Source organism: Xanthomonas prunicola (assembly GCF_025266575.1).
Classification (GTDB): domain Bacteria; phylum Pseudomonadota; class Gammaproteobacteria; order Xanthomonadales; family Xanthomonadaceae; genus Xanthomonas; species Xanthomonas prunicola.
The window spans coordinates 3,851,244-4,081,929 of the sequence record NZ_CP096142.1; the positions used below are offsets into that span (position 1 = coordinate 3,851,244).

The following is a 230,686-nucleotide window of genomic DNA, read 5'->3' on the forward strand; positions in this document are numbered from 1 at the left end:
CCAATGCGCTATGGCTGGGATCGCCCTTCGACCCGGCGGTGCCCAGCCGTCATCTCGTCTACGAATCGCTGCGGTTGCTGCCGCCATCATGGAACATCCTGCGTAACGCATCGCCGGAATATCCGCCGCTCGATGGCCGCATTGGCAGCCACGACGATGTGCTGGTGCTGCCATTGCTGAGTCATCGCGATCCAGCGCTGTGGGAGGCGCCGGAGGCGTTTTGGCCAGAACGTTGGAATCACCTCGATCCGGACAATCACCCCGGCTATCTGCCGTTCGGGCATGCGTCCGAGCGCTGTTGGGGGCGCCACATGGTGATGCCACTAGCCGAGTGCCTGCTGGATGCGCTGCGCAGCCAGGGCTTGACCGCTGACCCCAAGCAACGCAAGGCGGTGGTTCCGTTGACGGGCCTTCTCGGCGTTGCACAGGTCGATGTCGTGCGCCAATAGCGAATCGCTCGTGTCGCAACTGCGCCCCGTTGCGCTATGCCTTCGGCGGCCCGGCCGTTGAGCCACGCTTGACCAGCGTGTACTTCATCACCTGATGCACGCTAGGTGCGGTGCCGCCCTTACGGCGTTGACGGATCGCATCGGCCAACAGCGAGACGGCGGCGCGGCCCATCGCGGTGACGGGTTGATGCACGGTGGTGAGTTCGGGCCAGATGGTGGTGGCCACCGGCGTATCGTCGAAGCCGGCGATGGAGACATCTTCGGGCACGCGCAAGCCCAATCCATGTGCGACCGCGACCGCTGCGGCCGCCATGTCGTCGTTGCTACAGAAGATCGCAGTTGCTGGTTGCGGCTGCGCCAACAGGCTGCGGGTGGCGAGCAGTCCGGAGCGATAGGTGAACAAACCCTCGGCGATCAATTCATCTGCTACCGGTAAGCCGGCAGCCTGCAAGCTGTCGAGATAGCCGTTGGCGCGCAGTGCGCTCGGGGTGTGTTTGGGGTCGCCCTTGATCAATGCGATGCGACGATGTCCGAGTTCGATCAGGTGGTCGACGATGGCGCGCGCGGCCTGGTAGTCGTCGATCCGCACCGAGCTGATTTGCACCATCGGTGCGCCGCCGGCCACCGCCACCACGGGGATGCCACGCGCATCGAGTTCGGCGATGGTCTGGCGCGAATCGCATAACGGCGGCGGCAGGATCACGCCATCGACGCCGGCAGCGAGCAGGCGCTCGGTGGCGGCACGCTGGCTGCGGATGGCTCTGCACTTTTCCACCATGACCTGACTGCCGGTGAGGCTGCTCTGCTCGAGCAAGCCGAGCATGAATTGATTGAGATACGCCGCACTTGGGTTGCTGTACAACACGCCGATACGCAGCAAACTACTGGTACGTAACGAGCGGCCGGCGAGATTGGGCCGGTAGCCCAATGCCTGCACCGACGCTTCCACGCGCGCGCGCATCGCTTCGCCCACATGCGGGTGGCGGTTGATCACGCGCGAAGCGGTCATCGGCGAGACGCCGGCGTGTTTGGCAACATCCAGCAACGTCGCCGCATTGTTCGCACTGCGTTGCCGCTTGGCCACCATTGTGTGTGCTCATCCTGGGGTAGAAGCGAATGCACGCGACAGATTCGAGGTTTGAGGCGAGGACCAACAGCAACCGATCGATCACGTGACGCAGTGCCAGCGACGGCCATGCCTCACCACCGCGCACAACGTGAACGCGCCGCTGCCGAGTGCGTGATTCGTGCCCACCTGGCGTGACGTGTGGCGAGTGGCAGTGGCTTGAAAGCAAGTGCCACATGCCAGACGAACAAGTCAATCTAGGCAATCTAGCCAATCAGCACGCAAGGTCTACTGCGATTCTTGCATGTACTGGCGCTTGAAGATCGGTAAGGCACTGCCTGCATCCAGCACCCGACTCACGCGACACGTCTTTACTGCCGCTTACTCGCTCGGCGGTTGCATGCTCTTCGCGCGGCTGCCGAAATCACCATCGGCTTCTGCGGCGAGATACGCGAACACAGTGTAGGCGGCCACGTTCTGCGCGAGCGCCTTCGGGTCGATCTTGTCCAGCGTGTCGTCGGCGGTGTGGTGCAGGTCGAAGTAGTCGGTGCCATCCTGCGCCAGCCACGCCCAGGCGCCACCCTTGGCGGAAATCGGTCCGACATCTGGACCGGGGCCGCCCTTGCTGGGTTCATACGCGATACCCAGTGGTGCAAGCACCTCGGCAATCTGCTTGGTTGCTGCACGCGAGTCGTCCGGTGCGGCCGCGCCGGTGTTGAACGCGTAGATGCGCCCGGCGCCGAAGTCGCTTTCCGCACCGATCTGATGCAGTGCCATGTCGTTGGCATCCTTGCCGTGCGCGGCGGCATACGCCTTGCCGCCGTACAGACCTTGCTCCTCGTTGGCGAAGGCCACCACGCGGATGGTGCGCTTGGGGGCCTGCTTGAGTTGGCCGATCAGGTGGCCAGCGGCCATGGTGATCGCCACGCCGGCGCCGTCGTCGATCGCGCCGGTGCCCAGATCCCATGAATCCAGATGTCCACCGATCACCACCACTTGCTTGGGCTTGCTGCGCCCGGTGATTTCACCAATCACGTTATACGAGGTGGCCGTGCCGTCCCAGCCGCAATCCAGCGCCAGACGCACGCGCGTGCTGCCCAGGGCGGTGAGTCGTGCCAGTTGGTTGGCATCGGGCACTGACAGCGCTGCGGCGGGCACCGGCGTCAGCCCCTCGTCGAAACGGGTGATCCCGGTATGCGGCACGCGGTGCGAGTCGGTGCCGGCCGAGCGCATGACAAATCCAATTGCGCCCTTGCGTATTGCTTCCGACGGCCCCTTGCTGCGCACCGCGCCGCCATTGCCGTAATCCCTGCCGTCGCGCGCCTTGACCATCTGGTAGTCGACGAACGCGATCTTGCCGGCCAGCGCGCCAGCCGGCGCAGCCTGCAGCGCAGCCAGATTCTCGAAACGCACCACCTCGCCTTCGACGGTGCCGCCGGGGCTGCCGCCCAGTGCGGTGATGGTCAGTGGTTGCGCATGCGCACCGAGCACGGCAGCACGTTCGCTGCGACGCTCCCATTTCGGAAAGGTCACCGGCTCGGTCCACACCTTGTCGAATCCCAACGAAGTGAATTTCGCCTTGGCCCAGGCCACCGCACGCGGATCTGCTTCGCCACCGGCAATGCGCGGGCCCACTTCGGTGGTCAACGATTGGACCACCGCAAAGCCGGTGTTATCGGCCAGCGCTTGCTCGCGCAACTGCGCCGCGGTGCGCAATGCGCTGTCGGGGATGCTGGTCGGTGCAGCGAGCGCGGACGAGCAGGCGAGTAGGGCAGAGATGGCAACAGCGAGGCGACGCATGCAGGGCGGCTCCAACGACAAGGGAACCCCGAGCTTATCAGCGCGAAGTCCCCCGTCTGCGTGCGAAAGGTCATCCTTCTGCGCGAGGTTGCGCGACAGGATGCTCCAGTTGGTTGTGTCCGCTTACAGCGCGGCAGGCGGCTTGAGCGTGTCGTTCTTGAGCGCGTCGCGAATCTCGCGCAGCAACAGCACTTCTTCGCTCGGGCCCTTCGGCGCGTCCGGCTTGCGATTGGTGACGCGGTTGATCAACTTGACCACCAGAAAGATCGCGAAGGCGATGATCACGAACTGCACGACCGTGTTGATGAAATCGCCATAGCCGATGGCAACCGCCGGAATTTCCTTGCCCGTGGCATCGACGCCGGCCGGCTTGAGCACCCACGCCAGACGCGAGAAATCCACATTGCCGATGGCCCAGCCGATCGGCGGCATGATGATTTTTTCCACCAGCGCAGTGACGATCTTGCCGAACGCCGCACCGATGACGACACCGACGGCCAGGTCGATGACATTGCCGCGCATCGCGAATTGTTTGAACTCGCTGACCATTCCCATAGTGCACTCCAACTGCGGTCGCGGACCCACTGCCGCAGCCCGATCGTAGCCGGGCCGATGTCAGCCCGCGATGATGCCGTGACGCTCGGCGACGTTTTCCAGGCGCGCACTGAACTGGTCGCCCGGCAGCAATGGACCGACGCCGGCCGGCGTTCCCATGAAAATCAGATCGCCTGCGCGCAGTGCATAGAGTTTGGACAGCTCGTGCAGGATCTCCGGCACGTTCCAGATCATCTGATCCAGCAACGACTGTTGACGCACCTGCCCATTGACTTCCAGCGACAGATTCAAGGCCTCCAGCGCGCCGACTTCGCCGGCATGCACAAGCTCGCTGATCGGTGCGGAGTGATCAAAGCCTTTGGCGATATCCCACGGCAGACCCTTGGCCTTGGCAGCGGCCTGCAGATCACGACGGGTCAGATCCAGCCCCACGCCGTAACCGTAGATCAGGCGCTCGGCCTGTTCCACCGGCAACTCGCCGGCCGGCGCATCGCTGCCCAGCGCCACCACCAGCTCCACTTCGTGGTGCAGGTCCTTGGTGCCGGGCGGGTAGGGAATCCGGTCGCCATGGCCAACCACGATCGCATCGGCAGGCTTCATGAAAAAGGTCGGCTGACCGCGTTCGGCCTTGGTGGCTGGTGCGGTGGCGCCCATCTCGCGCGCATGGTCGGCAAAGTTGCGCCCCACGCAGTAGATGCGGTGCACCGGAAAACTGCCACCGCCCACCACGGGAATGCGCGGAACATCGGCGGCGGGAATCACATCATGGGTCATGCGCGCATCCTCAAGAACACAGGCGCATGAGTCTAGCGGTTTGCTTGTGTACGACGGAACCGTTGCGCATGCGCCCAGTGCATGACACGGCTGCGATGGCAGAGCTTGCGAAGCGGCCGGCAGCCACATTATTGGCGCTTCAGTGGTGGCGCATACAGCGAGACGCCGACGAATCCGAAACAGCAGAGCGACACGCTGCTGGCGTTCGATCACGCCCGATGCGGTGGCGATGAGAAGTGTTGAACCGTGTCGTGCACTGCTGATCGATGGAACAAGCGCTTGCGCGCACGGCCATCAGCGCACCGCATGCCCAGCAACGCGGGACTGCGAACGCGCAGCACGTCAGACGTGGCTCGCTGGAAGGAATCTTCTTCGACACGGGCATGCGCCATCCGGACACCCGCTGCGCAGACCAGCTTGCGGCGCAGCGATACCGCCAGCGAGGTGTCAGTGCGACAACGGCAACGCGGGCTTGCGTACCACGTGGTACTCGGCGTCGACCACGCGCGTCTGCTGCGACGTCCGGCGGTTCGACTTGCTCAACAACTTCCAGGCGATGCCGCCCAGGATCATTGCCGCGCCAACGAACACGCTGAAGAAGATCAGCACCGCAAGGATGACCAGACCAGCCAAGCCGGCGGCAACGCGCACCAACGGGTGACGCGGCTTGCGCGGCGCAAACAGGTGGTGGAGGTTGCCGAATTGGAAGATGCGAGCGGGCATGGCGGTGGGCTGCCGGGCAGGAAACGAGCGCGCAGTATCGTTGCGGTTTCGTGTCATTGAGTGAAAAGTTCGTTAATTGTTGCTGCGATTTGCCAAAACGATCACATGGAATGGATGGAAGGCGCTCGTGCGGCAATTGTGGCCGGTCGTCTGGGCTGCTGTTGTTGCCTCTCAGCCGGCAGCTGCCGGCCTAGGCCTGCAGTGCTGCCCAGGTGCGCATGCCACAATCCAGGGCCATCGTTGCCCGGTCCCCTGCATGTCCTCGCCATCGCCCACCACGCTTGCCGCGTTGACGCAGATTCCCGATGCAGGGTTTTTGGAAGTCGAAGCGCTATTGGACAGCGGTGCCGAATCGCTGGTGCTGTATCGCCAAGGCACGCAGGTCCGTGCCTGGTTGAACATCTGCCCGCATGCTGGGCGTCGGTTGGACTGGGCGCCGGGGCAGTTCCTCAAGACCAAGGAAGGGCAATTGGTCTGCGCCGCGCACGGCGCGGCATTCGAATTGAGCGGTGGCGAATGCGTCAGCGGCCCGTGCCGCGGTCAATCGCTGTTTGCGGTGCCGGTACGGGTTGAGGACGAACAGGTGCTCATGGGGTAACGCCTGAGCGGAGCTAGGAAAACTGCTGCTCGCTCTGCGTGTTGCGCCGCTCTAGAGCGCAATGCTGCGTCAGCGCGCGGCCCACCAGAACATCAGGTTGATCATCGACACCATCACCACGATGTAGATCAGCGACAACGGCGCGCCCACGCGCCACAGTTCGCGCGGTTGGTAGTTGGCCGGGCCGGCCACCATCGAGATCACCGGGTTGGACGCGGTCATCAGATTGTTGGACGCCGACAGCGCCACGATCAGCGCGAATGCGGTGGGATTGCCGTTTGCTGCCAGCGCCAGGTTGACCGCAATCGGCACCATCACGATGGTGGCGCCGACATGGCTGATCACCAGCGAAAACGCGGTGGTCAGCAGCGCCAGGCTGATTTCCAGCGCCCATACCGGAATGCCTTCGGGCAGGCGGTCGATGGTATGGCCCGCCACCCAGGCCGCAGTGCCGCTGCTGTCCATCGCCCAGCCCAACGGGATCAACCCGGCCATCATGAAGATGGTTTTCCAGTTGATCGATGCGTAGGCCTCGTCCATGCGCAACACGCCGCTGACCAGCATGCAGGCCACACCGGTCATCAGCGTCAGTGCCACCGGCAGACGCGAGGTCAGCGCGATCAGGATGGTGAAGGCGAAGATCGCCATCGCGATCTTAAACTTGTGCGGGCGCTGCTCGCCCTTGGGAAAGTCGGTCACCGGCACGAAATCGCGGCTTTCCGCCGCCTGCGCCAGGTCCTGCCAGATGCTGTGGAAGACCAGCATGTCGCCGGCGCGCAACGGCACGCTGCGCACGTCTTCGCGGATCACCTGCTTGTCGCGGTTGATCGCCAGCAGGCTGATGCCGGCCTGTTTGCGCAGGCGCAATTCGCCGGCGCTCTTGCCGATCAACCGCGAGTTCGGCGGAATCAATGCTTCGGAAATACCGGCCAGGCTGGGGTTGAACAAGTCGCCCAGATTGCGCAGCCGCGAGGACATGCGCAGGAACTGGTTTTGCGCAAAATCGGCCACCTCCTGGCGCGGCCCCATCGCACCGAGCACGCTGCCGACCCAGATGCGCATATCGGCCGGCGGCGCCAGACGGGTGTCGTTGCCGGTCTTGAGCGCAAGCAGTAGCGGCGCATCGTGCAAGGCTTCGGCTTCGCCCAGGGTCATGCCGACCAGCGGGCTCTCGGCGGTCACGGTGAGCTCGAACACATCGCCGTCGATGCCGTAGGTCTTGGCGAAATAGCTTTCGGTACGCGATGGCGTGACGCCTTCGTTGATCAGGCTTTCCTCTTCGATCAGCTTGCGATCGCCGTAGAAGCGGAAGTACAGCAGTGCGGCGATCAGCAAGGCCACGCCGATCGGCAATGGCGCGAACATCGTCAACGGCTCGATGCTGGCCATGCCCGAGGGCAGGTTGTTGTTGGCCGACACCAGCAGGTCGTTGAGCAGGATCAGCGGCGAATTGCCCACCATGGTGAGCGCGCCGCCCATCACGATGGCCGCGGCGATGGGCAACAACATGCGCTGCAGGGTGAGCCCGGTACGCGCCGCCAGCCGTGAGGCCACCGGCAGGTACAACGCCATGACCGATGGGTTCTGCATGAAGGACGAATTCAAACCGGAGATGGCCAGCGTCATCATCATCAGGCGCTGCTCGCTGCCGTGCGAGCGCCGCAGCAACCAGGTCGCCAGGCGATTCAATGCGCCGGTGCGCTCCAGCCCCGCGCCCAGGATGGTGGTGGCGATGATGCTCATCACCGCGTTACCGGAAAAGCCGCCGAACAATTCTTCCGGCGCCACCAGCCCGGTAACGCCCAGCACCACCAGCACGATCAAGGCCACCACATCGGCGCGGATGCGCTCGAACAGGAACATCGCCATCGTGAAACCGACCAGCCCGAGGACGAGCTTCATATCGTTGGTCAGCGTCAGCGCGGTGTCCATGAGTGGCCGGGATTCGTGATTCGGGAGTGGGGATTGGTCAGGCGACTGCGGCGTCGAGTATGCGGGCAATCGCTGTTACGAATCCCCAATTCCCACTCCCGCATCCCGGTCATACACCAGATCCCACACGCCGTGGCCGAGTTTCTGGCCGCGCGTTTCGAAGTGGGTCTGTGGGCGCCAGGCAGGGCGTTCGACATGGCCGCGCGGGCCGGCGCGGTTGATCAGGCCGGGTGTGGCATCGAGCACGTCCCACATCTGTTCGGCGTAATCGGCCCAGTCGGTAGCGGCATGCAGGCGGCCGCCGTCGCGCAGCTTGCGCACCAGCAACTGCGCAAACGCCGGCTGGATCAGGCGGCGCTTGTTGTGCCGCTTCTTGTGCCAGGGATCCGGGAAATAGATGCGCACTTCGTCCAGCGCACCGTCGGCGATCTCGTGTTCGAGTACTTCCACCGCATCGTGGTGGTACAGGCGCACGTGCGTGCTGCCGTCCTCATCCAGCGCGTTGAGCAGACGGCCCACGCCGGGCGCATGCACCTCGATGCCGATGTAATCACGGCGTGGATCCTGCTGCGCGGCAAAACGCAACGCTGCGCCATTGCCGAAGCCGATCTCCAGCACCTTGTGCGCATCACGTCCGAAGGTGGCAGCCAGATCGCGCGGCGTACCAAGGTAATCCAGCCCAAAACGCGGCCACAGCTCATCGAATGCACGTTGCTGCGCCGGCGTGAAGCGGCCCTGGCGCAGCACGAAGCTGCGCACCTGCCGGCGGCCCTCTTCGATGGTGAAGGGCTTAGGCGGCATCTTGGCGCCGTCACTGGTGAAAGGATCAGTCATGAAAGTCCGTCACATCGGATAACAAACATCCCCTCTCACGCCATGGTGAGGAGGCGCAGCTTGCGCGCCATGGGCGCGCGTGCCTTAGGAGCCCCCGAGACGCGGGCCGGGCCGGGGAGAGGAGCGGGGCTTGGGGTGATAGGACGGTCGCCACGCGAGGTTGCAGACCACGTAACGCACAACCCACTGGCCCACGGATGGAAGACAGCGGATCAGCGGCGGCCTGCGCACATCCACTCATCCAATCACACCATCCACCGGGCTGGATGCCGAGGCATAGCGCTTGCGCGGAATCCTCCCGGCCAGAAACGCCTCGCGCCCAGCCTCGATCGCCTTGCGCATCGCGCTGGCCATCAGGATCGGATCGCGCGCACCTGCAATGGCGGTGTTCATCAGCACTCCATCGCAGCCCAGCTCCATCGCGATCGCCGCGTCCGATGCCGTGCCCACGCCAGCGTCGACAATGATCGGCACTTTGGCGTTTTCGATGATTTCCAGCAGGTTGTACTTGTTCTGGATGCCCAACCCCGAGCCGATCGGCGCGGCCAGCGGCATTACCGCCACGCAGCCGATCTCTTCCAGGCGCTTGGCCAGAATCGGATCGTCGGAGGTGTAGACCATCACCTCAAATCCATCGGCGACCAGTTGTTCGGCGGCCTTGAGCGTCTGCACCACATCCGGGTACAGCGTCCTCTCGTCGCCGAGCACTTCCAGCTTGGTGAGGTTGTGGCCGTCCAGCAGTTCGCGCGCCAACCGACAGGTGCGTACCGCGTCTTCAGCGGTGTAGCACCCAGCAGTGTTGGGCAGCAGCGTATAGCGATCCGGCGGCAGCACATCGAGCAGGCTGGGCGCGTGGGGGTCCTGGCCGATGTTCACCCGGCGAATGGCAACGGTCACGATTTCGGCCGCGGCGGCTTCGGTGGCCAGGCGGGTTTCGTGCAGATCCTTGAACTTGCCGGTGCCAGTGAGCAGGCGCGAACGGTAGCGTTTGCCGGCGATAACCAGCGCATCAGAGGGGGCGGGATTTGTCATGCGGCAATTATCACCGATCGGGCGCAGATGCGCCGGCCTGGGCGGCGCATCAACCGCCGCCCAGCGCCTGCACGATTTCCACGACGTCGCCCTCGCGCAACAGGTGTTCTGCATGCCGTCCGCGCGGCACGATTTCGCCATTGACCTCTACCGCGACGCGGCGCTGTGCTAAGCCCTCCTGCTCCAGCAGGGCGGCCAGCAGCAAGTTGTCGGGAAGCGAGCGCGGGGTGCCGTTGAGTTGAATGTTCATGGCATCATTGTTGCATCGCGTGCCGCTCCGGCGCGCGTTTTTGCGTTATGCGGCAGTGCAGCGTGAGCGCGGGCGGCGAGGGTGAAACCATGTGCCATTCGCCAGCGTACGTATGCATGCCGGTCCGGTCCCACCCACTTCAAATAGGCATTCCGATGGCTTCAACACTTCGCCCGATCCGTTCCCTGATGGCCATGGCCATCGCTATCGCGGCCACCCCGGCCATGGCCGAATCGGCCTTCGACCAGACCGTGTTCTTCGGTGACAGCCTCACCGACAGCGGCTACTACAATCCGCTGCTGCCGGCCGCCTCGCGCGCAGTCACCGGCAAGTTCACCACCAACCCGGGTTGGGTGTGGGCCGAATACGTCGGCGACCATTTCGGTACCAATGCCGCGCCCAACGGCAATGGCCAGACCGGCGACAACTACGCTGCCGGCGGCGCGCGCATCCAGGCCAGCTCGGTCAGCGCGCTCGGCGCTGCGCCGTCGGTGACCAGCCAGATCAACACCTACCTCACCGCCAACGGCGGCCGCGCCAACCCCAACGCGCTGTACACCGTGTGGGGCGGCGCCAATGACCTGCTCGCCGCGTCCCTCGCTCCGGCACAGGCGCAGGCCATCATCGGCAGCGCGGTGACCGCCCAGGTCGGTGCCGTGGCCACCCTGCAGAACGCCGGCGCGCGTTACGTCATGGTGCCGACCATTCCGGACGTCGGCCTCACCCCGCGCTTCCGCGCTGGCGGCACTGTGGGAATGGCGCAGGGCACCGCCGCGGCCACCGCCTACAACACCGCCTTGTTCAACGGCCTGCAGTCGGCCGGCCTGCGCGTGATTCCCGTCGACACCTTCCACATGCTGCAGGAAATCGTCGCCAACCCAGGCACCTACGGTTTCAGCAATGTCACCAGCACCGCCTGCAACCCGGCCGTGCCGCTGCCGGCCTGTAATCCGACCAGCCTGGTCGCCGCCAATGCGCAGAACACCTATGTCTTCGCTGACGGTATCCACCCGACCACGGCCGTGCACCAGATCCTGGGCGAGTACGCCATCTCGCTGCTGGAAGCGCCGCGTCTGCAGCAGGTGCTGACCCATTCCGCACAGGCCGTGGGCCGCGCGCGCGCCGACCAGGTGGCCTGGCATCTGGACGGCAAGCCGGACGCCGATGGCATGCGTTGGTGGGGGAGCGTGCGTGGCGACATGCAGCGTTACGACCACGCCGACCTGTACGACGGCATGGCGCCGGCCGGCCTGTTCGGTGTCGATTGGACTGCTGGCGACATGGTGTTCGGTGGCTTTGCCGGTTTCGGTCGCATGGACGCCGACTTCGGCAACCGCAACGGCAGCTTCAAGCAGGACGACACGACGCTGGGCGGCTTCTTCGGTTGGTACACCGGCCCGGTGTGGGTCAACGCGCAGGTCAGCTACAGCTGGTTGAGCTACGACGTCGACCGCGAAGTGCAGCTTGGGCCAGCCACCCGCGTGCATAGCGGCTCGCCGGACGGCAGCAACCTCACTGCCGCGGTCAACGCCGGCTATTCGCTGGGCGAAGGCAACGTCAAGTACGGCCCGGTGGCCGGCCTGACCTGGCAGAAGATCAAGCTCGACGGCTACACCGAGAGCAACGACACCTCCACCGCGCTGGGCTATGCCAACCAGGACGTCGACTCGCTGGTCGGCCGCGTTGGCTTCCAGGTGCGTCTGGACGGCGCCATGGTCAAGCCGTACCTGCAGGCGACCTACGACCACGAGTTCAAGGAGGGCGGCGAAGCCAGCGCCTGGTTGCAGTCGATGCCGGAAGTGGGCATGTACACCGTTCCGGGCCAGAACTTCGATCGCAACTACGCCACCGTGGTGTTGGGTGCGCGTACCGGCCTGTGGGGCTTGCAGAGCAACGTCGGCCTGAGCACCACCACGGCCCAGCGCAGCGCACGTGATGCCACCTTGTTCGTGAACTTCAGCGGCAACTTCTGACGCGCGCGGTAAGCCACAGCTAGCAAGCAAGACACGAGGGCCGGGCAACCGGCCCTCGTCCTCTCTGCGCACATTGCGCCAGACACCCGCACCCGCATAAACTCTGTCGGCGCCATGCGGGCGTAGCTCAATGGTAGAGCTGTAGCTTCCCAAGCTACTGACGTGGGTTCGATTCCCATCGCCCGCTCCATGTCTGGCAAGCGCCAGTGCCAAGCGACTCCCTCAGTAGCTCATTCTTTGTTGCATGCAACCGGCGATCAGGTGATTGGCCGCTCCGCGATTGCGTTTGAAAAAAGTCGTAGCGGATCGGCACCTGTCATCGCGCATTCGCTGTTGGCAGCGCAGTGCGCTGCACATTCTGCGTCTCTGCTCAGCGACCAATGAAGCTGCATGCCGAAGAAGTCTGTGCCCGGCACCAGTCTGGTCATTGCTTCGGCTAAATACCTTCCAGCGAATCGTCGCGCGCCATCCGCAGCTGTAGGAGGCGCACATCTGCATGCACGTCATCCAATGCGTCGCTTGCCTGTTTTTGCGCATGGAGGACGCCTGAAGCATGCGCAAAGGGCGAGGCGAAAAAGATAGGCATCGCGGGTGGATTGGCTTACAGTGCCGGCCCCCGCGCTGGCAGTGGCTGCCGGCGCAGATGTCAGGTTCGATGGAACGCTTGACCAGGCCGACCGGCTGCAGTGGCAACAAGGCAAGACACGCGGAGCGCGGTCTGCTGATTCAGAAAGGAAGTAGCTGTTGAGGTTGTTGAAATGTTGGGTGTTGTCGGTGCTGGTGGTTGTTGCTTTACCTGCCGATGCAACGGAGCTGGTCGGTCGTGCGGCGGTGACCGATGGTGACACCATCACCGTTGCACGACAGCGCATCCGCCTGTGGGGAATCGATGCGCCGGAGAGCGCGCAACAGTGCACCGCACACGATGGCAGCGCCTGGCCGTGCGGCCGCCGCGCTGCAGGGGCATTGGACGGCTATCTGCTGGACAAAACGGTGCGCTGCCAGCCGAAAGATACCGATCGTTATGGCCGCACGGTGGCCGAATGCTTCGTGCAGGGGCAGTCCGTCAATGCCTGGATGGTGCGATCCGGCTGGGCGGTCGCTTATCGTCAATACGCCACGGCATTCAGTGCAGACGAGCGCATCGCGCAGCAGCAGCGGCGCAACATCTGGCAAGGCGCGTTTCAGATGCCGGCAGACTATCGCCGCGACAAGAAGGCACGCGCAGCAACAGCACGCGAAACTGTACCGGCGGCGCCGGGCAATTGCAGGATCAAGGGCAATATTTCCAGCAACGGCAACAAGATCTTCCACGTGCCGGGCCAGCGCGATTACGCGAAGACGCGCGTCTCACCACAGAAGGGCGAGCGCTTCTTTTGCTCGGTGACTGACGCAACTGCTGCTGGATGGAGACCGGCACAACGGTGAGGGCATGGCGGTGTCCCGTGGCTTGCCAGCATCCCAAGGTTCTGAATTTCCTTGCGTAGCGTCAGGGAGATCCCGATTGAGCCGGCTCTAGCGCCGCCGCATAGTGCAGGCATGACCACGCATTCCCAACTTGTCGGCGCGCTGATAAAAGGGATGCGCCGTGCCGAGTCTGCGCGGAAGGCATTGATCGCCTACAGCGCCGGGCTCGCCAAGCAGACGAGTGTCGACGAGGTCACGCCGGACAATGCGAATAAGGTGTTGGATATGTTCGCGCTCGATCCCGAGCAAATCCGCGAACTCGGGCTGATTGGGGTGGAAGAGCTGGGCGAGGCGGTCTACCACGCTTGGTCCATCAATGCCGGCGAGCTGGAGCGGGTGGTGCAGTGGTTTCGCGCGCCGCGAGTGGAGTTCGTCGGCAAGCACTGCAGCGAACTGATCCGCGCCGGGCGGATCGGCCCGGTCTTGACCATGGCCCGTGAGCAAGCGCTGCTGCGCCATCGCTGAGCGCCAGCAGGCCCGCACGGGCCCGGGCGCTTTACGCTGGGCGGCCTAGGGGCAATACTCGCTGACCCGCCCATACCGTATGTTTTGCCAATGCGCCAGGATCCGCCCGCTTCACCCTCCGCCGCCGCTCGGGCCCAACTGCTGGAAGAGCTGCGCAAGCTTGAGCAGGAAGAAGCGCAGCTCAAATACGCCCAGACGCTGGAAGCCTTCGACCAAGTGATCGAGGTGCTTACCCAGTTCGGCAACCGTTTCAATGCCAAACAGAAATCCCAGATTGCCTCGCTGGCGATGACCGGCAAGACCAAAGGGCCGTTGTCCTCCACTGGCGAAGTCGTTGCCAAATACTGGATTCCGCATTCCGGCGAGACCTGGTCTGGTCGTGGCCGTACGCCGAAGGCGTTTAAGGCCTGGGAAGGCACCAGCTCTTACAAAGAATGGAAAGCCAATCATCCGGACAAGCGCTTTCCGCTGTATCCGGGTTGATCGTTCGATCAGTTTTTTGAAGGCACCGTAATCGGGCAATGCGTTGCTTTGCGCCTTCGATGCATTGGCGAATGGTTGACGCACCAGTGCCTGAATGGGCTTTTGTGCATCGAAAGGCATTGGCGAGTGGTTCTGGCCTGCCGGTCAGCCGGGTTTTTAGCGCTTTATCGGGAATCGATGTCGCATTCAATGCCGAATTTTCAAGCAATGCTGACGATCTGTGCCGTGATGAACAAGGCATTGGTCGTGTTTCTGAGTGAATCTTCGGAGCATGGATGCCTGCAACTTTCACTGCCCTATCCGGGCAGTCAGCGATAACTTGTCCAATGTAAAAGTGGCGCCACCCCTTCACGAGGGTGTTGCCACCGGCATCATCGTGAAACGCACGCAAGACAGGTCTGTCATTTCGACGGCCAAAACGAAAACGCTCGCTGCCCACCGAATACCGGCAGGCAGCAAGCGTCGTTCATCGTTTGCGTGTTGCGTAGAGAACCCTATTGATCGCTCTTGCACTCGAAGACCGACACGCTGCGTGGCGGTGCCAGGAATTGGCTGGCACCGGCCGGCATCATGTCCACTTCCAGCGCTTCATCTGTCGAAAGCACCAGCTTCCAGTGCAGCGGCTCATCCGAGGAGGGCAGGGTAAAGGTCACGCCTTCGTGATACGCATTGATGACGATCAGCAACGTGTCGTCGTTGGCCAGTTCCTTGACGCCGGAGGTCTGCGCCTTGCCTTCGAGCACTAAGCCAACCGAGCGCGCGCCGGCATCGGTCCAATGCGCATCCTCCATCTCGGTGCCGCCGGGATTGAGCCAGGTGAGATCGCGCAGGCCCGCTTCTTCGTTGTATTGCCCATTGAGGAAGCGGCCACGCGACAGAATCGGGTAGCGCTTGCGCAGCGCGGTCAATGCCTTGACGAATTGGGTGAGCCGGCCGTCGGTCGGGTCGTTTTCCCAATCCAGCCAGGTGATTTCGTTGTCCTGGCAATAGGTGTTGTTGTTGCCGCCCTGGGACTGTGCACGCTCGTCGCCGCTGAGCATCATCGGCGTGCCTTGCGACAGCAGTAGCGTTGCAAGCAGATTCTTCATTTGCCGCTCGCGAATCTGCAGGATGTCGGCATTGTCGGTGTCGCCTTCTTCGCCGTAATTGCAGGACCCATCGTTCGAAGAGCCGTCGCGGTTGTCTTCGCCGTTGTCGCTATTGTGCTTTTCGTTGTAGCTCACCAGATCGCGCAGAGTGAACCCGTCATGCGCGGTGATGAAGTTGACCGAGGCCCAAGGGCGGCGGCCGCGGCGATCGAACAGATCGGCCGAGCCGGTGAAACGGGTCGCGAACTCGGCCAGCTTGCCATCCTCGCCCTTCCAGAACTCGCGCGCGTTGTCGCGGAACTTGTCGTTCCACTCCGACCAGCCCGGCGGGAAATGACCCACCTGGTAGCCGCCCGGGCCGCAATCCCAGGGTTCGGCGATGAGTTTGACTTCCGACAGCAGAGGGTCCTGATTGCAGGCGTCCAGAAAACCGCCGCGCTGGTCGAAACCGCTCGGCTCGCGCCCCAGGATGGTGGCCAGGTCGAAGCGGAAACCGTCCACGTGCATTTCGCCGGCCCAATAGCGCAGCGAATCGTTGACGAACTGGATCACCCGCGAGTTGCTCAGATTGAGCGTGTTGCCCGTGCCGGTGTCGTTGATGTAGTAGCGCTTGTCTTCGGCAAGCCGGTAATAACTGGCATTGTCGATGCCCTTGAACGACAGGGTTGGCCCCAACTCGCTGCCTTCGGCGGTATGGTTGTAGACCACGTCCAGAATCACTTCCAGACCCTGCTTGTGCATGGCCTTGACCATGTCGCGGAACTCGTCGCGGTGGCCGCTGGAGAGGTAACGCGACTTCAGCGCAAAAAAGCCGATGCTGTTGTAGCCCCAGTAATTGCGCAGCCCCTTGTCCAGCAGATGCTGGTCATCCAGATACGCGTGTACCGGCAAGAGCTCGACGGCAGTGATGCCCAGCGCCTTGATGTACTGCAGTACCTGCGGTTGGGCAAGACCTGCGAAGGTGCCGCGCACGGCGTCGGGCACCTGCGGGTGACGCATCGTGTAGCCGCGCACATGGGTTTCGTAGATGACCGTTTCGTTCCACGGCTTGAGCAGGCGCGCATCGTCGCCCCAATCGTAGGTGTCTTCGACCACGACGCACTTGGGCATGAATGGCGCGCTATCGCGCTCGTCGAAGCTCAGGTCACCATCCGGATGGCCGACGGTGTAGCCATAGAGCTCATCTGCCCAGATCAGATCGCCTTCGAGCTCGCGTGCATACGGATCCAGCAGCAGCTTGTTGTGATTGAAGCGGTGACCTTCGGTTGGCGCATAGGGGCCATGCACACGGTAACCATAGCGCTGCCCCGGCTTGGCATCGGGCAAATAGCCGTGCCAGATCTCGTTGGTGTATTCGGGAAGGTCGACGCGCGTTTCGTTGCCCTGTTCGTCGAACAGGCACAGCTCTACACGGGTGGCATGCGCGGAAAACAACGCGAAGTTGGTGCCCTTGCCGTCGAAGACGGCGCCGCGAGGGAACGGCCGCCCCTGACGGATACGGGAGGGGTTGGCATAAGCCGCGCTTGCTGGACGTCGCATGGAGAGTCTCGGATGCGCCGGCATGCCGGCATTGAGGGGTCTCAAGCATCGCGTTTCCAGCTGTGCAAAACGCGTTACGGCAACAGGGGTGTGGCGTGAGGGCGGGCCGGCGGGATGGCGCGATTGACGCACTGCCACGCTGGCCTGCCGGCAAATGCCGACGCGCCGCGTAGCGGCCAAGCGCAGGTCCCGTGTCGCCGGTATCCGATGCAGTGCGATCGCGGGCGTGCGCATGTCGCGCTTTACGCACATGCGCGCATGTGCAGCTTGAGCCTCGCGCAGGCGCCCTGCTAGCATCGCTCCGGCCGAGTTCGTGCAGCGACTGCGTGTCTCGGCTTGTCGCGGTACCGTCGTTCTTCCGTTCTCGGGATCCGTTGCGGTCGGCCGATGCGGTGTGCAAGGCGAGGCTGCCGTGCACACGTAATGGGGCACTGCGCGGACTTGGGTCACTTCGTCATCAGACTCTGCCCATGTCCAAGCCGCGCCGTGTGCCCGCCGCGATGAAAATCGCCATCCTTTCCCGCAACAGCAAACTGTATTCGACCCGACGGCTCATCGAAGCCGGACGCAAGCGTGGTCACACTGTGCGCATTCTCGACCCGTTGCGTTGCTACATGCGCATCGCCGCCGACGGCTTCAGCCTGCACTACAAGGGCAAGCCGATCACCGGCTTCGACGCGGTGATTCCGCGTATCGGTGCCTCGGTCACCCGCTACGGCACCGCCGTGTTGCGCCAGCTCGAATTCATGGGCACCTACACGCCTAACCCGTCGGACGCCATCCTGCGCGCGCGCGACAAATTGCGCGCGCATCAGTTGCTGGCCGCGCAGGGCATCGACATGCCGGTCACCGTGTTCGGCGATAACCCCGACGACACCCAGGACCTGCTTTCCATGCTCGGCCCGCCGCCGCATGTGGTGAAGTTGAACGAAGGTGCGCAAGGCGCCGGGGTGATCCTGACCGAAAAGGCCAGCGCCTCACGCGGGGTGGTCGAAGCGCTGCGCGGGTTGTACGCCAATTTCATCGTGCAGGAATTCATCGGCGAAGCCGAGGGCGCCGACCTGCGCTGCTTCGTGGTCGGCGACCGCGTGGTCGCGGCGATGCGCCGTCAGGCGGCCGAAGGCGATTTCCGTTCCAATCTGCATCTGGGCGGCACAGCGGTCGTGGCCGAGGCCACCGAACTGGAGCGAGAGGTGGCGGTGCGCTCGGCACGCGCACTGGGCTTGGCGGTGGCGGGGGTGGACCTGATCCGTTCCAAACGCGGCCCGCTGGTGTTGGAGGTCAACTCCACCCCCGGCCTGGAAGGCGTGGAGGGCGTGTGCGGCGTGGACGTGGCCGGTGCAATCGTCCAGCACCTGGAGCAGTCCGTCCGCCGATCGGCTGACTAAACAGTTTTACCAAAAAATTAACGAAAATCTAATTGTCGCCTCGCTAGCCTCTCCCGACCGTAGCTCCGCTCTCGGCAGTGACGGTGATCGGGATGAACTTTTGGCCCAAGTGCGGTGTCGCACTTGGGCCTTTTTATGGACGGCTTGCTGCTGTTGAGGTTCGCGTCTACATTCGCCAATGTTAAATCGGTCGGGCACACAAGGAGGCGTCGCATGGCAAGGCGGTGGAGTGTGGCGGGGCTGCTGCTCGCGACGGGCCTAGCGAGTGGTCACGCCATGGCGGACATGCTGGTGATGGACAATCCGTTCAAGTCACAGGCAACGCAGGTCCGTACCGATCTTGCGCAGGGCGAGAAGGACTCCGAGATCAGTCAGGATGAGCGCGTTAAGCTGAGTGTGGCGCGTGATCGAAGCGAAGCAGCATGCCAGACGCGGTCAGATATTCACGCACTGCCGCCAGAGCAACTGGCAGCCGTCCGCAACGATCAGGAGCTTGTCACCCGAATTTTGACCAAGGCACGCGAAGATCGCCGGCGTATGTGCTGGCGCAAGCGTGCACTCGGTTTGCAGATGACGACGAAGCAGGACATGACGGCTGCCTAGCGGCGCCATCAGACCATTGTGAGTCGAAACGAAATTTCTCGGCGCCAGCGCTAAAAACAGCTTAACCAATGAGGTTCCAGTGCGAATTCTAGTAATTGAAGACAACAGCGATATCGCCGCCAATCTGGGCGACTATCTTGAAGACCGTGGCCACACGGTGGATTTCGCCGCCGATGGCGTCACCGGCCTGCATTTGGCGGTGGTCCACGAGTTCGACGCCATCGTGCTCGATCTCAACCTGCCCGGCATGGACGGCATCGAGGTCTGCCGCAAGCTGCGCAACGAAGCGCGCAAGCAGACGCCGGTGCTGATGCTGACCGCGCGCGACTCGCTGGACAACAAGCTGGCCGGCTTCGACTCCGGTGCCGACGACTACCTGATCAAGCCGTTCGCGCTGCAGGAAGTGGAAGTGCGCCTCAACGCACTGTCGCGTCGTGGCAAGGGCGTGCATACCCGCGTGCTGGAAACCGGCGATCTGGAATACAACCTGGATACGCTGGAAGTGCGCCGTCGCGGCAAGCTGCTGCAGCTCAACCCGACCGCACTGAAGATCCTGCAGGCACTGATGGAAGCCTCGCCAGCGGTGGTGACGCGCCAGGAACTGGAAACCCGCGTGTGGGGCGAAGAGCTGCCCGACTCCGATTCGTTGCGCGTGCATATCCACGGCCTGCGCGCAGTGGTCGACAAGCCGTTCGATGTGCCGATGATCCAGACCCGTCACGGCATCGGCTATCGCATCGCCTCGCCCGATGCCTGACAGCACTAGCGATGCGCGGCCGGTGCGCACGCGCGGTCGCTATCGGCGGCGCCTGCGCAGTCGCATCATCTTGTCGTTCGTGTTGTTGGGTTTCTGCCTGACGACCTTGTTCGCCTTCGCCACCAACTGGGCGCGCTCACGCGTGGAAAACCAGTTGGTCGAAGATGTGATGAACCGCAACATCGACGCCTTCGCGCAGCGTTTCTACTCCGACCCGATGCGCAACCCCGATCTGCCGTTACAGCAGATGCGCGGGCGCGTGGTCAAAAGCGACAAGTTCGAGGCGCTGCGCCGCGAACAACCGGAGTGGTATCAGCTGCCAGACGGCATCCACACCATCACCGGCGTAGATGAGAGCGGCAATACGTATTCCTACAAACTGGCGGTGCGCAAGACACCCAGCGAATGGTTCTTTCTCGCCTATGACATGACCCAGGCGCTGAAGGGCGAAATCCAGCTCAAGCGCACCCTCATCTTGTCGGTGCTGGTGTTCAGCGGGTTTTCGCTGCTGATCGGCTGGTGGTCGGCATCCAAGGTGATGCGCCCCGTCTCCGATCTGGCCGCACGCCTGCGCGCGTATCGCGGCGGCACCAGTCAACCCAAGCCGCTGGCCGCACATTTCCCGGACGACGAAGTTGGCCAGCTCGCCGAAGCGCTGGACGACTACTCGGCGCGTCTGACCGAAGTGGTACAGCGCGACCGCGAATTCAACGCCGACGTCAGCCATGAACTGCGCACGCCGCTGGCGGTCATTCGCGGCGCCACCGAGTTGCTGCTCACCAAACCCAACCTGGACGAAAAAGTCCTGCAGCGGCTGCAACGCATCCAGCGCGCCGAACAGCAGTGCAGCGATTTGATCGGCTCGTTGCTGCTGCTCTCGCGTAACGAGCGCGGGCAGGGCAGCAGCAATGTGGCCAAGGTGGCCGAGCAACTCATCGACTCGCACCGCGCCCAGCTCGGTGGCAAACCGCTGGAACTGCTGTTGGAAGGCGAGCGCGACCTGGTCATCGACGCGCCCGAATCCGCCTTGTCGGTGGCGCTGGGCAACCTGATCGGCAATGCGGTCAAGTACACCCAGGACGGCCAGGTGCGCGTACGCGTGCGCGGCGACTGCGTGGAAGTCATCGACTCCGGCCCCGGCCTGAGCGAAGAGGACGCGGCCAAACTGTTCCAGCGCGGTTACCGCGGCACCCACGCCGGCCACTCGCAAGGCGGCGGCATCGGCCTGTCGATCGTCAGCCGGCTATGCGACCTATACGGCTGGCGCGTTAGCGTGCGCCCAGGCCAGCAGCGCGGCGTCATCGCAACACTGGCGTTCCATCGCTGACCACCACCCGCACTCCCGTAGGAGCGCACCCGGGCGCGAGGGCTTTACACGTATCGTCCTCCCCACGGCAGTGCCTCCAAACAATAACCGCACCCAAAACGCCTTTCAACGCTCTACCACCGTCACCACCAACTCGCCCGCACGCGCAGTGATCTGCAGCTTGCACCCAACCGCAAACCCCAACTGCTCCAGCCACAGCCCGCGCAAGCGCACGCTCGGGATGCGCTGGGTGTGCGGCCGGCCGGGTTCGGCCTCGTAGAACGCATAACCCACCGTGCAGCGCATGGGTGTGCGCGCCTTGCGCGGTGGCCGCGGCGGCAGATCGTCCGCGCGAGGCCTGTGGCGACGGTCAAAGGCGTGGTTGTCCACATCGAATGTGGGTGACGGCAACAGCCGCATGGGCTGCGTGTCCTTTATCGGCGTGGCTGCCCGCTTGGTGGTAGAGCCGGGCTTGGCATTTAATTTGGACCGCTTGGCGGTTGGAGACTGCGTCCGGCTCATCGTCTCACCTCCGCCAGCACCACGGAGCGACGACACTCACCAATCTGCAATACCGATGCATCTGTCATGACAACGCTTCCTGCCAAGAAAAGGCACCGTCGCCGGCCGGCGACGGGATGTCGGGAGGTTAGAAACCGTGCATAGTCGGCGGGCGTATTTCTCCCGAAGGAGTGTTGTATTGGTCGTCCTCCCTACGCAGGCATCGCGTCGGTTTGCGCCTGCGAACAGGCACAAAAAACCCACCAGTTAGATGGAGGTGGGTGCCGCTATAAGAGGAGTTTCTACGCTCCTTGAGGCAGGGATTGCTACTGGTTGCTTGGGATGTCAACTGCTCAAAATGAGTGTAGTAGGATCAGATGAAAAGTAAGCTTTGTCGTACCAGCGGTCAGGGCAAATATCGTGATCGTGCGATCCGTTGCGATGTTTATCCGCAAAAGAGCTTCTGAAGGTTCTCAAGTTCAGCTCACTGCGCGCAACCGCGAACAGTGTGGCCGGATATGGATATGGATTTTTCTGTTCTCCGTACTATCCTTTATTTCATTTTGACTGGGCATTGCAGCTGCTGAAATCAGTTTTAGGTCTTTCGCTCCAGTTGTGGCCAGTTATAGTACTAAAGCAGAGGTGGTAGCAACCTCCGCCTGCCTTATGTCCATCCGGACTGGATTGGCAGGTGATCAGACAATCGGCAGAAGGGGTGCACTCTTTCTTGAGTAAGTTAATTTCACACTTCTCAATTTTGGAGAGTTGTCTTCTGGCAATGGCCTGGCAATTATGGAATTTTCCAAGATCGCCATAATCGCCGCCCACGCTAATCTGCGTGGGCGGTTCGATGTCACCTTGCCCACACGCCGTTGTTAGCATGGATATGCTGCCCGTAAAAAAGATAAGTAGGTATTTGAAAATATTATTCAAAGGCAGATCCGCAGCCAAAGCATTTTTGCTGCAAGTATCTAGCGACGCCCTCGTAGTTTTGCTGAAGGCTAAGCGAAAGTGGGCTGCCAAGTACCAAGTGCACAGCTTCATGGGCGATGACCGAGGCCATTGAGCAGCATCCTGCTCCTGAGAAGATGGCATTGCCGATGCCGATAGCATTTGGGTCCAAATTGGGATTTGCATAACCGCAGGTTCCGACAGAGTTGTCACGATAGATGGTGGCGAACATCACTTTGGAGATTACCTCCGCCTTCTGCGACTCGGTTATTTTGTAAGGGTTGCCCGGGTCGCAATCTTCTACATTGCACCTTTGCAGCTTTGCAATCGCCTCGGCCCGGGCAAGCTCCTTGTGATTTTCGAATCTATAGCCAGGTCCTGGGGTTCCCAGCAAGCCGTTCCGATCCAGAGAATTGATCGGATTGGCCGCCACGTAGCTATATGTGCTTGTCCCGCCTTTCAATCCAATGAGATCACTCTGCCCATACCTGCCCGTAGCCGCTTCATAGTCCCGGAAGTAGTTCTGATTCAACCCACTCGCCGCATCGAACCGCTGCCCCGGGAACCGCATATCCAACACCAGCGGCGCACCATCGCCATCCGGATCCTGATTCGGCGCGGTGTTGCCGAAGGCTTCGCCCTTCAAGCTCCACGTCCACACCGCCACATCGCGGTTGGGGTCGATCACTACGCGTGGGCTGCCCAGGTGATCGGGTTCGATGTAGTGCAGCGAGTTGGCGTTGGCCAGCAGGCCGACCGGCAGGTCGTCCAGCCAGATCGCTTGCTGCTTGGGCGCGCCGTTGCTGTCGTAGTCGCCCAGCCAGTGGCCGGCTTCATCGTAGAGCGTGTAGGTGTTGGTGGTGCCGAGGAAGCGGCGCACCTGCTCGCCACGGCCGTTGTAGCGGTAGTTCATGGTCACCGCGCCGGTGCGGCGGGCCTGGGTCATACGGCCGGTGGTGTCGTAGGTGTACTGGCGCGCGGTGCCGCCGATGGCGGTGGTGTTGCCGGCGGCATCGTAACTGCGGGCCACGCCGGCCACGGCACTGAGACGATGGCTGTCGGCCGGGTAGGCGTAGGCCTGCGTGGCCGTGCCGACCTTGGCGCTGAGGCGGTTGCCGGTGGCATCGTAGCTGTAGCCATCGATCAGGGTGCCGGTGCCGCCGTCCTTGAGGCCGGTCAGGCGGCCGAGAGTGTCGTAGCCCAGTCCGATCTCCGGCGTCCTATTGCCGGCGGGCGTCAGCGCGGTGAGGTTGCCAACCGGGTCGAAGCCGAAGCCCACCTCCAGCCCGCCCGGGCGGGTGTCCTGGATGGCCTGCGGGCGGTAGTCCAGATCGTAACGACGGGCGAGGGTGCGGCCATTGCCGTAGGTTAGCTGGATGACCGGCCGAACGGGGAGCAACTGGCGTTGTCCCAGCTGAGCGTTGCCAGTCTGCAGCTTGCTTACTAAATTTCCCCTAATACAGGTTTGCATTAAATTTAAAGCTGGTACTTAAATAATTTATTATTAAATCTGCCTGAATATCATCTGTAATGATCATGTCATCCAGCATTATGCTCAAGTAATCTTCGTTCTTATTCGGGGTTATTATTCTTTCAGTTACTTTCAGGATTCCACCATTTTCATGGCCTTTAGGTATGTTAATCCCTTCTCCTGAGAACATTAAATTAATTGTATCGCCAAGCTCAGGGGCCAATGGAAATTCTAAGGTTCCCTCCATATGGCCTATTGAAATTCCGTTACTTGTCTGGAGAGAAAAGTCAACTCTAACTTTCACCTTGGCATCCTCGGCATAGATAAATTTGCAAATATTGTTATTTCTGCACTCATATCGCAGCCAAGCTTCTGACCCAAAGAAATCATTGCTGCAATATTGTCGAGCCTTCCTTGCAGGCCGGCCGCATGTGTGTCCCATTTAGACGTTCCAAACATCCCTCCCTTGTCCCTGAGCATATCATTCATCTTTATGAGCGCATCTGCTAGTGCTTGCTGTGTTGCTCTTTTTAATTCCTTACAGGGATCTTCTTCATTGACGCACGTTCTGTCGTAGTGCCGCTCTTCTAGGCGAGTCATATCTCTTCTAGGGACTGCACCAGCTGAATTTCTGAGGAGTTGGCTTAAGTAAATGGCACCGACAGTTCCATAGTCGATCACAAGCTCAGCTACTGAATTACTTTCGCCTTGACATGATGTATTCGAGCATGTAACAGATTTCCCATAGATATCTGTGTATAAAAATGAACTATTTAACGCGTATGCGTAGGTGTTAATTCCCCCATTGAGACCAATCGGATCACTCTGTCCATACCGCCCAGTAGCTGCGTCGTAGTCCCGGAAGTAGTTTTGATTAAATCCACTCGCCGCATCAAACCGCTGCCCCGGAAACCGCATATCCAACACCAGCGCCGCGCCATCCCCATCGGGATCCTGATCAGGCGCGGTGTTGCCGAAGGCTTCGCCTTTCAAGCTCCATGTCCACACTGCCACATCGCGGGTGGGGTCGATCACCACGCGTGGGCTGCCCAGGTGGTCGGGTTCGATGTAGTGCAGCGTGTTGGCGTTGGCCAGCAGGCCGACCGGTAGATCGTCCAGCCAGATCGCCTGCTGCTTGGGCGCGCCGTTGTTGTCGTAGTCGCCCAGCCAGTGGCCGGCTTCATCGTAGAGCGTGTAGGTGTTGGTGGTGCCGAGGAAGCGGCGCACCTGTTCGCCACGGCCGTTGTAGCGGTAGTTCATGGTCACCGCACCGGCGCGGCGGGCCTGGGTCATGCGGCCGGTGGTGTCGTAGGTGTACTGGCGCGCGGTGCCGCCGACGGCGGTGGTGTTGCCGGCGGCATCGTAACTGCGGGCGACGCCGGCCACGGCACTGAGACGATGGCTGTCGGTCGGGTAGGTGTAGGCCTGCGTGGCCGTGCCGACCTTGGCGCTGAGGCGGTTGCCGGTAGCGTCGTAGCTGTAGCCGTCGATCAGCGTGCCGGTGCTGCCGTCCTTGAGGCCGGTGAGGCGGCCGAGGGTGTCGTAGCTTGGCTTGATTTTAAGAATGGTATAGATCCGGCCGAAGTCCAAAGTCATATTTTGCCTGCTTGGTAGGTGGGTCGGATGTTTGGTGACGGAAAATGGTCTAATGAAATTAAATTGATTGGCTACGTTAGGATTTCCATTAGCTGCTCTTTTGTCATCATTCCGCTAGGTAGGTAGGAAGAGTAATTGTCAGGTATTAATAAACACTCTCTTGATGCTTCATCGTATCTCTTTAGTTTAAGTAGGGTTGCTACTAGATGCATGCGAGATGAGTTTGTGTAGTAATCAAAATTCTCTTTATTTCCAAGGCTTATTGCTTCCGAAAAAGCCGTTGCTGCTTCAGGGAATCGGCCTGAGCGCCATAAGCCAATGCCCAACTCATAGTGATCGCCCGGTTCCTCTGAGCCAAGATTGGCAAGAGATTCGCGATCAGCAAGTTCCAGTTCTTTTTCGCGCATTTCGGAATATATGTCAGCCCGGGCACGCAATCCTGCTAAGTTGGTTGCTGGCTCATTCAAAAGTTTTTGGCAAACTTCAAGCGCGGACTGAAAATTACCAATACTCTTGAATTTTTCCGCAGTTTGCAGAAGTTCCTCAAGATCACCCTCGGTTTCTGGAATTTTTTTCATCTCTGCACCTTGTTTCCACCGCATTGTTGACTAACTAGACCGCGAGCACATTGCTCGATATCAGTGAATCCGCCTGTGACACCGGTCACGCTTCTTTTTTTTCTGCGTCCGGCAGCTTGCTGCATCTGCTCAAAGATTAGCTGACGACACACTCGGCGCGCCTCACGCCATTCTCGCTCACAACGATCATCATCATCGCAAGTATTGATGCTATTACTGATGGCTTGTTCTAACTGACTGATGGCGCTTAAAGGCGACATTTTGTATAGCGACTCAAGTACGCTGTCTCCTGTAATTTCTGGTATCTGGGGTAAATTAATTGAACCGCCTTGAGGTAATTGGGTGCTTGCATCGTTTGGGTTGTTAGGTCCATATGGGTTGTAGACACCCACAGGGCCGGTCATCCCTGGACCCTGTGAAATCATTGTTGCCTGCAAGCCATCAGGATCTATCCACATCAACGGATTGTTGAAGGCATATCTGTATGTGCCGATACCGCCACGCAGGCCAATCGGATCAGATTTCGAATATCGCCCCGTGGATGCCTCGTATTCCCTGTTGCCATTTTGATTCAGTCCACTCGCAGCATCGTGCTGCTGCCCCGGGAAGCGCATATCCAACACCACCGCCACACCATCCCCATCAGGATCCTGATTCGGGGCGGTGTTGCCGAAGGCTTCGCCCTTCAAGCTCCACGTCCACACCGCCACATCGCGGTTGGGGTCGATCACTACGCGTGGGCTGCCCAGGTGATCGGGTTCGATGTAGTGCAGCGAGTTGGCGTTGGCCAGCAGGCCGACCGGCAGGTCGTCCAGCCAGATCGCTTGCTGCTTGGGCGCGCCGTTGCTGTCGTAGTCGCCCAGCCAGTGGCCGGCTTCATCGTAGAGCGTGTAGGTGTTGGTGGTGCCGAGGAAGCGGCGCACCTGCTCGCCACGGCCGTTGTAGAGGTAGTTCATGGTCACCGCGCCGGCGCGGCGGGCCTGGGTCATGCGGCCGGTGGTGTCGTAGGTGTACTGGCGCGCGGTGCCGCCGATGGCGGTGGTGTTGCCGGTGGCATCGTAACTGCGGGCCACGCCGGCCACGGAACTGAGGCGGTGGCTGTCTGTGGGGTAGGTATAGGCCTGCGTGGCTGTGCCGACCTTGGCGCTGAGGCGGTTGCCGGTAGCGTCGTAGCTGTAGCCGTCGATCAGCGTGCCGGTGCTGCCGTCCTTGAGGCCAGTCAGGCGGCCGAGGGCGTCGTAGCCCAGTCCGATCTCCGGCGTCCTATTGCCGGCGGGCGTCAGCGCGGTGAGGTTGCCAACCGGGTCGAAGCCGAAGCCCACGTCCAACCGGCCCGGGCGGGTGTACTGGATCGCCTGCGGGCGGTAGTCCAGATCGTAGCGGCGGGCTAGGGTGCGGTCATTGCCGTAAGTCCAGCCGGCGGCCGGACCGAACGGGTAGTAGCTGGCATTGCCCAGCAGCACCTGCCGGCTGCCGCCTGCCGGGGTCACGCCGACCTCGGTAGTTTGGCCCTGCGCGTTACGCACGCACTGATGAGGGTCATAGGTCCACAATCCTTCCTCTTCGAATGAGTGATAAATTTAGGTTGGATTGCTCATGAATTAAACCAGCATCCTCTGTAAGCACCAATACTCCTTTGCCAAGGTATGACCAGTCACACTCACTGTATCCCCTCGCATAATCTGCTTGGTCGATGATTGCCACTACAGTTCCACGCAGATCAGATCCAAGCGAAACAAAATCACCTAGAAGAATAATCTCGCCGCTTTCATAATTCATGGCATCACCTAATTCAAAAAGTCAGCTATGGGAATTGAGCCAGCGGGAGGCGGTAAGCCGTTAGAGGCATCGCTGGCCCCAATATTGACCCAGAAACATTGGCAGTTGTTAGGATTTTGGTTTGCACGGTAGAGATTGTAATGGTCGCCTGGATAAGGGTGGTGAGGCTTCGATGGCGGAACCAAATCATGTCTATATCCAATCGTTCCAACTGGTACGGTGAGGCCATTTACTGTTTTGCAGGGAGGGCATGGTTTTTCATCTGGACAAGCTATGCCAGTTGTTAATCCACCCAGTATCCCGCCTGCCGAGGCTCCCCCCATTCCGCCTAATTGTGACCCCGCCACAAATCCAGCTACATTTCCTGCTATTGGAACTTCGGAGCCAGCCACACCCCCCAAAACACCACCGCCCCAGTATCCCACTCCACCGCCGACAGCAGAGCATGCTGCAATCCAGCCAGCGGCGCACGCTGGATTAGGTGTCAATCCTAGAGGGTCAATAAGCGAAAGCGGATTGCCTAATGTATAACCATAAGTGCTGATTCCACCTTCGAATCCAATCGGATCACTCTGCACATACCGCCCGGTAGCCGCCTCATAATCCCGGAAGTAGTTTTGATTCAACCCACTCGCCGCATCAAACCGCTGCCCCGGAAACCGCATATCCAACACCAGCGCCACACCATCCCCATCCGGATCCTGATTCGGCGCGGTGTTGCCGAAGGCTTCGCCCTTCAAGCTCCATGTCCACACCGCCACATCGCGGGTGGGATCGATTACTACGCGTGGGCTGCCCAGGTGATCGGGTTCGATGTAGTGCAGTTTGCTTGCGTTGGCTAGTAGGCCCACCGGCAGCTCGTCCAGCCAGATCGCCTGCTGCTTGGGCGCACCGTTGCTGTCGTAGTCGCCCAGCCAATGGCCGGCTTTGTCATAGAGCGTGTAGGTGTTGGTGGTGCCGAGGAAGCGGCGCACCTGCTCGCCACGGCCGTTGTAGCGGTAGTTCATGGTTACCGCGCCGGCGCGGCGGGCCTGGGTCATGCGGCCGGTGGTGTCGTAGGTGTACTGGAGCGCGGTGCCGCCGATGGCGGTGGTGTTGCCGGCGGCATCGTAACTGCGGGCGACGCCTGCCACTGCGCTGAGGCGGTGGCTGTCGGTCGGGTAGGTGTAGGCCTGCGTGGCCGTGCCGACCTTGGCGCTGAGGCGGTTGCCGGTAGCGTCGTAGCTGTAGCCGTCGATCAGGGTGCCGGTACGGCCGTCCTTGAGTCCGGTCAGGCGGCCCAGCGCGTCGTAGCCCAGGCCGATCTCCGGCGTGGAATTACCAGCGGGCGTCAGCGCGGTGAGGTTGCCAACCGGGTCGAAGCCGAAGCCCACCTCCAGCCCGCCCGGGCGGGTGTCCTGGATGGCCTGCGGGCGGTAGTCCAGATCGTAACGACGGGCGAGGGTGCGGCCGTTGCCGTAGGTCCAGCCGGCGGCGGGGCCGAACGGGTAGTAGCTGGCGTTGCCCAGCAGCACTTGCCGGCTGCCACCGGCCGGGGTCACGCCGACCTCAGTGGTCTGGCCTTGCGCGTTGCGCACGTAATCGACCACCGCCCCATCGGGATACGTCATACGCCGCAACTGGCCACCGACGGTGTAGTCGTAACGCAGCACCAGCGCTTTGCCGTTGCTGGTCTGCACCTTGCGCACGAGGTCGCCGAAGCGGTTGTAGCAGTACTGGGTGATGGCGCCGCCGTCCTGCATCTTGGTCAGGCGACCGATGGAGAAGGTCTCCCCGCTTGCGCAGGCCGTCTGCGTCACGTCGTAGGTGTAGGTGACGTTGAGGCTGGTGGTGGGGTAGGTGACCTTGGTCAGGCGATTGAGCGCGTCGTAGCCGTAGGCGGTGGTATTGCCGCGCGCGTCGGTCTGGGTGGCACGGTTGCCGGCGCTGTCGTAGGTGTAGCTGGTGACGCCGGTGTCCGGGCTGGTGAGCTTCACCAGATCGCCGAAGCCGTTGTACTCGTATTTGGTATCCAGGCCCTTGGGGTCGGTGACCTTGGTGAGGTTGTCCAGCGCGTCGTAGTCGAAGGTGGTGTCGGCCTTGATGCCGGCCACATCCTGCAGCGTGCGCGACAGGCGATTGAGCGGGTCGTACTCGCTCTGCGTCGCGGTTGCCAGTGCATCGGTCACCTTGGTGGCGTTGCCGTTGGCGTCGTACTCGAAGTCGGTGGGGTCGCTGGCCGCAGTAGCCTGCGTCTTGAGTTGGCCCAGCTGGTTGTAGACACGCGAGAGCGTGCGCTTCAACGTGCCGGCCGCGTCCTTGGTGTCTTCCTTGACGCGATTGCCGGCGTTATCCAGCGTGTAATGGACGGTATTGCCCGCGTTATCGGTGATATCGGTCAGCCGATGCGCCGCATCGTAGCGGAAGGCGGTGAACGCGCCATCGGGCTGGGTGACCTGCTTGACCAGACCGGTGGGCCAGTAGTCGATGCGGGTGATGCGGTCATCGGTCTCGCTGGGTGCATCGGCACCGCGCACTTTCGTAGCGGTCAGCCAGCCGCGCGGGTGATAGCTGTAGTCAGTGACGATGCCGTTGGCGTCCTTGATGGACAGCGGGCGGCCGGCGCCGTCGTAGGCGAGGTATTCGGTGACGCGGCCGAGGGCGTTGGTGACTTTCCACAAGTCGCCTTTGCGATGCGGACAGGTACTCGGCGATGCCGTGCAACTGGCATCGTCGGCAGTGTAATAGGCATAGCTGGTGCTGTCGGCGATATCCGTGCGTGCGCCATCGCTGGCCAGCAGCAAGCCGGGCAAGGGACAACTGCCGGCGGTGGCATCGCTGTCTTCGCAGTAGCGCTGGGTGGTGATGCGGGTGGGACCTCCGCTTGGATCCGTCTGCGACACGGTTAGTGCCTGCCCCCTGGTGTTGTAGGTCCAGGTCGTCCTTGCTACCAGGACATCATTGGCATCGTAAGTGCGCCGGTCGGTGGGACCACGGAAGCTGGGGTGCCAGTCCGTTTGCAGCGTGCGCTTCTGGCCGCTACTGCTGTTGGCCGCTTCGATCTTACTGGCCAACAGACCACGGTTGTTGTACCTCCAATCGGTTGCCACACCTGTAAAATCGACTTCCTGGTCGGGATAGCCGTTGCCGTCGTAGCTGCGCGATTGAAACGCCCCAACCGTGCATTCGGGGCACAACCCCTGGACGGCGGTGACCTTGGCCTGGCCAAGTTTTGAGATGCCAGTCCGCGTTACCGCATTGCCAAGCGCATTGGAGACAGTGGACGTGTTCCCCGCGTAAGCAATCGTGGCCTCGTCGATCTTGCCGGTCGGATCGCCGTGCACGCTGCGGACGACGCGTTGCTGCGCATCGTAGGTCCACGAGGCATACACCTGGCCCTGCTCATCGCGGTGGGTGGTCAGTGCGTCCGGAAAGCGCGCATCATCATAGTCATACCCGGCGATAGCCGACACCACCACTCTTGCAGCTGTCTGCAAGGTCACCGACCTCAATCGCGCCTGGGGGTCGTAGCCATAGACCAGCACCATTCCATCGGGGAGTCCAACTTGTGCGATCCTGCCTGCCTGGTAGGAAAAGAGCAGGCGACGGCCACGTGTATCCGTCACAGATTGCAACTGGCCGCCTGCGTAAGTCAGGGCGAGTTGCTCGCCATCGGTGTAACTGATGCCGGTCAGCTTGCCGTCCAGATCGAACTGCTCTTTGCTGTCGTCGATGGCAGTCACCTTCCATCCTGTCAGCGTCCCATTGTCTTGCACTTCGGACAGCGTTTCGCGTACATCCCAGTCCGGTGTCCAGGTGCCATTGGCAGATTTCTTGAACCTGTAGAAGTTACCGTTGGGGCGCGTCAGGATCAGCGTCGATGCATCGGTGACGGTGATGGTCCGGGTGTAGCTATGGCGCCAGGTGTTGCCGAGCGCACTGGTGGGTTGCAGGCCGACGGCACCGCTGTAATAACGGACGAATTCCAGATGCCCTGCCGGCGCACGGTAGTCGGCCGTCGTTTCGAGCTTGGTCCCTGTAAACACGTTAGCCGGGTTGCCGGCCGTGGTGGGGCCTGTCGTCCCGTCGCAACAGCCATTGTTCTTGCCAGGATCAAGCGGTGGTGGTGACGAGCAGACTGCACCGTTTGGCGTAGCGATCGGCTGTCCGCCATTGTTGCTTACCGTGTATTCGCAGCCCTCCTGGCAGACTTTGCCAGTACTGCCGGCTGCGGGGGTGAATGTCGGCCTGGCACTGCATTTTACTGGGTAAAAGCTCTCGCCTAAGCGAGATTCGCTGGTGTAGTTATCAAACGCTCTATAGCATTGAACGACTGCTTGGTAGCGCTGATCATGAGCTAGGTCGAGAACTAAGCTGGCATGGGTATTTACAGCGGCTAATGTTCCTTCGCCAATGCAGATTGCTTCGTTTCCTTCCTTTATCGCATTGAGATATGCCTGGCCCTGATCGCATAAGCGCGTTCCTGCATTGCAAACGGCTGAGTCATATGCATAAGCGATCTGTATCGTGGGAATGACGGAAACACACGTCACCGCGATGGCGAACAGCATTCCGAACCACTTGCTCCCGTGTCCCGGGGCGCATATCTGCATGTCCTGCATCGCGTCCAACTCCTTGGAGAATGTCTGCAGGTCATCGTGATCGCGCCTGCGCGGGCAGCAGCTTATCGTAAAAGCATGACCGCTACTGGCGAGCATTGCGCTGCTTCTTTGATCGCCTCAGTGCACCCTCGGCGCTCTGCAGCAGACGCTGCAACTCCGTCTGAGCGGATGAGCGATCTACCTATTATTCCTAGTGCATAAGCGACTGCCGATGCGCGATGGCCTAACGGTCGGACCGTGCCCGATAGTCCGCGTCCAATCTGTGTGCCGCCTGCGTCAACTGCTCCGGCACGCCGTCGTTACGGACCACATCGTCGGCGATGGCCAGCCGCTGCTCGCGCGTCGCTTGCGCAGCAATCATGCGGTCGGCCAGCTCGGCCGTCGCTGCGTCGCGCTGCATCAGGCGTTGGTGTTGCAACGCGACCGGCACGTCGACGACGAGGATGCGATCGAGCCAGGGATAGCCCGCCCGCCCGCCCACCTCGGCGAGTAAGGGGATGGCGACAATAGTGTACGGAGCCGGTGCCGCCAGCGCTGCGCGCTGCAGTTCGCTGCGGATGGCTGGGTGGGTGATGGCTTCGAGCACTCGTCGTTGTGCGGTATCTGCAAAGACGCGCTGGCGCAGGGTCTGGCGGTCCAGCGTTCCGTCGGTGAGCAAAACCTCGGCCCCGAACTGCGCGACGATGGCGTCGAGAACTGGCCCCGGCGCCACCACTTGCCGGGCGACGAGATCCGCATCGACTACGGGCACACCCAGCTTCTCGAACTCGGCGGCGAGGGCGCTCTTGCCGGAGGCGATGCCGCCAGTGAGGCCGACGATGAAGTCGCTCATCGCCGTGCCCCGGTCAACGCAGGCCTGCGAAGTGCAGGTAGCCGTCCACCAGGTCGTTGCCCCAGAAGAACACCACCCAGCCGGCGATGGCCAGATAGGGGCCGAACGGAATCGGGGTGGCGCGGTCGCGGCCCTTGGCCACCAGCCAGGCCGAGCCCAGGATGGCGCCGACCAGCGAGGAGATCAGGATGATCGGCAGGATGCCTTTCAACCCACACCAGGCACCGAGCGCGGCCAGCAGCTTGAAGTCGCCGTGGCCCATGCCTTCCTTGCCGGTGAGCTGCTTGAACAGCCACCACACCGTCCACAGCGAGACATAGCCGACCGCCGCACCCAACAGGGCAGGCTTGGCCGGCATATAGAGGTTGTCCATCGAGCCGACCAGGCCCAGCCACATCAGCGGCAAAGTCAGCTGGTCTGGCAGCAGCTTGTGGCGCAGGTCGATGCCCGACATCGCCACCAGGAAGCAGCTCAGCACGATCGCGCCGAAGCCCTGCCAGCCGAAGCCGAAGCGCCAGACGCTTGCCACGCACAGGATCGAGGTCAGTACTTCCACCAAGGGGTACTGAATGGAAATCGGTTTGCCGCTGTAGCGCGACTTGCCGCGCAGCATCAGCCAGCTGAAGAGCGGGATGTTCTCCCACCACTTGAGCTTGTCGCCGGTGACCGGGTCATGCGAGGGCTCCACCACGATCCCCGGCGGTGGCGGCTCGTACAACTCCGGCAGCTCCAGGATCTCGCGCGCATCGCGCCGCCACTGCCACTCCATGCGCTTGGGCAAGCGCAGGATTACCACGTTCAGGAAGCTGCCGATCAGCAGTCCCAGTCCGGCCGCGGCGGGAAAGCCGAGACCGGGATGCTGGTCGAGAAATGCCATTACGTCTTATCCAACCACTGCGCCGAGTTTGAAGATCGGAAGATACATGCCGATGACCATGCCGCCGACGATGGTGCCGATGAACACCATGATCAGTGGCTCGAGCAGGCTGCTGAGTGCATCCACGGCATTGTTGACCTCCTCCTCAAAGTATTCAGCCACTTTGAAGAGCATTGCATCAAGCGCGCCGGCTTCTTCGCCAATCGCAGTCATTTGAATAACCATGTGAGGAAATAGGTTCACCTGTTTCATCGCCATGTTGACCGGGTAACCCACAGACACATCGTCCCGCATCCGGAAAACAGCCTCCTCATAAAGCTTATTGCCAGTAGCGCCAGCTACGATCCCAAGTGCCTCCACTAGAGGAACGCCTGCCTTGAATGTCACTGCAGTGGTCCGTGCAAAGCGTGCAATCGCACTGTTGTGCATGATCTGCCCGATTACGGGCACCTTGAGGATCAATCGATCGAGTCCATGCTGCATCCGTGGAGAACGTTTGTAGGCAAAGATGAAGCCAACGACAGATCCAACTGTCACCACCAGCATCAACCACCAATAGCTGACCATGAAGCGCGATGCGTTGACGAGGAGCTGAGTGAATGCCGGTAGTTCGGCACCGAAGCCCTTGAATACTTCTTCGAACTGAGGCACCACGAAGATGAGCAAAATCGCACTCACGATGATTGCCACCGCAACCACCATGGCAGGGTAGAACATCGCCTTTTTGATCTTGCCCTTGAGGGCTTCAATGTTTTCTTTGTAGGTGGCGACCGTTTCGAGGACTGTCTCCAATACGCCAGCGCCTTCGCCCGCGCGAACAAGATTGCGGTAGAGTTCGTCAAATTGGACCGGATGTTTGCTGATTGACTCATAGAGCGACGATCCGCCCTCAATGTCAGTCCTGACTTGGCCCACCATCTTCTTCATGCGCGGGTTCTTGTGTCCCTCGCCGATGATCTCCAACGAACTGACGATGGGCACGCCCGACTTCATCATCGTCGCCATCTGGCGGCTAAAGAACGCAATGTCTTTGGGGGTAATTTTCTTCCCCGCCGCTCCGAACAGAGGCTTCGGCTTTTGCTTCACCATGCTGGGCACGATGCCCTGACGGCGCAGCTCTGCTCGCAACATATTTGCGTTGCGGGCTGTCTGTTCTCCTTTCATCTTCACGCCACGCTTGTCAGCCCCTTCCCAAATGAAGGTCTGCAGCATGCTGGTGTTCCGGTCGACCGGTTGCTTCTTGATGGCGCTACGCGCGACTGACATGTTGGGCTCCCCAAATCCAGCCATCCCCAGGCCGGAATACGCAGTGATGGTAGCGTGTTTGCTAGGCAAGGGCATCATATCGATCGATGGACCTGCGGCGTCTTGAGAAGTGCCCACTCCTAGTCGGAATCTGACCTTGCGCGTCACATGGTCATCCCGGTCGCACTTGAAGGCAGAGCAGCTTTCATTTGCCGAAATGCCTGGCATCATTGCCCCCCGGGGAAAAGAAGCGAACGGGGACTGCTGATTGGCACGTAATCTGCATGTACCGATTTGCACACACGCCCTGCTCGGGTGCACCAAGTGCCCGGGCCGGAGATTTCGATAAACTCACAACCTCTAGGGGATGCATCCATGAAGAAGCAGCAAGGCTTTACACTTATCGAACTGATGATCGTGGTCGCGATCATCGCCATCCTGGCCGCCATCGCGCTGCCGGCTTATCAGGACTACACCACTCGCGCCAAGCTCAGTGAAGCGCTGACGATGTCGGCGCCTGCCAAGCTTGCGGTAACGGAGACTTCATCGTCGCTCGGCGGCCTCGCTCAGGTTACTGCGGCAAATTCGGGCTACTCATTCCCGGGTGCCACGAAGTATGTCAGCGGTGTCACTATCGCCAGTGGCACGGGCCAAGTCGCTGTAACCTCCACCGTGCCGAACGCAACCGGTACCCTCCTGCTGACCCCGGTTGATGTCGGTGGTGGCCAGCTGAAGTGGACCTGCTCTTCCGCCATCAACGTCAAGTACCTGCCGGCGGAGTGCCGTAACTCGGGCACCTGATAGTTTCAGACGATTAGCTTGTAGAGGCCCCGCGACGCGGGGCTCTTTTTTTCTGGGGGCATATCGTGTTGCGGGGCAAACGGGCACTAATAGGGGCGGCTTTTTTCGTGTCGGTCAGTTTGACCCCCGTTGTCATGTTGATCGTGAACGGGGGCGATGACGTCGGGATATCTGCGTTGTATGCGTTGGCGGGCCTGGTTGTTTCGGTCTCGCCCCTGCGGAGGCTGCCGCGCGTGACCTGCACTTGGTTGGCGCTCATCAGTGCCGGCGCAATTCTGCAGGTGGAGATGCTGCTGCGCTTCGGGGGAATGGTGGACGTCAACGCGCTTGCGTTGGTCTCCGAGACCACCAGTGGCGAAGCTTTGCCGTTGCTGCGCTCAGCGCCTGTACGCCTTCTGTCTGGCTGGGGACTGATTGTTGTGATCTGGGGAGGGCTGATGCTATGGCCGCCGCAACTTCTGCGATGGCCGGGCAGGCGGCTTGCATTATTCGGCGGTGGCGTATGTGCGGCGCTGCTGGCAATTGTCGCTGCATTCGAAGGCTTGCACGAGACGCCGGTGGGTGCTGCTTTCGATCAGCCATCCTTGGAACGCATGGAGGCCTTGCGGCGGGGATACCCGACGGGGATGCCGTTGGTCATCTGGGAGTATTTCCGGCAGCGTCGAGAACTGGTTGCTGCTGATGCCGGCCTTGAAAGCTTTCGGTTCGGAGCCAGCCGCTTGGCGGTGTGGGGCTGGCCACGGCGTGTGCATGTGCTGGTGATCGGCGAGACAGGTCGAGCCGATCATTGGGCGCTGAACGGCTACAGTCGTGACAGTACGCCTCGGCTTTCGAGTCGCAGTGACCTGATCAGCTTTACGAGGTTCTACTCGCGGGCCACCTTCACCCGGCTGTCGGTGCCCGTGATTCTGAGCCGCAAGCCGCCGGGTTCGGTCGAAGCTACCTTCGGTGAGCGCTCGTTGTTGCAGGCGGCCCGCGAAGCCGGCTATCACACGGTGTGGCTCTCCAATCAGGCGCCGATGGGGTTCCATGATTCGCCTATTACGGTTCTGGCCAAGGATGCCGATGAGGTGCGCTTTGTCAGCCCGGTCGACTATCGCCACGCAGGCGTCCGCGACGAGGATCTGCTGCCGCACGTCAGGCGTCTCCTTGCCGCCGACCAGCGCGATCTGTTCCTGGTGATCCATACGATGGGCAGTCACTTCCGCTATCGGGACCGGTACCGCCCCGAGGATGCGGTCTTCCTGCCGGACAAGCCGGAACACGGCGATGCCAGGTTGTATGACCCGGATCACAAGCAGTACCTGGTCAATGGATACGACAACTCGATCCGCGCCACCGATCGCTTCCTTGATGGCCTGATCGGTCAGCTCGGCAAACTTGATGCTGCATCCTGGATGTTCTATGTCGCCGATCACGGCGAGGCGCTGTTCGATGACTGTCGCGCCGAAAGCGGGCACGGCCAATCGTCACCAGCGACCCATCATGTCGCTGCGGTGTGGTGGGGATCTGAGGCCTACCTCAAGCGCGCGCCGGAGGCCGTCCGGAATCTTCGTGCGAATGCAGGAAAGATGTTGTCCACTTCCATGGTCTTCGACACCGCGACCCGATTGGCGGGTATCGATGTGCCCGGCTATCGGCAATCGCACGATTTTTCCTCAGCAGAGCCTGGTATTCCGCGCGATATCGCGTCGCTGCCGCTCAATGTTCCCCGCTGTCACTGAACAGGAGTCCGTGTTGAACGGTTCATCAACGAATGTGTCCGGGAAAACGGGGTGGATTTCATCCTTGGGCGTGTTGTTTTTCCTCTCCGGTGCAGCGGCATTGATCTACCAGGTGAGCTGGCAGCGTGTCCTTTTTTCGGGTCTGGGAGCGGACACGCTGTCTGTCGCGGTCATCGTCTCGGTATTCATGCTAGGGCTTGGGCTCGGGGCGCTGATCGGGGGCTGGGCCGCGGACCGTGCCACAAATCCACTGCGATGGTTCCTCGCAGTGGAGCTTGGCATTGCGTGTTATGGCGTATGTAGCGTCGCTGTAATCGATCTGGTCATGATGCATGCTGGTGGGCTTGGGCATGGGGTCGTCGTGTTCGGTGCACTGTTTGCGTTGATCGTGCCGACAACCTTGATGGGGATGACCTTGCCGATCCTGGTGATCCTGCTGGACCGTGTTGTCCGCAACGTAGGTGAGGCGACAGGTTCGCTTTATCTTGCCAATACGATGGGCGCGGCATCGGGGGCCATCGGGACCGGTCTTTATCTGTTTCATTTCATGGACTTGCGGCAGGTCACCTGGCTGGCGGCAGCCATCAATGCAACGGTCGCCCTCGGCGGATGGTTTCTGGTACGGAGGGCGGCGGCATGAGCTTGAAATGGATGCCGCGGGGTGTTGCTTTCCTTGTGGGCGCGGCGAGTCTGGTGCAGGAGGTGCTGTGGGTGCGGCTTGCGGGATTCGCGACCGGTGGTCTGCCGGAGACATTCGCGATGATCCTTGCGTTGTATCTTCTGGGTATCGCGGTAGGAGCTCAGCTAGGGCGTCGTCTGTGCGTTGGCCGGGTCTTGGACATCAGGCGTCGCGCGTCGCTCGTGCTGTTGCTGTCCGCGCTGGTCGATATCGCCGCCCCTTTCCTGTTTTCTTGGGGGATCGGTTTTCTTCCCGTGACTGTGGCAATGCTGCCACTGGTGATCGCAACCGCTGCGCTGAAGAGCGCATTGTTCCCGGTGGTGCACCATCTGGGCAGCAATGATGCAGTGGCATGGAAAGGGGGGTCGTTCTCCAAGGTCTACTTCGCCAATGTGGCCGGATGTACCCTCGGTCCACTGATCGTCACGCTCTGGCTGATGGACGTGATGGCGATGGAGCAGCTTTTTGTTGGTGTCGCGACTGTCACCGCGGTGGCAGGGATGTGGCTGGCCGGCCTTCGCCTATTGGCGGTGCCTGCAGTGGTGGTCGCGATTGCGGCACTTGTACTCCAGCCTGCATTGCCGGCGCTTGCCAGCCGCATCGTGATGGCGACGGGAGGGACTCAGGCCAACTGGCTGCTTGAGCGCAAGGAAGGAATCATCCATACGATCGCCGACCCACAGGGAGACATCGTATTTGGCGGCAACGTGTACGACGGGCGCATCAACGTCGATCTGCGATTGAACAGCAACAAGATCGATCGTGTCTATGCAGCCATGGCGGCTGTGCCGAATCCCAAGCGTGTGCTCGTGATCGGTCTTAGCGGCGGCAGCTGGACGCGTGTGATTGCATCATTCCCGACTGTGGAGCGCGTGGACGTTGTCGAGATCCATCCGGGCTATCTCGAGTTGATCGCCGGTCACCCACAGGTCGCACCGATCCTGCAGGATCCGCGTGTCCACATCCATATCGACGACGGTCGTCGCTGGTTGAGGGCACAAGGGGGCGCGCGCTACGATGCGGTCGTGGTAAACAGTACCTTCCACTGGCGTTCTGGTGTGACGATGCTTCTCTCTCAGGAGTTCTTTCGCCTGGTTGACGCCCATCTGTCCGATTCAGGCGTAGCGTTGGTGAATGCCACCGGGTCTCCAGAGGTCCTCAAGACGGCAGTTTCGGAGTTTCCGCAGGCCTATCTGTTTGGCAACAGTGTCATCATGTCACGGCGCGACTTCCGCGATACGCTTCGCGCTGGTAGCGAAGCCATTTACGCGACTCGGATGCATGGCCGGCCGGTCTTTGATCCGGCCAATGCGTCTGATGTGGCCGCTGTGCGGAAGGTCACCGCGGCCGATCTGGTGGGCGTTGATGTGGTGGAAGAGCGGGTCGGGCGATCAGTCGAGGTCAATACTGATCTGAGAATGTTGACCGAGTATAAATATGGGGCATCGTCCCGATGATCGGGGGGATGGGGATATCAGCGGGAATCAAACGATGAATTCAGTAGCTACCACCAACCTCGTTGGCATCACCGGCATCGCTCGTCGCCTTGTGCAGGATGGCGCCCTGGAGGAAGCCGCTGCGCGGACGGCAATGGAACAGGCGGCCGCTGCCAAGGTGCCGCTGCCGCAGTGGTTTGCCGAGAAGAAGCTGGTGTCGGCGTCGCAGCTGGCGGCGGCCAATGCCTTGGAATTCGGCATGCCGCTGATGGATGTGTCTGTATTCGACGCTAGCCAGAACGCGGTCAAGCTGGTCAGCGAGGAGTTGCTCCAGAAGTACCAGGTGCTGCCGCTGTTCAAGCGCGGCAACCGGTTGTTCGTGGGGGTGAGCAACCCGACCCAGACCCGGGCGCTGGACGATATCAAGTTCCATACGAACCTGGTGGTCGAGGCTATCCTGGTGGACGAGGACCAGATTCGTCGCACCTTGGAGCAGTGGCAGGCCAATAACGCTTCGTTTGGCTCGTCAATGGGGGACGACGACGACGAAATGGGGGAGCTGGACGTCTCCACCGGGGACGAGGACATGGGCGCCGGCGGGGATTCCGGGGTCGATGCCAAAGGCGACGACACGCCGGTGGTGAAGTTCGTCAACAAGGTGCTGGTGGATGCGATCCGGCGTGGAGCCTCCGACATCCATTTCGAGCCCTATGAAGACGATTACCGGGTGCGCTTGCGGATCGATGGCCTGCTGAAGAATGTGGCCAAGGCGCCGGTCAAGCTGAGCCAGCGCATCGCCGCCCGCCTGAAGGTGATGTCGCAGCTGGATATCGCCGAGAAGCGGGTGCCGCAGGACGGGCGCATCAAGCTCAACCTGTCCAAGACCAAGCAGATCGACTTCCGCGTGAGCACCTTGCCGACCCTGTTCGGCGAGAAGGTGGTGCTGCGTATTCTGGACGGCAGCGCAGCCAAGCTGGGCATCGAGAAGCTGGGCTACGAGGCGGACCAGCAGAAGCTGTTCCTGGATGCGATCCACAAGCCCTACGGCATGGTGCTGGTGACCGGGCCGACCGGTTCCGGCAAGACGGTGTCGCTGTATACGGCCTTGGGCATCCTCAACGACGAGACGCGCAACATCTCCACCGCCGAGGATCCGGTGGAAATCCGCCTGCCCGGCGTCAATCAGGTCCAGCAGAACAACAAGCGCGGCATGACGTTTGCCGCGGCCTTGCGCTCGTTCCTGCGCCAGGACCCGGACATCATCATGGTCGGCGAAATCCGCGACCTGGAGACTGCCGAGATTGCGATCAAGGCGGCGCAGACCGGCCACATGGTGCTATCGACGCTGCACACCAACGATGCACCGCAGACCATCGCGCGCTTGATGAACATGGGCATTGCGCCGTACAACATCACTTCGTCGGTGACCCTGGTGATCGCGCAGCGTCTGGCGCGTCGGTTGTGCAACAACTGCAAGCGTAAGTCGACCTTGCCCGAGCATGCGTTGCTGGCCGAAGGCTTCACGCCGGCGCAGATCGCTGCCGGTATCGAACTGTACGAGGCGGTCGGTTGCGACGAGTGCACCGAAGGCTACAAGGGCCGTACCGGTATCTATCAGGTGATGCCGATGACCGACGAGATCGGCGCGATCGTGCTGGAAGGCGGCAATGCGATGCAGATCGCCGAGGCCGCGCAAAGTATCGGCATCCGTGATCTGCGCCAGTCGGCCTTGATGAAGGCCGCGCATGGGGTGACCAGCCTGGCCGAGATCAATCGGGTGACCAAGGACTGAGCGCCCTCATCCGCCCTTCGGGCACCTTCTCCCGCGGGCGGGAGAAGGGAGTTTTGTCGGCGTTGTGTTGCAGGCAGATGTTCTGCTGATTTGCCTCGGTATCCGCGGTTTGCGCCAGTCGGCCTTGATGAAGGCCGCGCATGGGGTGACCAGCCTGGCCGAGATCAATCGGGTGACCAAGGACTGAGCGCCCTCATCCGCCCTTCGGGCACCTTCTCCCGCAGGCGGGAGAAGGGAGCTTTGTCGACGTTGTGTTGCAGGCAGGTGCTCTGCTGATTTGCCTCGGTATCCGCGGTTTGCGCCAGTCGGCCTTGATGAGGGCCGCGCATGGGGTGACCAGCCTGGCCGAGATCCATCGGGTGACCAAGGACTGAGCGCCCTCATCTGCCCTTCGGGCACCTTCTCCCGCGGGCGGGAGAAGGGCATGTAGCGTGCTGTGTGTTGCGGGATGTTGGTGCCTTGAGCCGCCCTCGGGCAGTTTCTTGCGGGACTTGAAAAGGCTGGGCGGCGGGGAGTCGAATCGGGGATTGGAGAATCGATGGCGAGCCGTGCGTGCGCTGATATCGACTTGGCTTTGGCCCCACGGGAGCAATCGAAGCTGTAACGCCTTCCCGATTCCCGATTCCCGATTCCCGATTCCCGATTCCCGACTCCCGACTCCCCCAATCCCAACCCAAATCCCAATCCCAATCCCCAATCCCGGCCTCCCTACTCCATCCCCAACTTCTTGAGCTTGTAACGCAGCGCCCGAAACGTGATGCCCAGCTGCGCGGCGGTCTTGGTCTTGTTCCAGCGGTTTTCTTCCAGCGCCTTCTGGATCGCGGCGCGTTCCAGTTGCTCGATGTAGGAGGGTAGGGCGGCCGAGGCGGGGTCGATGTCGACCACGGCTTCGCGCGGTTCGACGGCGGCGCTGCCGGGCGTGGCGGCGAGGCGGTGCCCGCCGTGGGCAGGCAGGCGCAGGTCGGTGGCGCTGATCTGGTCGTCTTCGGCCAGGGCAAGGGCGCGTTCGAGGATGTTTTCCAGTTCGCGCACGTTGCCGGGGAAGCCGTAGTGATTCAGTGCGTCTAGCGCGGATTGGGTCAGCAGTGGAATGGGGCGGCCGTGACCGTGCGCCAGGCGCGCGATGATGGCAGCGGCCAGTTGCGGCAAGTCGCCGCCGCGTTCGCGCAGCGGTGGCACGCGCAGTTCGATCACGTTGATGCGGTAGTACAGGTCATGCCGAAAGCGGCCGTCGGAGACCAGGTCGCCCAGGTCCTTGTGGGTGGCCGAGAGAATGCGCACATCCACCAGCGATTCGCTGGAGGCGCCAACCGGGCGCACCGACTTTTCCTGGATGGCGCGCAGCAGCTTGACCTGCATCTGCAACGGCAATTCGGCCACTTCGTCCAGGAACAACGTACCGCCGTGGGCGGCCTGGAATAGCCCGGGCTTGTCGGCATGCGCGCCGGTGAAGCTGCCTTTCTTGTGGCCGAAGAATTCGCTTTCCATCAGCTCGGCGGGAATGGCGCCGCAGTTGACCGGCACGAACGGGCCGGCGGCACGTGCGCCTTGCTCGTGGATAGTGCGTGCGACCAGCTCCTTGCCCACGCCCGATTCACCGACGATGTAAACCGGCGCCTGGCTGCGCGCGACCTTGCCGATGGTGGCGCGCAGGCTTTCCATGGCGCTGGAGTCGCCGAGCAGGCGGCTGGCCTGTTCCGGTGGTGGCGCGGGCGGAGCGGGGCGGTCGCGGTTGTTCAATTCCAGTGCGTGCTTGACCAGGCCGCGCAGCACGCCGATGTCGACCGGCTTGCTGACGAAATCGAAGGCGCCGGCTTTCAGCGCTTCCACTGCCAGGTCCATGCTGCCGAACGCGGTGATCATCGCCACCGGGGTCTGCGGGTACTGTCTGGCGATTTCGGTGACCAGTTCGATGCCATTGCCGTCAGGCAAGCGCATGTCGGTCAGGCACAGATCGTAGGGATTGTTCGCCAGCAATTCGCGGGCTTCGGCCAGATTGGCGGCGGTGCTGATGCGCAGCCCCATGCGGCCCAGGGTGAGAACAAGCAACTCGCGGATATCACGCTCGTCATCGACAACCAGGGCGCTTTTGGGTTCGTTCATGGGACGCACGATAGCCCAGCGTGATGATGGTCGACAATTGTCGACCGGGTCGCGGCTCAACGATTCCCCTGCAGCGCAGGGGCATCCATGTGGTTTTTTGAGCGTTTGCGACGAGCAGATGCCAGTCGGCGAAGGGGGCGTGTCCAAGGGCAGCGTTTTCGAACGGATCTGCTGACGAGAGCCTCATCCGCCCACGCCCGCGCGACCTGACAGCCTGTTGCTGCGGGGCATTGGCATCGTCGGTGACTGCGATTTTCTGGTATCGGACAACCTGCGCGATCGACTCGATATCACCACATCAGATATCCCACCCAGCCGACAGCCGAGCACTCACTTCCGAAGTAATCCGTTTGGCCCCTGCAACGAAATCCGGAAACACGCGCCGCCGCCGGGGATCGAGACGTACTCCAGTTGTGCCTGGTTGGCGCGGCAGAGTTCCTGGGCGATGTACAAGCCCAGGCCAGTGCCGTGTTCGGAGGTGGTATAGAACGGGCGGAACAGCTGCGCGGCGACGGCTTCGGGGATGCCGGGGCCGCGGTCCACGACATCGATCACCGCCATGCGCTCAAGGCGTTCGACGCGCAACTTGACCCGTGCCGGTTCATCCATCACCCGACCGTACTTGAGTGCGTTGTGGACCAGCGCGGTGAGGATCTGGTGCAGATGCTTGGGGTCGACCAGGGCATGCACCGAGCTGCCCTGGATGCTGGCCTCCAGGATGTCGGTCTCCATGGACAAGGTCTGCCGGTACTCGACCACGAAGCGCCGCACGAATACGGCCAGATCCAGGTTGTCAGGGGTGGCGCGTTCCCGGCGCGCCAGTGCGAGCACGCTTTCGACGATGCCGTTGGTGCGCTGACATTGCTGATGAATGATCTGCAGCAGGCGACGGTCGGCATCGCCGATGTCCGGCGACTCCTCCAGCAACTGCGAGGCGTAGCTGATTGCGGCCAGCGGGTTGCGAATCTCGTGCGCCAGGCTGGCCGAAAAGCGCCCCATCGCCGACAACGTCAGCGATTCGGCGCGACGCGACACCACCGTGGCGTCGTCCAGAAACACCAGCACCAGGTCGCTGTCGGCGAGCAGGCGCACGAAGCGCGGCTGCACTTCCGGGCGGTCGGCGCCGAGTTGCAGCGGGGCTTCTTCCTGGCGCCAGCCACTACGCCAGCGCTGTAGCCGGCGGGCCAGTTCCGGGGTGAGCGTCACCAGCGATAGGTCGGCCGGCGCATTGCGTGGGTCGCCATCGCCAAGCAGGGCCAGTGCCGCCTCGTTGGCCAGCGAGATGCGGTTATGCGCATCCACCACCAGGACACCGGTGCGCATGCGCCGGATGATCAGCTCGTTGATCTCATACAGATTGGCGACCTGCGCACCGCGCTCTTCGGCCAAGACCTGGTTGCGGCGCGCGCGCGAGGCGATCTGCTCGCAGATGAAGGCCACTGCGACGTAGCTGGTGGCAAACATCGCAAGCTCCGCGACCGGGCGGGTGGTGCCGCCGCCCTCGAGCAGGGTCCACAGGTATTCCAGCAGGATGGCCGCGCTGGCGAGCACGGCGATGCTCATGCCGTAGCGCAGCCGTAGCAGGATCGAGGCGGCCGCCACGTTGAACAGCAGCATCATCGCAATGCCGGCGCTGGCCCCTGGCAGCGCATGCGTGGCCAGGGTTGCGGCCAGGATGTCGGCCACCACCGCGCATAACACGGTCGCAGTGAGGCGGCGTTCGCTGCGGCCCCAGAACAGCAGCGGGATCGCCAGGCACAGGTAGCCGATCGCCACGCTGGCGGCCAGGTGCGGGTAGCGCGGTTCGGGGATGGCATCGGACAAGGGGCTGAACACCAGTGCGGCGATCAGGCCGGCGACCAGCACCCGGTACAACGAAAAAAAGTACAGCTCGCGCTGCGGCGCGGACTGGATCCGGGCGATGAGCGATGCGATGGATGCCAAGCCGATTTCCCGCTGGAGCGAGTCGCGAGTATAGGCAGGTGCGCGGTCTGCGCAGCGCTTGTACACAGAGCCGGTCCGCGCGCAAGCGCTCCGATCAGGCCGCCGATCCCGGCGAATTTTGCGCCGCACGGCGTGGTCGGCCACAATAGGCGGCCCGTTCGCGTCCCATGACGTGCCGCCCCGGCGGTCTGCGTTGCACGCAGCGGTCGTTTCCTTTTCCCACGGTGACGCATGAATTTCCACGAATACCAGTCAAAACAGCTGCTTGCCGAGTACGGCATCCCCGTTCCGGCCGGCAAGGTCGCGGCGACCCCGGACGAAGCGGTTGAAGTCGCCAATTCCCTGGGCAAGGGGCCCTGGATGGTGAAAGCGCAGATCCACGCGGGCGGCCGCGGTAAGGCTGGCGGCGTCAAGTTCTGCAAGACCACCGACGACGTGAAGGCCGCAGCGGCCAAGATGCTCGGCACCAAGATGTCCACCTACCAGACCGCCGGCGTCGAGCTGCCGATCAATCTGGTGCTGGTGACCACCGCCGGCGAGATCGTCAAGGAGCTGTACCTGTCGATCCTGGTCGACCGCGGCACCAAGACCATCACCTACATCGCCTCGAGCGAGGGTGGCGTGGAGATCGAGCAGGTTGCGGCCGAAACGCCGGAACTGATCCACGCGCTCAACGTCGATTTCGTCGAAGGCGTGCAGGGCTACCACGGCCGCGATTTCGGCTTCAAGCTCGGCCTGACCGCCAAGCAGGCCGGCCAGTTCGCCAGCATCATGGTGAACCTGTACAAGCTGTTCAACGAAAAGGATCTGGCGCTGGTTGAAATCAACCCGCTGGCGATCCTGGACGACGGCAACCTGTACGCGCTGGACGGCAAGTTCGACAGCGACGACAACGCCGCGTTCCGTCAGAAGCAGTTGATCGCCATGCGCGACAAGACGCAGGAAGACGAGACCGAAGTCACCGCCTCGGAGCTGGACATCAACTACGTCACCATGGACGGCAACATCGGTTGCATGGTCAACGGTGCCGGTCTGGCCATGGCTACCATGGACGTCATCAAGCTCAACGGCGGCGAGCCGGCGAACTTCCTGGACGTGGGCGGCGGTGCCAACAAGCAGCGCGTCATCGAAGCGTTCAAGCTGATCCTGTCCTCGGACAAGGTCGAAGGCATCTTCGTCAACATCTTCGGCGGCATCGTCCGCTGCGACATGATTGCCGAAGGCATCATCGCCGCGGTCAAGGAAGTGGGCGTCAAGGTTCCGGTCGTGGTGCGCCTGGAAGGCACCAACGTGGAAGAAGGCAAGCAGCTGCTGCGCGACAGCGGCATGGCCATCATCCCGGCCGACAACATCAACGACGGCGCCAAGAAAGTCGTTGAAGCTGTCAAGAACGCCGCCTGATCCACGACACCGAAGGAACTATCCATGTCCGTTTTGATTAACAAGAACACCAAGGTGATCGTGCAGGGCTTCACCGGCCAGCAGGGCACCTTCCACGCCACTCAGATGATCGAGTACGGCACCCAGGTCGTCGGCGGCGTGACCCCCGGCAAGGGCGGCACCACGCATATCGACCTGCCGGTGTTCAACACCGTGGCCGACGCCGTGCAGAGCACCGGCGCCGATGCCTCGGTGATCTACGTGCCGCCGCCGTATGCGGCCGACGCGATCCTGGAAGCGGCTGCGGCCGGCATCAAGGTCATCGTCTGCATTACCGAGGGCATCCCGGTGCTGGACATGCTGCGCGTCAAGAACGTGCTGACCCGTTCGCATCCGGACACCGTGCTGATCGGGCCGAACTGCCCCGGCGTGATCACTCCGGGCGAGTGCAAGATCGGCATCATGCCGGGCCACATCCACAAGCCGGGCAAGATCGGCATCGTGTCGCGTTCGGGCACCCTGACCTATGAAGCGGTCAAGCAGACCACCGAAGTGGGCCTGGGCCAGAGCACCTGCATCGGGATCGGTGGCGACCCGATCAACGGCCTGAACTTCGTCGACTGCCTCAAGCTGTTCAACGAAGACCCGCAGACCGAAGGCATCATCATGGTCGGCGAAATCGGTGGCGACGCCGAGGAAGCCGGTGCCGAGTACATCAAGCAGTTCGTCAAGAAGCCGGTGGTCGGCTTCATCGCCGGTGCGTCGGCTCCGGCCGGCAAGCGCATGGGCCACGCCGGTGCCATCGCATCGGGCGGCAAGGGCACGGCCGAAGGCAAGTTCGCGGCGATGGAAGCCGCTGGCGTCAAGACCGTCCGTTCGCCGGGCGATCTGGGGGCGGCGATTGCTGCGCTGGTGAAGTAAGCACGCCCCACGCGCAAGCGTGTGAGCGTCAGAAAGGCCGCCTTCGGGCGGCCTTTTTGTTGGTGCTTGGGAGCTTGCCCTCATCCGCCCTTCGGGCACCTTCTCCCGCAGGCGGGAGAAGGGAGGGGCAAGCGCAGGTGTGAGTGTTGTGGCGGTAGGAGTTACAACTGTGCAGCAGCGGCAGAAGCAGAAGGAGAAGGAGAAGGAGAAGGAGAAGGAGAAGGAGCGTTAGGTCAGACGCAGACCGATCCACCGGCTGCCGTTTGCCTTGGATTTTCCCTCTCCCGCTTGCGGGAGAGGGGCGGGGGTGAGGGCAGCTTTCCTTACATCCCCAACAGCCGCAGCCGATAGTGAGCAGCGGCGCTCCACACCAAGCTGTGAGCTCTCCAGACCTGGGAGCTCCCGATGCGCACCGGTGAAAAAATCCGCTTTGCAAAAACCTTGCGGCGCGAGATGACCGCCGCCGAGCGTGTGCTTTGGTACCGCCTGCGTGATCGGCGTCTGTTGGGATTCAAGTTCCGCAGGCAGTGTCCGGTGGGCCCATATGTCGCCGATTTCGCCTGCCTGGAACGCGCGCTGATCGTGGAACTAGACGGCAGCCAACATCTGGATGCGCCCTCCGATGCCGCGCGCGAGGCCTTCCTGGACCGCAAGGGCTTCCAGCTGCTGCGCTTCTGGAATAATGAGGTGCTGGTGCGCACCGACGCTGTCTGCGACGCGATTGCGCAACGGCTCTGCGTTGCCTGCTTCTCTCTTCCTCCTTCCGGCGTTCGGTAGGAATCTGCAAAAGGCTGCCGATATGTCCCAGACCCTCCGCATCGCCATGGCCCAGTTCGACTTCCCGGTCGGTGCCGTGACGCAGAACACCGATCGCATCATCGAGTACATCGCCGCAGCGCGCGACGAGTTCGATGCCGACATCGTGCTGTTTCCCGAACTGGCGATCAGCGGCTACCCGCCGGAAGATCTGCTGTTGCGGCCCGGCTTTCTGGCCCATTGCGAGCAGGCGTTGGCACGGATTGCGGCTGCCACGTGCGGCATCGTTGCAGTAGTCGGCTGGCCGCAAAGCGCCGGCAGCGTGGTCTACAACGCCGCCAGCGTGCTGCGCGACGGGCGGATCGAGGCAACTTACCGCAAACGCGAATTGCCCAACTACGCGGTGTTCGACGAGCGCCGCTATTTCGACGTAGATCCGGATGGCGACAACTGCGTCGTCACGGTCAAGGGCGTGCAGGTGGGCGTGGTGATCTGCGAAGACCTCTGGTTTGCCGAGCCGCTGGCCAACACCGTCAAGGCCGGCGCCGAATTGGTGCTGGTGCCCAACGCCTCGCCGTACGAGCGCGGCAAGCACGCACAACGCGATGCGTTGCTGGCCGAACGCACGCGCGAGAGCGGAGCGGCCATTGCCTATCTCAACGTGGTCGGCGGGCAGGACGCGCTGGTGTTCGATGGCGCCTCGGTGGTGGCCGATGGCGATGGCACCGTGCATCCGGCCGCCGCCGCCTTTGTCGATCAATGGCTGGTGGTGGACTACGCCGCCGGCGAGCGCCGCTTCACCCCGGTGGCCTGGGTGGACGATGGCGACGAGAGCATGGACGCGCTGGCCTGGCGCGCGGTGGTGCGTGGCCTGCAGGATTACTGCCGCAAGAACGGCTTCAGCAAGGTGTGGCTGGGGCTGTCCGGCGGTATCGATTCGGCGCTGGTACTGGCGATGGCGGTCGATGCGCTGGGCGGCGATAACGTCACCGCCGTGCGGCTGCCGTCGCGCTACACCGCCGGTCTGTCCAACGATCTGGCCGAGGAGCAATGCCGTGCGATGGGCGTGAAGCTGGAAACCATCGCGATCGAGCCGGCCTTCGAAGGCTTGCTCGCCGCGTTGGGCCCGATGTTCGAGGGCACCCAGCCGGATATCACCGAAGAAAATCTGCAGTCGCGCAGCCGTGGTGTGATCCTGATGGCGCTGTCCAACAAGTTCGGCGGGCTACTGCTGACCACCGGCAACAAGAGCGAGTACGCGGTGGGCTACGCCACCATTTACGGCGATATGTGCGGTGGCTACGCGCCGCTGAAGGATCTGTACAAGACCGAAGTGTTCGGCCTGGCGAAATGGCGCAACACCGTCGGCGGTGCGCCGGTCATTCCGCCAGCGGTGATCTCGCGTCCGCCATCGGCCGAGTTGCGCGACAACCAGACCGACCAGGATTCGCTGCCGCCCTACGATGTGCTCGACGGCATCCTGTACCGCTATGTCGACCAGGAGCAGTCGCGCGATGAGATCGTCGCCGCCGGTTATGCGGCCGACACCGTCGAACATGTGCTGCGGTTGGTGCGAATCAACGAATGGAAGCGCCATCAGGCCGCGCCCGGGCCGAAGGTGTCGCGGCGCGCGTTCGGTCGCGAGCGGCGTTACCCGATCACCAATGGGTATCGCGGCCAATGAGGCCCCGCTTGCGGCGCGCGCGGCAATGCGGCGCCGCTGTCTGCCTGGTTCCACGCTGGGGTTGGGCGCCGATGAGGTTCGGCAGGCCCGGCCTGCCGAACGCGGGCGAACCGGTGGAAGGCATGCGCGAGGCCATACATGCCGAAGACGCGAAGTCTTGCGCCAAGCGCCACGCATTAGGGCCGTCCGGTACAGTTCGCAAACCAGCAATGAGATTTCACCGGTATGGAAGATTGTATTTTTTGTTCAATCGTCAGTGGCAAACTGCCCGCCCATAAAATCTGGGAGGATGAAAAGCATTTAGCCTTTCTTTCTATTTTTCCTAATACTCCCGGTTTTAGCGTGGTGATCACTAAAGAGCATCGTCCGAGCTACATATTCGAGCTTCAAGATGCCGTCCTCTCGGATCTGATGATCGCGGCAAAGACAGTCGCTCTGCGCCTGGACAAAGCCTTTGATGATGTGGGGCGTACGGGGTGCATTATGGAAGGCTTTGGGATCAATCACGCGCACGTCAAACTCTTTCCGATGCACGGAACCGCAGGTGCGTGGAGGTCCATCAAATCGAATGTCGACAAATACTTTCCGAGATACGAAGGCTATATTTCTTCTCACGATCACCGCCGTGCAGACGATGAAGCATTGGCCCGGTTAGCGGCGCGCATTCGCAGCTTGAGCTAGGTGCGTAGCGCGACGATCAACGCATCAAGTTCGCTCTCCAGATCGTGGATGCAGCTCATCGGGTTTCATGGAGGCTGTCCAGTACGGCAGTTCGATGCGGCCACCGGTGAGCTGGTGGCTGGCGCGCGTGGCTGTGGCCTGCATCACACCGGCAGGAACTGTGCAAAACAAGGGGCCTTCCGGCCCCTTGCTGCACTCATGCGACGATCGAAGATCTCAGTCGCGGTTCATCTGCGCATTGCGCTGACCGGTGGCGGCAGACTTCTCGCCGGCAAACGGGTTGAGCTTGCGGATGGCCCAAGGGTACTTCGGCCAGTTGCCGGTCAGCCATGGGTGCTGCGGGTCGTTGAGCTCCAGCACGCGGCGTGCGTCGGCCGCCAGGGTCTTGTTGCCCAGGTGCGTGTAGGCCTCGGCCAGCACCGCAACGGCGTCATATTGATAGGCGCTCTGCGGATAGGTTTCCAGCAGGTAGTTGGCGCGGCCGGCAGCAGACACCCAGGCATCGCGCCGCAGGTAGTACAGCGCGTTGTCCAGCTCGTGCTGGGCAAACACGTCGCGCAGCTCGATCATCCGCTTGCGCGCGTCGGCCGCGTAGCGGCTGTTCGGGTAGCGGTCGGTGACGGTATTGAAGTCGTTATAGGCCTGCTGCGGCGACGACAGGTCGCGACGGCTCGGGTCCAGCGACCACACGCGACGCAAGAACACCGTGTCGCGGTTGCTGTTGGCCAGCCCGCGCAGGTAGTACAGATACGAGATGTTGCGGTGGGTCGGGTAGGTCCGGATGAAGCGGTCGACGCTGGACACGGTGTCGTCGTGCTTGCCGGCCTTGTACTGGGCGTAGGCGCTTTCGATCATCGCCTGCTCGGTGTACGGGCCGTACGGGTACTGGGCGATCAGGCGCTTGAAGCTGGCTTCGGCGCCAGACCAGTTACCCTTCTCCATCAAATTGTGGGCCTTGCCGTAGAGCTGCTCGACCGGCATGCCCTCGTCGGGATTCTTGTCCTTGGCACCGCGGTGGCAGCCGGTGACGACGAACGCCATGACCAGCATGAGGGCAATCAGGCGCGCAGGCGCGGAAAACGTGGACCGTCGGATCATGGGTCTGGGCAGGACGCATCAGGAAAACGAGAGCGCGATGATAGCCTAGTGGCCTGTCCGGCGACTGACTCTTGCCGCCCGGACCCCCAAATTCCCGCTTTTGCCTGAGTGCCCGTGTCCATGTCCGACCCATCTGCCGCCCCCCTCGACCCGTCCATCCGCCAGGCGATCGTGCCCGATAACGCCGCCGGACGCCGGTTCGATGCGGTGCTGGCCGAGCTGTTCCCCGAATTCTCGCGCTCGCGGCTGTCGGAGTGGATCAAGTCCGGCGACGCGCTGCTGGATGGCGCCATGGCGCGCCCACGCGACACCTTGCGCGGCGGCGAAAGCGTGCAGGTGCAGGTGGTGCTGGAAACCCAGACCCACGCCGCGCCGCAGGACATCCCGCTGAGCGTGCTGTACGAAGACGAGCAGGTGCTGGTGATCGACAAGCCGGCCGGCCTGGTGGTGCATCCGGGCGCCGGCAATCCGGATGGCACCCTGGTCAACGCGCTGCTGTTCCGGGACCCGGCGCTGGCGGCGGTGCCGCGCGCTGGTGTAGTGCACCGCCTGGACAAGGACACCAGTGGCGTAATGGTGGTGGCGCGTACCGTGCAGGCGCAGACCGCGTTGGTGGAGCAGCTGTCTGCGCGTGACGTGCATCGCCAGTATCTGGCGGTCGTGGTCGGTGCGCTGGTCTCCGGCGGCACCGCCAATGCGCCGATCGACCGTCACCCGCGCGACCGCCTGAAGATGGCGGTACGCGACGACGGCCGCGATGCGGTGACCCATTACCGCCTGCGCGAGCGCTTCCGCGCGCACACCGCGCTGGAGTGCCGGCTGGAAACCGGGCGCACCCATCAGATCCGCGTGCACATGGCGCACCTGAAATCACCGATCGTCGGCGACCCGCTGTACGGCGGCGCGCTCAAGCTGCCCAAGGGTGCCACCGACGAGCTGGTGCACGAACTGCGTACCTTCAAGCGCCAGGCGCTACATGCCGAAACCCTGGAATTCCTGCATCCGGTCAGCGGCGAACCGGTCCGCGCCAGCGCGCCGGTGCCGGCCGATCTGCAGCGCCTGATGACCGCGCTGCGCGAGGACAGCGCACGCGCAGCCGAGATGGCACGCCGCTGAGGTGGCCGTGCCCGCGCCCTTCATCCTGCCGGCGGACTGGCCAGCGCCGCCGCGTATCCGCGCGCTGACCACGCTGCGGCATGGGCTGGGCGGCTCGCTGGCGCCGTTCGACACGCTCAACCTCGGCAATCGCAACAGTGCCGATGGCGATACGCCCGAGCAGGTGGAGCGCAATCGGGCACAGCTGGTCCAGGCGCTGGCGTTGCCGAGCGTGCCGCACTGGCTGCGACAGGTGCACGGTGTGGACGTGGTGCGGGTAGACCCACCACCGGCTGCGCCCGGGCCAACGGGTGGCGCAGCGAATCAGCCACCCGGCGCGCGCGAACCGGTGGCCGATGCTGCAGTGACGTCGGTGCCTGGCGTGGTGCTGGCGATCCTCACCGCCGATTGCCTGCCGGTCGTGTTCGCTGCCGCCGACGGCAGCGAAGTGGCCGCCGCGCATGCCGGCTGGCGCGGGTTGGCCGATGGCATGCTGGAGCGCAGCGTGGCCGCCATGCGCACGCCTGCGTCGCGGCTGATCGCATGGCTGGGGCCGGCAGCCGGACCGCAGGCGTATGAAATCGGTCAGGACGTGTTCGACGCCTTCGTCGCCGACGATGCACAAGCGCAGGCCGCCTTCAGCGCCACGCGGCCGGGGCATTGGCGGGTGGATCTGTATGCGCTGGCGCGCCAGCGCCTGCTGCGTGCCGGCGTGCCAGCCAATGCGATCCATGGCGGCGGGCTGTGCACCATTTCCGATCCGCAACGCTTCTTTTCGCATCGCCGCGATCGTCGCAGCGGACGCATGGCTACGCTGGCCTGGATCACGCCCTGAGCACGCCGTTGTTTGCGCAGGTAGTGGGCCAGGCTGCGTTTGCGCAGCTGCCTGCGCCGGTGCGTGCGCTGCATTCGGTGCAGCAGCGGCAGACCTTTGTAGGAACGGCGCAGATCCAGCGCGGCCGCCACGCCTTGGTACCGTTGCTGGCGCTGTTGAGCCGGTTGCCGCGCAGTGGCGAGGTGGATGTCGAGGTGGAATTTCTGGTCGACGCGCACGGCGAGCGTTGGCATCGGCGGTTTGCTGGGTTGCCGATGTATTCGCGGTTATGGCGGCAGGGCGGCGCACTGCGCGAGCACCTGGGGGCGGTACGTTTCGAATTCGCGCTACGTGCCGATGCCGACGCGTTGTACTGGCAGGCCACGCGCGTGTGGGCGTTCGGCGTGATTCCGCTACCCGCGCGCTGGTTCGAGCAGGTGCGTTGCCGGGAACATGCCGACACCGGCCGCTATGGATTTTTCGTCGACGTGCACCTGCCGCTGGTGGGGCCGTTCATTCGCTACGAGGGTTGGCTTGAGCCAGGTTCAATCGCCGCAGGTTGATATGCGCAGTGCGCCGGCCACCATCGTGTTCGATGGCGTGTGCCTGCTGTGCAATGGCTGGGTCAAGTTCCTGCTGCGCCACGATCGGCGCAGGCGTTATCGCTTTGCCGCGATGCAGGGGCAAGCCGGGCGCACGCTGCTGCTGCAGCATGGGCTGGATCCCGATGATCCGTTGTCGTTTCTGCTGGTGGACGATACCGGAGCATGGACCGACAGCGATGCCATCGTGCGCGTGCTGGCGGGATTGGGTGGCTTGTGGCGCGTGGTCACCGTGTTGCGCGTGGTGCCACGCGGCCTGCGCGATATCGGTTACCGCCTGATCGCACGCAACCGCTATCGCTGGTTCGGCCGGACCGAGCACTGCATGCTGCCCACACCCGAGCAGCGCACGCGGTTTCTGGATTGACCCTCACTGCCGGCAAGCCATCTCCGCGTAGGAGCGCATCTGTGCGCAGGCGGCCTTACCGGCAATGCTTCCTCGCGCCCGAGGGCGCTCCCACGGTGATGTGCGATGCGCTGTGCTGGCGTCTTATGCCGCCGCGCTTTTGAAACGTGCGCGCACGCCATTCGGGTTGCCGCTGTGCGCAGGCTGCAGGCGGAAGATCGACACTGCATCGGCCAGTTGCACGGCCTGTTCTTCCAGGCTGCGCGCGGCGGCGGTGGCTTCTTCCACCAGCGCGGCATTGCGTTGGGTCACTTCGTCCAGCTGCGCGACCGTGCGGTTGACCTGCTCGATGCCGCTGGATTGCTCGGCACTGGCCGAGGTGATCTCGCTCATGATGTCGGTGACGTGTTTGACCGAGCCGACGATCTCGCGCATGGTCGCGCCGGCGCGGTGCACCAGGCCCGAACCCAGCTCCACCTTGTCGGTGGAATCGGCGATCAGCGTCTTGATTTCCTTGGCCGCATCGGCCGAGCGCCTTGCCAACGCACGCACTTCCGATGCCACCACGGCAAAACCGCGGCCCTGTTCGCCGGCACGTGCGGCTTCTACCGCAGCGTTGAGCGCCAGGATATTGGTCTGGAACGCGATGCTGTCGATGACGCCGATGATCTCGCCGATCTTGCGCGAGGCAGTGCTGATCTGGCCCATGGTGGCGACCACGTCGTCCATCACCTGGCCGCCACTCTGCGCCACTTCGCCGGTACCTACGACCAGGCGATTGGCTTGCAGTGCGTTCTCGGCGTTTTGCTTCACGGTGGAGGTGAGCTCTTCCATCGAGCTTGCGGTTTCTTCCAGGTTGGCCGCCTGCTGCTCGGTGCGTTCGGACAGGTCCGTGTTGCCGGCGGCGATTTCCACTGCGGCCTGGCCAATGGTGTCCGATGCGCTCTGGATGCCGCCGATGATTTCGGTCAGGCGGGTGACGGTCTGGTTGGTGTCGTCGCGCAGACGCGCGAAGATGCCATGCGCATCGCCGTCCACGCGCTGGGTGAGGTCACCTTCGGCCAGCGCAGCGATCACGCGGGCCAACGCGCTCAGATGAATTTCCACCGAGTCGTAGATGCGGTTGATGCCTTGCGCCAGGGTTGACAGCACGCCATCCATGCCATCGATCTGCATGCGATGGCTGAAATCGCCGGCGGCGGCGTCGTCGATGATCTGGATCAGCGCCTGCTCCGCGTTGACCTGCGCGGTGACGTCCATCCACTGCGCGATGGTGCCAAGTTTGCTGCCATCGGCGGCAATGATCGGGCTGTAGACGAAGTCGATCTGGCGGCCAAAGAACGGCGCACGCACGGCTTTTGAGGCGTTCAATGCGCGCATGCGATCGATCGCAGCCTGGCTGTCCGGATAGATGTCGCCGATGCTGCCGCCGACGAAGCCTTCGGCGTGGAAGGTGGGACGGAAGCTCTGCACATCCGGCTCGATCAGCTTGAGCATGGCGAGCAGCTTGCGGTTGGCGAACAACACCTGGCCATCGTCGTCTGCGATGCGGATCATGGTGTCCAGATCGTCGAGCGCCTTGATCACGAACTGGCCATGGCGCAGGCCTTGTTCCATCACATCGATACGGATGGCGAGCTTGTCCTGGGCATCCTGCAGCGCATGCAGCAGCGGTGCGAGTTCGCCGGAGGCGTTGCGCAGGTCCAGACGCTGGGAGCGCCCTTCGCCGATTGCCACCGCCGTGCGCACGGCTTGCTGCAGCTGCGCAGCGTGACGCCGGCGCGCCCACCACCAGAGGCCGGCGCTTGCCGCGCCCAGCACCAGCAGGGCGGGCAGCAAGCGTCCTAGCCCGCTCAGAAAGCCGCCGGGCAACAGCGTGGCGGCGTACCAGGTGAGCAAAGCCAGCAGCCCGATGTGTGCAGCGGCAGGCAGCCATGCAGTCCAGGTGGTGCGCGCAACGTGTCGACCGGCAGGCGGTTGGGCAACGAGGGCGGCATCGCGTGGGGGCACCATAGGCTGAGTCCGACTGAGGGGTCTGATATAGGGAGCGGTATCCGGCAGTCCGTGGGCTGCAGTGTGGTATCGGCGGCTGAGCCCGAATAATGAAGGTGTGAAGGCGCCGTTCGTCCGAATGTGACACTCAGGTCCCGAAAAACCTTGATGTCATTGATATGGAAGCGATTTCGGTGAGGCCGTGTATGTACACTGGACGTGATCAGGCGCCTGAAACGCCAATTTGATTGTAAATTCTGAGTGAAAAATAGACCCTTACGGCGAACACCCGGCAGCTCGGGCGACGTGCCGTCTGTCGCGGACGCGCCCCTTCAAGGGTGGTGATGGCTCGGTTATCGACGACGCGCGCGATGCTGTCGGACGCCCACTCCGCTGCATGGAATCGCCGGCTGGATGGCTGCGTAGCGCAGCGAGGTCCGACGCTCAGACCAGTCAGCGACAGTGCGGTGGCCGCGCCTTAGACGCCTGTGCGGGAGCATTTGCTTCGCACCACCTGTTCAATCGCATCGTGAGATTCACCCACAAAAAACCGGCCGTCTCGCGACGACCGGTTTTATCGAGTGCATCCGTCAGCGCAGGGCCGACGGCGCGCTAGCCGAGGGTCAGACCGCCGCTAGGCGGATGATGCGCGGTGGCCGACGCAGTGCTGACGGCATGCGGTTCTGCGGACCAGCACACCTCCTGGCTGCACGACACGTCGAGCGCCGCCATTACTTGGCAGGCGCGGCCTGCGCATCGTCCGGCAGAGCCCAGGCGATGACGCTGTCGCCCGACTTGGTTTCCATGCGGTCGTGTCCACCGACGGCAGCCACGATGTACTGCTTGCCGTTGATGGTGTAGCTCATCGGCGCTGCCTGGGGGCCGGCGGGGACACGGGTCTCCCAGACCTGCTTGCCGGTGCGGGTGTCGAAGCCGCGCATGAAGTCGTCCAGGGTCGCGCCGATGAAGGTCACGCCGCCGGCGGTGGCCAGCGAGCCGCTGTTGTTGGGCGTGCCGATCTCGAACTTGGTCTTGGACGGGATGCCCATCGGACCCTGGTCGTAACCGGTGCCCAGCGGACGGCGCCACAGCACCTGCTGCGTGCGCAGGTCCACACCGGCGATGTAGCCCCACGGCGGTGCCACGCACGGCGTGTTGAGCGGCGACATCCACGGTTCCTTGCGCGCGCCATAGGCCAGGCCCTTCTGTGCCATATAGCCGGGCGTCTTGCTCTTGCCGTCGAACACCGAGACCACGCCCAGCTCGTTCATTTTCTCGCGGGTATAGACCTGCAAGGTGTAGGGCAGGCGATTGCTGTTCATGACCATGATGCCGCGCTGCAGATCCACCGACACGCCGCCCCAGTTGATGCCGCCGTGGTTGCCGGTGAAGGCTAACGAGCCCTGCAAGGTCGGTGGGGTGAACATGCCTTCGTAACGCAGCTGCTTGAACTGGATGCGGCAGGCCAACTGGTCGAACGGGGTCATGCCCCAGGCATCGGATTCGATGATGGTCTCGTACTCACGGCTCGGCGCGCCCACGGTGTTGGGCATGCCTGGCGAAATCGGCTGAGTGGCCGCGGTCCAGTCGCCGTGATCGGTGCCCTGCGGCACGGCGATCTGCCTGACCGGCATGAGCGGGGCACCGGTGGCGCGGTCCAGCACGAACACCTGGCCGGACTTGGTGGCCTGGATCACCGCAGGACGCGTACCGCCGCCAGCAATCGGCCAATCGACCAGGTTCGGCTGCGGACCGATGTCATAATCCCACAGATCGTGGTTGACGGTACGGAAGTGCCAGCGCTCCTTGCCGGTGGCGGCATCCACCGCAACCAGCGAGGCGGTGTATTCCTCGTCCTGCGGGGTGCGGCCCTTGCCGAAGAAGTCGCCGGAGGCGTTGCCGGTGGGCAGGTAGACCAGGCCGAGCTCATCGTCGGCGGACATCAGCGACCAGACGTTCGGGGTCGAACGGGTGTAGGTCTGGCCGGCCGGCGGCTCGGCGGTGATCGCCGGGTTGCCAAGGTCCCAGGCCCAGCGCAGCTGGCCGGTGAGCGCGTCGAAGCCACGCACCACGCCCGACGGCGCATCGCCTTCCTGACCATCGCGGACCTGGCCGGTCGGCTGGATCACCACCCCGCGCATCACCACCGGCGGCGAGGTCGGGCCGACGAAGCCCGGCTTGGTGTTGCCGGTACCGGCATTCAGATCGACATAGCCGTTGTTGCCGAAGCTGGTGCAGAGCTTGCCGGTCTGCGCGTCCAGCGCGCCGAGGCGGCCATCGACCATCGGCCAGAAGATCCGGGTCGGGCACTCGGCGGTGCCCTCGGGCGCCTGGTAATACGACACACCACGGCAGGTGGTGGCAGCAACGCCAGCCATCGCCTTGGGGTTGGTCTGCGGATCGAAGCGCCAGCGCTCCTTGCCGTTGGCCGCTTCCACCGCAATCACCTTCTGGGTGGGGGTGCAGATGTAGAGCAGGTCGCCGATCTTGAGCGGGGTGTTCTGGAAGGCGTAGCCCAGCTTAGAGCCGGCCGGCTTCAGGTCGCCGGTATGGAATTCCCAGGCCACCTTGAGGTTCTTCACGTTGTCCGGGGTGATCTGCGCACCGGGCGTGTAGTGGTTGGACAGGTTGGAGCCGGCATAGGCGGTCCAGTTGCTGGCGTCGTGATTGGCCGCGACGTTGCCGTCGGGGCTGGGCACGGTGCCGCGGCTGAAGGCTGTCGCGCTGTCCGCCGGCAGCTTGGAGGCATCGGCCAGTTCGACATTGCGCGGCATCAGCAGCGGCCACAGGATCAGCGCGGCACCCAGGATCGGCAGCACGCCGGTCACCAGCGCATAGCCGGCACCGGGTAGCGGCGACATGCGCCGACGCGCCACGCCCCAGAACGGCAGCAACAGCAGACCGAGCACCGACATCATCGCCAGGCGCGGTACCAGACCCCAGCCATCCAGGCCCACTTCCCATAGCGCCCAGGCAATGGTACCGGCCAAGGTCGCGCCAAACAGCCACAGACCGGCACGCTTGCCCAGCGCGAGCAAGACGCCCGCCAGGAACAGGGCGATACCCGCGATCAGGTAATACCAGGAGCCACCGACGGCTACCAGGCGGCCACCTTCGTAGGCGAGCACCGCACCGAGCACGGCGATCACCACTGCATAGGCCACCAGCAACCAGGTGCCTAGCCGACGTTTTGAGGATTGATCAGTCATTTTGAGATGTCAGGAAGGACTCAGGCACCGGCGAGCGGTGGCGAGTCGTGGAGGGAGACAGATCGCAGGCGGCGAAGACGCGGCCGCAATCTAAATACGAACATCGAACGCTATGAACGCGCAGCCCCTCCCAGGGTCCTCAGCGCTAATCATGTGAATATTTTAGACCCCTGAGCGCCCTTTGTCCGTGACGGAATAGGAACCAGCGTTCCAGCCTGCATGTCTGGCACAGCCAAAACATGCAGATTTCGAGCACTTGGCACCATCTGCTGCCAGGTGTGTTGATAGACCTGGGTTGGACATTCGCTGCTATTGATCACGCCCGCGACTGTAGGGCAGGGCGTAACAGCGCAGGCGGTGTTGCCCAGCGACTGCCGTGTCGACTGCAACTGAACACTGTCGACGTCCGACGTTTTCCTACCTTTGCAGGCACGGTCGTTTCTATCGGACTTGGCAAGCGCTTGCTGCGTCGGCGTCAGGATGCGCTTTGTTGCGGAAAGCGCACAGCGTCATCGGTCACTGGCGGCCGCACCCGCCTCCACCCTTCGCGCACCTTCTCCCGCATCAAGGGGGACAATGTCCCGGTGGAAGAAGGGTGATGTCTAGACCTCGGAAAGCGCTTCTAGATAGCGCTGGCGCCAATGGTTGATGTTGTTCTTGCGCAAGTGATCCATCATTGCGTGCCAGCGTTCGATGCGGCTTGCCAGCGGCATGCTCGCTGCTGTCGCAATCGCGTCGGCCACGCCGTCCAGATCATGCGGATTGACCAGCAGCGCCTCCTTCATTTCGTCGGCCGCGCCGGCCAGCAATGAAAGCACCAGCACACCCGGATTTTCAGGGTCCTGCGCGGCGACGAATTCCTTGGCGACCAGGTTCATGCCATCGCGCAGCGGTGTCACCAGGCCTACCGATGCAGCGCGATAGAAACCGGTCAACGTTGCGTGGCTGAAGTTCTGGTTGACGTAGCGCAACGGCGTCCAGTCCGGCCCCGCATGCCCACCATTGATATGGCCGGCGATCTGTTCGAGCTGGCTGCGCAATTGCCGGTATTCGGTGACATCGCCGCGCGAGACCGGTGCGATCTGCAGATAGGTCAGGCTGCCGGATTGATCCGGGTACCGCTCCAGATAGCGCTCGAAGCCCTGGAAGCGTTCCGGCAGGCCCTTGGAATAATCCAGACGATCCACACCGATGGCCAGCTGCCGCCCGCGCAGACTCTCGCGCAGATCGCGTACCGCCTGCTTGCTGACAGACGCCTTTGCCTGATTGGCAATCAGGTCGGTGTCGATACCGATCGGGAACGACGAAGCCGTGAAGCGCCGTCCACCCGGGCCTTCGACCAGATCGCCTTCCAGAATGCGGCCGCCACCGAACAGGCGTACATACGCCTTGAAACGTTCGGCATCGCGCTGGGTCTGGAAGCCGACCAGGTCGTACGCATAGAACGTACTGAACAACCGCGCGTGATCGGGCATCGCCTGCACGAGATCGGCCGACGGCATCGGCACATGCAGGAAGAAGCCCATCTTGCAGCCCACCCCCAGTTCACGCAGCATCGCGCCGAGCGGAATCATGTGGTAATCGTGGATCCACAAGGTGTCGCTGTCTTTCAATAGCGGCGCCAGTTTTTCGGCAAATAGCCGATTGACGCGCATATAGCCTTCGCGGGTGGCGCGGTCGTAATCGACCAGATCCAGGCGAAAGTGCAGCAACGGCCACAACGTGCGGTTGGCAAAGCCGTTGTAGTAGGAGTCGATGTCGCGCTTGTTGAGGTCCATGGTGACGAAGGTGATGTCGCCTTCGGTCTGTTCGTGCATGCCGCCGCTGTCGCCGCGCACCGTCTTGCCGCTCCAGCCGAACCACACGCCACCGCGCTCTTTCAGCGCAGCCAACAGGCCAACGGCCAGGCCGCCAGCGCGATTTTCGCCGGGCACTGCAACACGGTTGGATACCACTACCAAACGACTCATGACGCCTCCTGCCAGCTCCGCGACAAGCGCATCGCTGCAATGATCAAGCCAACATGCGAATAGGTCTGAGGGAAATTGCCCCAGGCTTCGCCGTCTTCGAACGATAGGTCTTCCGACAGCAAGCCGAGGTGATTGCGGCGCGAAAGGATGCGCTCGAACAATTCACGCGCCTCGTCCTTGCGCCCGATCGCCGCCAGCGCATCGATGTACCAGAAGGTGCAAATGGTGAAGCTGGTTTCCGGCTCACCGAAGTCATCCGGTGCAATGTAGCGGTACAGCGCATCGCCATGCTTGAGCACGCGACCGACCGCTTCAACCGTACGAACGAAGCGGCTGTCGTCGTTGGCCACGATGCCGATGTCAGCCAACAGCAACAACGATGCATCCAGCCGATGGCCACCGAGCGTATCGGTGAAATGGCCGTGTTCGTCGCTCCAGGCCTCGTCCAACACGCGCTCGCGGATGCTGTCTGCGCGCTCGCGCCAGTAGGTGATGCGTTCGGGCAACGCCAGCCTGTCGGCGATCTTGGACAAGCGATCGCATGCTGCCCAGCACATTGCGGCGGTATAGGTATGCACTTCGGCGCGGCCGCGGAATTCCCACAGGCCAGCGTCGGGCACGTTATGCAATGCATAGGCGCGCTCACCTAGCGGCTCGAGGCGGCGGAAGGTATCTGCATCGCCCTGATCCTTCAGGCGCAGGTCGAAGAACAGCTGTGTGGACGCCAGCACCACGCTGCCATAGACATCGTGCTGCTGCTGGATCCACGCGAGGTTGCCGCGGCGTACCGGGCCCATGCCGCGGTAGCCATCCATCGTGGCGACTTCGTGTTCTTCCAATTGCGATTCGAAACCGATGCCGTACAGCGGCTGCATGGTGCCGTCGGCGGTGGCGATGTTGAAGATATAACCGATGAACTGCTCCATCGTGCGGGTGGCGCCAAGCCGGTTGAGCGCACGCACCACGAAGGCGGCATCGCGCAGCCAGCAATAGCGGTAATCCCAGTTGCGCGGGGTATTGGGCGCTTCCGGGATCGAGGTGGTCATCGCCGCGATGATGGCGCCGCTGTCTTCGTACTGGCACAACTTCAGCGTGATCGCACTGCGAATCACTGCCTCCTGCCAGTCCAGCGGAATGGAGAGATAACGCACCCATTCGCGCCAGTATTCTTCGGTGCGCTCCTGCGCTTCCTGCACATAGCCGGTGAGCGAACGGGTCAGCGATTCGTCCACACCCAGCACCAGATTGACCGGGTGGCTGAGCACGAATGGCAAACCATCGCGCACGAAGCGCACCGGCACATCGGTGGTCAGGCGCAGGGTGAATTCCGGCAACACCCAGCGAATATGATTGCTGCCCCACGTGGTGTCCGGCGTGCGGCCACCCCAGTCGGCCAGCGGGCGGGCGCGCACGATGATGCGCGGATTGCCGCTCAGCGGACGTATCTGGCGAATGATGCTCACTGGCCGATAGAAGCGCCCGTTGTTGCGCCAGCGTGGCGCAAAATCGATGACTTCGACTTCGCCGCCGTTACTGTCGCGCAACACGGTACGCAGCACGGCAGTATTCGGCAGGTAGTGCTGCTCGCTGCCGACGAAGTCTTCCAGTTCCACGGCGAAGTCGCCGCCTTCGGTCTTGGGCGAGAGCAGCGTGCAAAAGGCCGGATCGCCGTCAAATGCCGGCAGGCAACTCCACACCACACGAGCCTGCCGATCGACCAATGCACCAAAACTACAGTTGCCGATGACGCCCAGATCCAGGTTTGGCTCGGTCATGGAGTACAAACGATCCTGTTGAAGTGAGAGAAGTTGCGCGGTGGTTAGCGGCGGCGTGCGTTGTGCTGTAACCACGCGTGGACATTGGCGGTGCCATCGACGCGAAAGCGCGCGCTGGTCTGTGCGCGATCGCCCACCAGCACGCTCCAGCCGCCGAGCCGATTGGCGGCGTCGAAGCCGAATTCGTCGGTGAGATCGTCGCCCACGAACACCGGCGTGCGTCCCGCAAAAACGCTGTGCTGCATCAGGTGTTCGACCGCCAGGCCCTTATTGCTGCCCTCGGGAACAAATTCGATTACATGATCGCCGGGCTGCAGGCGGTAGCCGGAGAGTTGCGCGATTTCCTGCTGCGCGAACGCGAGCACCTCGGCGCCGGCCTGCGGCCGCGCGCGCCAGTGCAGCGCCACGCTGACGCCTTTGTCTTCGACCAGCACACCCGGATGTTGGTGCGTGAGCGCTGTAGCACGTTGATGCAGGCCATGCAGCCACTCGGAGGTGTCTTGCGGCATGGCTGCGCGTGCAGCGACATCGCTGCGCAGTTCATGCCCGTGCAGGCCGGCGGCCGGCAGCAGCAACGGGGCGAACAGGGCATCCAATTGGACCAGTGGCCGGCCGCTGACCAGTGCGACGGCGCCGTTGAGGCGCTCGCTCAGCAGGCCGATGGCCTCGCGCACCTCGGGCAGTAACCGCACTGCCTCGGGGCTGTCGGCAAAGTCGATAAGGGTGCCATCCACGTCCAGAAACAATGCGCAGGCATTGTCCAGCAATGGCGGCGACGAGAGGGGGGAATGCGCGTCTGCCATTGCGCTAGTGTGCGCAATGGGGTGTGAGATTCAGGTTACGGAACGGCGGGGCTGAGGAGTCGGGATTGGGCAGTCGCAAGCAGCGCTGCGTTTGCCAATCCCGACTCCCGACTCTCCAATCCCGTATCAGAACGAGTAGCGCACCCGCCCGTACCAATACGCGCCGTTGCTACCGATCGGCGAGAGCACGTCGTACGGCAGGTTGCCGAAGTAGGCGATGTCGTCGATGGAGCGGTCCGAGTAGTTGTCGAGAATGTTCTGGCCGCCGATCGCCAGCGTCCACTGCGTGCCCAGGTGATACTCGGCTTCCAGATCCAGTTGCCATTCGGCGCCGTAGGTCTGGCGTGGGACGAAGCCGCCACCGAAATCGAACACGCGGGTAGCACTGCCATAGCGGTTCACGCGCGTTTGCAGGTTCCAGTGCTCGTTGCTCCAGTTGGCAGCAAGCGCGGCGCGCGTGCGCGGTGCGGCATCGGTGAGCGTGTTGCTTTCTTCCACGCCGAACAGCACGTACTCCGGGTTCAATGCCAGCACCTGCGCCGGGGTGGCGATGATGTTTTCCAGTTCGGTCTTGGCGTAGCTGTAGGTGCCGGTCAGCAACAGATCGCCGCCGAAGGCGTACTGGCGCCAGTTGGCGACCAACTCGGCGCCGCGGGTGCGGGTGTCGGCAGCGTTGAGGAAGTAGCTGGCGCTCTGTACGCCGGTGACGCCGTAGTTCTGCTGCACGAAGCTGGTCAACGCATCGCCGGTGATGTTTTCGGACAGCGCGATGCGGTCGTCGATATCGATCTGGAAAAAGTCCAGCGACAGGTCGAAGTGATCGCCCAGCTTGCTGGTGAAGCCCAGGCTGTAGTTGACCGACTTTTCCGGCTTGAGATCCGTGGCGCCGAGGCCGCGCGCGATGGGGTTGTTGACCGACAGCAAGCGCCCCTGGGTCAGGCGGCCGGCGGCGTCATAACCGGTGGAGGTGGCTTCGTAACCGATCTGGCTGAGCGAGGGCGCACGCACGTTGTTGGAGATGGCGCCACGCAGCGCAAAGGCCGGATCGAACGCATAACGTGCGGCCAGCTTGCCGGTCCATTGGCTGCCGAAATCCTGGTAATGCTCGTAGCGGCCAGCCAGATCGGTGGAGAACTTGTCGCCGAACTGGCTGGACACATTGGCGTAGGCGCTGGCCACGTTACGGGACAGGTCGGCTTCGTCCTGCGGGGTGAGCCCGCCGCCGGCCTGCGAGCCGGTGGGACGATCGGTGAACGGGCCAGCCGCGTAGCTTGCCGGGTCGCCGGCATGGGTGCGGTACTGCTCACGGCGGAACTCGGCACCGGTACCGAAGGTATGGGTGGCACCGGCGGCATCGAAGACGCGGGTCAGGTCGACGTTGCCCACGGTCTGCGCGAAGGCGAAATCGCCGGTCTTGAAGCGCGTGGTGCTGGTGGGCCCCAACGAGGCATTGAGCGAGTTGCGCAGCCGGTAGGTGAAGTCGTTACGGCCGTAGTTGACGCTGGCGTCGTAATCCCAGTCACCCCATTGCCCGCGCGCGCCGGCCACGAGTTGCAGATCGCGATTCTCGCCTTCGGAAATCGGGCGGTAGCCGTTGGGGTAGATCTCGCGCCAGTTGGCGCTGCTGTCCGGGTAACGGAAATAATTGGCGCCTTCGGTATCGCGCTGGTTGTAGGTACCGAACGCATAGAACTCGCCGCTGGCGCTGAAGGGAACCTTGGTGTTGAGCCAGGCATTCAGGCCCTTGGTGGCCCCATCGCCGAGCACGTAATTGCGCTGGCCCTTTAGTGCCAGATTGGCCGGGGTCTGTTCTTCGAACGGCGGAATCTGGTCGAAGCCGGCACGGTTGGTGGCCTCACGATTCTTCAGTTCCAGGCCGACCTTGAAGAAGCCGCCGTCGTCGCCCAGCAGCGTGCCGACCTTGGCGCTGGCATAGCTGGTCTGGCCATCGGTGACGCGGCGATCGATCGGCTCTACATCGGTGTTGTAAGCGCCGAAGCTGGCTTCCAGCTCGCCGCGCTCCGGGTTGTCGTCCAGGATCACGTTGATGACACCGGCAATCGCATCCGAGCCGTATTGCGCGCCGGCACCGTCGCGCAGCACTTCGATGCGCTTGATCGCGTTGATCGGGATGGAATTGAAATCCACCGGCGTGGTGCCCTTGCCGATCTTGCTGTCGGTATTGACCAGTGCCGAGGTATGCCGGCGCTTGCCGTTGACCAGCACCAGCACTTGATCGGGCGAAAGCCCGCGCAACTGTGCAGCACGGATATGGTCGGCGCCGCCGGAGTTGGACTGGCGCGGGAAATTGAACGAGGGCAGCAGCGCCTGCAGCGCACTGCCAAGTTCGCCATTGACCACGCCGGCCTTGCGGATGTCTTCGGCGGTGAGCACGTCCACCGGCACGGTCGATTCCAGCACGGTGCGGTCGCTGGCACGGGTGCCGGTGACAATCACGGTGTCCAGCGTGGTGGCGCCGGCATCGGCCTGCTGGGCCTGCGCGTTGGCGCTGAGCACGGCGGCGATGGCCAGGCCGATAACCGAAAGGGTGGGGCGGGTCATGCTGTTCTCCTGCAACTTGCGAACGACACGCGCCGCGCGCTCGGCATCCGGCCGGGCTGGGGCGCAAAGGGGTTCGGATGTCCACATTCATCCGGATGGAAAGATATTATCGCGTTGTTCAGGGCGGCGCGAGATGGCACAGTGCGCGCACAGTGGCATGAGCTCATATCGGCCTTGCATGAGCCTGCCCCAAAGCCCTGTTCCGCCCCCAGACCCGTTGTGGAGAAGTCGATGAAGTTGCTGCCGTCCTGCCTGCTTGCCGCCACGTTGGCGCTGTCCGCCTGCGCCACCACCCCCGGCGGCACGCCGAGCTCAACCACCGCCAGCCTCCAGGGCGACGCGGCGCGGCCAGCAGCGGCGCGCGGTTGGGTGCGCAGCGAGCTGTATTTTGGCGTGGGCGAAGAAACCGGCCCGGCCGACCGCCCGCAGACCCGCACCATTGATGAGACCCAGTGGCGCGCATTTCTGGACAAGGAAGTGACCCCGCGCTTTCCGGATGGCCTGACCGTGTTCGACGCCTACGGCCAATGGTTGTTCCGCGGCGCCAAGGAACCGAACCGGCTGGGAACCAAGGTGCTGGTGATCCTGCACGAAGACACCCCGCAACGGCGTAACGACATCGAAGCGATCCGGCTGGCGTGGAAGCAGGCCACCGGTCACCAATCGGTGCTGTGGTCGCGGCAGGCGGTGGAGGTGTCGTTCTGAGTGGGCTGGTGTGTCCGGTCAAGACCTGACTTAACTTAGTGCGCCCTGCTGCATGCCGCCGCAGGCGCGCGCTGCGGGGGCGATGATTGCCTTACGCCGGGTACGATCAAGCTGCGGATTGAAACAGTTCGATCAGCATGCGTTCGTTGTCGCGAATGAAGGCGAAGCGGTCGCCGCCACTGTTCGGGACGGCGCTGGGCGGCGCTGCGATCTCCACGCCGTTGGCCTGCAAACGGTCGATGGTCCGGTCCAGATCGTCCACCGCGATGGCGAGGTGGTTGATGCCGCCGAGCCTGATGTTGCTCTGGCGCTCGGCGCGTTCGGCCGCCATCGGCATGGCGCCTTCGGTCTGGATGAGCTCGAGCCGCAGGTTGTCCAGCCCGACGAACACGACCTTGGCACCCGGGAAACCGAAGGCGTGCAGGCGTCGGAAGCCGAGCTGATCTGCATACCAGCGTGCGCTGGCCTCCAGGTCCTGGACGACGATACCCACGTGGTGAATCCCCAAGATGCCGGTTGTCATGGTTGATGCCTGTCTGCTGTGTTGAGAAGGGATGCGCGGAGCCGAGGGCGCAATGCCCATCACCCGCACCGTCTGTCGCAACGACGATAGGGCTGTGCGGCGGCCTTTGATAATCGACCTGGAAGCGAATAGCCTGTTCGCCATGGCGAACAATGTGGATGCGCTGCGGCTGGATGACCTGGCCATCTTCCTGGCGGTGCTGGAGGGCGGGGGATTCCGCACGGCGGCCCGACGGCTCGGGCTGTCGCCCTCCACCGTCAGCGACAAGATCGCCCAGCTCGAAGCACAGCTCGGGGCGCCGCTGCTGATCCGCACCACGCGCAGCGTGATGCCTACCGAGGCAGGACGCAGGTTGGCCGAGCGGGTGTCCCCGCTTCTTACCGAAGCCAGGGCCGCGCTGCAGGATGTGGCCGATGCACGACACCAGGTGCGCGGTCTGCTGCGGTTGAACGTGACCGGCGCGGTCATGGTCGACATGCTGCCGCCGCTGATCGACCGCTTCCTGACGCTGCATCCGCATGTGCGCGTCGAAATCGTGGTCGAAGACCGGCTTGTGGATATCACCGCCGCCGGCTGCGATGCGGGCATCCGTTACGGCGAGTATCTGGCCCGGGACATGATCGCCGTGCCGATCGGATTGCCGTCGCAACGATTGGCCTACGCAGCAGCGCCGCACTATTTGGCGCACAAGGGGACGCCGTTGGCGCCGCATACCCTCATCGAACACGAGTGCATCCGGTTGCGTTTTTCCAGTGGGGCGTTGGTGGAATGGGAATTCGAGCGCGGCGATGAAACGCTGAGGATCGATCCGCCGGGCCGCTTGATCATCGGCGTGGATGCGGCGGCCGCAGCGATCGCCCTGGCGTGCAGCGGCCGTGGCGTCGTGGCAACTTTCGAAAACTGGCTCGATCCGTTTCTGCAGTCGGGCGCGTTGATGCCGGTACTGCGCGACTGGTGGCCGCAGTTCGAAGGCCCACGGCTGTACTTCTCCAGCCGGCTGATGACCGCGCCCTTGCGCGCGTTCGTCGACATGGTGCGCGACAACACGCAGTCCCGCCAGCAGGCTTCAGGCTGATGGCGCGAAACCACGGGCTGCGGGGCTGCCGCGGTGAGCATCTGCGGCGCGCGATACGTCCCTGCGCGGAAACGCGGGGGAAATGATTCGTGACGATATCCACTTCACGCTGCCGACAGCGATCGACTGGACGCGCGCGATGTAAGGCCAGTGCCGAAGACGCACTGATCCATCCAATTGCTGTCGCCCCTGCGGTGCAGCAGCTACCATCGGCCGACCCCCACGCTTCCTGGTTCTCATGTCGGCTCCTTCTTCGCGTCCTGCGGCTCCGCCGCGCTGGTTCGTCGCTGGCGATCTCAATGGCTTCTTCGGCCTGGTGGTCGACAATCTGTCCATCCTCGGCTTCATCGCGATGGCCTTGGTTGGCATCTTCCAGTTCCCGGCCGAAGTGGTCTTCGGGCGCATGTTCCCGGGCACCGCATTCGGCGTGCTGGTGGGCAACCTGCTGTACACCTTGATGGCGCGGCGGCTGGCCGCACGCACCGGGCGCGACGATGTCACCGCCATGCCGCTAGGCCTGGATGCGCCCACCAGCATCGGCATGGCGCTGCTGGTGCTCGGTCCGGCATTCGCCGGTTTCAAGGCGCAGGGGCTGGACCCACAAGCCGCCGCCATCGCCACCTGGAAACTCGGCATGGCCGCATTGGTGGTGATGGGCCTGCTCAAGCTGGTGCTGTCGTTCGTGGGCGAAGCAGTGACGCGTGCACTACCTCGTGCGGCCTTACTCGGTTCCATCGCCGGCATCGCGCTGGTGCTGATGGGCTTGTTGCCGCTACTGGAAACGCTGCGTTCGCCGGTCGCCGGTTTCGTCACCCTGGGCTTGCTGCTGTATGTGCTGCTGGCCAAGGGCCGCCTGCCGACCCAATTGCCTGGCGTGTTGGTGGCATTTTTGATCGGCACCGCGCTGTATTACGGGCTCGGCCTGGCGGGATTGGGTGCGCCAGGTTTTACCGTGCCGGTGTGGAATCCGCCGCAGATCGTACTGCCGTTGCCGAATCTCGGCTTCATTGACGGCCTGCCGGCCACGGTGGCGTACCTGCCGTTGCTGCTGCCATTCGGCTTATTGATGGTGGTGGGCGGCATCAACGTCAGCGAAAGCGCGCGCGCGGCCGGCGACGATTACCGCACCCGCGACATCCTGCTGGTGGAAGCCTTGGCCACGCTGGTGGCCGGCGTATGCGGCGGTGTGGCGCAGACCACGCCCTATATCGGCCAGCCTGCGTACAAACACATGGGCGCGCGCTCCGGTTACACGCTGCTGACCGGGTTGTTCATCGGTATCGGCGGCATGCTCGGGGTGATCAGCGGGCTGGTGCAATGGCTGCCGCTGGCAGTGTTGGCGCCGATCATTGTGTACGTCTCCATCGACATCACCACGCAGGCGTTCCAGGCCACGCCCAAACAGCACGCCGGTGCGATGGTGCTGGGCTTTCTGCCCTCGGTGGCGTACCTGCTGACCATCAAGGCGCCGGGCTGGATCGCACCGGATCAGCTGGTGGCGCTGACCACCAAGGTCGATGGTCACGGGCTGCCGGAGCTGGCGGTGATCTTCGCGCTGGGCAACGGCTTCATCATCACCGCGATGCTGTGGATCGCCACGGTGGCGGCGATGATCGACGGACGTCTGCGACGGGGCGCGGTGTTCTTGCTGGTGGCTGCAGGGCTGACCTTGTTCGGATTGATCCATTCGGTGGATCCGCGCGGCGGCATCTATTTGCCGTGGTCGCTGCAAGGCCTGGCGCGCGTGATCAGCTGGCAGTTCGTCGGCGCCTACGTTGCGCTGGCGGCGACCTTGCTGCTCTTGTCGCTACTGCCGGCACGCAAGCAGGCAGTGCAGTGACCTATCGTTCGCGCATTGCGCAGTGCCTTGTGGGTAGCGCGTTGTTGCTCAGCGCCGGCGCGGCATGGTCGGCCTCATTCGATTGCAAGCAGGCGGGCACGCCGGCGGAAAAGCGGCTGTGTGCAGTGCCTGCGCTCGGCAACCTCGACGATCAGCTGGATGAGGCGTACCGCGGCGTGCTGGAGACCACGCCGCGCACCTCGGTTGCTGCGGTGCGCGATCAGCAGCGCGCTTGGCTGCGCCAGCGCAATGCCTGCGCGCAGGACGCCAAGATGGATGACTGCCTGCAGCGCAGCCTGAAGGCGAGGGTCGACGCACTAAGCAAGGCGCTCAATGGCCAGCAGCAAACGCTGGACCGCATCATCGCCGGCGTCCCGAAAGCGCCTGCGGACGCAGCGCGCCAGTTGCAGGGCTACGACGCGCCGCTGGCATCGGCGTGGTTGGCGTATCTGCATCAATTCGTGCCTGCCGCAGGCGTGGACGCGGTATTGGCGACGTCGCGTTTCGACAGCGCGCGCAGTGCGCTGCGCAAGACGGACACATTTGCAGCCTCCTTGCTCGACGATGTGGAGGGGACGCCCGCGATGCAACAGCAAGAGCGCGTGCTGACGCTGTTGCGCATGTGGATCGAACGCGACGACAGTACGCAGCGCCCATACGTGCATTGCTTCGTCTTCGCCGCGGTGGGCGAGCCGGCCTACGATGCGTTCGGGCCTTTGTATGGTTCGACACGCGACAGTTTCGCACCGATCTGCGAGCCGCCTGGTGGCCTGTTCGCACTGCCCAGCTGGAAGCAGTTGGATGACGGCTTCTCCGGGTTGCTCGAAGCCTTGGGCAAGGATGCCGGCACCATCCGCTACGCCAGCTACGCCGAGTGGCGAATCATTGCGCTGCGCGCAGCAGTGTCGCCGTTACTCTATCTGCAGCCGGACCTGCGCAAGCGCTACGGCAACGATCCGGATCAGGCGATTGCTGCGTGGTCCGCCGAGGACAGCGACTGGCCGGCAGCCGAGCGCAAAGCCGTGCGCGCGCTGTTGCCCAAGGTGCGCGCAGATACCGCCGCCTGGCTGGTGCGCGAAAAGCGCATGCCGGCAAAGCAGGCCGATCAGGTTGCAGCCGCCATCGTTGCGGCCTGGGTGAATGCGCGGTTGGATTTCGCGGGCTAACCGGGGCGATTGCAGAGGCAAGGCGCTGCAGGTTTGCTGCAGGGGGCTTTGCCAGCCCCCATCGCCAGACGCGCTGCAAGACCGTCTTTTTGTGCTCCTGCGCGGCATCCATGTTGCGTCACGTTCCGCGACGGTGGCCGGGCAGGAACGTGGCTGGATGGTGGATGCGCATGGCCTTCAACAAAACAGCCAGCGACCGGCTGGTGCGGTGTCCCGGATGCGGGAAGAGCATCGCGCCCCCGACTTTCCCAGTTAAACGGGCCGCTGCCGAAAATCGATGGAACCACCGCGACATCCCACGGTCGTACCTTGGATGTTGTCGATGTCAGGAGTTCCACGATGCAAAGCAAATCTTCGCTCTGGCCATGGTTGCTCGCGGTCCCAGTGATCGCCGGCGCCGCTTGGTGGCTGTTTGGCGGCCCGCCCGGCACCGAGGCCACCTTGCCCGCACCGATCACACGTACCGCCAATGCGGTAGCCGCGGCGGTAAGCCCGCAACCCGCACCGGCGAGCAGCGAACCACGGCATCCGGTGCCGGCAGCGTCGGCCGATGCTGCCGATGCTGCGATTCCTGCATTGGCGCAAAGCGATGATGCCGCGTGGCAAGCGCTGCTCGCGCTGGTAAAGGACGACGCTGCCTTGTCGATCGTGTTGCGCAAGCACCTGATCGAACGCGTGGTAGTGATGATCGATAATCTCACTCAGCCCAGTATCAGCCGCCGTGCCCTGGTGCTGCAGCCGGTGCCCGGCGAGTTGCAGGTCTCCAGCGCAGGCGACCGCCAGGTGATCGATCAGACCAATGCGGCGCGCTACGCGCCTTACGTGGCTGCATTTACCAGTGTGGATGCGCAAAGCATGGCGCGCAGCTATGTGCGCTTTTATCCGTTATTCCAACAGGCATATGCGGATCTGGGTGCGCCGGATCGTTACTTCAACGACCGCGTCATCGATGTGATCGATCACCTGTTGCGCACGCCTGAGCCGAAGCAGCCGATCGAGCTACAACGTGACGAACGTGGCCGATACCGCTTTACGGATGCCTCGCTGGAGGCGTTGTCGGTAGGGCAGAAGGCGCTGCTGCGGCTGGGGCCAACGCAAGCTGCTGCAGTGAAGGCACAGTTGCAGCGGATTCGCACCACGCTGCTGCAAGGGCCCTGAGGTCGCTTGCGTTTTCATCACGCAAGGATAAAGGCCGCATGTGATGCGGCCTTGCAGGTCTTGACACAGGCAAGGTCGCATGTGCACGCAGCGCTGGGGCATACCTGGTTACGTCCACTCGCCTGCCAGTGGGTGGTCGATAACGCGATCGAGCGACATATCGCTCTAATCGCCAACCCTGCTGCACTCCATCACGCAACAGCGCTGCGTTTGCGCCTATGCCGCATCCAACTCCGGGTAATGGCGGAAGATGCCATTCGTGTTGAAAGCCACGCGTCTATCCGAAGCGAGGTACGCGGCAATCCGCGGCCGCGTTGCCACGCGTTGCTGCAGCGCCTTCAGGCCGGGCACGTGATGCGCAAGTGTCGCCATGCGCTTTGGGAACATGTATTCCAGCCCGCTGATCAACTGAAACAGCGACAGATCCACATACGCGTGCGTGCCGAGCACATGCATGCCACCGGCCTGCTGCAACACCCGCTCGAAATAACCCATAAATTTGGGCAGGCGGCTGTCGCGCAGGTCTTTTGCACGCTTGGCCGCTTCGGCTCGTTGGTCTTCGTAATACAGGCCGGTCGCAATCGGGTGGTGCGTGTCATGCACCTCGGCGACAAGATCGGCGATCGTCATCTGCAGTTGCAGAGCCTGCAGGCGCTGCGGGACCGAATCGGGCACGAGCTGTAGTTGCGGCCCGATGAAGTGCAGGATTGCCGCGACCTGCGCCACCACGACGTCGCCGGCCTTGAGAAACGGCGGTGCGAACGGTCGTGCACCCGCGTGCTGGCCTTCCAGAAACTCAGTCATGACCTCGTCGCCGTGGGTGCGGGCCATATCGGTATAGGCCGCGCCGGCATCCTCCAGGGCAAGTCGCACGAACTCGCCACGGCCTTGCAGGCCGGTCCAGTAATAGAGCTGATAGTGCATGCGCGGCTCTGTCATCGAGGGCGCTGCAGGGTAGAAAAACGATGGCTAGATATGCGTGATCGATGCGTCAGCAGAGTGTGACTCGGCAGCGTCGGGCTGCGCCTGCAACCAGGCAAGCTTGCGCGCACGTGGCTGGCGCTTGAGTGCGCACTCCGCACGTGATGCGCTGGCGCGGTCCGGGTAGGTGCGACTGGCGAGTACCTGAACGGGCGGATTGGCGCGCGTGTAACGTGCACCGGTGCCACGCAGATGCGCCTGGAAGCGTCGCTCCAGATCGTTGGTGATTCCGGCGTAATAGCTGCCGCTGCGACACAGCAACAGGTAGAGGTGCCAGGGCTTGGTTGCATCCATGCGCGCATTATCGCCACTGGCGAGGGTCTGCGCAGCGTGCAATCCAGAAGTAGGTGCTGTCGCGCCGGCCAACGGTGGCGCAAGTGCCGGAGTCAGGTAATGCCTCGCAGGCCACTGCGCGTGAATTCCGGCACGCTGGACGACGGTCCACGCAGTGCCGCGGTCGTATCGGACCGTCTGGCGCCGTGCGCGGAGCCTGGGCCGCCCTCCTTGTAGCTGCCACTCGCTAAGAAGCTGCAGCACGGACCGCGCAGTTGCAACAGAAGACCGCCTGCGCGAAACGCCTTTGCCAAGCTCGCCTGGGGCGGCAGGAGCCTATCAGCTGCCGATTTCCCGTAGCGGCGAACCTTGAAACGCCGCTAAGCAACCGCATCTGCACGGTATCGCCGCTATTGCCGGCCACCAGTTAAGAGGATTTCCCATGCGGATGGACAAGCTCACCTCGCGGTTCCAGCAGGCACTGGCCGACGCGCAGTCGCTGGCCGTGGGCCGCGACCACAACATCATCGAGCCGGTGCACGTACTGGCCGCGCTGCTGGATCAGAGCGGTGGCAGTACGCGCCCGCTGTTGTCCCAGGCCGGCGTCAACGTGCCGCTGCTACGCGAGCGGCTGGGCGAAGCGCTTGACACGCTGCCCAAGGTCTCCGGGCAGGAAGGCAATCTGTCGATCGGCAACGACCTCAACCGGCTGCTCAACCAGACCGACAAGCTCGCCCAGCAACATGGTGACGCGTTCATCGCCAGCGAATGGTTCGTGCTGGCCGCCGCTGACGATGCCAGCCCGCTGGGCGTGGCGTTGCGCGCGGCCGGTGGCGACAAGAAGAAGATCGAGGCGGCCATCGACAAGCTGCGTGGTGGCGAAACCGTGCAATCGGAAAATGCCGAAGAGCAGCGCCAGGCACTGGAGAAATACACCATCGACCTGACCGCGCGTGCCGAAAGCGGCAAGCTCGATCCGGTGATTGGTCGCGACGAAGAAATCCGCCGCACCATCCAGGTCCTGCAGCGCCGCACCAAGAACAACCCGGTGCTGATCGGCGAGCCCGGCGTGGGCAAGACCGCCATTGTCGAGGGCTTGGCTCAGCGCATCATCAATGGCGAAGTGCCCGAGGGCCTGCGCGGCAAGCGCGTGCTGTCGCTGGACATGGGCGCGCTGATTGCCGGCGCCAAGTTCCGCGGTGAATTCGAAGAGCGCCTGAAGGCGGTGCTCAGCGACCTTTCGAAGAACGAAGGCCAGATCATCCTGTTCATCGATGAGCTGCACACCATGGTCGGCGCCGGCAAGGCCGATGGCGCGATGGACGCCGGCAACATGCTCAAGCCGGCGCTGGCGCGTGGCGAGCTGCATTGCATCGGTGCCACCACGCTGGACGAATACCGCAAGTACATCGAGAAGGATGCGGCACTGGAGCGGCGTTTCCAGAAGGTGTTCGTGGGCGAGCCGACGGTGGAAGACACCATCGCGATCCTGCGTGGGTTGAAAGAGCGTTACGCGGTGCATCACGGCGTGGAGATCACGGATCCGGCGATCGTCGCGGCTGCCACGCTCTCCAACCGCTACATCACCGACCGCCAGCTGCCGGACAAGGCGATCGACCTGATGGACGAAGCCGCCTCGCGCATTCGCATGGAGATCGACTCCAAGCCGGAAGAACTCGACCGACTGGAGCGCCGCCTGATCCAGCTCAAGATCCAGCGCGAAATGCTGAAGAAGGAAAAGGACGAGGCCTCGCGCCAGCGCCTGGCCGATCTGGAGAGCGATATCGATAAGCTCGAGCGTGAGTTCTACGACCTCAACGAGTTGTGGAAATCCGAGAAGGCTGCCCTGCAGGGCACCACCAAGATCAAGGAGCAGATCGAGCATGCCAAGCTGGAACTGGAAGCGGCACAGCGCCGTCAGGACTACGCCAAGATGAGCGAGATCCAGTACGGCGTGCTGCCGCAGCTGGAAAAGCAGATGCTGCTGGCCAACGAGGTCGAACACCACGACTTCAAGCTGGTACAGGACCGCGTGACGGCCGAGGAAATCGCCGAGGTGGTGTCGCGCTGGACCGGCATTCCGGTCAACAAGATGCTCGAGGGCGAACGCGACAAGCTACTGCGCATGGAAGAGGAGCTGCATCAGCGCGTGATCGGCCAGAACGAGGCGATCAAGGTCGTCTCCGACGCAGTGCGTCGCTCGCGTGCGGGCCTGGCCGATCCCAATCGCCCGAGCGGCTCGTTCCTGTTCCTGGGCCCGACCGGCGTGGGCAAGACCGAGTTGTGCAAGGCGCTGGCGGACTTCCTGTTCGACAGCACCGAGGCGATGATCCGTATCGACATGAGCGAGTTCATGGAGAAGCATTCGGTGTCGCGCCTGATCGGCGCGCCTCCGGGCTACGTGGGCTATGAAGAAGGCGGCTATCTGACCGAGGCAGTGCGTCGTCGCCCGTATTCGTTGATCCTGCTGGACGAGGTGGAAAAGGCGCATGCCGATGTGTTCAACATTCTGCTGCAGGTGCTCGACGATGGCCGTCTCACCGATGGTCAGGGCCGCACCGTGGACTTCCGCAACACCGTCATCGTGATGACCTCCAATCTGGGGTCGCACCAGATCCAGGAACTGTCCGGCGATGGCAGTGCGGAGGCCTACACGCAGATGAAGGCGGCGGTGATGGGCGTGGTGCAGGCGCATTTCCGCCCGGAGTTCATCAACCGGTTGGACGACATCGTGGTGTTCCATCCGCTGGACAAGGCGCAGATCAAATCGATTGCGCGCATCCAGTTGCAAGGCCTGGAAAAACGCCTGGCCGAGCGTGGTCTCAAGCTGGACCTGGACGATGCCGCGCTGGAATTGTTGGGCAATGTCGGCTTCGACCCGGTGTACGGCGCACGCCCACTCAAGCGCGCGATCCAGTCGCAGGTGGAAAACCCGCTGGCCCAGCATATTCTCTCAGGGCACTACATCAGCGGTGATACCGTACGCGTGCGTGCAGATAGCGGGCGGCTGGCGTTCGGCAAAGGCTGATGTTTGGCGGTACTTGTGTGCCGCATCGATAGCCAAAGTTGAAAGGTAACCAACGGGCATTGCGAAGGCAGTTCCCGTTCGCACGATGTGGATTGTGCATGCGGCGCATCGTTGCGTTCACAACGCGGGGGCATAAGCTCATTACCGCTCGTCTGCAATCGCGCGCTCCGGACCGGCTATGGTCGGCACTCGCATGAAATGTGGTACTCAGTTATACGTGCTGAACCGTCTGCTAATGACGAGCGCTACCCAGCGACCTTTCAACGCGGCGGACGTGTACTTTGTCGACTGCCCGCAATTCAATGCCAGCTAAAACTAGAGGTCTGCGGTTGATGTTGATCACGGAACTCGACGGGCGTTAGCCCGCCCAGGCTGTCGTGCGGTATCTGTTTGTTGTAATCGGCGAGTCACTGTTCGGTCTGTTCGCGGACCTCGCTCAGCGTGCGGAAGATGTGCATGTCCAATACGCCGCGCCGGTAGCTGCTGTTGAAGCGTTCGATGAAACCGTTTTGCATCGGACGCCCCGGCTCGATGAAATCCAACGCGATACCCTTGCGCTCAGCCCACTCGGCCAAGGTCAATGCAACAAATTCCGGGCCATTGTCCAAACGCAGCTTGTTCGGATAGCCACGCCAGGCTGCGATACGTTCCAACGTGCGGATGACGCGGGCAGCCGGGAGGTTGAGGTCGACTTCGATGGCCAACGCTTCCCGACTGAAATCGTCGATGACATTGAACGTGCGGAACCGTCGACCACCCCATAGCGCATCGGACATGAAATCGATCGACCATCAGCATTGGGTCGATCACCGCCTGCCAGCGGCTGTGGATGGCGCGTCGGTACTCGGCGCCTGCTGCGGCGACGTTGATTGAGTTTCATCGAGCAATATACGCGCCAGACCCTTTTGTGATTCCACGCATGTCCGCGACGGCGGATGATCTGGATAGCTTTCCAAATCCACGTTCGGGAAAACGCTCGACCAACTCGGACAACAGCACAATGACCTCCTCATCCCGGTCGGGACGGCGCCGATAACATGCTGTCGAGCGAACCACGCCAACCACCGCACAAGCCCGGCGCTCGCTCCAGCCATGCTGCTCCATGAGCCAGGCAAGCAGCGGGCGCTTATGCGCCGGGTCTACAGTTTTTTTGCGATGACATCCTTCAATGCATGGTTTTCCATCGCGAGCTCGGCGTACATGCGTTTGAGCTTGTTGTGCTCAGTCTCCAGGTTGCGCAGGCGTTGCACGTCAGCGGCCTCCATGCCGCCGTACCTGGACTTCCAGACGTAGTACGTCGCATCGGAAATACTCAGCTCACGACAGACATCCTTGACCTGGCGACCGCCCTCGACCTACTTCAGCGTGGCGGCGATCTGGTTCTCGGTGAACTTGCTCTTGCTCATTGTTGGTCTCCTTGATGGCTAGTGTGCAGGAGACCTCCAGTTGTAGCTGGATCAATTTTACGGGAGGCTGACACAAATCCTTATGAGCCAGTTGTGTCTTCAAAGGCATGGCTTGTATGAAATTGAAATTTCAACGCTCGAAGTTTAGTGGCCGCTCAAGTCTGTGGTGAATGGTTCTTTGGGGTTGATTTTGTTTTTTTTGGGTGATATAGATGGCGTGAGAGTAGCGTGATCGACATCTAAGTTTGGCGGCTACTAACTAGCTCGCTGACGTAGTGACTCATTAGGAGTTAGACAAGGTGACAGGGAAGTCGCTCTTTAGGCGTGAGGTATACGAGGCTCGACAAGAGGACTGGGTTTCCTCGGCTGTTTTAGTGGCGCCGCGTGCTGGGTGGATAGCAGCGTTGTTGGGCTGTTTGGCCGTATCAACCGTTGTTCTCGTCATTTTCTTTGGGCGCTATACACAGCATGTAACCGCTGCAGGGAGGTTGGTTCCCTCACGAGGGTTGCTCACGCTTACCTCTACAGAGGCCGGAGAGGTCGTTTCTTTGCATGTAAGACAGGGGGAGTCCGTCAAGGAGGGGCAAATTGTTGCCAAAATATCAGGCGAACTAAATAGTGCATCCATGGGCGGTACCTATGCTTCGGTTAGTACTCAGCTTCGCGATGAGAAAGATCGATTGCGTAGTGACCTAGAAGCAAACGAAAAAGCGTTTGAAACTCAGCAACAGCTTCTTGAGGGAAAAATCGGATCGCTCACTAGCCAGCTGCGGCACATGGAAAGGCAGGCCATCCTTAGAAGGCAATATGCCGAGATCAATCAACAGTTGCTGGAAAAAATGGAACCCCTAAAGGGAACGGGTTACATTTCCACCGTACAACTAATCCAACAAAGAGGAGCTCTGCTCGAACAGCAAACCCAGCTTAGCGCACTTGGTGCACAGGATTTGGTCACTAGGCAGCAGCTTGAAGAAATTCGCAGCGAATTAGTGCAGCTACCTTCGAATGTTGCAACAAAGCGCAATGCAATCCGGAGCAAGCTCGCAGGAATTGAGCAGACGCTAGTGCAAAACGAAGCTCGGCGTGCCTACGTAATTCGTGCTCCACGAGATGGTTTTATTTCTGCGTTGATGATCGAAGAGGGACAAACTGTCCAAGGCGGGCAGCCTATTATTACTGAAATGCCTGCAAATTCGGAAATGCAGGCACAGTTGTTCGTTTCGAGCCGAAGAATAGGTTTCATTCGCCTTGGTAGCTCCGTGTTGTTGCGGCTTCAGGCTTTTCCTTATCAAGATTTCGGACAAGCGCGAGGGGTGGTATGCGAGATATCGCACAGTGCGCTTTCGCCGGATGACCTGCGGCGGTTGACGGGTAAACAATTTGATGAACCCCAATATCAGGTTAAGGTGTCGCTGAATAGGCGCTCCATTGGTCAGGGTGTTGATAACCAATTATTTCTCCCGGGGATGGTAGTGGAGGCCAGCATCATGCTGCGAGAGAGGCGGTTATTAGAATGGCTCTTTGAACCAATCCAGGATTTAAAGTGGAGCTTCCAATGAAGGGGGCTGGCAAGCCAAATGTGAAAGAGCGCATTATTTCGTCACAGTCTAGTGTTGGCCCGCGTCTGGAGCCTGTGCTTCAATCAGAAGCCGCCGAGTGCGGACTGGCGTGCCTTACGATGATCGCTCGCCATCACGGTCATGAGGTAGACCTCAACTCGTTGCGGCGCCGTTATGGATCTTCACTTAAAGGAACAAGTTTAGCGCAATTGATCGCTACGGGTAGGAACCTCGGGTTTGATGCAAGAGCTCTGCGTGCCGAGATGGACTACATACCTCGCCTTGAGATGCCTTGTGTTCTACACTGGGACTTAAACCACTTTGTGGTGCTTGAACGCGTCGATCGGCGAGGCGCCCGCATTCTCGATCCCGCTAACGGAGCTAGGATACTTCCGTTGCAGGAGGTTGGCAGGCACTTTACTGGAGTTGCGTTGGAGCTAACCCCTTCAGCTAATTTCGAGCCCATTAAAGATGTGGAGCATGTCCGCCTCCGGACGTTGACCGGACGTGTACGAGGATTAGGTAAGGTATTCTTGCAAATCCTAGGTCTTTCCATTGGGATCGAAACTCTTAGTTTACTATTGCCTTTCCAAATGCAATGGGTGGTCGACCGAGCACTGATATCAGCGGATCGCAATTTTCTGCTAATAATCTGCTCTGCGTTCTTGGTAGTCGTGCTAGCGCAGTCCGGATTGATTTTTGTGCGTGGGTGGGTCATAAGCTGGGTGGGTGCAGCATTATCGGCCAAGTGGACGACTAACCTTTTCAGTCATCTCATGCGTCTACCACTAGATTTTTTTGAAAGGCGTCATATCGGAGATATGGTGTCGAGGTTTACTTCGTTGAACCAGATCCAGCAGACGTTGACAGGAAGCTTCGTAGAGGCTCTGCTTGACGGAATTGTAGGGTTCTTGGCCCTTTTAGTGCTAATGAGTTACGACATGTACCTCACCCTGGTGGTTGTGGCCGGTGCAGGGCTCTATGCGGTTCTGCGATTAATTATGTATAAATATCTTTGGCGGAACAACGAGGAGCAACTTATCTATGGGGCTCGTCAGCAAAGCGAATTAATGGAGTCTGTGAGGGGGGTGCAGGCGATTAAGCTTGCCAATCGTCAGGCCGATCGTGTTCTTCGACTGACTAACCTAACCCAGGAGACAGTGCTTAGATCAATGCGCAGTCAGCGTATAGGCTTAGCCTTCACTGCTATTAATCAGGGCGTATTCGGAATCCAACGTGTAGCGATAATTACTATCGGTGCCCACATGGTCTTAAAAGGGGGGTTCACCGCAGGAATGCTGATCGCTTTTCTTGCTTTTGCAGATCAGCTGACGCATAAGGTCGGTGGCGTGATAGACAAAGTTATAGATCTAAGGATGTTGCGACTACATATGCAGCGTATCGGTGATATAGCTTTGGCACCGCCGGAGCAAGAAGGTTTTGCAAGCTTTCATGACTTGAGTGAAGAGCCTAGTGTCGTTATTCGAAATCTGGGTTTCAGATATTCAGATAGTGAGCCTTGGATTTTTCGCAATCTCGATCTAAAAATCAAGGCGGGCGAGTCGTTAGCAATTACAGGCCCATCAGGGTGTGGGAAGTCGACGCTTGCCAAGATCATCTTAGGCTTGCTTAAGCCGACACAGGGAAGCGTGGAAATTGATGGCGTCAATATTGAACGCATAGGTATGACAAGATACCGTGACGAAGTGATAGCTGCAGTCATGCAAGAAGATCAGCTATTCGGCGGCTCAATTGCCGAAAATATTGCCTTCGGTGACATGAATGCTTCCATGGAAAGGATTATTGATGCAGCTATAATGGCCGAGATACATAGTGATGTTGTTGCAATGCCAATGGGGTATGAGTCGCTGGTGGGTGACATGGGATCCTCCCTTTCTGGAGGACAGAAACAGCGAGTGATTTTCGCGAGGGCGATGTATCGCAAGCCGCGAATACTCTTGCTGGATGAGGCTACCAGCCACTTAGATGTCGATCGAGAGGGTAAGATTAACATTGCAGTTGGGAGGATGAAGGCAACTCGCATCATTATTGCTCACCGCAAAGAGACCATTGAAAGTGCGGATCGGATATTTGATATGGGTGAATCATTTCGGAATTCTTCACAAGTCGCTTAATTATTATTGCATGGACGCGTTTTAGTTGCCGGAAAAATTTCCGGCGCCCAATCAGCTCATGTAAGGAAGCAGGTGCTTGATTGTAACTAGTAATCGGAGCTCAGAAAATGGAACTTAATGAGATGGTAAGTCCGCTTGGTCTGGAGTTGGCTCGGGAACTTTCGGAGTCAGAAATGGAAATGGTTGGCGGTGGTGCCGCCAAGCAGACCGCTGGTGGAAAAGTGAGTGGTTCAAACGGAAATTGGGATGCCGAAGTCCATTACGACGTAGAATGGTAGTCTAGCTAGGACGTGCTTGGCAGTTATTGCCAGGCACGTTTTTGTGTGTGATTTTGGTAGGCTATTCTAGAGCTGGCTAGAAAAACCGGTTGCATGGAATGCACGGAACATCACATGTCTTCGGTTTCAATAAAATCTCGAATGGACGTGCTAATGGACAAGCCATTAATAATTTTAACTTCTGCCTATGACTATCATGCCACAGCAGTTAAATGGGCGCTTGAAGCTCGCGGTCGCGACGTGATTCTATGGGACGGTTTTGCGGAAGAGCAGTCTGGACATGCCACTTATGGATTAGATGGGGCGTCTTCTTCGCTATTCCTCGGGGAGCAGTGCTGCGACGCTTTTGCTTCGGCTTGGTTCCGTCGACGCTCGCCTTATCGCTCTATTCGTGATGCGAATCCTGAAGGCATCGCGTTCTTGAAGAATGAGTTATCAAGTGTTCACGAGGCTTTGGGCCTGAGTATAGAACAGCGGTCGCATTATGTAGTTGGTGGGTCTTCCTCGCGAAATGCATCATCGAAACTTCTGCAGCTCGAAACTGCAAGATTATGTGGGCTCACGGTGCCAGATACGCTCATATCCAATGATTTTCAACAGGTTTCTTCTTTTGCGTTACGGTATGAGCGAATACTGGTAAAGCACTTTCTTCCTCACTACTGGGGACATACAGCTACCGGTCAAATTAGAACTGTCGCACCAAGTGTGATCAATGACATTTCTTTAATAAATAGACGCTCCATTGAGATATGTCCCGCGATTTATCAAGAGTTGTTGGACAAAGCCTATGAGATTCGGGTCACGGTAATCGGTGACCGAATTTTCTCGGCAAAGATTGAATCACGCACTGGCGGAGCATTTCTTGATTGGAGACAGGAATACGGTAACAGTGATCTGGCGATGTCCGTGATGATTTTGGATTCCTCTACCGAAGCTAGTATCCGGCAGTTAATGAGCGTGCTCAACTTGCGCTACGGCTGCCTCGACTTCGCTGTTGACCGGCAGGGCCGCGTAATCTTCCTGGAGGTCAATCCTGGGGGGCAGTTCCTTTTTGTTGAGGATTTTGTCCCCGAGCTGCATCTTTTAGATGCTTTTGCTTCGATGCTAGCTCATGGATCTCCAAGTTACCCGCTTGGGTCATCTGATGTGGTGACTGATGCGGCTTTCATGGAAAGTGAAGATTACCGTCAATGGCAGAGTGCTCGCCCCCAAGGCAGAGATAATGATCGATTCGTCACGTTCATTTAAAGAATTTGCGAGTTATTTCTAAAATTATCATTTATTAAGAAATTATCAAGGTTAATTGAAATGAAATATGGGGTCGCGGTAATATTTATATTCGGATTTATGGTTTCGCCACAGTTGTTTGCTGGCGAAGAGGATGATGCGCTATTCAAGTCTTGTCCTGGCTTGTCTACATGGGCGGCTAAGCATCCGCGCGGGGAAAAGGATATGAATACTAGCGGTGACTCACGAAAGAAACCGGTTTTAAGCAAAGCGAGTGCCGAGTTGTCGCGACGTGTGGATAACGATCAGCGTGTACGAGCTCCTTTGCTCGGCGGTCAGATGCCCAGCCCGGAACAACTTCGAAAGCTTTCTGAAGTGGATGCTGACAACCTGAGGTGGCTCAAGGATAAATTTGCACGCTACGGCTTTCCAACTGCCGAGAGCGTCGGCCAGCAGGGCATTCAGGATTTTTGGCTACTGGTGCAGCACGCTGACAGTGATCCTGCTTTTCAGCAAACTGTTTTGGATGTGCTGATAGCAAGTTCATCCACCACTAGTGTAAAAAAGGCTGACTTGGCAATGCTTTTAGATCGCGTTCATTTGGCCCAGGGTAAGCGTCAGCGCTATGGCACGCAGTTTGTACGGAACGAAGATGGTGAGCTAGTGCTGCAGGAGCCCGTTGAGGATCTCGCCAACATAGATGCCCGGCGTGCCCAGATGGACCTCATGCCGCTCGGTATTTATCAATGTGTGATACGGGCGACCTACGAAGGCAATCCTTCAGTTGATCAGTAGATTATCAGTGTTCTTTGGCATTCGATCTTAAGGGGGAGCCGCTATTTTTTCTTGTAGTAATATACGTCAGCCATACTCCATGTTTCTGCCAATACCTTCATGCTCTCCTGCTACCATGCGTGCCCCTGAGGTGACTGCCGGCTTGCCGGTGGTTTAAACGGGAATCCGGTGCGCGGGTCGCCTTGGCGAGCTGCAATTCCGGAGCTGCCCCCGCAACGGTGGGCGAGGTCAGATGCCGCAATACGCCACTGTGCATGGGCATGGGAAGGCGCGGCATCGGAAGCGTCAGCTTCCACTCGCGAGCCCGGAGACCGGCCGGAGGGATTGACGCGGCACGCGGTGGGCGTGGCCTTGTGCGTCTGGCGCTTGCGCGCCGGACGCCTGGCCCGTTGCTGCTTGCCGCCCCATTGCCCACGCGTGGGTTGGCGCGGTTCCAGGAGCAGCAGGTGATGTCCCTTTCTTCCGTTTTACCGCATCGCGCCATGCTCGTCGTGGGGGTGTCGCTGTGCCTGGCCAATCTGGCCCAGGCCGAGGCCGCCATCGATCTGGACGAAGTCGTGGTCACTGCCTCGCGCACTGCCCAGACCCAGGACCAGACGCTGGCACCGGTCACGGTCATCGATCGCGCGCAGATCGAGCGTCGCCAGGTCACTTCGTTGCAGGATCTGTTGCGCGGCGAAGCAGGCGTGTCGCTGGCCAACAACGGTGGACCCGGCAAGGCGACCTCGCTGTTCCTGCGCGGCACCGAAGCCGACCAAGTGGTGGTGCTGATCGATGGCGTGCGCATCGGCTCGGCCACCGCCGGCGGCGCGGCGCTGCAGGATCTGCCGATCGAACAGATCGAACGTATCGAAATCGTGCGCGGCCCGTTTTCCAGCCTGTACGGCTCCGAAGCACTGGGCGGTGTGATCCAGATCTTTACCCGGCGTCCACAAGGCCGTTTCGTGCCGACCCTGAGCGTGGCGGCCGGCAGTGACAACGCGCGCCGCTACGGCGCAGGCTTGGCCGGGCGCAGCCAAGGCGATCTGAGCGAAGCGGGCGGTTGGTATTCGGTGAATGCCGTGCACGACGAAACCGACGGCATCAACGCGTATCTGGATACCAGCTCAAGCGCCTACGACCCGGACCGCGACGGCTATCGCAACGATTCGTTGAGTGCGCAGGGCGGCTGGCGTTTCAATCGGCAATGGGATGTCGATGTGCATGCGTTGCGCGCGCAAAGCCGCAACGAATACGACGGCTCGGCATTCGGCGGCAATCTGAGCAAGGGCGTGCAGCAGGCCATTGGTGGCCGCGTGCGTTACGCACCGACCGATGCACTGAAGCTCACCGCCAGCCTGGGCAGCAGCGCCGATCTGAGCGACGCGTATTACGAAGGGGCATACCTGTCGACCTACGACACCCGCCGCAAGCAAGGCGCGTTGCAGGCCGACCTCGAGACTGGCCCCGGCCTGCTCACGGTCGGCTTCGATTGGCAGCGCGACGCCATCGCCAGCAGCGACACCTACGACGCCGACAGCCGTATCGATCGCGCCGCATTTGCGCAGTGGCAGCAGACGCTCGGCACCCAATCGCTGCAGGCCAGCCTGCGCCGCAACGACAACAGCCAGTTCGGCGGCAAGACCACCGGCAGTCTGCTGTGGGGCTGGGATTTCGCCGAGCATCTTCGCCTGACTGCCAGCTACGGCACCGCGTTCAAGGCGCCTACCTTCAACGAGCTGTACTACCCGGATTACGGCAACCCGCTGCTGGGGCCGGAAACCTCCAAGAGCGCCGAGCTTGGCTTACGCGGTCGTTATGACTGGGGCGCCTGGACGCTCAGCGCGTTCCAGACCCGCATCGACGACCTGATCACCTACGACGCCGCGTTGGTGGATGCGACGCATCCGTTCGGGCAGCCGAACAATATCGATCGGGCGCGTATCCGCGGGATGGAAGCCGGCTATGACACCGAGCTGGCCGGCTGGACCCTGCGCAGTACGTTGACCTGGCTTGCGCCGCAAGCCGATGGCGACGTCAATCACGGCAACTGGTTGCCACGGCGTGCGCGCCAGAGCGGGCGTATCGACGCGGACCGCAGCAGCGGTCCGTTCGGTGTCGGCGCAAGCCTGTTCGGGTCGGGCGCGCGCTACGACGATCTGGCCAATACCGAGCGCCTGGCCGGCTACGGCTTGCTGGATTTGCGCGTGAGTTATGCAGTGAACGCGGACTGGAAGGTGCAACTCGCCGCCAACAATGTGTTCGACCGCCAATACGAAACTGCACGCTGGTACGCGCAGCCGGGCCGAAATTATCTGCTGACCTTGCGCTACCAGCCTGCGCAATAAGAGCAGCTAATAAAACGGCTGCGCAGTCACCAGACGGGCGTGGCCGGTGCCCGGAATCGGCATGTGCCACGCGTACACTTCGGTTCCTGCGCGCCGTCCGCACCCACCCGGCGACTGCTCGCTCTGGTTCGTTAGGCCTCTAAGCGTGCCGACGACACCGGTGGCGCGCAGGTTAGACCGCGCAGTTGAAGCTTGCCGCTAGATGCAAGGATCGCTACGGTTTGCACGGGCCGGTGGTTTGCCTGATGTCTGTTGCGTCGTCTGGTTAGCGACCGAAAACCCGAAGGAGACCATCGATGCCGTCGTTGTCCCGCTCGTCCAAAGGCCTGTTGTTCATCGCTTCGATGCTGGTGATGACCGCGACCCGCTTTCATCACACGAGCGACTGGCTGCACCTGCCGGACGCGTCCATGGCCGTGTTCTTTCTCGGAGGTTTGGCGCTGCGGCGGCACGGCTACCTTGTCGCGTTGTTGGGGGTGTCGGTGGCGATCGATTGGGCCGCCGTCAGCCTGGCTGGCGTCAGCGACTTCTGCATCACCGCGGCTTACGCTGCATTACCGGCGGCCTATGGCGTGCTCTGGTATGCCGGGCGCGCGTATCACGCACGTGTGCGGCCCGAGGTTGCGTCGCTGAGCATCGCCTGGGGTCTGGGAACCTTGGCCGCGGTGCTGTCTTTCTTGATCTCCAATGGTGCGTTCTACTGGTGGGGCGGACGCTACACCGACCCGCACTGGGCACAGTATCTGCAGCGCGCCTGGCAATGGGGGCCGCTGTTCGTGCGCACGACAGCACTGTATTTGGCGGTGGTGCTGGCAGCCGCATGGTGCGTGCTGCGCTGGCGCAATGCGCGCGCCGTAACGCAGTTCTCCGCGCCTCTGGAAGTGTCGTGATCATGGCATCGCGCGTCGCTGTGTTGCCGTTGCACGGTGAAGCGGCCCGGACCTGCGGCATCGCACTTGCAGCCTTGATGGTCTGCACGCGTGGCGAGCACTTTGTGAGCGTGGACGCCTTGCCCAGCGCCTCATGGGCAGTATTTTTTCTGGCCGGTGCGCTGCTGCGCCCGCTGTGGATGTTGCCGCTGCTGTTCGGGATTGCAGCGCTGCTGGATCTGATCGGCCTAGCCTCGGGCAGCAGCAGCGACTGGTGCATGTCGTCGGCGTACTGGGCCTTGGCGCTGGCCTACGCCGTATTGTGGTGTGGCGGACGGCTGTCTGCGCTGCTGCAGGTACAGCGCCAAGCACGGCGTACGGTCGCCGGGCCGCTGTTGGCGTTGCTGATCAGCGGCAGCGCCGCTTATCTACTCTCCAAAGGCGGTTTCTATTTTCTGTCCGGTCGTTACCCGCATGCCACGCTGGCCGAATTTATTGCGCGGGTGCCGACGGACTACCCGCGCGCGCTTGGCGCTTTGGCCGGTTACGTCGGCCTGGCCTTCGCGCTGCTGGCCGCACGACGCGCCGCCGGCACACGTTCACCCAGTGGAGTACGCGCATGAGCACCCCCGAACACGATGACGCGCATTACCGCGAACGTGCGCAGCGCAAGAAGGAACTGGTCGACCGGCGCATCGCCCGCGCAGTGATCGACCGCGGTGTGCTGCTGGTCAATACCGGCAATGGCAAGGGCAAGAGTTCGTCCGGCTTCGGCATGCTGGCGCGCTCACTTGGGCATGGCCTGTACTGCGGCGTGGTGCAATTCATCAAGGGCACGTTTTCGACTGGCGAAGAGGCGTTTTTCCGCCGTTTTCCCGATCTGCTCGACTATCACGTGATGGGCGAAGGCTTCACCTGGGAGACCCAGGACCGTGCGCTCGACATCGCTGCCGCACAGGCGGCTTGGCAAGTTGCCCGCAGCATGCTGGCCGATGCGCGTTACGACTTCGTGTTGCTGGACGAACTCAACATAGCGCTGGTGAAAGACTACATCGCGCTGGATGAGGTGCTTGCCTGCGTGGCCGCGCGGCCTGCGGGTCAGCATGTCGTGATCACCGGGCGCGGCGCGCCGCCCGGATTGATCGAGGCCGCCGACACCGTCACCGAAATGCGCCTGATCAAGCACGCGTTCAACGCCGGTATCAAGGCGCAGCTCGGTATCGAGCTGTAGCCGTGGTCAGGCGCGTGCAACGCGTTGCAGCGTCACCGGCATGTCTGCCGGCATGAAGTCAGGACTGCACGCCATGTTGCTGGTGATTGCCACCGTTGCCGTGCTGCTGGACCTGTTGCTTGGCGAGCCGCGGCACGCGCATCCGCTGGTGTTGTTCGGCAACTGGGTGCAGCGCATCGAAGCGCGCCTGTACCGCGACCGTCGCAGCGCCGGTATTCTGGCGTGGTGCGTGAGCGTGTTGCCGTTGACCGTTGTGGCCGCAGCGCTGCAATGGGGACTGTGGCGCTTCTCGCCTTGGACGGCGGCTGGGTTTGCTGCAATCACGCTGTATCTGGCGCTGGGGTTGCGCAGCCTGGGCGAACACGCGCACCCCGTGATCGCTGCCCTGCAGGTTGCTGATCTGCCTGCGGCGCGCGCTGCGGTTGGCCGCATCGTCAGCCGCGATACGGCTGTATTGGACGCAACCCAAGTGGCTGCCGCAGCGACCGAGTCGGTGTTGGAAAACGGCAGCGATGCGGTGTTCGCCGCGCTGTTCTGGGGCGTATTGCTTGGCGCACCGGGAGCGGTGTTATACCGGCTGTCCAATACGCTGGATGCGATATGGGGCTATCGCACGCCACGCTACGCCAACTTCGGCTGGGCTGCGGCGCGCATCGATGACGCATTGAACTGGCTGCCGGCACGGCTGACGGCGGTGACCTATGCAGTGCTCGGTCGCACGCGCGCGGCCATACGCTGCGCCCGGCGCCAAGGGCGCGGCTGGAAGAGTCCGAACGCCGGTCCGGTGATGGCGGCAGGTGCGGGTGCACTGCACGTGCAGCTGGGTGGACCGGCGCCGTATCACGGACATTGGCAGGCACGTCCGCCGCTGGGCGAGGGCGCCTCAGCAACCGCCAACAGCGTGCAACGCGCTTTGCGACTTGTGCGGGCCGGTGTCGCGTTATGGCTGCTGCTGGGCACGCTGGCAACCGCGCTGGCGATGCGATGATCCGCGCACCAATGGTCTGGCCGCTGACCAGGATGCAGCCGATCGCTTTTCACGATTGCGCAGGTAACGCGGCGTTACTCCCTGGAGCACGCGATGCTTGAACACGGCGGACGTCTGCGCCGCGCTGCGCGGACCTACAAGATTCCGCTCGCGCAATGGCTGGACCTTTCTACTGGCGTAAGCCCGTTCGCGTGGCCGGTGCCTACGATCCCGGAGCATCTGTGGCAGCGCTTGCCGGAAGACGACGATGGCCTGGCCGAGTGCGCGGCCGCGTATTACGGTGCGCCGCAGGTATTGCCGGTGGCCGGCTCGCAGGCGGCGATTCAGACCTTGCCGTTGCTGCGCGCATCCGGCCGCGTCGGTGTGCTCATGCCCGGCTATGCCGAGCACGCGCAGGCGTGGCAACGTGCCGGGCATCAGGTAGTACCGATGTGTGCGACACAGCTGTTGCAAGCCGGTGAGACGTTGGATGTGATCGTGCTGATCCATCCGAATAATCCCTGCGCCGACAGCTTTGATCCCGAGACGCTGCTGCAGCTGCATGCATGTCTTGCATCACGTGGCGGGTGGCTGGTGATCGACGAAGCCTTCATGGATGCGACGCCACAACACAGCGTGTGTGCGGACACACAGCGGCCTGGTCTGGTGGTGCTGCGCTCGGTGGGCAAATTCTTCGGTATGGCCGGTGCACGTGCGGGCTTTGTCTGCGCACATCACACCTTGCTGGATGCACTGCGTGAACGGTTGGGGCCATGGACGCTGAGCGGCCCCGCACGATGGGTCGTGCAGCAGGCGTTGGCCGATACGCCGTGGCAGTTGCGGGCACGTGCGCGCTTGCATGCGGCATCGCAGCGACTTGGACAGGTATTGCATGCGCATTCGATCGTACCCACCGCAGGTACCGCGTTCTTTCAGTGGTGCCAACGCGACGATGCCGCTGCTGTGCACGCAGCGCTGGCGCAGCGCGGCATTTTGACCAGGCTGTTCGACGCACCATCCAGTGTGCGCTTCGGTCTTCCGCGGGATGCCGCAGACGAGTCGCGTCTGGATGCGGCACTGCGGCAGGTGCTGACATGAGTGCGCGCGTGATGGTACAGGGCTGCACCTCCGATGCGGGCAAGAGCACGCTGGTGGCCGCGCTGTGCCGTTGGCTATATCGCCAGGGCATTGCGGTAGCGCCATTCAAGCCGCAGAACATGGCGTTGAATTCGGCAGTGACGGTAGACGGCGGCGAGATTGGCCGTGCGCAGGCATTACAGGCACAGGCGTGCGGGCTGGAGCCGCAGACCGATTTCAACCCGGTGTTGCTCAAGCCCAATAGCGACACCGGCGCACAGGTCATCGTGCACGGGCATCCGGTCGCTACGCTGGATGCGGTGGACTATCACGCCTACAAGACGATTGCGTTCAAGGCCGTATTGGCCTCGCACGCACGCTTGGTCAATCGCTTCGATGTCGTGCTGGTGGAAGGTGCCGGCAGCCCGGCCGAGATCAATCTGCGCGCCAACGACATTGCCAATATGGGCTATGCCGAAGCGGTGGATTGCGCCGTCATTCTGGTCGCCGACATCGACCGCGGCGGTGTATTCGCCCATCTGGTCGGCACGCTGGCGTTGCTCTCGGCCAGCGAACGCGCACGCGTTGCCGGTTTTGTGATCAATCGGTTTCGCGGCGATCTGGCGCTGCTGCAGCCTGGGCTGGAGTGGCTGGAGCGCGAAACGGGAAAGCCGGTGCTCGGCGTGTTGCCGTATCTGCATGGCTTGCAACTGGATGCCGAAGATGCGCTGCCGCGCAACGCGCCGCCGAAACCGCAGTCGCAGTTGCGCGTGGTGGTGCCGGTGTTGCCGCGCATCAGCAACCACACCGACCTCGATGCGTTGCTGGCGCACCCGCAGGTGGACGTACAATGGATCGGTCCTGGGCAGACACCACCGCCCTGCGATTTGATCGTGCTGCCGGGCAGTAAATCCACCCGGCACGATCTGCAGTGGCTGCGCACGCACGGGTGGGATACCGCCATCGCCCGTCACCTGCGCTATGGAGGGAAACTGCTTGGCATCTGCGGCGGTCTGCAGATGCTGGGTACCCACATCCACGATCCGGATGGCATCGAAGGCTTCGCTGGCAGCAGCGCCGGCCTTGGCTGGCTGACGCTGCAAACCACGCTGCACCCGCACAAGCAATTGCAACGCATGCATGGTCAATTGCTGTTGGGCGATGCAAGCGTCAGCGGCTATGAAATTCATTGCGGCATCAGCAGCGGTGCCGCGCTGGCACGACCGTTGCTGCAGCTGCACGATGGGCGTACCGATGGCGCCATCTCCGACGATGGTCAGGTGCTCGGCACCTATCTGCACGGTGTGTTCGACCACCCGCAGGCATTGGCCGCATTGCTGGCGTGGGCCGGTCTGGCGCAGGCCGCGCCACTGGATCTTGGTGCGCTGCGTGAAGCCAGCCTTGATCGTCTGGCCGATGCCGTGCATGCGCATCTGGATACCGTTGCACTGAAACGACTGGTCAGCAAGGAACCGGCATGCAGCACCTGATTCTGGGCGGCGCTCGTTCGGGCAAGAGCGCACTGGCCGAGCGCATCGCTCGAACCTGCGGGCTTGCAGTGACGTATCTGGCCACCGCGCAAGCCTTCGACGATGAAATGCATCGGCGCATTGCCCATCACCGCAACCAACGCCCGCCGCAGTGGCAATGCGTGGAAGAGCCCATCGCGCTGGCGGCTAGCTTGCGGGCACACGCCGCGCCGGATCGCTGCGTGCTGGTGGATTGCCTGACCTTGTGGGTGAGCAATCTGCTCGGCCACCCGGATGCGGACGTGTTCGCGCGCGAGCGCGATGCGCTGCTGGCAACGCTGCCGCGGTTGCCGGGGCAGATTGTGCTGGTCAGCAACGAAGTCGGGCAGGGCGTTGTCCCGTTGGGCGAACTCACGCGGCGTTTTGTCGATGAAGCCGGCTGGCTGCACCAGGCATTGGCGCTACAGTGCGATCGCGTGGTGTTTGTGGTGGCAGGATTGCCGATGGTGTTGAAGGGAGAGCACAGATGAGTAGCGAACAGATGAGTAGCGATTGGATCTTTGGTGCCTGCGCCGTGCCGGACGCGCGCATGCGTTCTGCTGCGTTGGCGCGGCAGGAACAACTGACCAAACCGCCAGGTGCATTGGGCCGGTTGGAACACCTGGCGGTGCAGCTGGCAGCCTGGCAACGCACAGAACACCCTGGCATGCAGCGGGTCTGGATTGCGGTATATGCCGCCGACCACGGTGTCGCTGCCGAAGGCGTGTCGGCCTTTCCGCAGGCGGTGACTGGCGAGATGGTGCGCAATTTCGCGCGCGGCGGCGCAGCCATTGCGGTCCTGGCGCGCGAGCTGGGTGCGCGGCTGGAAGTGGTGAATCTAGGCGTGGTCAACGATCCTGGCGAGTTGCCGCGGGTGCGGCGTGCCTGGATTGCGCCGTCCACCGCCAATATCTGCGAGCAGCCCGCGATGACGGCGACGCAATTGCGCGATGCGCTCGCCGCCGGTGCCGACAGCATTGCGCAGGCCAAGAGTTGCGACACGCAGCTGTTTGTCGGTGGCGAAATGGGCATTGGCAACACCACCTCCGCTGCAACACTGGGGTGCGCATTGCTCTCGCAGCTTCCGCAGGCGCTGGCTGGCGCGGGCACTGGCCTGGATGCCGAAGGCATCGCGCACAAGACCACCGTGATCACGCGTGCGCTGGCCTTGCATGCCGATGCGTCCACCCCGCTGGAGCGACTACGCCGGCTCGGCGGCTTCGAAATCGCTGCATTGGTCGGCGCGTATATCGCCGCCGCGCAGGCGGGTATTCCGGTGTTGGTGGATGGCTTCATCACCGCCGCCGCTGCGCTGGTGGCCACCCGCCTGAATCCCGGTGTGCGCGAGTGGTTGTTGTTCGGGCATCGCTCGCAGGAACGTGGGCATGCGGCACTGCTTCGCGCACTGGATGCAGAGCCCCTGCTGCAACTGGACATGCGGCTGGGCGAGGCCAGCGGAGCCGCGGTGGCGATTCCGTTGCTGCGCAGCGCTTGCGCGTTGCATAACGGCATGGCGACCTTCGCCGAAGCCGGAGTGTCGGACGCATGAGTGCGCAGATCACCTTGATGCGGCATGGCGATACCGGGCAACGCAGCTATCGGGGTCAGCTCGACGACCCACTCACCGAACTGGGCTGGCAGCAATTACGTACGGCGACTGCCGATGGCGTGTGGGACGCAGTCGTGGCGTCCACGCTACAGCGCTGCGCGTTATTCGCGACCGAGCTGGCGCAGGCGCGTGCCATCCCGCTGCAGCTGGATCCGCGCCTGCGCGAATACCACTTCGGCCGCTGGCAGGGCGTGCCGGTCGCCGACATCGACCGCGACGAAGGCGCAGCGCTCGGCCGCTTCTGGGCCGACCCGGTGCGCCATCCGCCGCCGCAAGCCGAACCGTTCGCAGATTTCTGCACACGCCTGTCTGCGGCACTCGACCACATCGTGGCGGGCTATCCGGGGCAACGGGTGCTGGTAGTCACCCACGGCGGCGCCATCCGCGCGCTGCGCTGCATGGTCCAAGGGCGTTCCTTCGCCAGCATGACCGAGCTTGCTGTGCCACATGCCTCGCTGCATCCGCTGGCCTGGCCGCCAGCCGCAGCGAACCTGGCGGCAGCCTCCGTGGCGTCCAGCGCCGGATGATCGACGGCTTGCTCGCCGCGGTTGGCTTTCTGACCCGCATTCCGGTGCCCGGCCGGGTGTTCGCGCAGCCGGGCGCGCAGGCGCGCTCGCTGCTGTGGTATCCGCTGGTCGGCCTGCTGATCGGCGCAGTGCTGAGTGCATTGGCGGGGTGCCTGCGCGAGGTGGCGCCGCTGCTGGGGGCTGCGGTGCTGCTGAGCAGCTGGGTCTGGCTCACAGGCGCCTTGCACATCGACGGCCTGGCAGACACGACCGATGCCTGGGTCGGCGGCATGGGCGATCGCACACGCACGCTGGCCATCATGAAGGACCCCACCAGCGGCCCGATGGCGGTGGCTGCGGTGGTGCTGGCGCTGCTGCTCAAGTGCGCGGCGCTGGCCACGCTGTTGCCAACGGCGCCCGGCGCCGTGTGGCTGGCTCCACTGCTGGCGCGCACGGCGTTGGTGGCCGCGTTCCTGACCACGCCCTATGTGCGTGCCGGTGGGCTGGGCAGTGGCTTGGTCGGCGGTTCGCGCGCCGGCTTGCTGTTGTCGTTGCTGCTCGGCATTGGTTGCGTGTTCGCCGTTGGATTCGCGCGCGGGATGCTCGCCTGCGCGGTTGCTGGCGTGGTGTTCGTGCTGTGGCGTCGTGCCTGCCTGCAGCGTCTGGGCGGCATGACTGGCGATACCTGCGGCGCGTTGGTGGAAGTGGGCGAGACTGCGGTGCTGGTGGCGTTGGCGCTGCAAGCGAGCTGAAGGTTGCGTACAAGGCGATTGTGACGTGGCCGGGCGACTGCGGCGGCTGCGTGTCGGCGGGGAGCGATGTTGCGATCCGGAGCCAGTGCGCTGTCCACGTTGGCCCGACACCTTGCGACCTCGTGCCAGCCATTGGACGCCGACATGCGCAAGCCGCCAGCCAGAGTGCCCAGATGCGCAAGATCGGGACCGGGCCTGCTGCCAATCTGCGCGATGCTCACTGCCTTCCAGAGGAATCGCCCGTGCCAGCAGCATCGGTCATCTTCCATCGGCAGCGTGCGGTCGAGCGCGTCGTAGCCCACTTATAGGCCAGCATCCGTGCCGGTGAACCGCTGCCGGACCTGGCCACGCTCGCCGCGCTGGCGCATCAATCGCCGCCGCATTTTCATCGCGTGTACCGCGCACTGGCAGGCGAAACGCTGGGCGCGACCATTGCGCGGTTGCGCCTGAGTTATGCGCTGCATCTGCCGGGTGAGCAGGGCCGCTCGGTGACCGAGGTGGCATTGGCGGTCGGCTATCAAACCCCGCAGGCGCTGGCACGCGCGTTTCGGATGGTGCTTCAGGCAAGCCCGTCCAGCCTGCGTAACGCACCGCAGCTGCGCGCGCACAAGTGGCCGGTCCAGCGCTGTCGGCGCATCCGCACAACGCGCCATTGCAGGTGCTGGTGCAAGTGCTCGATCCCCTGGAAATGGTGGTGCTACGTCAGCGCGGCGCGTTCGAGGATCTGGATCGTGGCTTCGGCCGCATCGCCGCCTGGGCGGAGCGCAGCGGAGTGAGTGAACACATGCAGGCGCTGATCGACCTGCCGCTAAGCGAGCACCGCGATGTACCGGCGCAGCAACACCTGTTCGAATGCGGCATGGCGTTCGATGTTGAAGTGGCGCCGCCATCGCTCATGCAGCTGCGCCAGCTCACCGGTGGGATGCACGCGGTGCTACGTCATGTTGGGACATACGCAGGGCTGGAAGACGCGCTCGACCAATTGCTTGCACATTGGCTACCGGACAGCGGTTACGCACTGCGCGAGGCTCCGCTGCATTACCTCTATCTCGACGACCCGGAAACCGTCGCCGAAGCCAAGTTGCGTGCAGACATCCGGGTGCCGGTGCAGTTATCTGGCAAGCCCGCATCACCGACGTAGCGCAGCCAGCAAACGACTGCGCAGCCGCCAGGCGGGCGCGACCGGCACCCGGAATCGACGTGGACCACGCGTACGCTGCGGTTCCCGCGCGCCGTCCGTACCCAGCTGACGACGGCGCGCTGCGTCTCACCAGTCGCTCTTACGTGGTCGCCGGCAAAAACACCATCTGCGGTGCCGGATGCATCAGAAATTGCTGGTGCGAAATATTCCAGGCATACGCGCCGGCCAAAGGGAAGGCCAGGCAGTCGCCAGGTGCCAGTGCGGTGACATGCTGATCGCGTGCCAGCACATCCTTGGGCGTGCATAACTGGCCGACCAAGGTCACTGACGTGTCGCGCAGCACAGGCGCCCGCGCACCACGCAACACGCGGATTGGGTGATCGTGCGCCTGCGCGGCCGGGGTACGGAAGTGATGAGTGCCGCCGCGGGCAATCGCAAACCAGGCGCCGTGACTGCGTTTGAGATCGAGCACTTCCATCAGGTACCAGCCGCAGCTTGCGCTGACGTAACGGCCCGGTTCCAGGCGCAGGCGCAGGTCAGTGCCATGTTCGCGCAGCAAGGCAGGCAGCCCGGCGCAGAAGCCGGCCCAGTCGAACGATGACTCTGGCGCCAGATAGTCCACACCGAATCCACCGCCGGCATTCACCCGCAGTGGGCCCAGTGCATAGGTGTGGCGCCATTGCTGCACGGTGCGCAGGTACGCATCAACCAGATGCAGTTGTGCGGCAGCATCGCGCTGATGCGACATCAAATGAAAGTGGAAGCCTTCCAGGCGTAGCGATGGGCTTGCCCGCAGCCGATGCATTGCTGCATCCAGATCGCTCGGATCCAGACCGAACGGCGAGGGATGCCCGCCCATCATCAAACGCGTGCTCTGCGCACCGGGAACGGCAATATTCATGCGCAGAAATACCGGCACGCAGCGACCGGCCTGCGATGCGATTGCCGCCAGGCGCTCGAGTTCTCTCAGGCTTTCCACATGCACGGTGCAGTCGGGCAGGTCGACCGCCTGGGCGAGCTCGGTATCAAGTTTGCCTGGACCACCGAACAACAACGGTGCCTGTGGTTGCTGTGCGTGTAGCCAGGCCAGTTCGCCACCGGATGCAGCTTCGAAGCCATCCACATGCGTTGCCAGCGTGCGCAGGATCGGCGGCTCTGCATTGGCCTTGGCGGCATAGAACAACTCACACTGCGGGGGCAGCTGCGCACGCATCCAGGCCGCGTGTGCGTCCAATGCCGGCAGGTCGTAGACGTACGCGCAGATCGGCCCATCGCAGCGTTCGCGCACTTGCGGCAAGGCCGCAAGTGCCGCAGCGGTGTCGATGCGTAGACTCATGCCGCCACCTGCCGCGCCGTCGTGACGCGAGGAATGGGATTGGGCAGCGCGGTGTAGTCGGATTGGCGGTCCGCGCGCTGCCACAAGCGCGTGCCCAGATTGTTCTTGCCGGGCAGTGGTGCGCCGTCGATCAGACCCTGCAGCGCGGCTTGCGCGCCATGGCGTTGCTGCCAACGTGCGGCAATCTCGCCGACGCATTGCCATAGCCATGCCTCCAGTGCGGCATCACCTTCGGTGAGGTGAAAGATTGCTTCGGCCAGGTTGTTGACCAGTGCGCAATACGCAACCCGGTTCCAGCCTTGTTCGGGGGTGTAGTACAGCGATTGCCGAGCGCGCTCACTCACGCCATGCAGGCATGCAGCCGGCCAGTGATGGGCGAGCAGCTTGGTGCCTTCCAGGTCGCGGATCCACACGCGGGTCGGCCAGCCGTCGGCGAACCCGATCACCGTATTCTGCAGATGCGGTTCCAGCGCGATGCCATGCTGGAACAGTGCACTCCACACGCCATCCAGCAGTAGATCGGCATAGGCGCGGAACCATCGCACTGTGGCTGCGTGGCGATCCGCGCGTGCATTGCTCAGCGCTTGCACGCGTGCGGCGCACACGCTATTGCCCTGCGCATCGCAGGTGAACAAGGCCGCAGCCACCTGCGGTTGCCAACGGGCACGTTGCACGGCAGGAATGGTTTGTCGATACAGAATGCCGAAGCCCTCCGACAAGACGCGCGCCGCTAGCGGATCGGCATCGTGCAATGCGGGGTCGACCTGCGCGACCTCCAGCGAGGTGGCCGCCGGCTCCAGCATCACATCGAAGCCCGGCACCTGGGCCGCCAAAGCACGCCAGCTCGGCGCCAACAGCTCGGTGAGCGCAACTGCGCTTTCCAGCTCGTACCAGGCGTTCTTGCGCACGCAGTTGGTGAGCCGCACATGCACCGAACACTTGAGGAAATACTCCAGCTCCGGGTGATACAGCGTGCGTACCGACGAGGTCGGCCGCACTGCATCGCCTAACGGGCCGACCGGCGTGATCAGGCCGCGCGCCTGCAAGGTGCGCAGCAATGGGTCGTCAAGCAGACGCTCCGCTTCCCAGGGATGGCAGGGGTAGAGATCGTCGCTGCCGCTTAGCTGCTTCAGGCTCGCACGCACATCGCGCCCATGCGTGCGCAAGAGGCGCGGGTGGATGCGGAACCAAAACAGCTGGAACGATGCACGTGCTTCCGGCGCGCAGGCCAGCACCTGATCCAGATCCACGCCTTCGCGGCTCTTCGGCGTCGGGTGCAATGCGTGCCCCCAGAGCATCGATTGTTCGGCGTCAATCATCGCCTCGCCAGTGGCGGCGGTGGCTTGCGCCTGCCGCAATAACGCAGCGGTGACTGCCACGCTGTTGCCACTTTGCGCAAGCAGTTCCGGGTTGACTGTCTGCGTGCTTCCCAATGTCTGCAACAGGCAGCGCGCCAAGGCATCCGCATCCAGGCTATGCCACGGCTTGCCGGCGCTCTTGAGAAACGGCGTGGAGGTGAAGCGGCAGCGGCCCAGGCGATCGGCGTAAGCAATGCGTACGCACAGTGCACCGGTCTGGCCCAGGTCGATGCGCAGCCAGCGGTGTTCGGCGACGCGCAGGCCGGGGCGATCCAGCCCGCGATAGTTGAAGTCCACTGCGCGCTGCGGAATCGCAAACTCGCGCAGGTAGCAGTTCAACCAGCAGCTGCAGGCGTGCGCGTCGGCCATGCTGTCGGACCAGGGATCATGCATCGTGTGCGGCGACATCGGCAGTTCTCCTCGAAGGGAAGCGCACCAGAACGGTGAGCGCAGCAGCGGCCGCAGCCAGTGCGGCAGCCAGGAAAGGGGTTGCGGGGCCGGACGCCTGCGCCAAGGCACCGGCAGCGGCACCGGCCAATACACCAGCCCATTTGCCGCATGCATCGAAGCGACCGAACAAGCGCCCGGCGCCGTTCGCGCTGGCAACGGCTGCCAAGCTGCGGTTGAGCCCACGCAGCCCGAACAACATGCCGAAGCCAAACAACAGCCGCGCGGCCGCCAACGCGACCGCATCGTGCAACAGCGCCTGCCACACGCAGGCTGCGGCGAACAACGCCAGGCCTGGCACCAGCCATGCCTGGCCATCGCCGCGTCGCCACCAGGGCAGCACCACCAGATAGACCAGGTGCGGCAGGCTGTAGAGCAGACCGGCGAGCGCATCGTGGCCGGCGCCGCGCGCGAGGGCGTACGGGATGAAATACGGGAATGTCACCACCATCGCAAAGCAGAACAAAAACTGCGCGAGTAGCAAGGCAGGCCAAAGCGGCGCTGTGATCGTTCGAGGTGATGCGGACGATGAGGCTGCATGCGTCGAAGCCGTCGAAGGTTTGCCGGCAGGTTGTGCTCGCGCAGCAGGCTGATCGGCCGGCAGTCGCCAGGTCAACGCAAACGCAATCAACGGCAGCAGCGCCAGTGCGCGATACAGCGATTGCGCCGGGCCCAACGCCAGGGCAAGGCCCAGCAACGCAGGCGCGCTCACCATGGCCAGGCGCGCCGAATACTGGGTCCAGTCCAGCGCACGCGCCAACGGGCCGGCCTGCGGCTGGCTGGCCAGATACGCATTGGCCGCCGCCAGCGAGCCGCCGCAGGTGCCTTGCACGATCAGGCCGATCACCAGCCAGGTCAGCGACGGCGCGAAGCCGGCAATCGCAAAGCCTAGCGCCAGCCCGAGTTGCGCGCGCAGCAACGAGCGCTTGCGTCCATAGCGGTCTGCCAAGTGCCCCCAGGTGCTCGCTGTCAACGCGGTGCAGAGCGTGGGCAGCACATACAGCACGCCGCTCCAGCCAATCGCGGCCGCTGGCGCAAGTTCGGCCAGGACCTGTGGCAGAAACAGCGGCATGCCCAATGCAGTGAATGCCGCGAGATAGTGCGCAGCCAACACCGGGCCCAGAATGCGCCTCATCGCTGCGCGCCCGCTTGCTTGCGCGGCAGTTGTTGCGTATCAACGAACGCATCTCCGAATGGATTGGGCGCGCTATCGCCGTAGAACTTGTTGATGTCGGCGGCGCCGGTGAGTTGCTTGCTGAGCAGGCTGCCGGCACTGAGCAGGTACTTCACCGGCAGCCTTGGCGCGGCCAACAGGCGGCGCGCGGGATCGGTATCGATACCGTGGCCCTCCAGTTGCGCCAGCGTCGCAGCGAACTGCGACAGCAGCTGCGCATATAGCGGTGCGCGCAGCGCGGGCTGCCATTCGGCCAGGCCCTCCAGCACTGCCTGCAGGTCCAGCTGCAGCACGATGGTGCAGAACATCTGTGCCAATGCCTGTGCATCGTCCACCGCAATTCGCCCATCCTGCAGCGGGCCCAATGCATCCACGTCCGGCAACGCTGCACGCAATTGCGGCATCGCAATCCGCGCAGCGTCGTTGTCCTTCATCAACAGGCGCGTGGCTTGGCCATCGGCATAGACCAGCACGCTGTTCTGCTGATTGGCTTCCAGCGCGATGCCGTAACGCAGCCACAGGCGCAGATGCACGGCAAGCATGAGTTCGGTGTAATCGCGCCACCAATGCAGTACATCGCCATGCGCAAAACGCTCGGCCAGATGGATCGCCATCGGGCGGCCATCTGGCATCAGCGCACACAGTGCAGCCACCGGCACCAGCGTGGCATCGTCATGTGCCGGGTAACGCCGTATGAGATAGGCCAGATGCCGGGTTTGCCCGACATGTCCGCCGTGCGATTCGTCGACGAACACACAACGGCCTTGCAGCGCAGGATCAAGCGCATCGATGCGTCGCAATGCGCGCTCCAGCCAGTGGCCGTCGTAGAGCGTGGAGGGCTTGATCAGACGCAGGTTGAGGGCGCCGAGCGTGCGCATCGGGATGGGGAGCTTGAGATGGAGGTGCGGATGTTGCAGAGGCACCAGCGTGCGCACCGACAGCGTCGGGCGCACCTCCAGCCAGGGCTGCGGTGCTCGCAGTACACCTTCAGGCAACGCGAAGCCTGCCTGCTCCAATCGCTCCCACACCAATGGATGTACCGGCCAGGCGATGTGCGTGGCAGCCAGCTCGGGCGACAGGCCCAGGCTTGCGAAGTCCGGCCAAAGCTCGGCCGGCGGGGTGCTGGTGCACTGCGCCAGTGCTTGCGGAATCGCCAGCCACCGCAGCGCAAAGGTTGGCGCAAATTCCGGAGCGTAGTGGCGCAGTTCGGCTGCATCCAGCCCGGCTTTGGCGCGTGCAGTGGGGTAGAACGGATGGTCGCGGTAGCTGGCCAGCTGGTCGCAGCGGTATGCGCGCTCGGCGGCATCGGGGTGCTGCAGCGCATTGCGTAATGCCTGTGCCTGGGCGTGGTAGGCCTGCTGCGCAAGCCCGCGATGCGACGCAGCGCAGTCGGCTTCTTCTGCGTAGGCCCGATGCAGCTGTTGCGTTTCGGCATCGAGTTCGGCGCTCATGCGTTGCAGCCACGCCTGCGCGCCACGTTCGACATGCATGTCGTCGGCGTTCTGCACAATCCAGCTGTCGCCGCGGGCGCTGATGTCCTGCAGCACACCCTGACGATGGATCGGCAGCCACACCGTGCCGCCGGGCAAGTGTGCGATGCGCCACCAGCCTTCTACCGGGCTGGGATCGGTCCAGGCCGCCAGCACGCTACCGTCCGGCGTTGCGCCACTGCCGCGGCTGACAATCCCGCGCAGGTCTTCGCGCAGGCAGGCATCGATGATACGGGTGGCGATGTAGCGTTGGTCTGCCGCGCTGCTCATGCGCGCAGTCCCGCGGGGTCGATGTGCCATTGCAGACCGGCTTCGGCCTGCACTACGGCCTGTTGCAGCGCCTGCGCATCGCTGGACAGTGCGCTCAGCACGCCCAGGTAATCCTTGTTGGAATGGCTCAGGCGAATGCGCTCGCCCGGTGCGCGCATGCGCCGGTACTGCACGTCGCTGTGCACGTCTTGATGGCGACGGTCTTCGCTGGCGGTGATTAATTCACCGTCATGCTCGGCCACGTAGTAACGCAACAATGCATGCGCACGCGTGCTGCGCAGTGCCGGCAACGGCAGTCCCAGGTGTGGTGCCAGCGCCGCGGTGAACCATTGTCTGGAAAATAGTTCGTCGAGCAGGAATTCGCGGCGGTCGCCGATGCTGCGGTAATTGATCTCCACCAGCACCGGACCGTCGCTGGTGAGAATGAATTCGCTATGGCATAGCCCAAAACCGACACCGAAGGCGTGCAGTTGTTGGAGTGCCTGCGCGATCACCGGCGTGTCCACATCGGCATCCCATTGCGCTTCGCATTCGACGAAGTGGGGCGGCGGCGACAAGCGCACCTTGAAGCCGCCGATGGCCTGCAGGCTGTTGCCGTCGCCGAGGGTTTCCAGCGTAAACAGCGCGCCCTCCAGCATGCTTTCCAGCAACACGGTGCGCTGCGGGTGACGCTGCCATACATCGTCCAGATAGGCCTGCAATTGCGCAGCATCGGCGCAGTGGCGCACATCCAGACTCGCGACGCCTTCCCGCGGTTTGGCCACCACCGGCCATGGCATCTGCGCCGGCAACGCGACGCCCGGCGCCAGCGTGCAGAACCACGGGCAGGGTAGGCCATGCGCACGCAAGCGTTGGCGCATCGCCGCTTTGTTCTTTGCGGCGTAACACACCTGCCAGTCCTTGCCCGGCAGGCCGAGCGCTGCAGCCACCAGCGCAGTGCTGGTCTGCAGATGGTCGCTATTGCTGAACAGGCCGCGCGGCGCGATGTCGGCATCGTGCAGCACGTCCAGCACCCCGAGTGGGTTGAATACATCGCATTCGATCACCCGCTGCGGTGCATGCATGGGGTGCTCGCGGAAATAGGTCAGGTGATCGAGCCGGTGGTCGGTCAGCAACCACACCGGCAGACCCAGCGCGTGCGCGGCCGGCAGAAAACCTTCGGTGATGGCGGGATGGCAGACATGGGTGAGGATCACCAACGGTGCAGCGGATGTCGCAGTCATGGCAGCTCTCGTTCAACAGGACGGTGGAAAACCGGTACTGAAACGGGCTGCCTGGCGCCATGGTGGCGTTGGGTGGCCTGCGATACGTTGATCGCATGCCGCGTGCTGCGGCAATGATGCGTGCTTCATGCACGCCGTGTTGTGTGTGACGGTCGCCAGCGCAACCGCCGTTGCTCCCAGGCGCGACCAACGCGCCTATGCGTTGGTCGTGTGCAGCGTTTACTCGCTGATGCAGACTCAGAACGTGTATTCCAGCCCGGCGGTGACGGTGCGTGGCGGTGCGGCTTGACGCCCCCACGGGCTGGTATCAACGCCGCGGAACCAATAGTGCCGGTCGAACAGATTATTGATCGCCAACGATGCACTGAATTTTTGTCCATCGCGTTCGAACAGGGTATGGCTCACCTGCGTGTTCCACACCATGTAGGCCGGTAACTGGCCCACCGAGGCGATGGCATTCTCTTGCACGGTGTTTGCTGCGTCGCTGAAGGCCTTGCTGAAGTAATAGCCGGAAAGCGCGACAGTGGTGTGACCGAGCGCGTAGGTGCCGCCCAGCGTGATCTGGTTGCGCGAGGTGTAGGGCACGCGGAAGCCGCGAAATGCGCCCGATTCCTGGCTTGCATCCAGATACGCATAGCTGGCGTTGAGGGTGAGCGCACGCAGTTGCTCCGGGCTCCATTGGAGTTCCAGCTCGGCACCCTGGTGGCGGGTCTTGCCGAGATTGCGGAACACGCGCGTGGTGTTGTCCAGCTGAATCTGCTGATCGAAATCGATGAGGTATCCGCCCAATTGGATACGTGTGCGCGCATTGGGCTGATAGCGCGTGCCGGCTTCGTAATTCCATGCCAGTTCGGCATCCAGGTTGTTGCCGAAAATGATCTGGGTAACCTGCGGCGCGCGCATGGAGCGCTGCCCGTCGGCGTAGAAGAACCACTGTTCGTTGGCCTGGAAGCCCAGCGTCAGCCCCGGCAAGACATCGCGGGTCTGGTTGAGCGTGCTGACGCCGGTGGCGCGGTTGAAATAGCGCGAATTCAGGCGCTCGTAACGCAGGCCCGGTGTAATCGTCACGCGGTCGTCGGGCAGGGTGATGGCGTTGCTGACGTATGCGGCCAACGCGCGGTCTTCGAACTGCCAGTCGCGCACGGTGGTGAACAGCCCGTCGCGCAGACGCAGATTGCCGACCAGAAAATCGATGTCCTCGCGCACTGCGCGCACACCTGCGGTCCACTGCTGCCGCACTCGGCCGGCATCGCCCATGGTCCAGCTCAAACGCGGCTCACTCCCGACCACGCGGAAGTCGCGTGGTGCGGTCTGACGCAGTTGCGGCGCCAGGTCCGAGCGCCAGGTTTCGGTGGAGGCCTGACGCATGCCGACGATGAAATTACGACTGCTGTGTGCACTGAAGTTGGTCCAATCCAGCCGCACGTCCTGCATCGGGCCCCAGTCGCCCAGCAACTGCTCATAGCTCAGCGACGCACGCGTGTTACGGCCATTGAAGCTATCCAGCGGACGCGTGGACTGGCGCGGGTCGCGCCGGTAATCATCCGGACTGAGCGCGCCGGCCAGATCCATGTCGACCAGATAGCGTTGCACGCTGGCCTTGAGCAACGTGGTGTCGTCCAGCCACCACTCGGCACGCACGCGCAGATTGCTGATGTCGGTATCGCTATGGGCGCGCCAATACTCGCCATACGTGCGATTGGCATCGACCTGCATTCCGACATTGTCGGTGAGGTATCCGCCGCTGCTGAGCGCACTGTCCTGCAGGAACTGGCCCTGGCCGCCGGCGGTCACCTTGTGCGCGAGCGTGGTGCTCCACTCGCTGGGGATCTCCTTGCTCACCAGGTTGATCACCCCGCCCACGTTGTTCGGACCGTACTGCACGGCCGCGCCGCCGCGCACGATGTCGATGCGGTCGATCTGATTCAGCCCGACAGGAAACAACGACAGGCTGGTTTGCCCATATGGCGCCAACGCCAGCGGAATGCCGTCTTCCAGCACCTGCACGCGGCCGCTGCGGCTTTCGTACAGGCCGCGCAGCATGATCTGCGGCAACGCGCCGGTGCCGGTTTCGTCGAAGATCTTGATGCCGGGCACGCGTTGCAACGCATCGTCCAGCGAACGGTTGCCGCCATTGCGCAACTGCTCGCGATCAATGACCTGGCGGCTGCCGGCATAACGCTGCACATCGTCGGGTTTGGAGCGTCCGAGCAGGCTGCCTTGCACCTGGATTGTGTCCAGCGCACGGATCGGCGTGCCGCCATCGGGGGCATCAACGGCATCGGTCGCCGACGTGTCGGTTGCGCACGCCAGCTGCGGCAGGGTCAGCGTGATCGCTGCGACGGCGATGGCTAGGGCGTGGAAACGGAACGTCGACATCTACGGCGTGCTCCTGCAGGCGGGTGGTGAAGGAGGGACGGCAACACTGGCCAGATGGCCACGCAATGCGCGTTGAATCAGTGCCCGGTCTTCGCCGGCCAGCAGCCAGCGCAGATCCGGTTGTTGCAGCCAGTGCGCGCGTTGCGCATCGGTGCGTGGATTGGGGCAGAACGGCACATCGGCGGCGCGGCAGTGCGCGTGCAGTTGCAGCAGCGACTCCCACACCTGCGCATGGGTGGGCTGCGGGCCCAGGCCGAGGTCCAACGCCAGGTCCAGCGCACCTTCCATCACCAGAGCCACGCCAGGCACAGCGAGAATCTCGGGGAGTGCAGCAACGCCGGCAGCGCTTTCGATCATTGGCACGATGCGGATGTCGCGATTGGCCCGGGCGATGTAGCTGGGCAGATCGACGCTGCCGAAGCCGGTGACGCGGCCACCGGTGATCCCGCGCCGACCGAGCGGCGGGAAGCGCGCCGCGGCGACGGCGCGCGCGATCTGCTGCGCCGATTCGGCACGCGGCACCACGATGCCGCGTGCGCCGGCATCCAGCACCCGGCCAATCAGCTTGTCGTCCACCTCCGGCACCCGCACCCACGCCTCGCAGGCAGACAGCTCACAGGCGCGGATCGCGTGTTCCAGCGCGTCCGGCGCGCGCAGCACGTGCTCCAGGTCGAGCACCACGAATCCATAGCCAATGCGGCCCAGCAGCTCGCACAGCTGCACGCTTGGCAATGCATTGAGGATGCCGACTGCAACCGCCATGGAAGAGGCCGCCAGGGAAATGGGCGCTCATTCTGCGCTTAATGGGAATGATTATCAAGTGTGTCTGGCGGTCTTTTGGGGTGACCCTGCGGCGTGATTCCGCTGGGTTAGCTTGGAGCCTGTAGACAGTCATCCCACACGCCCGGAGCCTTGCCGCGCACTTTGGAATTGTTCAAGAGCACTTGTCTTACGCCGAACCCAATGTTGTTGCTGCCCAGGAAACGCCGTAGCCTTGAGCAAACAAGGCGTTTATCGGCCAACCACTATGTACCGCACTTCAGCCGCGTTGTTATACCTCTCCCTGGCGACTTCGCTGTGCGCGTGCGGAGCAAAGGAGACCACGATGCAATCCAGGGACGCGCAGGCGCGCGACGACGGCGACGACCCCATCTATAGGAAGAACCCGCATCCGACGCAAGCCTATCGGATCACGATGACGATTGAGAATGCGCCGGGGCCGTTCGGGGCTGTGTCAGCTAAAGCGTTCTACGACATGAAGAATCGTGATCAGTGCGCGCCGTTCGATGCTTCATTGGGGATGTCTACAAAGCCAAAAGAACACGCGATACCTGTTGCTTTTAAGAAGATCAATAATACGGTTTTCACGGCGATGATTTATATGGATGGCATGGTCGATGCTGACTACTACGGCAATGGAGTCTGCCACTGGGAATTTGGAGGTTTCGGTGTTTCCCTGAAGGCGACAGGTGTCAGGGCGGAAACAGCTTTCGCGCCTAGTCTAGAAAAAAAATACTTTGATGAAATTAAGCAAAAAACAACATTTTTTTGGTCAGGTGGGTATCCCAGGAGTAAGTTGGAAGACTATGTCGATTTTGGCGAAGAGTCTGCTGACAAATACGCAGAGCCAAATCGAAGTAACTTATTTCGTGTAAATCTCAAGGCGGAAAGGGCGGTCCCATGAGTCTCACTAGCCAGCAGTATGCCGCACTGACCCGCGATGGCTACGACAAACCTGAAGATACCGGAGAGCGAAGCGCTGTTGTAAATATCGGCGGTCTACCTGTCCGACGTTTGCAATACGTGGACAAGCCGTCAGGCTACCAAGGCGTCATCTACGAAAGAGCCGATACCAGGGAAATAGTGGTTGTCCACCGAGGAAGCGAGTTCGATCGCCAGCCGTTACTGGACGGTGCACTGGCCGACGGTGGGATGGTCGCGACTCGCCACAATGCGCAGATATCAGACGCCATCGCGCTTACACAGAAAGCCTTGAAATATGCAGAGCAGAAGCATCTCAGTACCGGCCTACCAATGCCCGATGTGACGGTTGCAGGCCACTCGCTTGGTGGCAATTTGGCACAAGTTACCGCGCATCACTTCGGCCTTAAGGGGCAGACCTTCGACGCATACGGCGCGGTCAGTCTGGATCGGCGGATACCGGAAGGCGGCAGCGATGTGATCAATCACGTCATGGCCGGCGATGCAGTCAGCGCCGCAAGCCGTCATTACGGCCAAGTCAAGGTCTATGCCACACCGCAGGAAATTGCTGTCCTAAGGGCCGCGGACTACGCCAACGACCGCAGTGCGTTGGACGCGCGTGATCCGCTTTCGGCGGCTGTCAGGTTGGGTGAATCGCATCGCATGCATAACTTCCTGCCAGTCGATGGGGCCGGCAAAGCGGATACCTCCGTATTGGAAGACCCTTCAACACAGCAGCTCGCTCGGCAGTACGCGCCGATGATCGAGAAGTATCGCGGCGACATAGAGACGCTACGTTCCGGCTTGACGGTGTATTCGCGCGGAATCCCTGGGATGGCACGTGATGGTGTCGATCATCTTCGCGGCACGTTGGAGCCGGGAACAGGGCGTCGGGAGATGGATACACCGACCTGGCGACAGCAGATGCAGCAATTCCAGCACGACCGAGAGCGTAGCCACGTACCACAGGCGTGGCAGGTGCCGCTCAAGGGAGATGTGCAGGGCGCGCCCGCGATAGCGTCGACCCACAGGAGCAGCGCGCCTACGCTGCATGACGATCCTGGTGCTTTTTTGGACCGCATGCTCGCTGCCGCAAAAAGCGGTGATCGTGATCAGTTCCGTCAGATGACACAGACACTGGCCAATGAGCCGTCCGGCCGCGCGTTGCGCGCCGACGCAATCGAAGTGGTGAACCAGCAGGAACAGCAAGCAGCCCAACAAACGATGCATGCGCAGCGGCGGCAGGCCGATCTACAACAGCAGGAAACCATGCGTGTCGGGGCGCGTAGCCTCTAGTCTTCACTTTTAGCACAGCAGGAAGCACGATGAATGCGCAAGAAGTGATAACACTGGTCAGCAACGCTGCTGCGCTTATGGAACAGTTCGAGCGTCGATGCAATGAACTGGAAAAACAACAGCAGCGCCTCATCCAGCAGCTTGAGCAGGTTACTCAATCGCTCCCCGTTGTGGCGAGCCGTTCGGCCGAACAGATGTTGCAGCGTGTGCCTGACACATTGGTTCGAAGCATCCAGCAGGGAATTGACCAGCCCGTAACCGGCTTCGAGAAAAGGCTGCAGCAGGCTGGCAGCTTGATCGGCGAAGGCGCGCAATCATTGTCCGATCAGCTTAAGCGCATCGAGCGCGGGCAGCGCCTGCTGCTGTGGAAGGGCGCCGCGGTTGTCCTGGGAGGCCTACTGCTGTTGTTCGGCGGCGGTGGGTGGTTGTTGACCCAGTATCGTCAGGAGATACGTGACAATCAGTTGCGGGCCGAGTTGCTGCGCGCCTACAACGGCGCCGACGTCATGCTCTGCGGCGAGCGCTTATGCGCGAACGTGGACACCAAGGGCGCTGCTTACGGCGATCGTCGTCAGTATCGACCGGTCAAGCCACGCTGATGTTGATAGCAACTGTCGTGTGTCCTAATGACGGCCTCGTGGCGATGTCATCCGCTGAAGCGAATTCACAATGAACTCATTGCGCCATGTGCGTCCGTATTGGCGCTGAGCCGTGGGGCGAGCAACTGTCACGACGCCGGCACGTTCAACGCGCGGTACGGCGGGGTGGACATCACCATCTCGGCCAACGAGTAGGCCAGTTCGCGTTCGGCCAACACCGCGCCGTCGGCACCATGGTCGAGCAGATGCTTCACTTCTGCGTCGCTGTGCGCACGTGCCAGCAACGTCAGAGAGGGATTGATCGCGCGCAGCTTGGCCAGCGCTTCGCCGGCTTCCAGCGGCTGCGGAATGGCCAGGATCGCGATCTTGGCGTGCTCCGGGCGCGCCTCCGCCAGTACGCGGTCGGCCGCGGCGCTACCTCGGATGCCGGGAATACCGGCGGCATGCGCCTTGGCCACGTGGTCGCCGTTGTCATCGATCACCAACACCGGCACGCCGCGGCTGCGCAGTAACTGCGCCAGCGAACTGCCCACGCGGCCGTAGCCGATCACGATCGCGTGCCCGTCCGCCGGCAGCGGCGGGCCGGGGGGCAGTTCCGGCTCTACGGCGGCAGGGGCGTCCTGGGCCTGCTTGGCCTGCCAGCGGTCCAGCCACGAGAACAGGAACGGGTTGGCCACGATCGACAGCAGCGCGCCGGCAAGGATCAGATCGCGCCCGGTCTCGGGCAGGATCGCCAACTGCACGCCCAACCCGGCCAGGATGAAAGAGAACTCGCCGATCTGCGCCAGGCTGGTGGAGATGGTCAGCGCGGTGCCGGTGGGGTGGCCGAACGCGCGCACGATCAGGAACGCCGCCAGCGACTTGCCCACGGTGATGGTCAGGAAGGTCGCCAGCACCTGCCACGGGTGCGCGACAAGAATCATCGGGTCGAACAACATGCCGACCGAGACGAAGAACAGCACCGCGAACGCGTCGCGCAGCGGCAGCGAATCGCTGGCGGCCTTGTGGCTGAGTTCCGATTCCTTGAGCAGCATACCGGCGAAGAAGGCGCCCAGCGCGAAGGACACCCCAAACAACGTGGCCGAGACGAATGCCACGCCCAGCGCGATGCCGAGCACGGCCAGGGTGAATAGTTCGCGCGAGCCGGTGGCCGCCACTTTTTCCAGCGACCACGGAATCACGCGTCGGCCGATGACCAGCATCGCCGCGACAAACGCCACCATCTTGAGCAAGGTCACACCGAGCGCGGCCAGCAGCGACGGCGATTGCGCGTCGTGCGCTGTCGCTGGCGTGCCGGTACCGAGCACATCCGCCAGTGCCGGCAACAACACCAACGCCAGCACCATCACCAGGTCTTCGACGATCAGCCAGCCCACTGCGATGCGGCCACGCTGGGTGTCCAGCAAACGGCGCTCTTCCAGGGCGCGCAACAGCACCACGGTACTGGCCACCGACAGCGCCAGGCCGAACACCAACCCGTGAATCAGCGACCAGCCCATGCTCCACGCCAGCGCCCAGCCGAGCAGGGTGGCCACCACGATCTGCGCCAGTGCACCGGGCACCGCGATCCACTTCACTTCCATCAAATCGTCGAGCGAGAAATGCAGGCCCACCCCGAACATCAGCAACATCACGCCCAGCTCGGACAGCTGGTTGGCGATCGTTTGGTCGGCCACGAAGCCTGGCGTAAACGGCCCCACGCACACGCCGGCCAGCAGATAGCCGACCAGCGGCGAGAGCTTCACCTTCTGCGCGAGCGTGCCAAGGATGAAGGCGACCGCGAGGCCGACGGCGATGATGTCGATGAGGCTGGTGTCGTGATGCATTCCAATCCGTTGTGAGAGTGTCCGGGAGAGCGTCGAGGTCGACCCAGCCAACGGCACTGCGCCGGGCATCGCCTGCGGGCATTGCGTGGTGATGGCTGGTGTCCGGCGAGGGGAACAGGACCGCACAACAGGTCCGGTTGGCCGGACGCCCATAGTACACAGCGCATGATTAACGCGATGCGACATGCGGCGCATGCGCGCGCAGGAACGTGGATGTGTGCCGGGTGTGGCGTGCGTCTGCGGTGTCGACCGGCGTGCTTGAAGTGCCGGGCATTTGAGCAGCGTGAGTGCTGTGCAACAGCTCCTGCAGTGCATCGTAAAGAACATGCCGAGTATCGCGTTTGCCGATGCCGATGCCGATGCCGCTTTGCGTCTGCGCAGAAGGTGTGCGTGACGGCGTCTTACAGTGCGGCTCCACCAGCAGTTGACGATGCTGCGTTCTTCGACAGGCCGCGCCTGCCACGCATGTTGGCGAGGCACGATGGGTCAGGCCATGTTTTTCCGCGACGTCGTAACGCTGCAGTTTCGGCAACGATCCAATCCCTACCAACGCGTCTGCACGAACTCGTGTGCCTTGCTAGCGTCCTGGTGGCGTTGCGCTGGTCGAATGGCCTGCACCGCGCCGCCCGCAGCAGTCGGTGCACGCGCAACGGCATGCAGGCCCAAAACAAAACAGGCATCACCGAGGATCGGTGATGCCTGTTGCTGTCTGCGTTGAGCGCAACCGCGATGAACGCAGATGTCTGGAAAGGTTAAAGCCTATCGTGCGGTGGTGATGCATGCCGCGCATCGCCTTCCAAGGTTGCGAACTCCTCAGAAGCGATAGGTCACGCGGCCGTACCAGTAGCGACCGTTGAAGCCGAACGGCGACAACGAGGAATACTGCAGACCGCTGGCACGGTCGTCATACCCGGTGGTCAACTGCGCCTTGGTCGGATACTGGTTGGTGACATTGTCGGCACCCACGGTGAAGGTCAGCGCCTGCCAGGTGTAGTTGGCGGCCAGATTGAGGATCCAGCGTGCCGAATAGGTCTGGTCCTGGCTGCCGTCGGCCGGGTCCGCAATGCGCTTGATCGCGCCATAGCGGGTGGCATTGCCGTTGAGCGAGAAGCCGCCCAAGGTCCAGTCCGCTGCCAGCATGTACTTGGTGCGCGGCGTGGACTCGGTCAACAAGCCCTGGCTGGCGCGTCCGAAGTTCGGATTGGACAGCTCCAGGATCTTGGTCTTGTTGTAGTTGGCGCTGGCGCTCAGGTTGAGGCTGCCGCCAGCGCCCAGATCGGCCAGATAGCTGTTGACCCAGTCGACGCCGCGGGTGCGGCTGGTGGCGCCGTTGACGAAGAATTGCACGGCGCCGACCTGACCGATCGGCTGTGCGAGCTGGATCTGGTCCGAATACAAGATCTGGTCCCAGATGCGGATCTGGTACACGTCCAGGGTCGAGGTGAAGTTGACGATCGGCTGCCAGACGCTGCCAATTCCGTAGTTGGTGGACTTTTCCGGACTCAGTGGACGGGCGCCCAACTGCACGGCGATCGGGTCGGAGGTGCGGTAGGTGCCGACCTGGATCAACTGGCCGTCTTGCGGCAAGGTCACCACCGAGGCGTAGTTCTGCTGCGCCAGCGACGGCGCACGAAACCCGTTGGAGACCGTTGCACGCATGGAAAACGTATCGGTGAAGGCATAGCGCGCCGACAGCTTGCCCGAGCGGGTGGAACCGGCATCGCTGTAGTTCTCGTAACGCCCGGCGATGCCGCCGGACAGCTTGTCGGTCAGATCCGCTTCCAGCGCTGCGTAGGCCGCGTTGCTGTGGCGGCCGAACTTGCCGGCCACCGAGGGCTCCAGGCCGGAGAACACCTGTGCACCGCCGGGGTACGGGCTTCCGGTCTCCGGGTTGATGGTGTTGGGATCGAAGAAATACGAGGCCGGCGAGCCGGCGACGATCTCGTAGCGGTCCTGGCGGTGCTCGGCGCCGAAGGCCAGATTGACCGGATACGCCAGGCCCCAATCGAAGGACTTGCTGAAGTCGGCGTTGAGCGTGCCTTGCTCGGTTTCGAAGCCGCCGGAATTGAAGTTCGTCGGCGAGTTGCCAGTGCTCCAGTACAGATTGCTGTTGATGCTGTTGAGGATGTTGAAGGTCATGTCGTTCTTGCCGTAGGTGGCCGACACGTCCCAATGCCAGTCGCTTGCAGTGGTGCCCTTGACGCCGAGCACCGCCGAGCGGTCATTGATCGGGTTGTAGATCTGCGGCAGGAAGCCGTTGGGATACACCGCCTGCACATTGCGGTCGCTGTTGTCGTAGGCACGGTAGTAGCCGTTGGAGGTGACTTCGCGGCGGCTGACGCTCAGATGGCCATACAGTTGGACGTTGGGTGTGAAGTCGTAGCCGAACGCGGCCAGGCCTTGGTAGAACCTCGCATCCGGATCGCCATGACGCTGGTAGGGTACGCCACTGGGATTGGCTGCGCCGGCAAGCGTGGTGGCGCGGTTGGTGTTCTCGCTGCGATTGGTGTCCATCGAATTCTGGTAATTCCAGGACAGCCGCACCCAGCCAGGCGCGGTATCGCCGCTGGTGGTACCGAACGGCAGACCGATCGAGCCGTCGATGCCATTCTGCGCGCCGTCGCCCTTGTCCATGATGCCGCCATTGACCGAGATGCTGTTGCTGCCGGTACCAGCGCCGTGCTTGAGCACGATGTTGACCACACCGGCAATCGCATCGGAGCCGTATTGCGCCGATGCACCATCGCGCAGCACTTCGATGCGGGCGATCGCCGACATCGGCAGCGAGTTGAGGTCGGCCGGTGCCGAACCGCGACCGACATAGGGGTTGTAATTCACCAGCGAGGAGGTGTGGTAACGCTTGCCGTCGACCAGCACCAGCACGTTGTCTGGCGACAGCCCGCGCAGCGTGGCGGGACGGGCGGCGTCGTTGCCGTCGGCGATGGCCGGGCGTGGGAAGTTCAGCGACGGTAACAACTTACCGAGCGCAGTGGCAACGTCGGTGGCGCCGGTGGCCTGCAACGACTCCTCGGAGATGATGTCGATCGGCGATTCGGATTCGGCCACGGTACGGTCGCTCACACGTGTACCGGTAACGATCAGGGTATCCAGGGTTTTCTCAGGCTGTGTCGATTGCGACTGCGCACTGGCAGCGAAAGAACAGACGGTGAGTGCGACTGAAATCGCCAGCGAGAGTGCGTTGGAGGTGTGCATGGGAATGAAGGCTCAAAGGGGATGATGGACGTAGCGACGAAGTGCCGTGGTGCCGGGGGGAATGCAACTGCGTACGTGTAATCGGTCATGCCTGCGCGCCGCATGCTTCCGGCGTGCGGAGAGCAGTGCGGGCGAAGATCGCAGCAATCGGCAACGCGCGGTGTGGCGCCTTGCGCACTTTGCTGTGCGCATCCTTGCTGAAGCGGTGTAGCGTGCAGCGAAGCGTCTGACCTGGTCACCCTTCCGTATGCGAGGGTGACCAGGGACGGTGACTGTCGGCGACACGTCAAACGTGCAGTGCCGCGCGACTCAAGCGCCGGTCGTTGCCGACCAGCGCTTGGGAGTTACCACTTGTAATTCACGTTTGCATAGACCAGCGCACCGTTGAAACCGAACGGCGAGGCGCTGCTGTAGGGCAGGTAGGTCCGCGTACCCAAACCCGCTTGCTGGCGGTCCGGATATTCGTTGAGCACGTTGTCGCCACCAACGGTGAAGTTCCACGCGCCCAGCTTGTAGGAGGCGGACAGATCCAGCGTCCACTTGGCCGCGTAGGTCTGGTCGCTACCAGCGTTGGTGCCGAAGGTGCTGAACTCGCCCCAGCGCGTTGCGGTCCCGGTGAACGACCAGTTGCCCGGCGACCAGGTGCCGCCCAGGAAGAATTTGTCGCGTGGCGTGCCTTCGGTGATACGACCGAGTTCGGCACGGCCGATGCGTACCGCAGTCGGGTCGATCGCCATCAGCGCGGCCGGGTTGTCGGCGATGCGTTCCACTTCGGTCTTGTTGTAGTTGTAGCCGGAGGTGAGCTCGGCGCTGCCACCCTCCAGATTCCAGCGATAGGTGCCGACTGCATCCACGCCCTGCGTCTTGGTGTCCACCGCATTGGTGAAGTAACGCCCGCCGCCGATGCCCGGGAAGCCGTTGGCCTGTAGATAGTTACGTGCCGCCGTCGAGGTGAGGTTCTCCGACAGCACAATGCGGTCGTCGATATCGATGCGGTAGGCGTCGACGGTGATGTACAGGTTTTCCACCGGCTGCAACACCACGCCCAAGCCGTAATTCTTGGACTCTTCGGCCTTGAGCGGCTCGGCGCCCAGCGCGATTGCGGCCGGGTTATCGGTGCGGAAGGTGCCGATCTCGAAGGGAGTCGCGGTCACGGTGCCATTGGGCTGGGCCACGTTGAGGAACTGGGTGGCGATCGACTGGAAGTTCTGCTGCTGCAGCGACGGCGCGCGGAAACCGGTGGAGGCGGTGGCACGCAGCGCGATCTTGTCGGTGAACGCGTAGCGCAGCGACAGCTTGCCGGTGGCGGTGTCGCCGAAGTCGCTGTACTTCTCGTAGCGCCCGGCCAGACCGGCGGAGAACTTCTCGGTCAGATCCGCTTCCAGATCGACGTAGGCCGAATGGCTGTTGCGGTTGTAGTAACCGGAATCGGAGAGCTTGAAGCCCGGAAACACCTGCGCGCCGGGAATCAACGATCCGTTGGCGGAGGGAATGCCACCGTTGGCCGACGATGCCGCATCGCCCGGCGACTCATTGAACTTCTCGCCGCGCCATTCGGCACCGAAAGCCAGCGTGACCGGATACGCCAGTCCCCAATCCAGCGTCTTGGTGAAATCGGCATTGAGCACGTTCTGGGTCACTTCCAGCGTACCGGCATGGAAGTCGGTCGGACTGGTCACGCCCAGGCTGTTATTCAAACTGTTGCGCACATCGAAGGTGAGATTGTTCTGGCCGTAGTTGTAGCTCAGATCGATGTTCAAGCCGCCTTCGGTGGAGGTCTTCAAACCACCCACCCACGAGACGTCCTTGCTGACGTTGTAGATCTGCGGCAGGAAGCCGTCCGGATAAATCTCCGGGCGGTTGCGGTTATCACCGGCAAAACGGAAATAGCCGTTGGACAACACCTCGCGCCGGCTGACCATGCCGAACGAATAGAAGGTGAGGTAATCGGTGGGGCTGTATTCGCCGTTGAACGAGATCGCGCCCTGGTCGATCTCCGGATCGCCGTAACGCTGCTCCACACGGCCCTGGTAGGGCAAGGCGCGGTTGGTCTGATCCGAGTGCCCGGCCTGTGCAGCCAGATGCACCTTGCCGGTGCCGGCGAAGCTGAAGCCGGCATCGCCGGACAACTGATATTGCTCGCCGTCGCCAGCGCTGTACTTGCCGTAGCGGCCATTGATGCTGCCGCCTTCGCCGCTGCCCTTGAGCACGATGTTGATCACGCCGGCAATCGCATCCGAGCCGTATTGCGCGGATGCACCATCGCGCAGCACTTCGATGCGCTCCACCGCCGCGATCGGAATGGTGTTGAGATCGGCCGGCGACGAACCACGGCCCTGGGTGTCGTTGAGGTTGATCAGCGCGGTGCTGTGATAGCGCTTGCCGTTGACCAGTACCAGTACCTGATCGGGCGACAGGCCGCGTAGCTGTGCCGGACGCACGGCGTCCGAGCCGTCGGAGATGGCCGGGCGCGGGAAATTGAGCGAGGGAATCGCGCGTGAGAGCGCGGTCGCCAATTCGGTGGTGCCGGTCGATTCCAGCGCCTGTGGCGAGATGATGTCGATCGGCGATGCCGATTCGGCGACCGTGCGATCGGCCACGCGCGTGCCGGTCACGATCAGGGTGTCCAGTGTTTTCTGGGTCGGCGCCTGCGACTGTGCAGAGGCGGTGGAAGCGGAAAACGACAGTGCAAGAACAACGGCAACTGCGAGTGGACTGGTCTTGCAATTCATGCGGTGACAACTCCGAGTGGGGAACGGATGCAGCGCAGGGGCGCCCTCCCAGGCCGCGTTCATCGCGGCAGCTGCGTTGCGTTCTCAACCATTAACCACGTGTAATCACATGTCAAATTTTGGTTACGTTGCGCAAGCAACTGTCATCGCAGGTGTGCTGGTGGCAACGTTGTCATCGCGCACCAAAGTGATGCGTTGCTTGCACCAGACCCGATAGCGCAAGGGCTGGCTTGCACCATGTTGGACATCAATACTAGTTATGAAACTTCTGCATCAGAACGTGATCTGCACCGCATCTGCACTGCGTTGCGCAACACCATGGAAGACCGCTTCGATATTGTTGCCGTCCGGATCGAGCACGAACGCAGCGTAGTAGTGCGGGTGATACGGCCGCAGGCCGGGGGCCCCATTGTCGCGACCACCATGGGCGAGCGCAGCCTGATGAACGGCATGCACCATCGCCACATCGCGTGCTTGAAATGCCAGATGATGGCGGCCGGTCAGTACACCTTGCGCCACCGTGTTGCGGTCGGAGACAAACAGTTCGTCGGCCCAGAAGAAGCCCTCGCCCTCACCGCCCAGCGGAATGCCAAGAACGTCCAGTACGGCTTTGTAGAAGCGTCGGCTGGCCGGCAGGTCCTGTACCACCAGATGCAGATGGTCGATCAAGCGTCCGCGCGACAGCTGCGATGTTTCCATGGTGCGTGCTCCGGCAATGACAGGAGCGCTGTTGATACCACCGGGGCTGACCTCAGTTCTTCACTTCGCAGCGATGCGGTGCGTAAGCGCGGCGACCAAAACCTCGCGCGCAGTCGTCGGGTGCGTGCGGACGGCGCACAAGAACCACGGTGTACGCGTGGTTCTTGCCGCACCGAGCACCGGCCGCGTCCGCCTGGTGGCTGGGCAGTTGTGTCGTTTGCCGCTCTGAAGGCTGTAGGCAACGCGGGCCAATACGCGCACGCCCCGGACTGGCCGGGGCGTGTGGTCGAACATCGATGTTGAAGATGCATTGCGACATGCCATGCATGTGCAGTGACGGTGCATCCCCGATCACGGCGAATGCTGCGGATGTCTCATGCTGATCGCGAGATGGCCAATCGCGTTGCCCGACGCACGATCACAAGGACGACATCCTCTGCTCAAGCGCAGCGTTTACCAGCGGTAGTTGATGCGCCCGTACACATACGCACCATTGAAGCCGAACGGCGACAGATTGCTGTATGGAAATTGCCCGCTGGTGGAGTTGGCGAAGTTGTTTTCGTCCGGGTATTCGTCCAGCACATTGTCTGCACCCAGCGTCAGCGTCCAGCGGTCCAGCTTGTAGCTGGCCGAGGCATCCACCACCCACTTGGCGCCGAAGGTCTGGTCGTTGCTCGCATCGGCCGGGCGGGTGCTGAACTTGCCATAGCGCGTCCCACCCAGAGCCAACGTCCAGTGCTGCAGATTCCAGCTGCCGTTGATCAGGAACTTGTCGCGCGGGAAGCCTTCTTCGATGCGGCCACGTTCGGTGCGGTCGATGCGTTCCAGGCTCAGTCCGTTGGCCGACAATGCAGCCGGATTGGCGGCGACGCTGCGCACTTCGGTTTCCGAATAGTTGTAGCCGGCAGTCAGGTCCACGCTGCTGGCGGCAAGCTGCCAGCGGTAGCTGCCCACCACGTCCACGCCGCGCGTGCGCGTGTCCACCGCATTGGTGAAGTAACGCCCGCCGTTGATGCCGAAGATGCCCTGGGATTCCAGCAGGTTACGCACGCCGGTGCCGGTGAGGTTGGATGACAGCACGATGCGGTCGTCCACATCGATCTGGTACGCATCCACGGTGAGGTAGAGCGCATCGGTCGGCTGCAATACCAAGCCCAAGCTGTACGACAGCGAGGTTTCTGCATCCAGCGGCTCGGCGCCGAGTGCACGCGCCACGGTGCTGTCGGCGGGGAAGGTGCGAATCTCGAACGGGTTCGGATTGCCGGCCAGGAAGGTGGTGCTGGTGGACTGGAAATATTGCTGGGCCAACGACGGCGCGCGGAAGCCCGAGGCCACCGTGCCGCGCACCGCGATCTTGTCGGTGAACGCATAGCGCGCGGACAGCTTGCCCGAAGCCTGGCTGCCGAAATCGCTGTAGTCCTCGTAACGCCCGGCCAGACCGGCAGAAAACTTGTCTGTGAAGTCGGCTTCCAGATCTGCATACAGCGCGTAGCTGTCACGCGAGTACTGGCCGGACACACTGGGGGCGAAGCCGCCGAACCCCTGCGCGCCACCAGCCAGCGTGCCGCTCTGGAAATACGAGCCCACTTCGCCCGGCGACTGGTTCCACTTTTCATTGCGGTATTCCGCGCCGAAGGCCACCGTGACCGGATACGCCAAGCCCCAGTCGAAGCCGCGCTTGACGTCCAGGTTGACGATGTTCTGCGTGGTCTCCAGCGCGCCGTCGTAGAACGACGTCGGCGAGGTCGGGCCCAGGCTGACGTTGAGCGTGTTGCGGGTGTGGAAATCGATCCGGTTGTCGCCGTAGTTGTAGCTGGCATCCCAGTCCCAGCCGCTGGCGGTGGAGCCGCGCACGCCGGCGACCAGCGATCGATCCTTGGCGTAGCTCTGGATCTCCGGCAAAAAGCCCTGCGGGTAGATCGACAGGATATTCTGCGTGGTACTGCCCGGGGCGCGGAAGAACGCGAACGAGGTGATGTCGCGGTTACTCGCGGTGGCGAACGCGTAGCCGGTGATGCCGTCGCTGAACTGGTATTCGGTATTGAGCGAGGCCGCCTGCGCATTGACCTCCGGGTCGCCGATCTTGAATGCCTTCTGGCCCACGGCCGGCTGCGAGACGCTGGGCGCGCCGGCATAGCCGCGCGCACGGTCGGTGGGATCTTGCTGATTGAGCTGGGCGGCCACATGCAGCCAGCCGCGGTCGCCGCCGTAGGCCACCCCGGTGTCGCCGGAGAGCTCGTAGTTGTTGCCGTCGCCAGCCGAATACTGGCCGAACCCGGCTTGCAGGCTGCCACCCTTTTCTGCGCCCTTGAGCACGATGTTGACCACACCGGCGATGGCGTCCGAGCCGTACTGCGCGGACGCGCCGTCGCGCAGCACTTCCACCCGGGCGATCGCGGCGACCGGGATGGTGTTCAGATCCACCGCAGCCGAGCCCCGACCAATTGTGCCGTTGAGGTTGAGCAGCGAGGAGGTGTGGCGGCGCTTGCCGTTGACCAGTACCAGCACCTGATCCGGCGACAGGCCACGCAGCTGTGCGGGGCGGATCGCGCTGGTGCCGTCGCTCAATGCCGGGCGCGGGAAGTTCAGCGACGGCAGTGCGCGTGCCAGCGCGGTGGCCAGCTCCGGGGTGCCGGTGGCCTGCAGCGACTCGGCGCTGATGATGTCGATCGGCGACTGTGATTCGGCCACCGTGCGGTCGGATACGCGGGTGCCGGTGACGATGACGGTATCCAGCGTGTTGGCCGGGGCGGTCGCTGGCGCGTCGGTCTGGGCGAGGGCGGGGGAGGCAAGCAGTGCAGCGACCACTGCGGTCGCAAGCGCGGAAAGGGGGGTATTCATGACAACTCCAGAAAACGTGGGTCCAGGCAGGACTAGGCAAGGCTTGGCAGGCGGCGGTCGCGGGACGGCGAAGCCTGTGGCGGCCAAGCTGAAGGCGCTAATTATTCGTTAACGCTAGAATGGCGTCGCAGGAATGCTGCTCATCTGCTCATTCCTTTTCGTTCTATCGGACTGTCCATCAATGATTTCCCTGCGCAACTTCTCCATGCGACGCGGCGAGCGTCTGCTGCTCTCCAACGTCGACCTGACCATGCATGCCGGCTACCGCGTCGGTGTGGTGGGCCGTAACGGCACCGGCAAGTCGAGCCTGTTCGCTGCGGTGAAGGGCGAGCTGGAGGCCGACAAGGGCGATGTCGATCTGCCCGGCAAGGTGCGCACCGCCAGCGTGTCGCAGGAGACCCCGTCCTTGCCCGATCCGGCGCTGTCATTCGTGCTCGGCGGCGATATCGAGGTGTCTGCGGTGCTGCAGGAAGAAGCGGACGCCACCGCGCGCGAAGACTGGGAAGCGGTCGCCAACGCGCACCAGAAGATGGCCGAACTCGGCGCCTACGACGCCGAAGCGCGCGCTGGCAAGCTGCTGCATGGCCTGGGTTTCCCGGCCGATACGCACCACCGCGCAGTGTCTTCGTTCTCCGGTGGCTGGCGTGTGCGGCTGAACCTGGCGCGCGCGCTGATGATGCCCAGCGATCTGTTGCTGCTCGACGAGCCGACCAACCACTTGGACATGGATGCGGTGCTGTGGCTGGAGCAGTGGTTGCTCAAGTACCCGGGCACGCTGCTGCTTATTTCGCACGACCGCGAATTTCTTGACAACGTCGCCACCCACACCCTGCATCTGCATGGCGGCACCGCCAAACTGTATGTCGGCGGCTACACCGATTTCGAACGCCAGCGCATCGAGCACCTGCGGCAGCAGCAGATTGCGCACGACAAGGAACAGGCCGAGCGCGCGCATCTGCAGAGCTTCATCGACCGCTTCAAGGCACAGGCCAGCAAGGCCACCCAGGCGCAGAGCCGCATGAAGCGCCTGGCCAAGATGGCCGGCACCGAAGCCGTGCGCGCCGAGCGCGAATTCCGCATCCAGTTCGCGCAGCCCAATCGCCTGCCGTTTTCGTTGATCCGGCTCAATCATCTGCAAGCGGGCTATCCCGCTAGCCTTCCCCCGCAAGCGGGGGACGATGCCCGGAGGGCGGATGGGGGGAGCGCGGCGACCGTCATCCTGCACGACGTCGGCTTCGGCCTGGAAGCCGGCGACCGCATCGGCCTGCTCGGTCCCAACGGCGCGGGTAAGACCACGCTGGTCAAGACGCTGGTAGGCGAGCTGGCACCATTGGCCGGCGAGCGCAGCGCGCATCCGGATTTACGCATCGGTTACTTCGCCCAGCACACGGTGGAATCGCTGCACGAAGGCCAATCACCGATGGACCACTTCCGCGACCTGTCGCCGGATGGCTCCAATCAGGCGTTTCGCGACTTCTTGGGGAAGTGGAACTTTGCCGGAGATCGCGCGTTCGAGGTGGTGGATGGATTCTCCGGCGGCGAGCGCGCACGTCTGGCGCTGGCGTTGATCGCCTGGCAGCAGCCGAACGTGTTGCTGCTCGACGAACCGACCAACCACTTGGACTTGGAAATGCGCGAAGCGCTGGCCGAAGCGTTGAGCGATTTCGAAGGGGCCATCGTGATGGTCTCGCACGATCGCCACTTGATCGGCCTGGTCTGCGACAGTTTCTGGCGCGTGGCCGATGGCGTGGTCGAGCCGTTCGCCGGCGACCTGGACGAATACGCCGCCTGGTTGCGTAGCCGCCCGGCCGCGCAGGGCACCAAGCAGAAGATGGCCGAAGTGGCGCCAACCCCACCGCCGCCGACCAAACCGCTGCCGCCGAAGAAAGCCGTCAACCCGCACAAGCTGGCCAGCGCCGAACAGCGCGTCGGCGAACTGGAAGCGGCGCTTGCCGCGCTGGATCGCGAGCTGGCCAACCCCGGCAATTATGCCGACAGCGAGAAGATGGCCGTGCTTGGGCGTGACCGCGAAGCAACCGCGCAGCAGCTGGCCGATGCAGAGGCAGCGTGGATGGAGTTGATCGACGGCGCGTAAGAGCGGCCAACCACACGACTGCGCAGCCGTCGGGTGGCCGTGGCCGTTACTCGGTGCGGCAGGTACCACTGCAACATTGCGGTTGCTGCGCACGGTTCGTCCTTGCCTGCCGACTGCGCCAAGTGTCGTTCGCCACGACAAAAGCGCCTGGGTTACGCTGCGCCTGGAGCCAAACAAGGAGGTTGCCCATGATCACCGCCGCCATCAGCCTGGAAGACCATCTGGCCGCACAGCGATTGCATGCGCGTCATTCTTCCAATCGTTTGATCGTGTTTCTGGCAGTGCTGCTGCTGATCGGGGCAGGGCTGCTGAAACTGAGCGGCGCGCGCGAGGTCATCGGCCCGGTGCTGATCGGCGGCGGTGGCGGGGGGTGATCGGCTTGGCGCTGTTGCACGTGTGGGGCCTGCCGCGGCGGATCAAGCGCCTGCATGCGCAGCAGGCCTCGCTACGGCATATCTACACCTATGCGTGGGACGAGAACGGGCTGGAAGTCACCTGGGCGGACGGGCATTTCCGCCGCCCCTGGTCCGATTACATTCGCGTCCGCGAAAACGACCGCGTGCTGTTGCTGCATCACAACGACCGCCTGTTCGAGCTGTTCTGCCCGCACTGGTTCGCCGACAAGGCCCAGTACGAGGCGTTTCGTCAGCTGGCCTTGCGGGTGGGAAAGACACCCAAAGCGTTCTAAGCGCGGCAGTGCGCCGGCGCTGCTCAGCGGCCGACGTGCTGTTCGGCCAGCAGCCAATCGCGCAGCCGTCGCCCGGCGTCGCTTTCCGGCCGCGAGCGCAGTCGCGTTAGCCAATAGCGCCCGGCGTCGATGGTGATCGGGAACGGGCAGACCAGGCGGCCGGCATCCAGGTCCTGGCGAAACATCGGCAGCGGTAACAACGCTACGCCGGCGCCGGCTGCCGCTGCGCTGGCCAGGGTCAGCGACGAATCGAACATCGTGCCGCGTGCGGGCACCTCAGTTGCATGCGCAGTGCGAAACCACTGCGGCCACTCATCTAGACGATATGAGCGCAGTAACGGCACCCGCGCCAGATCGTCGGGTGCGCGCAAGCCGCGCGCCATTGCCGGCGCGCACACCGGCGCAAAGGGCGCTTCCATCACGGCTTCGGCAACTTGGCCCTGCCAATCGCCATCGCCGAAGCGAATTGCCAGATCCAGGCCTTCGCCAGCCAGATCGACGCGGTTGTTGTGGGTAGACAGACGCAGCTCGATATCCGCATGCGCCGCGTGGAACGCCGCCAGCCGTGGCAACAGCCAGCCGGTGGCGAAGGTGCCCACTACGCCCACGCTGAGCACCTCACGGTAACGGCCATCGGCAAAGCGCTCCAGGGTGGCGGCGATGCGGTCGAACGCCTCGCCGAGCACCGGTGCCAGCGCGGCGCCTTCGTCGGTCAGCGCGACACCGCGCGGCAGGCGATGGAACAAGCTGGTGCCCAACTGCTGCTCCAATGCCTTGATCTGGTGACTCAGCGCAGCTTGGCTCACGCACAGCTCGTCCGCCGCGCGGGTCAGATTCTGGTGGCGTGCAGCGGCTTCGAAAGCGCGCAGGGCATTGAGTGGGAGACGGGGCCGGGGCATGCGCAGAGATTAGTTCAATTCATGCCTGGGATCGAAACATCGCAATGGTGAGTCACTCCGCGCGCACCGATACTGCGGGCTCTCAAAATGAGGTGGCCCCATGTTGAACCGACGGCAGTTCCTGTCAGTGACCGGTGCGAGTGTGTTCCTTGCGGCGTCCCAATCCGCGTGGGCACTCTCTCCGGTGGCGAAATTGCACGAGCCAACGGGCGATTTGCTGCGGGCACGCTGGGCGGAGATCGAACGTGGCACCGGTGGCCGCTTGGGGATCGGCCTGCTCGACACTGCCACCGGCAAGCGCGTCGGGCAACGCGAAGACGAACGCTTTCCAATGTGCAGCACCTTCAAATTTGTATTGGCTGCCGCAGTGCTGCAGCGGGTGGATCAGGGCCAGCTGACGCTGGCGCAACGGGTCAAGATCCGTGCCTCCGACATGCTGGAGCATGCCCCGGTGACCGAGCGTCATGTCGGCGGTTCGCTGAGTGTCGGCGAGCTGTGCCGGGCCACGATGACCTATAGCGACAACCCGGCCGCCAATGTGTTGTTCCCGCTGGTCGGCGGCCCCGCCGGACTGACCGCCTTCCTGCGCGGCATTGGCGATGCCCAGACCCGCAGCGACCGCTACGAGCCGCAGATGAACCGGTTCGCTGCCGGCGATCCGCGTGATACCACCACCCCTGCGGCGATGGCCGCCACGCTGCGCACGCTGCTGCTTGGCGATGCGCTGCAGCCGGCCTCGCGCAAGCAACTGACCGACTGGATGATCGACAACCGCACCGGCGACGATTGCCTGCGTGCGGGGCTCACGCCCGACTGGAAGATTGGTGACAAGACCGGCAGCAACGGCACCGATACCCGCAACGATATCGCCATCATCTGGCCGCCGGAGGGCAGGGCGCCCCTGTTGCTGAGCACGTACTTGAACGGCGCCAAGGTCGACGACGCAGCACGCGATGCGGCGTTGAAAGCGGTGGCGGTGGCGGTGCGCGAGAGCATCGCCGGTTGAGTGCAACGGCCCGGTACCTCGCACGTTTCATCCACGCATGAGTCCACGACGTGCCTCCTGTTTCCTTTCGACTCTTTGAGGTTCGACCGTGCAGATCAGGCCGTGTCATTGGTGTATGGCAGTTGCGCTGCTGCTTGTGCATGGACTCGCACCAGCGCGTGCTTGGCAACCAGCGCCTGGTCAGGTCGAGATACCCCTGTGGCCGCGCGCGGTGCCTGATGCGGAGCGTCACCCGAAGCCCGAATCGGTGGGCACCGGCGAGGGGCGCTTTCCATGGACCAAGGTCAGCGATGTCAGCCGCCCGACGATGACGGTCTATGCGCCCAAGGGTCACACCACCGGTGCGGCGGTGCTGGTGTTCCCCGGTGGTGGCTATCAAGTCCTGGCCATGGATCTGGAAGGGACGGAGATCTGCGACTGGCTGACCGCACGCGGTTTCACCTGCGTACTGCTGGAATACCGCGTACCGAACTCGGGGCCGACCTGGCGCAACGGCCGCCGCTCACTCGAAAGTGCAAACGGCCCTGCAGGACGCCCAGCGTGCGCTAGGGCTGGTACGCGCGCAGGCCAGCCAGTTGGCCGTGGACCCGCACAAGATCGGTGTGCTCGGCTTTTCTGCCGGTGGCCACCTGGTGGCCGCGGCCAGCACGCATTTCGCCGAGTGGACCTATCCGCTGGTGGATGCCGCCGATCGCGTGAGCTGTCGCCCGGATTTCGCCATCGCCGTGTATCCGGGCCATTTATGGGCGCACGAGGACGAGGATGACGACACCCGCGATCCCACCCGTCTGGACCTGCGTCCGGACATTCGTGTCGTCGCCGATACCCCGCCGACCTTCCTGCTGCAGGCGCAGGATGATCACGTGGACGGCGTTTCGCAGGTGCTGGCGTACTACGCCGCGCTCAACCGCGCCGACGTGCCGGTGGAAATGCATGTCTACGCCGAGGGTGGCCATGCCTTCGGTCTGCGCGCCAAGGGGCTGCCGATCGCGCAGTGGCCGCAGTTGGTGGAAACCTGGCTGCACACGATCGGCGTTCTGCATGGATGGGTCAGTGCTGCTGATGGGCACGACAAGTCGATCATCGCGAGCGCTACGGCGATCGCAGGTGTGGCGCCGCTACTGGACCGGCAGATGCGGTGAGTTCCTGACAGATTCTGGTGCCAGCGACGGCTTGCGCTCGTTGCCCGCAGAACCGACACTGCGCGCCCGGCCGCCTTGCGCCTGATGGCCGGCGCCTACAGGAGCGCCACGCGTGAACCAGCAACTGCACCCCGACCGTGGCCTGCTACCGGCCCGGATTCTGCTGTGCTATTCGGCCATCGCGCTGCTGGTCATGCTGGTCTTCAGCTGGTCGATGCCGCCTATTGATGCATCCGGTTTCCGGCAGACGCAGACCGCACTGTCGATCGACTGGATGCTGCGCGGCGGGCCTTTCCTGTCCTATCTCACGCCGGTGCTCGGCGCGCCGTGGTCGATCCCGTTCGAGCTGCCGCTGTTCCAGTGGTTGGCTGCGTTGCTGTCCAAAGTCACAGGCATGAGTGCCGACAATAGTGGCCGCTTGCTGTCCACCCTGTTCCATGTGGGCTGCATCTGGATGACGTATCGCATCACCCTGGTACTGCGCCCCGACCGCGTGCTGGCGCTGTGCATTGCCGGTGCGTTCGCCGTGTCGCCGTTGGCCCAGTTGTGGGGGCGCTCGGTGATGATGGAATCCACCGCGGTGTTCTGCGCTCTGGTGTTTGTCTGGGCGATGGCACGGCTGTACGTGCAGCCGCGGGCCTGGCATGGCGGGGTCGCCGTTGCTGCCGCGGTACTGGCAGCCCTGATCAAGATCACCACCTTCTTCGGGTTTGCTGTCTTTACCGTACTGGCCCTGGCCTGGGTGGCGTTGCGCGAGCACGGCTGGCGTCCACAGTGGTTGGCCGGGCACTGGAAGCTGTTGGCCTGGGGCGCACTGGCAGCCGCGGCGGCGCTGGTGGCATTGCTGCTCTGGCTGCAGCATGCCGATGCCTTGAAGGCACAGTCGCTATTGGGCCAACAGGTCACGTCCGATAGCCTGTCGGGCTTCAATTACGGCACCCTGCAGCAGCGCCTGGATCCGGCCATCTGGTGGGGAACCATCTTCAAGAAACGCTTCGCCGGACCGGTCGGTTCGAACTGGGTGTTCCTGATCATTCTCATCGCCGGTTTGTCGATCCGCCAGATCCGTGCGGCGGTGGTCTTGCTGTTGCTCGCCTATCTGGCGCCGATGCTGGCCTTCACCAATCTGCAGGTGGTGCATCCCTATTACCAGTTCGCGCAGGTGGTATTCGCCACGTCGATCGTCGGCCTGGTGCTGTGGGACGTGGTGGAGCGTGGCCAGGCGATCGGTAAACCCGGCCGCGGCGTGGCATTGGCGGTGTTCCTGTGCCTGCTGTCAATGGGCTCTGGCCTGGTGAGTTCGCTGAAGAACATGAAGGAAGCACGTGCGCCGACGTCGATCTCGCAGATCGCCGAGCAGATCCGTGCCGCGACCCCCGAGCAGGGCGTGGTGGTGGCCTTCGGCGATGACTGGTCTTCCGAACTGCCCTATCGGTCCGGCCGCCGCGCGGTGATGATTGCCGACTGGGCGTCCGATCAGGCGTTGCAGTCGCTGGCCAGCACCGACATTGCGTTGGGCGGGCTGCCGCTGGCGGCGATGGTCGATTGCCCCAACAAGGTGGGCAGCACGCCGCAACGGGCGCAGTGGCACGCCGCGATCGTGCAGCGTTATTCCGCGGGCGCGCAGCCGCAGACGATCGGCGACTGCCGGTACTGGCTACATCGGTAGTCCAAGCCGGCGGCTTGGCCGGCGACGCGGTGTGCGCGTGGGCCAGGGGCCGTCAGGGTTTGCGTATCAATGATCGTCCTTGCCGGGCGGCCGCTGTCGCTGGGCACGGTGCGTGACCGCGGCAGCAGAGCGTGTTGCCGCCCGCGCTGAACAAGGCCACCGTCGACGCCGAGACGCACGGCGCGGCGCCATGGCGGTGCGAGCTGATGACGGCGCACGCCGGTCCGGTCCTTGCCGAATCTCCACTCCCCAATCCCGTTCGTCTTACGCAGGTCCTGGGCCGTCGATGGGGGGCGGATCGTCCTGATACAGCCGTGCCGGGCCGCCGAGCGCTGGGTCGCTGATCCCGGGCTTGCCGGTTTCCACGCGTCCGGCCAGGCGCTGGCGCGCCCCGTCCTGGACCAGCCACAGGTCGTACCAGCCGCCGGTCGATGTAGCGCTCCAGCGCACACGGTACTCCTCCCCGCCCGCGACGGTGACGTGCTGGTGCGGTTGCGCTTGCGTGTAGGCGCCAGGCTCCAGCGCGACATGCAGTGGGCGGTTGCCGGGATTGCGTAATGTCAGGCACAGCGCCTGCGCATCGTCTGCGTCCTGCGTGATCTCGGCCAGCGGCGGCGCGGCATCAAGGTCGCCGCGGTAATGGCGATGGAAGCCGTTGGGACCGAGCAGCCACAGATCGTAGCGCCCGTCGTAGGTGGTCCAGGTTCCTTCCACTGCGGCGCCGTTCCCCACCGTGTAGCGGCGCGGAATTGCGGCAAGATCGAAGCGATCGTAGACATGCAGCACTACCGCGGCGCCTGCGTTGCTCATGTGCAGCTTCACCTCGCCACGCGCGGGCAGATGGGCTAGCTCCACGCTGGGGCGATAGGGCAGCGCACGCGAGCGGCGCACGCCGAACGGTTGCTCGGGCGGCTGCAACGTGGCCGGCAACGGCGGCAGGGCGTGTTCGCGCAGGGCTGCCGCGCGCGCTGCGGTTGCGCTGACATCGGGAAGCGCGGCGGCAAACGGGCGTGCATCGGCATTGCGGAAATCGAAGGCATTGGTCAGATCGCCACACACCGCACGCCGCCACGGTGTGATCTCCGGCGCTGGCACGCCGAAGCGGCGTTCCAGCAGGCGCAGCACCGAGGTGTGGTCGTACACCTGCGAATCCACCCAGCCGCCGCGGCTCCATGGCGAGATCACGTACATCGGCACGCGCGGGCCGAGCCCGTAGGGTCGCCCGCGTAATTCGGGCAGATCCACTTTCTGCTCGCCTGGTGCCGCGTTGCGATGGTAGTCGTCGTCGGTGGCGATCGTCGATGCGCCGGCAAACCCGCCGAACGCGCGTGCATCCGGCGACGGTGGTGCGGGCGGCGGCATATGGTCGAAGAAGCCGTCGTTTTCATCGAACATCACCAGCAAGGCGGTGCGGCTCCACACCGCCGGATCGGCAGTGAGTGCGTCCAGCACGCGCGCAGTGTAGGCCGCCCCCTGTGCGGGGCTGGATGGATCCGGGTGCTCGCTGCCGGCCGCATCGGCAATGAGGTAACTCACCGCGGGCAGGCGCCCGCCCAGCACGTCCTCGCGCAGCTGTGCGACACCGCGCGTGCTCACACCACGCGCGCGTAACTGCGGATCATGTCCGGGCGTGCCACTGTAGGCCTGTCGAAACGGTGCAAATCCCGCTAGCGGGTTGTCGGTGAAGTTGTCAGCCATGTCCTGATAGATCTGCCAGGACACACCGGCGTGCTGCAGCGCTTCGACGTAGGTGCCCCAGCGATACGGTTCGGCAAACCCGCCCAGTTGCGGAAAGTTGTCGTGCGAATTGCCAATCACCGGGCCGCCTGCGCGCGCCTGCGGATCGTTACCGCCGGTCCACAGGAACACACGGTTGGAATTGGTGCCGGTCTGGATCGCAGCGTGGTACGCATCGCACACGGTAAACGCCTCGGCGAGCGCGTACTGAAACGGGATGTCTGCGCGTGCGTAATAGCCCAGCGCATGATTGTGTTTGGCTGCGGCCCACTGCCCGAGCCGGCCATGGTCCCAGGCCTGCTGTGCATCCGGCCAGCTATGCGGGGTGCCTTTGACACGCATGAAACCAAACTGCGCAGCCGTGTCCAACGCGAACGGTGTCAGCCATTGGCGGCCGTCCTCGCTGGGTTGCAGCCACACCGTGCGCGCTGGTGCGCCCGGCAATGGCGGCGCCGGAATCGGAAAGCGGTCGCCGAACCCCCGCACGCCGGGCAGGGCGCCGAAGTAATGATCGAACGCGCGGTTTTCCTGCATCAGGATCACCACGTGTTGCAGGTCCTCCAGCGTGCCGCTGCGACGATCTGGCGCAATGGCCGCGGCGCGCGCGATGCTGGGCAACAAGCAGGCCGCGCCGCTGGTGAGGCCGGCTTGCAGCAAGCGGCGTCGGGGCAAGTCGATCATGTGGGCTCATCGCATCGGAAGGACTGCCCGCACCGGTGCATGGTACGGGCATCGCATAGCATGGCAGCTCGCCGTTACAGATCCAGCGTCAGGGTCAGGCCCACGGTGCGCGGCGCTGCGATAAAGGCGCTGTCGCTGCCGTCCACGCCTTCCAGATAGCGCTTGTCGGTGAGGTTGCTGACGTTGAGCGCCAACTGCAGACCTTTGAGTTGCGAGCTCAGCTGCGAGAGTTCCACACCCAGATTGGCATCGAAGGTGGTCACGCCATCGAGCGCGGCACGGTTGGACGCGTCCAGATAGCGCTTGCCCAGGTAGCGTCCGGAGACACCGAAGCGCCATGCCTGGCCGCGCCAGTCGGCCGACACCACCAGCGTATTGCGCGGTTGGCCGATCACCTGCGCACCGGGGGTGATTTCCAATGCGGTATCGCGCGCGGCATCGCCACTGCCGAGGTAATCGGCCTTGTTGTAGGTGTAGGCACCATTGATGCGCCAGCCGTTATCCCAGCCGTAGCCCAACGCTGCTTCGACGCCGCGTGCATGCACGCCACCGAAGTTTTCGTAGACGCCATCGGTTTCGCCCAGGTAGTCGATCCCGGTGACGAAGTTGGCCGGCACATACACGATACGGTTGTCGAAGCGGATGTCGTAGAGCGTGACACTGCCGGTCAACGGCCAGCGGCTGACACGCAGGCCAAGTTCGATGTTGTCGGCGGTCTCCGGCTTCACCCGGCTGAGTGCGACCGGGTCGGTTTCGCCCAGCACGCCGGACGGGATCGCGGCGAAATTCTGTGAGTAACCGGCAAAGGCTTCCAGGCCTTGCACCGGTGTGGTCCAGGTCAGGCCGGCCGACAGTAACGGATCGGAATGCGACTCTGATTCGGCGTGCTGCGCATCACCGATGCGGCGGTCGCGGGTCTGATCGACGAAGAATTGCTTCACGCCCACGCGCCAGGCGAACGCGCCATAGCGCATCACGTCTTCCACGTAATACATCTGCTCATCGGTCTGGTAGTTGTCCTTGAACTGCACCCAGTACGGCTGATGATCGAAGCTGATATTGGTGCCGACATTGAGCAGGCGATGCCAGTCGCGGGTGACGCTGCGGTCGTAGCGCTCCAGCCAGGCACCGGCGCGCATGGTGTTGTCGATCGCGCCGAGATCGGCGCGCCATTCCACATCGGCCATCGCACCGGCACGGTGATTGTCGTAATGACTATGGCGATACGACTGCACCGGCACCGAACCTGCGGGATAGCAAGCGGGATTGGATTCGGCCGGCACCGCGTCGCTGCCGGCGCAACCGGCCAGCATGGTCGCAGCTGCGCCGCCGGGGGTGAGGTAATACAGCTTGCCCAGGTCGCTGCCGCCATACACGGTGTTGCCGCCACCAGCCTCGGATTCAGGTGCGCCGGCGCCATCGTTGGTGACGTCCACAAGATACGGCGGAATCCAGTCGCCGCGCCCCTGCATGCGGTGCGCATAGCCGGTGAGTGTGGTCTTGAAGCCGCTGCCGCCATCGAACGCGCCGCGCAGATAGCCGAACGTGTTCTTGCGTAGTGCACGCGAGCCGGAACGGTAGTTCTGGTCCAGATACGGAATGCCGGTGAGCGTGCCGGTCAACAGGTCGTGCTCGGGGTCGCGTGCGAACTGCTCCGGGGTCACGCTGGTGTATTCGGATTCGTCGGCATCGTCGTAAGAGGCGTAGCCACTGAGCGTCCATGTATTCAAAACGCTGACGAACTTGCCGGCGAGGTGATCGCGACTGGTGTGGCCGCTGCCGTCGATCCAGTCCTCGTTACGTGCCGAGGAACCACTGATCCAGGCACGCGTGTTGCCGCCGAGCAGGCCGGTGTCGTAGCGCGCATAGTACTTGCGCGCCTGATTGTCGCCGATACCGCCGATCACGCGCACGCGCTGCGTTTCCAGCGGTTCGCCGGTGAGGTAATTCAAGGTGCCGCCCAATGCTTCGTTGGAGCGCGAGGCGATGTCGGCGGTGCCCTGACTCACTTCCACCGTTTCCAGATCCGGCATGTCGATAAAGCGATTGGCCTTGGAGCCGCCGCCGTAGGCCGAGCCGCCGTTGGGCACGCCGTCGACAGTGGTGCCGATCTGCTGCGTATCGCGATTGCTGACGAAGCCGCGCATGCTGATCTGCGTGCCCCAGTCGGACGAACCGAAGGCATCGGCTTCGGTCACCACCACGCCGGGCAGTTCGTTCAGGGCGTCATTGACACTGCCCAGCACGAATTGGCGATCCAGCATTTCCTTGCTGACGGTGGTCTTGGAATAGGTCATCGCCTGGCCGACCACTTGCACCTGATCCAGCGTCGACACTTGTTCGCCAGCGCTGGCCGGTGCGGCCGCGGCCGGGTCGGACGTTGCGCCGTCCGGAGCCTGCTGAGCGTAAGCGGGCACGGTGAGCGGGACGAGCAGGAACGCGAGCGTGGCTGGGTGGCGCACGCGCAAGGAGAACATCGAATCCATTGCAATCCACAGCGGGGAAGGGGATCTGGGAAGACTGCCGTGCGTGCGTTGCGTGATGATGACGACGTTAGAAGTGGGGCTGCGATCACTCGCCGGAGGTGCGCACCCTGATCGCTAGAGCGACGCATTGTTCGGCGCCGTTGGGATGTCGTCAGCGGCTCAGGATAAAAACTGAGTCGGTCGAGCGCGCGATGCCCGCACCGCGTGCGGGACACGCCGTGAACCCGTCCATGGGAGCTCGATGGCGGCATGGACGCTGCCAAGGGGCTGACATGGACGTACGTGCAGCGTGTGCCGCGATGGAGCGGCAAGCGCCCTGCAGCCAAGTGGCAGATCACCCTTAATTTGTAATAGTGCAACCGACGTGCCAAGTGCATTCAATCGCTTTTCAGCGCGAACAAGCGTTGTCGGCGTTACTTGGTGTGCGGTGGCGCTTCGGTCTGCTGGGTTTCCGGCATCAATTCCAGCGCCGACGGCGTGGTGCGCAACATCGGGCGGAAGGCGATCGGATGGGTGCGACGGCGGCTAAAGCGCAGCAGCCGCGACAGCGTGAATCCCGCTAGTGCCAGCAACATCACCGCGAAGTACACCGGTAACGCGGCCGGGCCGAACTTCTGCATTGCGCCCCCGGCCAACGCCGGGCCGATCGCCGCGCCCACGCCATGCACCAGCAACAGACTGCTGCAGCCGGAAAGCAGCTCTTCGCGCGGCAGGTAATCGAGCATGTGCGCCACGGCAAACGGATACAGCGAAAACGCTAGCCCGCCATAGACGAAAAACAACACGAACAGCATGGTCGTCTGCGTTTGCACCATCGGCAGTGCCGCAGCGATGGCGATGCCGGCCGCCAGTACACTCACCGTCACCAGGCCGATGCGGCGGTCATGCCCATCGCTGATGCGTCCGATCGGCCACTGCAGCACCGCACCGCCCACGATGGCGGTGAGCATGAACATCGCAACGCCGTCCGAATCCAGGCCGATCCGGTTGGCGTACACCGGCAACAAGCCCCAGAACGCACCCATCGCCAGGCCGGAAAGGCCGGCGCCAATCGTCGCCACCGGCGCCAAGGCATACAACGTGACCAGCCGCAGCCGCGATACATGCGGCACCTCGGGCGGGATCAGTCGCGTGGTCATCACCGGCATGACCGCTGCACAGAACAGGATCGCCGTCAACGTAAACATCGCCGGTGCGCCTGCATCGCCGATGGTGAGCAGGAGCTGCCCCAGCGCTAGCGCCGACAGATTGATCGCCATGTACACCGAAAACACCCGGCTGCGCCGGCGCGCATCCGGCTCTGCGTTGAGCCAGCTTTCGATCACCGTGTACAAACCGACCAGCGCCGCGCCGGTCACCAGGCGCAGCACGCCCCAACCCCAGGCGTTCAACCAGATCGGATGCAGCAACACCGCAATGGCTGCCAGCGCCGCATAAAACGCAAATGCGCGGATGTGCCCGATGCGGCGAATCAGCGGCGGCGCGAAGAAGGTGCCGAGAAAGAATCCGGCGAAGTAGCCGGACATGATCAAGCCCAATGCACGCGCATCGAAGCCAGCCTGATCGCCGCGCACAGCGAGCAGCGTGCCAAGCAAGCCGCTACCGGTGAGCAGCAGGGCAACGCCTAGCAATAAGGCGGTCAGCCGCACCATGGATGCGGCCTTCGTGGGGGGAAAGGCGCGTCGATCACGTGTTCGAGTGTAACAGCCGCGCTGGTGCGACTCGATCGATGGGACTCGCATAACGCGATCATGGAATGCTCAATGAGCAGGTCGGTTGTGGAGCGGGGCCGCGCAACATCGCCATGTGTTGGCGTGGACGTAGATCTGCTTCGATCCGAGTCCCAGCTCTGCGCTGGTGAAGGAGCGTCGCCGGAAGTGCAGGTTCAAGACGCCTGCAAAAGCCGCGCTGTATGAGATGAGGAGGCCTTCAGATGAAGAGGCCTTCTAGACCGCAATTGACGCGCTGGCCGAAGCGTCTTCGTCGACGCAGCGCATTCGCTCGTCGTGTCCATGCGGCCGCCAGTGGCCAGCACGCCAGACGCCCCAGCATCGCAAGAGGCCGGACGCACCGCGCGCGAATCGGCAGTGGGTCGGCAACTGCCGAGCACTTTCCGCCTGTCCGGCCCTGTGTCGGTGCGATTGGATCATTGCGCCGACACGCCCGCATCCGTCTAGAATCTGCGCCCTTGCATCGTCTTCAGCGGATTTGTCATGCCCATCTACGCGTTCCAGTGCACCACCTGCGGCCACGCATTCGACCGCCTGCAGAAGATGGCCGACCCCGATCCGCAGACCTGCCCGGCCTGCGCCGCGGCCACCATCAAGCGTCAGGTCACCGCGCCATCGTTCCGCCTGTCCGGCAGCGGCTGGTACGAGACCGATTTCAAGTCGGCAGGCGAAAGGAAGAAGAACCTGACCGAGAGCAGCAGCGCCGGCGGCGATGCCAAGCCGGCGGCGGCCAGCGACAGCAAGCCCGCAGCGGCGCCTGCCGCACCGGCCGCAAAGCCGGCATCCGGCGTGGTGTGACAGTGTCTGCAGGCGTGCCGGTCATACGCTGATCGGCGCGCCCGCGTCGGCAATGCTCAGCGCGCGTCGAACCGTGCGCGGCAGCCATCGTTGACCCAGACCGCGGAGCGGCGCGGGTCGAATCCCCAGGTGCGGCCTTCCTCGCAACGGGTGTCCGACAACTGGCGGGTCAGCACCGGGCGGCCGGCGCGCACGTCCCAATCGCAGGTTCGCAGGCGGCGGTCGTCGCTGCTGCAGGTCACCGAATAGTCGCCGCGCGGGCGATCGTCGCGGCCGCCGTCGCCGCGATCCCAGCCACCGCCACTGCGGGCCTGTGCAAATTCGCCCCGGCAACCGTCGTCCACCCAGATCCGGCCACCTTCCTGGCGCCAGTTGCGGCCTTCCACGCAGGGCGTGTTGGAAAGCTGGCGCACCAACATGGCGCGGCGCCAGCTGGTGTCGCAGATTTTCTGGCGCTGGTCATTGCTTTCGCAGCGTACCGTCCCAGTGACCCCGCCGAAGCCACCACCTGGGCCATTGCCGCCGCCCCAGCCGCCGTTGCGGCCTTCGACAAAGCGACCGCGACAGCCATTGTCCACCCAGATCCGGCCGCGATCGCTGCCCCAGTTACGGCCTTCGATACAGCGTGTGCCGGAGATGTTTTCCACCAGCACGGCGCGGCCGCGGAATGGGGTATCGCACTCGCGGCGGCGGTTGTCGTTGCTGGAGCAGGTGATGCTGGGGCCGTCCCAGCCGCGTTCCTGCGCGCTGGCGGTGGCGCCGGCAAGCGCGCCGGTCAGGGTGATCAGGCCGAAGCCGGAGAGCAGCAGGGCAGTGCGCAGCATCGTGTCGTCCTTGGTGCAGAAGGGGCGTGGCGCCTATTCAGCCGGGCGCTGACTTAAGCGCCGGTGAGCGCCTGCGCATTTGCTCCTGCCGCCCGCCGGCCCCAGAATATCCGGCTTTCCGGCGCTGTCCTGTGTCGGGTTTTCAGCGGAGCTTTCGATGCGTACCCACTTCTGCGGCCTGGTCGACGAGACCTTGATCGGCCAAACCGTCACTCTCGCCGGCTGGACCGACGTGGCCCGTAACCTGGGCGGGGTGTGCTTCATCGACCTGCGCGACCACGAAGGCATCGTGCAGGTGACGGTGGAACCGGTGGCCGGCGACGACGCCAGCGCAGAGCTGTTCAAGGTGGCCGCCAGCCTGGGCTACGAGGACGTGTTGCAGGTCGAAGGTGTGGTGCGCGCGCGCCATGCGGTCAACGACAAGCTGCGCACCGGCAAGGTCGAAGTGATCGCCACCCGCATCAGCATTCTCAACAAGGCTGCGCCACTGCCGTTCCATGCGCACGAAAATCCGGGCGAAGAAACCCGCCTGAAGTACCGCTATCTGGACCTGCGTCGCCCGGAAATGCAGCGCATGCAGCGCACCCGCATCAAGCTGGTGCAGGCGCTGCGCCGGCACCTGGACGCACGCGATTTCCAGGACATCGAAACCCCGATCCTGACCAAGGCCACCCCGGAAGGCGCACGCGACTTCCTGGTGCCGGCGCGCATGCATCCGGGCGAGTTCTACGCCTTGCCGCAGAGCCCGCAGCTGTTCAAGCAGATCCTGATGGTGGCCGGCTTCGACCGCTACTACCAGATCGCGCGCTGCTTCCGCGACGAAGCGCTGCGCGCCGACCGCCAGCTGGAATTCACCCAGCTCGACATGGAATTTGCCTTCGTGCGCGAGCGCGACGTGCAGGATTTCGTCGAAGACATGATCCGCGCCATCTTCGCCGAAGTGGTGGATGTCGAGCTGGCCGCGCAATTCCCGCGCATGACCTGGGCCGAGGCGATGCGTCGCTACGGCTCGGACAAGCCGGACCTGCGCATCGCGCTGGAACTGGTCGACGTGGCCGAGCTGGTCAAGTCCAGCGAATTCCCGGTGTTCACCGCCGCTGCCAACGATGCCGACGGCCGCGTGGCGGCGCTGCGCATCCCCGGTGGCGCCAGCTTGTCGCGCAAGCAGATCGACGAGTACGCCGCGCATGCCGCCAAGTACGGCGCCAAGGGCCTGGCCTACATCAAGCTGTCGGAGACCGGCGAAGTCAGCTCGCCGATCGCCAAGTTCTTCTCCGAAGAGGCCTTTGCCGCGCTGCTCAAGCACGTGGGTGCCGGCAACGGCGACATCGTGTTCTTCGGTGCCGGCGGCTACACCAAGGTGTCCGACTTCATGGGCGCGCTGCGGTTGAAGGCCGGCAAGGACTTCAAGCTGATCGCCGATGGCTGGGCGCCGCTGTGGGTCACCGACTTCCCGATGTTCGAGTGGGACGACGAAGCGCAGCGTTACGTCGCTCTGCATCACCCCTTTACTGCGCCGGCGGTGGACGACATCGCCGACCTGCGCGCCAACGCCCGCACGGCGGTCTCGCGCGGTTACGACATGGTGCTCAACGGCAATGAAATCGGCGGCGGCTCGATCCGTATCCACCGCCCGGACATGCAGAGCGCGGTGTTCGAGCTGCTCGGCATCGGCGCAGAAGAGGCGCGTGCCAAGTTCGGCTTCCTGCTGGATGCGCTCAACTACGGCGCACCGCCGCACGGCGGTATCGCCTTCGGCATCGACCGCATCGCCGCGCTGATGGCCGGCACCGAGTCCATCCGCGACGTGATCCCCTTCCCCAAGACCACCGGTGCGCAGGACCTGATGACCGACGCGCCGTCGCCGATCGCCGCAGACCAACTGGCCGAAGTGCACGTGCAGGTGCGCCCCAAGCAGGTCTGACCTGCCTTCGAACACGGCCACGCCCAGCGCGTGGCCGTGTTGTTTATGCGCAGCGAGCAACATTTTGGGAAAGGCGTTGCTTAGCTACTCTGCGCTGCGCTCAACGCCCGGATCGAAGGCTGCATGGGCAGCGTGGCGCACAGCAGGTGCGTCCCCCAGTCAATCACGCATTACGCTTTCCTGGAACCTTGGCGGTTGTGCAGGAACTGTGCGCAGGCGCCAACATGCGATGCAGTCCGCTTTCTTTGCGCGAGCAATACGCCGGCGCACAGGGTGCTGGGGCCTCCTGGTGCTCAGACCCGCAGTTGGGCATGCGCATCAGTGCGCGATAGCCAACATGATTTCCGATTTCCGATTTCCGATTTCCGATTCCCACTTGCAGCAGCGCCGCCGCATGCGAGAAGCTGCCCCGTCGACTTGCCAGAGGGGCCCGCATGACCCACATTCGCCGCGCCACGCCGGACGATGCCGAAGCGCTGTCGCTTCTGGCCGCACAGACCTTTACCGAAACCTTCGGGCATCTGTATCCGCAAGAAGATCTGCATGGTTTTCTGGAAGAGACCTATGCCGTAGAGCTCGCGCGCATCGTGCTGGCGCATCCGGACTACGCGATCTGGTTGCTGGAGCTGGACAACCTGCTGGTCGGCCACGCCGCTGCCGGCCCGTGCGGCCTGCCGCACGATGAGGTCCGCCCCGGCGATGGAGAACTCAAGCGCCTGTATCTGTTGAAGGACTACCAGAGCAGCGGCTGGGGCAGCCGTCTGTTCGAAACCACACTGGAATGGCTCGAACGCGACGGCCCACGCACCCTGTGGATCGGTGTGTGGTCGGAGAATTTCGGCGCGCAGCGCTTCTACGCCCGCTACGGCTTCGAAAAGGTCGGCGAATACGACTTTCCGGTCGGCAAGATCGTCGACCGCGAGTTCATCCTGCGCCGCAAGCCGATCGTTGCGGTCGACTGAGCCCGGCGCCCGCACGAAGTAATGCGGCGCTTGCCGCAAGATCGGCGCAGCGCATGCGCGCTATCGGCACCAGCCATGTTCCCGGCAGCGCGTGCGCGCCTCAGACACGCGCCTGACGTCCGCCTCCCATCCCGGTAACTACGCCTTTGTCCAGCCCATCGTCCGCCATCCCGGTCATTCCCCGGCGCAGTCCGCGCAAGCACGCGGTCGCCGCCACCGCCGACGTGTTGCTGGTGCACGGCATCTGGAATACCGCGCACTGGCTGTTCCCGCTCGCGCGGCGGATGCGCGCCGCTGGGCTGGCGCCCGCGCTGTTCGGCTATGCCAGCGTGCTCGGCGGGCCGGCGCAGGCCTTGCCGCGCTTGATCGAACGCCTGCGCACCAGCCGCGCGCAATTGCTGGTCTGCCACAGCCTGGGTGGGCTGATGGCCTTGCAGGCCTTGTGCGAGGCCCCCGACCTGCCGGTGCGTCGCGTGGTCTGCCTGGGCTCGCCCCTGTGCGGCAGCGCCGCCGCGCGCGGGCTGGCGCGGCGCGGCGGCGTCTGGGCGATGGGCCGCAGTGCCGCCCTGCTGCAGCAAGGGGTTGCGCGCTGGGACGGGCCGGCCGAGATCGGTCAGGTGGCCGGGTGCGTGCCGCGCGGCGTCGGTCGCTGGCTGGCGCCGCTGGCCGAGGGCTCGGACGGCACGGTCGCGTTGGCCGAAACCCGTTTGTCCGGGCTGCGCGACCACTGCGTGGTGCAGGCCAGCCACAGCGGCCTGTTGCGCTCGCCCGAGGCCGCCGCCCAGGCGCTGGCCTTCCTGCGCACCGGCCGCTTTCGTTCGTGAACATGCGCTGGCGGATGTTGTAGCCCCGGTGAGGGCAGGCAATCAGGTAAAATCCGCGCCCTGTCATCCAAGCCAGTCTGGAACCACCCATGGGTAGAGGCCCCTCGATCGAAGGCCGCAAGAACGCCTCCGACGCCAAACGCGGCAAGATGTTCACCAAGATCATCCGCGAGATCAGCGTTGCCGCGCGCGCTGGCGGTGGCGATCCGTCCAACAACCCGCGCCTGCGCACGGCCATGGACAAGGGCCTGTCGGCGAACATGTCCAAGGACGTGATCGAACGCGCCATCAAGAAGTCCACCGGCGAGCTGGAAGGCGTGGAATACGAAGAAGTCCGCTACGAGGGCTACGCGCCCGGCGGCGTGGCGGTGATCGTGGACTGCCTGACCGACAACCGTGTGCGTACCGTGGCCGACGTGCGCCATGCCTTCAGCAAATGCGGCGGCAACATGGGCACCGAGGGCTCGGTGGCTTTCATGTTCAAGCGCCTGGGCGTGCTCAGCTTTGCCGCCGGTAGCGATGAGGACACCCTCACCGACGCGGCCATCGAAGCCGGTGCCGACGACGTGGTGGTATATCCGGAAGACGGCGCCATCGACGTGCTCACCGCCCCGGACGCCTTCGCCCAGGTCAGGGACGCGCTGGCCGCCGCCGGCCTGGAGCCGGCCCACGCCGAGATCACCTTCCGCGCGGAAAACGACATCGCCGTCGACGGCGACACCGCCGTGCAGGTCCGCAAGCTGCTCGACATGCTCGAAGACCTGGACGATGTCCAGGACGTCTATTCGAACGTCGATCAAGCGGCGCTCGGCGCGTAAGCGCCGGGAATCGGGAATGGAGAATCGGGAATTGAACAAGCCGCATCTGGCACCGCCCAGTGTCTCCGGGCAAGCCAGGAGGCAGCTCTCCCCATTCCCGATTCCCAACTCCCCATTCCCGGCCGCTCGATGACCCGCATCCTGGGCATCGATCCCGGTTCGCAGCGCACCGGCATCGGCATCATCGACATCGACGAGGGCGGTCGCAGTCGGCATGTGCACCACGCGCCGCTGCTGCTGCTGGGCGAGGGCGATTTCTCGCAGCGGCTCAAGCGCCTGCTGCACGGGCTGGGCGAGCTGATCGAGACCTACCGGCCGGATGAGGTGGCGATCGAAAAAGTGTTCATGGGCAAGAGTGCCGCTTCGGCGCTCAAGCTCGGCCACGCGCGCGGCGCGGCAATCTGCGCGGTCGTCATGCGCGATCTGCCGGTGCACGAGTACGCGGCCACCGAGGTCAAGCTGGCGCTGGTCGGCAAAGGCGGCGCGGACAAGGTGCAGGTGCAGCACATGGTCGGCATCATGCTTAACTTGAAAGGCAAGCTGCAGCCCGACGCCGCCGACGCATTAGCGGTCGCCATCACTCACGCCCACGTGCGCGCGACTGCGCAACGCTTGGGCGTCAATACCCAACAGGCCTGGAGCCGCAAGAAATGAGAATCGGGAATCGGGAGTCGGGAATCGGGAATTGCAGACGCAGAGTCCACAGCAGCGCGCGCTGTTGCCATTCCCCATTCCCGATTCCCCAATCCCGGCATCGCCAAGGCGGTGCCCAATGATCGGCCGCCTGCGCGGGCTGCTGGCCTACAAGCAGCCGCCGTGGCTGGTGATCGACGTGGGCGGGGTGGGGTATGAGCTGGAGGCGCCGATGAGCACCTTCTACGACCTGCCCGATGTCGGTCGCGACGTGATCCTGTTTACCCATTACGCGCAAAAGGAAGACAGCGTGTCGCTGTACGGCTTTCTGCGCGAAGGCGAGCGACGGCTGTTCCGCGACGTGCAGAAGGTCACCGGCATCGGCGCCAAAATCGCGCTGGCGGTGCTCTCTGGCGTGACCGTGGACGAATTCGCCCGCCTGATCACCAGCGGCGACATCACCGCGTTGACCCGCATCCCTGGCATCGGCAAGAAGACTGCCGAGCGCATGGTGGTGGAGTTGCGCGACCGCGCGGCCGACTTCAGCAGCGGCGCGCCGATCACCGGTCAGCTGGGGCCGGACGCTATCTCCGAAGCCACCGTGGCCTTGCAGCAGCTGGGCTACAAGCCGGCCGAAGCCGCCCGCATGGCGCGCGAGGCCGGGGCAGAAGGCGACGAAGTGGCCACCGTCATTCGCAAGGCGCTGCAAGCCGCGCTGCGTTGAGCGCAGCCCCACATCACTGTACCGCCGCCAAGCGGGCGCGGCCGGCACTCGGAATCGGCTGGGGCGGCTCGTACACTGCGCATCCTTGCCCGTGGCCCGCCCGTACGTTGGTAGCCTGCGCCGTTATCGCAGATGCCGTTGGCAGGCGCTGTGTCCCTCATCTTCTTCACGCTGTCTGGCGAAAACTGCTCACCTAATGTCCCACACCCCTACACCAGCAGCCGGCGCCGGTCACGCGCCCGCCAACAGCCAAACCGCCTTGGTCATCGGCGCAATCGGCGTCGTCTTCGGCGATATCGGTACCAGCCCGCTGTACACCCTGAAGGAGGCGTTTTCGCCGCACTACGGGTTGACCCCGGACCACGACACCGTGCTGGGCATCCTGTCGCTGGTGTTCTGGGCGCTGATGCTGGTGGTCACGCTCAAATACGTCACCGTGATCATGCGCGCCGATAACGACGGCGAGGGCGGCATCATGGCGCTCACCGCGCTGGCGCAACGCACGCTGCCTGGCGGTTCGCGCTCGATGTATGTGGTCGGCATCCTCGGCATCTTCGGTGCCTCGCTGTTCTTCGGCGACGGCGTCATCACCCCGGCCATCTCGGTGCTGTCGGCGGTGGAAGGCCTGGAGGTGGCCGCGCCCAAGCTCGAACCGTTCGTCGTGCCGATCACCCTGGTGGTGCTGAGCATGCTGTTCCTGGCCCAGCGCTACGGCACCGAGCGTGTGGGCAAGGCGTTCGGGCCGATCACCCTGGTCTGGTTCTTCGCGTTGGGCGCGATCGGCGTCTACAACATGGCGCGCGCACCAGAAGTACTGCATGCGCTGAACCCGTGGTGGGGTGTGCGTTTCTTCGCCGAACACAACTGGCATGCGGTGTTCGTGCTCGGCGCGGTGGTGCTGGCAGTGACCGGCGGCGAGGCGCTATACGCGGACATGGGCCACTTCGGCGCCAAGGCGATCCGTCGTTCCTGGCAGTTCGTGGTGTTGCCGATGCTGACCCTGACCTACCTGGGGCAGGGCGCACTGGTGCTGCGCGATCCCGCTGCGGTCAGCAATCCGTTTTACGAAGCAGTGCCCGAGTGGGCCCTGTACCCGATGATTGTGCTGGCTACCGCGGCCACGGTGATCGCCTCGCAGGCGCTGATTACCGGCGCCTATTCGGTGGCCAGCCAGGCCATGCAGCTGGGTTACATCCCGCGCATGCACATTCGCCACACCTCGCACTCCACCATCGGCCAGATCTACGTGCCAGCGGTGAATTGGTGCCTGCTGGCGCTGGTGGCGGTGGCGGTGATCGGTTTCGGTGACTCGGCCTCGCTGGCGACCGCTTACGGCGTCTCGGTGACCGGGACCATGCTGATCACCACCGTGTTGATGGTCATCTATGCGCGTGCCAATCCGCGCGTGCCGACGCCGCTGCTGTGGCTGTTCGCGCTGGTGTTCCTGGCAGTGGACTGCGCGTTCTTCTACGCCAACATCATCAAATTCCTGGACGGCGCCTGGTTCCCTCTGCTGCTGGGCCTGATCCTGTTCACGCTGATGCGTACCTGGCGCCGCGGCCGCAAGCTGTTGCACGACGAGATTCGCAAGGACGGCATCAAGCTCGATACCTTCCTGCCAGGGCTGATGCTGGCGCCGCCCGTGCGTGTGCCCGGTACGGCAGTGTTTCTCACCGCCGACCCGATGGTGGTGCCGCATGCGCTGATGCACAACCTCAAGCACAACAAGGTGCTGCACGAGCGCAACGTGTTCCTGACCGTCGAGACCCTGCAGGTGCCGTACGCGGCCGCCGGCAAACGGCTGCAGATCGACGCGATTGGCGACGAGTTCTACCGCGTGCATGTGCGTTTCGGTTTCATGGAGACCCCGGACGTGCCACTGGCACTCATGCGCTCCTGCGACCAGGGTGGGATCTATTTCGATCCGATGGACACCACCTATTTCGCCAGCCGCGAAACCATTGTGGCCAGCGCCAATCGCGGCATGCCGATCTGGCGCGACAAGCTGTTCGCGCTGATGCATCGCAATGCCGCCCCGGCCACCGGCTTCTTCCGCATCCCCGGTAATCGCCTGGTCGAACTGGGCGCGCAAGTGGAGATCTGAACGTGGCCGCGCTCAGATGGATGGTCTACGGCCGCGCACCGACGCTGGAAACGTTCTGGGACGAAGCGCTGAATCTCGGGCGCGTACCGGCGAGCGAGGCCGCCATCGCCGCCGCGCAAGCGCGGCTCGAGGTGCGTCTGCCGGCGTGGCTGCGCAGCCTGTATGCGCGCCATGACGGCGGCGCGGTGCAGATGGCCCGTGGTCAGTCGCTTGAGGAACCGGGCAACTGGCTCAAGGCCGAATGGCTGATCCCGCGTGCACGCCTGCTTGGCAGTGCGGAATTGTTTTCCTTCGCCCAGGTGCGCGCGCGTGAGGACTGCCGCGATGACGCATTTGCCGGTCTGGCCGCCGGTGGCGACGACCGTCGCCTGATCGTGTATTTCGATCGCTGGGAGGGACTGGTCCCGACCTGGCGCGCGCCGAGCTTCGACGCGTTCTTCAGCGTGCTGCGGCAGGCCGATCTTGATTGCTAGATGCTGCGCCGCCCGCGCGCGGCATGCGAAGATGGCGGGATGACCGAACAGCGCATCATCGCCAGCAGCTCCACCCGCGAAGACGATGCCGCCGATGCGAGCATTCGCCCCAAGCGCTTGGCCGATTATCTCGGCCAACAGCCGGTGCGCGAGCAGATGGCGATCTACATCCAGGCGGCCAAGGCGCGCGGCGAGGCGATGGATCATGTATTGATCTTCGGCCCGCCCGGCTTGGGCAAGACCACACTCAGCCACGTGATCGCCAACGAGTTGGGCGTGAGCCTGCGCGTTACCTCCGGCCCGGTGATCGAAAAGGCCGGCGATCTGGCCGCGCTGCTGACCAACCTGCAGCCGCACGATGTGTTGTTCATCGACGAAATCCATCGCCTCTCGCCGGTGGTGGAAGAAGTGTTGTATCCGGCGATGGAAGATTTCCAGATCGACATCATGATCGGCGACGGCCCGGCCGCGCGGTCGATCAAGATCGATCTGCCGCCGTTCACCCTGATCGGCGCCACCACGCGTGCCGGCTTGCTGACCGCGCCACTGCGCGACCGCTTCGGCATCGTGCAGCGGCTGGAGTTCTATTCGCCCGCAGAGCTCACCCGCATCGTGATCCGCTCGGCGGCGATCCTGGGCATCGACTGCACGCCCGAAGGTGCCGCGGAAATCGCACGCCGCGCACGCGGTACCCCGCGTATCGCCAACCGGCTGTTGCGGCGCGTGCGCGACTACGCACAGGTCAAAGCGGCCGGGCATATCGATTTGCCGGTGGCGCAGGCGGCCATGCAAATGCTCAAGGTCGACCCGGAAGGGTTTGACGAGCTCGACCGTCGCATGTTGCGCACCATCGTCGAACATTTCGACGGCGGCCCGGTCGGCGTGGAATCGCTGGCTGCCTCGCTGTCGGAGGAGCGCGGTACGCTGGAAGACGTGATCGAGCCCTATCTGATCCAGCAGGGCTTTCTGATCCGCACCGCGCGCGGCCGCATGGTCACGACCAAGGCCTATCTACATCTGGGCCTGAAGCCGCCGCGCGACCGCGCCCCGGGCATCGGCGAACCGGGAGACCTGTTTTGATGGCTGTTTGCCTGCCCACGTGGGTCATCTCGACCAGAAACGGCTGCCCATGACCACCGATTCCCGATTCCCATCCGATTCCCCGTCCATATTCAGTTGGCCGACACGCGTCTACTGGGAAGATACCGACGCCGGCGGGGTGGTCTACCACGCGCGCTACGTCGCCTTCATGGAGCGTGCGCGCACGGAGTGGATGCGCGCGCTCGGTTACGGGCAGGAGCGCATGCGCCAGGACCACGGTCTGGTGTTTGCGGTCCGCTCGATGCAATTGGATTTCCTCAAGCCGGCCCGGCTCGACGACGCGCTGTCAGTGTCGGCGGTGCTGCTGCGATGCAGACGGGCCAGCCTGCTGTTCGCGCAATCGGTCCGTCGCGAAGGCGAAGTGCTGCTGACCGCCGAGGTGCGCATTGCCGCACTGGATGCCAGCGACTTCCGCCCGCGTGGCATGGACGATGCGCTGTATGACGTGTTGAAAGCTTCAGAAACCACAGAATCCGATTACTGAGGAACGAACGGATGTCGATTGCATTGCTCCTGGCCCTGCAGGACACGGTAGTGGAAGCACTACCGCAGGACGTCGCCGCTGCTGCGGCGCAGACCGCCAGCGTGGCGCACAACAGCAGCATCAACTATGTAGACCTGATCCTGCGCGCCAGTATCCCGGTCAAGATCATCGTGCTGCTGCTGCTGATCGGCTCGTTCATCAGCTGGGTGATCATTTTTCGCAAGGCGCGTGCATTCAAGCAGGCCAATCGCGAGGCGGACGAGTTCGAAAACCGCTTCTGGTCCGGTGCGGATCTGGCCAAGCTGTACGCCTCGGCAACCGACCGCAACCGGACCGTCGGCGGTCTGGAGTCGATGTTCGAAAGCGGCTTCCGCGAGTTCTCACGTCTGCGTGACCGTCGTCGTCTGGATGCACGCGTGCAGCTGGAAGGCGCGCAGCGTGCCATGCGGACCGCCTTCACCCGCGAAGTCGATCAGCTTGAGCGCAATCTCGAACTGCTGGCCAACATCGGTTCCACCGCGCCGTACGTCGGCCTGGTCGGCACCGTGTTCGGCATCATGGTGACCATGCACGACATGGTCAGCAGCGGCGAGCAGGCCGGTATCGCTGCGGTCGCACCGGGTATTTCCGAAGCGCTGTTCGCCACCGCCATCGGCCTGTTCGTGGCGATTCCCGCCGTGTGGGCCTACAACCGCTTTACCACCCGCGTGGAACGGCTGTCGGTGCGCTACGAGACCTTCGCCGACGAGTTCAGCTCCATCCTGCAGCGCCAGGCTGGCGCGGACGAGTGATGCGCGCTCCCGGCACGCACCCGCTCGCGTTACGCGGGACGTGGTCGGGAGAGCCAGTCGCGTCGGTGCGCAGCGCCACGTGCAGGTGCTCCCTCCCCGGACACCGTGCGACCACGCTGCCAGCCGGCGCCGAGGACTAATTAGGAACGTTTCGCGATGATCTCCGGTATTTCCCGCCGTAAGAAGCGCAAGCTCAAATCCGACATCAACGTCGTGCCGTATATCGACGTGATGCTGGTGCTGCTGATCATCTTCATGGTGACCGCACCATTGCTGACCCTGAGCACCGACGTCAGTCTGCCCAGCTCGCGCGCCAAGGCGCTGGAGAGCAAGCAGGACCCGGTCGTGGTGGTGGTCGCCGCCGATGGCAAATTGGCCCTGCAACTGCCCAAGGGCAAGCCGCAGGCGATGGACGTGGCCGCGCTGCAGGCGCAGCTGGCTGCCATCGTGGCGCAAGACAAGGATGCGCGTGTGGTGGTCGCAGGCGATCGCGCCGCGTCGTACCAGAAGATCATGGACGCCATCGATGTGCTCAAGCAGGCCAAGGTCGAGAAGGTGGGCCTGATTTCCGACTCCGGCGGCACTGCAGGCAGCGATGCACGCTGACGCACTCCCTACGCAGACGACGCGCGATGACGGCTGGTTTCGACCGGTCGTCCTGGCATTGGTCGTGCACGTGCTGGTCGCGCTGGTGTTTATCGCCGGCTGGCTGTGGTCGCCTGAACGCTCGGTCGAACCGGCCGCCGGCGACCCCAGCATGGAGGCGTCGCTGGACGTGTCCGCCGCTGATGCGCGGGTTGCACGCCAGGCATTGAAGGCCACGCCGGTCGAAACGCCGCCACCGCCGGCGCCATTGCCCGAACCCGCGCCGGAAGACAGCGTGCCACCGCCGCAGCCGATTCCCGAGACGCGTCCGCAGGATGCGCCCACGCCACAGCAGGCGCAGGCACAGGAGCGTGTCGCTCAGCCCGACAAGGTCGACCAAGATCAGGTCGACGCATTGGCCATTTCCGCCGAAAAGGCCAAGCAGGAACAGGAAGCCAAGCGCCGTCAGGAGCAGATCGATCTGACCGAGCGCAAACGCCAGGAAGAGGCCGAGCAGAAGTTGCGCCTGGCCAAGCAGCAGGAAGAAGCCGACGCCAAGAAGAAGCAGGCGGCCGCGCAGCAGGCGGCCGAAGACGCCGAACGCCAGAAGAAGATCGCCGACATCCGTCGTCAGCGCGCGCAAGCCGATAAGGAAATGGCGCTGGCCGAGCAAAAGCTGCGCCAGGTTGCTGCCGCACGTGCGCAACAGGCCTCTGCGGCGGCCGCGACCAGCGCGCAGCCGACCGCAGGGCAGGGTGGTACCAGCACCGATCTGTCGGCCAAGTACGCGGCGGCGATCCAGCAGAAGGTGTTGGCGCAGTGGGTGCGCCCACCGTCGGTGCCGCCGGGCCAGAAGTGCACGATCAACATCCGTCAGTTGCCGGGCGGCAGCGTGATGGAGGCCAAGGTCGCGCCGGGCTGCCCCTACGACGAGGCCGGTCAGCGTTCGATCGAGGCGGCCGTGTTGAGTGCCCAGCCATTGCCATACCGTGGGTTTGAATCGGTGTTCCAGCGCAATCTGACCTTCGTATTCACCGCGCAGGATCAGTAATGATCGTCATCGGGTTGCGGCTGCCATCGGCGCCACAGCCTGATGCGGTGGAAGCGTTGCTGGTCCCGGTGCGCGCTGCCACCCCAAAAGGCAGCGGGCGAGCGGCCACGCCAGGGCGATTGTTCAAGGGGGCTGCCCATGTTGCTACACGATCGCTCGCTCCATTTTCACGCCAACTCATTCACGATTGCGCGTATGTTCACTCGTTGATTGCTATCCCTTGCACACTTTTCCTGCCCGATCCGAGCCGTCCATGAAGAAACCGCTGCGTTGGCTAGCTGCCTTGACCGCCCTGTTGTTGCCGCTGAGCGCGCTCGCCCAGCAGCAAGGCCTCACCATCGATATCGTCGGCGGTAGCGCTTCGGCCACGCCGATCGCTGTTATTCCTATGCCGTATCAAGGCTCCGGTACCGCGCCGCAGACCGATGTGTCTGCCGTGGTCGGCGCAGACCTGGACCGTTCCGGCCAGTTCCGCACGCTGCCTGCCGCGCAGATCGTCGAAAAGCCGACCCGTGGCACCGAGGTGCAGTTCCAGACTTGGCGCACTCTCAAGCAGAACTACATCGTGGTCGGCCGCGTCATGGACGCTGGCGAGGGCGCCTACCGCGTGGAGTACGAGTTGTTCGATGTCGCAAAGGGCGAGCGCATGCTGGGCCTGGCGATGACCGCGCGTGCTAACGCAATGCGCGATGTCTCGCACCAGATGGCTGATGCCATCTACGAAAAGATTACCGGCGTGCGCGGCGCGTTCTGGACCCGCATTGCCTACGTGACCGCCAGCGGCAAGGGCGGCGCCATGCGTTACGCGCTGATGGTTGCCGATTCGGATGGCTACAACCCGCAGACCATCGTGCGTTCGGCCGAACCGTTGCTGTCGCCGAACTGGAGCCCGGATGGCAAGAAGCTGGCCTATGTAAGCTTTGAGCGCGGCAACTCGTCGATCTACCTGCAGGACATCGCCACCGGCGCACGCGAACTGGTTTCCAGCTTCCGCGGCATCAACGGCGCACCGTCTTTCTCGCCGGATGGCCGTCGCCTGGCGCTGGCGCTGTCGCGTAGTGGCAATCCGGAAATTTACGTGATGGACCTGGGCAGCAAACAGCTGACCCAGCTCACCAATCACTTCGGCATCGACACCGAGCCGACCTGGGCGCCGGATGGCGGCAGCATCTATTTCACCTCTGATCGCGGCGGTCGTCCGCAGATCTACCAGGTGGCAGCCAGCGGCGGCAGCGCCAATCGCGTCACCTTCCAGGGCAATTACAACGCCACTGCCAGCGTCTCGTTCGACGGCAAGAAGATTGCCGTGGCACAGGGCAGTGGCAACACCTACCGCATCGCGATGATGGACCGCAGCCTCGGTTCGCCCAGCTGGAGCACGCTGTCACCGGGTTCGCTGGACGAATCCCCGAGCTTTGCGCCTAACGCCAGCATGGTGTTGTATGCGGCACGCGAAGGTGGCCGCGGCGTGCTGTACGCCGTCTCTTCCGACGCTCGGGTTCGCCAGCGTTTGGTGCTGGCCGACGGCGATGTGAGAGAACCCGCATGGGGGCCTTACCGAACCGCGCATTAATGTTAATATTTCGCTGCGTTAAACCACTCATTGGCCCAGAGCCTCCATAGGTACCCCATGAACAAGTCCACCCGCGTCTTGCTTGTCTCCCTGCTGTCCGTCGCCGTGCTGGCTGGTTGCTCGAAGAAGGTGAAGGAAACTCCGCCTCCTGCAACTGATACCACCGCGGGTTCCTCGGTTCCCACCGGCCCGTCCACCTCTGGCCTGTACGGCCCGGGCGACCTGGATACCGATGCCTGCCTGCGTCAGCGCGTTGTCTACTTCGATCTGGATCAGGACTCCCTGAAGCCGGAATTCCAGGCCATCATGGCTTGCCACGCCAAGTACCTGCGCGACCGTCCTTCCTCGCGCATCACCCTGCAGGGCAATGCTGACGAGCGCGGTTCGCGTGAGTACAACATGGGTCTGGGCGAGCGTCGCGGCAATGCCGTGTCGTCGTCGCTGCAGGCTGCCGGTGGTTCGGCCAGCCAGCTGACCGTTGTCAGCTACGGCGAAGAGCGTCCGGTCTGCACCGAGTCGAACGAAAGCTGCTGGTCGCAGAACCGTCGCGTCGAAATCGTGTACACGGCTCAGTAAGAAGCGATGCGCTTTCGAGTGACATCCCTGTTCGTCGCGGCGGCCCTTGTGGTCGCCGCGCCGGCATACGCGCAGCGAGCCAGTCTCGCTGATCGTGTGGCCGTGCTCGAGCAGCAGCAGGCCAATAGTCAGGTCAATAACGATCTCCTCAATCAGCTGCAGCAGGCGCGTTCGGACCTGCAGGCGTTGCGGGCGACCGTCGAACAGCTGCAGCATGACAACGAGCAACTCAAGCAGCAGTCCAAGGATCAATATCTGGACCTGGACGGACGTCTGAATCGGTTGGAAGGTGCAGGTGGTGCGACTCCGCCATTGCCCCCAGCGACCGGCAGCGTCACCCCGACCCCGGCACCTGCCGCGCGGCCTGCAGCGGCGGCAACTTCCGAGAAGCCGCCCACCGTCCATGGCGACCCAGGCACCCTGGCTGTCAGCAATGACGAACGTACTGCCTACAACGTCGCCTTCGATGCGTTGAAGAACGGCAAGTACGACGATGCCTCGCAGCTGTTTCTGAGCTTTCTGGAGCTCTATCCCAATGGCGTCTACACCCCCAATGCCTTGTATTGGCTGGGCGAGAGTTATTACGCCACCCGCAATTTCCAGCTTGCCGAGGCGCAGTTCCGCGATCTCGTCAGCCGTTATCCCACGCATGACAAGGCCGCTGGCGGCCTGTTGAAGCTCGGCCTGTCGCAGTACGGCGAAGGCAAGAACAACGAAGCGCAGCAGACCTTGCAGCAGGTCGCCTCGCAGTATCCCGGCTCCGATGCGTCACGCGTCGCGCAGGAACGCCTGCAGTCCATCCGTCTCGGCCAGCAACTGCGCTGAGCCCGCGCGTCGGTGCATGTCGGCACGGCGCATACTTTGCCCATGAACGCCGCCGCCGTCCCTAGCGAGATCATTCAGTCGCCCTTGCCGCGATTGAAGATCACCGAAATCTTTTTGTCCTTGCAAGGCGAAGCCGAGGCTGCTGGCTGGCCGACGGTGTTCGTGCGCCTGACCGGCTGTCCGTTGCGCTGCCTGTATTGCGATACCGCTTACGCCTTCCATGGTGGTGAGTGGCATGACATCGACGCCATCGTCTACGAAGTCGCCAGTCATGGCGTGCGCCATGTCTGCGTGACTGGCGGGGAGCCGTTGGCGCAGAAGCGCTGTCTGGTCTTGCTGCAGAAACTCTGCGATGCCGGTTACGACGTGTCGCTGGAGACCTCCGGTGCGCTGGACGTGTCTGCCGTCGATCCACGCGTTTCGCGCGTGGTCGACATCAAGACCCCCGCATCCGGCGAAGAAGCGCGCAACCGCTGGGAAAACCTGCCGCTGCTGACCGCGCGCGACCAGATCAAGTTCGTGATCTGTAGCCGTGCCGATTACGAATGGTCGCGCGAGATCGTGGCAGCGCACGCGCTGCATCGCCGCTGCACGGTGTGGTTTTCGCCCAGCAAGAGTGAAGTCAGCCCGCGACAGCTCGCCGATTGGATCGTCGACGACCGCCTGCCGGTGCGCTTCCAGATGCAGCTGCACAAGCTGCTTTGGAATGATGAGCCTGGGCGCTGAGAATCAAGCGCGCAGCGCAGCGTATGGGCCTAGTGCCTCACGCGCACAAACAGATCTAGGCAGTGTGTGGCTGCTCAGACAGCGGTCGATCCACAAAGCGACAAAGATCTGGAGGCCAACACGATGATGATGCGGCAGCTGACGGTAAACCTGCGCCCGCACCCTTGCACGGTCGACAGAATATTGCGCTATTGCGGCGTCGACGCCTTCTTGCGGAGCGATGAAAGTCGCTGAAAGCTTTGCTGGATATGGTGGGCCGTGATGGATTCGAACCATCGACCAAAAGATTAAAAGTCTTCTGCTCTACCGACTGAGCTAACGGCCCACTGACCCGACATTGCGTCGGGGTGCGCATTCTACCCTACGCGGGCATCAAGATAAAATGGCGTAGCGGGTGGGGTCGGGGATGCCGGCATCGGCGAAGCCGGCAGCGCGCAGGCGGCATGCGTCGCAGTGGCCGCAGGCTCGTCCTTTGGGGTCGGCACGGTAGCAAGAGACGGTGAGGCCGAAGTCCACGCCCAGGCGCACGCCTTCACGGACGATGTCGGCTTTGCTGAGGAACTGCAGCGGTGCGTGGACGCGCAGCCCTGCGCCTTCCACGCCTGCCTTGGTGGCCAGATTGGCCAACACTTCGAAGGCACGGACGAACTCGGGGCGGCAATCGGGGTAGCCCGAGTAGTCCACCGCATTGACCCCGCAAAACAGGTCATTTGCCCCGACGACCTCGGCCCAACCGAGCGCCAGCGACAGCATGATGGTGTTGCGTGCGGGCACATACGTGACCGGGATGCCGTCGCCACCGGCGTCGGGGACGTCGATGTCGTCGGTCAGTGCCGAGCCGCCGATGCTGCGCAGGTCCACGTCGACCACCTTGTGCGCACTGACGCCCTGCGCGGCGGCAACGCGCGCGGCGGCATCCAGTTCCGAGGTGTGGCGCTGGCCATAGCGCACGCTCAGCGCATGGACGGCAAAGCCCTGCTCCTGCGCAAGTGCAATGACGGCGGCGGAATCCATGCCACCGGACAACAGAACAACGGCTTTTTTCATGACGAATCGGCAATCACTGCGGAATAGGGCCGAAGGCTATCAGGGACGGCGGTGCGGGGCGACCAGGCGGTCGATCAGTGGTCCGGAGTTGGGGAGTGAAGGTTCGGACGGCGGAGGCACGGACGATTGGAATGTACCTGCGCTATCGGTTCGGTTGCTGCCCGTTTTTCCCGGGCAGCGGCGCGCGCGTTACGCTCCATTGGCACGTCAGATGCGCATGATCGGGCGTTCACGTGCGTCCATTTATCGTTCGCGTCAATTTCAGGACCATGACGCAATGGCCGAGCATCAGGAAGACGCAGCGAAGTCGCGCATTTATGAGGCCTTGCTACAGGCAACACCGGATCTTTTGTACGTATTCGACATCCAGCATCGCTTCGTCTACGCCAACCAGGCGTTGTTGACGATGTGGGGCATGTGCTGGGAAGACGCCTGTGGCAAAACCTGCCTGGAATTGGGCTACGAGCCCTGGCATGCGGCCATGCACGATGAAGAAATCGAGCGGGTGATCGCAACGCGCCAGCCGTTGCGCGGGGAAGTGCCATTCCCGCATACGATCAACGGCCTGCGTGTCTACGACTACATCTTCACTCCGGTGTTCGGGCCAGACGGCAAGGTCGAAGCGATCGCCGGCGCTACGCGCGACATCACCGAGCACAAGCAGCACGAACAGCATCTGCAATTGTTGATCAACGAACTCAACCATCGGGTCAAGAATTCGCTGGTGATGGTGCAATCCTTGGCACGGCAGTCGTTCACCAACGCCGCCAGTCTTGCCGACGCACAGGAAAAGCTCGATGCGCGCCTGCTGGCGCTATCACGAGCACACGACACGCTCACGCGCGAGAACTGGGTCAGCGCCGACATGCTGGAGCTGACCCGCGACGCGGCCGCGCTTTACGAATCCAGCGAGAGTCAGCGTTTCACCCTGCGGGGCGGCTCGTGTCGGCTGGATCCGCGGCGCGCACTGGCGCTGTCGATGGCGCTGCACGAACTGTGCACCAATGCGCTCAAGCATGGCGCGTTGTCGTCGCCGGCTGGGAACGTGCTGGTGTCGTGGGAGCGCAGTACACGCGGCGAGCAGGAGCTGCTTGAGCTCGTCTGGCAGGAGGCGGGTGGGCCGCCCGTGCAGCTGCCCACGCGCAGGGGGTTCGGTACGCGTCTTCTGGAGCGTGGTTTGAAGCACGACCTCAAGGGTGAGGTCGATCTGTCCTTCGACCCGGCTGGCGTGTGCTTCCGCGTGTCCATTCCGTTGCCGCCCGAGCTAGCCGAGGCACATCCATGACCATGCGAGTGCTCCTGGTCGAGGACGAGTCGTTGGTGGCGATGCTGCTGGAGGATTGCCTGGCGGAGTTGGGCTATGAGGTTGCGGAAACCGTCGCCGACGTGGACGCCGCGCTGCAGGCAGTGCAGGCAGGCAATCTCGATCTGGCGCTGCTGGACATCAACCTGGGCGGCACCTTGTCGTTTCCGATTGCAGAAGAGCTGGACGCGCGCGGCGTGCCTTACATCTTCGTGACCGGCTACGCGCAGGGCGGGATTCCTGAAAAGTACCGGCATCGGCATGGGCTGCAGAAGCCTTTCCATTTGCGCGATCTGAAACACGCGCTATCGCTGTTGCAGCAGCGTCGTGCCGATTGATCCTTGGCAAGTCTTGCCGCAGTTGGATGACATTGGTCGCGGGTGACGCGTTCGTAGCACCGCTGCCATGAGATGGGCGCGGATGGCGCGTTTGGAATCGCCTCCTGCGCATTACCTACGCACCGAGCACGCGGCTAACGTGTCAGCTGTAGCCAGCGGACGATTGGCGCCGGCACAGTCGGCGTGTCGCAGGTGCTGGCAGGCGGGCGATGGGCAGGCGATGATCCTGGTGGGTGCCCTGGTTATCTGCTGCCACGCAGGCTGGTGGTAGCAGCTTCGCGTAGTGACTGGCTGAGTTGCTGCAAGGCGTTCGAGCGCACAGCGGCGTACTGCCAGTACAGCGGAACATCGAGCCAGCGGGTGGGGTCGATGATGACGACCTGCTTGTTGCGGACCGCCGGTATCACCATCGCTTCGGGTGCCAGGCACCAGCCCAGCCCGCGTGCAGCGGCTTCGACAAAGCCGGTGGAGGTGGGCAGGTAATGCGTGGGCGGGGCCAGCCGGGTGCGCGTGATGCGCTTGACGAAGCGCGCCTGCAAGGTGTCCTTGCGATTGAACACCAGCATCGGCGCTTGGCCCAGCGCGGCGGCCGTAAAGCCACCCTTGAAGTGCGCAGCGACGAACGCTGCCGATGCGACTGCGTGGTACCGCATCACGCCCAACGCATGGACATTGCAGCCCTGCAATGGCGTGCGCTCGGAGGTGACCGCTCCCAGCACGCTGCCAGTACGCAGTAATTCCAGGGTGTGATCCTGGTCGTCCATCTGTACATCGAACAGGAAGCCGTGCGTCTGGTGCAGCGACGACAGCGCCTGCAGGAACCAGGTTTGTAGCGAGTCGTCATTGACCGCGATGGCGAGGGTGCGTGGATGGCCGGCGACGCCATCGCCAGGCAGAAAGTCGGCAATCGCTTCGGCTTGGAGTACCTGCATGGGTTTGAGCCGGCGCAACAGCCGTTCGCCGGCCGGCGTTGGCCGGCAAGGCGTTTTGCGCATGACCAGTACCTGCCCCAGCCGATCTTCGAGCGCCTTGATGCGCTGCGAGATGGCCGAGGGCGTCACCGCCAGGCGCTGAGCTGCGGCGTCGAAGCTGCCTTCGTCCAGGACGGCTGCGAATGCGGCCAGTTGCGGATGTAGAAGATCCATGCCGTCTCGCACATTAGAAGATCTAAACAGCATACAGATTATTTAGTTTTCCTAATGTTTGGCCATGTCAGACGATGCATGCCTAGCTCGGAGACAGCAGCATGATCGTTCAAGCAATACTGGCCGGCTTTCTCGCTGGTGCCGGCCTCATCGTCGCGATCGGCGCGCAGAATGCGTTCGTGCTGCGACAAGGGCTCAAGCGTCAGCACGTGGGGCTGGTGGTGACGATCTGCGTACTTGGGGATATCGCGCTGATACTGCTCGGTGTTGCCGGAATCGGCGTGCTGGTGCAGCAATGGTCTGGCCTGCTGCAGCTGCTGCGTTACGCGGGCGCCGCGTTTCTGGCGGTATATGGGTGGATGGCCGCAGGTCGTGCCTGGCGTGGAGATGCTGCAATGGCGCCCGCGGAACAGGGCGAGGAACAGTGGCAACGCGCCATGCTCACCGGCCTGGCGTTTACCTTCCTCAATCCGCACGTCTATCTGGACACGATGGTCTTGCTCGGCAGCCTTTCAACGCATTACCCGGGCGCACTGCGCTGGACATTTGCACTGGGCGCGTGTCTGGCCAGCGTGATCTGGTTCTGCAGCCTGGGTTACGGCGCGCGCTTGTTGCAGCCGGTCTTCCGGCACCCGCGTGCGTGGCGGGTGCTGGACGGACTGATCGCAGTGTTCATGCTGCTGCTCTGTGTGCTGTTGCTGTTGCCATCGCACGCTACCCTAGCCTGATCGGCCATTGCCTGGAGCGCTGTCATGCCGCCCTTGCGTATCACCACCGAAACGTCCGAGCTCCACGTGCCGCTGATCCACCGTTACTTGTCGCAGCACACCAGCTGGGCCAAAGACAATTGGATTGCCGCTGGTGCAGCGTTCGATCGACAACTCACTTTGTTTTGGTGGTTTCATCGGCAGCGAACAGGTGGCGTTCGCGCGGGTGGTGTCCGATTACGCAACCTTCGCGTATCTGGGCGATGTGTTCGTGTTGCCTGAGCACCAGGGCAGGGGCTATAGCAAGGTGCTGATGGACGCTGTCATGGCACACCCCAAGCTACAGGGGCTGCGCCGGTTCAGCCTTGCCACCAGCGATGCGCACGCGCTCTATGCGCGTTACGGCTTTACGCCGCCGCTGTTTCCCCAGTCGCTGATGGAGCGCTACTTTCCGGGAATGTATACGGCATAGCTGAAGCAGCCAAGCGCGTTCTGGAGAAGGCGTTTGGCGCCAAACATCGATCCGCGCGCTGCGACTGCGGCCGGTAGCCACACCAGTACGCACGCGCCAGCTGTACTTTTAGAGCAGCCAGCACGCCGCGCCATTGCTCAGGCGCTGCGCACCTTGTTCAGCAGATGCGCCACCGGTGCTGCTGCGCGCGTGTCTTCCCGGCGTACCTGTCGTGCATCGATCTTGAAGATGGCCACCGCGTCGGTGAGTTGCACGGCTTGCTCTTCCATCGCGCGTGCGGCAGCGGTGGCTTCTTCCACCAGCGCTGCATTCTGCTGCGTGGCCTCGTCCATGTGGGTGATGGTCTGATTGACCTGTTCGATGCCGGCAGATTGCTCCTGCGATGCCGCGGATATCTCACTCATGATGTCGGTGACGCGTTGCACGCTGGCCACCACATCGCCCATGGTCTTGCCAGCGCTGTGCACCAGTGCCGAGCCTTCGGCCACGCGTTGGACGGAATCGTCGATCAGGTCTTTAATCTCCTTCGCGGCGCCGGAAGAACGCTGCGCCAGGGTGCGCACTTCCGAAGCAACAACCGCGAAGCCACGGCCTTGTTCGCCTGCGCGGGCCGCTTCCACCGCGGCGTTCAGCGCAAGGATGTTGGTCTGGAAGGCAATGCCGTCGATGACGCTGATGATGTCGGCGATCTTCTTGGACGAGGCTTCGATACCGCTCATCGTTTGCACGACCTTACCCACCACATCGCCGCCTTGCGAGGCCACGCGTGCGGCGCCGATCGCCAGCTGGTTGGCTTGACGTGCGCTCTCGGCATTCTGCTTGACGGTAGAGGTCAGCTCTTCCATCGAGGCAGCAGTTTCTTCCAGATTGGCTGCTTGCTGCTCGGTGCGTTGTGACAGATCCTGGTTGCCGGCGGCAATCTCGCTGGCAGCTGCGTTGATCGACACCGCCGACTGCTGGATGTTGCCGACGATCTGCGCCAGCTGGCTTGCGGTTGCATTGGCATCGTCGCGCATCTGTGCGAACACGCCGCGGAACTCGCCACTCATGCGTGCGGTGAGGTCGCCCGCTGCGATCGATTGCAGCAATGCCGACAGCGATTGCAGGTTGCCGTCCGCGGTGGACATCAGATGGTTGAGGCTCTCGACCATGATGCGGAAGTCGAACTGGAAGCGTTCGACATCACCACGCGCACTGAAATCCCCGTTGGCCGCTGCCTGCGCAAGATGCTTGATTTCGTGATTCATCGCCGACAGGTTGAGCTTGACCTGCGACATGGTGTTGCTGAAGACGGCTTTTTCGCCTGGCAAGGGTTGCATATCTTCGGAAAGTTCGCCAATGGCATAGCGCCCCATGATGCGCGCCAGGTCGTTCTGTACCGCCACGTGTGCGTCGACCAACAGGTTGGTGTCGTTGGCCATGCGGCCGTAGTCGCCCGGAAATGCGGAGGTATCGATCCGGAAGCTGATCTGGCCGTTGTCGTGATGTTTGGCCATGTCGGTCTGCGCCGCGATGAGGTTACGCAGCTGCAGTTGCATCTTATCCATGGCCTGCAAGAGACGGCCGGTTTCATCTGTTGCGACGGTGTGCACATCGTTATGCAGATTGCCTGCCGCAATGGCTTCAGCAGTGCGTGTGGCCTGGCGCAGCGGCGTGGTCAGGCTGCGCGTAATCAGCCACGCAAGCAACGCACTGATCACCAGCGCAGCAATGCCGCCGCTCGCCAGAATGATTTTGCCGCGGTGCATGGAGGCGACTGCGGCGGAATACGCTTCTTTGCTGAGCCGACGTTCCAGTGCGGCGTTCGCGCGGATGGCAGCTTGTTGTTCGTTCATCGCCGTCGCGGCAGCGCCTTGCAACAACGCCTGCGCTTGCTGATTCTGGTCGCGCATGCCGTCGTCCAGAATCTGGTTATTGAATTTGACCGAGATGTCGCGCTTTTCCTGGACCAGCTTCAGTGCGGCTTTTTCCAAGTCGCTGCTCGGCATCGCCGCCAGTGCGTCATGGGCCTGGTGATAACGCGTGCGGCTCTGTTCGATCATGGCAAGTGCAACGCGGTTGGCCGCATCGCCGGAAACCATCACCACGTCGCGCAAGCCGATCGCCACATTGGTGTTGGCGTCGAGCATTTCGGAAGACAGCCGGATCCTTTCCATGTCGTTGTTGACGATGGTGTCCAGTTCGTAGCGGGCATTGGACATGGTGATCAGGCCGGTAGCCACCAGCAGGCCCGACAGCAGGATCAGAATGCCGAACGCCATTCCGAGGCGGCGGCCGACATTGAGGCGTTGCAGAAAGTCATTCATGACCGCGTCCCGGTAGTGCAACTGAGCAGCCTGGTGGATGCGGGGTGCATCGACTCAAGTGTCTTGCCCAGCTAGCGGCCGGAGTTTGCCGAGCTAAAGGCCGTCAAGCGGAAATACTTACGGCCGATTCATTACATATCGGAAGTTTCCTAACGGTGACGTCCCGGGTCCTGACATGCGCGCTGCAACGTGCGCATTCTTCAGGAGGTTGTTGCATTGAGGCATGTAATCGACGTCACGATTTTCCGACATTTTATCGACGTAGCGATGCCCGAGCGATGTGCGCAAGGCACCGTTGGGGCGCAATGGTTGGTCGCGTTCGTCGGCAGATAACGGGCGCCAATCGCTGCTGACTCAGCGGTGCATGGGCGATGCGAAAGTACTAGCGAACGAGACGCGTGATGCGCATCGAGTGTTGTGGCGTTGCAGCACGCGTGCTGGCACGCAGCGTTCGCCGCAACTGGAACCATCGCGTACGCAGGTGGCGCGACGCGATGGCTGTGACCGTAGGCTCAGGCTTCCAGCGCGGCGAGCATGTCGGCATGCAGTTGCTCAGCGCCGCTCTCGCTGTTGAAGCGCGCAATGATTTCTTCGCCGGAGATCAGCCCGACCCGAACCGAGTGGCAGTAGGACCCGAAGCTTTCGCCTGCGTTGAACGGATCGCTGATGACGGAGATATGGTTGAGGCGGACCCGTGCGGTCCCGAACTTGATGAACATCTGCGATCTCCTAGGTGGGCGTTAAGTTTCCCACTTTGTTGCGCGGCACAGAAGCATTTGCTGATGCCAGGCCGCGCACCGCATGCGTCGATACGCTGCTACAGCCAGTGTCGGCCTGTGTATGGCCGGGTTTGCGGCGCATCGGTAGGCACTCCATTGCCGCATTGATCATCGATTCCCGCAGTCATTGAGCCAACACGTACACTGCGCTCCCCTGATGCTGAGCTCGCCCGATGTCCGATCCGATCCGTCTCGATAAATGCGTGGCTGCCGCGTTCGGCCGCTCGCGTGGCGAGGCCCAGCAATACATCGAGGGCGGCTGGGTGAGCGTGGACGGGGTGGTGGTCGAAGAACCGCAGGCACTGGCAACCGCGGCCCGGGTCACCTTGGCCGAAGACGCGGTGCTAGCACCGGCCGAGCCTGCCACCCTGCTGCTACACAAGCCGGCCGGAGTCTCCGCTGAGGCAGCGCTAGCACTGGCCGCGCCAACAACGCGCAGCGCGTTGGATCAATTCGACACACGTGTGCTGAAGCGGCACTTTCTGCGGTTGCATGCGCCGCTGCCGCTGGAGGACGCCGCCAGCGGCCTGCTGATCCTGAGCCAGGACGGCCGCGTGCTACGCCGGCTGAGCGACGATGCCAGCTCCATCGAGCAGGAATTCCTGGTCGAAGTACATGGCGAATTGCGGCCATACGGTATGGCGCGATTGGCACACGGCCTTATCTATCAGCAGCGCAGCCTGTCGCCGTGCAAGGTGAGCTGGCAGAACGAAGACCGCCTTCGGTTTGCGATCAAGAACGTGCAGCCGGGCCAACTGCGCTTCATGTGCGGCGAAGTGGGTCTGGAGGTTGTGAGCATTCGCCGCCTGCGCGTGGGCAGGGTGTCGCTGGGCAAATTGGCGATCGGTGAATGGCGCTACCTGCCGACGGGTGAGCGGTTCTGATTGCAGCACGACTGTGTGCGGCTAAGGCGCATTTGTCGTGATATGTGGTGCGCAGATGCGTGCCGAGCGCAAAAGCGATCTGAGCAAAGGGAACGTTGCAGTGCCGCGCTCTTCGCTCGCACAGACGCGTGGGCGAGTGCTTCGGACCGAGCACTGCGTGCCCATGCGTTCGATAAGGACGTAGCGGAGCGCTTGATCAAGCAAAGGCCGACTGAAGTCGACCGACGCCTGACTGATCTGCAATGACGCGGTGACTGTGTCGCAAGTGCAATCAGTCGCGGCCGTCACTGCATGCGTAGGTTATTTCGTGTTGCGCTTCTTTTTGGCGCGCGTGACCAGAAACAGCACAACGGCAATCACACCGACGACCAGAATGATGAAGGCCGGTGATAGAAACGAATTGTCGCCCATAAGAAACTCCTGACAGTCTTGCGCAGCACAGCGCTGCACTGACGTCAGCCTAGCGAGCAGCCTGCTTGATCGCGTGAAATGCGTGACGTGCTGCAGTGAAGGGCCGCGTATCACCCAGCGTTGACGACGCAAACCTGCTGTTTTTCCAGCATCTGCCTATGTAGCCCGGAAGCTGACATGATCACTACAGGCATGGACGAGCTGCCTTGCAGTGCGGGCGCGTGCGTCTGCAGTGTGATTCAACAATAAGAACAACCGCGTGGGAGATTGCGGTTAAGCAAGCGCTTGCGGTTTGAATGCAGGCACATGCACATGCTGCCCGGATGGATCACCAAGGAGGCGATGTGCGCAAGGTGGTGATGTGCGATCGCCGCGACGTCTGAAAGGCGGCTACTTGCAGCAGGACGCAAGCAAGACCACTGCACGCAATCGCACGCGCGCGCATCAGAAGAAAAGGCGCCGTACCAGCCAGTCGCATTCCGATCCCATCGATGTGCCGGCAAGGGCGTGCTCAGCGCCCCACGAGTTGAGCGGCCCAACAGGCCTCGTGTCCGGTGATTAGAGTTTAAATGAGATGTTCGTCACGTAAATCAGGGGCGCGCCGACAGGCCGTCGGGGTGTCCCCGACAGCCGTGGCACATCCGTGCGGGTGACTGCTGCCTGTGCTCAGTGCAGCCAGCACACCTCACTGAAATGTGGAGGTGCAGCGGAAGCCGGAGCAATCGATCTGCACCGTGTTGCCACTGCTGCAGACCGCACTGAAGCGCGAAGCGCTGGTCGCCTGCACGGTGCCGCATTGCAAGCCGCTGCTGATGCTCTGGGCGCGGATTGCCGCCGGCTCAGTTGACATGGACGGCCCTGCGGGCATGGGCTTGCTGACGGCACCGACAGGCGCTGCTGCAACGCCTGTCTGCATGGCGACGGCCGGTTCGTTTGCCAGCGGCAGCGTGACCGCGGCGTTTTGCGCGCCGCTACCGGAAGCGGCGTGTGCCGCAACGACGACACCTGGCGCATTCTCGCCCTGCAGCGGCTGGCCACGGTCTTCGCGATGGCGGTCGAAGCTCAGCGTCTGCCCGAACACCAGTTGGATCCAGCTCGGGTAGGTGTAGCCGGTGCCTTTGGTGTGATCGACGATGGCCCCGATCGCCCCGCCGATCAGGATGTTGCCCCAGATGCCCATGTTGGCGCGCGAGATGGAACGGCCTGCGGCATCGCGTTGGCCGGGCAGCACGCAGGTCACATCCAGATCGTGCGCGGAACGGTGTACCTGTGCGGTCTGGCCGGACTTCAGCGCAACACGGCCTTTATCGTTGCTGATAGAGCAGTCGGCGCCTGCAATGAGTTGCCCGTCGGCCGTCTTGGTGTCGACGCGAATCGGCTGGGTGGCGTCATTCATGACCGTGGCGCAACCGCTCAACGCAGCCATGGCAATGGCTGCGGTCACCAGATGTTTCATGTGTTCCCCTGGCGTAAGACACGGCGGCGCCAGGCGGGCGTTGCGCCGCGTGCCCGGTACAACCGTGCGTGATCAATCCCCGTTGCCGGCGCATCGCGCGACGGCTGCCATTTCATACCGGGATTGCGGGCTGCCGTCCAGTCGCGGCCGCCAGTGTTATGCGGCCGGAGTCGCCAGCACGCGGTGCTTGGCCATCACGCTGCGGATCGCGCTCAGCAGCTGCTCGGGGGTGTAGGGCTTTTCCAAGAAGGCCACGCCGTCGGGCAGGATCTCTTCCACGTATTCGACGGCCAGGCCGGAGGTCAGCAGCACTGGCAGGTTGTACGGCGCATGCGCCGTCTTGATCGCCAGATCCACACCGGTCAAGCCGCCGGGGAAATGGATATCGGAAAACAGCACGTCGACGCGCGGATCGCTTTCGATCAAGTTCAACGCTTCTTCGACCGAGCCGGCGCTGCGGCAGGTAAAACCGTAACTCTCCAGCACAAGGCAGCTGAGTTGTCGGGTGCCGTCCCCGTCTTCGACAACGAATACAACCGGCCGTTCCTTGTTCTGTGGCATGAGCAGGTCTCGTAAGGCAGGCCACATTCTCAGCGATGCGGCAGTGAACCCTCCGTCAACGCAGACGGAGCCGTATGGTTACCAGCCGAATGGGCCCGGGCCATAGCCGCCGGGTGCGTAACGTGGACCAAAGAGTGAGCCTTCACCGCGCCCGACACTGATGCTGACGCCGATCTGATGCGCCTTGCCGTCGTCGTCGTAATAAGTCTTGCAGGAATTCAGATTGACTGCCTGCCAGTTGCTATTGCCGCCGCGGCTGGAATAGCCCAGCCCGGTTTCCACCGCGCCGTGCAGCTTGCCCTGGCATTGCTCGGCGCGCTCGGCAGCGATCGATGCAGCGCTTGGCCGTGCCAGCGCCGGCTTGGGACCGCTCTTGTCGCCGTAAAAGGTACCCGGCGGGTCGGTGCTGTATTCCGGGTCGGAGCGGAGCTGCACCGGGGCTTGTGGAATGCTCAGGTCCAAGGAGCGTGGTGTCGCAGTTCCGGCGTTGCCATCGCTGGCTTGGGCCAACGCGCTTCCGGCGGCGACGCTGCCGGTGGCGAACAGGGTGACCAGGACAAGCAGGCTACGTTTCATCGGTTGGACTCTACGAAGAGGGGTTGGCAGCGCGTGCCAGCTCGCTGTGTGAAACTAGCAACGGCTGATTGAATGCGCGCTGTCGATCCTGCGGATTTTTGTGCCGTCGGCGGCGTTGGGTTGACACGCGCTGCCGCATCAGCCCTGTTCGCGGACGATCTCGATCAGCTGCGCGCCGTAGCGGGCCAGCTTGCCGCTGCCGATGCCGCCCACCCGTGACAGTGCGTCGATGCTCGTGGGCCGTTGTTCGGCGATGTTGCGCAATGTGCTGTCGTGGAAGATCACAAAGGCCGGCACGTTCTGTTCCTTGGCCAGTTCTGCGCGCAGGCCGCGCAAGGCGTTGAACAACACCAGGTCCTGCGCCTGCACCGGCAGCCCGGTGCGCTGCGCGCTGCGGTCGCGTCCGGCGGCCGGGTTTTCGCGCCGCATCATGACCTGGCGCTCGCCCTTGAGCACCTGGCGGCTGGCATCGGTCAGGCGCAGGCCGCCGTGACCCTCGCTGTCCACTTCCAGCAGGCTGGCGGCCACCAGTTGGCGAAACACCCCGCGCCACGTGCGTTCGTCCAGGTCGCGGCCGATGCCGTAAGTGCTGAGCCGATCGTGCCCCAGCTGTTTGATGCGCTCGTTCTCGCTGCCACGCAGGATATCGATCAGATGGCCCACGCCGAACCGCTGGCCGCTGCGGTAGACGCAACTGAGCGCTTTCTGTGAGGCCACCGTGGCGTCCCAGGCAGCCGCTGGCGTCAGGCAGTTATCGCAGTTGCCGCAGGGTTTGGGATAGGTCTCGCCGAAACCGGCCAGCAGCACCTGGCGGCGGCATTGCATGGATTCGCAGTAGCCCAGCAGATGATCGAGCTTGGCGCGCTCCAGGCGCTTGCGCTCCTCGGCGGCTTCGCCTTGTTCGATCATTTGCTTGAGCAGCACCACATCGCCCAAACCGTAACAAAGCCAGGCTTCGGCAGGGTCGCCGTCGCGGCCGGCGCGGCCGGTTTCCTGGTAGTAGCCCTCCAGCGACTTGGGCAGATCCACATGCGCAACGAAGCGCACGTCCGGCTTGTCGATGCCCATGCCGAAGGCGATCGTGGCGGCCATGATGATGCCGTCTTCGCGCAGGAAGCGGCGCTGATTTTCTGCACGCACCTCGGCGGGCAGGCCAGCGTGATAGGGCAGCGCATTGAAACCCTGCGCGCACAGCTGCTGCGCGGTCTCTTCGACCTTGCGTCGCGACATCGCATACACAATGCCGGCGCAGCCGCGATAACGGCCCAGGAATTCCTGCAGCTGTTTGCGCGCGTTGTCCTTCTGCACCACGGTGTAGCGGATGTTGGGGCGATCGAAGGAGCTGACGAAATGGCGCGCGTCCACCAGATCCAGGCGTTCGGCGATTTCGCGCTGGGTCGGCGGATCCGCGGTGGCGGTCAGCGCCATGCGCGGGATGTGCGGCCAGCGCTCGTGCAGCACGGTGAGCTGGCGATACTCCGGGCGGAAATCATGGCCCCATTGCGAGACGCAATGCGCTTCGTCGATGGCGAACAGCGCAATGCGGCTGCGTTCCAGCAACGAGAGGAAGCGTTGGGTCAGCAGCCGTTCTGGCGCGACGTACAGCAGGTCCAGATCGCCTGACAACAAGGCGCGTTCGACGCGTTGGGCGTTTTCTGCATCCAGCGTGGAATTAAGAAATTCAGCGCGCACGCCGAGCTGGCGCAGGGCCTCGACCTGGTCCTGCATCAATGCGATCAACGGCGAAACCACGATGCCGATGCCATCGCGCAACAGCGCCGGCACCTGGTAGCACAGCGATTTGCCGCCGCCGGTGGGCATCAGTACCAGGGCGTCGTTGCCTGCAGCGACGTGTTCGACGATGGCCTGTTGCGGGCCGCGGAAGTCGTCGTAGCCAAAGACGCGGCTGAGCAGTTCGTGGGCGGGGGAAGACATCCGCCTAGGATACCGTGCGGATCAAGCCCTGGTCGGTGTCATGCCGGCAGCGTTGCCCGATAGCGGGTCGGAGATTGCCGCGATGTGGCGGACGTGGCGGGCGAATGCGCAATGAGGTGTGACCGGGATGGAGCGTGCGGCGCAGTACATGGCTTCTGGCCGCGCGTTGGGGGCACTGGAGCTTCGCACCGCACCCTCACCTCGACCCTGCTCCGCGCCCCGGCCCGCGTTTGCGACGCGGGCGCTCCAAGGCACGCGCGCCAGTGGCGCGCAAACCGTGCCTTCTCGCCCCGGCGGGAGAGGGACTCAACAACCGACAGCACTCCAACAGCCCCCTGAGTCAGGGGGCACGCCGAAGGCGGGGGGTGTGGGGGTGCGTAGCGGGGCCCGACGTTTGCACAGCAAACGTTGGGGGACATGTCCGCGAAGCGGAGATGGCCGCAACCCCTGAGTCAGGGGGCACGCCGAAGGCGGGGGGTGTGGCGGGCAGTAGAGCAGGGGCCCAAGGTTTCGCAACTGCGAAACCTTGGGCACACCCGAGGGGCGAAGCCCAAGGGTTTACTGCAGCAGCGAACGCAGCATCCAGGCGTACTTCTCATGGGTCTGCAGGCGCTGGGTCAGCAGGTCCACGGTCGGGTCGTCGCCGGCGTCGTCGGCAGTGCCCAGCACCTTGCGTGCGGTGCGGCAGACCGCTTCGTTGCCGCTGACCAGCTGGCGCACCATTTCACGCCAGTCGGCGCTGTCGCTCAGGCCCGGTTCTTCCGCAATCGAGGTCAATGCGACGAATTCGCGGTACGAACCAGGTGCGTTGTAGCCCAGGGCGCGGATGCGCTCGGCCACTTCGTCCAGCGCCGCCCACTGCTCGGTGTACTGGGTTTCGAACATGGTGTGCAGCGAGTTGAACATCGACCCGGTGACGTTCCAATGGAAGTTGTGCGTCTTCAGGTACAAGGTGAAGGCGTCAGCCATGTAGTGGGCCAGACCGTCGGAGATCTGCTTGCGATCGGCGTCCTTGATCCCGATATCGATATGCGGCGCCGACGCAGCAGCGACCGGCAGGGCATCGTTGACGACGACGGGCTTGTTGGCGTTCTTTTTCTTGGACATGGAATGGCCCTTCTGAGGAAGTGGATGTCTGAGGGAACAGATATGGCGTCACAATAGACAGGCTAAAGGATCAAACGTCATTCAATCTTTCACATTTCTCCATCAATGAGCGCTATCGACTCCGATCTTGCCACTACCTTGCGTGAGCGCCGCCGCGCCGTGGATGGCGCGATGAGCCGCGACCGTGGCCGCTTGCTGGGGCTATGGTCGCGCTGGCAGGGCAAGCCGGGCAACCTGCAGGTGCGCGATGCGTTCGAGCAGGCGCTGGCCGCGTCGCAGGCGCAGCGGCAGGCGCGTGCCGCGCAGCAGCCGGCCATCACGCTGGACAACCAGTTGCCGATTGCGCGCGAGGCCGAGCGCATCATCGCGCTGATCCGCGACCATCAGGTGGTGGTCATTGCCGGCGAAACCGGCTCGGGCAAGACCACCCAGCTGCCCAAGCTGTGTCTGGCGGCAGGGCGCGGGGCCGCGGGCATGATCGGTTGCACCCAGCCGCGCCGGATCGCCGCGCGTGCGGTGGCTGCGCGCGTGGCCGAGGAACTGAAGACGCCGTTGGGTACCACGGTGGGCTTCCAGGTGCGCTTCACTGACCGTGTCAGCGAGCAGTCGCGCATCAAGTTCATGACCGACGGCATCCTGCTGGCGGAAATTGCCAGCGACCGGTGGTTGTCGTCTTACGACACCATCATCGTGGACGAGGCGCACGAGCGCAGCCTCAACATCGATTTCCTGCTCGGCTATCTCAAGCAGTTGCTGCACAAGCGCTCCGATCTCAAGCTGATCGTCACTTCGGCCACCATCGATACCGAGCGCTTCGCACAGCATTTCGACGATGCGCCGGTGATCAACGTGGAAGGCCGCACCTTCCCGGTCGAGGTGCGCTACCGCCCGCTCGAAGGCGATGTGGGCGACAGCGGCGAGGGCGAGCACAGCAGCGGCCGAGACGGCGAGCGCAGCGTGAACGATGCGATCGTGGCGGCCATCGACGAGATCACCCGCATCGATCCGCGTGGCGATGTGCTGATGTTTCTGCCGGGCGAGCGCGAGATTCGCGATGCGCACCAATCACTGGAACGGCGCAAATACCGCGAAACCGAAGTGGTGCCGCTGTATGCGCGGCTGTCGGCGGCCGATCAGGATCGCGTGTTCAATCCCGGCCCGCGCCGACGCCTGGTGCTGGCCACCAACGTGGCCGAAACCTCGTTGACGGTGCCGCGCATTCGCTATGTGGTGGATCCTGGGCTTGCCCGCGTCAAGCGCTATAGCCCGCGCCAGAAGCTGGACCGCCTGCATATCGAGCCGATCTCGCAAGCCAGCGCCAATCAGCGCATGGGCCGTTGCGGGCGTATTGCCGAGGGCATTTGCTACCGGCTGTATGCCGAAGCGGACTTTGCCGCGCGCCCGGCGTTTACCGACCCGGAAATCCGACGTTCCTCGTTGTCTGGCGTGATCCTGCGCATGCTGCAACTGGGGCTGGGGCGAATCGAGGACTTCCCGTTTCTGGAGGCGCCCGACGAACGCGCGGTGGCCGATGGCTGGCAACAGCTGCTGGAGCTGGGCGCGATCGATGCGCAGCGCCGTCTGACCGCGATCGGTCGCCAGATGGCGCGCCTGCCGGTGGACGTCAAGCTGGCCCGCATGCTGGTGGCCGCGCAACAGCATGGCTGCCTGCGCGAGATGATCATCATCGCCTCGTTCCTGGGTATCCAGGACCCGCGCGAGCGTCCGCCCGAAGCGCGCGAAGCGGCCGACACGGCGCATGCGCTGTTTGCCGATGCGCGCTCTGAATTCGTCGGTATCCTGCGCTTGTGGGATGCGTACCGGCAGGTGCATGAAGATCTTACCCAATCCAAACTGCGCGACTGGTGCAACCGGCATTTCCTCGGCTTTTTGCGCATGCGCGAGTGGCGCGAGTTGCATCGGCAGCTGCGGCTGCTGTGCGAAGAACTCGGTTGGAGCGAAGAGCCGGCCAACGTGATGCTGGCGCCGCTGCTGGCCGGTGCCAGCGCGCCTGCCCGCGAGGACGGCCATAACGCCAACCGGCCCACGCGCGGCCAGCTGCATCGCGCCGCGCGACTAGCACGCGAAGGCAAGCCGGATCCCAGCGCAGCGCCTGCGCAACGCGCGCCTGCGGCGACGAACAAGCAGGCTGAGGCTGCGGAAGTGTCTGCACGTACCAGCGAGCGCGAACGTGCGGCGGCGTATCAATCGCTGCATCGCGCGCTGCTGGCGGGCCTGCCGACGCAGATCGGGCATCGCACCGAAAAGGGCGACTTCTTGGCGGCGCGGCAACGCCGGTTCGTGCCGTTCCCCGGATCTGCATTGGCACGCAAGCCGCCGCCGTGGATTCTGGCTGCCACGCTACTGGACACGCAAAAAGTCTGGGGCATGACCAACGCGGCAATCGAGCCGGATTGGGCCATCGCCGAGCTGGGGCATTTGCTGGCGCGCAAGCACTTCGATGCGCATTGGTCGCGTGCGCAGGGGCAGGTGGTCGCGTCGGAACAGATCAGCCTGTTCGGGCTGGTGCTGGCGCCGAAAAAGCCAGTGCATTTCGGCAAGATCGACCCAGCCGCGGCGCACGATCTGTTCGTGCGCCAAGGTCTGGTAACGGGCGAAATCAACACGCGTGCCGCATTCGTGGCCGATAACCTCAAAGTGCTCGATCAAGCACGCGAAGAAGAGGCCAAGTTGCGTCGCGCCGGCATCGTTGCCGATGAAGGCTGGCAGGCACGCTGGTATCTGGATCGCATTCCGGCTGAACTGCATTCAGCCAGTGGGCTGGATGCATGGTGGAAGACCTTGCCGCCGGACAAACGCCGCAGCCTGCATTGGTCGTTGAACGATCTGCTGCCGGGCGAAGGCAGCGAAGCCGATCGCTTTCCGAAGTATTTCCCGCTTGGCGATGCGCGCCTGCCGTTGCATTACCGCTTCGAGCCGGGGGCCATCGACGACGGCGTGACCCTGGATGTGCCGTTGCACTTGCTCAATGCGCTGGATCCAGCGCGCCTGTCGTGGCTGGCGCCGGGCTTCGTTGCCGACAAGGCGTCTGCGTTGATTCGCAGCCTGCCCAAGGCGCAGCGGCGCAATTTCGTGCCGGCGCCGGATTTCGGGCGTGCGTTCTACGAGGCCTACAGCCTGCCGTCGGCCGACGATCTCCGCGGCGAGCTGGCGCGTTTTCTATCCAAGGCCACTGGCGTGCAGGTATCGGCGCTGGATTTCGACGAACAATCGCTGGACACGCATCTGCTGATGAACCTGCGTCTGCGCGATGACGACGCCAAGGTGCTGGCCGAGTCGCGCGATCTGGACGGGCTGCGCGCGCGCTTCGGCGAACGTGCCGGCCAGGCATTCGCCGCACGTGCCGGTCGCGCGCTGGCCGCCGAAGGTCTGCGCGATTTTCCGGCAACGCCGATTCCCGAGCAGGTGGCGGGCGAGGCCGGTGTGCCGGCGTACCCGGCGCTGGTGGATCAAGGCGATAACGCCGCGCTGCGCATCTTTGCCGACCGCAACGAGGCTGCGCGCGCACATCCGCGTGGTGTGCGTCGGTTGCTGGAAATCGCGTTGGCCGACAAGATCAAACAGGCACGCAAGCAATTGCCGGTGTCGCCCAAGACCGGGCTGTTGTATGCGGCGATCGAATCGCAGGAGCGTCTGCGTGGCGATCTGGTCGATGCCGCGCTCAACGCCGTGCTGGCCGATGGCCTGGGCGCCATTCGCGACCCCGGCGCGTTTGCGCAGCGCCGCGACGATGCGATCAAGCGACTGTTTGGCGAAGCGATGGAACGGTTGAAGCTGGCCGAAAGCATTCTGGGCGCGGTGGCCGAACTCAAGCCCTTGCTGGAGGCGCCGTTGATGGGCTGGGCACGCGGCAATCTGGACGACATGGAGCAGCAATTGCGCGCACTGGTGCATGCCGGCTTCCTGCGCGATACGCCGGCTGAAGCATTGGCCAATTATCCGCGCTACCTCAAGGCGATGATCCTGCGGACCGAGCGTGCAAAGCGCGATCCTGCGCGCGACCAGTCGCGCATGCTTGAGCTCAAACCGTTCGTGGACGCGGTGGAAGAGGCCGCCGCGCGCGGTTTGCAAAATCGCGAAGAATGGCAGGGGTTGCGCTGGGATCTGGAAGAACTGCGCGTGTCGGTGTTTGCGCAGGAGCTGGGTGCCAAATCCGGCGTATCGGCGAAGAAGCTGTCGCAACGCGTCGCTGCCTTGCGCAGTTGAACCTTCGTGTGAGGCAGGCAACTGAAGGACGCCGCGTGCTTTTTTCACAACGCGCGCGGCGTCCGTCTTCAAGCCTACCAGTCGTTAACACGCCGTAGCGAGCAGTCGTCAGGCGGGCGCGGACGGCGCGCCATAACCGGCGTATGCCAGTAGGACGTATCCGATTCCGAGCACCGGCTGCGCCCGCCCGAGGGTGAGCGCAGGCGTGTTGCCAGTTGCGCTAGAACTTGACGTGCAGGCTGGCCATGTACCGACGTCCACTCTTGTAGCGGCCGGCCAGATGGTCCTTGTCGCCCAGATACTGCAGGTATTGCTCGTCCAACAGGTTCTGCGCGTCGACCTGCAACGACCAGTTGGGGCTGAACGCATAGCCGACGCTGGCGCCGAGTTCGGCGTAGTCATCCACACTTGCCGGTGCTGCACCGGCCACGTAACCGCCGGCCAGATAGCTGTCGCGCCAGTTGTAGGTCAGCCGCGCATTGAGCGGGCCTTTTTCGTAGTACGGGCTGAAGGCAAGGCTGTTGCGTGATTGATAGGGCAGGGCATCGCCGGTGTTGTTTTCGCCAGCGGCATAGGTGTAGTTGGCAGTCAGGCCGAAGCCGCTGTCGCCGAACGGTTGCTGGAAGGAGATGTTGAAACCTTTGACCTTGCCATCGCCGGCATTGCGCGGCCGCTGGATGCTGTAGTCGCAGTAGCCGTCGGCCGTACAGCCATTGCTGCCCACCAGCTGCGCCCAGCTTTGCGGTGCGGTGTCGCGCAGTGCGTTGTACTGGCGCTCCACGCTGGCGCTGGTGTCGATGTAGTTGTCGATCTTCTTGTAGAAAACAGACCACGCCACCACGGCTTGCTGCGCGAAGTAATACTCGGCAGAGAGATTGAAGTTCCAGGATTCGTAAGGCGATAACCCTGCATTGCCGCCGCTGCCGGTCAACGTGGTGTCGTTGAGAAAGGTGTTGTTGACCATCTGGTTGTACGGCGCCCAGGCGATGACCTTGGCCGCAGCGAAGCGGAATACCCAGTCGTCGCTGGTCTCGTACGATAGCGTCAGCGAAGGCAGCAGGAAGCCTTCTTTGCGGGTGCGGGTCTGCCACAGGCTGTCGGCGTTGGCGAGCGAGGGCGTACCGCTGTAGACGAAGCCGCTGCCTTCGGTCTTGGAGTCCACATAGCGCACGCCCAGATTGCCGCGCAGGCCGCCGCCGGAGAAATTCAGCTGCGCGTACGCCGCGTTGTTGGTCTGCGCAAGCGCCCCGCTGTTGTTGAGATAGCTGGCCGGATCGGGTGCGTTGTAGTCGATCGGGCTGTTGCGGATCCAGTTCAACACATTGTTGCGGCCAGCCTGCACATGCCGGCCGTGATCGGGGTAGAAGTCCTGTAGATCGGTCAGCCCGATGGTGCCGACATCGGCAAGCGTGCCGGGGGTGACGCCGCCATAGACATTGAGTTCGAGTTGTAGAACGGCTCAATGAAGTATTGCGAGAGATCGTTGTTCTCGGACTTGCTCCGGCCCACCTGTCCGTTCAAGCCCCAGCCTTCGCTGCGGAAGGCGCCGCGCAGGTCCAGTCCTTTGGTGGTCACTTCCGATTGGCGCACGTTGTTGTCGTAGATCACCGTGCCGCCGAGCGGGATGGCATTGGCGTTGGAGTGGCCACTGGTGACCACCCCGTTACGGACGCCGCCAAGTTGGTCCACTGCCGCCACCGTGCCGGGATTCCAAGTGAGAAAGCTGTACATCGACTGGTTGTAGTTGTCGAAGTTTTCGTTGATGTAGAGGCCGCTCAGCTTGAACTCCAGCGCCTCGCTGGGCTTGAGCTGCAGGTTGACCACGGCACTATCGCGCTGGCGATCCTGCTGGAACCAGGCAGCGTTGATGGAGTTCGGCACATCCGCATCGGCAGGCACGCCATCTGCGGCATTGGCGAAGGTGCTGGCCGGCGCATAGCCAAAGACTTCCATGCCGCGGCGGTCCACGCGTTCTTCGTAATGCTGCGCCGACACTGCGATGCCGAAGGTCCCGGCTGCGTTCTTCCAGCTATACAGCAGTGCCGCGTTTGGTTTGCCCTGGCTGGCCTGGTCGCTCGATGGAGGCGGCCACTTCGTTGACCTTCAGATCCAGCGGCTGCCGCGTATGCATCAGCACCGTGCCGCCCAGGCTGCCCTCGGTAAGTCGTGCTTCGGAGGATTTGAGGATTTCCGCACGGCCCAGGATCTGCGGGGCCAGCAAGGTGTAATCGAAACCGCGGCTGGGCTGTTCGCCGTACAACCAGATCGCCTGCGCGACCGGGTGCCCATCCAGGAACGACAGATTGAGACTGGGGTCGGTGCCGTCGATACTCACCCGCTCGCCTTGCCCGAAACGTCTGTCCAGGGTGACACCGGGAATCTGCGAGAGCGCTTCGGCGACATTGGTGCTTGGAAATTTGCCGATGTCCTCGGCGGTAATCGCTTCGGAAATACCGGTGTTGTTGCGTTTGGTGTCGAGCGATTTCTCCAGGCTGGCACGGATGCCGACCACCTGGACGGCGTCCAGGTCGGTGGCTTGCGTAGCAGCGCTGTCCTGGGCTTGCGCAGCGAATGCCAGCGCCATTGCAATGGCGCTGGACAGCAGGGTCATGCTGTATTTCATGATGTCTCTCCTCATCACGCACAGGGATGCACGGCGGGCTGCTGCTCGCCGGATGCGGGTCTTGCAGCCTCGCGCTCGGGGTAGTGGAGCGCGTGGTGGATCGCTTACGACACGTCAATGTGGTGTTGCAGATGCGTGGCGCGGCGTCGGTCCGCTCAGTTCCAACACGGCGCGTTGTTCCATTTGTGGTGCCGCGTAGGCGACTGCTTCGAAATCGTTGACCAGGTGCACCTTGCGCACCGCCAGTGCGGCGCCGATGCGGCTGGGCGAGATCGTCCACGGCAGGTTGTTGCTGATGAAGCTGCCATCGTCCAGCGCCACGCCGGCACTGGCGATCACCACCGCATCGACACCCCGCCGTTGTTGCAGAAAGTCCGCGAAGATGGCTTCCAGACTGGCGTGTTCGGCGCAGCGGTAGGTGCGGTAACGCGACAGCTCGATGGCTGCGTCGCTGGCCTGCACCATGTGACCAAGACGCACATGCGTGCCGCCGACATCGGCAGCGATGAAGTGGGTGGCGACGGGGACAGCGGGCGAAGCAGAGGCGTCAGCGGAACGCGAAATCGCAGCCACATTCAGTCCTTTGGTCCGTCTGATCGGTCGATGCCGTCAGCGCGTAGGGGCCTGTGTAGAAGTTGGTGACAACGATGTCAATTGCTCAGTCGGGTTGGATCGATCTTGCTGGCGTACTCAAGTGCAAAAAATGTGCGGTCTGGCTTTGTCTGTGCGGACTTCGTTGCGCAAAGCGGACAATACGTTCGCCGTGGCAGCGTGGTCTGATGCCACGCGGGCTCGGTAGCGCGGCGCGCCCAGAGGACCGCCACATGCTTCAATCGGCTATTGCGACCCGCCACTTTTTCAACGATTGCTTCAGCGCACAGCAGTAACGCTGGTCACACCAGGCAACGTGCTGCAGGCCGCGTTGTCAGTGGGCGGCGCCTGCGTGGGGTAGTGCTGCTTGCCGAGCACATAGGTCTGGCTGGTGGCCACGAATCCATCCGCATAGGTGGCTTCGACGAAGTACGCGCTCCAGCCGGCCTCAGGAACCTGCACTGGCACCGAGACGTTGCTGCCGCCGGCGAGCGCAATGGGGGTGGCACTGTAGCGAATGCCGCAGGCATAGCGGAAGTCGCGCGCCTGCGGATTCGTTGCGCTCCACAGCTGCATTTGCGTTGGCCGCTCGGAAGAGCGGAAGCGGATCTGCGGCGCCTTACCCGTACGCAAGCTATCGCTCACCTGCGGTAACGGGCGCTGCTGCTGCATGCGCGTGATAAACGGCGCCAAGGTGTCCACGATGGAGGCGCGGATGTTGTGCGCACGATTGGGCAGTACGCGTAGCGCCTTGCTGCCCGGCAGCGCGTTGTAGAAGAACTGGGTATTGTCCGGCAGGAAGAAATCGTCGCCGCCGGCATTGACGATGTACTTGGGCACTGCCAGCCGCTTGCGGTACGGCGTGTGCAAATAGCTCAGCGGGTCCTGCAGCTGCACCAGTTGCGCGAAAGCCGGGGTCTGCAGTTGCGAGGTGATGCCCTGCTTGGCGTAGGCGTTGAAGGCAATCGGCCAGTTGCCGCCATATGTACGGGACATATGCTCCAGGACTGCCGGCATGTTGAGGATGTCGATCACGAACGGCACCACCGCGTCCACGCGCTGGTCGGCGATGGTGGCGTGCCAGCTTGCCCAACCGCGTTTGGAAGCGCCGGCAAGAACGAAGCGATGGATGCGCAACGGGACCAATTCGCGTTCGGCCAGGCTCATGGTGCGTGCAATCGCGGCTGCCATCGGCACGTGTAGTGGCATGGTCTTGCGCTGCTGCGGCGCTTTCAGGAACAACGACCAGCTGTAGGCCACGCTGTCGTCTTCGCGACGTGGAGTGGCATCGCCCCGGTAGCTCAGCGCCTGGTTGGGGAGATCGCTGAGCGCGATCACCACGGTGCGGGTGCGTCGCGCCAAGGCCGCCAATGCCTCAGGCGGCAATTCGCTGGACGGCTGCGCTGCACTGCCAGCCAGCGGATGACGCGTGCCGTTGGTCGAGATCAACACTGCGCGTGTGGGTAGTGCCTCTTTCGGCACGTAGATCGCCACGTCGTGCTGCCAACGTGCCGGCGTGACCAGTCCTTCGGGTGACCAGTCTTGCGAGGTCAGCAGGTAATCGCGCCGCTCGACATCGGCAATGCTGCTGGTGGCAACATGCGTGTAGATCAGCGGTTGTTGTTCGATGGCATCGCGGTAACAGACCAACGCCTGGTCGAAGCCAACCTCGGATGCGCTCGCGCAGCGCTCCACCGGTGTTGCAGTAGAAACGGCTGAAGCAGCGGGCGCGACGCCTGCCAAAAGCATCAGGGACGTCAGCAAGGCGGCGCTGAAACGGGTCATCGAGCGCATGCATATTCTCCGGATGTCGTGCGTCTGCCAGCGTGTCTGCGGGCAATCGCGCGGCAAAGGCGTGGCCAGCAGTCGCGTCAGCTAAGTGCGGTGGGCGCAGTGTGCGCACGAGTGTACGCGTGGTACCTATCGCCACCGAGCACGGCAGCTATCGCTGCCGCGCATGGGATGCGTTTCGCTGATGCTGAGCGCGATGATAGGGGGCGCTGCTGCTTCAGCTGGGCCGAGCGTGGCGCGTACGCGGCCACCTTTGCGGCTCGGCTGCCGGGATCAACGCCGCCCTGCGCGTGCACTGCGTTGCAGTAAGCGAAAAATGCGCGGCTGCAGTTGCATGGCGCGGACGCAACGCGTGGTGGTCGGATGCGTGTCGCGCGTGCCGAATCCAGGCACGGCGACCGCCATCGGCAGCCGCGCGATGTTAGCGAGTGGGCTTACTTGATCCGCCGCACCTTGGCCGGCGTGTTGTAGCCCTCGATCTGCAGATACCACACGCCAACCAGACCCGGCTTGATCTTGACCTTGGGTGCGTCCTTGCGCACGCCGGACAGGCTGGCCGCATCGGTCTGTTCCCACTTTTGGCCGTTCGCCAAGGTGTAGACACGCCCCTTCGAAAAGCCTCTGAATTCGCCAACCAACGTGCTCTCGATCGGCTCCTTGCTGCCGAAGTCGAAGAAACCGCGGTTCTTGACGATCACTTCCTGGCGACCGGCTTCCTTGGCCTGTTCGACCACCACCGCGGCCTCCTTGGCGACCTTGCCCTGCAGCCAGTCATTGAGCGCAGCCAGTTCGCTGGCATTGAGCTTGTCCAGGCCGGCGGCCTTGAATTGTTCGGTACTCATCTGCGACTGCAGATCGCCTTGCACCGCGCGTTGCGCCAGGGCGGGGGCGGCATGCAACGCCAGGGTCAGGCAGACCAGCAAGGGAATGCGGCGTGGGCGCGACATGGAAGCCATCCGGGTCATGAAGAGAGGGCTAGTGTAGACGCTGTTGGTGCGGGCCGATGCGGCTTACTCCAGCGTGTCGGCGGTGGCCGGGGCCGGGCGTTCGGGGCGGCGGTAGATGAACGCCGGTGCTGTCGATGCCGACTCACGCTCGGCAGTCGCGCGCACCTGTGCATGTGCGGGCGAACGTTCGCACACCGGGTCCAGCGTGGCGGCATCGCCGCTGAGCGCCAGCGCCTGGCAGCGGCAGCCGCCCCAGTCGATCTCGCGCTTGGGGCAGCCCTGGCACACCTGCGGCATCCACGCGGTGCCGCGGAAGCGCACGAACGCCTCGCCGTTGTTCCAGATATCGGCCAGCGAGTGCTCGCGCAGGTTGTCGAAACGCATGCCCTCGATGGTTTCGGCGGCATGGCACGGCAGCACATCACCACGCGGGGAAATATTGACGAAGCGCTGGCCCCAGCCACCCATGCAGGGCTTGGGCTGGCGCGCGTAGTAGTCGGGAGTGACGAAATCGATTGCCAGGCGGTCGCCGAGCTCGCGACGCGCGGTTTCCACCGCGTCGATGGTGGCCATCAATTGCGCGCGGCTGGGCATGAGTGCGGCCCGATTGCGCAGGCCCCAGCCGTAGTACTGGGTGTGTGCCACTTCGATGCGCTCGGCTTGCCATTCCAGCGCCAGCGCGATCATGCCCGGCACGCGCTCGGCGTTATGACGGTGCAGCACTGCGTTGATCGTCAGCGGCAGGCGGCGCGCGCGTACGGCAGCGGCGAAGTCGCGCTTCTTCGACAAGCTATTGCGGTAACCAGCGATGCGATCGGCCCCGGCTGGATCCACGTCCTGCACGCTCAACTGCACATGTTCCAGCCCGGCCGCCTGCAGTTGGTCCAGCATCGGCTCGCCGCCAGCGACACCGGAGGTGATCAGATTGCTGTACAGCCCCAATGCGCGCGCGTGCGCCACCAAGTCGGGCAGGTCTTTGCGCAGCATCGGTTCGCCACCGGAAAAATGCGCTTGCAGCACACCCATCTCGGCGGCCTGCTCCAACAGTGAGCGCCAGCCGGCGGTGTCCATTTCCTCACGTAGCGCGGCCAGCGCGATTGGGTTGGAGCAATACGGGCACGCCAACGGGCAGCGGTGGGTCAGTTCCAGCAATACCGACAGCGGTGGCGGCGCGGCGCTCATAGCCGCAGCAAGCGTTTCTGAAGCAAAGTGTCGGTGAGTTCGATCACGTCGGCTTCGATATCCGCCGCGTCCGCATCGAATTCTGCAGCCAGCTCCTGGGCAATCTGCGCCAGTGAGCGCATGCCGTCGTAGCGTTGCGCGACCACCAATGCGATGTCGTCCAGTTCGACAACGCGCTCGGGTGCGAGCAGTACCCACTGGTCGCGTGCGCGGTCGTGCTGCAGGCGCACGCCTGCACGCAGGGCCGGCTGGCTATCGCGGGTCATGCTGCTCACGCAGCGACCCGGCTGGCGTCGCGGTCCGGCACGAATGCGTCCGGCCACACGATGCCCGGCGTGACGTAGGCCACATGCAATGCATCCAGCTGGGCCCACAGCACCGAGCACTTGAAGTGCAGGGCGGCTTTGACCAGCGCCTGCTTTTCGACCGTATCGGCATGCTGCTTGACGTAGTCCAGCGCAAAATCCGAATCGCGGGGTGCCTCGGTGAGGCGATGTTCGAAGTAAGCCAACGCCTCGGACGAGACGAAGTCGTAGTGCTTGAGCATGCCGGCGACACGTTGGCCAATGATGTTGGGCGCAAACAACTCCGTCAGCGACGAAGCGATCGCTTCGAGCAGGCTCTTTTCGCGCACAAACTGCAGATACGCCTGCACCGCAAAGCGCGTACCGGGCAGCAGCGCGCGCCCGGACTCCACCAGCGTGCGGTCCAGACCCAGTGCGTCGGTGAGGTGCAGCCAGCGGGCGATACCGCCATCGGTGGCGCTATTGCCATCGTGATCGAGGATGCGCTGGCGCCAGATCCGCCGCAGCGCCGGGTCTTCCATGCGCGCCAGGATCGCGGCGTCCTTCAGCGGAATGCAGCGTTGATATTCGAAGCGATTCAAGGCCCAGGCCTGCACCTGCCCGCGATCGAGCTTGCCGTGGTGCAACAGCGCATGGAACGGATGCTGGTCGTGATACAGGCGTGCGCCGATCGCACGCAGATCCGCTTCCAGTTGATCGGGGCTGAGCAGAGCGGTCACAGGGCGATCTCCAGGCCGTCGTGGGCAACTTCCCAACCGCTGGCACGCGCGCTGGCGAACTCGGGCGACTGGGTGTTGAGCACGGGATTGGTAGTGTTGAGATGGATGAAGATTTTGCGCGCCACGTGCAACGGCGCGAACGCGGCGATAGTGCCGTCAGGGCCGTCGATACTCATGTGGCCCATGCGTTGGCCGGTCTTCTGGCTGATGCCTAGCTGCACCATTTCGTCGTCGCGCCACAGCGTGCCATCGAAGAACACCAGCTCGGCGCCTTGCAGGCGCGCGCGCAAGGCATCGGTCATCGCAGCGCAGCCGGGAATGTAATGCACGCGGTGCCGGCCATTGTCGATGGTGAGTCCGAGTGTTTCTTCATTGGAGCCAGCCAGATCGCCGCCGCTGCGCGATTCCATGAACAACGGCACCTTGCCGGGCACCGAGAATGGGGTCAGCTGCAGCCCGCACAGTGTCAGCGGCGTCTCCAGCGTGAACGGCTGCCGGCTCACGTGTTGCGGGTTGATGGCGTCGAAGATCGGGTTTTGCGCGAGCAGGTCAAGCACGCGGCTGCTGGCATGCAGCGAAAACGGCTGGCTTTCACGCATCGAGAGCAAGCCGGCAATGTGGTCGATCTCACCGCTGGTGAGTACCACCGCCTCGATCGGCGAATGCCGCAATCCCTGCTGCGGCCACAACGCAGGCGTTGCGAGAATTTGTTGGCGGAAATCGGGGGAGGCGTTGATCAGCACCCAGCGCTCGCCGTCGGCGCTGACCGCGATGCTGGCCTGTGTACGACGTTGGGCACCGTCTGCTTGCTGCCACGCCCGCAGACTCGCGGGTGTATGGCAGTTCCACTGCGGGTGCCCACCGCCGGCCGCCGATCCCAACACAATGATGCGCATGGAGAACCGTTACCTAATCTGCCGGCAACTGCCGTTCATGCATCAAACGAAAGGCGGCAAAGTGAGCGTGGAAGGTGCAGGATCAAAACTCGCCGGAGACGTAGCAGTTGATTTCGGCGCCACAGTTGACTTCACGAACGACAGGCTTCTTCCAGGTCTTCATTCGGCTACCTCGCAGTTGGGAAAACGTTCTCGGTTGCTGGATGCAACGAGAGACGTGGCTCGAGCATAGGCAGGCGGTTTGGCGCAGTTGTAAAGGGCATGTAAAAAGGTGCGCCGGTGCCGATTTTCGTTTGCGGCGTGATTCCGTTTTCCGGGCCGAGCGGTTATGAATCAAGACGTTGGCGGGTGAACCTGGCATAAGCACGACCGTCGTCCTGTACACCGATCGCACAACTAACACGCGTTGTGGAGAAGGTGACGCGCACGTTACCGTAGTCGTCAGCCATCCGTTGTTGCCCGCCGCCGTGTCCACTGTTGTGACCAGTTCCTCATTCGATCGCCTGCAGGCCTTGCTGCAGCGTCCCGCCGTGGCCTCGATTGCGCCGGCATTTCGCGAGGCGTTGGCGCGGGCCTGGCAGGAGCTGCCGCCCGCGCAGACCGATAGCGTGCCGTGGGCCTTGCTCGGCGACACCCTGGACGCACTGGCGCTGTTGGCAGCCGACGAGGCCACGTTGATCGCAACGTTGCTGTTCGATCTGCCCGCCTTGCGCGGCGCGGTTGCCGACCTGCCGTGGCAACCGGCGGAGCGGCGGGTGGCAGTGGAAGGATTGTTGGATGGCCTGGATGCGGCCGACCAGGTCTGGGCGCTGCACGCCGGGCGCGAGGCTGGACGCAACAGCGAAGGGTTGCGGCGATTGCTGCTCTCCATCATCCACGACCTGCGCGTGGTGCCGATCCTGCTGGCACGGCAGCTGTCGCGCATGCGTGTGGCCGACCGTCTGAGTGAAGAACAGCGCCGCGCGCTGGCGCAGCTCACGCGCGACATTCATGCGCCGCTGGCCAACCGGTTGGGCATCTGGCAGGTGAAGTGGGAGCTGGAAGATCTGGCGTTCCGACATCTGGAGCCGGACACCTACCGCCGCATCGCCCGCGAAGTGGACGAAACCCGCGTGGCGCGTGAGCGCTATCTGGAAGCGGTCAAGCGCACCTTGTCGGCGGCGCTCGCCCAGCAGGGCCTGCGCGCAGACGTGAGCGGGCGGCCCAAACACATCTACAGCATCTGGCGAAAGATGCAGAAGAAGCGGCTGTCGTTCGATCAGCTGTACGACATCCGCGCGGTGCGGGTCATGGTCGACGATGTGGCGGCATGCTACGCCGCGCTGGGCGCAGTGCATTCGCTGTGGGCACCGGTGCCGAGCGAGTTCGACGATTACATCGCCCGGCCCAAGGCCAACGACTATCGCTCGCTGCATACGGCGGTGGTCGGCCCGGAAGGGCGCACGATCGAAATCCAGATCCGTACCCATGAGATGCACGCCCAGGCCGAACTGGGCGTGGCTGCGCACTGGAAATACAAGGAAGGCGGCAAGGGCGGCGAAAAGGCCTTCGACCGCAAGATTCTGTGGATGCGCCAGCTGCTGGAGCAGGTACAGGAAGGCGAGCACGGCGAACTGGCTGGCGCGCTGGATGCCGAGTTGATCGAAGACCGCGTGTATGCGCTGACCCCCAAGGGCGAGGTGATCGATCTGCCGCAAGGCGCCACGCCGCTGGATTTTGCCTATCACGTGCACACCATGGTGGGGCATCGCTGCCGCGGCGCGCGCGTCAACGACCGCATCGTCCCGCTGACCTACCGGCTGCGCAGCGGCGACCGGGTGGAGATCATGACCGCCAAGGAAGCCGACCCGCGTCGCGACTGGCTGCTGGCGTCCAACGGCTTCCTGGCCAGTGGGCGTTCGCGCGACAAGGTGCGTGCCTGGTTCCACAAGCTCGACCGCGCACGCAACGTGCAGGCGGGCAAGGACCTGCTCGATCGCGAGCTCAAGCGCCTGGGCCTGCAGCATGCGGATCTGAGCGTGGCCACACGCAAATTCCACGCCGACACCATCGACGATTTGTATATCCAGGTGGCACTGGGCGATACCGGCCCGAACCAGGTCAGCCGCGCGTTGCTGGAAGCCGAACGTGCCGCCTCGCAGCCGGCGGTGCCGGCGCCCCCGCGGCCGACTGCGCGTCGCGATGGGCTGGGTAAATCCAAATTCACCGTGGAGGGCGTGGGCAACCTGCTGGTGCAGCTGGCGCGGTGTTGCCAACCGGTGGCGGGCGAGCCGATTGCCGGCTACCTCACCCGCGGGCGCGGCATCACCGTGCATCGCACCGATTGCGCGGCATTGGCGCGCTTGACCGTCGCCCACCCGCAACGCGTGTTGCCGGTGGAATGGGGCAAGGCCGGCAGCGGCTACGAGGTGGATGTGCAGGTGCGCGCCGTGGACCGCCGCTGGTTGCTCAAGGACATCACCAATCTGATTGCCCAGGAAGACGCGCACGTGCTGGAAATCAATAGCGACAACGTGCGCGACACGGGCAGGGCGCAGCTGCGCTTGCGCTTGAAGGTGAGCGATTACGATCAACTGTCCGGCCTGCTTGGCAAGTTGGACGCGCTGCCCGGCGTGAGCGAGGTGCGGCGGCTGGGCTGAGTGCGCCGAACATCTTGCTGGCGCCCATCGATTGGCAACAAACCGCACACAAGGGACGTGGGCTGTGGGTGCCTGACGATTCCCGAAGAGCCCACATCGTCTTCGCAACCCACACCGCTACCATAAGGCGGTGAACGCGTCCCCGTCAGGTCGCGCCAAGGATGGACGCCACCGCATGTCTCTGCTCCCGCGCTGGGCCAGATCGCCCCGTCTCTGGGCGCCGCTGCGCAGTCGTGTGCTCTGGCGCGTGGTGCTGGCGCTGTGCACCTGTCTGTTGCTGACCGTGGTAATGCTGCGCAAGCCGCTGGCCGATCTGCTGTGGCCGGACACGCGCATCCAGCAATTGCTGCAGCGGGGCGATGCGGCGTTGGCGCGCGGCCAGCTCAGCGTTGCCAATGGCAGCGGTGCGCGCGAACTGTTCGCCGCCGCGCTTGCATTGGATAGCGACCGTGGGGAAGCCCGTGCCGGGCTGGCGCGGACCGGCGCTGCTGCAGTGGTACAGGCACGTGCTGCGGTCGCGGCCGGCGATGTCGCCGCAACGCAACGCGCGCTGGCACTGGCAACCGCCCTGGAAGCGCCGCAGGCGCAGATCGCCCCGGTGGCTGCGCGGCTGCGCGCGCTGCAGGCGCGGCGTGTCGGGCTGGATGCCTTGTTGGCGCAGGCGGCGGTGGCCCAGCAGCAAGGTCGCCTGGACGGTCCGCCCGACAGCGCGTTGCCGCTGTACCAGCGCATCCTGGCCCTGGCCCCGGATCGCACCGACGCCCTGGAAGGTCGCGAAGACGCCTTGACCGATCTGTTGGCGCAGGCGCGCCACGCATTGGTGCGCAATGCGCTCGGTGAGGCGTCGGCGTTGCTGGCCGCCGCCAAGCGTTACGACGCCGGGCATGTCGACATGCCGCTGACTGAAGGCCAGTACCACCGCGTGCTGGAACAGCGCCGCCAACGTGCGCAGGCCTTGCTGCGCCGTGGCCGCCTGGCTCCGGCTGCGCGCGATTTCAATGCAGTCCTGGCGGCCGAGCCGGACGATGCAATCGCCAAGCTGGGGCTCGATCAGGTGACGGACGAGTACGCCGCACAGGCCATCCGGCAAGCGGCGGATTTCCGCTTTGACGATGCGCTGCAATCGTTGCGTCAGGCGCAGCTGCTGGTGCCGGGCGCTACATCGATTGTGCAGGCCGAGCAGGCGATTGCGCGCGCGCGCGATGCCCAGCGCGGCCGAACCGCGGGCCTGTCGCGCGGCACGCGCGAGCGCCGTCTGCGGGCATTGCTGCAGCGCGTTGCCGATGCCGAAACGCAGCAACACTGGATGACCCCACCTGGTGCCAGCGCCTATGACGCGGTGCGCGCCGCGCAGGCGCTGGCACCGCGCGATCCGCGCGTGCTGCAGGCCGCTGCGCGCGTGGTGCCGGCCAGTCAGCGTTGTTTCGAGGACGAACTGCGCAATAACCGCCTGCGTGCCGCGCGTGGATGTCTCGATGCTTGGCAGGCACTGACACCCAGTGCCGACGCCCTGGCCGGCGCGCGTCGCCGCCTTGCACAACGCTGGATTGCCGTCGGAAGCGAACGGCTGGGCCAGGAGGACGCAGCATTTGCCCGTCGTGCGCAGGACGAGGCGCACCAGCTGGATCCCGAACTGCCGGAACTGGCCGAATTCACGCGACGGGTCAAGGCTGTCGCCGAGCAGCGTTGAGTGGGTGCTGGCAGTGTCGGCAACGTTAGAGTCTGCCGAACGTGCAGTTCAAACCCCGAGCTCTAAAACCCGTTGTTTGCATCCCAGATGCTAAGAACGCGCTCCAGGCGCACGCAAGATGCTGGGGCAGCCCATAACAGGAGCGCAGGGCAATCTGCTGCACGCAATCCTGTTTCTATCGGGAGAAGGTGCCCGGAAGGAACGGATGAGGACACCTGCGACGCCTTGCGATGCGTCGCAGGCGGATCAATGACCCATCACGCCGTGTATTGCGGCGCAAACGGCCCATGCGCCAGCACACAACCGCCTGTTCACTCGGCAATAAACAACGCACGCACCGCGCCGCGCGCTGCATCCAGCGAGAAATGCTCGGCCACGTTACGCAAGCCGTTGTCGGCCAGACGCTGCCACAGCGCCGCGTCCTGATACAGCCGCACGATCGCAACGGCGAACGCGTCCGCATCGTCGGCCACGCACACATCCTCGCCGTCGCGCAGGTGCATGCCTTCCACCGCGCAGGTGGTGCCGACCACCGGCTGGCCGTGCGCCATGCTCAGATTGATCTTGCCTTTGACGCCTGCGCCAAACCGCAGCGGTGCCACCGCGATGCGTGCGCTGTCCATGAATGGAACCAGATCCGGGACGTGACCATGCAGCTGCACGCCGGGGCATCGGTCTGCCAACAATTTCAAGGCATCGGGCAGGTCGGCACCGATGCAGTGAAACACCACATCGGGCAGCTGCGCACGGACCTGCGGAAAGATGGCGCTGATGAACCACTGCACCGCATCCACATTCGGCGGATGACGAAAGCCGCCGACGAAAACCAGGTCGCGGCGTTGCGCGAAGCTATGGCCGCTGCCGGCGACTTCATGCAGGTTCGAGAGCAGGGCCGTCCGAATGTGTGGCGCATCTGCGCGTAGTTGCGCCTGTTCTGCGGCCGACACCAGCAAGGTGACATCAGTGGCGGCCATAATCTCGAGCTCGCGCAGGCGGGTGCGTTCTGCGCTACGCAGCAGATTGGCATCGCCGGTCAACTCGGCACCGCGACGTTCGCGCAGGTAATGCAGGTCGACGGTATCGAACAAGGTGCGCGCCTGTGGCGCGTATTGCTTGAGCAACGGCAGGCAGGCATGTGCCACGTGGTGGCGTACCAGTAGTACCACCGCAAACCGCGCACCATGCGTACGCAGCCAGCTGCCGATGCCATCGAGAAACGGTGCATACCAGACTTCGACGCCGAGCTGCTGCAATGTTTGCGTGTGGCGCCCGGCGTGTTCGCGGCGGGTCGGCACGAAGACGACATGCGCGCCTTCTTCGCGCAACAGGCGGATCAGGTTGAACTGCCGCAGCGAGCCGGAATCGCGGTCCGGCTGCGGCACGCACTCGTCCAGGATCAATACCTGGCGCTGGCTGCGGTGCAGCAGTGCAGGCCCGGGCACGGTGCCGACCGGCAATTGTGTTTTCAGCGGCTGCTGCCATTTTTCGGCGAAGACGCCTTGATTGCGCACCTGATAGGCCTTCACCCCGGTACGCGTATCGGTGCCGTTGCTGGTGCCCTCGTCGTGCACGACAACGCTGGCCGGCTGCACCAGTACCTGGTAACCCGCTGCGCGGACTGCAAACGCCAGGTCGGTGTCTTCGTAGTACGCCGGCATATAGCGCCGATCCAGCCCGCCCAGCGTCTGCAACAGCATGCGTGGCAGCGCGATGGCCGCGCCCGAGCAGTAGTCCATCGCGCGCACATATGCATAACGCGGGTCGTCGGCCGATTCGAAGCGGCCGTAACTCCAGGCGCTGCCATCGCCGAACACCACGCCGCCGGACTCTTGCAGCCGCCCGTCCGGATACACCAGCTGCGCGCCGACCAGGCCGGCTGCCGGTTGCCGGGCAAAGGTGTCGATCAACCGATCCAGCCAGTCGGGCTGTGGAATGGTGTCGTTGTTGAGCAGCACGACGAAATCGCCACGCGCTAGCGCGATGCCGTCATTGCAGGCAGCAATGAAACCGCCGTTGCTCGCACGCACGTGATAGTGCAGACCCGCAATGTGCGGCAATTGTTCAGCGGTGGCGTCGCTGCTGCCGTCGTCCACGACGATGATTTCCACGCTCACCAACGGCGGATGCGCCGCCAGCGCACGCAGACAGGCCAAGGTGTGCGCAATGTGGTTGTAGACCGGAATCACCACCGTTACCCGCGGGCTCGCGCTGTGCGGCAGCGCGAACGCCGCGAACGGGGCGGCCTGCGGCAGCCACAGCGGCGTGCCCAGGGCGACCGGCGGCGCCTGCGTGTGTACGCGAATACGTTGCCAGGTGGCGCGCCAACCGCGCGTGCGCATGCTCGCCACGCTGCGGTGGATCAGGCCAAGGACGCGATTGAACAGATAGCGCGCATCGGCCAAAGACATCGACATTGCGTTGGAACTCCAGCGTGGTATGGCAGGAAACGTGGCGAGCAGAGCGCGGATCGAGGCAATCGGTGCGTCTGCCAGTGCAGTGTACGAGCCGTGCCAGCTGCTGACCGAGAACATGTCGCGCCCAGCGAAGCGACATCGGCCGTTTTGTTAGCCGCTCTTAACGGTCGACGGGCCCGGTGGGTCACAGCCATGACAGCGCTGCGCTAGACTCGCTGGACTCTACATTCTCGCATTCCTGTGCCCCGACGCCACGACAACGACGCTCCCGACGATTTCGAGGACGACACCAACGAGCAAGGCTCCCGCTGGCAACGCAGACTTATCGTCTGGGGGTTTGCCGCGTTCGCGCTGGCGCTCGGTTTCCTGATTCCCTATACGGTGTATCTGAACAAGCAGGTCACTCAGCGCTTTGGCGAGCTGCGTTGGCAGATCCCGACCCGCGTGTACGGCCGTCCGTTGGTGCTGGTGCCCGGCACCGCGCTGGATGCGGCCACGCTGAAGACCGAGCTGGATGCGGCGTCGTACCGGGACGACGGTCAGGCGAAGCTGCCTGGCACCTATCAGCAGGACGGCAGCCGCTTCACCATCGCCAGCCGCGGCTATATCGATGTGGATGGGCGTGTGCCGGCGCGCCGTATCGACGTCAGCCTGGCGGGCGGGCGCGTGGCCACGCTGCGCGACGCCGGCGACCGCAAGACGCTCAAAAGCGCACGTCTGGACCCGGCGCGCATTGCCACGCTGTACGGGCAGAAGCAGGAAGAGCGCCGCCTGGTACGCATGGAAGAAGTGCCCGAGCTGCTGGTCACCGGCCTGCAGGCAGTGGAGGACCGCGACTTCAACAGCCATCACGGCATCGATCTGAGCGGCATGGTGCGCGCGGCCTGGATCATGGTGCGCTCCGGCGGGCAGGTCCGTCAGGGCGCCAGTACGCTGACCCAGCAGCTGGCCCGCAGTGGCCTGCTCGGCATCGGCAAGGAACAGACCTTCACGCGCAAGTTCAACGAGATTCTGTACGCGGTGATCATGGAGGCGCGTTACGACAAGCGCACCATCCTGGAGGCCTATCTCAACCAGGTGTATCTGGGCCAGCGCGGCGGGCAGGCGATCCACGGTGTGTCCTCTGGCGCGGAGCTGTGGTTCGGTCGCGAACTCAATTCGATGACCACCGAGCAGATCGCCTTGTTGATCGGTTTGGTCAAGGGGCCGTCGTACTACGACCCGCGGCGCAACCCGGAACGCGCGCTGGACCGGCGCAATTTCGTGCTCGGCAAGCTGCACGAAAGCAACCTGATCAACGACGCCGAATACAAACGTGCGCTGGCTGCGCCGTTGGGCGTGCCCACCGAACCGGGCCTGGTCGCAGCCAATCGTTTCCCGGCGTATGTGGACCTGGTGCGGCGCCAGCTGGCGCACGATTACCCGGAAGGCGTGCTGCAGGGCGCCGGTATGAGCGTGCTCACGGGTATGTCGCCGTCTGCGCAGGCCTATGCCGAAGGGGCCGTGACCGGCACCATCAAGCGGCTGGACAATAAGAAGCGCCCGCCGCTACAGGCCGGGCTGGTGCTCACCGACGTGCATAACGGCGATGTGCTGGCCGTGGTCGGAAGCCGTGATGTCGCCAAGCCAGGCTTCAATCGCGCGGTGGAAGCGCAGCGGCAGGTGGGCTCGTTGCTCAAGCCATTCGTTTACATGCTGGCGCTGGCCTCGCCGGACCGCTGGGCGTTGTCCAGTTGGGTCGACGACTCGCCGGTCACCGTGCAGCTCAGCCGCGGCAAGACCTGGTCGCCTGGCAATTCCGACAACCGCAGCCACGGCACAGTGCGTCTGATCGATGCGCTGGCGCATTCCTACAATCAGGCCACGGTGCGGGTGGGCATGCAGGTCGGCGCAGACCGCATCGCACAGTTGATCCAGGTGTTGGCCGGCATCAAGGCCGAGCCCAATCCCGCGCTGATCCTGGGCACCACCGACCAGAGCCCGTATGGCATGGCGCAGCTGTATCAATTCCTGGCAGCCGGCGGCGAGATCCAGCCACTGCATGCGGTGCGCGGTGTGCTCGACCCGCAAGGCAAGCTGCTCAAACGCTACGACAAGACTCCGGCTCCGGCGCAGGAAGGCGATTCGGTGGCCGCCAACCTCATCAGCATCGGCTTGCAGCAGGTGGTCAGCGGCGGTACCGCGCGCCAGCTGCTGGGCGATGGCTTGGGTCGCCTGTCGTCGGCCGGCAAGACCGGTACCTCCAACGACGGTCGCGACAGCTGGTATGCCGGCTACACCGGCGACCATCTGGCGGTGATCTGGATGGGCAACGACCAGAACGCCGAGACCGGTCTGTATGGCGCCACCGGCGCGATGCGGGTGTGGTCGAGCATCTTCGCTCGCCTGCCGAGTGCGCCGTTGAAGGTTAGCGGCAAGGGGCTGGATTGGCAGTGGGTGGACGCCAGCGGTACCGGCGTGACCGACCCCGGTTGCCCGGGTGCGCGCCAGTTCCCGTTCGTCGTCGGCTTCACGCCGGCCTACGCTCCGTGTGCAGGCAATGCACCATCGATCGAAGCTGCGCCCGGCGAAGCGGCCGCACCTGCCGAACAATCCAGCGGCGGTGGCTGGCGCCGTTTCTTCGGTCTGGAAAAGAAGCCCGAACAACCTGCCCCGGCGCCTGCCACGGCCCCACCAGCGCATTGATTGGAGTCACCCCATGAACCGACTGCACCGTTTGCTCGCCCTGATCGGCGTCTTGGCCGCACTGGGCGCCTGCGTCAGCGCACCGCCCGCACCGCCGCCGCCGCCGGTGGATCCGACCACCCCGACCCAGCGCCTGTTGTTGATCGAACGCGAAGCCGGCGTGGACGACACCGAGCTGTCGGTGCAGCCGCTGCGCGACCCGCAGGTCGACGATCTACGCGACACCGCCAAGAGCAAGCGCCAGGCTGGCGATCTGGCCGGCGCCGCTGCGGCGTTGGATCAGGCGCTGGGCCTGGTGTCGGGCGACCCGGCGATTCTGCAGGAACGCGCTGAAGTGTCCGTGTTGCAGGCCGACTGGCCGGCGGCCGAGCGCTTCGCCAAGCAGGCGATCGAGCTTGGCTCCAAGACCGGCCCGCTGTGCCGTCGCCACTGGGCCACGATCGAGCAGTCGCGGCTGGCGCGGGGCGAGAAGGAAAACGCCGCCTCGGCCAGGGCGCAGATCGCCGGCTGCACGGTGCCGGGCGTGAAGCGGTACTGAGACCGGACATCCGGCGGTGCGCGCCGGATGTCAGCAATCCGCGGACTGCTGACTGACGGCATCGCGTCTGGCGTGACGCGGGCGTCGGGCACGACGTGCAGGCAGCATGCCTGCGCCTGGCCGCACTCGGTCACGCACACCCAGGCCTGCATCACCGCGCACGCGCTAGGCTGTCGCGCTTCCTGTCCGCTTTCCGTTCGGTCTCATGTCCCAACTTGCCACTGCCAGTATCGAAGCGCTCAGCGAGGGCGGGGCGCTTGCGCGTCAGCTCGACGCCTTCGCGCCGCGTGCTGCGCAGTTGCGCCTGACTGGGGCGATTGCCGAGGCATTCGAGCAGCGCGACGTGTTGTTGGCAGAGGCCGGCACCGGTACCGGCAAGACCTACGCCTATCTGGTGCCGGCGCTGCTGTCCGGGCTCAAGACGATCGTCTCTACCGGCACGCGCGCGCTGCAGGATCAGCTGTTCCATCGCGATCTGCCGCGCGTGCGCGCCGCGCTGGGCGTTGGGCTGCGCAGCGCGTTGTTGAAGGGACGCGCCAACTATCTGTGCAAGTACCGCACCCAGCAGGCGCGCGGCGAGCCGCGTTTTGCCACGCCCGAACAGGTCTCGCAGTTCCAGCGCATCGTGGCCTGGAGCGGGCGCACCCAGTTCGGCGACATGGCCGAACTCGAAGCCTTGCCGGACGACTCGCCGCTGCTGCCGATGGTGACCTCCACCGTCGACAACTGCCTGGGCACCGAATGCCCGTTCTATGGCGAATGCTTCGTGGTGCAGGCGCGCCAGCGTGCGCAGGCGGCCGATCTGGTGGTGGTCAATCACCATCTGCTGCTGGCCGATCTGGCGCTCAAGCAGGAAGGCTTCGGCGAAATCCTGCCGGGCGCGCAGGCCTTCGTCATCGACGAGGCGCATCAATTGCCGGAGCTGGCGGCCAATTTCTTCGGCGAAAGTTTCGGCATGCGGCCGTGGCAAGAGCTGGCGCGCGATTGCATGGTCGAAGCGCGCCTGGTTGCCGGCGCGCAAGCCAGCCTGCAGGCGCCGATCCTGGCCCTGGACGACGCCTTGCGCAGCCTGCGCGCCGGCATGGAAGGGCTGCCGCCGCGTGGCACGCAATGGCGTGCATTGGCCAAGCCGCAGGTGCGCGAAGGGTTCGACGCCGTGCTGTCGTCACTGGCGCGGTTGGGCGAATCCCTGCTGCCGTTGCGTGAGGCCTCGCCCGGTTTCGATGGCTGCACCGCGCGTGCGCAAGAGGCGTTGAATCGCCTGTCGCGCTGGTTGGGCGAAGATCTGCCGGTGGCCGATTTCGCGCAAGATCCGCCAGAAGAGACGGTCGACAACGACGTGCTGTGGTACGAGCTCAGCCCGCGCGGCTTCCGCTGCCAGCGCACGCCGCTGGATGTGTCTGGCCCATTGCGCGAACACCGCGAGAAATCCCATGCGGCCTGGGTGTTCACCTCGGCCACTTTGGCGGTGGGCGGCGAGTTCGATCACATCGCACAGCGGCTGGGGTTGAGCGACCCGGCGACGTTGCTGCAACCCAGTCCGTTCGACTGGGCGCGTCAGGCCTTGTGCTACCTGCCGCCGAACCTGCCCGATCCGGCCGCACGCGGGTTCGGTACTGCGTTGATTGGCGCGCTGACGCCGGTGCTGGAAGCCTCCAATGGCCGTGCGTTTTTGTTGTTCGCCTCGCACCGAGCGCTGCGCGAAGCCGCCGACGCCTTGCGCGGCGCGCCGTGGCCGTTGTTCGTGCAGGGGGAGGCGCCGCGCGCGACCTTGCTGCAGCGCTTCCGCGAGTCCGGCAACGGCGTGCTGCTGGGCTCGGCCAGTTTCCGCGAGGGCGTCGACGTGGTTGGCGATGCCTTGAGCGTGGTGGTGATCGACAAGTTGCCGTTTGCCGCACCCGACGACCCGGTGTTCGAAGCACGCCTGGATGCGATCCGCCGCGAGGGTGGCAACCCGTTCCGCGACGAGCAGTTGCCGCAGGCGGTGATCGCGCTAAAGCAGGGCGTGGGCCGACTGATCCGCAGCGAAACCGACCGTGGCGTGCTGGTGCTGTGCGACCCGCGGCTGGTCAACAAAAGCTACGGCCGCACCTTCATGAAATCGCTGCCGCCATTTGCGCGCACGCATGCCATTGCCGATGTGCAGGCGTTTTTTGGCGTTGCAGAGGCGGTGGGAGACAATGGCGTGCTTGCGTTGCCGGTCGGCGACGACCGATCTTCTTCCTTCTGACTGCGGTCCTGCCATGAACGTCCTCGCATTCGAGACCTCCACCGAAGCCTGTTCCGTCGCCTTGCATGTCGACGGTCGCGTGATCGAGCGCTTCGAACTGGCGCCGCGCCGCCACGCCGAACTGGCACTGCCGTGGGCCGAACAACTGCTGGCCGACGCAGGGATTACGCGCCGCCAGCTCGATGCGATTGCGGTCGGCCGTGGCCCTGGCGCGTTCACCGGCGTGCGTCTGGCGATCGGCATCGCGCAGGGAATCGCCTTGGCGCTGGATGTGCCGGTGCTGGCCGTTTCCACGCTGCAGGTGCTGGCCTTGCGCGCGCCTGCCGAGGCGAGCCATGTGCTGGCCTGCATCGATGCGCGCATGGGCGAGGTATATGCAGGTATCTTCGCCCGCAGTGGCGACACGGTGCTGGAACTGGCGCCGGAAGTGGTCTGCGCACCGGAGGCACTTGTGCTGCCCGACACAGCGGCGCTGATGGCCGGCGTCGGCACCGGTCTGGCCGCTGCCGATGCGCTGCTGCAACAGCGCTTTGCGACACGCCTGAGCAGTGTCGATGCCGCCGCGCTGCCTCGTGCGTCCGATCTGCTCACGCTCGCGGTGCCGGCACTGCTGCGCGGCGAAGGCGTGGCGCCGGAGCGGGTGGAGCCAGCGTATCTGCGCGACAACGTTGCGCTCACCCTGGTCGAGCAACAGGCCGCCCGCGCCGCAAAGGCGGCCGGCGCAACGTCATGACCGACGCTGCCCAGCGCGCGCGTTTCCGCGGCTGCCTGCTGGGCCTGGCGGTGGGTGATGCGCTCGGCACCACGCTCGAATTCTGCACGCCGGACAGCTTCACGCCGATCGACGACATGCGCGGCGGCGGCCCGTTCGCGCTGCGCGCCGGGCAGTGGACCGACGACACCTCGATGGCCCTGTGCCTGGCGCACAGCCTGCTGTATCGGCAGGGCTTCGACGCCGCCGACCAGATGAGCCGCTATTGCAACTGGTACCAGCACGGGTATCTCAGCAGCACCGGCAGCTGCTTCGATATCGGCGCGACCGTGCGGCAGGCACTGGAGCGCTATCTGGATGGCGGCCCGGCCTTCAGCGGCAGCACCGATCCACGCTCGGCCGGCAATGGCTCGCTGATGCGGCTGGCGCCGGTGGCGATGTATTACGCGCATCGCCCCGCCGAGCTGGGCGAGCGCGCCGCCGACAGCTCGCGCACCACGCATGCCGCCGACGAAGCGCTGGATGCCTGCCGGCTGTTCGCCTTCCAGTTGCGTGCCGCATTGCTCGGTGGCCAGCGCCAGCAGGTGTTGCAGACCCGCTGCGAAGGGCTGTCGACACCGGCGCTGCGTGCGTTGTCGGTGCGCGACCATGCGGCAGTTCCCGCCGCCCGGATCCGCGGCACCGGCTATGTGGTCGATGCGCTGTCGGCGGCGCTTTGGTGCTTCGCCACCACCGACACGTTCGCCGATGCGGTGCTGCGTGCGGCCAACCTGGGCGACGATGCCGACACCACCGCGGCCATCTGCGGTCAGCTGGCCGGTGCATTCCATGGTATCGACGGGATTCCCGCCGCCTGGCGCGCGCGCGTGCAGGATGCACATGCGATCGTCGAGCTGGCCGATCGGCTGTACGCAGCCGCGCAGGCCGCATAAAGGCCGCGCGCAACGCACTGGCCAACGCAGTCCGCTGCCGCAGGAAGACGCGTCCCTGTCGGGACGCGCGACGGCTCAGCGATCGTCGTGCAGCTCGCCGCCGGGCAGGAACAACCAGGTGCGCGTGACCTGCAGGATGTCCACATCGTCCTTGGTCTTGGGCAATGGCGGGAACGGCTGCGCCAGTTGCACCACGCGTAAGGCAGCATCGTCGAGCACCGGAACCCCGCTGGAGACCAGGACGCGGCTGCTCTCCACGCTGCCGTCGCGGCGCACGCCCACGCTGATGACGACCTTGCCGCCCAGCCGGCGGCGGCGGGCGTCGTCCGGATAATTCAGATTGCCCACGCGCTCGGCACGGTCCACCCAGGCGCGCAGATAGTTCGCGTATGCATATTCGCGGGTACTGGCAGAGACGAACTTGCGGTTCGGGCGTTTGGCGTACTGCTCAGAGCGCAGATGCACTTCCGCCGCGAGCCGGGCCATTTCGGCATCGCGCTGCACGCGTTGCGCATCGGCGGGCGTGAGTGGGTCGGTCTGCGGATTCGGTTGCGGCGTCGGCACGGCCTGTTCGCCACGCCGGCTGGTCACCACGCGGGTTTGGGTCGGCTCCGGCACATTCACGCTGGTGGCGCGTTGCGCCTGTGGCGCCAGCCCGGTGCGGTCCTGCGGCACCACGCCCGGCTGGCTGTCGCGCGGGCGTTGCGCGGTGTCGTGATTGCCGCCGCCCTGCTGGTTGGCCTGGGCCAGGAAATCGGCCTGCTTGGGCGTCAGCGGCGTGCTGGTCTGGCTGAAGATCACGTCCAGCGTCGGCACCAGTGGCGCGTCCTCGCTGACCGCAAACACCACGCCCAGGATCAGGATGCCGTGCAGCAGCAGCGAGATCACCAGCGTCATCATCAGCCGGCGACCGTCGTCCATGGGTGCCGGCAGTGCCGCGGCCGTGCTCATTGCGCAGCGCCGGCCTCGATCGCGTCGAACAGCAGCCCGGCGATGTTCAGGCCGAACTGCGCATCCAGCTCGCGCACGCAGGTGGGGCTGGTGACGTTGACCTCGGTCAGGTAGTCGCCGATCACATCCAGACCCACGAAGCGCATGCCGCGACGGCGCATTTCCGGACCCACCTGCGCGGCGATCCAGCGGTCGCGTTCGGACAATGGCCGACCTTCGCCGCGCCCGCCGGCGGCCAGGTTGCCGCGGAATTCGTCGCCCTGCGGAATGCGCGCCAGGCAGTAATCCACCGGCACGCCGTCCACCAGCAGGATGCGCTTGTCGCCGGCAGTGATGTCGGGGATGAAGCGCTGCGCCAGGGTCAGTTTGCGGTTGCCGTCGGTCAGCGTTTCCAGGATCACGTTGAGGTTGGGGTCGCCGGTGCCGCTACGGAAGATCGAGCGCCCGCCCATGCCGTCCAGCGGCTTGAGCACCGCCTGGCCATGCTCCAGCACGAACGCTTTGAGCGCGGCGGCATCGCGGCTGACCAGGGTCGGCGGGCAGCACTGCGGAAACAGCAGCGCGGCCAGTTTCTCGTTGTAATCGCGCAGGCCCTGCGGGTCGTTGACGATCTGTGCGCCGGCGCGCTGCGCCACGCTCAGCACCTGGGTGTCGTAGACGAACTCGGCATCCACCGGCGGGTCCTTGCGCATCAGCACCACCTGGCCGGTCCCAAATTCCAGCTCGGCGAAGGCGCCCAGCGTGAACCAGCTGGTCTTGTCCTCGCGCACGCTCAGTGGCGCGACCTGCGCCACCGCGCGGCCTTCGCGCAGGCTGAGCCCGCCGGGGCGCACGTAATGCAGACGGTGACCACGGCGCTGGGCCTCCAGCAACATGGCAAACGTGGTGTCTTTGGCGATCTTGATGGAGGCGATGGGATCCATCACCACAACGACGTCGAGCGACATGGGGCTAAACCTTTCGAACAAGCTGCCGATGGTAACTTCAAGCGATGGGCGATGGCGCGCCCGGCGGGTTGCAGTGCGCGACTTGCCGGCCGGCACGCACCCAGACGTGGTCGGAACGTCCGCCTGGCGGGCCCCCGGCAATGCGCCCTTGACAGTCGATGCGGGTCTTGGGATATACATGCAGTTTCGTAGCGACGTCGGAAGGGATGAAGCGTCGCGCGCCCGGGGATATTTGCATGAGTGAAAACATTGCTGCGGGTGGGGAACTCGCAGGACTGAAGGTGATGGTCATCGATGATTCGAAGACCATTCGCCGCACCGCCGAAACGCTGCTGAAGCGAGAAGGTTGTGAAGTAGTGACAGCAACGGATGGTTTCGAGGCACTGGCCAAAATTGCGGACCAGCAACCTCAGATCATTTTTGTCGACATCATGATGCCGCGCCTGGATGGGTACCAGACGTGCGCGTTGATCAAGGGCAACCAGCTCTTCAAATCGACGCCGGTGATCATGTTGTCGTCCAAGGATGGCCTGTTCGACAAGGCCCGCGGCCGCATCGTCGGTTCCGAGCAATATCTGACCAAGCCGTTCACCCGTGAAGAACTACTGAGCGCGATCCGCACGTACGTCCACGCCTGACCAGGGGGAAAGGCAACATGGCTCGAATTATATTGATCGAGGACTCGCCCACCGACAGGGCAGTCTTCAGTCAATGGCTGGAAAAAGCAGGCCATACGGTCGTCGCCACCGATAACGCAGAAGAGGGGCTTGAGCTGGTTCGCAGCCAGGCGCCCGATCTTGTGTTGATGGATGTGGTGTTGCCCGGTATGAGCGGCTTCCAGGCAACGCGTGCACTCGCACGCGACCAGGCCACCAAGGACATCCCCGTGCTGCTGGTCAGCACCAAGGGCATGGAAACCGACAGGGCCTGGGGTTTGCGACAAGGTGCCAGCGACTACATCGTCAAGCCGCCGCGCGAAGACGATCTGATCGCGCGCATCAGACAACTGGTGCGTTGATGCGCTCTCCATTCGACATTCTCGAGGACTACGAGCGTCGTAGTCTTGCGCACGCCACGCCGCTGCCGGAACGCCAGTTCTCGGCAGATATCTGGCGCGGCGTGGGTTATCGCGTCGGTACCCGGCGATTGGTCTCGGACTTCCGCGAAGTGGCGGAAATCGTGCCGATGCCGCCGGTCACCCCGGTGCCGGGCGCACAGCCCTGGCTGCTGGGCGTGGGCAACCTGCGCGGCAATCTATTCCCGGTGATCGATCTGAAGCAGTTCCTGGAGGGCCGTCGCACGGTGCTGCAGGAAGGCCAGCGTGTGCTGATCATGCGTCAGAGCGGCGGCGACGTCGCGCTGACCATCGATGAGCTGTACGGCCAACGCAGCTTCGAGCAGGTCCAGGCGGTGGAACCCGGCGAGTTGGCGCAAGGCCGCTACGCCCACTTCATCGACCGTGCCTTCCGCAACGAGACGCAGGACTGGGGTGTGTTTTCCCTGGCGTTGCTGTCGCGCACTCCTGAATTCCGGCAGGCCGCGGCCTAAGCCGCGACCCCGCCACGTCATACAGATCGAGGTCGAACCATGAGTACTGCCCCGGACACCCGCAAGACCAACAAGCTCGGCAGCGTCAGCACCAGCTTCTGGCTTGGCCTGCTGGTGTTGTCGATGATCGTGTTCGGCGCCAACACCGGCGTCGCCACCTGGCAGGGCAGTCGCCTGGCAGGTGCCGGTACCGGCGCGGCCGATCTGCAGGTGCTCTCGCAGCAGCTGGCCAATCAGGGCCGCGAAGCGATTTCCGGCAATCCCAAGGCCTTCGAGGCCTTCAAGGAAACCAAGGGCCGCATCGACAGCACGGTCAATGAACTGGATGGCCGCTACGGCAAGGAAGCCTCGGTGTCCGGCGCCATGGCCCGGCTCAAGTCGGTCTGGGTGCCGCTGAGCAAGAACGCCGAGCAGGTCATTGCCAGCGAACCGGCGGTGCTCGGCCTGGCCGGCAACGCCGACCGCTTCTCCAACAACGTCCCGCAGTTGCAGGCGCAGTTGAACGAAGTGGTGCGCGCGATGACGGTCAGCGGCGCGCCCGCCGCGCAGATCTACAACACGCTGCAGCAGGTCGTGGTCGCCGGCACCATGGCGCGCCGGGTGACCGAAATCCGTGCCGGCGAGGCCAATGCATCGGCGGCCGGCGATGCGCTGGCGCGCGACTCGGTGGTGTTCACCCAGATGCTGGAAGGGCTGCGCGCCGGCAATCAGGAGCTGGACATCGTTGCGGTGCGCAATCCTGCCGCGCTGTCGGCGCTGGAGCAGTCGCAGGCGCAGTGGACGACGATGAAGAAGGACATCGACGCCATCCTGGCCAGTTCGCGCAACCTGTTCGCCGCGCAGTCGTCCGCCGATGCGCTGAGCGATGGCTCGGGCACGATGCTCGATGCCAGCAAGGCCTTGTTCGATGCTTTCTCCGCATTCGGTTCGGTGCGCGACACGCGGCTGTTCCCGAACTTCTGGCTGGGGGTGATTTCCGGCATGTTCGCGCTGTTGGCCATCATCGGCTTCGTGTGGAGCTCGGTGCGCGTGCGCACCCGCGAGCAGGACGTGCGCTACCAGTCGCAGGTGGAATTCAACAGCCGCAACCAGCAGGCGATCATGCGGTTGCTGGACGAAATCAGCTCGCTCGGTGAGGGCGACCTGACCGTGAAGGCCTCGGTGACCGAGGACATGACCGGCGCCATCGCGGACGCCATCAACTACGCCGTGGACGAACTGCGCCACCTGGTGACGACCATCAACGACACCTCGGCCAAGGTGGCCGTGTCGACCCAGGAAACCCAGGCCACCGCAATGCAGTTGGCCGAAGCGGCCGGCCAGCAGGCCAACCAGATCACCACCGCGTCCGAGCGCATCAGCGAAATCGCTGCCAGCATCGAACAGGTGTCGCGCAACTCCACCGAGTCGGCCGAAGTGGCGCAGCGCTCGGTGGTCATCGCCGCCGAAGGTGCCGGCGTGGTGCGCGAGACGATTCAGGGCATGGACCAGATTCGCGACCAGATCCAGGAAACCTCCAAGCGCATCAAGCGGCTGGGCGAATCCTCGCAGGAGATCGGCTCGATCGTGGAACTGATCAACGACATTTCCGAGCAGACCAACATCCTGGCGCTCAACGCCGCAGTGCAGGCGGCATCGGCCGGCGAAGCCGGTCGCGGTTTCGCTGTGGTGGCCGACGAAGTGCAGCGCCTCGCAGAACGCACCTCCAGTGCGACCCGACGCATCGAAGGTCTGGTGCAGACCATTCAGGCCGATACCAACGAAGCGGTCAGCTCGATGGAGCAGACCACCTCCGAAGTGGTGTCCGGTGCGCGCCTGGCCGAAGACGCCGGCACCGCGCTGACCGAAATCGAGCGCGTGTCCAACGCCTTGAACAACCTGATTAAGAACATCTCCATCGCTGCGCACCAGCAGTCGGCCGCGGCGACGGATATCACACAGACCATGGGCGTGATCCGTCAGATCACCAGCCAGACATCGCAGGGTGCGGAGCAGACGGCCGAATCGATCGGCAACCTGGCTCAGCTCGCTGCCGATCTGCGCCGTTCGGTCGCCGACTTCAAGCTGCCGGCGTGACCACGACGCGGAACGGGAAAGGATCAGCAGATGGCGCGTAGTAGCGTTACGTCGATGCAGGAAGTGACCGGTTGCTGCGCTAGCGGCAAGTCGGTCGTCGTCAGGGGGCTGCAATGAGTGCGCTTCGCGATGCGATGAGTCACGCCGCGCTGGGCTGGGTCAAGCCAGAGCTGGACGAGACGTTGCGCCAGGCGCGCAACGAGATCGAATACTTTGCCGAAGAACCGTCTGACACCAGTCGGATGCGGTTCTGCGCCGGCTACCTGCATCAGGTGCAGGGCACGCTGCGCATGGTCGAGTTGTATGCGCCGGCCATGGTTGCCGAAGAGCTCGAGCTGCTGGCCCAGGCCGTGCAGTTGGGCGAGGTCGCCGACCGCGACGAAGCCTGCGCCATGCTGATGCGCGGCACCGTGCTGCTGCCCGATTATCTGGAGCGCTTGCAGAACGGTCACCGCGACATCCCGATCGTGTTGTTGCCGCTGCTCAATGAGATCCGCGCCACCCGTGGCCAACCGGGTCTCAACGAGAGCGTGCTGTTCGCGTTCGACCCGCAGGCCGGTGTTGCCACCGAGGCCGAGCTGGATCACGCGCGCGGTAGCTTGAGCGGGCGCAATCGCGAATTGCTCGACACCGTCGGCAATGCGGTCAAGGAAGAATTGCTGCGCGTCAAGGACGCGCTGGACCTGCATCTGCGTACCGGTGGCGACATCGCCGAGCTGCAGACCCAGGTCAAGGATCTGGGCAGCGTGGCCGACACCCTGGGCATGATGGGCCTGGGCGTGGCGCGCAGTGTCGTCGTGCAGCAGCGCGATGCGTTGGCGCGCGTGGTCGATGGCCAAACCCAGATGGATGAGAGCGTGCTGTTGGATATCGCAGGCGCGCTGTTGTATGTGGATGCCTCGCTGGACGATCAGGTGGCCAGCCTTGGCGCCGACCCGGGCGATGGCACCGAAGTCAGTAACAGTGCCAACTCCTCGGAAGTGCGCCGCACCGTCGATGTGCTGGCGCAGGAAGCGATCGCCAACTTCGGCGCGGCGCGCGAGCATTTCGTCGCCTTCATCGAAACCAACTGGGACCACGCCCGTCTGGCCGATGTGCCACACCTGCTCGGCGAAGTCGGCGGTGCGTTGCGCATTCTCGAGTTGCCGCAGGCGGCCGATTACCTGGAAGGCGTGCGTCGTTACGTCGATCTGGAATTGATCGGCAAGCAGCGCGTGCCCAGCGGCCGTCAGCTGGACACCCTGGCCGATGCGATGGCCAGCCTGGAGTACTACCTGGAAGCCCTGCGCGAGCGCCGTCCCGGCCGCGAAGAGATTCTGGACATCACCCGTAACAGCCTGGAAACACTGCGTTATTGGCCGCTGCCGTCGGGCGAGCCGTCCGATTTGCCGATCGGTGCCGACCAGCCAGGCAGCGTGGCCGAACTGCAGCCGGTCGCCGCCCCGCCGCAGGCCGCCAACGGCGCCGCGCCCGCGCCGTCGCTGGAATGGGCCAACGACACCGTGGTCGAAACGCCGTTCGCTGCCAGCGTGGTGCACGACACTGGCGCTGCCGCGACCGATACGGTGTTCTCGTTCGACCCGGTGGCCGCTGAAGAAACCGTGTCCGGCCAGTCGCATGTGCCGTTCACCGTGGCGCCGCTGGATCTGTCCGACGACGGCGCGCAAGCGCCCGGCGACTGGCAGATGGAAACCACCGCGCAGGTCGCGCCGGTCGCCACCTCTGCGTTCGACCCGGTGTCGGCCGAGCAGGATGGCAACGAGCCCGCGCAGGTCAGCTACACCGTGGATTTGAGCGCGCTGGAGCAGGAGCACGCGGCCGAGCCGATGGTTGCCGAGGAAGCGCCGCTGCAGATTGAGCAGATCGCGCTGCCTGGTGATGCCGAGCAGACCGACGCGCCGTTGGATTTCATTGCCGAGAATGCAACGCGGCGCGCGCAGACCAGCATCGAAGATGCGTTCTCGCCGCCGCCGCTTCCGCCGCAGGAACTGGACGACCCATTCGTCGAACCCGCGCAAGAGCCGCACGAGGTTCCGTCCGAAGCAACAGCCGAGCCCGCCGCCCCGCGCGTGCAACAGGCGGTGGTCAGCGAGTTCGAACTGGACGACGCATCCACCGCGTTCCTGGCCCAGCTCGACGCAGCGGCCGCGCAGTTCGATGTGCAGCACCCGCAGGCGCCGACAGCCACAGCCGACGCTGACACCGCGCAGGCACCGGCCGAACCCGTGTCCAGCGCAAATCTTCAGGCCGCGCCCGCTGCCGACGCCGGCATTTTCGGCGGCTTCGGCGACAGCGATATCGACGACGATATCCGTGACGTCTTCCTGGAAGAATTCGACGAAGAACTGGTCAACCTGGGTCAGCTGTTGCCGGTGTGGCGCGCCGCACCCAACAACCCGGAACACCTGCGCCCGATCCGCCGCGTCTTCCACACCCTCAAGGGCAGTGGGCGCTTGGTCGGTGCCAGCGTGCTGGGCGAGTTCAGCTGGAAGATCGAGAGCATGCTCAACCGCGTGCTCGATAATTCGCGACCGGCCAGCCCGGCGGTGATGGCGATGGTCGAATTGGCCTACGACGTGCTGCCGCAGTTCAACGCCGCGCTTCGCAACCAGGGGCGCATCCACGCCGATCTACCGGAAATTCAGGCCATTGCCGAGCGCGTTGCTGCCGGCGAAGAGGTCTACTACGTGCCCGCAGCCGCGGTGCCGGTGGCTGACGCCGTCGCGATTCCGGCAGCAGCAGGCGTGGTTGTCGCCAGCGGTGGAACGCCGGCCTCGGTGGACAGCGTGCTGCGCGAGATCCTCGAAGCGGAGGTCGCCACGCATCTGGATACGGTGAACGGGTGGCTGCAGACCAGCCAGGCCGAGCCGCAGTTGGCGACCGAAGAGCTGTTGCGCGCCGTGCACACGATGAGTGGCGCATTCGCGATGACCGATGTGCCGGAAATCACCTTGGTGACCACGCCGGCCGAAAGCTACGTCAAGCGTTTGCTGGCCGCCTCGGTCACGCCGTCGGCCGACGGTCTGGATGCCATTGCCGCCACCGCTGCCGCGATTGCCACCACGGTGACTGCGCTACGCGCCGATGCGCCGTTGATTCCGTCGTTCGCCCCGTTGACCGAGCGCTTGCGCGCGCTGGTGGACACCTTGCCGGAAGCGCAGTGGCCGCCGCAGGTATTCCTGGACGAGCTGGAGGATGTCGATGCACCGAGCGATACGGTAGACGGCAGCGATGCCTCGGTCGAACTGACCGGTGCGCAGGATCTGTCGCAATACCTCGATGCCAGCGCGCTGCCGTCCGACGCGCCCGCACCGACGCAAGATACCGAAGACGTACAGCCGCTGTCGGACGACGCACCGATTGCAGTGGACGCGTTGGCCGAGGCAGAAGCCGAGCACGATTCGGCACTCGCATTGGACGCGCCTGCACCGCACGCAGTCGACGATGCCAGTGGCGTTGCCTCGCATGAATACGTCGACGCGTCTGCCGAAACTGCGTACACAGCGAGCGACGACGCCCTGGCCCCGGCTGCCGACGCTGAGCAGCTTGCCGATGTACTGCATGGCGATGCCGCGCAGCACGAACACGCAGACCAGACCGCATCGCAGGACACGCCTGCCGACGAGCCGCTGGTCGAAGCCGATGCCTGGGATGCGACCGAGCTGCAACATGCGCAGGCCACATCGCACGATCATGCGCCGGGCGAGCACGCTGCACAGGTGCCGGCTGAGGCAGCTGCTGATGTCGTTTCCAGCGAGCACGACGCCGACGCGACCAGCACGCATGCCGACACCGTTGCGGTAGACGAGCTGGCCGACGCAGAAGCCGCCTTGGGCGATGCGCAAACGCTGGCTGCAGCCGATGCCGAGCAGGCCACGGACACGCATGCGCATCACGCGCCGACACACGACGATCAGGTTGCAGCAAGCACCGACGACGCGGTCGAGAGCATCGAAGCACTGGAGTCGGTGCACGCAGACACTGCGTTGGCTGAAGACGTCAATGCAACGAGCGCGGACGACTGGACGCCGGAAACCGCAGCGCTGGACAGCGCGCCGACCGATCGGGATGGCCACGTCGCCGATCAGGTTGGCCACGAACACGTGGGCGCGCACGAACACTCCGGCGAACAGCCAGCAGACGAGGCGACGCCGCACAGCGACGCCGCACGCATGCATGCGGGAGAGTCGTATCCGGGCGACCAGCAGCACGCCGAAGAGGCCGCGCAGCTGGGCGAGCACGCAGACATGGAAGCGCACGCGTCGCCGGATCAGCAGTTGGATTCGGACGCGCAGCAGCATGCAGGCGAGCAGGTGCCATCGGACCAGCACGTCGCATCCACCGCGCAGCTGCAGACCGACGCGCATGCCGACGAGCATGCAGGCGAAGCCGAACATGCGACGGAACACGAGCGTGCCGAGGCTGGGCATTCCCAGGCGCCTAACTCCGATCCTGAGCATGCAGAAGCGGAACATGCCGGAGCAGAGCACGCCGAAGCAGAGCAGGCCGACGCCGACGCCATGCCCGATCACACCGTCGAATCGCTGCAGGCATTCGAAATGGCGCATGCAGCCGATCAGGTCGAAGAAGCGGGCGATCCGCAGTCCGACACCGCCCCGGAACTGCACGACGCGCAGGCCGTCACGTCCGATGACGCTGCGCACGCCGATGAGCACGCAGCAGTCGATGCGATTGCCGTGGCCGAGCACGCAGAACACACCCAAGCCAGCGAGCACACCGACGACTCTGCAGATGATCGCGCAGCCGCCAGCGGGCCCGACGCAGCCGACCACAGTGCCGTCGAGCCGGAAGACACCACCACCGTTGCAGCCTTCAGCGCACCGGTGGAAGAGGCCGCGCCTGCCGAGACGGCAAGCAACGACGCCGGTGCGGCATTCGATACCGGCCCGCTCAACTTCGATCAACTCGATGGCGAGCTGGTCGACATCTTTGTCGAAGAAGGCCGCGACCTGTTGGACCATTGCGATGGTCTGATCGCCCGCATGCGCGAAGTGCCGGAAGACCGCGATGTCCTCAACGGACTGCAGCGCGATCTGCACACGCTCAAGGGCGGTGCGCGCATGGCCGGCATCAACGCCATCGGTGACCTCGGTCACGCGATCGAATCGCTGCTCGAAGCCGTGGCGGCCAACCGTACCGACATCGATCGCGACGACGTGCGTCTGTTCGAGCGCGGCTTCGACCGCCTGCACCAGTTGTTGACCCGCACCGGCATGCACCGCGCCGTGGCGATGCCGACCGATCTGGTGGAAGCCTTCGAAACCCGTACCCGTGGCCGCAATGCCGCCCCGCCCAGCGACGCCGATGTCCGCGCGATCGCCAAGGCGTCGGTGGAGCCGGCACCGCTGTCCGCACCGATTCCGATGGAAGGCCAGGCCGAAGAAGACTTCCTGCCGCGCGTGCAGCAGGAGCAGGTGCGCGTGCGCGCCGACTTGCTCGACCGTCTGGTCAACCATGCCGGCGAAGTGGCGATCTACCGCTCGCGCCTGGAGCAGCAGTTGGGTGCGTTCCGCGGCGCCATGGGCGAGTTGGATCGCACCAACGCCCGTCTGCGCGACCAGTTGCGACGTCTGGATCTGGAAACCGAAGCGCAGATCGTGGCGCGGTATCAACGCGAACAGGACCAGGGCGATCGCACCTTCGATCCGCTGGAACTGGACCGCTTCTCCACCCTGCAGCAGCTCAGCCGCGCGCTGAACGAATCGGCGGCCGACTTGGGCGGTTTGCAGGGCGTGCTGGAAGATCTGTCGCGGCAGTACGACGGCTTGCTGCAACAGCAGTCGCGCGTCAGCTCCGAACTGCAGGACGGCCTGATGCGCGCGCGCATGGTGCCGTTCGATGGCTTGGTGCCGCGTCTGCGTCGTGTGGTGCGTCAGGCCGCCAGCGACACCGGCAAGCAAGTCCATCTGCTGCTGGAAGGCACCCAGGGCGAACTCGATCGCAATGTGCTCGATCGCATGGTCGCGCCGTTGGAACACATGCTGCGTAACTCGGTGGCGCACGGGCTGGAAACACCCGAGCAACGACGCGACGCCGGCAAGCCGGAAGAAGGCACCATCGCGATCCGTCTGCGCCGCGAAGGTTCGGAAATCGTGCTGGAAGTGGCCGACGATGGCGCCGGGCTGGACCGCGAGGCGATCCGTCGTCGCGGCGAGCAGCGCGGCCTGATCGAGCCCGGCCAGGAGCTCAACGATGCCGAATTGGATGGCCTGATCTTCGCCTCCGGTTTCAGCACCTCCGAGCAGGTCAGCCAGCTGGCCGGCCGTGGCGTGGGCATGGACGTGGTGCGCAACGAAGTGCGTCAGCTCGGCGGTTCGGTGGATATCCACTCGGTGCGCGGCCAGGGGGTCACCTTTACCCTGCGTTTGCCGCAGACGCTTGCGGTCACCCAGGCGGTGTTCGTCCGCATCGGCGACACCATGTTCGCGGTGCCGGTGGGTTCGGTCAGCGGTATCGGCCGCATCTCGCGTACCCGTTACGAGTCGGGCGAGGGTGGATATCACTACGCCGGCGAAGAGTACGTGCTGCACGACCTCGGTTCGCTGGTTGGCCAGCCCGCCGCGCGTGCCGATGGCCAGGCACAGGTGCCGTTGTTGCTGGTGCGTGCGGGCGACCTGCGCGCAGCAGTGGCGATCGATCAGGTGCTGGGCAACCGCGAAATCGTGGTCAAGCCGGTGGGCCTGCAGATCGCCTCGGTGCCGGGTATCTATGGCGCCACCATTACCGGCGATGGCCGCGTGGTGGTGATTCTGGACGTCGCTCCGCTGGTGCGTCGTTACCTCAGCCAGCCGGCGCGTCCGACGCTGGAAACGCTGACCGAAGCGCAGCGTCAGGTGCCGCTGGTGATGGTGGTCGACGATTCGCTGACCATGCGTAAGGTCACCAGCCGCGTGCTGGAACGCCACAACCTTGACGTCTCCACTGCACGCGATGGTGTCGAGGCCCTGGAACTGCTCGAAGAGCGCGTGCCCGACCTGATGCTGCTGGATATCGAAATGCCGCGCATGGACGGCTACGAACTGGCGACCGCGATGCGTGCCGACCCACGCTTCAAGGCGGTGCCGATCGTGATGATCACCTCGCGCAGTGGCGAGAAGCATCGCCAGCGTGCCTTCGAGATCGGCGTGCAGCGTTACCTGGGCAAGCCTTACCAAGAGTTGGATCTGATGCGAAACGTGTATGACCTGCTGGGGATCGCCCGTGTCCGAGACTAATGGCGCAATGGGAACTCCAGTTGCTTTGCTGGGTCGTCCCGGTCAGGCGCGTGAGCGCCTGCGCGAAGCACTCGGCCTGGCCGGTGCGCAGGTGGTGCTGGAAGACGAGCCATCGGCGGTCGATGTGCAGATGCTCCGCGACGCAGAGCCGGTGGCGATACTGGTCTCACTCGAACCGTCGATCGAAGACGCGCTCGAAGCGTTGGAGCCGGCTTTCAACATGCCTGGCGTCACGGTGATCTTCGACGAGGCCGAGCTGAGCGTGCGGCGCGAAGGCTGGGAAGCGCAGCGTTGGGTGCGCCATCTGGCTGCAAAACTGCACGGCCACGCCGATGTGTTGCCGCCGGGTACCGAAAGCGAACCGTCGCTGCAGCCGGAGCCGGGTTTGGCGCTTGCCTCGCGGCAACATTCGGACCTGCAGTTGGATCAGCACCTGGAAGCCGCCGCGCATGCGTTCGAAAGCGTGCCCAGCGATGCCTTGTTTGCGCGTGCATCCACGCAGGACGCTGCGCCAGCGACTGCGGAAAAGCCGGGTCTGACCCTGGGCGATTCCAGCACCTGGGGCCTGGTGGACGAAGTGACCGTGGTGGTGCGCCCGCGCGCCGAAGCGGATGTGTCTGCGCTGTCGACCGGCGGATTGTCGCTGGTGGATCTGGAGCACAGCGGCAGCGTCACCGGCGCAGTGCTGGTGATGGCCGGCATCGGTGGGCCGGATGCGATCCGCCGTCTGCTGGCCGCATTGCCGCCGGAATTTCCGCGCGCCGTGCTGGTACGCATGACCCTGGATGGCGGCCAGTACGGCAACCTGGTACGGCAGATGGGGCGCGTGTCTGCGCTGCCGGTCGAATTGGGTGAGGCAGGGCAGGTGGTCGCACCGGGCAAGGTGTATGTGCTCTCCGACGAGGTCGGTGTGCAACAGCACGCCGGCGCGCTGGCGCTCGTGGCGCCGGCCGATCCGGCTGGCCTGATCGCTGCGCTGCCGCCGGCCGACAGTGCGGTGCTGATGCTCAGCGGTGCCAACGAGGCGCTGGTGGAAGCGTCGCTGGCATTGGCCGAGCAGGGTGCCTGGTTGGCAGGGCAATCCACCGACGGCTGTTACGACCCCGCCGCTGCAGCGCGTCTGGCGCGGCAAGGCATTCTGACCGGCGATCCCGCGCAGTTGGCGCAGGCGCTGGCACAGCGTTGGCCGGCATAAGCCGGGCGCTCCCTTTCGAATCGGAATCACGCGATGAGCTACGCCAATAACGACGAAATCCGCGGCGTCCTGATCCAGGCCGGCAGCGAGCGTGTGCTGCTGCCGAACGCGACGGTGGCCGAGGTGATGTCGCGTGTGGCGGTCGAACCGCTACCCGACATGCCGCGCTGGGTGGTCGGGCGTATCGACTGGTACGGCTGGAAAGTGCCGCTGCTGTCGTTCGCACGCCTCAGCGGCATGGGCGAAGAGCCCACTGCAGTCAACAACAAGGTGATCGTGTTGAAGGCGTTGGGCGGCAATCCGGCGCTGCCGTATTTCGCCTTGCTCACCGCTTCGTTCCCGCAGCTGATCTCGGTGCCGCGCGATGGCCTGCTCGCCGACGCGTCCGAAGATGCGCTGCCCGATGGCGTACACATGCGCGTGCTGCTGGGCGAGCAAAGCGCCCTGTTGCCGAACCTGGACGCCATCGAAGCGCAAGTCAGTCAGGTGTTTGCGGCCGCTGCTGCCTGAACGCGGTTGGTGCACCCACGGTGCTCGCCGACAGGCGAGCGCAGTCGCACAGTGCAGCAGATGCGCGTTGCATTGCTTGATCGGTGATGACGGGGTTGGTTGCAGGCGAGTGCTCTAGCTCACGCACCGGATGAGGCACTGCGTTTCGGGGATGGCTTGCGGAGCGTGATCTCTATGCATCAGGCCGATGCACGTTGCAGCGAGACGATGCGCATGTGCGAGGCGGGCATGTTGAGAGCGCGGCGGCCATGAGTCTTGCGGTATTTGCGCCGGTCCGGCACGCCGACGGCGTGGTGCTATGCGATCTAGCCATTGTCGACCCGGCTGCAATGGCCGACTACCACACGCGTAACCGCGCACACCTGGCTGATGCCATGCCGCTGCGGCCGCCTGCATTCTACACCGCCGACGGTTGGCGCCGCCTGTGTATCGCATACCGCAGCGCAGTGCCTGGCGAGCGTGAATTGCAATTGGTGTTGCTGCAGGGCGAGCAGGTGATCGGCACCACCGGGTTCACCCAGATCCAGCGCGGTGCATTCCAGGCCTGCCACATGGGCTACGGCCTGGACGCAGCGCAGCAGGGGCGTGGCTTGATCCACTGGGCAGCCACGCAAGGAATTGCATTTGCCTTCGGCCCGCTTGGCCTGCATCGGGTGATGGCGCAATACGTGCCGGAAAATCTGCGCAGTGCGCGTGTGCTGCAGCGGCTTGGCTTCCAGATCGAAGGCCATGCTCGGCGTTATCTGCAGTTGAACGGCCACTGGCGTGACCATGTGCTGACCAGTCGGTTGCGCGAGGACGATACCCCTGGCGAAGGCACGGTGGATGGTGGGCCGGCTTAGGGCGCAGCGCCGGAGAGCTTGAGCCGTAATTCATCGGCGGCTAGATTGCTGTCTTGCGCAAGCTCGATCTGCGTTGGCCAGCCGCGTTGTTCGAGTTGATCGCGCAACCGCGCCACCCAGGTCTGCACCACCGCTGCATCCGGCGTGGCAGCCATGATCCGGATCGTGTCCGGTGGCTGTGTGACCCCAGACGCCGCGTAGCCCATCAGCCACTCGCGTGGCGGTGTGGAGAGCTTCAACGATGCAGTGCGGTGTATCTCGCCGCGCGTGTCTTCATCGCGCGGCGTCGGCGCCTGTTGTTTCGCCGTGTTGCCAGCCGCTTGCGGCGACGAGCTTGCACGAGACGCTTCAGGCTGCGGTTTGCCGAGCTGCCGCTCCCGTCGCAGGACCGGTGCACCCGTTGGCGCAGCAAGCGGCGCGGCACGTGATATCGGAATTTCGCTCGTCGCAGTCGGGTTGACTGCCGAGCGCTCGAGGCGCACCGACTGCTCTAGTGACGGCACCGGCGTCGGCGCTGGTGCACGCTTGGGTGGTAATGGGGGTGGGGCGCTGCTGTCCGTACGCGCTTCCAACGCGCCAGTTGCCTGCACGTCGTCATTGCTCGCGGCGATGGGTGCAGGTGGGGGCGGCGGTGCCATCTGTGGTTGCGCATCGTCTTGCGCCGGCTCCGACACCATTGCCGGCAGGGCAGGCATCATCTCGGCTGGTGGCGTGGAGGCAGGCGGCCGCACCACACGTGCAGGCAGTGGCGCGCTGGCCGGGGCCGGCATGGCAGCTGGCGCTAGTTCCGGTAGTGGCGATGCTGGCCGTCCCGCCACCTGCGCTGCGGAAGCGGGTTCGTCGGCGGGTGCCGGTGCAGGTAATGCGGGACCATGCAAGCTGCCTTCTGAGGCGCGATCTGCTCCGTCTTCCGCAGCGCGGTGAACGGAGATCGTTTCTGATTCGGCCGTCGCAGGGACAGTGGCAGCCGGTGTGGGTGCATCCGGCACGGGTCGACCGGCCTGCCATTGCAGGCCGACGCCAACGACCAGCGTGACCGAAGCAGCGAGCGCCAGGGGCGGCATCCAGCGCCGACGTCGGACACTACGTCGGGCGGGCGCTGCGTTGCTGGTGGATGTGGCGGGTCCAGCGGATGCCGTTGACGATACCGATGCCGGCTTTGAACCCGATGGCGAAGTTGAAGCAGCAGAACCCGGACTCGAACTCGAATCCTGATTCGAAGACCCATCAGCACCTGTGTGCGACAAGAGCGGCACCGCTGTAGACGTGCCAACAGACGGCGGTGCAGCTGGAGATCCAGACACCGATTCAACGTCAGAACTCTCTGCCATGTCCGCTGCACCAGAGACCACCGGCATCTCATCGGTAGCGCTACGCGTCTGTTGCGCAATCCAGCTGCGTGCTGCCTCGCTCACTGGCGCGCCCAGGGTGTGGTCGGCAGTGTCGCCCTGCGCAAGACGTGCCTGCACTGCCGCGCGTTGTGCCGCTTGGGCGTGTTCGGCTTGCGCGGCCGCGGCAGCGAACATGCCGGGCATCGTGGCGGGTGTTTCGAACTGCAGCGTGTCGGGCATTGCGTTCGCTGCGTTGCGTTCGGCGTCGGCGTGCTGCGCTGCGTGCGCAAACCAGGCGTCCATCGACGTTGGCGGGGTATGTCGCGGCAGCGCGCGCAGCAGTGCAGCAAGGCCATCGCGGCCGGCGATAAAACGATCGAAGGGCGTGCTCACGGCGCGGCCTCCAGGCTCATGCGCAACTTTGCGAAGGCGTAGCGCAGCCGGCTCTTGACCGTTTCAAAGCCTTCGCCGATCACATGCGCGATCTCTTCGATACCGAGCTCGGCGAAGAAGCGCAACACCACCACTTCGCGCTGCGCATCCGGCAGCGCCATCAGTGCGGCACGCACGCGATGTTGTTGTTGGCCGAGCATGGCCAGTTGTTCGGCGCTCAAATCATCATCGGGCAGTTGCAGATGCGCATCGTCCAGCGCCACCGAGGTGGTGTGATACGCGCTGCGGCGGGTGTCGAGCCAGGCATTGCGGCCGATCTGGAACAGGAAGCTGGTGAAAGCGGCTTGCCCGGGGCGATAGTCGCTGCAGCGGGTCATCAGCTTGACCCAGGTTTTCTGCGCAAGGTCTTCGGCCTCGCTCAGATTGCCTTCGCACAACCAGGCCAGGAAGTTGAACAAGGCGCGGTTATGCCGCTTGAATAGCTCGGTTGCCGGTTGTTCGACAAAGCCATTGGCGACGAGGAGCATGAGCTCCTCGTCGGGAAGATGCGCAAGATCGGCAGGGTGCATGCGCTCAGTATAGGCAAGCGCCGCGCGCATCAGTCGGTATTGGCGAGCGGCCGGGTGCTCAGTGCGTCGGCCTGCTGCACCAGCTGCAGGAAGTCGGCGCGATAGCCGAAGCGGTCGTCGCCCAGGCTGTTGGCGGCCAGGGCACGCACCTGCGGATAATCCCAGCCCCGCAGCTGGTTGCCGCCACGCAGACGCTGCCCGAAACCGGCCACCGCAGCAGAAAAACGGAAGGCATCGCTGGTGGCATTCAGTGCCTTACGTTGACTGCTGCGGACCACGGTATCCAGCAGCTGGCTGCGCTGTGCATCGGGCAGTTTGTAGCGCAGTTTGACGTGCGCCAGCTCGCCGGAGAGGGGGCGTGCCTGCTGACGCTGTGCAGCGCTTGCATAGCGCAGCGGGTCGACCGATGCGTTGCCGTTGACGGGGGTGATTTCGTACAAGGCGGTGACGGTATGACCGGCGCCGATGTCGCCTGCATCGACCTGATCGTTATTGAAGTCCTCGTCGCGCAGCGCGCGGTTTTCGTAGCCGATCAGGCGGTATTCCTTGACGGTCTGCGGATTGAATTCCACCTGGATCTTGACGTCACGCGCAATGGTGGCAAGCGTTGCGCCCAGCTCGTGCGTGAGCACCTTGCGTGCTTCCAGCGGCGTATCGATGTAGGCGTACGCGCCGTCGCCGGCATCGGCCAATTGCTCCATCAGCGTGTCGTTGTAGTTGCCAGTGCCGAAACCGAGGGTGGACAGTGCGACGCCGGAGCGGCGCTTTTCGGCCACCATGCCCTTGAGTTGATCGAAGTTGGTGACGCCGACATTGAAGTCGCCATCGGTGGCGAGCAGGATGCGGTTGATGCCGCCACGTAGATACCCTTGCTGCGCCGCTTTGTAGGCGAGCTCGATCCCGCTGGCGCCAGCGGTGGACCCGCCCGATTGCAAGGCGTCGATCGCTTCGACGATACGCCCCTGCTGATCGCCCGGCGTGGGGGGCAGCACGATCGCGGTGTTGCCGGCGTAGGTCACCAGGGTGATGCGATCTTGTTTGCGCAGCTGACGCACCAGCAGTTTGAGCGAGGACTGCAGCAGCGGCAGCTTGTCCGGCGCGTCCATCGAGCCGGAGACGTCAACCAGAAAGACCAGGTTGGCGGGCGGCAGGTCGGCGGTGGCGATGTCGCGGCCGGCGATGCCCACGCGCAGCAGCAGGCTGTCGTGATTCCAGGGCGTGGTCGCCAGTTCGGTGCGCACGGCGAACGGTTGGCCATTGGTGGGCGCCGGGTCGTCGTAGCGGAAGTAGTTGATCAATTCTTCTACGCGCACCGCATCCACCGGCGGCAGGCTGCCTGCGCTGAGGAAGCGCCGCACATTGCTGTAGCTACCGGTGTCGACATCGATGCTGAAGGTCGAGATGGGGTGCTGCGCGGCCTGCACGATGGCGTTGTCGTCGATGTGCTGGTAGCGCTCCCGGTCTTCGGCGGGTGCGGGGATCACCGGTGGCATCGGCATCCGGTTATCGAGCACCGGGCGACGCCCTATCAACATGGCCGCTGGTGCCTGACGTGACAGGCTATCGGCGCTGATCGGCGCTGGCATCGCCTCGATGGGCGGCGGCGGTGGGCTAGGCGCCGATGGCGGCTCCAATGTATGCGCGGGGGCAGGGACTGCGCGCTGAGCCTGCGGCTTGATTTCCGGGAGCTGGGTGGTCTGGTCAGGTTGCTGCGCTTGCGCGGGTTGTGGCGCGGATTCGGTGCGTGACGGCTCGTCGGGCGATGCAGTGGGTTCGTGCGAGCAGGCGCTCAGCAACAAGGCGAGCGCAATGAGGCTGCGATGGGACATGGGAAATCCTTTGCGTGGCGAAGATGGGATGGATGAACAACCGAACAGCCCGAGGTCGCCGTGCACTGCGCCTCTGTCAGTGAAACGGGCCAGCGCAGCGAATGGGGTTAAACCGGAAGGAAATTTTTTCCCGACCATGCGTGGCTGCGGCAATGCCGCCGATCTCTCGCTCCAAACCGTCTCGCCTGCAGTCCCTTCTCCCACCGGGAGAAGGGTGGGGCGTAGCGCCGGAGAGGATGCGACGAAGAGGACGGCCGTGGCTGCCTCATTCCCTGATCCAGCGCGGCTGCGCATGGTGCTTTTGGTTGGCTGCCGCCAGCTCGATCCATGCATCGGACACACAGCGGCCGGGACAGGATTGGCCCAGCCAAGCGACGGTTGTGCACGGATCCGCACGCGACAACGCCGCAAGAAGGTTTATCCGCACGCGACGCTGCCGCATGATGGAAGGCTGGTGCCGCATTGCGCGTTCACTCGTTTCCATCATGGAGTTGCCCACATGATTCAACGTCGTCACTTTCTCAAGAGCGCCACGCTGGGCGCGATCGCCTCCGGCCTGGCCGGCTGGGGCGCACGTGCGCAAGCCGCGGTGGGCGCCACGCCGGGCGTGCGGCAGACGGCGCTGCCGCGGGGTGCGGCGCGGGTGATTTCCACCTGGGACTTCGGTATTGCCGCCAATCAGGAGGCGTGGAAGATTCTCAGCAGCGGTGGTATCGCGCTCGATGCCGTGGAAGCAGGTGTGCGCGTACCGGAAGCGGACCCGACCAATCCCACTGTTGGCCTGGGCGGTTATCCGGACCGCGACGGGCGGGTGACGCTGGACGCCTGCATCATGGATCACCTGGGCAATTGCGGTGCGGTGGCAGCGCTGGAAGATGTGGTGCATGCCATTTCGGTGGCGCGCGCGGTGATGGACAAGACGCCGCACGTGATGTTGGTCGGCGATGGCGCGCGGCAGTTTGCATTTGAGCAGGGCTTTCCGAAGACCAAGCTGCTGACCCCAAGCTCGGAAGCGGCCTGGAAGCAGTGGTTGAAGACCTCCAAATATTCGCCGGAAGCCAACGTCGAAAACCGGGCCTGGCGCGATGCCAAGTTGCCTGGTGGTAAGGACAATCACGACACCATCGGCATGCTGGCGCTGGATACGCACGGCAATCTGTCCGGTGCCTGCACCACCAGCGGCATGGCGTGGAAAATGCACGGTCGCGTGGGCGACAGCCCGATCATCGGGGCGGGCTTGTACGTAGATAACGAAGTAGGCGGCGCAACCTCGACCGGTGTGGGCGAAGAAGTGATCCGGAATGTCGGTAGTTTTGCGGTGGTGGAAATGATGCGGCATGGCAAGTCGCCGGCCGATGCGTGCCGAGAGGTGGTGATGCGGCTGATCCGTCGCAAGCCAGAGCTGACGCGCACATTGCAGGTCGGGTTCCTGGCGATGAACAAGCGCGGCGAAGTGGGGGCGTTCGCGATCCAGAAGGGCTTCAGTTACGCGGTGTGCGACGCGCAGCGGCAGGATCTGTTGGTGCCTGGTGAGAGCCATTACACCAGCGAGCCGGCAGCATGACCGCATTGGGGTTGGAAGTGGCCGCCGATTCGGTGGCCTCGGCGTTGGCCGCGCAAGCAGGCGGTGCGATGCGCGTGGAGCTGTGTGGCGGGCTGGATGGCGGCGGACTGACGCCGTCGTTCGGCACATTGGCAGTGGTGCGCGAGCGTCTGCGGATTCCGCTCTATGTGCTGATTCGTCCACGCGTGGGCGACTTCGTGTTCGACGCTGCCGAAGTCGAGGTGATGCGCCGCGATGTGGAGCAGTGCGTGCGGCTTGGCTGCAATGGAGTAGTGCTGGGCGCGCTGGACCGGCATGGGCAGGTCGATCTGCCGACGATGCGTGTGTTGATCGAAGCAGCGGGGTCGTTGGGGGTGACGTTTCACCGGGCGATCGATGTCAGCGCCGACCCGTCACTGGTGCTGGAAGATGCAATCGCGCTGGGCTGTGAGCGGGTGCTGACCTCGGGCGCACGTGCGAGTGCGCTGGAGGGAGTCGACATCATCGCCGCGTTGGTGCGGCAGGCAGGCGGGCGCATCGGCATCATGCCCGGTGCCGGGCTTTCCGAGCACAACATCCGCACCGTCCGGCAGCACACCGGCGCCCACGAATTTCATGCCTCGGCGCGCGGCATGATCGCCGCCCAGGTGCTTTCGCCGCACCCGTATATCCGCGATCTGGGCGGAGACCACCAGCGGACCGATATCGTGCGGGTACAACGGATGGTGGACGCGTTGCAGCAAGCGTGAAACGTGCGCAATAGGTCGTTCGGCCAGCGTAGGCGCTGCCTGACTTGCTAAAGCACGATCACGGCGATGCTCGGCTGGCCGCTGCGCATGGCGCGTTTGCCATCTACTGAAGGCGTGAAGGTTCCGAGCTTGCTTGCTGTTCGTCATCAGAGTCATCGCTGACTTGCTCGGGAATGTGCAGCGTGAAAGCGGGAAAGCGTGCGCGGTCTTGCGGGTATGCGTTGACGATCAGCTCCCGGGTCTTCCACATCTGGACTGCCTTTGCCAGCGTCGCTGCGTCGAGCTGGCTTCCTTGGTGATAAACGAACTGCCCCAGATGATCGACGATGCCCAGGTGCGCGCTCTTCTGCGCCTTCCAGTTGCTGAAGTTCGTGTAGTGGCGGCTGAGGGCTTCCTCGCTCCGGCCTTCGACTCTGGGGGGTGGGCCTGCCATGTCGCCCACCCGTTCCAGGAAATGGCGATCCCTGCTTTCTTCCAGCATTTTCTGCAATACCGGAATCTGGCCGAAGGTGGTTGGAGTGTCGGGCGGGCGCTTTTCTGGAAGATAGGAGGGTGCACCTTCCAGAAAGGGATTTCTTTCCTCATCAATGACAGTGCTCAGCATGGTCTGTGCGGTGTCTTCGATGCGTTCGAGCACAACCTTGTTCAGTTCGAGCGCAACCGTACGAAGCAGTTCGGTGGTGGTCGCCGAAGAGGATGCCCTGGCTCGATTGCCGGGAACAGGGGGCGAGAGACCTGGAGCGGTCGGGCCAGTTCGCTCTGGTTCGGCGGGGCGCGCAAGCGGACGATGTTGGTCCAGTTGCGCTTGTAGATGCGGCGGCACCAGGATGATGCAACTGGCAGGTAATCGGGCGATCAACGAGGGCAGTCTGGAGAGATTGACGCAGCCTCGCAGATCGAGTTCTTCGAGCTGCGTCAGGCGGTCAATGTCCAGCGGCAGCGTGAGCAGGTTGCTGCAGTCTTTCAGATTCAGTCGCTTCAATGGCGCACTGCCGCCGAAAATCGGCGGATAGTTGCGCAGCGCTGTGCAGCCCTGCAAATCAAGCTCCTCCAGCTTCGGCAGTCGATGGATGGCCGGGCCAAGGGCGGACAGCGGGGAGTTGCGTATCTGTAGGGTTTTCAGATTTTGCAGTCTGGTGATGGAAGCCGGAAGCGATGTGATCCCGGTCTGCACCAACTGCAGCCTCCGCAGGTTGACCAAGCCCTCGTGCTCGCCGGATGCATTGGTGCTCGCCAGGTGTTCGGGAAGTTCCGTCAATTCCGGGCAGGCGAGGATGGAGAGCTCGCGTAATCGACCGAGGCTTGCGATGGATGCGGGGAGCGAGCGAAGCGGATTGCGCGCAAGCGTCAGTGTTTCCAGGCCCGCAAATTGCTGCATGGTGTCCGGGAGCTCCATCAACCCCGCCGCGTCGATCGTCATGTGCTGCAGATGAGACAGACGGAATGCCTGGTCGGGAAATCGCGGAAGGGGAACTGAGCGCAGCTCCAGCGCTACCCGCTCCGGTAGCGTTGCGTCCTCCAGCATGTCGGCTGTTGCTTTCAGCGCCCGGTCTGTTCGTGTCTCGACCTCCGGGTTGTTGCTGTTGGCCTGGCGCCACGCGCTGTGCCAGCGATTGCGATTTGCTCTGTAGTGTCGTCGCCATTGCGACAGGACGTCGCGGTACGGGCCAGGCGCTATGGAGCGCCGTAATGGTGAAGCGCCCACGGTCGATGGCACGCGGGGGCGAACCGGCAGCAAGGCCTGCGAATCGGTGGTGACTGAGTGAAAGCGAGAGCGCTCTATGTCGCTGAGCTGTGGCAATTGCGGCGTCTGCAAAGCATTTCCAGCCGCCTCGTCCATCCGCGCGGCGCTGCCGGGTCCGTCGTAGGCAAGAGGCCGAGCGGATGTGGTTGGTCGGCGAGAGGTCTCGGCAGCGGCAGGCGTTGCTGGCGGACGCCCAGACCGGTCACCAGGCACATATCTGGTCAGGCCGCCGAGCATGCCGGTAGGGCGCTCGGGTACGGGGTGTGCAGGTGGGACAGTGCGCGCGGGCGCATCTGCACTGGACGCATTCTGCTCCGGCTGTCCTACAGGTGTGTTCGGCAGGCGCGATTGATCGACGCGTCGCATCGCGTTCCTCTTCTTGGCTGTCGCTCAATGACGATGATCGGCATGCAACGCGACTGGCGAATCCCGAGGGGCGAAGCCATCGTCATCATGACGAAGGATTGGCAGCGTGGCTGCATGCCGTTGTGCAGCGCTCAGACAGCGTTGCGGGGGCGGGCGTCTGGCAGGGACTGCACGCGTCGAACCGACTGGGATCGAGCACCACATGCTTGATTCGTCGGCGCTTCCAGGTGTAGCTGATGTGTACCAGGCCGTCGCGGGTCTGGATCACCGCCGGATAGGAAAACTCGTCTTTTTCACTGTTTTCCAGGGTGAGTACACGCTGCCAGTGCATGCCATCGGTCGATAGCGCCACCGCAAGCGTACCGCGACCATCCCACCACTGCTTGCCGGCGATGCCGGGGTTGTAGACAAGCAGGGCGCGGCCATCGCGCAGCGTCACTGCGTCGGTGCCGGAGTTGGGGTTTTCTACATCCAGCAATCGCATCGGCTGCCAATGCAGGCCGCCGTCGCTGGAGAACGTGCTGAAGAGTTTGTTCTGCTGGCTGCGGCCGAGCGCCTGCAGGCGTCCATCCGGATACAGCAGCAGGCTGGGCTGGATCGCGCCGATCACGTTTGCATCGTTGAACGGCATGCCGCGCTGCCAGTGCGCGCCGTCGTCGTCGCTCCATTCCAGGTGCGCGCGCCAGCCGCGGTCTTCGCTGCTGCTTGGCGCCAGGATGCGGCCGTTGGGTAACTGCACCGGTTTGTTCTTGATCGGCCCGAGGATGCCGTCGGGCAAGCGCTGCGGTGGCGACCAGTGCGCGCCATCATCCGTGGAGACGATGCGTAGCCCCCACCATTGGCGCGGATTGGGTCCGAGCTTGTAGTACAGCTGCACCGGCCCGGTGGCTGACTGAAACAACACCGGATTCCATGCCGGCACCGCAGCGCCATCGGCTCCCGCATGTGCGCCATCGGCGATGCGACGCGGTATCTGCCACTGTTGTGAGCCGCGCTGACTCAGCCAGATACCGACATCGGCCGCACCCTCGTGCGCGCCGCCGAACCAGGCGGCCAGCAGGTGACCGTCGCGCGTTTCCAGCAGCGTTGACGCGTGTGCTTGAGGTGTCGGGGCCGGGTCGGCGATGAACTCGCTGAGCACGATCGGCGAGACCGGTAATTCAGGCGATTGCGCCTGTGCAGCGAACGCACCCAGGCTCGCAACAAGGCTTGCAACGAGGTGGCTCAGCAGGCGTGGCGGAAGCATCGTGGTCCAGTCCTGTGCGGGCGGTAAAAAGACCTGTTCATTATCTATTAAATACCACGTGTCCTGTCCGTCGAGGCGGCGTGGTCGAACTGCATTGCCCGACGCAAGGCGGTGCGGCTGCTTGCTTCCCGGTTGTACGGGCCGGCCTGCACCAGCCTGACCCCGATGACTGGCGCGCACGGCCATCGCCAAGCGCGCTGCCTAGGGAAGGCCTTCACTGCAGCAGATTGCTCAGCAGCATTGCACCCGCGTGCACGATCACACTGATGCCGCGACGCGCACCGAAGCGTGGCAACGCGAGGAGCGAGTGACGCGCACGCCCGCCGCTATCGGGATGGCACAGGGGCGGTGGTGTGGTGGCTGTCGGCGCGGCGCAGCGGGAAACAACCGCGATGAGGTGTTAGCGCCGATTGGCCGGCACCACGCAGACCGCGTGCATCCGTTCACTCAGGAGTGCATTGATGGCTTTCCCAACCATAGTCGATCCGCAGATCACCGATGCCGTCACCCAGACCAACGTCAAGGGCATTGGCCAAGCGCCAGCGTTTGCGATGAGTTCGATTTACCAGAGCGTGGCCCATTCGGGCGGCAGCCTGTTCCAGAATGCGCTCTCTGCACAGCAGCAAAACACCTTGGCACAGGCGTCCACCAATCAGGGCGTGATGCAGACCTACGGTGTGGATACGCGCACTTGCGCGGCAGATGTCGAGAACGTTGTGCAAGGCGGTGCCGCAGACAATCTGAATAGTCTGCTCACCGTGCTCAAGTCGTTCGACACTGCGAAGTAACCGCCTGTGGCGACAGCGTCACGGCTGTCGCCACGCGCGCTAGCGCTAACGCTAACGCTAACGCTAACGCTTCGCTCAGGCGGCGTTGTCGTCGCGCGCTTGCGGCGGCAGCAGCGTCTGTGGCTTTTTGGCCGCTTCGGTCTGGCACAGGAACGTCATCAGGTGTGCGGCCTCGGCACTGCCCATGGGCTTGCTGTGGATGTGCTCTGCAAAGGCGTGTTGGGTGTGCTCCGGCCCTGCGGGGACGGACTCTTGTGCAACGGTAGACGACGACATGCAACGCTCCTGGAACCTGCAATCAAGCCGTCTACGTTGCAAGCAAGCGCATCCGTAACGGAGTCAGCCGGTGATATTGCCTGGAATCTGTGCCGTCCGATACCTCGGCGGTATGCGGGCGGTGCAGCAGCACCGGACGTTCTGATAACGGCGGCTGCGGCCAGGTCTAAAGCGCCAGCGGTAGACATCTGCTCCGGCGGTTATTTTGGATTGCGGCAATAGGGGCCGAAGGTGATGGGGCGTCTTGCAACAACGCAGCGGTTCAAGGGCCGGATCGCAGTGCTTGCGCTTCGTGGCGCAGTGCCAGCTCCGCTGGGCCATCCATGCGGCGTCTTGCATCTTGCCGATCTGGCATGGAGGTACCCAACGGCCGGCTTTATCTGGGCTAAATCGCACCACGCGTGGCCGGGTCGGCGAGTTCGTTTACGGAATCGCGTATTCGTCGCAGCAAGATCGGACGCAGATGACAGGCGCACCATCGCCGCTTTGCACCTGTTGGAGTTTGCTCATGCGTGTCCAGCGTTCCACTGCGCAGCGTCTTGTCACACGCGATTCTGCCGCCGTTGAAACGCCGCCCGCAGCGGAACCGCTGCAAGATGGACGGGGTTGGCCACTGGGGTTGAACGTGCTGCAGCCGCTGCCGCGGCCACTCCCGAAACGCACAAGACGCGATGTGAGCGAGCGACGATCGCACCACCGGGATGCCAACGCCCGAGTCAACGAGGCGGAGACGGCCTATGACGTCTTGGTGGTCGCCAAATACGTGGCCGACCCCTTGCACGGAACCGCGGACAAAACGGCCGAGTTGATCAACGATATTCCCCGCCGCGGCGAACCCGAGCACTCCGCCGATGCCGGGGAGTCAGCGCATCCACCGGCCGACCACGCAGCGGCACCGGATGGCCACCCGCCACACCCACCGCAGACCGACCATCCCGTACAGCCGCACCAGGCGCATGCGCCGCATGCGCCGACGCCGGAGGGGCAGCAGGCGCCGCACGCCGGCGTTGGGCATCCGGCGGATCCGCAAGCGGTTGGGCATTCAGCGAAGGAAGGCATCCTGCACGCCCTTGCCGAGGAAGGCGCGCCGGCAGGCGCATTCGATCTGGCGATGAGCCTGGGCATCAGTGGCGCGATGCTGCCGCTGTCGAGTCTTGCGATCTATGCCGCGTACAAGGAAACCCGTGAAGTTGCCGAGCAGCGCACGCACTTGCGGCAGCGGGAACGCCGCTTGCGTTCGGAGCGAGCGGCATTACACCCTGCATTGGACACGGGAGCGTCGGCAGACGCTGCAAATGCGCACGCGCATGCACTGAGCGAGGCGATCGAGACCAACGCCTACCTGCAGCGGCGAAATGCGCGGGACGGTGCCATTGCTGCGACCTCCATGGCCTCGGCCGGGGTGATCTTCAGCAAGGCAGCGAGCGAATTCGGCATCCAGGGCGGACTGGCAATCGCCAGCAAGAGCGCAAATGCGGCGGGCCTGGTCGGCCACAGCGTCGCTGCCGCAGGTGCGGCTTCTGCGGCGGGCATCGCCGGCACCTTCGTGCTCGCGCCGTTGGCAAGCGTGGCGGCCACCGCATTGGGGGGCACCTTCCTGCACCAGTCGCGTCGGGAAAGGACGCGTGTTGCCGTGGATGTCGGCAGGGTCGAGCGCTTCCTGCAAGACCTCGAAGCTAGCGAACTCAGTCCTGGCGCACAGCGCTACCAGCACTTTGTGAGCACCAAGTTGAGCAAGTACGACCGCTTCTCGCAGAGTTTCAACCAGTGGAACAAGCGCTTCGTTGTGGGTGGAATCACCTACACCGCCAGTACGTTGACCAAAGTCGGCGTCAGCGCGGCCGTCGTTGCCGGTGCCACGGTGGCTGCACCGGTGGGCACCGGCCTGATCATCGGCGCAGGTCTGCTCGGTGCGGCCACGATGGGGGTCGGCAGCCATCAGTTCCTGTTGGCGCACGGCAAGCAGAAGCGCTATCGCAGGTACGAGACCGAGGACATGCCCGGCGTCGATCGCGCGCTACTGGCGGTGGCGGATCTATTGCCTGCACGCGAAGCGGAGAGTGCCGCAGCCCAGGAAGCGCCCGACCCCGCCGACCGTTTGCAGCCAACAGCGGTGGACGTTGCACTGACGCCAGTGGCGGAGGACGCAGCGGGCAGCAGTGAAGACGATATCGTTGTTGAAGCTGATCCCGACCTGGAGCCGAAGCATCGCCAAGGCGTCTGTGCCGCACGCGATACTCAACCGGCAATGCCGGGACTGGCCGCTGCGACTGCCGACAGGTCGAGCGCAAGAGAAGCAGATAACGCTGTTCCCCAACATGGTTTCGAGTTGCGGAGCGCGCTTTACGCCTGCATCGACGGGCAGGAAAAGGCGTTGGACGCGTTTCTGCAGAGCGGTGCCGACGACCTGCAGAAATCACATCCGGCCAAGCCGCGCTCGACAGATCAGAGCAAGGGGGCGGGTCGAGCGGCACATGCGGCGCCGTTGAGTCGGCGCGTCAATGCAGCCCTGCGCGCGGCAGCGAACTATGGGCGCGCGGTACTGACCGGTAAGCCGCAGGAGGCTCGAGGCAAGGCGATGCGCAGTCATGCCAAGCACAGCGCGGTGCTGACCGAAACCGCGCTTGCGCAGTGGCTGCAAACGCCCGGCTCGGTGAAGTCGCAGATCGCCTACATGCAATGCTGCCTAGAACTGCAGAAGAAGTATCTCGACGCCAAGCTCAGCGCGCAGGCGGACCTTCCGCAGCCCGAGGTGCCTGATGATCAGGGTGCTCATGTCGAAACGCCGGTGGCGATGGCCGATCTGGCGCCGGAACGTCTGCTGACGCAATTGCACCAAGCGCGCACGCGCGACGACACCCAGCGGCGAGCCGTCAGCCTGATGCTCCAGGAATTGGAGATGGCCGCGGAGGAGCTGGCAGCCCCCGATGCGCGAAGCCAGGCGCGCGCAGCCGCCAGGATGCCCGGTTTGCAGCAGCGCCTGATCCGGTTGCTGACCTCGAATGCGATCGTGCCGCAAGAAGGCATTGCAGGTTTCGCCCGGTTCTGTATGAAACAGGCCCGGCAGCACACGACCCATATGCGCGGCACGCTGCTGGCGACCGAGGTCCAGGCAGCACGCATCCGCGAACACGCTGCGGCCGCAGCCCCTGCGTCCACGACCTGATGGCGGCTGTGCGAGCGAGCACCAGTCTGCAGCAGCCGCCTTGTGAGACTCACTCCTTCGGCTTGAGCCACACCTGCTGCTTCAGGCCGCGCACGCTCGGGGTGGCGACATCGTCCAGGTCGAACACCACCACGGTGTTCTCGCCCTTGCGCTGGAACGGCGCGGGGAAATACAGCGCGGTCTGCGGGCCGATGTTCCAGTGGCGGCCGAGGTTGACGCCGTTGGCCCAGGCAAAGCCTTTGCCGAAGGCGCGCATGTCCAGGTAGGTGTCGGTCGGCGTGCCGATGCGCAGGGTGCCGCGATGGAAAGCCGGGCCCTGCACGGCCTTGCGGGTCCAGCCGCGGATGCTGTAGGGCGTGCGCATCGGCAGCGGGAAGGCCTGCCAGCCGGTGAGTCGCTGGTTGTCCAGCAATACCGGGTCGACCAAGCCGGCTCGGCCGTCGGCCATGCGCGGGCCGTAGTTGATGCGGCCGCTGTTTTCGACCAAGACATCCAGGGTGTGCTGACCTGCAGGAATATCCACATCGAGGGACACCTGCTGCAAACGCCGTTCAACGCTGCCGACCGGTTTTTGATCCACGTACACCCGCGCCACATCGCGCACGTCGCCCAGATACAGCGGGCCCTTGCGCGGGCCGGTGACGGTAGTGCGGTAGAGGATATAGCCGTAATCCTGGCCGAACTGTTCCATCGGCTGCGGGGTATCGATGGCGATCGGCGCGGGAAGGTTGTTCCAGAGCGAGGCCGATTCGCGCAACGGGGTGTCTGGCAGCGTGGTGGTCGCGATCGGTGCCGGTAATGCAGGCGGCTGCACGCCGGTGACGCGGGCGATGGCATCGCGCATCAACGCGAACTTCGGGGTGGGGCGGCCGGCTTCGTCAAGGATGGCGTCGTAATCGTAGCTGGTGGTTTGCGGTGCGTAGTGGTCGCTGGGAGTGTTCTGGAAATTGGCGCCATTCATGAAGCCGAAACTGGTGCCGCCGATGAACATGTAGAGATTGGCGGAGTAGCCCTGGCGCAGGATCCACTCGAACTCTTCGGCCTGTTGTTTGGCATCGGTGGCGGCATGCGGCTTGCCCCAATGGTCGAACCAGCCGGCCCAGTATTCGCCGACCATACGTGGTTGCTCGGGGCGGAACGTGATCAGTTTGTCGAATGCGCTCTTGGCTTCGCCGGGGGCGAAATTCACCACCGCCAGGGTGTCGGGCAAGGTGCCGTTGGCGAGCATGTCGGCGCCATCGGAGGTGAACAGCAAGGCCTTGTCGAAACCGGCCTTGACGTACATGGCCCGGTTGTCGGCCATGTAGGCATGGTCGTCGGCGTAGGAGCCGTATTCGTTCTCCACCTGCACGGCGATGATGGGCCCGCCGTTGTGGTTGAGCAGCGGCTGCACCTGTTTTGCCACCGCATCCAGATACGCCTGGCTGGCGGCGAGAAAGCGCGGGTCGCGGCTGCGCACGCGGATGTTGTCCTTGCCGAACAACCAGGCCGGATACCCGCCGGCTTCCCACTCTGCGCAGGCGTAAGGGCCTGGCCGCAGGATCACGTTGAGCCCTTGCGCGGCGGCTTCGCGCACGAACGCGGCCACATCGTTGTTACCGGAAAAATCGAACTGGCCTTGTTGCGGTTCGACCAGGTTCCAGAACACATAGGTTTCTACCGTGTTCAAGCCCAGCGCATGTGCTTTTCGCAGGCGGTCTTTCCAGTAAGCGCGCGGAATGCGCTGGAAATGGATGGCGCCGGAAAGCAGTTGATAGGGCTTGCCATCGCGCACGAATTGCGTGCCCTGCGTGCCGACGCTCGGCCAGCGGTCGGTGTCTGCGGCTACAGCGGCGACAGGAAGTGCGAACGCAAGGGCCAGGACGAGCGGTGCAAGGGTCGTGCGCAGCATTGACGATTCTCGGCGGTAACGAATGACGGGTGATGGCGGCGGATGAGGCTTTGGCTGGATCGGCGTTGATGTGTTCCCTCATCCACCCTTCGGGCCCCTTCCCCCGCTTGCGGGAGAAGGGGAGTGAGCAAGAACTGCGTGCGTGAGACGGAGTGGCAAGGCCCGTCTGCCGGCGGCGCAAGGTTCGTGCTTGCGCGGGGCCGGATTGCCTCGGCTATGCGTTGGCTAGGCGAACGACGGTGGCAGGTCCTGCTTGTTCGCGCCGAACGCCGGATTGGGCTTGGCGCCCATCTCGAACTCCAGCGTGCCGCCTGCGGCAAGATCGGCATGACGCAGCCAGGCGCGGTTGGTCGGTGTACCGTTCCACTTCAGCGACTGTACGTAAACGTTTTGCGCACTGTTGTTGTTGGCGACGATGCGCAGCGTGCGGCCGTTGCCCACATCCAGGGTGGCTCGCTTGAACAGCGGGCTGCCCACGATGTAGTTGCCGCTGACCGGGTCGACCGCATACAAACCCAGTGCACTGAGCACGAACCACGCGCTCATCTGCCCGCAGTCTTCGTTGCCGGACAGGCCGTTACGTGCGTCGTGATATTGCGCGCGCAGCAGGCGGCGCACCATCGACTGGGTCTTGTAGGGCTGGCCGGCGTAAGCGAACAGATACGCCACATGGTGGCTGGGCTCGTTGCCGTGCGCGTACTGACCGACCATGCCGTCGATATCCGGCGGTGCATCGGCGGGCAGTTCGGAGCTGGTGGAAAACAGCTCGTCCAACTTGGCGACGAAACCGTCGCGGCCACCGTACAAGTCCATGTACCCATACAGATCATGCTGGTTGAGGAAGGTGGCCTGCCAGGCGTTGGATTCGGTGAAATCGCGCCACTTGGCGATGTGCCCCATACCGCGCGGATCGAAGGGTTTGGCCCAGCTGCCGTCGGCAAGCCGCGCCTGCACGAAGCCGCTGTCGCGATTGAACACGTTGCGGTAGTTGCGCGAGCGTTCGCGCAATGCGCGCGCATCGGCGCTGGCGCCTGCGGCTTGCGCCAGATGTGCGCAGGCCCAATCGTCGTAGGCGTATTCGAGCGTGCGGCTGACCGCCTCGTCCACCTTGTCGGCGGGGATGTAACCGAGCTTGCGGTACTCGCCCAGGCCATGCGTGGTGTCGTCCATCGCACGTTTGCGATAGGCCGGCCACGCGGCTTTGTAGTCGATGCCGGTGAAGCCCTTGGCGTGCGCCTCGGCCAGGACCACGGCCGAGTGGTAGCCGATCATGCAGCCGGTCTCCACGCCCTGCAGCGGCCAGATGCCCACGCCGTCCGGGCATTCGTTGGCGCCGCGCACCAGACATTGCACCAGATCCGGCACACGCTCGGGTTGCACCAACGTCAGCAAGGGATGCAATGCGCGGTAGGTGTCCCACAGCGAGTAGGTGCTGTAGTTGTGATAGCCGCTGGGCGCGGTGTGGATCTTCAAATCCATGCCGCGATAGCGGCCATCCACGTCGGAGAACAGCGTGGGCGCCAGCAGGCTGTGATACAGACCGGTGTAGAAGATGCGCCGTTGCGCATCGTCATCGCTGTCGATGCGCACGCGGGCCAGTTCTTTTTCCCAGGCGGCGACGGCCTGTGCATGCACGCGCGCGAAGTCGAAGTCCGGCAATTCGGCGTCGAGGTTGGCCAGCGCGTTGTCGGCGCTGACGGCCGAGATACCGACCTTGATCAACAGCGGGGCGTCGGAGGCATCCGGGTAATGCAGCGCGGCCTTGAGGTGGGTCCCGTCGATGCTGCGCGTGCCAGCGGCCAGCGGTTGGTCTTGGTTGTACAACTGCACGTGTTTGAAGGGGCGCGACAGGCGCATGGCGAAATAGATGTAACGCCCTTGCGCCCATTGATACACGCGGCGTCCGCCGGTGAGCGTGCGTTCGTCGACCACACGCAACTGCGCGTCGCTGACGCGGGTGGGAATGCCCGGTTTGTCCTGCATGCCGTGGCAGAGATCCAGCAGTACGTGCGCCGGTTTACCCTTGGGGAAGTGATAGCGGTGCAGGCCTGCGCGTGCGGTGGCGGTGAGTTCGGCGTGCACGCCGCTGTCCTTGAGGCGCACGCGGTAGTAACCGGGCGATGCAGCTTCGTCGGCATGGTCGTAGCGCGAGCGGTAGCCGGCATCCGGGTTGTCGAGCGGGCCTGGGACCAGTTTGACCTCGCCGGTGGCGGGCACCAGCAGGAAGTCCAGCATGTCGCCGATGCCGGTGCCGGACAGATGCGTGTGCGAAAAGCCCATGATCGAGCCGTCGGACTCGTGGTATCCCGAGCACGAATCCCACACCGCGTTGTAGGTGTCCGGGCTGAGCTGCACCATGCCGAACGGCAGCGTGGCTCCGGGGAAGGTGTGGCCATGGCCGCCGGTACCGATGAACACATCCACATGTCGGGTGAGATCGGCGTGGGTGCGTGCATCGGCCGGAAGTGCGTAATTGCCGGCGCGCGCGCGCGCCAGGTCGGGCAGGCCGACGCCGCCGAACAGTGCTGCGGCGATGGCGCCTTGGAGAAAACCGCGTCGTGTTGCCATGTGTGTGGTCTCGGAAAACGTGGGCCGATGCGTAGTGCCCTCATCCGCCCTGCGGGCACCTTCTCCCGCACGCGGGAGAAGGAAGGAATCAGGCGTTTCTCAGAGCAATCAAGCGCTGCGCGCGGTGTTCAGGCGCTACGCAGCAGCTGGGGTTTACGGTGATGCAGGTCGATGATCAGTTCGCCGAACAAGGTATTGGCCCAGGCGAACCAGTCGCGGGTGAAGGTGCGTGGGTTGTCCTTGTCGAAGGCTTCGTGCATGAAACCGGTGCCGGCATGCGTGGTTTTCAACCACTGCAGGCATTGGCGCAGTTGGGCGTCGTCGTCGCTGACCAGTGCGTATTGAATGATCGACATCGGCCAGATCGTGCCCATGCCGCTATGCGGGCTGCCCACGCCTTCGGCCGCTGTGCCGCGCGAAAAATACGGGTTGCGCTCGCTCCAGGC

The 230,686-nt window shown here is 63.7% G+C and carries 173 protein-coding genes, 2 tRNA genes, 4 other RNA genes, 11 pseudogenes and 1 riboswitch (2 of these 191 only partly in view); of the genes and pseudogenes, 104 read left to right on the forward strand and 86 right to left on the reverse strand.

Annotated features, from left to right (window positions below):
- Positions 1–449, forward strand: the 3' portion of a protein-coding gene (locus M0D43_RS16500; RefSeq protein WP_252162254.1) for a cytochrome P450. Its footprint begins 592 nt before the window's first position; 449 of the gene's 1,041 nt are visible here — the last part of the coding sequence; its start codon lies beyond the left edge, outside the window; its stop codon occupies positions 447–449.
- A gap of 34 nt (positions 450–483) precedes the next feature.
- On the opposite strand, the gene M0D43_RS16505 is transcribed toward M0D43_RS16500, so the two are convergent.
- The 5 genes from M0D43_RS16505 to M0D43_RS16525 all read right to left on the reverse strand — a co-directional run bounded on the left by M0D43_RS16505 (position 484) and on the right by M0D43_RS16525 (position 5,367).
- Positions 484–1,536: a LacI family DNA-binding transcriptional regulator gene (locus M0D43_RS16505; RefSeq protein WP_252162255.1), complete on the reverse strand. Its 1,053-nt coding sequence runs from the start codon at positions 1,534–1,536 to the stop codon at positions 484–486.
- 360 nt (positions 1,537–1,896) lie between these two features.
- Positions 1,897–3,315, reverse strand: coding sequence for a M20/M25/M40 family metallo-hydrolase (locus tag M0D43_RS16510; protein WP_252162256.1), 1,419 nt, complete (start codon positions 3,313–3,315; stop codon positions 1,897–1,899).
- Positions 3,316–3,438: 123 nt separating this feature from the next.
- Positions 3,439–3,870 (reverse strand): large-conductance mechanosensitive channel protein MscL, encoded by a 432-nt coding sequence (mscL, locus tag M0D43_RS16515; protein ID WP_252162257.1) that lies wholly within the window; start codon positions 3,868–3,870, stop codon positions 3,439–3,441.
- 60 nt (positions 3,871–3,930) lie between these two features.
- Positions 3,931–4,644, reverse strand: coding sequence for a fumarylacetoacetate hydrolase family protein (locus M0D43_RS16520; protein ID WP_252162258.1), 714 nt, complete (start codon positions 4,642–4,644; stop codon positions 3,931–3,933).
- A 447-nt stretch (positions 4,645–5,091) separates the two neighbouring features.
- On the reverse strand, positions 5,092–5,367 hold the full coding sequence (locus M0D43_RS16525; RefSeq protein WP_101361907.1) for a hypothetical protein: 276 nt from the start codon (positions 5,365–5,367) through the stop codon (positions 5,092–5,094).
- 256 nt (positions 5,368–5,623) lie between these two features.
- Between M0D43_RS16525 and M0D43_RS16530 the strand changes: the two genes are divergently transcribed.
- Positions 5,624–5,965, forward strand: a complete 342-nt coding sequence (locus M0D43_RS16530) for a Rieske (2Fe-2S) protein (protein WP_252162259.1) — start codon at positions 5,624–5,626, stop codon at positions 5,963–5,965.
- Between the two features lie 69 nt (positions 5,966–6,034).
- Here the strand turns inward: M0D43_RS16530 and M0D43_RS16535 are convergent, their stop codons facing one another.
- The 4 genes from M0D43_RS16535 to thiS form a co-directional block, all read right to left on the reverse strand.
- Positions 6,035–7,897, reverse strand: coding sequence for an SLC13 family permease (locus tag M0D43_RS16535; RefSeq protein ID WP_101361905.1), 1,863 nt, complete (start codon positions 7,895–7,897; stop codon positions 6,035–6,037).
- A gap of 75 nt (positions 7,898–7,972) precedes the next feature.
- Complete coding sequence (trmB, locus tag M0D43_RS16540; RefSeq protein WP_260807376.1) at positions 7,973–8,731, reverse strand: tRNA (guanosine(46)-N7)-methyltransferase TrmB; 759 nt, start codon at positions 8,729–8,731, stop codon at positions 7,973–7,975.
- 237 nt (positions 8,732–8,968) lie between these two features.
- On the reverse strand, positions 8,969–9,763 hold the full coding sequence (locus M0D43_RS16545; RefSeq protein WP_252162261.1) for a thiazole synthase: 795 nt from the start codon (positions 9,761–9,763) through the stop codon (positions 8,969–8,971).
- Between the two features lie 49 nt (positions 9,764–9,812).
- Positions 9,813–10,013 (reverse strand): sulfur carrier protein ThiS, encoded by a 201-nt coding sequence (thiS, locus tag M0D43_RS16550; RefSeq protein WP_101361902.1) that lies wholly within the window; start codon positions 10,011–10,013, stop codon positions 9,813–9,815.
- Positions 10,014–10,201: 188 nt separating this feature from the next.
- On the opposite strand from thiS, the gene M0D43_RS16555 reads away from it, so the two are divergent.
- The 6 genes from M0D43_RS16555 to M0D43_RS16580 all read left to right on the forward strand — a co-directional run bounded on the left by M0D43_RS16555 (position 10,202) and on the right by M0D43_RS16580 (position 14,661).
- Positions 10,202–11,986: an autotransporter outer membrane beta-barrel domain-containing protein gene (locus M0D43_RS16555; protein ID WP_252165096.1), complete on the forward strand. Its 1,785-nt coding sequence runs from the start codon at positions 10,202–10,204 to the stop codon at positions 11,984–11,986.
- A gap of 116 nt (positions 11,987–12,102) precedes the next feature.
- A tRNA-Gly gene (locus M0D43_RS16560) sits at positions 12,103–12,176 on the forward strand.
- Between the two features lie 551 nt (positions 12,177–12,727).
- Entirely contained in the window at positions 12,728–13,414 is a 687-nt protein-coding gene (locus tag M0D43_RS16565; protein WP_484637059.1) for a thermonuclease family protein, read from the forward strand.
- A 111-nt stretch (positions 13,415–13,525) separates the two neighbouring features.
- The gene (locus M0D43_RS16570; protein WP_252162262.1) at positions 13,526–13,918 is read left to right on the forward strand and encodes a hypothetical protein; all 393 of its coding nucleotides are present in this window, start codon (positions 13,526–13,528) and stop codon (positions 13,916–13,918) included.
- 90 nt (positions 13,919–14,008) lie between these two features.
- On the forward strand, positions 14,009–14,401 hold the full coding sequence (locus tag M0D43_RS16575) for an H-NS histone family protein (protein ID WP_101361880.1): 393 nt from the start codon (positions 14,009–14,011) through the stop codon (positions 14,399–14,401).
- Positions 14,402–14,472: 71 nt separating this feature from the next.
- Entirely contained in the window at positions 14,473–14,661 is a 189-nt protein-coding gene (locus M0D43_RS16580; protein ID WP_133125613.1) for a hypothetical protein, read from the forward strand.
- A 234-nt stretch (positions 14,662–14,895) separates the two neighbouring features.
- On the opposite strand, the gene glgX is transcribed toward M0D43_RS16580, so the two are convergent.
- Positions 14,896–17,028, reverse strand: coding sequence for a glycogen debranching protein GlgX (gene glgX / locus M0D43_RS16585; protein WP_252162263.1), 2,133 nt, complete (start codon positions 17,026–17,028; stop codon positions 14,896–14,898).
- A gap of 500 nt (positions 17,029–17,528) precedes the next feature.
- On the opposite strand from glgX, the gene rimK reads away from it, so the two are divergent.
- From rimK to M0D43_RS16605, 4 genes are all read left to right on the forward strand, one after another.
- The gene (gene rimK, locus M0D43_RS16590) at positions 17,529–18,416 is read left to right on the forward strand and encodes a 30S ribosomal protein S6--L-glutamate ligase (protein ID WP_484637060.1); all 888 of its coding nucleotides are present in this window, start codon (positions 17,529–17,531) and stop codon (positions 18,414–18,416) included.
- A 213-nt stretch (positions 18,417–18,629) separates the two neighbouring features.
- Complete coding sequence (locus M0D43_RS16595; protein WP_252162265.1) at positions 18,630–19,019, forward strand: hypothetical protein; 390 nt, start codon at positions 18,630–18,632, stop codon at positions 19,017–19,019.
- Positions 19,020–19,098: 79 nt separating this feature from the next.
- Complete coding sequence (locus M0D43_RS16600) at positions 19,099–19,776, forward strand: response regulator transcription factor (protein ID WP_003490678.1); 678 nt, start codon at positions 19,099–19,101, stop codon at positions 19,774–19,776.
- The gene (locus M0D43_RS16605; protein ID WP_252162266.1) at positions 19,769–21,103 is read left to right on the forward strand and encodes a sensor histidine kinase; all 1,335 of its coding nucleotides are present in this window, start codon (positions 19,769–19,771) and stop codon (positions 21,101–21,103) included. The genes M0D43_RS16600 and M0D43_RS16605 overlap by 8 nt, the downstream gene beginning before the upstream one ends.
- Before the next feature lie 105 nt (positions 21,104–21,208).
- On the opposite strand, the gene M0D43_RS16610 is transcribed toward M0D43_RS16605, so the two are convergent.
- From M0D43_RS16610 to M0D43_RS16665, 12 genes and pseudogenes are all read right to left on the reverse strand, one after another.
- The gene (locus tag M0D43_RS16610) at positions 21,209–21,604 is read right to left on the reverse strand and encodes a SymE family type I addiction module toxin (RefSeq protein WP_252162267.1); all 396 of its coding nucleotides are present in this window, start codon (positions 21,602–21,604) and stop codon (positions 21,209–21,211) included.
- A 537-nt stretch (positions 21,605–22,141) separates the two neighbouring features.
- A complete protein-coding gene (locus tag M0D43_RS16615; protein WP_252162268.1) occupies positions 22,142–22,516 on the reverse strand; it encodes a hypothetical protein in 375 nt (124 codons plus the stop codon).
- Positions 22,509–23,909 (reverse strand): annotated as a pseudogene (locus tag M0D43_RS16620) (RHS repeat domain-containing protein); the annotation flags it as partial. The pseudogene M0D43_RS16620 and the gene M0D43_RS16615, both read right to left, overlap by 8 nt.
- 79 nt (positions 23,910–23,988) lie before the next feature.
- Positions 23,989–24,309 carry a hypothetical protein gene (locus M0D43_RS16625; RefSeq protein ID WP_252162269.1) on the reverse strand — a complete coding sequence of 107 codons (321 nt, stop codon included), beginning with the start codon at positions 24,307–24,309 and terminating at the stop codon, positions 23,989–23,991.
- Between the two features lie 437 nt (positions 24,310–24,746).
- Positions 24,747–25,550, reverse strand: a pseudogene (locus M0D43_RS16630) (RHS repeat-associated core domain-containing protein); the annotation flags it as partial.
- Between the two features lie 122 nt (positions 25,551–25,672).
- Positions 25,673–26,179, reverse strand: a complete 507-nt coding sequence (locus M0D43_RS16635; protein WP_252162270.1) for a tetratricopeptide repeat protein — start codon at positions 26,177–26,179, stop codon at positions 25,673–25,675.
- Positions 26,176–27,642 (reverse strand): RHS repeat domain-containing protein, encoded by a 1,467-nt coding sequence (locus M0D43_RS16640; protein ID WP_260808283.1) that lies wholly within the window; start codon positions 27,640–27,642, stop codon positions 26,176–26,178. The genes M0D43_RS16635 and M0D43_RS16640 overlap by 4 nt, the downstream gene beginning before the upstream one ends.
- A 76-nt stretch (positions 27,643–27,718) precedes the next feature.
- Positions 27,719–27,958, reverse strand: a complete 240-nt coding sequence (locus tag M0D43_RS16645) for a hypothetical protein (RefSeq protein WP_126952919.1) — start codon at positions 27,956–27,958, stop codon at positions 27,719–27,721.
- An 8-nt stretch (positions 27,959–27,966) separates the two neighbouring features.
- Entirely contained in the window at positions 27,967–32,559 is a 4,593-nt protein-coding gene (locus M0D43_RS16650; protein WP_252162271.1) for an RHS repeat-associated core domain-containing protein, read from the reverse strand.
- A 223-nt stretch (positions 32,560–32,782) separates the two neighbouring features.
- The gene (coaE, locus tag M0D43_RS16655; protein WP_101361876.1) at positions 32,783–33,391 is read right to left on the reverse strand and encodes a dephospho-CoA kinase; all 609 of its coding nucleotides are present in this window, start codon (positions 33,389–33,391) and stop codon (positions 32,783–32,785) included.
- A 13-nt stretch (positions 33,392–33,404) separates the two neighbouring features.
- Positions 33,405–34,268 carry a prepilin peptidase gene (locus tag M0D43_RS16660; RefSeq protein ID WP_252162272.1) on the reverse strand — a complete coding sequence of 288 codons (864 nt, stop codon included), beginning with the start codon at positions 34,266–34,268 and terminating at the stop codon, positions 33,405–33,407.
- A gap of 6 nt (positions 34,269–34,274) precedes the next feature.
- The gene (locus tag M0D43_RS16665) at positions 34,275–35,534 is read right to left on the reverse strand and encodes a type II secretion system F family protein (RefSeq protein ID WP_252165099.1); all 1,260 of its coding nucleotides are present in this window, start codon (positions 35,532–35,534) and stop codon (positions 34,275–34,277) included.
- A 354-nt stretch (positions 35,535–35,888) separates the two neighbouring features.
- On the opposite strand from M0D43_RS16665, the gene M0D43_RS16670 reads away from it, so the two are divergent.
- The 6 genes from M0D43_RS16670 to M0D43_RS16695 all read left to right on the forward strand — a co-directional run bounded on the left by M0D43_RS16670 (position 35,889) and on the right by M0D43_RS16695 (position 42,132).
- The gene (locus tag M0D43_RS16670) at positions 35,889–36,314 is read left to right on the forward strand and encodes a pilin (RefSeq protein WP_252162273.1); all 426 of its coding nucleotides are present in this window, start codon (positions 35,889–35,891) and stop codon (positions 36,312–36,314) included.
- A 134-nt stretch (positions 36,315–36,448) separates the two neighbouring features.
- Positions 36,449–38,038 (forward strand): phosphoethanolamine transferase, encoded by a 1,590-nt coding sequence (locus M0D43_RS16675; protein ID WP_260807378.1) that lies wholly within the window; start codon positions 36,449–36,451, stop codon positions 38,036–38,038.
- Between the two features lie 10 nt (positions 38,039–38,048).
- Complete coding sequence (locus tag M0D43_RS16680) at positions 38,049–38,678, forward strand: spermidine synthase family protein (RefSeq protein WP_252165100.1); 630 nt, start codon at positions 38,049–38,051, stop codon at positions 38,676–38,678.
- A complete protein-coding gene (locus M0D43_RS16685; RefSeq protein WP_313905434.1) occupies positions 38,648–40,174 on the forward strand; it encodes a spermine/spermidine synthase domain-containing protein in 1,527 nt (508 codons plus the stop codon). Before M0D43_RS16680 ends, M0D43_RS16685 begins: the two co-directional genes overlap by 31 nt.
- 34 nt (positions 40,175–40,208) lie before the next feature.
- Positions 40,209–41,945, forward strand: coding sequence for a type IV-A pilus assembly ATPase PilB (pilB, locus tag M0D43_RS16690; protein ID WP_252162276.1), 1,737 nt, complete (start codon positions 40,209–40,211; stop codon positions 41,943–41,945).
- A 67-nt stretch (positions 41,946–42,012) separates the two neighbouring features.
- Entirely contained in the window at positions 42,013–42,132 is a 120-nt protein-coding gene (locus M0D43_RS16695; RefSeq protein WP_260807379.1) for a pilus assembly protein, read from the forward strand.
- 521 nt (positions 42,133–42,653) lie between these two features.
- Here the strand turns inward: M0D43_RS16695 and M0D43_RS16700 are convergent.
- Together M0D43_RS16700 and M0D43_RS16705 are read right to left on the reverse strand one after the other, a co-directional pair.
- Positions 42,654–44,108 (reverse strand): sigma-54-dependent transcriptional regulator, encoded by a 1,455-nt coding sequence (locus M0D43_RS16700; protein ID WP_313905435.1) that lies wholly within the window; start codon positions 44,106–44,108, stop codon positions 42,654–42,656.
- Positions 44,109–44,378: 270 nt separating this feature from the next.
- On the reverse strand, positions 44,379–45,992 hold the full coding sequence (locus M0D43_RS16705) for a sensor histidine kinase (protein ID WP_260807381.1): 1,614 nt from the start codon (positions 45,990–45,992) through the stop codon (positions 44,379–44,381).
- 231 nt (positions 45,993–46,223) lie between these two features.
- Here M0D43_RS16705 and sucC point away from each other — a divergent pair, with 231 nt between their 5' ends.
- From sucC to M0D43_RS16730, 5 genes are all read left to right on the forward strand, one after another.
- A complete protein-coding gene (sucC, locus tag M0D43_RS16710; RefSeq protein ID WP_101361865.1) occupies positions 46,224–47,393 on the forward strand; it encodes an ADP-forming succinate--CoA ligase subunit beta in 1,170 nt (389 codons plus the stop codon).
- Between the two features lie 24 nt (positions 47,394–47,417).
- Positions 47,418–48,293, forward strand: a complete 876-nt coding sequence (gene sucD, locus M0D43_RS16715; RefSeq protein ID WP_011038208.1) for a succinate--CoA ligase subunit alpha — start codon at positions 47,418–47,420, stop codon at positions 48,291–48,293.
- Positions 48,294–48,698: 405 nt separating this feature from the next.
- The gene (locus tag M0D43_RS16720; RefSeq protein WP_252162277.1) at positions 48,699–49,070 is read left to right on the forward strand and encodes an endonuclease domain-containing protein; all 372 of its coding nucleotides are present in this window, start codon (positions 48,699–48,701) and stop codon (positions 49,068–49,070) included.
- A 22-nt stretch (positions 49,071–49,092) separates the two neighbouring features.
- On the forward strand, positions 49,093–50,733 hold the full coding sequence (locus M0D43_RS16725; RefSeq protein ID WP_252162278.1) for an NAD+ synthase: 1,641 nt from the start codon (positions 49,093–49,095) through the stop codon (positions 50,731–50,733).
- Between the two features lie 225 nt (positions 50,734–50,958).
- Entirely contained in the window at positions 50,959–51,414 is a 456-nt protein-coding gene (locus M0D43_RS16730; protein WP_252162279.1) for an HIT family protein, read from the forward strand.
- Positions 51,415–51,630: 216 nt separating this feature from the next.
- Here the strand turns inward: M0D43_RS16730 and M0D43_RS16735 are convergent, their stop codons facing one another.
- Positions 51,631–52,512 carry an outer membrane protein assembly factor BamD gene (locus M0D43_RS16735; protein ID WP_101361862.1) on the reverse strand — a complete coding sequence of 294 codons (882 nt, stop codon included), beginning with the start codon at positions 52,510–52,512 and terminating at the stop codon, positions 51,631–51,633.
- 120 nt (positions 52,513–52,632) lie between these two features.
- Here M0D43_RS16735 and rluD point away from each other — a divergent pair, with 120 nt between their 5' ends.
- Genes rluD through M0D43_RS16755 form a run of 4 tightly spaced genes read left to right on the forward strand, consistent with a single transcriptional unit; the run spans position 52,633 to position 55,390 of the window.
- Entirely contained in the window at positions 52,633–53,628 is a 996-nt protein-coding gene (gene rluD, locus M0D43_RS16740) for a 23S rRNA pseudouridine(1911/1915/1917) synthase RluD (RefSeq protein WP_260807382.1), read from the forward strand.
- Between the two features lies 1 nt (position 53,629).
- Positions 53,630–54,442, forward strand: a complete 813-nt coding sequence (gene pgeF, locus M0D43_RS16745; RefSeq protein WP_252162280.1) for a peptidoglycan editing factor PgeF — start codon at positions 53,630–53,632, stop codon at positions 54,440–54,442.
- Positions 54,439–54,984 (forward strand): DUF4166 domain-containing protein, encoded by a 546-nt coding sequence (locus tag M0D43_RS16750; protein WP_252165101.1) that lies wholly within the window; start codon positions 54,439–54,441, stop codon positions 54,982–54,984. The genes pgeF and M0D43_RS16750 overlap by 4 nt, the downstream gene beginning before the upstream one ends.
- 1 nt (position 54,985) lies before the next feature.
- A complete protein-coding gene (locus tag M0D43_RS16755; RefSeq protein WP_252165102.1) occupies positions 54,986–55,390 on the forward strand; it encodes a thiol-disulfide oxidoreductase DCC family protein in 405 nt (134 codons plus the stop codon).
- 123 nt (positions 55,391–55,513) lie between these two features.
- Here M0D43_RS16755 and M0D43_RS16760 read toward each other — a convergent pair whose 3' ends face one another.
- The 6 genes from M0D43_RS16760 to M0D43_RS16785 all read right to left on the reverse strand — a co-directional run bounded on the left by M0D43_RS16760 (position 55,514) and on the right by M0D43_RS16785 (position 67,680).
- Complete coding sequence (locus M0D43_RS16760) at positions 55,514–57,382, reverse strand: methyl-accepting chemotaxis protein (RefSeq protein ID WP_252162281.1); 1,869 nt, start codon at positions 57,380–57,382, stop codon at positions 55,514–55,516.
- Positions 57,383–58,092: 710 nt separating this feature from the next.
- The gene (locus tag M0D43_RS16765; RefSeq protein ID WP_260808284.1) at positions 58,093–60,531 is read right to left on the reverse strand and encodes a glucose/quinate/shikimate family membrane-bound PQQ-dependent dehydrogenase; all 2,439 of its coding nucleotides are present in this window, start codon (positions 60,529–60,531) and stop codon (positions 58,093–58,095) included.
- A 641-nt stretch (positions 60,532–61,172) separates the two neighbouring features.
- Positions 61,173–62,540 carry an alpha,alpha-trehalose-phosphate synthase (UDP-forming) gene (gene otsA / locus M0D43_RS16770; RefSeq protein ID WP_252162282.1) on the reverse strand — a complete coding sequence of 456 codons (1,368 nt, stop codon included), beginning with the start codon at positions 62,538–62,540 and terminating at the stop codon, positions 61,173–61,175.
- Entirely contained in the window at positions 62,537–64,315 is a 1,779-nt protein-coding gene (locus M0D43_RS16775; protein ID WP_252162283.1) for a glycoside hydrolase family 15 protein, read from the reverse strand. Before M0D43_RS16775 ends, otsA begins: the two co-directional genes overlap by 4 nt.
- 44 nt (positions 64,316–64,359) lie before the next feature.
- The gene (otsB, locus tag M0D43_RS16780) at positions 64,360–65,118 is read right to left on the reverse strand and encodes a trehalose-phosphatase (RefSeq protein ID WP_260807385.1); all 759 of its coding nucleotides are present in this window, start codon (positions 65,116–65,118) and stop codon (positions 64,360–64,362) included.
- Positions 65,119–65,244: 126 nt separating this feature from the next.
- The gene (locus M0D43_RS16785; protein ID WP_260807386.1) at positions 65,245–67,680 is read right to left on the reverse strand and encodes a TonB-dependent receptor plug domain-containing protein; all 2,436 of its coding nucleotides are present in this window, start codon (positions 67,678–67,680) and stop codon (positions 65,245–65,247) included.
- 231 nt (positions 67,681–67,911) lie between these two features.
- Here M0D43_RS16785 and M0D43_RS16790 point away from each other — a divergent pair, with 231 nt between their 5' ends.
- Positions 67,912–68,385 carry a DUF3574 domain-containing protein gene (locus tag M0D43_RS16790; protein WP_101361853.1) on the forward strand — a complete coding sequence of 158 codons (474 nt, stop codon included), beginning with the start codon at positions 67,912–67,914 and terminating at the stop codon, positions 68,383–68,385.
- Positions 68,386–68,491: 106 nt separating this feature from the next.
- Here M0D43_RS16790 and M0D43_RS16795 read toward each other — a convergent pair whose 3' ends face one another.
- On the reverse strand, positions 68,492–68,968 hold the full coding sequence (locus M0D43_RS16795; protein ID WP_252162286.1) for a VOC family protein: 477 nt from the start codon (positions 68,966–68,968) through the stop codon (positions 68,492–68,494).
- On the opposite strand from M0D43_RS16795, the gene M0D43_RS16800 reads away from it, so the two are divergent.
- The 4 genes from M0D43_RS16800 (at position 68,961) to M0D43_RS16815 (ending at position 74,147) form a co-directional block, all read left to right on the forward strand.
- On the forward strand, positions 68,961–69,983 hold the full coding sequence (locus tag M0D43_RS16800; protein WP_260807388.1) for a LysR substrate-binding domain-containing protein: 1,023 nt from the start codon (positions 68,961–68,963) through the stop codon (positions 69,981–69,983). The genes M0D43_RS16795 and M0D43_RS16800 overlap by 8 nt on opposite strands.
- Before the next feature lie 238 nt (positions 69,984–70,221).
- A complete protein-coding gene (locus M0D43_RS16805) occupies positions 70,222–71,823 on the forward strand; it encodes a hypothetical protein (protein ID WP_252162288.1) in 1,602 nt (533 codons plus the stop codon).
- A complete protein-coding gene (locus tag M0D43_RS16810) occupies positions 71,820–72,989 on the forward strand; it encodes a lysozyme inhibitor LprI family protein (protein ID WP_252162289.1) in 1,170 nt (389 codons plus the stop codon). The genes M0D43_RS16805 and M0D43_RS16810 overlap by 4 nt, the downstream gene beginning before the upstream one ends.
- A gap of 339 nt (positions 72,990–73,328) precedes the next feature.
- Positions 73,329–74,147 carry a DUF3014 domain-containing protein gene (locus tag M0D43_RS16815; protein WP_252162290.1) on the forward strand — a complete coding sequence of 273 codons (819 nt, stop codon included), beginning with the start codon at positions 73,329–73,331 and terminating at the stop codon, positions 74,145–74,147.
- Positions 74,148–74,363: 216 nt separating this feature from the next.
- Here M0D43_RS16815 and M0D43_RS16820 read toward each other — a convergent pair whose 3' ends face one another.
- Entirely contained in the window at positions 74,364–75,071 is a 708-nt protein-coding gene (locus M0D43_RS16820; protein WP_252162291.1) for a glutathione S-transferase, read from the reverse strand.
- Between the two features lie 45 nt (positions 75,072–75,116).
- Positions 75,117–75,422 carry a GIY-YIG nuclease family protein gene (locus tag M0D43_RS16825; RefSeq protein ID WP_252162292.1) on the reverse strand — a complete coding sequence of 102 codons (306 nt, stop codon included), beginning with the start codon at positions 75,420–75,422 and terminating at the stop codon, positions 75,117–75,119.
- A gap of 421 nt (positions 75,423–75,843) precedes the next feature.
- Between M0D43_RS16825 and clpB the strand changes: the two genes are divergently transcribed.
- Positions 75,844–78,429 (forward strand): ATP-dependent chaperone ClpB, encoded by a 2,586-nt coding sequence (gene clpB, locus M0D43_RS16830; RefSeq protein WP_252162293.1) that lies wholly within the window; start codon positions 75,844–75,846, stop codon positions 78,427–78,429.
- A gap of 299 nt (positions 78,430–78,728) precedes the next feature.
- Here the strand turns inward: clpB and M0D43_RS16835 are convergent.
- Positions 78,729–79,835 (reverse strand): annotated as a pseudogene (locus M0D43_RS16835) (IS3 family transposase).
- A gap of 626 nt (positions 79,836–80,461) precedes the next feature.
- On the opposite strand from M0D43_RS16835, the gene M0D43_RS16840 reads away from it, so the two are divergent.
- From M0D43_RS16840 to M0D43_RS16935, 20 genes and pseudogenes are all read left to right on the forward strand, one after another.
- The gene (locus tag M0D43_RS16840; RefSeq protein WP_260807389.1) at positions 80,462–81,394 is read left to right on the forward strand and encodes a beta-barrel domain-containing protein; all 933 of its coding nucleotides are present in this window, start codon (positions 80,462–80,464) and stop codon (positions 81,392–81,394) included.
- Complete coding sequence (locus tag M0D43_RS16845; RefSeq protein ID WP_260807390.1) at positions 81,391–83,529, forward strand: peptidase domain-containing ABC transporter; 2,139 nt, start codon at positions 81,391–81,393, stop codon at positions 83,527–83,529. The genes M0D43_RS16840 and M0D43_RS16845 overlap by 4 nt, the downstream gene beginning before the upstream one ends.
- A 107-nt stretch (positions 83,530–83,636) precedes the next feature.
- A complete protein-coding gene (locus M0D43_RS16850; RefSeq protein WP_252162297.1) occupies positions 83,637–83,807 on the forward strand; it encodes a hypothetical protein in 171 nt (56 codons plus the stop codon).
- Positions 83,808–83,960: 153 nt separating this feature from the next.
- Positions 83,961–85,055, forward strand: coding sequence for an MvdC/MvdD family ATP grasp protein (locus tag M0D43_RS16855; RefSeq protein WP_252162298.1), 1,095 nt, complete (start codon positions 83,961–83,963; stop codon positions 85,053–85,055).
- Positions 85,056–85,115: 60 nt separating this feature from the next.
- Complete coding sequence (locus M0D43_RS16860; RefSeq protein WP_252162299.1) at positions 85,116–85,829, forward strand: DUF6624 domain-containing protein; 714 nt, start codon at positions 85,116–85,118, stop codon at positions 85,827–85,829.
- A 111-nt stretch (positions 85,830–85,940) separates the two neighbouring features.
- A riboswitch (cobalamin riboswitch) is annotated at positions 85,941–86,163 on the forward strand.
- A gap of 115 nt (positions 86,164–86,278) precedes the next feature.
- Entirely contained in the window at positions 86,279–88,156 is a 1,878-nt protein-coding gene (btuB, locus tag M0D43_RS16865; RefSeq protein ID WP_252162300.1) for a TonB-dependent vitamin B12 receptor, read from the forward strand.
- 61 nt (positions 88,157–88,217) lie between these two features.
- A non-coding RNA gene (locus M0D43_RS16870) (sX9 sRNA) lies at positions 88,218–88,293 on the forward strand.
- Positions 88,294–88,452: 159 nt separating this feature from the next.
- Complete coding sequence (locus tag M0D43_RS16875) at positions 88,453–89,046, forward strand: hypothetical protein (RefSeq protein WP_252162301.1); 594 nt, start codon at positions 88,453–88,455, stop codon at positions 89,044–89,046.
- Positions 89,046–89,648 (forward strand): hypothetical protein, encoded by a 603-nt coding sequence (locus M0D43_RS16880; protein ID WP_252165104.1) that lies wholly within the window; start codon positions 89,046–89,048, stop codon positions 89,646–89,648. Before M0D43_RS16875 ends, M0D43_RS16880 begins: the two co-directional genes overlap by 1 nt.
- Positions 89,645–90,256, forward strand: a complete 612-nt coding sequence (cobO, locus tag M0D43_RS16885) for a cob(I)yrinic acid a,c-diamide adenosyltransferase (RefSeq protein WP_252162302.1) — start codon at positions 89,645–89,647, stop codon at positions 90,254–90,256. The genes M0D43_RS16880 and cobO overlap by 4 nt, the downstream gene beginning before the upstream one ends.
- Positions 90,257–90,329: 73 nt before the next feature.
- Positions 90,330–91,244: an adenosylcobinamide-phosphate synthase CbiB gene (gene cbiB, locus M0D43_RS16890; RefSeq protein WP_260808285.1), complete on the forward strand. Its 915-nt coding sequence runs from the start codon at positions 90,330–90,332 to the stop codon at positions 91,242–91,244.
- A 93-nt stretch (positions 91,245–91,337) separates the two neighbouring features.
- The gene (gene cobD, locus M0D43_RS16895) at positions 91,338–92,321 is read left to right on the forward strand and encodes a threonine-phosphate decarboxylase CobD (RefSeq protein ID WP_252162303.1); all 984 of its coding nucleotides are present in this window, start codon (positions 91,338–91,340) and stop codon (positions 92,319–92,321) included.
- Positions 92,318–93,790, forward strand: coding sequence for a cobyric acid synthase (locus M0D43_RS16900; RefSeq protein ID WP_252162304.1), 1,473 nt, complete (start codon positions 92,318–92,320; stop codon positions 93,788–93,790). Before cobD ends, M0D43_RS16900 begins: the two co-directional genes overlap by 4 nt.
- Complete coding sequence (gene cobU, locus M0D43_RS16905; protein WP_252162305.1) at positions 93,778–94,299, forward strand: bifunctional adenosylcobinamide kinase/adenosylcobinamide-phosphate guanylyltransferase; 522 nt, start codon at positions 93,778–93,780, stop codon at positions 94,297–94,299. The genes M0D43_RS16900 and cobU overlap by 13 nt, the downstream gene beginning before the upstream one ends.
- Positions 94,300–94,310: 11 nt before the next feature.
- The gene (cobT, locus tag M0D43_RS16910; RefSeq protein ID WP_252165105.1) at positions 94,311–95,357 is read left to right on the forward strand and encodes a nicotinate-nucleotide--dimethylbenzimidazole phosphoribosyltransferase; all 1,047 of its coding nucleotides are present in this window, start codon (positions 94,311–94,313) and stop codon (positions 95,355–95,357) included.
- Positions 95,354–95,944 (forward strand): histidine phosphatase family protein, encoded by a 591-nt coding sequence (locus M0D43_RS16915; RefSeq protein WP_252162306.1) that lies wholly within the window; start codon positions 95,354–95,356, stop codon positions 95,942–95,944. Before cobT ends, M0D43_RS16915 begins: the two co-directional genes overlap by 4 nt.
- On the forward strand, positions 95,941–96,675 hold the full coding sequence (locus tag M0D43_RS16920) for an adenosylcobinamide-GDP ribazoletransferase (RefSeq protein ID WP_252162307.1): 735 nt from the start codon (positions 95,941–95,943) through the stop codon (positions 96,673–96,675). Before M0D43_RS16915 ends, M0D43_RS16920 begins: the two co-directional genes overlap by 4 nt.
- 392 nt (positions 96,676–97,067) lie before the next feature.
- Positions 97,068–97,202, forward strand: a pseudogene (locus tag M0D43_RS16925) (AraC family transcriptional regulator); the annotation flags it as partial.
- 83 nt (positions 97,203–97,285) lie between these two features.
- Positions 97,286–97,816: an AraC family transcriptional regulator gene (locus M0D43_RS16930; RefSeq protein WP_252162308.1), complete on the forward strand. Its 531-nt coding sequence runs from the start codon at positions 97,286–97,288 to the stop codon at positions 97,814–97,816.
- A 57-nt stretch (positions 97,817–97,873) separates the two neighbouring features.
- Positions 97,874–97,951: non-coding RNA, sX9 sRNA (locus tag M0D43_RS16935), on the forward strand.
- 4 nt (positions 97,952–97,955) lie between these two features.
- Here the strand turns inward: M0D43_RS16935 and M0D43_RS16940 are convergent.
- From M0D43_RS16940 to M0D43_RS16970, 7 genes are all read right to left on the reverse strand, one after another.
- The gene (locus M0D43_RS16940) at positions 97,956–99,152 is read right to left on the reverse strand and encodes a type III PLP-dependent enzyme (protein WP_252162309.1); all 1,197 of its coding nucleotides are present in this window, start codon (positions 99,150–99,152) and stop codon (positions 97,956–97,958) included.
- A complete protein-coding gene (locus M0D43_RS16945; protein ID WP_252162310.1) occupies positions 99,149–100,918 on the reverse strand; it encodes an IucA/IucC family protein in 1,770 nt (589 codons plus the stop codon). Before M0D43_RS16945 ends, M0D43_RS16940 begins: the two co-directional genes overlap by 4 nt.
- The gene (locus M0D43_RS16950; RefSeq protein WP_252162311.1) at positions 100,896–102,092 is read right to left on the reverse strand and encodes an MFS transporter; all 1,197 of its coding nucleotides are present in this window, start codon (positions 102,090–102,092) and stop codon (positions 100,896–100,898) included. The genes M0D43_RS16945 and M0D43_RS16950 overlap by 23 nt, the downstream gene beginning before the upstream one ends.
- Positions 102,089–103,891, reverse strand: coding sequence for an IucA/IucC family protein (locus M0D43_RS16955; protein WP_252162312.1), 1,803 nt, complete (start codon positions 103,889–103,891; stop codon positions 102,089–102,091). The genes M0D43_RS16950 and M0D43_RS16955 overlap by 4 nt, the downstream gene beginning before the upstream one ends.
- A complete protein-coding gene (locus tag M0D43_RS16960) occupies positions 103,888–105,114 on the reverse strand; it encodes an ATP-grasp domain-containing protein (protein ID WP_252162313.1) in 1,227 nt (408 codons plus the stop codon). The genes M0D43_RS16955 and M0D43_RS16960 overlap by 4 nt, the downstream gene beginning before the upstream one ends.
- 237 nt (positions 105,115–105,351) lie before the next feature.
- Positions 105,352–107,493, reverse strand: a complete 2,142-nt coding sequence (locus M0D43_RS16965; RefSeq protein ID WP_252162314.1) for a TonB-dependent receptor family protein — start codon at positions 107,491–107,493, stop codon at positions 105,352–105,354.
- Positions 107,494–108,255, reverse strand: a complete 762-nt coding sequence (locus M0D43_RS16970; RefSeq protein ID WP_252162315.1) for an HpcH/HpaI aldolase family protein — start codon at positions 108,253–108,255, stop codon at positions 107,494–107,496. It lies immediately after the preceding gene.
- A gap of 343 nt (positions 108,256–108,598) precedes the next feature.
- Here M0D43_RS16970 and M0D43_RS16975 point away from each other — a divergent pair, with 343 nt between their 5' ends.
- From M0D43_RS16975 to M0D43_RS16985, 3 genes are read left to right on the forward strand one after another with little or no spacing between them, the layout of a single operon-like run.
- On the forward strand, positions 108,599–109,177 hold the full coding sequence (locus M0D43_RS16975) for a hypothetical protein (RefSeq protein ID WP_260807393.1): 579 nt from the start codon (positions 108,599–108,601) through the stop codon (positions 109,175–109,177).
- On the forward strand, positions 109,174–110,490 hold the full coding sequence (locus M0D43_RS16980; RefSeq protein ID WP_252162316.1) for a Tle-like phospholipase domain-containing protein: 1,317 nt from the start codon (positions 109,174–109,176) through the stop codon (positions 110,488–110,490). Before M0D43_RS16975 ends, M0D43_RS16980 begins: the two co-directional genes overlap by 4 nt.
- A 29-nt stretch (positions 110,491–110,519) precedes the next feature.
- On the forward strand, positions 110,520–111,089 hold the full coding sequence (locus tag M0D43_RS16985; RefSeq protein WP_252162317.1) for a relaxation protein: 570 nt from the start codon (positions 110,520–110,522) through the stop codon (positions 111,087–111,089).
- A gap of 128 nt (positions 111,090–111,217) precedes the next feature.
- Here M0D43_RS16985 and ybaL read toward each other — a convergent pair whose 3' ends face one another.
- The 7 genes from ybaL to M0D43_RS17020 all read right to left on the reverse strand — a co-directional run bounded on the left by ybaL (position 111,218) and on the right by M0D43_RS17020 (position 122,400).
- On the reverse strand, positions 111,218–112,915 hold the full coding sequence (gene ybaL / locus M0D43_RS16990) for a YbaL family putative K(+) efflux transporter (protein ID WP_260807394.1): 1,698 nt from the start codon (positions 112,913–112,915) through the stop codon (positions 111,218–111,220).
- Positions 112,916–113,084: 169 nt separating this feature from the next.
- On the reverse strand, positions 113,085–113,447 hold the full coding sequence (locus tag M0D43_RS16995) for a hypothetical protein (RefSeq protein WP_260807395.1): 363 nt from the start codon (positions 113,445–113,447) through the stop codon (positions 113,085–113,087).
- 281 nt (positions 113,448–113,728) lie between these two features.
- The gene (locus tag M0D43_RS17000) at positions 113,729–116,128 is read right to left on the reverse strand and encodes a TonB-dependent receptor plug domain-containing protein (RefSeq protein WP_252162318.1); all 2,400 of its coding nucleotides are present in this window, start codon (positions 116,126–116,128) and stop codon (positions 113,729–113,731) included.
- 344 nt (positions 116,129–116,472) lie between these two features.
- Positions 116,473–118,860: a TonB-dependent receptor plug domain-containing protein gene (locus tag M0D43_RS17005; RefSeq protein ID WP_252162319.1), complete on the reverse strand. Its 2,388-nt coding sequence runs from the start codon at positions 118,858–118,860 to the stop codon at positions 116,473–116,475.
- Positions 118,861–119,133: 273 nt separating this feature from the next.
- Positions 119,134–119,559, reverse strand: coding sequence for a VOC family protein (locus M0D43_RS17010; RefSeq protein ID WP_252162320.1), 426 nt, complete (start codon positions 119,557–119,559; stop codon positions 119,134–119,136).
- A gap of 90 nt (positions 119,560–119,649) precedes the next feature.
- A non-coding RNA gene (locus M0D43_RS17015) (sX9 sRNA) lies at positions 119,650–119,725 on the reverse strand.
- A gap of 287 nt (positions 119,726–120,012) precedes the next feature.
- Positions 120,013–122,400 carry a TonB-dependent receptor plug domain-containing protein gene (locus tag M0D43_RS17020; RefSeq protein ID WP_252162321.1) on the reverse strand — a complete coding sequence of 796 codons (2,388 nt, stop codon included), beginning with the start codon at positions 122,398–122,400 and terminating at the stop codon, positions 120,013–120,015.
- A gap of 181 nt (positions 122,401–122,581) precedes the next feature.
- On the opposite strand from M0D43_RS17020, the gene M0D43_RS17025 reads away from it, so the two are divergent.
- Both M0D43_RS17025 and M0D43_RS17030 read left to right on the forward strand, forming a co-directional pair.
- The gene (locus M0D43_RS17025) at positions 122,582–124,495 is read left to right on the forward strand and encodes an ABC-F family ATP-binding cassette domain-containing protein (RefSeq protein ID WP_260807396.1); all 1,914 of its coding nucleotides are present in this window, start codon (positions 122,582–122,584) and stop codon (positions 124,493–124,495) included.
- A gap of 188 nt (positions 124,496–124,683) precedes the next feature.
- Positions 124,684–125,183, forward strand: a pseudogene (locus M0D43_RS17030) (YcxB family protein).
- Between the two features lie 23 nt (positions 125,184–125,206).
- Here M0D43_RS17030 and ampR read toward each other — a convergent pair.
- Positions 125,207–126,082: a LysR family transcriptional regulator AmpR gene (ampR, locus tag M0D43_RS17035; RefSeq protein WP_252162322.1), complete on the reverse strand. Its 876-nt coding sequence runs from the start codon at positions 126,080–126,082 to the stop codon at positions 125,207–125,209.
- Between the two features lie 100 nt (positions 126,083–126,182).
- On the opposite strand from ampR, the gene bla reads away from it, so the two are divergent.
- The 3 genes and pseudogenes from bla to M0D43_RS17050 all read left to right on the forward strand — a co-directional run bounded on the left by bla (position 126,183) and on the right by M0D43_RS17050 (position 129,899).
- Complete coding sequence (bla, locus tag M0D43_RS17040; protein ID WP_252162323.1) at positions 126,183–127,088, forward strand: class A beta-lactamase; 906 nt, start codon at positions 126,183–126,185, stop codon at positions 127,086–127,088.
- Positions 127,089–127,203: 115 nt separating this feature from the next.
- Positions 127,204–128,128: pseudogene (locus M0D43_RS17045) on the forward strand (alpha/beta hydrolase); the annotation flags it as partial.
- 214 nt (positions 128,129–128,342) lie between these two features.
- Positions 128,343–129,899, forward strand: coding sequence for an ArnT family glycosyltransferase (locus tag M0D43_RS17050; RefSeq protein WP_252162324.1), 1,557 nt, complete (start codon positions 128,343–128,345; stop codon positions 129,897–129,899).
- A 264-nt stretch (positions 129,900–130,163) separates the two neighbouring features.
- Here the strand turns inward: M0D43_RS17050 and M0D43_RS17055 are convergent, their stop codons facing one another.
- From M0D43_RS17055 to M0D43_RS17065, 3 genes are all read right to left on the reverse strand, one after another.
- The gene (locus M0D43_RS17055) at positions 130,164–132,317 is read right to left on the reverse strand and encodes a phosphocholine-specific phospholipase C (RefSeq protein WP_252162325.1); all 2,154 of its coding nucleotides are present in this window, start codon (positions 132,315–132,317) and stop codon (positions 130,164–130,166) included.
- A gap of 74 nt (positions 132,318–132,391) precedes the next feature.
- Complete coding sequence (locus M0D43_RS17060; protein WP_252165106.1) at positions 132,392–134,863, reverse strand: TonB-dependent receptor; 2,472 nt, start codon at positions 134,861–134,863, stop codon at positions 132,392–132,394.
- Positions 134,864–135,216: 353 nt separating this feature from the next.
- Positions 135,217–136,455, reverse strand: coding sequence for an MFS transporter (locus tag M0D43_RS17065; RefSeq protein ID WP_252162326.1), 1,239 nt, complete (start codon positions 136,453–136,455; stop codon positions 135,217–135,219).
- Between the two features lie 561 nt (positions 136,456–137,016).
- On the opposite strand from M0D43_RS17065, the gene M0D43_RS17070 reads away from it, so the two are divergent.
- Positions 137,017–137,331: an FmdB family zinc ribbon protein gene (locus M0D43_RS17070; RefSeq protein WP_252162327.1), complete on the forward strand. Its 315-nt coding sequence runs from the start codon at positions 137,017–137,019 to the stop codon at positions 137,329–137,331.
- A gap of 56 nt (positions 137,332–137,387) precedes the next feature.
- Here M0D43_RS17070 and M0D43_RS17075 read toward each other — a convergent pair whose 3' ends face one another.
- Positions 137,388–138,155 (reverse strand): DUF3011 domain-containing protein, encoded by a 768-nt coding sequence (locus M0D43_RS17075; RefSeq protein ID WP_252162328.1) that lies wholly within the window; start codon positions 138,153–138,155, stop codon positions 137,388–137,390.
- A gap of 157 nt (positions 138,156–138,312) precedes the next feature.
- Between M0D43_RS17075 and aspS the strand changes: the two genes are divergently transcribed.
- The 17 genes and pseudogenes from aspS (at position 138,313) to queE (ending at position 154,329) form a co-directional block, all read left to right on the forward strand.
- On the forward strand, positions 138,313–140,079 hold the full coding sequence (aspS, locus tag M0D43_RS17080) for an aspartate--tRNA ligase (protein WP_252162329.1): 1,767 nt from the start codon (positions 138,313–138,315) through the stop codon (positions 140,077–140,079).
- Positions 140,080–140,513: 434 nt separating this feature from the next.
- Positions 140,514–141,041, forward strand: coding sequence for a GNAT family N-acetyltransferase (locus M0D43_RS17085; RefSeq protein WP_252162330.1), 528 nt, complete (start codon positions 140,514–140,516; stop codon positions 141,039–141,041).
- Positions 141,042–141,187: 146 nt separating this feature from the next.
- Positions 141,188–141,865 (forward strand): alpha/beta hydrolase, encoded by a 678-nt coding sequence (locus M0D43_RS17090; protein WP_260807397.1) that lies wholly within the window; start codon positions 141,188–141,190, stop codon positions 141,863–141,865.
- An 89-nt stretch (positions 141,866–141,954) separates the two neighbouring features.
- Complete coding sequence (locus tag M0D43_RS17095) at positions 141,955–142,683, forward strand: YebC/PmpR family DNA-binding transcriptional regulator (protein ID WP_252162331.1); 729 nt, start codon at positions 141,955–141,957, stop codon at positions 142,681–142,683.
- A gap of 129 nt (positions 142,684–142,812) precedes the next feature.
- Complete coding sequence (gene ruvC / locus M0D43_RS17100) at positions 142,813–143,337, forward strand: crossover junction endodeoxyribonuclease RuvC (protein WP_101361809.1); 525 nt, start codon at positions 142,813–142,815, stop codon at positions 143,335–143,337.
- A 118-nt stretch (positions 143,338–143,455) separates the two neighbouring features.
- Entirely contained in the window at positions 143,456–144,040 is a 585-nt protein-coding gene (ruvA, locus tag M0D43_RS17105; protein WP_252162332.1) for a Holliday junction branch migration protein RuvA, read from the forward strand.
- Positions 144,041–144,236: 196 nt separating this feature from the next.
- The gene (locus tag M0D43_RS17110; RefSeq protein WP_101361807.1) at positions 144,237–146,144 is read left to right on the forward strand and encodes a potassium transporter Kup; all 1,908 of its coding nucleotides are present in this window, start codon (positions 144,237–144,239) and stop codon (positions 146,142–146,144) included.
- 2 nt (positions 146,145–146,146) lie between these two features.
- Positions 146,147–146,518 (forward strand): annotated as a pseudogene (locus tag M0D43_RS17115) (SMI1/KNR4 family protein); the annotation flags it as partial.
- A gap of 138 nt (positions 146,519–146,656) precedes the next feature.
- On the forward strand, positions 146,657–147,697 hold the full coding sequence (gene ruvB / locus M0D43_RS17120; RefSeq protein WP_260807399.1) for a Holliday junction branch migration DNA helicase RuvB: 1,041 nt from the start codon (positions 146,657–146,659) through the stop codon (positions 147,695–147,697).
- Between the two features lie 49 nt (positions 147,698–147,746).
- Entirely contained in the window at positions 147,747–148,202 is a 456-nt protein-coding gene (gene ybgC, locus M0D43_RS17125) for a tol-pal system-associated acyl-CoA thioesterase (RefSeq protein WP_252162334.1), read from the forward strand.
- A gap of 11 nt (positions 148,203–148,213) precedes the next feature.
- Positions 148,214–148,993, forward strand: coding sequence for a protein TolQ (gene tolQ, locus M0D43_RS17130; protein ID WP_003482569.1), 780 nt, complete (start codon positions 148,214–148,216; stop codon positions 148,991–148,993).
- 156 nt (positions 148,994–149,149) lie between these two features.
- Positions 149,150–149,599, forward strand: a complete 450-nt coding sequence (gene tolR / locus M0D43_RS17135) for a protein TolR (RefSeq protein ID WP_252162335.1) — start codon at positions 149,150–149,152, stop codon at positions 149,597–149,599.
- Positions 149,589–150,629, forward strand: coding sequence for a cell envelope integrity protein TolA (gene tolA, locus M0D43_RS17140; RefSeq protein WP_252162336.1), 1,041 nt, complete (start codon positions 149,589–149,591; stop codon positions 150,627–150,629). The genes tolR and tolA (M0D43_RS17140) overlap by 11 nt, the downstream gene beginning before the upstream one ends.
- 253 nt (positions 150,630–150,882) lie before the next feature.
- Positions 150,883–152,202: a Tol-Pal system beta propeller repeat protein TolB gene (gene tolB, locus M0D43_RS17145; RefSeq protein WP_003482565.1), complete on the forward strand. Its 1,320-nt coding sequence runs from the start codon at positions 150,883–150,885 to the stop codon at positions 152,200–152,202.
- A gap of 57 nt (positions 152,203–152,259) precedes the next feature.
- A complete protein-coding gene (pal, locus tag M0D43_RS17150; protein ID WP_003482562.1) occupies positions 152,260–152,778 on the forward strand; it encodes a peptidoglycan-associated lipoprotein Pal in 519 nt (172 codons plus the stop codon).
- Between the two features lie 6 nt (positions 152,779–152,784).
- Positions 152,785–153,603: a tol-pal system protein YbgF gene (ybgF, locus tag M0D43_RS17155; protein WP_260807401.1), complete on the forward strand. Its 819-nt coding sequence runs from the start codon at positions 152,785–152,787 to the stop codon at positions 153,601–153,603.
- 42 nt (positions 153,604–153,645) lie between these two features.
- The gene (queE, locus tag M0D43_RS17160; RefSeq protein WP_252162338.1) at positions 153,646–154,329 is read left to right on the forward strand and encodes a 7-carboxy-7-deazaguanine synthase QueE; all 684 of its coding nucleotides are present in this window, start codon (positions 153,646–153,648) and stop codon (positions 154,327–154,329) included.
- Positions 154,330–154,578: 249 nt separating this feature from the next.
- On the opposite strand, the gene M0D43_RS17165 is transcribed toward queE, so the two are convergent.
- Positions 154,579–154,654, reverse strand: a tRNA-Lys gene (locus M0D43_RS17165).
- Positions 154,655–154,701: 47 nt separating this feature from the next.
- Positions 154,702–155,376, reverse strand: coding sequence for a 7-cyano-7-deazaguanine synthase QueC (gene queC / locus M0D43_RS17170; protein WP_252162339.1), 675 nt, complete (start codon positions 155,374–155,376; stop codon positions 154,702–154,704).
- 277 nt (positions 155,377–155,653) lie between these two features.
- Here queC and M0D43_RS17175 point away from each other — a divergent pair, with 277 nt between their 5' ends.
- Entirely contained in the window at positions 155,654–156,661 is a 1,008-nt protein-coding gene (locus tag M0D43_RS17175) for a sensor histidine kinase (RefSeq protein ID WP_252162340.1), read from the forward strand.
- Positions 156,658–157,017, forward strand: coding sequence for a response regulator (locus M0D43_RS17180; RefSeq protein WP_252162341.1), 360 nt, complete (start codon positions 156,658–156,660; stop codon positions 157,015–157,017). The genes M0D43_RS17175 and M0D43_RS17180 overlap by 4 nt, the downstream gene beginning before the upstream one ends.
- Before the next feature lie 242 nt (positions 157,018–157,259).
- Here the strand turns inward: M0D43_RS17180 and M0D43_RS17185 are convergent, their stop codons facing one another.
- On the reverse strand, positions 157,260–158,162 hold the full coding sequence (locus M0D43_RS17185; protein WP_252162342.1) for a LysR family transcriptional regulator ArgP: 903 nt from the start codon (positions 158,160–158,162) through the stop codon (positions 157,260–157,262).
- Positions 158,163–158,263: 101 nt separating this feature from the next.
- Between M0D43_RS17185 and M0D43_RS17190 the strand changes: the two genes are divergently transcribed.
- Complete coding sequence (locus M0D43_RS17190; RefSeq protein WP_252162343.1) at positions 158,264–158,890, forward strand: LysE/ArgO family amino acid transporter; 627 nt, start codon at positions 158,264–158,266, stop codon at positions 158,888–158,890.
- 24 nt (positions 158,891–158,914) lie between these two features.
- A pseudogene (locus tag M0D43_RS17195) lies at positions 158,915–159,341 on the forward strand (GNAT family N-acetyltransferase).
- Positions 159,342–159,478: 137 nt separating this feature from the next.
- Here M0D43_RS17195 and M0D43_RS17200 read toward each other — a convergent pair.
- Positions 159,479–161,647: a methyl-accepting chemotaxis protein gene (locus tag M0D43_RS17200; RefSeq protein ID WP_252162344.1), complete on the reverse strand. Its 2,169-nt coding sequence runs from the start codon at positions 161,645–161,647 to the stop codon at positions 159,479–159,481.
- 512 nt (positions 161,648–162,159) lie between these two features.
- Complete coding sequence (locus M0D43_RS17205; RefSeq protein WP_252162345.1) at positions 162,160–162,366, reverse strand: hypothetical protein; 207 nt, start codon at positions 162,364–162,366, stop codon at positions 162,160–162,162.
- Positions 162,367–162,599: 233 nt separating this feature from the next.
- Here M0D43_RS17205 and M0D43_RS17210 point away from each other — a divergent pair, with 233 nt between their 5' ends.
- Positions 162,600–163,310: an rRNA pseudouridine synthase gene (locus M0D43_RS17210; RefSeq protein ID WP_252162346.1), complete on the forward strand. Its 711-nt coding sequence runs from the start codon at positions 162,600–162,602 to the stop codon at positions 163,308–163,310.
- 1,096 nt (positions 163,311–164,406) lie between these two features.
- Here the strand turns inward: M0D43_RS17210 and M0D43_RS17215 are convergent.
- The 5 genes from M0D43_RS17215 to M0D43_RS17235 all read right to left on the reverse strand — a co-directional run bounded on the left by M0D43_RS17215 (position 164,407) and on the right by M0D43_RS17235 (position 169,356).
- On the reverse strand, positions 164,407–165,177 hold the full coding sequence (locus M0D43_RS17215) for a hypothetical protein (RefSeq protein WP_252162347.1): 771 nt from the start codon (positions 165,175–165,177) through the stop codon (positions 164,407–164,409).
- A 156-nt stretch (positions 165,178–165,333) separates the two neighbouring features.
- On the reverse strand, positions 165,334–165,738 hold the full coding sequence (locus M0D43_RS17220; protein WP_101361791.1) for a response regulator: 405 nt from the start codon (positions 165,736–165,738) through the stop codon (positions 165,334–165,336).
- Between the two features lie 78 nt (positions 165,739–165,816).
- Positions 165,817–166,314 (reverse strand): hypothetical protein, encoded by a 498-nt coding sequence (locus M0D43_RS17225; protein ID WP_252162348.1) that lies wholly within the window; start codon positions 166,312–166,314, stop codon positions 165,817–165,819.
- A 138-nt stretch (positions 166,315–166,452) separates the two neighbouring features.
- Positions 166,453–168,249: a DNA helicase RecQ gene (gene recQ / locus M0D43_RS17230; protein WP_260807403.1), complete on the reverse strand. Its 1,797-nt coding sequence runs from the start codon at positions 168,247–168,249 to the stop codon at positions 166,453–166,455.
- Positions 168,250–168,807: 558 nt separating this feature from the next.
- Positions 168,808–169,356 carry a Dps family protein gene (locus M0D43_RS17235; protein WP_260807404.1) on the reverse strand — a complete coding sequence of 183 codons (549 nt, stop codon included), beginning with the start codon at positions 169,354–169,356 and terminating at the stop codon, positions 168,808–168,810.
- 105 nt (positions 169,357–169,461) lie between these two features.
- Between M0D43_RS17235 and hrpA the strand changes: the two genes are divergently transcribed.
- The gene (gene hrpA, locus M0D43_RS17240; protein WP_260807405.1) at positions 169,462–173,583 is read left to right on the forward strand and encodes an ATP-dependent RNA helicase HrpA; all 4,122 of its coding nucleotides are present in this window, start codon (positions 169,462–169,464) and stop codon (positions 173,581–173,583) included.
- A gap of 82 nt (positions 173,584–173,665) precedes the next feature.
- Here the strand turns inward: hrpA and M0D43_RS17245 are convergent.
- From M0D43_RS17245 to pqqA, 10 genes and pseudogenes are all read right to left on the reverse strand, one after another.
- Positions 173,666–173,741: non-coding RNA, sX9 sRNA (locus M0D43_RS17245), on the reverse strand.
- A gap of 62 nt (positions 173,742–173,803) precedes the next feature.
- A pseudogene (locus tag M0D43_RS17250) lies at positions 173,804–176,206 on the reverse strand (TonB-dependent receptor domain-containing protein).
- A 126-nt stretch (positions 176,207–176,332) separates the two neighbouring features.
- Positions 176,333–176,779 (reverse strand): annotated as a pseudogene (locus M0D43_RS17255) (glucokinase); the annotation flags it as partial.
- A 297-nt stretch (positions 176,780–177,076) separates the two neighbouring features.
- The gene (locus M0D43_RS17260; protein ID WP_252162351.1) at positions 177,077–178,591 is read right to left on the reverse strand and encodes a PhoPQ-activated pathogenicity-related family protein; all 1,515 of its coding nucleotides are present in this window, start codon (positions 178,589–178,591) and stop codon (positions 177,077–177,079) included.
- Positions 178,592–179,022: 431 nt separating this feature from the next.
- The gene (locus tag M0D43_RS17265) at positions 179,023–179,535 is read right to left on the reverse strand and encodes a hypothetical protein (protein ID WP_252162352.1); all 513 of its coding nucleotides are present in this window, start codon (positions 179,533–179,535) and stop codon (positions 179,023–179,025) included.
- Between the two features lie 63 nt (positions 179,536–179,598).
- Complete coding sequence (pqqE, locus tag M0D43_RS17270) at positions 179,599–180,717, reverse strand: pyrroloquinoline quinone biosynthesis protein PqqE (RefSeq protein WP_252162353.1); 1,119 nt, start codon at positions 180,715–180,717, stop codon at positions 179,599–179,601.
- Complete coding sequence (gene pqqD / locus M0D43_RS17275; protein WP_252162354.1) at positions 180,714–180,992, reverse strand: pyrroloquinoline quinone biosynthesis peptide chaperone PqqD; 279 nt, start codon at positions 180,990–180,992, stop codon at positions 180,714–180,716. The genes pqqE and pqqD overlap by 4 nt, the downstream gene beginning before the upstream one ends.
- A complete protein-coding gene (gene pqqC / locus M0D43_RS17280) occupies positions 180,989–181,741 on the reverse strand; it encodes a pyrroloquinoline-quinone synthase PqqC (protein ID WP_252162355.1) in 753 nt (250 codons plus the stop codon). Before pqqC ends, pqqD begins: the two co-directional genes overlap by 4 nt.
- Positions 181,738–182,637 carry a pyrroloquinoline quinone biosynthesis protein PqqB gene (gene pqqB, locus M0D43_RS17285; RefSeq protein WP_252162356.1) on the reverse strand — a complete coding sequence of 300 codons (900 nt, stop codon included), beginning with the start codon at positions 182,635–182,637 and terminating at the stop codon, positions 181,738–181,740. Before pqqB ends, pqqC begins: the two co-directional genes overlap by 4 nt.
- A gap of 82 nt (positions 182,638–182,719) precedes the next feature.
- Entirely contained in the window at positions 182,720–182,998 is a 279-nt protein-coding gene (gene pqqA, locus M0D43_RS22050; protein WP_313905032.1) for a pyrroloquinoline quinone precursor peptide PqqA, read from the reverse strand.
- Positions 182,999–183,089: 91 nt separating this feature from the next.
- Between pqqA and M0D43_RS17295 the strand changes: the two genes are divergently transcribed.
- Positions 183,090–185,276, forward strand: a complete 2,187-nt coding sequence (locus M0D43_RS17295) for a RelA/SpoT family protein (RefSeq protein ID WP_260807406.1) — start codon at positions 183,090–183,092, stop codon at positions 185,274–185,276.
- A gap of 247 nt (positions 185,277–185,523) precedes the next feature.
- On the forward strand, positions 185,524–186,966 hold the full coding sequence (locus M0D43_RS17300) for a hypothetical protein (protein ID WP_260808286.1): 1,443 nt from the start codon (positions 185,524–185,526) through the stop codon (positions 186,964–186,966).
- Positions 186,967–187,277: 311 nt separating this feature from the next.
- On the opposite strand, the gene M0D43_RS17305 is transcribed toward M0D43_RS17300, so the two are convergent.
- Positions 187,278–189,380 carry a glycosyltransferase gene (locus tag M0D43_RS17305; protein WP_252162358.1) on the reverse strand — a complete coding sequence of 701 codons (2,103 nt, stop codon included), beginning with the start codon at positions 189,378–189,380 and terminating at the stop codon, positions 187,278–187,280.
- 240 nt (positions 189,381–189,620) lie between these two features.
- Here M0D43_RS17305 and mrcB point away from each other — a divergent pair, with 240 nt between their 5' ends.
- The 5 genes from mrcB to M0D43_RS17330 all read left to right on the forward strand — a co-directional run bounded on the left by mrcB (position 189,621) and on the right by M0D43_RS17330 (position 196,477).
- Entirely contained in the window at positions 189,621–192,065 is a 2,445-nt protein-coding gene (mrcB, locus tag M0D43_RS17310; RefSeq protein WP_252162359.1) for a penicillin-binding protein 1B, read from the forward strand.
- Between the two features lie 13 nt (positions 192,066–192,078).
- Positions 192,079–192,603, forward strand: a complete 525-nt coding sequence (locus M0D43_RS17315) for a hypothetical protein (RefSeq protein WP_101361773.1) — start codon at positions 192,079–192,081, stop codon at positions 192,601–192,603.
- 205 nt (positions 192,604–192,808) lie between these two features.
- Positions 192,809–194,833, forward strand: coding sequence for a DNA repair helicase YoaA (gene yoaA / locus M0D43_RS17320; RefSeq protein ID WP_252162360.1), 2,025 nt, complete (start codon positions 192,809–192,811; stop codon positions 194,831–194,833).
- Positions 194,834–194,846: 13 nt separating this feature from the next.
- The gene (gene tsaB, locus M0D43_RS17325; protein WP_260807407.1) at positions 194,847–195,566 is read left to right on the forward strand and encodes a tRNA (adenosine(37)-N6)-threonylcarbamoyltransferase complex dimerization subunit type 1 TsaB; all 720 of its coding nucleotides are present in this window, start codon (positions 194,847–194,849) and stop codon (positions 195,564–195,566) included.
- A complete protein-coding gene (locus M0D43_RS17330; protein WP_252162362.1) occupies positions 195,563–196,477 on the forward strand; it encodes an ADP-ribosylglycohydrolase family protein in 915 nt (304 codons plus the stop codon). The genes tsaB and M0D43_RS17330 overlap by 4 nt, the downstream gene beginning before the upstream one ends.
- 75 nt (positions 196,478–196,552) lie before the next feature.
- Here M0D43_RS17330 and tolA (M0D43_RS17335) read toward each other — a convergent pair whose 3' ends face one another.
- Together tolA (M0D43_RS17335) and gshB are read right to left on the reverse strand one after the other, a co-directional pair.
- On the reverse strand, positions 196,553–197,428 hold the full coding sequence (gene tolA, locus M0D43_RS17335; protein WP_101361769.1) for a cell envelope integrity protein TolA: 876 nt from the start codon (positions 197,426–197,428) through the stop codon (positions 196,553–196,555).
- Positions 197,425–198,375: a glutathione synthase gene (gshB, locus tag M0D43_RS17340; protein WP_252162364.1), complete on the reverse strand. Its 951-nt coding sequence runs from the start codon at positions 198,373–198,375 to the stop codon at positions 197,425–197,427. Before gshB ends, tolA (M0D43_RS17335) begins: the two co-directional genes overlap by 4 nt.
- A 236-nt stretch (positions 198,376–198,611) precedes the next feature.
- Between gshB and pilG the strand changes: the two genes are divergently transcribed.
- The 8 genes and pseudogenes from pilG (at position 198,612) to M0D43_RS17380 (ending at position 211,810) form a co-directional block, all read left to right on the forward strand.
- On the forward strand, positions 198,612–199,013 hold the full coding sequence (gene pilG / locus M0D43_RS17345; protein ID WP_005913706.1) for a twitching motility response regulator PilG: 402 nt from the start codon (positions 198,612–198,614) through the stop codon (positions 199,011–199,013).
- A gap of 17 nt (positions 199,014–199,030) precedes the next feature.
- Positions 199,031–199,393, forward strand: coding sequence for a response regulator (locus M0D43_RS17350; RefSeq protein ID WP_005913708.1), 363 nt, complete (start codon positions 199,031–199,033; stop codon positions 199,391–199,393).
- Positions 199,393–199,923 carry a chemotaxis protein CheW gene (locus tag M0D43_RS17355; protein ID WP_003482487.1) on the forward strand — a complete coding sequence of 177 codons (531 nt, stop codon included), beginning with the start codon at positions 199,393–199,395 and terminating at the stop codon, positions 199,921–199,923. Before M0D43_RS17350 ends, M0D43_RS17355 begins: the two co-directional genes overlap by 1 nt.
- Before the next feature lie 39 nt (positions 199,924–199,962).
- A complete protein-coding gene (locus tag M0D43_RS17360; RefSeq protein WP_252162365.1) occupies positions 199,963–201,999 on the forward strand; it encodes a methyl-accepting chemotaxis protein in 2,037 nt (678 codons plus the stop codon).
- Positions 202,000–202,112: 113 nt separating this feature from the next.
- Complete coding sequence (locus M0D43_RS17365; RefSeq protein ID WP_252162366.1) at positions 202,113–209,234, forward strand: Hpt domain-containing protein; 7,122 nt, start codon at positions 202,113–202,115, stop codon at positions 209,232–209,234.
- Between the two features lie 7 nt (positions 209,235–209,241).
- Positions 209,242–210,429 (forward strand): chemotaxis protein CheB, encoded by a 1,188-nt coding sequence (locus M0D43_RS17370; RefSeq protein WP_252165109.1) that lies wholly within the window; start codon positions 209,242–209,244, stop codon positions 210,427–210,429.
- Positions 210,430–210,462: 33 nt separating this feature from the next.
- Positions 210,463–210,939: a chemotaxis protein CheW gene (locus M0D43_RS17375; protein WP_101361764.1), complete on the forward strand. Its 477-nt coding sequence runs from the start codon at positions 210,463–210,465 to the stop codon at positions 210,937–210,939.
- A gap of 248 nt (positions 210,940–211,187) precedes the next feature.
- Positions 211,188–211,810, forward strand: a pseudogene (locus M0D43_RS17380) (GNAT family N-acetyltransferase).
- On the opposite strand, the gene M0D43_RS17385 reads toward M0D43_RS17380, so the two are convergent.
- From M0D43_RS17385 to M0D43_RS17395, 3 genes are all read right to left on the reverse strand, one after another.
- Positions 211,778–211,936, reverse strand: a complete 159-nt coding sequence (locus M0D43_RS17385; RefSeq protein ID WP_425510685.1) for a hypothetical protein — start codon at positions 211,934–211,936, stop codon at positions 211,778–211,780. The pseudogene M0D43_RS17380 and the gene M0D43_RS17385 sit on opposite strands and share 33 nt — an antisense overlap.
- Before the next feature lie 1,565 nt (positions 211,937–213,501).
- Positions 213,502–214,074, reverse strand: coding sequence for a sigma-70 family RNA polymerase sigma factor (locus tag M0D43_RS17390; protein ID WP_252162368.1), 573 nt, complete (start codon positions 214,072–214,074; stop codon positions 213,502–213,504).
- 29 nt (positions 214,075–214,103) lie between these two features.
- Positions 214,104–215,609, reverse strand: a complete 1,506-nt coding sequence (locus M0D43_RS17395; RefSeq protein ID WP_425510679.1) for a vWA domain-containing protein — start codon at positions 215,607–215,609, stop codon at positions 214,104–214,106.
- A gap of 793 nt (positions 215,610–216,402) precedes the next feature.
- On the opposite strand from M0D43_RS17395, the gene M0D43_RS17400 reads away from it, so the two are divergent.
- Together M0D43_RS17400 and M0D43_RS17405 are read left to right on the forward strand one after the other, a co-directional pair.
- Complete coding sequence (locus M0D43_RS17400; protein ID WP_252162370.1) at positions 216,403–217,467, forward strand: glycosylasparaginase; 1,065 nt, start codon at positions 216,403–216,405, stop codon at positions 217,465–217,467.
- Positions 217,464–218,195, forward strand: coding sequence for a copper homeostasis protein CutC (locus tag M0D43_RS17405; protein ID WP_252162371.1), 732 nt, complete (start codon positions 217,464–217,466; stop codon positions 218,193–218,195). Before M0D43_RS17400 ends, M0D43_RS17405 begins: the two co-directional genes overlap by 4 nt.
- A 103-nt stretch (positions 218,196–218,298) precedes the next feature.
- On the opposite strand, the gene xopL is transcribed toward M0D43_RS17405, so the two are convergent.
- Together xopL and M0D43_RS17415 are read right to left on the reverse strand one after the other, a co-directional pair.
- Complete coding sequence (gene xopL, locus M0D43_RS17410) at positions 218,299–220,035, reverse strand: type III secretion system leucine-rich repeat domain-containing effector XopL (RefSeq protein WP_252162372.1); 1,737 nt, start codon at positions 220,033–220,035, stop codon at positions 218,299–218,301.
- Between the two features lie 355 nt (positions 220,036–220,390).
- Positions 220,391–221,551 (reverse strand): sialidase family protein, encoded by a 1,161-nt coding sequence (locus M0D43_RS17415; RefSeq protein ID WP_252165111.1) that lies wholly within the window; start codon positions 221,549–221,551, stop codon positions 220,391–220,393.
- Positions 221,552–222,012: 461 nt separating this feature from the next.
- On the opposite strand from M0D43_RS17415, the gene M0D43_RS17420 reads away from it, so the two are divergent.
- A complete protein-coding gene (locus M0D43_RS17420) occupies positions 222,013–222,339 on the forward strand; it encodes a RebB family R body protein (protein WP_252162373.1) in 327 nt (108 codons plus the stop codon).
- A 75-nt stretch (positions 222,340–222,414) separates the two neighbouring features.
- On the opposite strand, the gene M0D43_RS17425 is transcribed toward M0D43_RS17420, so the two are convergent.
- Positions 222,415–222,615, reverse strand: a complete 201-nt coding sequence (locus tag M0D43_RS17425) for a hypothetical protein (protein WP_101361755.1) — start codon at positions 222,613–222,615, stop codon at positions 222,415–222,417.
- 508 nt (positions 222,616–223,123) lie between these two features.
- On the opposite strand from M0D43_RS17425, the gene xopK reads away from it, so the two are divergent.
- Complete coding sequence (xopK, locus tag M0D43_RS17430) at positions 223,124–225,781, forward strand: type III secretion system effector XopK (protein WP_286365576.1); 2,658 nt, start codon at positions 223,124–223,126, stop codon at positions 225,779–225,781.
- 49 nt (positions 225,782–225,830) lie between these two features.
- Here the strand turns inward: xopK and M0D43_RS17435 are convergent, their stop codons facing one another.
- The 3 genes from M0D43_RS17435 to M0D43_RS17445 form a co-directional block, all read right to left on the reverse strand.
- Positions 225,831–227,672, reverse strand: a complete 1,842-nt coding sequence (locus tag M0D43_RS17435) for a glycoside hydrolase family 35 protein (protein WP_252162374.1) — start codon at positions 227,670–227,672, stop codon at positions 225,831–225,833.
- A gap of 225 nt (positions 227,673–227,897) precedes the next feature.
- A complete protein-coding gene (locus M0D43_RS17440) occupies positions 227,898–230,240 on the reverse strand; it encodes a GH92 family glycosyl hydrolase (RefSeq protein WP_252162375.1) in 2,343 nt (780 codons plus the stop codon).
- 128 nt (positions 230,241–230,368) lie between these two features.
- Positions 230,369–230,686: the 3' portion of a glycoside hydrolase family 125 protein gene (locus M0D43_RS17445; protein WP_252162376.1), read on the reverse strand. It continues 1,146 nt past the right edge of the window; only the last 318 of its 1,464 coding nucleotides appear in the window; the start codon falls outside the window, past its right edge; its stop codon occupies positions 230,369–230,371.

Coding starts and splice junctions, on each gene's coding strand:
- M0D43_RS16505 (WP_252162255.1), bottom strand. CDS start 1,536: ATGGTGGCCAAGCGGCAACGCAGTGCGAACAATGCGGCGACGTTGCTG.
- M0D43_RS16510 (WP_252162256.1), bottom strand. CDS start 3,315: ATGCGTCGCCTCGCTGTTGCCATCTCTGCCCTACTCGCCTGCTCGTCC.
- mscL (WP_252162257.1), bottom strand. CDS start 3,870: ATGGGAATGGTCAGCGAGTTCAAACAATTCGCGATGCGCGGCAATGTC.
- M0D43_RS16520 (WP_252162258.1), bottom strand. CDS start 4,644: ATGACCCATGATGTGATTCCCGCCGCCGATGTTCCGCGCATTCCCGTG.
- M0D43_RS16525 (WP_101361907.1), bottom strand. CDS start 5,367: ATGCCCGCTCGCATCTTCCAATTCGGCAACCTCCACCACCTGTTTGCG.
- M0D43_RS16530 (WP_252162259.1), top strand. CDS start 5,624: ATGTCCTCGCCATCGCCCACCACGCTTGCCGCGTTGACGCAGATTCCC.
- M0D43_RS16535 (WP_101361905.1), bottom strand. CDS start 7,897: ATGGACACCGCGCTGACGCTGACCAACGATATGAAGCTCGTCCTCGGG.
- trmB (WP_260807376.1), bottom strand. CDS start 8,731: ATGACTGATCCTTTCACCAGTGACGGCGCCAAGATGCCGCCTAAGCCC.
- M0D43_RS16545 (WP_252162261.1), bottom strand. CDS start 9,763: ATGACAAATCCCGCCCCCTCTGATGCGCTGGTTATCGCCGGCAAACGC.
- thiS (WP_101361902.1), bottom strand. CDS start 10,013: ATGAACATTCAACTCAACGGCACCCCGCGCTCGCTTCCCGACAACTTG.
- M0D43_RS16555 (WP_252165096.1), top strand. CDS start 10,202: ATGGCCATGGCCATCGCTATCGCGGCCACCCCGGCCATGGCCGAATCG.
- M0D43_RS16570 (WP_252162262.1), top strand. CDS start 13,526: ATGACCACGCATTCCCAACTTGTCGGCGCGCTGATAAAAGGGATGCGC.
- M0D43_RS16575 (WP_101361880.1), top strand. CDS start 14,009: ATGCGCCAGGATCCGCCCGCTTCACCCTCCGCCGCCGCTCGGGCCCAA.
- M0D43_RS16580 (WP_133125613.1), top strand. CDS start 14,473: ATGGTTGACGCACCAGTGCCTGAATGGGCTTTTGTGCATCGAAAGGCA.
- glgX (WP_252162263.1), bottom strand. CDS start 17,028: ATGCGACGTCCAGCAAGCGCGGCTTATGCCAACCCCTCCCGTATCCGT.
- rimK (WP_484637060.1), top strand. CDS start 17,529: ATGAAAATCGCCATCCTTTCCCGCAACAGCAAACTGTATTCGACCCGA.
- M0D43_RS16595 (WP_252162265.1), top strand. CDS start 18,630: ATGGCAAGGCGGTGGAGTGTGGCGGGGCTGCTGCTCGCGACGGGCCTA.
- M0D43_RS16605 (WP_252162266.1), top strand. CDS start 19,769: ATGCCTGACAGCACTAGCGATGCGCGGCCGGTGCGCACGCGCGGTCGC.
- M0D43_RS16610 (WP_252162267.1), bottom strand. CDS start 21,604: ATGAGCCGGACGCAGTCTCCAACCGCCAAGCGGTCCAAATTAAATGCC.
- M0D43_RS16635 (WP_252162270.1), bottom strand. CDS start 26,179: ATGAAAAAAATTCCAGAAACCGAGGGTGATCTTGAGGAACTTCTGCAA.
- M0D43_RS16645 (WP_126952919.1), bottom strand. CDS start 27,958: ATGAATTATGAAAGCGGCGAGATTATTCTTCTAGGTGATTTTGTTTCG.
- M0D43_RS16650 (WP_252162271.1), bottom strand. CDS start 32,559: ATGCAGGACATGCAGATATGCGCCCCGGGACACGGGAGCAAGTGGTTC.
- coaE (WP_101361876.1), bottom strand. CDS start 33,391: ATGAGCGACTTCATCGTCGGCCTCACTGGCGGCATCGCCTCCGGCAAG.
- M0D43_RS16660 (WP_252162272.1), bottom strand. CDS start 34,268: ATGGCATTTCTCGACCAGCATCCCGGTCTCGGCTTTCCCGCCGCGGCC.
- M0D43_RS16665 (WP_252165099.1), bottom strand. CDS start 35,534: ATGTCAGTCGCGCGTAGCGCCATCAAGAAGCAACCGGTCGACCGGAAC.
- M0D43_RS16670 (WP_252162273.1), top strand. CDS start 35,889: ATGAAGAAGCAGCAAGGCTTTACACTTATCGAACTGATGATCGTGGTC.
- M0D43_RS16675 (WP_260807378.1), top strand. CDS start 36,449: ATGTTGATCGTGAACGGGGGCGATGACGTCGGGATATCTGCGTTGTAT.
- M0D43_RS16685 (WP_313905434.1), top strand. CDS start 38,648: ATGGTTTCTGGTACGGAGGGCGGCGGCATGAGCTTGAAATGGATGCCG.
- pilB (WP_252162276.1), top strand. CDS start 40,209: ATGAATTCAGTAGCTACCACCAACCTCGTTGGCATCACCGGCATCGCT.
- sucC (WP_101361865.1), top strand. CDS start 46,224: ATGAATTTCCACGAATACCAGTCAAAACAGCTGCTTGCCGAGTACGGC.
- sucD (WP_011038208.1), top strand. CDS start 47,418: ATGTCCGTTTTGATTAACAAGAACACCAAGGTGATCGTGCAGGGCTTC.
- M0D43_RS16720 (WP_252162277.1), top strand. CDS start 48,699: ATGCGCACCGGTGAAAAAATCCGCTTTGCAAAAACCTTGCGGCGCGAG.
- M0D43_RS16725 (WP_252162278.1), top strand. CDS start 49,093: ATGTCCCAGACCCTCCGCATCGCCATGGCCCAGTTCGACTTCCCGGTC.
- M0D43_RS16730 (WP_252162279.1), top strand. CDS start 50,959: ATGGAAGATTGTATTTTTTGTTCAATCGTCAGTGGCAAACTGCCCGCC.
- M0D43_RS16735 (WP_101361862.1), bottom strand. CDS start 52,512: ATGATCCGACGGTCCACGTTTTCCGCGCCTGCGCGCCTGATTGCCCTC.
- rluD (WP_260807382.1), top strand. CDS start 52,633: ATGTCCGACCCATCTGCCGCCCCCCTCGACCCGTCCATCCGCCAGGCG.
- M0D43_RS16755 (WP_252165102.1), top strand. CDS start 54,986: ATGCGCAGTGCGCCGGCCACCATCGTGTTCGATGGCGTGTGCCTGCTG.
- M0D43_RS16760 (WP_252162281.1), bottom strand. CDS start 57,382: ATGGTGCCCCCACGCGATGCCGCCCTCGTTGCCCAACCGCCTGCCGGT.
- otsA (WP_252162282.1), bottom strand. CDS start 62,540: ATGAGTCGTTTGGTAGTGGTATCCAACCGTGTTGCAGTGCCCGGCGAA.
- M0D43_RS16775 (WP_252162283.1), bottom strand. CDS start 64,315: ATGACCGAGCCAAACCTGGATCTGGGCGTCATCGGCAACTGTAGTTTT.
- otsB (WP_260807385.1), bottom strand. CDS start 65,118: ATGGCAGACGCGCATTCCCCCCTCTCGTCGCCGCCATTGCTGGACAAT.
- M0D43_RS16785 (WP_260807386.1), bottom strand. CDS start 67,680: ATGACCCGCCCCACCCTTTCGGTTATCGGCCTGGCCATCGCCGCCGTG.
- M0D43_RS16790 (WP_101361853.1), top strand. CDS start 67,912: ATGAAGTTGCTGCCGTCCTGCCTGCTTGCCGCCACGTTGGCGCTGTCC.
- M0D43_RS16800 (WP_260807388.1), top strand. CDS start 68,961: ATGCCCATCACCCGCACCGTCTGTCGCAACGACGATAGGGCTGTGCGG.
- M0D43_RS16795 (WP_252162286.1), bottom strand. CDS start 68,968: ATGGGCATTGCGCCCTCGGCTCCGCGCATCCCTTCTCAACACAGCAGA.
- M0D43_RS16805 (WP_252162288.1), top strand. CDS start 70,222: ATGTCGGCTCCTTCTTCGCGTCCTGCGGCTCCGCCGCGCTGGTTCGTC.
- M0D43_RS16815 (WP_252162290.1), top strand. CDS start 73,329: ATGCAAAGCAAATCTTCGCTCTGGCCATGGTTGCTCGCGGTCCCAGTG.
- M0D43_RS16820 (WP_252162291.1), bottom strand. CDS start 75,071: ATGCACTATCAGCTCTATTACTGGACCGGCCTGCAAGGCCGTGGCGAG.
- M0D43_RS16825 (WP_252162292.1), bottom strand. CDS start 75,422: ATGGATGCAACCAAGCCCTGGCACCTCTACCTGTTGCTGTGTCGCAGC.
- clpB (WP_252162293.1), top strand. CDS start 75,844: ATGCGGATGGACAAGCTCACCTCGCGGTTCCAGCAGGCACTGGCCGAC.
- M0D43_RS16840 (WP_260807389.1), top strand. CDS start 80,462: ATGGGCGGTACCTATGCTTCGGTTAGTACTCAGCTTCGCGATGAGAAA.
- M0D43_RS16845 (WP_260807390.1), top strand. CDS start 81,391: ATGAAGGGGGCTGGCAAGCCAAATGTGAAAGAGCGCATTATTTCGTCA.
- M0D43_RS16850 (WP_252162297.1), top strand. CDS start 83,637: ATGGAACTTAATGAGATGGTAAGTCCGCTTGGTCTGGAGTTGGCTCGG.
- M0D43_RS16855 (WP_252162298.1), top strand. CDS start 83,961: ATGGACAAGCCATTAATAATTTTAACTTCTGCCTATGACTATCATGCC.
- M0D43_RS16860 (WP_252162299.1), top strand. CDS start 85,116: ATGAAATATGGGGTCGCGGTAATATTTATATTCGGATTTATGGTTTCG.
- btuB (WP_252162300.1), top strand. CDS start 86,279: ATGTCCCTTTCTTCCGTTTTACCGCATCGCGCCATGCTCGTCGTGGGG.
- M0D43_RS16875 (WP_252162301.1), top strand. CDS start 88,453: ATGCCGTCGTTGTCCCGCTCGTCCAAAGGCCTGTTGTTCATCGCTTCG.
- cobO (WP_252162302.1), top strand. CDS start 89,645: ATGAGCACCCCCGAACACGATGACGCGCATTACCGCGAACGTGCGCAG.
- cbiB (WP_260808285.1), top strand. CDS start 90,330: ATGTTGCTGGTGATTGCCACCGTTGCCGTGCTGCTGGACCTGTTGCTT.
- cobD (WP_252162303.1), top strand. CDS start 91,338: ATGCTTGAACACGGCGGACGTCTGCGCCGCGCTGCGCGGACCTACAAG.
- M0D43_RS16900 (WP_252162304.1), top strand. CDS start 92,318: ATGAGTGCGCGCGTGATGGTACAGGGCTGCACCTCCGATGCGGGCAAG.
- cobU (WP_252162305.1), top strand. CDS start 93,778: ATGCAGCACCTGATTCTGGGCGGCGCTCGTTCGGGCAAGAGCGCACTG.
- cobT (WP_252165105.1), top strand. CDS start 94,311: ATGAGTAGCGATTGGATCTTTGGTGCCTGCGCCGTGCCGGACGCGCGC.
- M0D43_RS16915 (WP_252162306.1), top strand. CDS start 95,354: ATGAGTGCGCAGATCACCTTGATGCGGCATGGCGATACCGGGCAACGC.
- M0D43_RS16920 (WP_252162307.1), top strand. CDS start 95,941: ATGATCGACGGCTTGCTCGCCGCGGTTGGCTTTCTGACCCGCATTCCG.
- M0D43_RS16940 (WP_252162309.1), bottom strand. CDS start 99,152: ATGAGTCTACGCATCGACACCGCTGCGGCACTTGCGGCCTTGCCGCAA.
- M0D43_RS16945 (WP_252162310.1), bottom strand. CDS start 100,918: ATGTCGCCGCACACGATGCATGATCCCTGGTCCGACAGCATGGCCGAC.
- M0D43_RS16950 (WP_252162311.1), bottom strand. CDS start 102,092: ATGAGGCGCATTCTGGGCCCGGTGTTGGCTGCGCACTATCTCGCGGCA.
- M0D43_RS16955 (WP_252162312.1), bottom strand. CDS start 103,891: ATGAGCAGCGCGGCAGACCAACGCTACATCGCCACCCGTATCATCGAT.
- M0D43_RS16960 (WP_252162313.1), bottom strand. CDS start 105,114: ATGACTGCGACATCCGCTGCACCGTTGGTGATCCTCACCCATGTCTGC.
- M0D43_RS16965 (WP_252162314.1), bottom strand. CDS start 107,493: ATGTCGACGTTCCGTTTCCACGCCCTAGCCATCGCCGTCGCAGCGATC.
- M0D43_RS16970 (WP_252162315.1), bottom strand. CDS start 108,255: ATGGCGGTTGCAGTCGGCATCCTCAATGCATTGCCAAGCGTGCAGCTG.
- M0D43_RS16975 (WP_260807393.1), top strand. CDS start 108,599: ATGCAATCCAGGGACGCGCAGGCGCGCGACGACGGCGACGACCCCATC.
- M0D43_RS16980 (WP_252162316.1), top strand. CDS start 109,174: ATGAGTCTCACTAGCCAGCAGTATGCCGCACTGACCCGCGATGGCTAC.
- M0D43_RS16985 (WP_252162317.1), top strand. CDS start 110,520: ATGAATGCGCAAGAAGTGATAACACTGGTCAGCAACGCTGCTGCGCTT.
- ybaL (WP_260807394.1), bottom strand. CDS start 112,915: ATGCATCACGACACCAGCCTCATCGACATCATCGCCGTCGGCCTCGCG.
- M0D43_RS17000 (WP_252162318.1), bottom strand. CDS start 116,128: ATGCACACCTCCAACGCACTCTCGCTGGCGATTTCAGTCGCACTCACC.
- M0D43_RS17005 (WP_252162319.1), bottom strand. CDS start 118,860: ATGAATTGCAAGACCAGTCCACTCGCAGTTGCCGTTGTTCTTGCACTG.
- M0D43_RS17010 (WP_252162320.1), bottom strand. CDS start 119,559: ATGGAAACATCGCAGCTGTCGCGCGGACGCTTGATCGACCATCTGCAT.
- M0D43_RS17020 (WP_252162321.1), bottom strand. CDS start 122,400: ATGAATACCCCCCTTTCCGCGCTTGCGACCGCAGTGGTCGCTGCACTG.
- M0D43_RS17025 (WP_260807396.1), top strand. CDS start 122,582: ATGATTTCCCTGCGCAACTTCTCCATGCGACGCGGCGAGCGTCTGCTG.
- ampR (WP_252162322.1), bottom strand. CDS start 126,082: ATGCCCCGGCCCCGTCTCCCACTCAATGCCCTGCGCGCTTTCGAAGCC.
- bla (WP_252162323.1), top strand. CDS start 126,183: ATGTTGAACCGACGGCAGTTCCTGTCAGTGACCGGTGCGAGTGTGTTC.
- M0D43_RS17055 (WP_252162325.1), bottom strand. CDS start 132,317: ATGATCGACTTGCCCCGACGCCGCTTGCTGCAAGCCGGCCTCACCAGC.
- M0D43_RS17065 (WP_252162326.1), bottom strand. CDS start 136,455: ATGGTGCGGCTGACCGCCTTATTGCTAGGCGTTGCCCTGCTGCTCACC.
- M0D43_RS17070 (WP_252162327.1), top strand. CDS start 137,017: ATGCCCATCTACGCGTTCCAGTGCACCACCTGCGGCCACGCATTCGAC.
- M0D43_RS17075 (WP_252162328.1), bottom strand. CDS start 138,155: ATGCTGCGCACTGCCCTGCTGCTCTCCGGCTTCGGCCTGATCACCCTG.
- aspS (WP_252162329.1), top strand. CDS start 138,313: ATGCGTACCCACTTCTGCGGCCTGGTCGACGAGACCTTGATCGGCCAA.
- M0D43_RS17085 (WP_252162330.1), top strand. CDS start 140,514: ATGACCCACATTCGCCGCGCCACGCCGGACGATGCCGAAGCGCTGTCG.
- M0D43_RS17095 (WP_252162331.1), top strand. CDS start 141,955: ATGGGTAGAGGCCCCTCGATCGAAGGCCGCAAGAACGCCTCCGACGCC.
- ruvC (WP_101361809.1), top strand. CDS start 142,813: ATGACCCGCATCCTGGGCATCGATCCCGGTTCGCAGCGCACCGGCATC.
- ruvA (WP_252162332.1), top strand. CDS start 143,456: ATGATCGGCCGCCTGCGCGGGCTGCTGGCCTACAAGCAGCCGCCGTGG.
- M0D43_RS17110 (WP_101361807.1), top strand. CDS start 144,237: ATGTCCCACACCCCTACACCAGCAGCCGGCGCCGGTCACGCGCCCGCC.
- ruvB (WP_260807399.1), top strand. CDS start 146,657: ATGACCGAACAGCGCATCATCGCCAGCAGCTCCACCCGCGAAGACGAT.
- ybgC (WP_252162334.1), top strand. CDS start 147,747: ATGACCACCGATTCCCGATTCCCATCCGATTCCCCGTCCATATTCAGT.
- tolQ (WP_003482569.1), top strand. CDS start 148,214: ATGTCGATTGCATTGCTCCTGGCCCTGCAGGACACGGTAGTGGAAGCA.
- tolR (WP_252162335.1), top strand. CDS start 149,150: ATGATCTCCGGTATTTCCCGCCGTAAGAAGCGCAAGCTCAAATCCGAC.
- tolA (WP_252162336.1), top strand. CDS start 149,589: ATGCACGCTGACGCACTCCCTACGCAGACGACGCGCGATGACGGCTGG.
- tolB (WP_003482565.1), top strand. CDS start 150,883: ATGAAGAAACCGCTGCGTTGGCTAGCTGCCTTGACCGCCCTGTTGTTG.
- pal (WP_003482562.1), top strand. CDS start 152,260: ATGAACAAGTCCACCCGCGTCTTGCTTGTCTCCCTGCTGTCCGTCGCC.
- ybgF (WP_260807401.1), top strand. CDS start 152,785: ATGCGCTTTCGAGTGACATCCCTGTTCGTCGCGGCGGCCCTTGTGGTC.
- queE (WP_252162338.1), top strand. CDS start 153,646: ATGAACGCCGCCGCCGTCCCTAGCGAGATCATTCAGTCGCCCTTGCCG.
- queC (WP_252162339.1), bottom strand. CDS start 155,376: ATGAAAAAAGCCGTTGTTCTGTTGTCCGGTGGCATGGATTCCGCCGCC.
- M0D43_RS17175 (WP_252162340.1), top strand. CDS start 155,654: ATGGCCGAGCATCAGGAAGACGCAGCGAAGTCGCGCATTTATGAGGCC.
- M0D43_RS17180 (WP_252162341.1), top strand. CDS start 156,658: ATGACCATGCGAGTGCTCCTGGTCGAGGACGAGTCGTTGGTGGCGATG.
- M0D43_RS17185 (WP_252162342.1), bottom strand. CDS start 158,162: ATGGATCTTCTACATCCGCAACTGGCCGCATTCGCAGCCGTCCTGGAC.
- M0D43_RS17190 (WP_252162343.1), top strand. CDS start 158,264: ATGATCGTTCAAGCAATACTGGCCGGCTTTCTCGCTGGTGCCGGCCTC.
- M0D43_RS17200 (WP_252162344.1), bottom strand. CDS start 161,647: ATGAATGACTTTCTGCAACGCCTCAATGTCGGCCGCCGCCTCGGAATG.
- M0D43_RS17205 (WP_252162345.1), bottom strand. CDS start 162,366: ATGTTCATCAAGTTCGGGACCGCACGGGTCCGCCTCAACCATATCTCC.
- M0D43_RS17210 (WP_252162346.1), top strand. CDS start 162,600: ATGTCCGATCCGATCCGTCTCGATAAATGCGTGGCTGCCGCGTTCGGC.
- M0D43_RS17215 (WP_252162347.1), bottom strand. CDS start 165,177: ATGAAACATCTGGTGACCGCAGCCATTGCCATGGCTGCGTTGAGCGGT.
- M0D43_RS17220 (WP_101361791.1), bottom strand. CDS start 165,738: ATGCCACAGAACAAGGAACGGCCGGTTGTATTCGTTGTCGAAGACGGG.
- M0D43_RS17225 (WP_252162348.1), bottom strand. CDS start 166,314: ATGAAACGTAGCCTGCTTGTCCTGGTCACCCTGTTCGCCACCGGCAGC.
- recQ (WP_260807403.1), bottom strand. CDS start 168,249: ATGTCTTCCCCCGCCCACGAACTGCTCAGCCGCGTCTTTGGCTACGAC.
- M0D43_RS17235 (WP_260807404.1), bottom strand. CDS start 169,356: ATGTCCAAGAAAAAGAACGCCAACAAGCCCGTCGTCGTCAACGATGCC.
- hrpA (WP_260807405.1), top strand. CDS start 169,462: ATGAGCGCTATCGACTCCGATCTTGCCACTACCTTGCGTGAGCGCCGC.
- M0D43_RS17260 (WP_252162351.1), bottom strand. CDS start 178,591: ATGCGCTCGATGACCCGTTTCAGCGCCGCCTTGCTGACGTCCCTGATG.
- M0D43_RS17265 (WP_252162352.1), bottom strand. CDS start 179,535: ATGTCGCGCCCACGCCGCATTCCCTTGCTGGTCTGCCTGACCCTGGCG.
- pqqE (WP_252162353.1), bottom strand. CDS start 180,717: ATGAGCGCCGCGCCGCCACCGCTGTCGGTATTGCTGGAACTGACCCAC.
- pqqB (WP_252162356.1), bottom strand. CDS start 182,637: ATGCGCATCATTGTGTTGGGATCGGCGGCCGGCGGTGGGCACCCGCAG.
- pqqA (WP_313905032.1), bottom strand. CDS start 182,998: ATGCCAGGTTCACCCGCCAACGTCTTGATTCATAACCGCTCGGCCCGG.
- M0D43_RS17305 (WP_252162358.1), bottom strand. CDS start 189,380: ATGTCGATGTCTTTGGCCGATGCGCGCTATCTGTTCAATCGCGTCCTT.
- M0D43_RS17315 (WP_101361773.1), top strand. CDS start 192,079: ATGAACCGACTGCACCGTTTGCTCGCCCTGATCGGCGTCTTGGCCGCA.
- yoaA (WP_252162360.1), top strand. CDS start 192,809: ATGTCCCAACTTGCCACTGCCAGTATCGAAGCGCTCAGCGAGGGCGGG.
- tsaB (WP_260807407.1), top strand. CDS start 194,847: ATGAACGTCCTCGCATTCGAGACCTCCACCGAAGCCTGTTCCGTCGCC.
- M0D43_RS17330 (WP_252162362.1), top strand. CDS start 195,563: ATGACCGACGCTGCCCAGCGCGCGCGTTTCCGCGGCTGCCTGCTGGGC.
- tolA (WP_101361769.1), bottom strand. CDS start 197,428: ATGAGCACGGCCGCGGCACTGCCGGCACCCATGGACGACGGTCGCCGG.
- gshB (WP_252162364.1), bottom strand. CDS start 198,375: ATGTCGCTCGACGTCGTTGTGGTGATGGATCCCATCGCCTCCATCAAG.
- pilG (WP_005913706.1), top strand. CDS start 198,612: ATGAGTGAAAACATTGCTGCGGGTGGGGAACTCGCAGGACTGAAGGTG.
- M0D43_RS17350 (WP_005913708.1), top strand. CDS start 199,031: ATGGCTCGAATTATATTGATCGAGGACTCGCCCACCGACAGGGCAGTC.
- M0D43_RS17355 (WP_003482487.1), top strand. CDS start 199,393: ATGCGCTCTCCATTCGACATTCTCGAGGACTACGAGCGTCGTAGTCTT.
- M0D43_RS17360 (WP_252162365.1), top strand. CDS start 199,963: ATGAGTACTGCCCCGGACACCCGCAAGACCAACAAGCTCGGCAGCGTC.
- M0D43_RS17365 (WP_252162366.1), top strand. CDS start 202,113: ATGAGTGCGCTTCGCGATGCGATGAGTCACGCCGCGCTGGGCTGGGTC.
- M0D43_RS17370 (WP_252165109.1), top strand. CDS start 209,242: ATGGGAACTCCAGTTGCTTTGCTGGGTCGTCCCGGTCAGGCGCGTGAG.
- M0D43_RS17375 (WP_101361764.1), top strand. CDS start 210,463: ATGAGCTACGCCAATAACGACGAAATCCGCGGCGTCCTGATCCAGGCC.
- M0D43_RS17385 (WP_425510685.1), bottom strand. CDS start 211,936: ATGGCTGCCACGCCGGATGCAGCGGTGGTGCAGACCTGGGTGGCGCGG.
- M0D43_RS17390 (WP_252162368.1), bottom strand. CDS start 214,074: ATGCACCCTGCCGATCTTGCGCATCTTCCCGACGAGGAGCTCATGCTC.
- M0D43_RS17395 (WP_425510679.1), bottom strand. CDS start 215,609: ATGTTGATAGGGCGTCGCCCGGTGCTCGATAACCGGATGCCGATGCCA.
- M0D43_RS17400 (WP_252162370.1), top strand. CDS start 216,403: ATGATTCAACGTCGTCACTTTCTCAAGAGCGCCACGCTGGGCGCGATC.
- M0D43_RS17405 (WP_252162371.1), top strand. CDS start 217,464: ATGACCGCATTGGGGTTGGAAGTGGCCGCCGATTCGGTGGCCTCGGCG.
- xopL (WP_252162372.1), bottom strand. CDS start 220,035: ATGGACGAGGCGGCTGGAAATGCTTTGCAGACGCCGCAATTGCCACAG.
- M0D43_RS17415 (WP_252165111.1), bottom strand. CDS start 221,551: ATGCTTCCGCCACGCCTGCTGAGCCACCTCGTTGCAAGCCTTGTTGCG.
- M0D43_RS17420 (WP_252162373.1), top strand. CDS start 222,013: ATGGCTTTCCCAACCATAGTCGATCCGCAGATCACCGATGCCGTCACC.
- M0D43_RS17425 (WP_101361755.1), bottom strand. CDS start 222,615: ATGTCGTCGTCTACCGTTGCACAAGAGTCCGTCCCCGCAGGGCCGGAG.
- xopK (WP_286365576.1), top strand. CDS start 223,124: ATGCGTGTCCAGCGTTCCACTGCGCAGCGTCTTGTCACACGCGATTCT.
- M0D43_RS17435 (WP_252162374.1), bottom strand. CDS start 227,672: ATGCTGCGCACGACCCTTGCACCGCTCGTCCTGGCCCTTGCGTTCGCA.
- M0D43_RS17440 (WP_252162375.1), bottom strand. CDS start 230,240: ATGGCAACACGACGCGGTTTTCTCCAAGGCGCCATCGCCGCAGCACTG.